The following is a 219,548-nucleotide window of genomic DNA, read 5'->3' on the forward strand; positions in this document are numbered from 1 at the left end:
TCTCGACCAGGCCCTCATCGGCGAGCTCCTGGTAGGCACGGGACACGGTGATGGGATTCAACTGGTAATCGGCGGCCACCTGGCGTACCGAGGGCAGGGCGTCGCCCGGCTTGATTATTCCGTCAAGCATCATGGCGATCACGCGCTCCTTCAGCTGACGGTAGATAGGAGCGCCATCGCTCCACTGGATATCGCTCATGGTCAGCTCCGGGAATTCAGCGACTGTGCGAAAGAAAAATACGGCATGGACAAAGAGCTGTTCAGCCGCCGCGGGGGGGAGGGTGCCGGCGGTGCTTTCCCAGCTTCCGGCACGCCCGCATCCTGCAGGCTTTGAAGGGCGGGGGAGGCGTCGACGCTGCCGGCGCCCCCCGGCGCTGCACCAAACCACACTGAGAACAGCAGCAGACCCGCCGCGGTGGCGGCTGTGCGGGTGGTACGACGTCGGTATGACGTATTCATCGGCTGCCCCTGTCTCAGGTGACTGGTGTTGTAGTCAACTATAACACCACCGATTCAGAGTGCAAGCTTTCTGTATGACCAACTGAAGGCATAGGACGCCCGCTGCCGCTTTGGTGGCGTAACCTGTTGAAAATAAACGCTACGTTCTCATCACGTACGCTTCACCTCGATGACGGCGCGTTCAGGGCGCCGTGCGGCGCTGGCCTGCTGCTCTGGATTCGACGGCCGTCACCGGTGCCGCCTGGCGCCCCGCGCGGTACTCCGGACAAGGCGGCGAAAGCCCCGGTGCTATAGTTCGCGGCGAAATCCGGACCCCGCGTCCGGCCCGAAACTTCCCACCAGGATTATCCGCCATGCTGCGTTCCGTGACCTCCCAGCGCCGCACTCCCCGCGCGCTTTCTTCCGTGCTTGGCGCGTTCCTTGTGGCAGGTAGCCTGGCCCTGCCGTTGGTGGCCTCCGCCGCCGGCCTGCTGGATGTCTCTTACCGCCAGTTGGCGGGCAAGGAGCAGGTCAATCTGGCCCAGCGTTACCACGGTCGCGTGCTGCTGGTGGTCAACACGGCCAGCAAGTGTGGGTTTACCCCGCAGTACGAGGCCCTTGAGGCGCTGCAGAAGAACTACTCCCCGCGCGGCCTGAGCGTGCTGGGCTTCCCGTCCAATGATTTCAAGGGACAGGAGCCGGGCGATGAGAAGGATATCCAGGACTTCTGCACGCTGACCTATGGCGTCAAGTTCCCGATGTTCGAGAAGGTGCATGTGATCGGTGAGCAGGCCACGCCGCTGTACAAGGGCCTGACCGCCGCCACCGGCGTCGCGCCGGGCTGGAACTTCCACAAGTACCTGATTGGCCGGGACGGCAAAGTCATTGCCCAGTTCCCGAGCAAGGTCAAGCCGGATGCACCGGAGCTGGTCGCTGCCATCGAGCGCGCACTGGCTGCGCCAGCGGGCCATTGAAACGAGCGCGCGCGCCTCGACATATCCAGCGTGCGTGCGACAATGAACGTTTTAGCGCCGACGTCGGCGTGTTTTCACTTCCAGGAATGCAACACATGAAGATGGGAATGCGTGGCGCTGCGGCGTCGGTTCTGATTCTGGCGATGGGCACCACGGGCGTGGCGCTCTCGCAGCAACCGGCTGCCGCCCCGGCAGCTGCCAAGGAGACCAGCAGTTTGAATTCAAAGCAGAAGCTCGGCTACGCCATCGGCGCCGACGTCGCCCGTTCGCTTGAAGCGATCAAGGCCCACATCGATCTGGCCGCCATGCGCGAAGCCGTGCAGGCCACCTTCGACGGCAAGCAGCCGCTGATCACCCAGGCCGACGCGCAGAAGACCGACGCCGCCCTGCGCGAGTCGATGGCCATCGCCAGCGGCCAGCAGGTACCGGGCCGTGCCCCGGGCAGCGCAGCGCCGAAGGTGGACAACCGCCAGGTCGGTCTGATGCTGGGCAGCTACATGGTCGGTCCGTCGCTGGCCGAGCTGAAGGGTGACATCGAGCTCGATGCGCTGTTTGATTCGGTGAAGACCGCCTTCGCCGGTGGTCAGCCGAAGATCAGCCAGGAAGAGGGCGCAGCCATCCTGCAGTCCTTCATGGCCGGCAAGCAGGCGGAAATGCAGGCCAAGGCCGCGCAGCTGGGCCAGACCAACCGTCAGGAAGGCAATGCGTTCCTGTCCAAGAACAAGACCGTGCCCGGCGTGGTCACCACCGCATCGGGCCTGCAGTACCAGGTCATCCGTCCGGGCAGCGGCGAACGTCCGATGCCGACCAGCAAGGTCAAGGTCAACTACGAAGGCAAGCTGCTGGACGGCACCGTGTTCGACAGCAGCTACCAGCGTGGCCAGCCGGTCGAGTTCGGCCTGGACCAGGTGATCAAGGGCTGGACCGAAGGCGTGTCGCTGATGCCGGTGGGCTCGAAGTACCGCTTCTGGATTCCCGGCGAGCTGGCCTATGGCGAAAACGGCACCCAGGGCGGTCCGATCGGCCCGAACGCCACGCTGACCTTCGACGTTGAACTTCTGTCCGTGCAGCCGTAAGGCACGCAGGCGCCCTGCCAAGCCCGCCGGTGCAGCATCGGCGGGACTGGCCTGATTCGGCATTGGCCGGGGATCCTCACTGCATGTCTGATATTCCGTCAAGCGAACGCGAGCAGGCGCTGGAAGCGCGTCTGGTCGAGCTGGAAATGCGTGTCTCCTTCCAGGAGCAGGCATTGGCCGAGCTGAGCGAGGCGTTGGCTGACGCGCGCATGGAAGGTACCCGCAACGCGGGCCTGATGCGCGTGCTGCTGGAGGACCTGGGCAAGGTCCGCAATGCGCTGCATTCCTCTGATCCGGTGGATGAGCCGCCACCGCCGCACTACTGACGTCCCCCTTATGACCGATTCCCTCCGCGACCAGCTGATGGGCCTGGGCTTCAAGCCTGCGCCGAAGCCTGAACGCAGCAATGAGCGCAAGCCGGACCGCAAACCGGACGCGCGCCGCGATGCGCGACCGGGCAGCGGCAAGCCGGCACATGCCGGTGCCCGTCCCGGCGGCAAGCCCGGCGAAAACCGCTCGCCGGCCTCTCGCCCTGGCAACGCCGGTAACCCTGGCAACCGTGCGAACGCCAACCGTCCGCAGGGTGCGCGCAAACCGCGTTCGCAGGAAGAAATGGATCTGGCCAAGGCCTACGCCATCCGTGCGCAACGCGAGAAGGAAGAGCGCATCGAAGGCGAGCGCCTGAAGCAGGAAGAAGCACGCGTGCGCCGCGAGGCGAAGGCGAAGCTGGAAGAGCTGCTGAAGGACAAGTCGCTCAATGCCGAAGAAGCCGACATCGCACGGCACTTCCCGTATGGCGGCAAGATCAAGCGCATCTACGTCACCGCCGATCAGTTGAAGGCCCTCAACGCCGGTGAACTGGGCGTCGTGCAGGTGGCGGGGCGTTACATCCTGGTCACCGCCGAACTGGTGCTGCAGACCGAGGCGATCTTCGCCCAGGCTGTCGCGCTGAAGGTCGATCCGAACGCGCCTGCCGAAGACGATCCCTATGCGGACCCACAGTACCAGGTGCCTGACGACCTGGTCTGGTAGTAGCGGTTGCGGTAGCGCCGACCCCTGGTCGGCGAGCGCAGCGGGCCTTTCGCAGGAATGCAACCGCCGAGCAGCGCTCGGCGTCACCGCGACAGTCTTCCCGCACCTCTTGCATCAATCGATGATCGGGCCGCTCACTTCCTGACCGGCCTGCCACACCGCGCGGATCTGCCGCGTATTGTCGATATCCGCCAGCGGATCCGCATCGAGCACCAGCAGATCCGCGCGCTTGCCTGCAGCAATCCTGCCGCGGTCTGCAAGCCCCAGCAGATCCGCTGCATCGGCGGTGGCGACCTGCAGCGCACGCGCCGGGGTCAAGCCGGCTTCGGTCAGCAGCTTCAGCTCACGATGCTCGGCAAAGCCGATCACCCGCTGCGGCATTGCGCCAGAATCCGTACCGAAGCCCAGTTTGACCCCGCCGGCATGTAGCCGACGCAGGTTTTCCAGGCTCATCTCCACCGCCTTGCGTGCGCCGGCGATGTTCGCGCCCGCCAACTGTTCGCTCTGCCACTGCGGCTGCTGCCAACGGGCAAGCACCTCGGCCGGCAGGGCGGCACGCAGGAACGGCGTCTGCAGTTGCTGCGGGTTTTCGGCATACCAGTAATTGGCCTCGTCGATGTTGACGGTGGCGATGTAGCCGGTGCCTTGCTCGCGCATCTTCCGCACCAGCATCGGGTCGATCGCGCGGTCGCGGATGCCATGGGCGATGATGTCGACCTTGGCATCGATCAGGTCACGGGCCTGGTCCAGATCGTGGATATGCGCGGCGACCTTCAGGTCGCGGGCATGCGCTTCGGCAATGGCGGCGCGATAGATCTCCGGCGGCATCATCGGCACCTTGCCGCCGAGGTTGTCCACCCACAGCTTGATCAGGTCCACCCCGTCGGCCTGTTGGGTGGCAACGGCGGCACGGGCTTCCTCGGCATTGCGCGGGCGGGCCACGGCATCACGCTGCAGGCCCATCGCCGCCGCAGGCGGTGCACCGTCCACCGCGCCAATGCCCCCACCTGCGCCGTACAACTGCGCGCCGAGCGTTGGATCGGCATTGACCTCGGTGCGGATGGCGAAAAATTCGTGGCCGTTCATGCCCAGCGCGGTGACGGTGGTGATGCCGAAGCGCTGGAACTGGCGCAGGTCACGCACCACGTTGTCGCGCGTGTAGTAGCGATCACCGTGCTGCAAGCCTTCGGTATTGCCGACATGCGCATGGTCGCTGACCAGTCCCGGCAGCAGGGTCTTGCCGCTGTAATCAACGCGGCGGGCACCGGTTGCCGCTGCAGGCAGCGGCGCGCCGACATGCACGATGCGCGTCCCATCAATGAGCACCGGCGTCACACCGAGATCGCGCGTGCCATCGAAGACGCGGGCATGCTCCAGCAACACCGGCTCGGCGGCAGCGGGCAGGGCGATGGCGGCAAGCATCACGGACCACAGGCGATTGAGACGCATCGGCGATTCCTTTTTCAAGACGTACCCCGAGCCTAACCCGCACACCGTGACGGCACCAACGCCCCCTACCGCGCGACACATCCCCGATACCGCGCGAAAATCCAGGGGTAGCGCCGACCCATGGTCGGCGAGCGCAGCGGGCTCTACGCGGAAGGCATCCGCCGAGCACGGCTCGGCGCTACACGCGGAAGGCATCCGCCGAGCACGGCTCGGCGCTACCGACAAGGGGCCACGTTCAAGGCCCGGCCTTACTCCGGATCGTAATCCAGGTTCGAGGCCAACCAGCGTTCAACCTGGATGCGATCCACGCCCTTGCGCTTGGCGTAATCGGTGACCTGCTCACGGCTCACGCGCCCGACAACGAAATACTGGCTGCCAGGATGGCTGAAGTAGTACCCGGATACCGCCGCCGTCGGCAGCATCGCGAAACTTTCAGTCAACTGCATGCCTGCATTTCCCGGCGCATCCAGCAACCGGAACAGGGTGTCTTTTTCACTGTGCTCCGGACAAGCGGGATAACCCGGTGCGGGCCGTATCCCGCTGTATTTCTCGGCGATCAACGCCTCGTTGTCCAGCGTTTCCGCGCTGGCATGTCCCCAGAATTCCTTGCGCACGCGCTGGTGCAGGCGCTCGGCCAAGGCTTCGGCGAACCGATCTGCCAGTGCCTTCAGCAGGATCGAATTGTAGTCATCGTGCGCCGCTTCAAAGCGCGCCACATGCGCGTCGATACCGATGCCGGCGGTGACCGCAAACGCACCGATCCAGTCCTGCCGACCACTGTCGGCCGGGGCGATGAAATCCGCCAGGCAGAAGTCCGGCCGTTCGGCGGGCTTGTCTACCTGCTGGCGCAGGAAATGCAGCGTGGCCTCACCGTCGGGGTGCTGCACGCGGACATCGTCACCAACGCTGTTGGCCGGCCACAGACCGAACACCGCCCGGGCCTGCAGCCACTTCTCATCGACGATCCGCGCCAGCATCTCGCGCGCATCGCGGTACAGCTCGCTCGCCTGGCTGCCGACGATGTCATCGGTCAGGATCGCCGGATACTTGCCGGCCAGCTCCCATGCCTGGAAAAACGGCGTCCAGTCGATATAGTCGACCAGTTCGGCCAGGGGGTAGTCGTCGAACACGTGCAGGCCGGGCTGCTTCGGTGCCGGCGGCGTGTAATCCGTCCAGCCGCCGTCAAAGCGCTGCCCCCGCGCATGGGTCAGGCTCACCAGTCGTTTTGCATCGCCGCGGTTGCGATGGCGCTTGCGGATCTCTGCATAATCCGCTTCGTTGGCGGCCACGAAATCCGCACGCAGATCGCGCGAAATCAGCGACTGCGCCACGCCGACCGCACGCGACGCATCTTTCACCCACACCGTGGGCGCTTTGTAATGCGGATCGATCTTCAGCGCGGTGTGCGCGCGCGACGTCGTCGCGCCGCCGATCATCAAAGGCAGGTCGAAGCCTTGGCGCTCCATCTCACGGGCGACATGGCTCATCTCCTCCAGTGACGGGGTGATCAGGCCGGACAACCCGATGATGTCGGCGTTCTCGGCGCGCGCGGCATCCAGGATTTTCTGCGCGGGCACCATCACCCCCAGATCGATCACCTCGAAGTTGTTGCAGGCCAGGACCACGCCGACGATGTTCTTGCCGATGTCGTGCACGTCGCCCTTGACGGTGGCCATGATGATCTTGCCGTTGCTGCGTGCGGTGTCACCACTACGCGCCTTCTCTGCCTCGATGTAGGGCAGCAGGTAGGCCACGGCTTTCTTCATCACCCGCGCTGATTTCACGACCTGGGGCAGGAACATCTTGCCGGCGCCGAACAGATCGCCGACCACGTTCATGCCATTCATCAACGGCCCCTCGATCACATCCAGCGGCCGCGTCGAGGCCTGGCGCGCTTCCTCGGTATCCAGTTCCACGAAGGCATCCAGTCCGTGCACCAGTGCATGCGCAAGACGCTCGGTGACCGGCTTGTCGCGCCAGGCAAGGTCTTCTACGCGCGCCGCTCCCTTCTTTCCCTTGTAACGCTCGGCGGTCTCCAACAGTCGCTCGGTACCATCGGGTCGGCGGTTGAGGACCACATCCTCGACGCGCTCGCGCAGTTCGGGATCCAGATCGTCGTAGATCGGCATGGCACCGGCGTTGACGATGCCCATGTCCATGCCCGCGCCGATGGCGTGGTACAGAAACACCGAATGGATCGCCTGGCGCACGGTTTCGTTGCCGCGGAACGAGAACGACACGTTTGATACGCCGCCGGAGACATGGCAGTGCGGCAAGGTGCGCCTGATGATGCGGGTGGCTTCGATGAAGTCGACGGCGTAGTTGTCGTGTTCTTCGATGCCGGTCGCTACGGCGAAAATATTGGGGTCGAAGATGATGTCCTGCGGCGGGAAACCGACCTCATCGACGAGGATGCGGTAGGCGCGCGTGCAGATTTCCACCTTGCGTGCACAGGTATCGGCCTGGCCGTCCTCGTCGAAGGCCATCACCACGGCGGCGGCGCCATAGCGCAGCACCTTGCGTGCGTGCTCGATGAACTGCGCCTCGCCTTCCTTCAGCGAGATCGAGTTGACCACGCTTTTGCCCTGCAGGCACTTCAGGCCGGCCTCGATCACGCTCCACTTGGACGAATCGACCATCACCGGGATGCGCGCGATATCCGGTTCGGACATGATCAGGTTCAGATAGCGCGTCATCGCGGCTTCCGAATCGATCAACCCTTCATCCATGTTGACGTCGAGGATCTGCGCGCCGCTGGCCACTTGCTGGCGTGCCACGTCCACGGCCTCTTCGTAGCGCTCTTCCTTGATCAGCTTGCGGAACTGCGCGCTGCCGGTGACGTTGGTGCGCTCGCCGATGTTGACGAACAGCAGGTCCGGGGTAATGACCAGCGGCTCCAGGCCGGACAGGCGGGTGTACGGGCCGCGGGTGGTCATGCCGCCTGCTCCCGGTCGCGCGGCAGGGCGCGCGGTGGCAGCCCGGACACGGCGTCGGCGATGGCGCGGATATGCGCTGGCGTGCTGCCACAGCAGCCGCCTACCAGGTTCAGCAGGCCGTCGGTGGCGAATCCACGCAGCGTCGCCGCCATTTCCTCCGGCGTCTCGTCGTACTCGCCGAAGGCGTTGGGCAGGCCGGCGTTCGGGTGAGCGCTGACGAAGCAGTCCGCTACCTGGGACAAGGTCTCCACGTGCGGACGCATCGCGTCGGCGCCGAGCGCACAGTTGAGGCCGATGGAGAGCGGGCGGGCATGCGCCAACGAAGCATGGAAGGCCTCTGCCGTCTGCCCCGACAGGGTGCGTCCGGACGCATCGGTGATCGTGCCGGAGATCATCACCGGCAAGCGGCCGCCGCGTGCATCGAAGACTTCTTCCACCGCGAACAAGGCGGCCTTGGCGTTGAGCGTATCGAAGATGGTCTCGACCATGATGGTATCCGCGCCGCCGTCGATCAGACCTTCGATGGCCTCGCGGTAGGTGCCGCGCAGTTCGTCGAAGCTGGTGTTGCGGAAGCCCGGATCGTTGACATCCGGGCTGATGGAGGCCGTCCGGCTGGTCGGTCCGAGCACGCCGATGACGAAACGTGGCCTGTCCGGCGTGGTCACCGTCATGGCATCGCAGCAGGCACGGGCAACGGCCGCGCCTGCCTTGTTCAACTCGTAAACCAGGTGCTCAAGGTGGTAGTCCGCCTGGCTGACCGACGTCGCATTGAACGTGTTGGTTTCCACCAGGTCCGCGCCCGCCTGCAGATACTCGGTGTGGATGCCGGCGATGATCTCCGGCCGCGTCAGCAGCAGCAGATCGTTGTTGCCCTTCAGATCCTGCTCCTCCACCGGCCCATGATCGCAACCGGCACCGTGCACGTGATGGTCCGCGTGCGTGTCGCTCCCGTCGCTGAAGCGCTCACCGCGGTAGTCCGCTTCCTGCAGGCCGTGGCGCTGGATCATCGTGCCCATTGCACCGTCGATGATCAGGATGCGCTCGCCGAGTGCGGCAAGCAGGGACGTGGCACGTTCGGGATGCAACCAGGGTAGGGCGGGCACGGCAACCTCAGGGTTTGTTGGCAATCAGCGAAATGACTTCGAAATGGGGTGGCCGTTTTTCACGTGTCACCGTTTCCAGGCTGGATACCTGCAGGCCAGCCTTGTCGACGAACTTCTTCAGTTCTTTGTCGCTGAAGCCAAGATTCACGTGGCCATACGCGTCAACCGCCGCCTTGTGTTCATGGCGGGCCAGGCTGCACAGCAGCAGGCGACCGCCGGGACGCAGGACGCGCGCTGCCTCGGTGACGGCCTGCGCCGGTTTGGCTGCATAGGTAAGCGCGTGCATCAGCACGACCAGGTCGAAGCTGCGGTCCTTGAAGGGCAGGGCATGCATATCACCCTCACGCACTTCCACGTTCGGCAGACGGCGCAGGCGCTCGCTCGCAGCAGCGACCACGCGCGCGCTGGTATCGATGCAGACATAGCGGCTGGCATGGGGGGCCACCAACTCGGCCAGCACGCCATCGCCCGAGGCGATGTCGAGCACATCTCCAGTTTCCAGCAGTGGCAGCGCGGTGCGCGCCAGTGCTTCCCAGGTCCGGCCGGGGGAGTAGTGGCGTTCCATGTCGCCGGCGACGCTGTCCGCCCAGTTCTGGTCAGCCGCACGGCTGGCCAGCACCGAGGCCACGCGCTCGGCGTCCTGGCGCAGCAGCGGGTCATCGCTGCCGGTGCTCAAGGCATGCCACAATGCGCGCTGCGCAGGATCCAGCTGCGCGTCATCGAAGCGGTAGTACGCCGAAACGCCTGCACGGCGGTCGCGCACCAGGCCGGCTTCCTTGAGCCGGGCCAGATGGGTCGATACCCGCGGCTGTGCCAGGCGGGTGATTGCCGAGAGCTCGGCCACCGTCAGTTCTTCCTGCTCCAGCAGCGCCAGCAGCCGCACCCGGGTGGCGTCGGCAAACACCTTCAGCCGAACCGACCAATCCTCGAGATCCATAAATATCCACCTATCGCGATAGAGAGATATTTTCACCGCCAACCGTCTCGTGGTCAAGGCGGTAACGAAATGGGTGTTCAGTGAAACCCAGCGTCCGGGAAGCGTCCGGGACTGGTAGCGCCGACCCATGGTCGGCGAGCGCAGCGGGCCGTTGGCGGAGGGTTCCGCCGAGCGCGGCTCGGCGCTACCAGAGCATCCGGGATCGGTAGCGCCGACCCATGGTCGGCGAGCGCAGTGGGCTGTGGGCGGAGGGATTCCGCCGAGCGCGGCTCGGCGCTACCAGAGCATCCGGGACCGGTAGCGCCGACCCATGGTCGGCGAGCGCAGCGGGCCGTGGGCGGAGGGATTCCGCCGAGCGTGGCTCGGCGCTACCAGGGGCATTTCCCACGACTGCAAATCGCGTTCCCTGATCGTGACGTGTGGCGCATCCCCGGACACTGGACCCATGTCCAGCCGTCATCTCCAGCGCGGTCGTGTGTCCATCCCCGGTGGTTATTACGTCTTGACCACAGTCACCCACTGCCGCCGACCGGTCTTCGAGCTCCCTTGCAACGCTCAGATCGTTATCGAGTCGCTGCGTGACGTGGAGCGGGCAGCGATCAGCCGCTCGTTCGCCTGGGTCGTCGTGCCCGACCATGTGCATTGGCTGCTGCAATTGCAAGGCACCCTGGGCGCCTGCATGCAGCGATTCAAATCCCGAAGCAGCCGGTTGATCGGCAGGACGTCTGGATCCGGAGCGCGGCTATGGCAGCCCAGCTACTTCGATCACGCCTTGCGATCGGAAGAGTCATTGCGTACGCAGGCCCTCTACATCGTGGCCAATCCTGTGCGCGCCGGGTTATCCGAGAATCTCGGCGACTACCCCTACACCTGGTGCCGCTGGCCCCTGCATCCGTGAAAAGCGCAGCGCAGGTAGCGCCGACCCATGGTCGGCGAGCGCAGCGGGCCGTTGGCGGAGGGATTCCGCCGAGCGCGGCTCGGCGCTACCAGAGCGTCCGGGTAGCGCCGACCCATGGTCGGCGAGCGCAGCGGGCCGTGGGCGGAGGGATTCCGCCGAGCGTGGCTCGGCGCTACCAGAGCGTCCGGGTAGCGCCGACCCATGGTCGGCGAGCGCAGCGGGCCGTGGGCGGAGGGATCCCGCCGAGCGCGGCTCGGCGCTACCAGCGCATCCGGGATCGGTAGCGCCGACCCATGGTCGGCGAGCGCAGCGGGCCGTTGGCGGGAAGATTCCGCCGAGCACGGCTCGGCGCCACCGGGGCGGGGTCGTCGCCGCCCAGTCAGCTGCAATCACGGTGCCCCCAGTACAATCCCGTATTCGTTACCCGGGAGGGGTTGTTGTGGATTTCAGCTTTACCGAAGAGCAGTTGATGCTGCAGGACGTTGCGCGCCGCATTGCGCAGGAAAAGATCGGCCCCAGCGCCGAACACCATGACCAGACCGGCGAGTTCCCGCTGGCCAATATCCAGCTGCTCGGTGAGAACGGGCTGATGGGGATCGAGGTGCCAACGGAGTACGGCGGCGCGGGCATGGACCCGATCGCCTATGTGCTGGCGATGGTGGAAATCGCCGCGGGCGATGCCGCGCATTCGACCATCATGTCGGTCAACAATTCGTTGTTCTGCAACGGCATCCTGACCCACGGCACCGAAGCGCAGAAGCAGAAGTACGTGCGCGCCATCGCCGAAGGTACGGCCATCGGTGCGTTCGCGCTGACCGAGCCGCAGTCGGGCTCGGACGCCACCGCCATGCGCTGCCGCGCCGTGAAGCAGGCTGACGGCACGTATGTGATCAACGGCAAGAAGAGCTGGATCACGTCCGGTCCGGTGGCAAAGTACATCGTGCTCTTCGCGATGACCGACCCGGACAAGGGCGCCAAGGGCATTACGGCTTTCCTGATCGACACTGACAACGCCGGCTTCGGCCGCGGCAAGACCGAGCCGAAGCTGGGCATCCGCGCGTCGGCCACCTGCGAAATCGAGTTCGATGACTACGTTGCGCAGGCAGAGGACGTGCTGGGCCAGGAAGGCGAGGGCTTCAAGATCGCGATGGGCGTACTGGACGCGGGCCGTATCGGTATTGCGTCGCAGGCCATCGGCATCGCGCGTGCGGCGTACGAAGCCACGCTGGAATACGTGAAGGAGCGAAAGGCCTTTGGCGCGCCGATCGGCACCTTCCAGATGACCCAGTCCAAGATCGCGGACATGAAGTGCAAGCTGGACGCGTCCCTGCTGCTGACCCTGCGCGCGGCGTGGGTGAAGGGCGAGGGCAAGCGCTTCAGCAACGAAGCGGCCATCGCCAAGTTGACTGCATCGGAGGCTGCGATGTGGATCACCCACCAGGCCGTGCAGATCCATGGCGGCATGGGGTACTCCAAGGAAATGCCGCTGGAGCGTTACTTCCGTGATGCCAAGATCACCGAGATCTACGAAGGCACTTCGGAGATCCAGCGGTTGGTGATCGCCCGCAACGAAACGGGCCTGCGCTGACCCAATGGCGAGCGCGCTGAAGCGGGTCCATGACCCGCTTCGTGTCGCTGATCACCTAGAATGCCCGTCCTTTCAAAGCAGGTAGGGGCATGATCATTTACCGCGGCGCAGGGTTTTTCACCCTGCTCACTCCCATCGTGGCCGTGTTGCTGCTGATGTGGCTGCAACAGGATCCGACCGTGGCCAAGGGCAACATGACGTTGCCGCAGTTCCTGCTGGGCTGCGGCATCGGTGCGGCGATCAATACGTTGCTGGGGTTCGTGCTCAATCGTGGCGTGCGTGCAGACGGCGAGCCGGCGAAGCATCACTTCTTCTACCTGCCCATGCAGTGGCCTTCGTTGGCCATCGTGGTCGTCTGTGCGGTAGTTGCGGCCGTTCGCTGAGTCAGCGTCCCCCGAAAATGAAAAAGGCCCCGGATCGCTCCGGGGCCTTTTCATTTCAACCGCAGCGGATCAACGATCCGGGCGGTGCGGGCCATTGGCCTCGCTCTGGCTCTGCAGGAACTCCTTGGATGGCTCGTCGATCTTGTCGCCCAGCATGCGGCGGACCACGACGAAGAACACCGGAATCATCAGCAGGCCCAGGAACGTGGCGAACACCATGCCGCCGATCACGCCCGTACCAATGGCGTGACGCGAGTTGGCGCCGGCACCGGTACTGATCGCCATCGGGATGACGCCCATGATGAAGGCGAAGGACGTCATCAGGATCGGGCGGAAGCGCAGGCGCGCCGCCTCGATGGTCGCATCGCGCAGCGTCTTGCCCGCCGCACGCTGTTCCACCGCAAACTCCACGATCAGGATCGCGTTCTTCGCCGCCAGGCCGATCACGGTGATCAGGCCGATCTTGAAGAACAGATCGTTGGGCAGGCCACGCGCCATCGAGAACACCAGCGAACCCAGCACGCCCAGCGGCACCACCAGCAGCACCGCCACTGGGATGGACCAGCTTTCATACAGTGCGGCAAGGCACAGGAACACCACTACGATGGACAGCACCATCAGCAGGGTCGCCGCGTTGCCCGCCAGGATTTCCTGGTAGGACATGCCTGACCAGTCGTAGCCGAAGCCGGCCGGCAGCTCGTTGCTGACGATGTCTTCCATCGCCGTCATCGCTTCACCGGAGCTACGTCCCGGCGCCTGCGAGCCGACGATGTTCACCGCCGAATAGCCGTTGTAGCGGCTCAGCGACGGCGGCGCCGACACCCATTCCGAACGCACCACGGTGTTCAGCGGGATCATCGAGTTGGTGCCATCGGCATTCTGGGTCAGCGTCGACGGGCTGTAGAAGCTCTTCAGCGATTCCTCGCCGGTGCGATACGGCGCATCGGCCTGCATGGTGACGCGCTTGATGCGGCCTTCGCTGAAGAAGTCATTGACGTACACCGGGGCCAGCATCAGCTGGATGGTGCTGTACACGTCCGACACCGACATGCCCATCGCCTGCGCCTGCACACGGTCGACGTGCAGCGCCAGCTGCGGAGCGTTTTCCAGTCCGTTGGGGCGCACGCCGGTCAGCAGGTCGCTCTTCTGTGCCGCCGCACCCAGCAGGGTGTTGCGCGCGCTGGTCAGCTGGTCGAAGCCGGCACCGGCCCGATCCTGCAGCCACATGTCGAAGCCGCCGAACTGGCCCAGGCCCTGCACGGTGGGCAGGTTGACCACGAAGATCTGCGCTTCCTTGATGCCGTAGAAAGCGCCATTCATGTTGCCGATCAGCTCGGGCACGGTGACCTCGCGATCAGCCCAGGGCTTGAGGCGGATGAAGCCCATGCCCACGTTCTCGCCGGAACCGACGAAGCTGAAGCCGGCGATCTGCAGCAGGCCCTCGAAGCCCTCCTGCTTTTCCAGGATGCCACGCATCTGCGCGAACACTTCGTTGGTCTGGCCCTTGGTCGAACCCGGCGGCAACTGCACGATCGCCAGTGCGTAGCCCTGGTCTTCTTCAGGCAGGAAGCTGCCCGGCATGCGGGTGAACATGAAGGCGCACAGCGCACCCAGCACCACGAACAGGATCATCCAGCGCGGCGCATGCTTCACCGCCGAGGTGATGTGGCCCACGTAGGTGCCACTGATCTTGTCGTAGTACTTGTTGAAGGTGCGATAGACGATGTTGGGGTTGTCGTTGTGCGTCGGCTTCAGGAACGTGGCACACAGCGCGGGGGTGAAGCCCAGTGCCAGGAACGCGGAGAACGCCATCGAGATGGCGATGGTCAGCGCGAACTGCTTGTAGATCTCACCGGCCGCACCGCCCTGCAGGGCCGACGGGATGAACACCGCCGCCAGCACGACGGTGATTGCCACCACCGCACCGGTGATCTGGGTCATCGCCTTCTGCGTTGCCTGCTTGGGCGGCAGCTTTTCCTCGGTCATGATGCGTTCGACGTTCTCGATCACCACGATCGCGTCATCGACCACGATGCCGATGGCCAGCACCAGCGCGAACAGGGTCAGCTGGTTGATCGTGAAGCCGATCATCCACATGCCCAGGAACGTACCCAGCAGCGCGACCGGGATCACCAGGGTCGGGATCAGGGTGGCGCGGAAGTTCTGCAGGAAGATCAGCATCACCAGGAAGACCAGGATGATGGCCTCGATCAGGGTCTTGATCACTTCCTCGATCGAGATCTTCACGAAGGTGGTGCTGTCGTACGGCGAGAACCAGCTGACGCCTGCCGGGAAGCTGGGCTGCAGCTCGTCCATCTTGGCGCGCACGGCCTCGGCCACGTTCAGCGCATTGGCGCCAGGCAGCAGCTGGATGGCGAACGCACCGGTCGGCTTGCCGTTGTACTGGGTATCGAAACCGTAGTTGCCGGCGCCGAAGCCGATCCGGGCGATGTCCTTCAACAGCACGCGCGAGCCGTCCGGATTGGCACGCAGGATGATGTTCTCGAACTCTTCCGGGGTGCTGAAACGGCCTTCGGCCGATACGGTGGCGGTGAAGTGTTGGCCGACGGGAGCCGGATCCGAGCCCAGCGAACCGGCGGCGAACTGCACGTTCTGCTCGCGCACGGCCGCCAATACCTGGCTGGCCGACAGGCCGTAGCCCTGCATGCGCTCGGGGTTGAGCCAGATGTTCATGGCGTACTCGCCGCCGAACTGCTGGGTGCTGCCGACGCCGGGGATACGCGATACCTGGTCGAGCACGCGCGAGGCCACGATGTCGTTGAGCGCATCGCGGCTGTTGGTTCCCGAATCCGAGCGCAGCGCCACCACCATCAGGAAGCCGGCGTTGGCCTTGGCCACCACCACACCTTGCTGGGTCACTTCGGTGGGCAGGCGCGGCGTGGCCAGCGACACCTTGTTCTGTACCTGCACCTGCGCGATGTCCGCGTCGGTGCCGGTTTCAAAGGTCAGGGTGACCGTGGCGCGGCCGTTGGATGCCGATGACGAGCTGAAATACAGCAGGTGATCGATACCGGTCAGCTGCTGCTCGATCACCTGGGTGACCGATTTTTCCGTGGTGTCGGCGCTGGCGCCGGGGTAGGTGGCCGACACGGTGACCTGTGGCGGGGCGATGCTGGGGTAGGACTCCACACCCAGGTTGAGGATCGCGATCACGCCGCTGAGCGAGATCAGGATCGCTACCACCCAGGCAAAGACCGGGTGTTCGATGAAAAATTTAGGCATGACGGATGATTCCCGTTACTGCTTGGTCGAATCGGATGCCGGCGCCGCCGGTTCGGCGGGTGCCGGTGCCTGCGGTGCGGCGTCAGCTGCTGGGGCTGCATCGCCCTGCGCGGCGGGTGCGTCGCCGGCCGGCTTGCCGCCCGCTGCGCCGCCCTGGGCGGCTGCCTGCTCGGGGGTCCACGGCTTGGCCGTCGCCGGTGCACCTTCCTTCACCTTCTGGGTGCCGGCCACCACGACCTTGTCGCCCGGCTCCAGACCGGCGGTGACCAGCCAGTTGCCGCCCTGCGCGCCTTCGGTCTTGACGTTGCGGCGGACGACCTTGCCATCGGCACCGACCACCATCAGGTAGCCGCCGGTGGCGTCGCGCAGCAGTGCCGGCTGCGGTACCAGGTAGGCATTGTTGCGCTCACCCAGGGTCGCCTGGAAGCTGACGAAGGCGCCGGGCAGCAGAATGCGCTGCGGATTGGGCAGGATCGCACGCAGCGACACGGCACCCGTGGCCGGATCAACGGTGGTGGACGAGAAATCCAGCGTGCCGTTTTCACCGTAAGTGGTGCCATCGGACAACTTGACCTGCACAGTGGCCTTGCCATCGCCGCTCAGCGCGAGCGCGCCCTTGGCCTGCGCGGCACGCAGCTGCGACAGCTCGTCCACGCTCAGCGAGAAGTTCACGTACAGCGGATCGAGCTGGTCCACGGTGGTCAACAGGGTCACATCCCCTTGGCCGACCAGCGCACCTTCGGTGACCTGCTGCTTGCCGGCGACGCCGCTGATCGGCGCCTTGACCTCGGCATAGCCCAGGCTGATGCGCGAGCTGCTCACGGCGGCTTCGGACTGATTCACCGCCGCCAGCGCGGTGCGCTCGGCCGATTCGGCGTTGTCCAGGTCTGCCTTGGACACGTACTTCTGCGGGGCCAGCGAGCGGGCGCGATCAGCGGCCACCTTGGCATTGGCGTACGAGGCACGGGCCGAGGCCAGCTGGGCTTCGGTGGCATTGAGCTCGGCGCGCAGCGGTGCCGGGTCGATCAGGAACAGGGTCTGGCCCTGCTTGACCTCGCTGCCTTCCTGGTAAACGCGCTTGAGCAGCACGCCCGGGACGCGGGCGCGCACATCCGAACTGCGGTACGGCGACAGCCGGCCGACCAGCTCGCGCTGCAGCGGCAGGGTCTGTGGCTTGGCATCGATCACGCCCACTTCCGGCGGCGGCGGTGCTTGCTGCTCTTCTTTCTTGCAGGCAGCCAGCGCAACGGCGACAGCGCACGTCAAAGCGAGGGTGCGGAGTGGGGCGATCATCAGGAGAAACTCCGGTGTTGGTTTGAAGACGGTTGGGTCGAAGCGTCCGGCGCGAACGCGCGCAGGAAGCTGTCGACGGAGAATTCGGCCCAGCGCCGACGCGCCAGGGCGTCGTCGCGGTGGGTAATGAAGAAGCGTTGCCGGTCAAAATCCTGCCCGCCGATCATGCTGATTAGCAGCTCGGCCATGAAGTGCGGGTCGTCATGCCTCAGCTGGCCACGCGCAACGGCGGCGCCTATCCATTCAGCAAGATGAATCGTCAACGCGCCGGTGCCGTCGCGGTAGAGGTTGCGCGCCTCATCAGGGAACTGCGCGGCGTCGGCGGAAATCAGCCGACAGGCCTGGGCCACGTGCGGCTGGTTGAAATGATCCAGATAGTCGGTAGCGAACTGCAGCAGGCTGCCGCGCAGGTCGTCGCCGCGCAGGCTGCGCAGACCGGCCGTGGCACGGCAGACGTGGCGCTCCACCACCCGGCGCATCAGCTCCTGCTTGCTTCCATAGCGCGAATAAAGGGTCTGCTTGGAGCAGCCCGCGTGCTGGGCCACCGCCTCCATGCTCATCTGCATGCCATGCCGCGCCAACAGTTCGCGCACTGCGTCAAACACACGCAGGTCGCGCGCGTCCGTGGCGGAAGCGGGAAGGGAAGAGGGGTTCACGGAGTGGACTATACCGTCCAGTTCAGAATTGTGGAAACGTTTTGCGGTCAAACGCCGCCGCGCTGTCACACGCTTTGCCGATCCTGTCGGCAGACCTTGCCGATCGCGACAGCCGTACGTCTGCGCATGGGCCAGGTGTCGGCAATCGCATGTAAACCGCACCCAACCCGCGGATTCATATTCCGTCCTGCAGCAAGGCCTTTTCGTGCAACAGGGCTACACTTTCATTTTCCCAACTGGGCAACACGACTCGCTCTGCCATGAAATCGCAAAAGTCTGCAGTCAAAACCGTGAAAACCAAGCCCGCTACGGCGGAAACCCAGCTTGTCCCGGCAACTGGTTTCTCGCTGGAACCGGTGTACACGGCCTTGCGCAAGCGATACCCCGCGGCGGGGCAGGCCGAGGCCGTGGCCTTCGCCGCCGATTTCTACAAGCGCATGGAGGCGGACGAGTTCCCGCACCACAGCGCCGAGGAATGGGCTGCGCTGGCCGCCGATACGCTGGAATTCGCCCGCAACCGCAAGGTCGGCAAGGCCAATGTGCGCGTGTTCAATCCGACGGCCAAGGCCAACGGGTGGGAATCGCCGCATACGGTGCTGCAGATCGTCAATGACGACATGCCGTTCCTGGTCGACACCGTGACCATGGCGCTGGCCGAACAGGGCATCGGCGTGCACGTGCTGGGTCACCCGGTGATCCGCTTCGGGCGCGACAAGGCCGGCAAGCTGTCCACGGTCGGGGAGGGTGACGTCGAGTCGGTGATGTTGCTGGAGATGGACCGTCAGTCGCCCGAGGCGATGGCTGACATCGAGCAGAGCATTGGCAAGTCGCTGGAAGAAGTGCGCTCGATCGTGCGCGATTGGCAGCCGATGCGTGACAAGGCGCTGGCCGTGGCCGAAGACCTGGGCAGCCGCCAGCTGCCGGTCGACGATGCGTCGCGTCGCGAGGCGCAGGAGTTCCTGCGCTGGGCGGCCGACAACCACTTCACGTTCTTCGGCTACCGCGAGTACCGCGTGCAGAAGGAAGGCAAGGAAGACGTGCTGGCGCCGCTCAACGACACCGGCCTGGGCCTGATGCGCGGCCGTGACAAGTCTGCCGCACGTCCGGTCAAGACGCTGGCCGCCCAAGGTCTGAACACCACCACCGGGCTGAAGGATGCGTTGATCCTGACCAAGACCAATGCCCGCTCGCGCGTGCATCGTGCCGGTTACATGGATTACATCGGCGTGCTGGAGTTCGATGCCAAGGGCCGCATCATCGGCGAGCAGCGCTTCCTGGGTCTGTTCACCTCCAGTGCCTACAACCGCCGTCCGTGGGAAATCCCGCTCGTGCGCCAGCGCTACGAGCACGTGATGGAGCGTTCGGGTCTGTCGTTGTCCAGCCATAGCGGCAAGGCACTGCGCCACATCCTGGAAACCCTGCCGCGCGAAGAGCTGTTCCAGTCCAGCGAAGACGAACTGTTCCGCACCGCCATGGGCGTGCTGGGCCTGCAGGAGCGCGTGCGCAGCCGCCTGTTCCTGCGCCGTGACAAGTATTCCCGTTTCATCTCCGCGCTGGCGTTCCTGCCGCGCGAACGTTTCAACACAGACGTGCGCCTGCGGATCGAAGCCATGCTGCGCGACGCCCTGCAGGGTGAGCACGTGGACAGTTCGGTCGTGCTCGGCGATTCGCCGCTGGCCCAGGTGCACCTGATCGTGCGGCCGAAGGCCGGCCCGGTGGTCGATGTGGACACCAACGCGCTGGAACAGAACCTGGCCCACCTGCTGCGCAACTGGCAGGACGACCTGCGCGAAGCGCTGGTCACCCGTCACGGTGAGACCGAAGGCCTGCGTATCGCGGCCCGGATCGGCAAGGCATTGCCGGCCGGTTACATCGAAGACAACAGCACCGCCGTGGCCGCCAGCGATGTCAGCCAGCTTGACGCGCTGACCGGTCCGGACGATCTGCGCCTGAGCCTGCAGACGGTACCGCGCGAGAGCGGTGACGGCCTTCGCCTCAAGCTGTACCGCCAGCTGGACGACATCCCGTTGTCCGATGCGCTGCCGATGATGGAAAACATGGGCCTGCGGGTCATCTCCGAGCGCCCGTACCGGCTCTCCGTGGACGACGCGCCGGTGTACGTGCAGGACTTCGAAGTGGAGTCGGTGGCCGGTGCCATCGATGCCGCCAGTGTCGACGAAGCCTTCGGCCAGACCTTTGCCCGCGTGTGGCACGGTGACGCCGAGAACGACGGCTTCAACCGCCTGGTATTGGCCGCCGGCCTGCATTGGCGCCAGGTCGCCATGCTGCGTGGTTACTGCAAGTACCTGCTGCAGACCGGCGTGCCGTTCTCGCAAGCCTATGTGGAAGGCACGTTCACCCGCTATCCGCTGCTGGCACGCCTGTTGGTGGAGCTGTTCGAAGCGCGCTTCGATCCGGCGACCGGCAACGAGAGCAAGGACGACATCGCGGCCGGCCAGGCCACGCTGAAGGCGCATCTGGATGTGCTGGCTGCCGGTGACGACGCCACGCTGAAAGTGCTCAAGGGCGTGGTCGACGCTCGCAAGGGCGACCGCAACGGGCAGATGCAGGCCGCGCGCGATGCGCTGCTGAAGCTGATGGACCGTGTGTCCAGCCTGGACGAGGACCGCATCCTGCGCAGCTTCATGGGCGTGATCGATGCGACCCTGCGCACCAGCTACTACCAGAGCGATGCCAACGGCCAGCCCGGCCATTGCATCAGCTTCAAGTTCGACGCCGCGCTGGTGCCGGACCTGCCCAAGCCGCGCCCGTACCGCGAAATCTTCGTCTACGGTCCGCGCGTGGAAGGCGTGCACCTGCGCTTCGGCGCGGTGGCCCGCGGCGGCCTGCGCTGGTCGGATCGTCGCGAAGACTTCCGTACCGAGGTGCTGGGCCTGGTCAAGGCACAGATGGTCAAGAACACCGTGATCGTGCCGGTCGGCGCGAAGGGCGGCTTCTTCGCCAAGGTACCGCCGGCCAGCGGTGACCGCGATGCGGTGTTCGCCAATGGCGTGGCCTGCTACAAGCTGTTCATCCAGGGCCTGCTGGACATCACCGACAACATCGTCAACAACAAGATCGTGCCGCCCATCGATGTGGTGCGTCACGACATGGACGACCCGTACCTGGTGGTGGCCGCCGACAAGGGCACCGCGACGTTCTCCGACATCGCCAACGGCCTGGCCATCGCGCACGGCTTCTGGATGGGCGATGCGTTCGCCTCCGGCGGCTCGGTCGGTTACGACCACAAGGGCATGGGCATCACCGCACGCGGTGCGTGGGAGTCGGTCAAACGCCACTTCCGTGCACTGGGCCGTGACAGCCAGAGCCAGGACTTCACCACGGTCGGGGTCGGCGACATGTCCGGCGACGTGTTCGGCAACGGCATGCTGTTGTCGCGCCACATCCGCCTGCTGGCCGCGTTCGATCACCGCCACATCTTCCTTGACCCGAATCCGGATGCCGCCACCACGTTCGTGGAGCGCGAGCGTCTGTTCACCGTGCCGCGCTCCAGCTGGGCCGACTACGACGCCACGCTGATCAGCAAGGGCGGTGGCATCTTCCCGCGTTCCCTGAAGTCCATCGAGATCACCCCGCAGGTGCGCGAAGCGCTGGGCCTGGAAGACGGCGTCAAGGCGATGTCGCCCAACGACCTGATGAGCGCCATCCTGAAGGCGCCGGTCGACCTGCTGTGGAACGGCGGCATCGGCACCTACGTCAAGGCAGCCAGCGAGCAGCACAGCGATGTCGGCGACCGTGCCAACAATGCGCTGCGCGTCAACGGCGGCGAGCTGCGTTGCAAGGTGGTAGGCGAGGGCGGCAACCTGGGCATGACCCAGCTGGGCCGCATCGAGGCGGCACAGGCCGGCGTCCTGCTCAACACCGATTTCATCGACAACTCTGCCGGCGTGGACACCTCCGATCACGAGGTGAACATCAAGATCCTGCTCAACGACGTGGTGCGTGCGAAGAAGCTCACCGTCGAGCAGCGCAACAAGCTGCTGGCGTCGATGACCGATGAGGTCGCCGCGCTGGTGTTGAACGACAACTATCGCCAGAACCAGGCCCTGAGCCTGATGGAGCGGATGGCGGTCAAGCGCCTGGGTTCCAAGCAGCACTTCATCCGCACCCTGGAACAGCAGGGTCTGCTGGATCGCCAGATCGAGTTCCTGCCGTCCGATGCCGAGCTGTCCCAGCGCAAGGCGCGCGGCCAGGGCTTGACCCGTCCGGAGCTGTCGGTGCTGCTGTCCTACTCCAAGCTGGTGGCCTTCCAGCAGCTGCTGGAATCGGACATCCCGGAAGATCCGTACCTGTCCAAGGAGCTGCAGCGCTACTTCCCGCAGCCGCTGCAGAAGAAGTACGCCGATGCGATGGAACGTCACCGCCTGAAGCGCGAAATCATCGCCACGGCCGTGACCAACCAGACCATCAACCGGATGGGCGCCACGTTCCTGATGCGCATGCAGGAAGATACCGGCCGCTCCATCGCCGAGGTCGCCAAGGCATACACCATCAGCCGCGAAACACTGGATGCCCGCGCGCTGTGGGCGCAGATCGATGCGCTGGACGGCACCCTGCCGGAAGCCGTGCAGATCGACGCGCTGGAAGTGATCTGGAAGCTGCAGCGCGCCTTCGTGCGCTGGCTGCTGTCGCGCCCGGGCCCGATGCCGGGCATCACCGAAGCGGTCAACCGGTACCAGGCGCCGTTCAACGATATCCGCGTCGCGTCCGGCGTGCTGCCCGATTCCCAGCGCCCGACCTACGAGGCCCTGGTACAGCAGTGGAACGAGAAGGGTCTGCCCGCCGCGCTGTCGCAGCAGCTGGCCGAGCTGCACTTCCTGGAACCGGCGTTCGACATCATCGAACTGGCCCGCACGCGCAAGCTGAAGCCGGTGGATGTATCGAAGATCCACTTCCGCTTGGGCGAAGCGCTCAGCCTGCCGTGGCTGTTCGAGCAGATCGACGCGCTGGAGGTCAACGGTCGTTGGCATGCGGTTGCACGCGGCGTATTGCGTGACGAACTGGCAGCGCATCACCGCAATCTGTCCGGCCAGGTGATCGGCACCAAGGGCAGCGGCGCGGAGGCCAAGGTGGCGGCCTGGATGGGCCGTGACGACAGCAGCCTGCGCTTCACCCTGGCCATGCTCAGCGAACTGGCCGAGCAGAAGACGCTGGACTATCCGACCGTGTCGGTTGCGGTACAGCGGTTGGGTCAGCTGGCGTCGCACGGTTCGTAAGCGCATCCGCACTGATGCCCCACGGTCTGCATTGCACACCGTGGGGCCCGTGCAGAGCGTGCTTCCAGACTCCCGCGCCTCTTTGGCGCGCCCCCCTGACTGAGGGGGCTCTGGTCCGGATACCGTCCGGGTCGGCGGCACGTGGCGCGGTTTCCGCGCCACGTCCGGTTATGCTCTACCGGTACCCGCGCATCACCGGACAGCCTGCATGAGCGATTCTCCCCGCATTGCGTTTCTTGCCAGCAGTACCGAGCCGGCACGGCTTGCCTTGGCCGCGATGGTGGCACGGCATGGTGCCCATGCCCCCGAGGACGCGGACGTGCTGTGCCCGCTGGGCGGCGATGGCTTCATGCTGCAGACCCTGCACCGCTTCGGTCATCTGGGACGTCCCGTGTTCGGGATGAAGCTGGGGACGGTCGGTTTTCTGATGAACCAGTACCGCGACGATGACGATGTCGCCCGGCGCATCGCAGAGGCCGAGCCGGCGCACCTGCGTCCGCTGCAGATGATGGCCCTGACCGAATCGGGTTCAACCACCGGGTCGCTGGCCTACAACGATGTGTCCTTGCTCCGGCAGACCCGCCAGGCGGCCCATATCGGCGTGGATCTGAACGGCCAGGAACGCGTCGCCGAACTCATCGGCGACGGCGTGCTGGTGGCAACGCCGGCGGGCAGCACCGCGTACAACTACTCCGCGCACGGTCCCGTGTTGCCCTTGGGCTCAGCGACCATCGCCCTGACCCCGCTCGCCCCGTACCGTCCGCGACGCTGGCGCGGCGCCATCCTCAAAGCGGATACCGAAGTGCGCTTCCGCGTGCTGGACCCGTACAAGCGACCGGTCAGCGTCACGGCCGATTCGCATGAGACCCGGGACGTGGTCGAAGTCACCATCCGGGAATGCCGCGATCGCCAGGTCACGCTGCTGTTTGACCCGGAGCACAACCTGGAAGACCGGATTCTGTCAGAACAGTTCGTGTTCTGAGCGACAATAGGCGGCCGGCAACCGCCGGCTGCAGCAAGGAACCGAGCCGATGGGCGACAACACCCCCCGATTGTTGACGGTCGCGGTGACAGCACGCGCGCTCTTCGACCTGGAAGAGAGCCACGCACTGTTCGAGAGTAACGGTGTGGATGCCTACGCGCAGTACCAGCGCGAGCACGAAGACGATGTGCTGGGTCCCGGCGTTGCCTTCCCGGTAGTGCGTAAGCTGCTGGCCCTCAACCAGGGGGCAGGCCCGGAAAACCCGCGGGTGGAGGTCATCCTGCTGTCGCGCAATTCGGCCGATACCGGCCTGCGTATCTTCAACTCCATCCAGCATTACGGCCTGGACATCATCCGCGCCACGTTCACCGCCGGTGAACCCACCTGGCCCTACGTGAAGCCGTTTGGCACCGATCTGTTCCTGTCGGCCAATCCGGAGTCGGTGCGCAGCGCACTGCTGCACGGAATTGCCGCGGCCACCATCCTGCCGAAGCCGCCCGGCGAAACGGCAGCTGCGGCGGCCGACCAGTTCGTGGACATGCGTCGACCGGCGGGACAGTTGCGCATCGCCTTTGACGGCGACGCGGTGATCTTCGGCGATGAAAGCGAGCGTATTTCGCGCGAGCAGGGCGTGGAAGCGTTCGGCCGGCATGAGCGCGAGCGCGCACGCGAAGCATTGAGCGGCGGCCCGTTCCGTAACTTCCTGTCTGCGTTGCACACGTTGCAGGAGGTCTTCCCGTCCGGCGAAGACGCACCGATCCGTACCGCACTGGTGACGGCCCGTTCGGCACCGGCACACGAGCGGGTCATCCGCACGTTGCGGGAGTGGGGGGTGCGGCTGGACGAGGCGCTGTTCCTCGGCGGACGGCACAAGGGCCCGTTCCTGCAGGCCTTCGGCGCGGATATTTTCTTCGACGACTCCCAGCACAACATCGACAGCGCCCGCGAGCACGTCGCCGCAGGCCACGTACCGCACGGCGTCGCCAACGAACGCTGACCTGCCGTCGCAACACACCCCGGGCGGCCTGCGTCCGGGATCGCGACGTCGCAGCACGCCCCGGTAGCGCCGACCCATGGTCGGCGAGCGCCCCGCGCGGCCTGTGTCCGGGATCGCGATGCCGGAACGCCGAGCCGCCGAGCGTGGCTCGGCGCTACATGACACCTCCCAGGTAGCGCCGACCCATGGTCGGCGAGCGCCCCGCGCGGCCTGTGTCCGGGATCGCGATGCCGGGACGCCGAGCCGCCGAGCGTGGCTCGGCGCTACAGAACACCTCCCCAGTAGCGCCGACCCATGGTCGGCGAGCGCCCCGCGCGGCCTGCGTCCGGGGTTCGCGATGCCGGAACGGAGAGCCGCCGAGCGTGGCTCGGCGCTACAGAACACCTCCCCAGTAGCGCCGACCCATGGTCGGCGAGCGCCCCGCGCGGCCTGCGTCCGGGATCGCGACGCCGGAACGGAGAGCCGCCGAGCGTGGCTCGGCGCTACATGACACCTCCCAGGTAGCGCCGACCCATGGTCGGCGAGCGCCCCGCGCGGCCTGTGTCCGGGATCGCGATGCCGGAACGGAGAGCCGCCGAGCACGGCTCGGCGCTACGGGCGGGGTGCCGGTATCGCGTTGCGCAGGTCGACCACCCGCCAGCGCAGTCCCTGCGGTTCCAGCACCACCTGCAACGGCGGCTCGGCGGGTCCCCGATCTACATCCACCACGAACCGATCCAGCCGCTCGAACCGATGCCGGGCCTCCTTCAGCGGTTGCGCCGGCTCGGTGGCACCGTACGCATCGCCCCCCTGCAACTCGTTGCGACCCCGCTTGTACAGCACGTGTCCCTGCAGCAGGGCGCCGATACCCATCGGGGTGATCATCGTATCGACCGCGGCACCGCCCAGCTGTCCACCCAGCCCGTAGAGCAGCGCACCGAACGGGCTTTCGACCACGCCGGGCCCCGCCTGGCGGACCAGGTAGTCGCTGATCTGTGCGCGCAGGCTGACGCGAACCCGCGGGAAATCGACGTAACGTTCCAGGCGGGAGGTATCACGCTGCTCGATGGCAGTGGCCAAGCCATGGACGGTCAGATACGGGCCACTGAACCACCAGCCCGCAAGCGCCAGCACCAGCAACACAACAACGGTAATGAGTTTCTTCATCGGACAGGCAGCGCAGAGGAGGACACACAGCGTGCCGCATCGCCAAGGCGGCCGGGTTAAGCCTCAGTGACTGGGCGAGCCGCTGCCGTCGCCGAAGGCCTCGACCAGCGCCGCCAGGTCGGCCTCCGTCAGCCGCTCCGGATCGGTCTGCAGTACCTGTTCCAGGCTCGCCACCCGGGTCGTACCGAGGATGCCAGCCGCCACCCCGGGATGCCGCAGCACGTAAGCAAACGCGGTCTGCGCCGGGCGCTGCGAGCGGATCGCCGCCACCGCCTGCTGCATCGCGCGGGCGCTGTGCATCAGGCGACGGCTGCTCGGTTTCAGCCACGCGCGGGCAAGATACCAGGCATCGGCGAGGCGCGGCACACGGGCGCGCGCAGGCAGCAGGTGCCCCTGCGCCAACACCGTACCGGCCAGCACGCCGATGCCCGCGTCGTGCAGCAGGCTGATGTGCGTGCCGCGATCCTGCTGCAGTGCGTTGTAGTCCAACAGGACCACATCGAAGGCCGCCGGATGCGCCAGCATCCAGTCGAACGTCACCGCCGAATGGGTGTTGATGCCCGTGCTGCGGATAAGCCCGCGCTGTCGCAGCTGCTGCAGGGCGTGCAGCAGGTCATCGGTGATTTCGTGGCCACCGATGCCGTGCAACTGATACACGTCAAGGTAGTCCAGCCCCAGATTGCGCAAGGACGCCTCGCAGCTGGCGACGATCGCCGCGGGCGAAAAGTCGCGTTGCTCCGCTCCGCTGATGCCCGCTTGGCCGGTCAACGTGCCGCCCTTGCTCGAGATCACCAGCGAATCGCGCGGAAAACGTGACAGCAGCGGGCGCAGGATGCGACCGAGCCGAGGTTCCGCGTTGAACCCCGAGTAGTTGTGGCCCGTATCCAGCAGATTGAGTCCGCGCTCCAGCGCATGGGCGACCACGCGCGCGGCGTCGGCCTCATCGAAGCGCCGGTGCCCCCAGAATCCAGAGCAGCCCAGGCCGACGGGCGAAACCTGCAGGCCGGTGCGTCCGAGCGTTCGCCGTTGCTGAGCGAGCGGAGTGGTGCTCACGGGACTCAGAATTCCAGGTCCAGCGCAGCGCACAGGTAGTCCACGAACGGTCCCAGCGCGGCCAGGTCCTTGCCCAAGGTAGAGAGCAGACGCGGCCCCGTCATCATGGTGTCGTCGAGCGGACGCCACATGACCCAATTACGGTGCTTCAGGTCTTCGATGAACTCGAAATCCGCCGGGAATCCGCGCGGCGGCCGGACCAGTTTTTCCGTCTGCTCCAGCTCGAACCGTCGACGCAGTGCAGGGGCATGCGCGGCCTGTTTCCAGCTGCCCGGGTTGTCCAGGATGAAATGACGGATGCGCCGCTGGGTGTCCGGCTCCGGGTGCCACAGTCCTGCGCCGACGAAGCTTCCGCCGGGCTGCAGGTGGATGTAGAAAGACGGGGCGGCGACTTCACGGCGCCGCTCGTGGAACAGGCGGGCGCCCTGCCAGTTCTTGTACGGTGATTTGTCGTTGGAAAAACGCGCATCGCGGTAGATGCGGAACAACGATCCGCCCATCGTGCGCGTATCGGCACGGAACTTCGGGCTGACCTCGGCCAGTGCGGGCTGCAGGTCGCCGATCAGGCGCAGGAACGGCTGGCGCACGTGATCTTCGTACTGCTGCTTGTGCTCGTTGAACCACGGCTTTTCGTTATGCAGGGCCAGGTTGCGCAGGAAGGCGAAGCTGGCATCGGAAAAATAGGCACTCACAGGCTGTCCTCAAGCTGCTTGCCCCAATCGCGCAGTGCCTGCAGCAGCGTGTTGCGGCGCAGGTCGTCGGCCGACTCGGCGGCAAGGGTATCGATCTGTTCGCGGTACTCGGCGAGGTTCACCTCACCCAGGCGGTCGTCGCCCCGCAGTCGCTGCTGCCGGTAGGCCTGCCAGCGCGCCTGCGCGGACGGGTCCAGGCTGCCGGGATGGTTGCGTGCCCGGTAGCGCAGCAGCAACTCGGGCAGACGCGGGCCGTTGAACTCGCCCTCCAGCGCAGCCAATCCGTCCGCCGCGGTAGTGCGTACGCGTGCCAGCAGCGGTTTGTCACCGGCACCGAGGAAGCCATCGTAGATCGAGGCATCCACATCGGATGGGCCACCTTCGCGCGGGCGGGAAAAGACCAGGCGCGCCTTTTCGGCCAGCATCGGGGCGTGCGGACGCAGCCGCTCCACCTTGGCCTGGATGGCGTCGACGTCCAGCCCCAGCCGCGCGTGGTCGTCCGCACGCAGATGATTCCAGGCAACCAGCGCCGGCACCTTGTTGGTGTGCACTTCTTTCAATGGCACGCGCGCCATGCCCTCGGGCATCTCACTGGAGCGCAGGTACAGCCGCTCGGCGATGGTCTCGGCCGGCAGCTCCAGCAGCGCATCGATATCGCCCTCCAGATCGAACACGATGTACCGGTTGTTGATCTGCGGGTGCACGGCCAGCGGCAACACCGGGGCCGCGCACAGGCGCGTGGCGGGGTACCGCATGGAGATGTGCAACAGCGGTTGCAGTGCGGTCACATCCAGCAGGCTGGAAACAAAGCGCTTGTCACGCAGGCGCAGCGCGTACTCCCACAGGCGCGGCTGCGCCTTGCGGAACAGGCGTGCCATGCCGATCGTCGCGCGCACATCCGACAGGGCCTCATGGGCGTCGCCATCGCGCACCCCGTTGGCCTCGGCCAGATGTTCCAGCTTGAAGGACGTGGCGCCGTCCTCGCGTTTGGGCCAGACGATGCCCTCCGGGCGCAGTGCATGCATCAACCGCAGCATGTCCAGCAGGTCCCAGCGCGAGTTACCGTTGCGCCATTCGCGCTCATACGGGTCGAAGAAGTTGCGGAACAGACCATGACGGATGAACTCGTCGTCGAAGCGCAGCGTGTTGTAGCCCAGCGAGCAGGTGCCCGGACGGCTCATCAGGTCGTTGATGCGCGCCAGCGCGTCGGCCTCGCTGATGCCCTCGGCCAGCGCATGCTGCGGGGTGATGCCGGTCACCAGCGTGGCATACGGCGAGGGCAGCAGGTCATCGGCGGGACGCACGTAAAAGCTGACCGGCGTGTCGATCTCGTTGAGCTCGGCATCGGTGCGGATGGCAGCGAACTGGGCGATGCGGGTGCGGCGTGGATCCTGGCCGAACGTTTCCAGGTCATAGAACAGGAAGCTGTCAGCCATCAGTGCGCGCCCTCCAGCACCGGCAACTTGGCGTGCACTTCGGATTCGAGGGCGGACCAGTCGATCTGCAGCAGCGAATCGAGGCCGTGTGTGGCGTTGCGCAGGATGCGGCGCTGGATCCGGGTGCGCTCCAGCGCGACCGCGTAGGGCGTGTGCAGGAAGGTAACCATGGTGTAGTGTGGCACGAAGCGGGTAGGCCAGCGCTGCTGCAGCGCAAGCTCCAGTTCACGCTGCAGCAGGAACGTCGGCTCGGCGACCTGGTCACGCATCTCCACGTAGTTTTCCAGCGCCATCTGTTGGATCGCCCACGCATTCGGCGAGCGCTCCACTTCGAATGCGGCGTACGCCGTGCGCAGGTCCGTGGCCACATCCAGATGCCGCGCCAGTGCCACGCAGTCTTCAAAGGCGCAGTTCATGCCTTGGCCGTGGAACGGCACCATCGCGTGCGCGGCATCACCGATCAGCACGGCCTTGTCGTCACTGTGCCAACGCTCCAGATACAGCGTGCCGAGCAGCCCGGGCGGATGTGCATCCCAGTCCGCGCGCAGGTCGGGTATCAGAGGCAGCGCATCCGGGAATTCCCGCGCGAACAGCGCATGCGCCTGTTCACTGCTCACCACGGTGTTGAACCCCGGATTGCCCTTGTTGGGCAGGAACACGGTGACCGTGAACGTCCCTTCGTGGTTGGGCAGGGCGATGCACATGAAGCGGCCGCGCGGCCAGATGTGCAGCGCATTCGGATCGATCTGGAACGCACCATCGGGACCGGGCGGAATCTCCAGCTCCTTGTACGAGTGGTCCAGGAATTCGGTCCGCTCACCCAGTGGCTGGCGGCGGTTCATTGCCCCACGCAGTGCCGAGCCGGCACCGTCGGCACCGATCAGGCTGTCGAAGCGGATGTCGTGCGGCGTATCGTCACGGTCATCGATGAAACGCGCCTGCTGCGCATCGAAGTCGACGGTGTGCAGGCGGCGGTGGAAATGCACCGTCGCACCCGCCGCCTCGGCCAGTTCCAGCAGGGTGATGTTGAGATCGCGGCGGTGGATCGACCAGATCACTTCGCTGTCGTCGCGGCCGTAGCGCTGCAACTGCGGCGCGTCGCCGTCGCGCAGATGGACCATGCGGCCGCGCATCATCACCGCGCGCGCCATCACCGCTGCTTCCACGTGGGCGCCGGCCTGGCGCAGTGCATTGCGTCCACGCTCGGCCAGCGCCAGGTTGATCGAGCGCCCGCTTTCATAACCGCTCACGCGCGGATCGCCACGGCGTTCGTACACCGTGATGTTCCAGCCCTGCCGCGACAGCAGGATGGCCAGCAGCGAGCCGGCCAGGCCCGCGCCGACAAGGGTCAAAGATCGCGGGCGGGCAGGGGTCTTCAGAGAGGGCTGCACGGGCTCAGGCACCGGCCCACGCTTCCACTTCGTCGACGAAGTGGTGCACGTCCTGGTAGCGGTTGTAGAGCGGCGTGGGGGAGATGCGGATGACATCCGGCTCGCGCCAGTCGCCCAGCACGCCAACCGAGCGGAGATGCTCGAACAGGGCGCGGCCCCGCTCGCGGCCACCGATCACCCGCAGCGAGAGCTGGCAGCCGCGCCGCTCGATTTCGGCCGGGGTGATGCGCTCCAGCACGTGCGGCAGCCGTGCCTGCACCAGCGCGTCAAGCAGGCCGGTAAGCGCCTCCGATTTCTTGCGCAGCGCGTCCATGCCGGCGCGTTCGAACAGATCCAGCGAGGCACGCAGCGGCGCGAGACCGAGGATCGGCGGATTGCTCAACTGCCAGCCCTCTGCACCGACCGCCGGGGTGAACTGTGGGGCCATCTGGAAGCGGGTGGACTCTTCATGACCCCACCAGCCAGCGAAGCGGGGCAGGGTGCGGTCGCGGTGATGTCGTTCGTGGACGAACGCACCGGCCACGGCGCCGGGGCCGCTGTTGAGGTACTTGTAATGGCACCAGACGGCAAAATCCGGTGCCACGTCGTGCAGGTTGAGTGGCAGATTGCCGACCGAGTGCGCCAGGTCGAAGCCGATGGCGGCACCCTGCGCCCGCGCCAGTGCGGTAATGGCCTGCAGGTCGAATGCTTGGCCCGTGCGGTACTGCACGCCGGGCCACAGCACCAGCGCCAGCCGCGCGCCATGCGTGGCGATGGCCTGCTCGATGGCGGCGAGCGAAATCGTACCGGCGGCCTCGTCGGGCTGTACTTCCACCAGACAGTCGGCCGGGTCGAAGCCGTGGAAACGGATCTGTGCCTCCACCGCATGGCGGTCCGTCGGGAAGGCGCCTGCTTCCATCAGGATCACCGGGCGCTGCGCGGTGGGGCGGTAGAAGCTCACCATCATCAGATGCAGGTTGACGCTCAGCGTGTTCATCGCCACTACTTCGCTGGGCAATGCCCCCACCACCCGGGCCAACTGCTCGCTGACCAGCCGGTGGTAGCCCAGCCACTGGGTGGGGCCGGTGAAGTGGCCTTCCACGGCCAGTTCGCCCCACTGGCCCATCACTTCCTGCACCATCGCCTGCGCACCGCGCGGCTGCAGGCCCAGCGAGTTGCCGACAAAGTAGATCTGCTGGCCGCCATTGTGGCGTGGGATCAGGAATTCATCGCGCAAGGCGCGCAGCGGATCTGCGGCATCCAGGGCCAGGGCATGGGCGCGGGTAAGCAGTTCGGACATGAGGGCAGCGGCATAGATTGACGTGGCACGAAGTGTACCGCGCAGCGGACGGGCCGATCGTCGTCGACCCCGGTGGCGCCGATCCACGCTGGGTGGAATGGCCGAGCCGTGCGCAGCGCCGCCCAGCACGGCTCGGCGCTACCGGATCGTGGCGGTGGCCTTGGCGGGGGATGCAGGTAGCGCCGAGCCATGCTCGGCGGGACGTTCCAGACTGCAGCGATGCCCATGGCCGCGCTGCCGTGCGTATCCCAGTCTTGATGGCTTCGAAGACCGGGTACGAAGATGGGCGACGACGTGTTCTTTGATGTCGATGGCACGCTCCACGGCGGCGATCTGTTCAAAGACTATCTACGGCACCTGGCCCGCACACGTCCGCTCAGGCTGGCGCTGACGTGGCCGCTGGTTGTCACTGCGCTTCTTTGCTACCTGCTGCGCCCGCATGGCCGGCGAAGCCTGGGCTTCCTGCTGTGGACGCTGACTCTGGGGCTGTCGGAGGCGGCACTGCAGCGCGGCACACAGCGCTGTCTGAGTGCGTTCTGGATGAGGTGCGAACGTCATCCTGCAGTGTGGGCTGCACTTGAGCGGCACCTTGCCCGTGGTGACCGTGTGTGGCTCATATCGGGAAGCCCGGAATGCCTGCTCCGGGGGCTGTATCCGCGATTTGATGACGATCCACGGGTGAGGATCATCGGCTCGCGGATGGCGCCTTTCCTCGGCGGGCAGGTGCTCGCGATGCGTTGCATTTCGCTGGAAAAGGCGCGGCAACTGGACCTGCGCGCGCAACGGGAAGTGACCTTCCGCGCAGGCTATTCGGACAGCGCGCAGGATATGCCGCTCCTCAGTCGGTGTCGGCGGGCGTACAAGGTGGAGCGTGCGGGCCGCATCACGCGGTGGCACTGACCGGGTCCGCGCGCAGAGCAGCCGAGCACGGCTCGGCGCTACCAGGCAGGTCGGCAATCGTGACCGCAGCGCCAGGTCGCCGATCATGGCGAACGCAGGGTGCAGGGTAGCGCCGAGCCATGCTCGGCGGAATGTCCATCCCGCGCGCAGAGCCGCCGAGCACGGCTCGGCGCTACCAGACAGGTCAGCCCGCAGGCAGCGGGTCGACGTGACCGCACTGCGCACACGTGCGCAGCGACAGATCGCCTTGGTAGCGGGCGAAGACTTTTGGCAGATCACTTTCGATGTTCTGCAGGTGGAACCACTCTTCATGCAGCAGGTGGTTGCAGCGCTCGCAATGCCACGCCACGCCGTCGCGCTCATGGGGAAGCCGCTTGCGCTCCACCACCAGCCCGACGCCACCGGCGGGGCGACGCGGTGAGTGCGGTACGTTGCCAGGCAGCAGGAAAATTTCACCGGCGCGTATGGGAATGTCGCGGACCCCGCCGTCCTCCTGCACTTTCAGCACCATCTCGCCCTCGAGCTGGTAGAACCATTCCGGGCCGGCATCGATATGGAAGTCGGTGCGCGCGTTCGGACCGCCGACCACCATCACGATGAAGTCGCCGTCCTCGATCATCTTGTTGCCCACCGGCGGCTTCAGCAGGTGGCGATTCTCTTCTACCCAGGCCAGCAGGTTGATCGGCGACGCAAGCATGACGCTACTCCTGTGGAAAGCTCAGTCGCGCTTGCCGGTGCGCGGAACGAAGGACAGCGCCTTCTCATAAGCCGGCTGCAGCGCTTCGGCGCTGTCCACGTCGATGCCCATCTCGCGCACGCGGCCATCGCGCAGGCTGTAGACCCATCCGTGCACCGTCAGCTTCTGGCCGCGGGTCCATGCATCACGGACGATCGTCGACTGGCACGCGTTGGCCACCTGTTCGATGACGTTCAGTTCGCACAGCCGCGCATGACGCTGGTCCGGATCGTCGATCGCATCCAGGATCGCGGCGTGCTTCTGCGCCACATCGCCGACGTGGCGCAGCCAGTTGTCGGCCAGGCCCACGCGCACATTGTTGAGGCTGGCATGCACGCCGCCGCAGCCGTAATGGCCGACGATCAGGATGTGCTTCACCTTCAACTGGTCCACGGCGTACTGGATCACGCTCAGGCAGTTCAGGTCGGTGTGCGCCACGACGTTGGCCACGTTGCGGTGGACGAACACCTCGCCTGGCGCCATGCCGATGATCTGGTTCGCCGGCACGCGCGAATCGGAGCACCCGATCCACAGATACTCGGGACTCTGCTGGGTGGACAGGCGATGGAAGAATTCGGGGTCTTCCTTCTGCACCCGATCAGCCCATTCGCGGTTGTTCTGCAGCAGCTTGAAAACGTCTTTCATGAAAGTGTCCCTGCGGGAAAGGGGTTGGCTCAATCAGCCATACGCTATGGCGTGGCAAGGAAGCGGCGCATCCACTGCGCCAGCTCGTGCGAAGCGGGGGAGGGCAACGCCTCCAGCGCGCCCATGACGGCCTGCTGGTTGGCCACCGGATGGTTCTGGCTGAGCTTGAGTTTGAGTTGCACATCGTCCACCACGAAACGGAAGCCGACGATGCCGCGCAGTTGACTACGGTGGTCTTCGCGTTCGGGTTCGAACCGCCATGCCTGGCCCACGCCGGCTTCAAACAGATCGCCGGTAGCGGCAACCAGGTCGGCCAGCGCGTCGGTGTCGTCGAAGCGCTGCAGCTGGCCGCGCAGTTCGGCGGCGGCATAGTTCCAGGTCGGCACGCGGGCCATCTGTTCTTTGTCCGGATACCACGACGCCGAGATATAGCCGTGTGGTCCGTCCACCAGCACCTTGGCGGCCCCGTCGCGACGCGACTGCGGGTTCGCCCTGGCCCAGTGGCCATGCAGCGTGATGTCACTACCTTGGCGCTGGTACAGCACCGGCAGTCGGGTCAGCTCCGGCAGGCCATCGTCACCGGTGGTGAGCACGGTGATGAACGGATCGCGCGCGAACAACGCGTCCAGCCACTGCAGGTCGGTCTCGGCGAACGCGCGCGGGGTGAACACCGTGCTTAGACCGTGCGGCCCAGCGACTGCACCATCAGGCCGCGCAGGCCTTCGTCACTGGACGCTTTCGGCGGCTGCACTTCATGCAACGAGAAACCGCGCACCAGCGCGTCTTCTTCATCCAGCCCTTCGAACTCGACGAAGTCGGCGTCGAACAGTTGCGCGCGCGCGGTGTCTTCGCCGTCATAACTCAGCGTGTTGCCATCACTGTCGAGCACCTCGGCGGTGCCGGCAGGCCGGATACGCAGGCGTGCCCAGATCAGCGTGTTGCCGAGGCTGGCCAGCCACCAGGTGTCCTGGGATGCGGTTTCTTCATTCATTTCGTGATTACCAGAGCGATGCCAGCCAGAGCAGGGCAGCCATGCCCAATCCTGCCAGCAGGGTCAGCAGCGACACCCAGGCCGGTGTCGCCAGCCCGGACAGCGAGCGGTCCGGCTGCGCGCGGTAGTCACGCCGCAGCAGCCAGGCCAACGCCTCGGGCTTGAGGAAGGCGCCGCTGCCGAAGCGCTGCGACAGCGCCGGATGGCGGTCGCGCAGGTGCACCAGGGTCAGCGGCCAGAAAATCACGAAGGCACTGAACCCGGCGATCGCCACGCCAAAAAAACACAGCGCGAAGAACAGGGTCATCGTTGCAGTACCTCCGTGAGTGCGGGATGGATCAGAAGTCGGCGCTGCCCGGTGCACGCGGATACGCAATCGCATCACGGATGTTGGACAAGCCGCACACGTAAACCACCAGGCGCTCGAAGCCGAGGCCGAATCCAGCATGCGGCACCGAACCGTAGCGGCGGAAGTCGCGGTACCAGCTGTAATGCTCGCGGTCCAGGCCGAACTGCGCCATGCGTGCATCCAGCACGTCCAGGCGCTCTTCGCGCTGGCTGCCACCGATGATCTCGCCGATGCCCGGCGCCAGTACGTCCATCGCGGCGACGGTCTTGCCATCGTCGTTCAGGCGCATGTAGAACGCCTTGATGTGCTCGGGGTAGTTGGTGACCACCACCGGACGCCCGATGTGTTCTTCGGTCAGCCAGCGCTCGTGCTCGGTCTGCAGGTCCAGGCCCCACTCGACCGGGAAGTCGAACTTCTTGCCCGAGTTCTGCAGCAGCTTCACCGCTTCGGTGTAGTCGATCTGCTCGAACGGGGCGTTGATGAAGTTTTCCAGCTTGCTGATCGCATTCTTGTCCACGCGCTCGGCAAGGAAGGCCAGATCATCACCGCGCTCGTCCAGCACCGCACGGAACAGGTATTTCAGGAACTCTTCGGCCAGGCGCGCATCTTCGGCCAGGTCCGCGAACGCGATTTCCGGCTCGATCATCCAGAACTCGGCCAGATGCCGCGTGGTGTTGCTGTTCTCGGCGCGGAAGGTCGGACCGAAGGTATACACCTTGCTCAGCGCCAGGCAGTACGCCTCGACATTCAGCTGGCCGGACACGGTCAGGAAGGTTTCCTTGCCGAAGAAGTCGCGGCTGAAATCCACTTCGCCGCGGTCGTTGCGCGGCAGGTTGATCATGTCCAGCGTGGAAACGCGGAACATCTGCCCTGCGCCTTCGGCATCGGAGGTGGTGATGATCGGCGTGCTGATCCAGTTGAACCCGTTCTGGTGGAAGAACCGGTGCACGGCCTGCGATAGGCAGTTGCGGATGCGGGTGACCGCACCGAACAGATTGGTGCGCGGGCGCAGGTGGGCGACTTCGCGCAGGAATTCCGGCGACATCGGCTTGGGCTGGATCGGGTAGGTAAGCGGGTCTTCGACCCAGCCGACCACTTCCACGTGGCTGCCCTGGATTTCGAACGACTGGCCCTTGCCCTGGGACTTCACCAACGTGCCCTTGGCGATGACCGAGCAGCCACTGGTCAGGCGCTTGATTTCATCGAAGTTGGCCAGTGATTCGGCCGCCACCACCTGGATGGGGGCAAAGCAGGACCCGTCGGTGACGTTGATGAAGGCCAGATTCGCTGAGCCACGGACCGTGCGCACCCAGCCGCGCACCGTGACTTCGCCGCCTTCCGGGATCTTCCCCGCAAGCGCATGTTCAACGCTGACCACCGTCATGACTTGAATCCTCTGCTGATCGACTCGATCTGTGAATTCGAAGTTTACCGGTTGCAGCGTTCTGCTTGCGAGGCATTTCTGCCGGGCCGGTCCCCTTTATACTCGTCTGGTACCTTCGTGGAGCACCATCATGGCTGTCAGCCTGACCCCCATTGCCTTTGAGCGCGTCCAGCGCTTCGTTTCCCAGAGCCCGGGGGCGCTGGGCCTGCGCTTCGGCGTGACCCGTACCGGCTGCTCCGGCTGGGGCCATGTGACCGACCTGGCACGCGACGAGCGCGAGGGCGACAGCGTGTTCGAGCAGGAGGGCGTGCGCATCTACGTGGACGCGCAGAGCCTGCCGCTGGTGGACGGCACGGTGATCGACTTCGGCAAACACGGACTGAGCGAGACGTTCACGTTCAAGAATCCGAACGCGTCGGCCGAATGCGGCTGCGGCGAGAGCTTTACCACAGACGAAACCCACCGCTGAGGGGTGGTTGCCGGGCTGCGCCCGGCGCCCGCAGAGGCGACGGCCACGCCAACTGCAACGGCCACGTCGACGGCAACAGCAACGGCAACGTCAACGTCAACGTCCAGAGCTGGATGGCTGAGGGCTGGCAGGGCGGGGTGGATTGGCGGGGGACGGCAAGGGCTGCATCCATGCGTGCCTCGTTTCGCGCCATCCATGGCGGGGTCCACGTCATCGCATTCGCGCTGCCGCTCCCACGCTTTGCTTCGCAAACCGCGGGCCCCGTCTCACCAGCACCCACACCCCGCCGCTTCGCGGCCGCCCCTGACTCAGGGGCTCCCTCCACCAGACGGATTGGCATCATCGGTAGCGCCGGGCCGTGCTCGGCGGAATGTGGCCGACAACGGCCCGCTGCGCTCGCCGACCATGGGTCGGCGCTACCGCTTTTCTTATTTTTCATACGCGGCTGGCGGCCACGGAATGTGTCAGGGGGCCGGGCGGTGGGGCTGGGTGGGGGCGTTGAGCGCCATGGATGGCGCGAAACGAGGCACGCATGAGCGGCTTTTGCCGTCCCCCGACCAGTCCCACCGCCCGGCCCACTCGCAGCAGCCTTGAAGCAGCCAGCCGCGAGGGGGTTTCACCCGTTCGACGCCGCCGCTGCCAGCGACCCGGCGCCACGCCGGCGCTCGATCAGCACCGACACACCCCACAGCAGCAACCCCGCCGCCGCAGTAGCAGCGCCCACGTAACCGGTGGAGGCGTAGCCGAACCCGCCGCCGATGGCCATGCCGCCCAGCCACGGGCCCAGCGCATTGGCCGTATTGAACGCCGCATGGTTGGATGCCGCCGCCAGCGTCTGCGCTTCACCGGCGGCATCCATCAGGCGGGTCTGCAGGGCCACGGCCAGCGCGCCCATCGTGCCCACCGCGATGATCGCCGGCACCATCGCCCACGCCGTGTGGGCCGCCAGCGGAAACAGCAGCAGCACCACCACCGACCACGCCAGCAGCACACCGGCCGCGCGGAACTGCAGGCGATCCACCAGCCAGCCGCCCATCATGTTGCCGATGATCGCGCCGACACCGAACAGGCCCACGGCCGCCGGCATCCAGCGCTCGTTGATGCCAGTGACATGCACCAGCGTGGGGGCCAGATAAGTGAAGACGCAGAACATGCCGGCAAAGCCGATCGAGCCGATGGCCAGCGCCAGCCACACCTGGGTGGTGTTGAACGCGCGCAGTTCGCGCATCGGGCTGGTGCGCACTTCAGTGGGGTCCGGCGCCAGGTGGCGGGCCACCATCACCACCGTGGCCAACGCCAGCAGGCTGACCAGCGCAAACGCGGTGCGCCAGGTGAACTGTTGGCCCAGCCAGGTGGTCAACGGATTGCCGACCAGGATGGCGACGGACAGGCCCAGCAGCACCTTGGAGACCGCGGCGCCGCGTTGCGCCGGCGGGCTGATCGACGCTGCCACCAGCATGGCAACGCCGAAGTACGCGCCGTGCGGCAGCCCGGCGACGAAGCGCGCCAGCAACATAGTGGGGTAGCTGGGCGCCAAGGCGCTGGCCAGGTTGCCGATGGCATAGAAGCCCATCAGTCCCAGCAGCAGGCTGCGACGGCTGATTCCCGCACCGGCGAACGCCAGCACCGGCGCGCCGACGACCACGCCGATCGCATACGCGCTGATCAGGTGGCCGACCTGGGCTTCAGTGATGGACAGGCCGCGGCTGATGTCCAGCATGAGGCCCATGCTGGCGAACTCGCTGGTGCCGATGGCAAACCCGCCCAGCGACAGCGCCAGCAGAATGAAGGTGCGCTGGCGCGGTGTCAGTGTGGCCGCCAGTGAAGAAGTGACGACAGGGGCAGGGGACGGGTTCACGACAATCCGGGGGCATGTAAACGATTGCAGATTGTACTGCTGCGCTGCAGCACGGTCGCGCGTTTTCCGTCCTGTGCGCTGAACGGTGTATTCCCAATGGCCTGCAGAGATCCCGCCGAGCGTGGCTCGGCGCTACCCATGTCGGGCGCAAACAATGTGTCAGCTCCACCGCCCGGCCCACCCAAGCTTGCCCCGCGCGAGCCAGCAAGGCATACTTGGCGGCTTCCTGCGCCCAGCGCGGGAACCCTTGCCCCACCGCCGAACTTACTGCGGGGGGCTGTCCGGCCTAACGGCCACATCCGAAAGGTATATAAAACATGAGTCGTCATTACGAAATCGTGTTCCTGGTCCACCCGGACCAGAGCGAGCAGGTCCCGGCCATGATCGAGCGCTACAAGTCGCTGGTCGAGAACGGCAACGGCACCATTCACCGTCTGGAAGACTGGGGCCGTCGTCAGCTGGCTTACCCGATCCAGAACCTGGTGAAGGCCCACTACGTCATGCTGAACATCGAAGTGGACCAGGCCGTGCTGAGCGAGCTGGTGGAAAGCTTCCGCTTCAACGACGCCGTGCTGCGCAACCTGGTCGTCAAGCGCGATGGCCCGGATACCGAGCAGTCGCTGATCATGAAGAGCAAGGACGAGAAGGGCGAGAAGCCCGAGCGTGGCGAGCGTCGTCGTCGTGACGACGAAGAAGGTGAGACCACCACCACCCCCGCCGCTGACACCGATGCCGGCGAAGACGCCGCTTCGGCCGCTTAAGGAGCACTGACATGTCCAAGTTCTTCCGTCGCCGCAAGTTCTGCAAGTTCACGGCCGAAGGTGTCAAGGAGATCGATTACAAGGATCTCAACACCCTGCGCCAGTACCTGACCGAGAACGGCAAGATCGTGCCGAGCCGCGTCACCGGTACCAAGTCGAAGTACCAGCGCCAGCTGGCAACGGCCGTCAAGCGCGCCCGTTTCCTGGCCCTGATCCCGTACACCGACAACCACGACATCTGATGCCGGCGGGCGGCCCCGTGCCGCCCCTCTGCACCTGATATTCGGACAGCCATCCGCTGCGGGGCCTTGCCTCGCTAACGAATACATTCTGGAGTAACACCATGCAGCTGATCCTTCTGCAGAAAGTCACCAACCTCGGCAACCTGGGCGACCTGGTCGACGTGAAGCCGGGCTACGGCCGTAACTTCCTCGTGCCGCAGGGCAAGGCCGTGCCGGCCACCGAGAGCAACAAGGCCGAGTTCGAAGCCAAGCGCGCCGAATACGAAGCCAAGGCAGAGTCGATCCATTCCGACGCCGAAGCCCGCAAGGCCAAGCTGGAAGGCAAGAGCGTCACCATCGGTGCCAACGCTTCGACCGAAGGCAAGCTGTACGGCTCGGTCGGCGCACGCGAAATCGCTGATGCCTTCACCGCTGCTGGCCTGCCGGTCAACAAGAGCGAAGTCATCCTGGGCGAAGGCGCCTTCCGCAACATTGGCGAGTACGACGTCCTGGTGCACCTGCACGCTGACGTTGAGACCACCGTCAAGGTCGTGGTTGAAGCCGAAAAGGCCTGATCCCACGCCGAAAGGCATGGAATCACCAGAACGGGCTCCCGCAAGGGGGCCCGTTTTGCGTTGGGCGGGCGGAAGGCGGATGCCGGGTGGTGCGCGATCACGCGGGCGCGTTCGTACAACACGGCCACATCGGTATACTCGGCGCATGACACCCGTCCGACGGCCCTGACCCAACCGGGCCAAGGGGTTGGCGGGTAAATGCAGGCCGTACCCCGGCCCCAGCCCGGAAACCCTATGCGTCTTTCCACGATCAAGCTGTCTGGCTTCAAGTCCTTCGTCGATCCCACCACGCTGCACCTGCCGACCAACATGACCGGCGTGGTCGGACCGAACGGCTGTGGAAAGTCCAACATCATCGATGCGGTGCGCTGGGTGATGGGCGAAAGCTCGGCCAGCCGGCTGCGTGGTGACTCGCTGACCGATGTGATCTTTGCCGGTTCGTCGGCCCGCAAGCCGGTATCGCAGGCGACGGTCGAGCTCATTTTCGACAACAGCGACCACACCATCTCCGGTGAGTACGCCTCGTTCAACGAGATATCGGTAAAGCGCACCGTCAGCCGCGACGGCAGTAGCAACTATTATCTCAACGGCACCAAGTGCCGCCGCCGCGACATCACCGATCTGTTCCTCGGTACCGGCCTGGGGCCGCGCAGTTATTCCATCATCGAACAGGGCATGATCAGCCAGATCATCGAGGCCCGGCCCGAAGACCTGCGTGTCTACCTGGAAGAAGCCGCCGGCATTTCCAAGTACAAGGAGCGGCGCAAGGAAACCGAGACCCGTATCCGCCACACCCGTGAGAACCTGGATCGGCTGGGTGACCTGCGCGATGAGATCGGCAAGCAGCTCGAGCACTTGAAGCGGCAGGCGCGGCAGGCCGAGCAGTACCAAGCATTGCAGGAAGAACGTCGGGTCAAGGATGCAGAGTGGAAGGCGCTGGAGTTCCGCGGGCTGGACGGGCGCCTGAGCAAGTTGCGCGAAGGGCTGGCGCAGGAAGAAACGCACCTTCAGCAGCTGATCGCCGAACAACGCGAGGCAGAGGCGCGCATCGAGACCTCGCGCGTCCGTCGCGAAGAATCCGCCGATGCCCTCAATGCGGCACAGGCCGAGGTGTATCAGGTGGGCAGTACGCTGGCCCGCCTGGAACAGCAGATCCACCACCAGCGCGAGCTGTCGCAGCGCCTGCACAAGGCGCGCGATGAAACGCAGCAGGCGCTGGCTGAGCTGGGCCACCACATCAGCGGCGACGAGGCGAAGCTGATGGTGCTGCGCGAATCGGTCGATGCCGCGACCCCGCAGCTGGAGCAGCTGCAGGAAGAGAACGAGATCAAGCAGGACAGCCTGCGTGAAGCAGAAGCGCGACTGGCCGACTGGCAGGTGCGTTGGGAGCAGCACACCCGCCAGAGCTCGGAAGCATCGCGCTCCGGCGACGTCGAGCGCACCCGCGTGGACTACCTGGACAAGCAGGTGCTTGAGGCGGATCGTCGCCGTGAGGCCCTGCAGGCCGAGCGTTCGGGACTGGATGTCGATGCCCTCGAAGCGGTGTTCGAGCAGCTGCACGTGCAGCACGACACGCAGAAGAGCGCGCTGGAAGAACTGGGCGAGCAGGTCGAGCTGCGCAAGCAGGAGGTTGCTGCCGTTCAGGAGCAGCAGCGCGGCACCCAGAATGAGCTGGCCGAGCTGCGCAAGCAGGGCAACGGGGTGCGCGGTCGCCTGGCCTCGCTGGAGACCTTGCAGCAGGCCGCACTCGGCCAGGAGCAGGGCGCCGCCGTTGCCTGGTTGAAAGCGCGAGGGCTCGATTCGGGCGCGCGCGTGGGTGAACGCCTGCAGGTCGAGGCGGGCTGGGAAAACGCGGTGGAAAGTGCGCTCGGCCAGTTGATCGAAGGCGTGCTGGTGGATGCACCCGAGCACCTCGTCGAGGCGTTGGGTGAGCTGGGCGAAGGCCGCATCGCGTTGGTTGCCGATGACGATGCGCCGTTGCAGGTCGCCGCCACGTCGCTCGCAGCAAAGGTGACAGGGCCGGCGGCGATCCGTCGCCTGTTGGCCCGCCTGCACGCCGCCGAAGATCTGGCGGACGCGGCACGGCTGCAGGCCACGCTGCCCGAAGGCGATTCCGTGATCACCCGTGGGGGTGAGCGCCTGGGTACAGGCTGGGTGCGTGTGTCGCGCTCCGGTGCCGCCAAGCAGGGCGCGCTGCTGCGCGAACGCGAGATCAACACCCTGCGCGAGCAGATCGAAGTACTGGCGCAGCGCGAGGCGCAGCTGGAACAGTTGCTGGTCGGCTTCCGTGAGCAGCTGCTCGACGCCGAGCAGCAGCGCGAAGACGTGCAGCGGTCGCTGTACCAGATGCATCGCGGCGTTTCCGAGCTCGCTGGCCAGCTGCAGGGCCAGCAGGGCAAGCTGGAGTCGGCGCGTACCCGCATCGATCGCATCGAAGGTGAGCTGAGCCAGCTGCTGGAGACGTTGGACGTCAACCGCGAGCAGGTGCGCGAGGCACGGGCGCGGTTGGACAGTGCCGTCAACAGCATGGGCGACCTGGAGTCGGTACGGAACGCCCTTGAAAATGAAAGGCGGCAATTCACCGAAGCGCGCGATCGCGCCCGTGACGCCGCCCGCAGTGTGCGTGAAACGGCGCATTCCCTGGCGCTGACCCTGGAATCACAGCGTGCGCAGGTGGCGTCGCTGAGCCAGGCGCTGGAGCGCATGAGCAACCAGCGCGGCCAGCTGGATTCGCGGTTGGGCGAACTGCATGCGCAGCTGGACGATGGCGATACGCCCGTCGAGTCGTTGCAGGCCGAGCATCAGGCCGCGCTTGAAGCCCGTGTCCGTGCAGATGGCTTGCTGTCGCAGGCCCGCTCGCTGCTGGATGGCATCGATGTGGAGCTGCGCGAGCTGGAGCAGACCCGGCACAAGCGGGACGAGCAGGCCTTGGCCCAGCGCGAAAAGATCTCGCAGCGGCGGCTGGACCAGCAGGCACTGGTGCTCAGCGCCGAGCAGCTTCAGGCGGCCGTGGAAAAGGCCGGGTTCGTGCTGCAGGAGGTCATCGCAACCCTGCCGGACGATGCCCGGCTGGGCGACTGGGAACAGACCGTGCAGCAGATCGACGGCCGCATGCGCCGGCTGGAGCCGGTGAACCTTGCGGCCATCCAGGAATACGGCGAAGCCTCCCAGCGCTCGGAGTACCTGGATGCGCAGAACCTGGACCTGACCACCGCACTGGAAACGCTTGAAGATGCGATCCGCAAGATCGACCGCGAAACCCGTGGCCGCTTCAAGGACACCTTCGACCGGGTCAACGCCGGCGTGCAGGCGCTCTACCCGCGCCTGTTCGGTGGTGGCCATGCCTATCTGGAGCTGACCGGCGAAGACCTGCTTGATACCGGCGTCACCATCATGGCGCGGCCTCCGGGCAAGCGCGTGTCGAGTATTTCGCTGCTGTCCGGCGGTGAAAAGGCGATGACCGCCGTGGCATTGGTGTTTGCGATCTTCCAGCTCAATCCCGCACCGTTCTGCCTGCTGGACGAGGTCGATGCGCCGCTGGACGAAGCCAACGTCGGCCGTCTGGCCAACATGGTGAAAGAGATGAGCGAGAAAGTGCAGTTCCTGTTCGTCAGTCACAACAAAGCCACGATGGAAGCGGCGCACCAGCTTTCTGGCGTCACCATGCGCGAGCCCGGCGTCAGTCGCCTGGTCAGCGTGGACCTGGAAGAGGCGGCGCGGCTGGCAGGCGCGGCCTGATACACGCTCTGCACGGGGGGATCAGGCATTCTTGCCGCCCCCCCGGTGCAAGAAGCCTTGCATCGTGCCATTCTTGTCTGAACGTATTTAGCCGGAGACCCTCTCGAATGTCCGACACCGCACTGCTGCGCATCGGCATCCTCACTGCCGGCCTGCTGTTGATCGCTGCGATCTTCCTGTTTGGCCGACCGAAAAAGAAAACCCAGGGGCGCCGCGTCGAGGGCGAGCCAGGTGGGGACAAATCCGCGCGTCGCGAGCCCGTGCTGGGCGGCGGCGTGCCAGGCGAGGAGGGCGAAGGCCTCCCGTCCTCGGGGCTGGAGGGCGAACAGCCCGAGCTGGGCCTGTCCGACGCGGATCCGCACGGAAACAGCGATCTGGGCAAGCGGGCCAGCCAGGACTTCGACAAGATCGTGTCGCTGTTCGTGGCCGCGCGTGCGGGTGAAAAGCTGCGCGGCGAAGACATCGTGGTGGCGGCGGAAAAGACCGGTCTGGTGTTCGGCCACATGAATGTGTTCCACCGTCTGGTTGAAGGCCATCCCGAGCGCGGCCCGATCTTCTCCATGGCCAGCATCATGAAGCCGGGCAGCTTCGACATGGGCACCATCCGCGAGATGGAGACCCCGGCGATCGCCTTCTTCCTGACGCTTCCCGCCCCGCTGACCGCGCTGGATGCCTGGGAAAAGATGCTGCCGACCGTGCAGCGCATGGCCGAACTGCTGGACGCGGTGGTGCTGGATGACGGGCGCAATGCGCTGGGGCGCCAGCGCATCGCGCACATCCGTGACGACCTGCGTGCGTACGACCGCCAGCATCAGGCACCGCCGCTGACCAAGACGCCGCGCTGGTAAGCAGGGCGCTGACAGGGGAGGCGGGATGCTGTGCTCGCCGTCCCTGAGTCAACGCTGCAAACGCCTGAACATCACGGACTGCACCGTGTCATGGCGGCCGGTGGCGGTAGAATCTCTGCCTGTCCAAGACCCACCGGATCTGCATGAACGTTACTCCCGCCGAGCGCATCGAAGCGCTGCGCCATCAGCTTGCCAGTGCCAATGCGGCCTACAGCGAGCGCGATGAACTGCTGATCCCGGACGCGGATTACGATGCGCTGATGCGTGAGTTGCAGGGGCTGGAGCAGGCGCATCCTGAGCTTGCCGCTGCGGATTCGCCCAGCAGTACGGTGGGCGGACGACCCTCATCGCGCTTCGCCGAAGTCACCCACGCCCTGCCCATGCTGTCGCTGGGCAATGCCTTCAGTGACGAAGAGGTTGCCGATTTCGTGCGCCGTATCAGCGAGCGCCTGCGTCGCCCGGCGCTGCATTTTTCAGCAGAGCCGAAGCTGGATGGGCTGGCCATCAGCCTGCGCTTCGAAGACGGCCACTTCGTCCAGGGCGCGACCCGGGGCGATGGCAGCAAGGGAGAGGACGTAACCGCCAACCTGCGGCAGATCCGTGACATCCCGCACCAGCTGCAGGGCAGCGGCTGGCCTGCGGTGCTGGAAGTACGTGGCGAGGTCTACATGGCACGCGCGGACTTCGAGGCCTTCAACGAACGCGCACGACAGCAGGGCGGCAAGGTGCTGGCCAATCCACGCAACGGGGCAGCCGGCTCGCTGCGCCAGCTCGACCCGAAGATCAGCGCGCAACGACGGCTGAGTTTCTTCGCCTACGGCACCGGCCAGGTCGAAGGTGGGGAGCTGCCCGACACCCATTCGCAGACGTTGCGGCAGTTGCACGGCTGGGGCTTCCCGGTCAGCGATCTGTGCAAGGTGGTGAGCGGCACCGAGGGCCTGCTCGCGTATTACCGCGACATCGGCGCGCGCCGCGATGGGCTGGCGTTCGATATCGATGGGGTCGTCTACAAGCTGGATGATCGCGAAGGGCAGCAGGCCATGGGCTTTGTCGCCCGCGCCCCGCGCTGGGCGATCGCGCACAAGTTCCCCGCGCAGGAACAGAGCACGACGGTCGAGGCGATCGAGATACAGATCGGCCGCACCGGCGCCGCTACACCGGTCGCGCGTCTGGCGCCGGTCGCTGTGGCCGGAGTGATCGTGTCCAACGCCACGCTGCACAACGCCGACCAGATCGCGCGGCTGGATGTACGGGTTGGCGACAGCGTGATCGTGCGCCGCGCGGGCGACGTGATTCCCGAAGTGGTGAGCGTCATCGGCGACCGCCGACCTGCCGGTACGGTGCCGTGGACCATGCCCACCGTGTGCCCGGTCTGCGGATCGGAGATCGTGCGCGAAGAGGGCGCCGCCGCGTGGCGCTGTTCCGGCGAACTGAGCTGCCCGGCACAACGCAAGGAAGCCATCGCGCACTTCGCCTCACGACGCGCGATGGACATCGACGGCCTGGGCGGCAAGTACATCGAGACCCTGGTGGATGCGGGCATCGTACGCAGCGTCGCCGATCTGTACCGGCTGACCCGCGACACCCTGCTGCAGCTGAAGCTGGTGCTCGATGCCGAAGATCCTTCTGCGCTGGCGGCCAGCTATCAGCCGCATCTGCCGCCAGAAGGCAGCAGCGCGGTACTCAATTCCGCGATGAAGCTCGACGGTGGCGATGCAGGCTGGCGTGCGCAGGCGCTCGCGCAGCCCGTAGCGTTTACCTGGAACACGAAGAAGATCGCCACGCGCTGGGCCGACAATCTGGTCGCCGCGATTGACGCCAGCCGTGACGCTACGCTGGAGCGCCTGCTGTTCGCACTCGGCATCGAACACGTGGGCGAGAGCACCGCCAAGGCGCTGGCACAGTGGTATGGCGAGCTCGAGCTGATCCGCCACCTGCCGTGGCCGCTGTTCAAGCGGGTGCCGGATATCGGCGGCGAAGTAGCACGTTCGCTGGGACATTTCTTCGAACAGGCAGGCAACCAGCAGGCCATCGATGACCTGCTGCAGGTGGGTCAGGTGCGCATCACCGATGCCCATCCGCCCAGCGCGAAGCTGCGCGAAGGACTGGATAGTGCACAGCTGCTGGTGGAAGCGGAGATTCCCGGCATCACCCGGCTGCGTGCCGAAAAGCTGGTGGCCGCGCTCGGCAACGCGCAGTCCGTGCTCGACGCCGAGCATGGCCAGCTGGTCAATGCCGGGCTGCCGGATGAAACGGCCCGCGCCGTGGCTACCTGGCTGGACAGCGAAGGCCATGGCGAGATGTTGTTGAAGGCCGAACAGGCGATGCGCGAGATCCTGCAGAAGGCGCCGACGCAGGTGCAGCAGGCCGCTGGACCCCTGGACGGGCAGACTGCAGTGCTCACCGGCACGCTGACCGCGTTGACCCGCGACGCGGCGAAAGAGCGGCTGGAAGCGCTGGGTGCCAAGGTCGCAGGCAGTGTGTCGAAGAAGACCAGCTTCGTGGTGGCCGGCACCGAGGCCGGGTCGAAGCTGGAGAAGGCGCAGTCGCTGGGCGTACCGGTCTGGGACGAAGACCAGCTGCTGGCGTTCCTTGCCACACACGAATGACGGATACAGGCCGGGCCGATGCCCGGTCGCCCCCTTGAAGGAGACTTGCATGCAGACCGCCCCCCTGGATTTCCGCCTGGCCACGCGTGCCGACGAGGCGCAGCTGATCGAGCTGATGCGCGCGTTCTACATCGAAGACCAGATCGAATTCGATGATGCGCGCGTGCGCCGTGGCGTGGATGCGCTGCTGGCCGATCCCCGTAACGGCGAGGTGCTGATGCTGCTGGACGAGCATGGCGCGGTAGGTGGCTACGTGGTGATCGCCATGGGGTTCAGCCTGGAGCAGGGCGGGCACTTCGCGCTGCTGGATGAACTGTATCTGGCCCCCGGCGTACGCGGCCGTGGGCGCGGCAAGCAGGCGCTGGCGATTGTCGAGCAGCGCGCACGCGGGCGTGGCGTCGGCCGCTTGCGCCTGGAAGTGAACCGCCACAACGAGCTGGCGCGCCGCCTGTACACCGCCACCGGTTACATCGACGACACGCGCGACCTGATGACGCTGCCGCTGGACCACCCGCGCGACGGCGTGCTGTGAGCCCCTTGCTGCACGCGCTGCGGCAGCGCGCCGCGCTCAATGCGCTCATCAGGCAGTTCTTCGCCGAACGCGCTGTGCTGGAAGTGGAGACGCCGATCCTGTCGGCGGCCGGCAACACCGAGCCGAACATCGACAGCTTCCACACCGATTTCAGCGGTCATCGCGATGCCGGCGTGCGCCGCCGCTGGCTGCGTACGTCGCCGGAGTTTCCGCTCAAGCGTCTGCTGGCTGCAGGCGTGGGTGACTGCTATGAACTGGGGCGCGTTTTCCGCAACGGGGAAGCAGGCGGGCGGCACAACCCCGAGTTCACCATGCTGGAGTGGTATCGCATCGGCTGGGATCATCATGGACTGGTGGTGGAAACCGCCGCATTGGTGAATCAGGCGCTCGCGCTGGTGGGGCGGCAGGCGACGCTGCAGGTGATCGATTACCGGTCGCTGTACCAGCAGCGCGTGGGCGTTGACCCCTTCGAGGACAGCATCGAGCAGTTGCGGCGGCCACTGGCCGACATCGCCATCGATCCCGCCGGCCTGGGGCGTGACGACTGGCTGGACCTGCTGATGACCCATTGCATCCAGCCGCGTTTCGACGACGCGGTCATGACCGTTGTGCACGACTGGCCGGCATCGCAGGCCGCGCTGGCCCGCATCCGCCCCGGTACGCCTGCGCTGGCCGAACGCTTCGAGCTGTATCTCGGTCCGGTCGAGCTGGCCAACGGGTACCACGAGCTGGGCGATGCGCACGAACAGCGCGCACGGTTCGAGGCCGACCATGTGCGCAGGCAGGCGCGCGGTGACGTATTGCCGCCGCTGGACGACGCATTGCTGGCCGCCCTGCCGGCAATGCCGGCGTGCGCGGGCGTGGCGGTGGGGGTGGACCGGCTGCTGATGGCGATGGCGCAGACCCCGCGCATCGCCGACGTGCTGGCGTTTGATTTCAGCCGTGCCTGAACGACGTGTTTTACGCTTGCGGCGCGCGCGTGATGATGCTCTTATCACGCCGGTTGCCGCATGGTGGCAAGTGAATCGCGATTACAGGCGGGGTTGTCGTTGAACAAGCTGTTGGCAAGCACGGGGGCCTCGATGGGCGCGCTGCTGCTCTGGACCGCGTTGCTGCCTTCGGCGGCCGCGGCGCCGGGGCAGGGCGGCTATGCCGGCGAGGTGGTGCGCTGCCAGTCCCGCGATCTGGAGTGGAAGCATTGCGATATGGACGTCAGCGGAGGCGTTGAACTGGTCCGCCAGCTGTCTGACAACGCGTGCGTGCGCGGCAGCGAGTGGGGCACCGATCGTTCAGGTGTGTGGGTCACCCTCGGCTGCCGGGGCGAGTTCCGCGCGCGCGGTAACGCAGCGCCTGCGGTCGAAGGGGCCGCGCCCAAACTGGTGCGCCGCGTCGTGCGTTGCGAATCCAACGGCCGCCCGCAGAGCTGCCCGGTGCGTCTGGAAGGGGCGCCGGTGCGCCTGCTGCGGCAGAACTCGCGCATGCCTTGCCGCGAAGGCCACAGCTGGGGCTACCGGCGCAACGAAATCTGGACCACCCGTGGCTGTGAGGGCGACTTCGAGATCGGCGCGGAAGACGGCGGCGGCTTCGTCGACGTGCCGCGCCGGTTGACCTGCGAATCCAAGGACCGGCGCAAACGCTTCTGCGGGGCCACCATCAGCACCGGCGCGAACATGGTCCGCCAGCTGTCCGGCAGCCCCTGCGTGGAAGGCCGCAGCTGGGGGTGGGACAAGCGCGGGGTGTGGGTGGACGATGGCTGCCGCGCCGAGTTCTCGGTGAACTGAGCGCGCATTACAATGGGCGCATGAACGCGCCTACCGATATCGATTACGCCCGCTACGACCACATCCGTCCGATCCTGTGGACCGGCGATGCCCTGCAACTGCTGGATCAGCGCAAGCTGCCCTTCGTGGTGGAGCACGTGGCCTGCACCACCAGCGACGACGTCGCCGCGGCGATCCATGCGCTGACCGTGCGCGGCGCACCCGCCATCGGCATCGCCGCCGCGTGGGGCGTCGTGCTTGCCGCCCGCGAGGTGGACGCCGACGACGGCGCGCAGGCGCTGATGAAGCTGGAGCCTGCACTGCAACGCCTCAATGCGTCGCGGCCGACAGCGGTCAACCTCGCGTGGGCCCTGGCCCGCATGCGGCGCGTGCTGGCCGTAGCCGATGGCCAGTGGAAGCAGGTGCTGGAGGCTGAAGCCGAAGCGATCGCCACCGAAGACCTCGCGGCCAACCGCCACATGGGGGCATTGGGTGCCGGCCTGATCGAGCCCGGCAGCGGCGTGCTGACCCATTGCAACACCGGTTCGCTGGCCACGGCCGGCTTCGGTACGGCCCTCGGGGTGATTCGTGCCGGCATGGCGCAGGAGCGCATCGCGCGCGTGTTCGCCGGTGAAACACGGCCATGGCTGCAGGGCGCCCGGCTGACGGTGTGGGAACTCCAGCAGGACGGTATCGATGCCACCCTCATCGCCGATTCGGCCGCCTCGCACCTGATGAAAACCGGTGCGGTGCAGTGGGTGATCGTGGGTGCAGACCGCATCTGTGCCAACGGTGATACGGCCAACAAGATCGGCACCTATCAGCTGGCGATCGCCGCGCGCCACCACGGCGTCAAATTCATGGTGGTGGCACCGTCCTCGACGGTCGACATGGATACCGCTGATGGCACCGAGATCGAGATCGAGCAGCGTGACCCGGGTGAGCTGTACGGTGTCGGTGGCACCCGCACGGTGGCAGAGGGCATCGCCGCCTGGAACCCGGTGTTCGATGTCACGCCGGGTGAGCTGATCGATGCCATCGTCACCGAGCGCGGCGTCATTCTGGCCCCGTCGGTGGCGAGCATGCAGGCCGCTTTCAGCTGCTGATGGGCCGAGCTCGCTCCGATCACCGCGAACCGGTCCCTAAGTTGCTGATTTCTTCGGGTAAAAACCGGCTGAACAGGGGCGGAAAAGCCTGCGTTGTGGTAGACTCCGTCAGTTAATCGAGATTCCGTCGCTGCCGCTCCGCAAGGGCTGGCGCGACGGACTGGACCGCTACCAGACAACGGAACCCGAATGGCAGAATCCGCCAAGGAAATCATCCAGGTAAATCTGGAAGACGAGATGCGCAAGAGCTACCTCGATTACGCGATGAGCGTGATCGTGGGGCGCGCATTGCCTGATGCGCGCGACGGCCTCAAGCCCGTGCATCGCCGTGTGCTGTTCGCGATGAATGAGTTGAACGCGCACAGCAACAAGCCTTACTTCAAGTCGGCCCGTATCGTCGGTGACGTCATCGGTAAGTACCATCCGCATGGCGATCAGTCGGTGTACGACACGCTGGTGCGCATGGCACAGCCGTTCTCGCTGCGCTACATGCTGGTCGATGGCCAAGGCAACTTCGGTTCCGTCGACGGCGACTCCGCCGCGGCCATGCGTTACACCGAAGCCCGCATGTCCAAGCTCACCCATGAACTCATGGCTGACCTGGACAAGGAAACGGTCAATTTCCAGCCCAACTACGACGAAAAGGAACTCGAACCGACGGTCATGCCGACCCGGTTCCCGAACCTGCTGGTCAATGGCTCGGCCGGTATCGCCGTGGGCATGGCGACCAACATCCCGCCGCACAATCTCACCGAGTCCATCAACGCCTGCATAGCGTTGATCGATAATCCGGAGATCGATGTCGACGGGTTGATGGAGTACATCCCGGGCCCGGATTTCCCCACCGCCGGCATCGTCAACGGCACGGCCGGCATCATCGCCGGCTACCGTACCGGGCGTGGCCGCGTGCGCATCCGCGCCAAGGCGGCCGTGGAAGTGGCCGACAACGGCCGCGAATCCATCATCGTCACTGAAATCCCGTACCAGGTGAACAAGGCGCGTCTGATCGAGAAGATCGCCGAGCTGGTCAAGGAAAAGAAACTCGAAGGCATCAGCGAACTGCGCGATGAGTCCGACAAGGACGGCATGCGCATCTTCATCGAGATCAAGCGCGGCGAGTCGGCGGAAGTTGTGTTGAACAACCTCTACCAGCAGACCCAGATGGAATCGGTGTTCGGCATCAACATGGTGGCGCTGGTCGACGGCCGTCCGCAGTTGATGAACCTCAAGCAGATGCTCGAGGCGTTCGTCCGCCATCGCCGTGAAGTGGTCACCCGCCGCACCGTGTTCGAGCTGCGCAAGGCGCGCGCCCGTGCCCATGTGCTGGAAGGCTTGACCGTTGCACTGGCCAACATCGACGAGATGATCGAGCTGATCAAGAGCTCGGCCAACCCGAACGAAGCCCGCGAGCGCATGCTGACGCGCGTGTGGGATCCGGGCCTGGTGGGTTCGCTGCTGGGCGCTGCCGGCGCCGAAGCATCGCGCCCGGAAGACCTGCCCAAGGGCGTGGGCCTGATCGAAGGCGGCTACCAGCTGACCGAGATCCAGGCGACGCAGATCCTGGAAATGCGCCTGCACCGCCTGACCGGGCTGGAGCAGGACAGGCTGACCGACGAGTACAAGCAACTGCTGGAAGTGATCGCCGGGCTGATCCATATCCTGGAGAATCCGGACCGCCTGCTGGAGGTCATCCGCGAAGAGCTGATCAACGTGCGCGAAGAGTTCGGCGACGAACGACGCACCGAAATCCGCCACAGCGAAGAAGACCTGGACATCCTCGACCTCATAGCGCCGGAAGACGTGGTGGTCACGCTGTCCCATGCCGGCTACGCCAAGCGCCAGCCGGTCAGTGCGTACCGTGCACAGCGCCGTGGCGGCCGTGGCCGCAGTGCCGCGTCGACGAAAGAAGAGGATTTCATCGAGCAGCTCTGGCTGGTCAACACCCATGACACGCTGTTGACCTTCACCAGCGCGGGCAAGGTGTTCTGGCTGCCGGTGCACCAGTTGCCGGAGGCCGGTTCCAATGCCCGTGGCCGCCCGATCATCAACTGGATTCCGCTGGAGCCGGGTGAACGCGTGCAGGCCGTATTGCCGGTGCGCGAGTACACCGAAGGTCAGTTCGTGTTCTTCGCCACCCGCAACGGTACGGTTAAGAAAACGCCGCTCAGTGAGTTCGCGTTCCGTCTTGCGCGCGGCAAGATCGCCATCAACCTCGACGAGGGCGATGCCCTGGTCGGCGTCGGGTTGACCGACGGTGTGCGGGACATCCTGCTGTTCGCATCGAATGGCAAGACCGTGCGCTTCGGTGAAGACAAGGTCCGCTCGATGGGCCGCACCGCCACCGGCGTGCGCGGCATCAAGATGCCCAAGGGCGAGGAAGTCGTCAGCCTGATCGTCGCAGAGAGTGCCGGCGGCGTTGAGGAAGAGATCGAGGACGACAGCACCGTCGAAGACACCAGCGTGGAAAGCGCAGACGTCGTGGTCGACGTCGGTGACGAGGCCGGCATGCAGTTCATCCTGACCGCCACCGAGAACGGCTACGGCAAGCGCACCCCGCTGCCGGAGTATCCGCGCAAGGGTCGCGGCACGCAGGGCGTGATCGGCATCCAGACCAGTGAACGCAACGGCAAGCTGGTCGCTGCGGTGCTGATGGGACCGGCCGACGAAGTGCTGCTGATCTCCGACGGCGGTACCCTGGTGCGTACGCGCGGCTCGGAAATCAGCCGTGTCGGCCGCAACACCCAGGGTGTCACCCTGATCCGTCTGTCGAAGGAAGAGAAACTGCAGGCCGTCGAGCGGATGGATGCCTTCATCGAAGCGGAGGAGCTGGACGTGGCGGTCGACACCCCCACCGAAGCGCCCACTGCCCCGGTGCCAGGCGACGAGCCACCGCAGGAGTGATGATCGAAGAACGCCGGCCGCAAGCCGGCGTTTTTCGTTATACCGGCCGCATGTAGACGGTAGAGCCGACTTCAGTCGGCTGCCGTCCGCAGGAAACCCAACCGCAGCAGGTAGAGCCGACTTCAGTCGGCTGCCGTTCGCCGGAAACCCAACGCAGCAGGTAGAGCCGACTTCAGTCGGCTGCCGTCCGCAGGAAGCCCAACCGCAGCAGGTAGAGCCGACTTCAGTCGGCTGCCGTTCGCCGACTAGTGAACCAGCCGACTGAAGTCGGCTCTACCCCCCGCCGTCGCCACTCACGGTGCATCTCTCACCCCACTTACCGCTGTGCCCCGATTCCGTGCACGCCCGGTGCTGCCCACCATGGACAGCATGTCCAGCCCACGCCTCCACCTCGGTCGCCACTCCTCGCTCGGCAACGTCTACGCCGTCACCACAATCTGTCGCCACCGCGCGCCGCTGTTCCTTGAGCCCGCCAACCCGGCCATCATCAGGGAGGTCATCGCGTCTCTCGACGTCCGAGGCGTCACCAGCACGTTCGCATGGGTCGCCATGCCAGACCATCTGCACTGGCTCTTCCAACTGCAGCAGGGATCGCTGGCGCAGTGCATGCAATCCATGAAAGGGCGGAGCAGTCTGCAGATCAATCGGCAGAGAGGCGGGGGCGGCGCGATCTGGCAACCGGGATATCACGACCACGCCGTCCGGGCAGACGCATCGTTGCACAAGCACGCCCGCTACATCCTGGCCAACCCCATCCGCGCAGGTCTCGCCACCACCCTCGGCGAATACCTGCACACCTGGTGCCGATGGACGCTCGAAGAAATAGACGACTCCCAGGCACCCGTAATGTGACCGCAGCAGGTAGAGCCGGCTTCAGCCGGCTACCGTTCGCGCGGTGTCACGCAAGCCGACTGAAGTCGGCTCTACCCCTCCGCCAGCCGAAGCGGTAGAGCCGGCTTCAGCCGGCTGCCGTTGGCGCCTAGGTCGGTACCCGCACCATCTTCTTCAGCAGATGCTCCAAGACCCCCTGCGGGTCGGCGGTACGGCCGACATGCGTGCTCGACATCTGCACCACTGAGCTGCGTTTTGCCGTCAGAAAGTGGAAACGGGCCCGGGCCGGAAGTTGTGCGATCGGTCCGGCATTGGCGTCGCCGCGGCAGATGGCCACGATGGCGTCCAACCACGGCTGCAGGTCCTGAAGTTCCAGCGTCGGTGCGAATGCACGCAAGCGCGCCGGATCGATCTCGATTGCGGCTTCCAGGTGCTGGGCGCCGGGGCAGGACACGATCACGCCGACGTTGATGAACTCCTCGCGGTCGACCCGGGGTACCACGCGGATCACCGCGTAGTCATATGTGTGCAGCGTGGGCACGGATGGCCTCCTGGACGAAGGCGGCGCGGACGCGCAGGCGATGGACGAAATAATCGACGTAAGCTTGTCGGTACATCGCCGGGGTCGGGAAAGCCGGCTCGTTGACCAGCCAGGCATCGGGCACCAAGGCCACGATGCGCTCGATCTCATGCGGCGGCAGGCGCGCCGCCAACGCCTCGTCAACATCGGCAATGCATGAGGCAAACGGTAACAGCACGTGGTCACGGATCAGCACGAACGGCTTCGTGCAGGCTTCACCCGCACTGTCCCAGTCGTGGTGGAAGTACATCGCTGCACCGTGGTCGATCAGGTACAGCTTGCGATGCCAGACCATCAGGTTGGGATTGCGCGCAGTACGATCCACGTTGCTGGTGAACGCATCGAACCAGACGATGCGCGAAGCCAGATCCGCCTCGACGGGCATGGCCGCAGGATCGTAATTGATGGCCCCGGGAAGATAATCACTGCCCAGATTCAGGCCCTCACTGGCCCGTATCAGTTCCTGGATTTCCGGATCGGGTTCGGTGCGGGCGAACTCGCGGTCCAGCTCGACGAACAGGATCTCCGGTATAGGCAGGTCCAGCGTTCTGGCAAGCTCGCCAGCAATCAGTTCGGCAATGAGCGCCTTGGGGCCTTGCCCGGCACCGCGGAACTTGAGTACCACCATCCCGTCATCGTCGGTCTCGACGATGGCAGGCAGCGATCCCCCTTCGCGCAGCGGGGTGACGTAACGCAGGGCGTGCACGGTGCGCACGGCAGCTTCCTTGGGCGGGGGACCGCAAGATTACCGCAAGGGCGATGATCCAAGCATGCCCAGGTAGCGCCGAGCCGTGCTCGGCGGAGTGGGCGGAGGGAACGGGGTGTGAGCAGCCGACTAACGTCGGCTCTACGCTGTCATGCACGGCGGTTCGGCAGCAGGGCGGCGACGATGCCGAGCAGCGGTAGGAAGGAGATCAGCTGGTACACGTGCACGATACCGGTGTGGTCGGCCAGCACGCCGAGCACGGCGGCGCCCAATCCGCCCATGCCGAAGGCGAATCCGAAGAACAAGCCGGACACGGTGCCGATGCGATGCGGCATCAGTTCCTGGGCATACACCAGGATCGCCGAGAACGCAGAAGACAGCACAAAGCCGATGATCACCGCCAGCACGCCGGTCCATGCCAGGTCCACATACGGCAGGGCGAGGGCGAACGGCGCCACGCCGAGGATGGAGGCCCAGATCACCGGCTTGCGGCCGATGCGGTCGCCCACCGGACCGCCGATCAAGGTGCCTGCAGCAGACGCCAGCAGGAAGGCGAACAGATGCATCTGTGCGCTCTGCACGGACACATGGAACTTCTGTATCAGGAAGAACGTGTAGTAGCTGCTCAGGCCGGCGATGTAGAAGTACTTGCTGAAGATCAGCACCAGCAGGATGCCGATCACCCAGTGCACCGTGCGGGCAGGAAGCACCTCCGCCGATGCGGCAGGGTCTGCGGAACGCGGCCGCTGTGGTTCCGCTGCCACGCTGGCCAAGTGCTGTTGATACCACCGGCTGACATAGGTCAGCAGTGCGATGCCGATCAGCGCTGCGCCGGCAAACCACGCCACATTGGTACGTCCGTTGGGGACGATCACCGCCGCCGCCAGCAACGGACCGATCGCGGTGCCGGTGTTGCCGCCGACCTGGAACACCGACTGTGACAGGCCATGCCGACCACCAGAAGCCAGGCGTGCGATGCGCGAGGATTCAGGGTGGAAGATCGCCGACCCGATACCCACCAACATGGCAGCTGCCAGCACCAGCGTGAAGCTGGGGGCATAGGCCAACAACAGCAGACCACAGAGCGTGGACACCATGCCGAGGGGCAGGGAGTAGGGGGCGGGACGACGGTCCGTGCGCAGCCCGATGAGCGGTTGGAACAGCGACGCAGTCAGCTGGTATGTGAGGGTGATCAGGCCGATCTGGGCGAAGCTGAGATGGAACTGCCCCTTCAGGATCGGATACAGCGCCAGGATCAGCGACTGCATCATGTCGTTGACCAGATGCGAGCCGGTGATCGCGGCAAGGACGCCGCCGACCAAGCGACGGCGCGGTGCAGCGACGGAGGATGACAAGGAAGGGGTGGTGCTGGACATGGGCGCGCTGCATCAGCGGGGGGAGCCGCATGGTAAAGTCGCCGCCGAAGTCCCTCCCGCGCGATATGGTCATGGATCATCGAGAAAAGGACAGCTCGGCGCCCGCCGGTCAGGGACGTCCCCTGCCGATAGGCCTGTCCACGGCAGTATCCTGCCGGGCGCGCAACTATCAGGCCGATACCCTCATCCCGCTGCACCATCACCCGGATCGGCACCAACTGGTCTATGCCGAAAGCGGCGTGCTGGTGGTGCATGCCGGCACGGGTCGTTGGGTGGTGCCCAGCACGCGCGCGATCTGGATGCCTGCCGGCGTCGGGCATCGGGTCGATTGCCTGGGGCCGGTGCGCATGCGCAGCCTGTACATCGCGCCCCAGGCGATGCCGCATGCTGCCGGCGAGGCGTCCACCGTGTCGATCACCCCCTTGTTGGCCGCGCTGATCCACGCCGCGGTCGAGGTGCCCCAGCCCTACGCGCCGGATTCCCGTGACGGCCGGCTCATGCAGTTGATCATTGATGAATTGCAGACCCTTCCCGTGCTGCCGCTGCACCTGCCCGAACCCCGCGATCCACGCCTGCGGCGCATTGCACGCCACTGGGAGCGCACGCCCCACGATGTCTCGACCCTGCAGGACTGGGCGCAGCGCCTGCAGATCGACGTCAAGACCATCCAGCGTCTGTGCGCGCGCGAGTTGGGCATGACGTTCGGGCAGTGGCGGCAGCAGGCGCGCCTTCTGCGTGCGTTGGAACGGCTGGCGCAGGGCGGCAAGGTGATCGATGTCGCCTTGGCGTTGGGGTATGACAGCCCCAGTGCGTTTGCCAGCATGTTCAAGAAGCGGTTCGGCCTCAGTCCGAGCCAGTTTTTTCGCTGACGCATTACCGCCGTTGGTAGAGCCGGCTTCAGCCGGCGCCGCTATTGGTAGAGCCGGCTTCAGCCGGCTGGCTCGGTGCAGCCGACTGAAGTCGGCTCTACCCGGGTGGGGTCGGTGCAGCGTTTGGTAGAGCCGCTTCAGCCGGCTGGTTCAGTGCAGCCGACTGAAGTCGGCTCTACCCGGGCAGGGCCGGTGCAGCGTTTGGTAGAGCCGGCTTCAGCCGGCTGGTTCAGTGCAGCCGACTGAAGTCGGCTCTACCCGGGCAGGGCCGGTGCAGCGTTTGGTAGAGCCGGCTTCAGCCGGCTGGTTCAGTGCAGCCGACTGAAGTCGGCTCTACCCGGGCAGGGCCGGTGCAGCGTTTGGTAGAGCCGGCTTCAGCCGGCTGGTTCAGTGCAGCCGACTGAAGTCGGCTCTACCCGTGAGCTCTACCCGTCGGCTGCCGGGGTGTGGGCCCGGATGTGGTCTATCAGTGCGCGCAGCTTCGCCGGCGGATTGTGGCGGCTTGGAAAATACAGAAAGAAGCCCGGGAAGGGCGGCAGGTATTCGTCCAGCATCGTCACCAGTTCGCCGCGCGCGATGTACGGGGCGAAGGTTTCTTCCATGCCGAAGGTGATGCCCCCGCCGGACAGCGCGGTACGGACCATCAGCAACATGTCGTTGGTGGTCAGCTGCGGGGATACGGTGACGTCGAACGCGCGGCCGCCCTCGGCGAACTCCCAGCGATAGGGCGCTGCTTCCGGCGCGGGTCGCCAGCCGATGCAGCGGTGGCGGGAGAGCTCGCCGGGATGCGTGGGAACGCCATGCTCCGCGACATAGCCGGGCGAGGCGACGACGACCTCGCGCTGTGGACCGGTAAGCGCGATGGCCACCATGTCCTGTTCGATCACCTCACCCAGCCGCACACCCGCATCGAAGCCGGCCGCCACGATGTCCGATGGCGCGTCGGTGACGGTGACATCCAGCGTGATGCCGGGATGCGTCTGCAGGAAGTCGGATATCAGCGGCCCGGACAGGAAGCGCTCGGCGATGGAGGTCACTGCAACGCGCAGCAGGCCGCGTGGCTCACCCACACTGGCGGCATCTTCGAGTGCCGAGGCAACAAGGTTCAAGGGCGCGGCGATCTGGCCGAGCAGGCGCTCGCCGGCTTCGGTCAGCCGCACGCTGCGGGTCGAGCGCTGCACCAGCGCGATGCCCAGGCCGTCCTCCAGTCGCCGGATGCCTTGGCTCACCGCAGAGCGGGTCACGCCCAGGCGGTCAGCCGCCGCACGGAAGTTGCCGCCCTCGGCAACGGCAAGGAACAGGCGCAGCAGGTTGAGATCGGTGTCCATTGGTTACCGATACTAACCACTCTGTCCAGCGGGCGGGGAGTTCTCTGGACACTGACACGCTCGTAAGGTGGCTGCTCTTCCACGAAGTCACCACAGGAGTTCGCCATGAACCAGATTCAGGACAAGATCGTGCTCATCACCGGGGCCAGCAGCGGGATCGGCGAGGCCACCGCGCGGCTGCTTGCGCAGCAGGGCGCTACGGTGGTGCTGGGGGCGCGCCGCATCGATCGGTTGCAGGCACTGGTGACCGAGATCCAGGCTGCCGGCGGAACCGCGATGGCGCTGGCGCTGGATGTCACCGATCGAACGCAGACGGCGGATTTCGTCCAGCGTGCCGTGGAGACCTACGGGCGGGTGGACGTGATCATCAACAACGCAGGGGTCATGCCGCTGTCCCCGCTGGCGTCGTTGAAGCTGGATGAGTGGGATCGCATGATCGACGTCAACATCCGCGGGGTCCTGCACGGGATCGCAGCGGTGCTGCCGCAGATGCAGGCGCAGGGCCATGGGCAGGTGATCAACATTGCCTCCATCGGGGCGCATGCGGTGTCACCGACGGCGGCGGTCTACTGCGCAACCAAGTACGCGGTCTGGGCGATCTCCGAGGGGCTGCGGCAGGAGAGTCCGTCGATACGGGTGACCACCATCAGCCCGGGGGTCACCACGTCCGAACTGGCGGACAGTATTTCCGATGCGCAGGGCCGCGAGGAAATGAAGGCGTTCCGCGCGACGGCGATCCCGGCCGAGGCAGTGGCACGTGCGATCGCGTTTGCGGTGGCGCAGCCGGCTGATGTGGATACCAGTGAGATCATCGTCCGTCCGACCGCCAGCCCGCATTGATTTCCGCACGGACGCTGTGAGGAACCGAGACCCGCAGCCCGCACGAAATGGAGGCCGCAGCCCTGGTAGCGCCGAGCCATGCTCGGCGGAATGCGGGACGGCGAGCGCGCCAACAGCAGCCGACTGAAGTCGGCTCTACCAAGCGATCAATCCACCGCCCCGTCAATCCACCGCGCGATCAATCCACCGCGCGATCAATCCACCGCGCGATCAATTCACCGCGCGATCAACCCACCGCACGATCCACACCTCACGCAGGCACTTCGGCGTCGGCGGAAATCAGTTTTTCTTTCTTCAGTTCCGCCCAGAAATCCGCCGGGATGGCGATCGACATCGACGCGACGTTCGCGCGGACCTGCTCGGGCGTCCGTGCACCGGGGACGATGCACGAGACCACCGACGGCGCGTCGGCAAATTGCAGCGCCGCCGTGCGCAGGTCGATGCCATGGCGCTCGCAGATCGCGGCGATCTTGGCGCGCTTGGCCGGCGCCCACTCCGGGATCGGGCTGCCGTACAGATAGCGCTCGCGGCCGGTCAGGTAGCCCGCCAGCAGCGGTGAGCCCACCATCACCGAAACGCCTTTTTCAGCGAGCTTCGGGAAGGTGTCGCGCAGGGTGGTTTCGTGCTCCAGCAGTGAATACTGGCAGGCCAACAGCATGATGTCTGGATCCGATTCGGCCACCGCGCGCAGTGCAGGCTGCGGCCGGTTCACCCCGAACCCCCAGCCTTTGATCAAGCCTTCCTCACGCATCTTCGACAGTTCCGGCATGGCGCCGCGCAGTGCTTCGGCAAAGCGCTGTTCCCACGGCATGCCGAGGTCTTTTTCGTTTTCCGGCGACAGGTCATGGATGAACACGATATCCAACTGCGATACGCCCAGCCGGTTGAGGCTGTCTTCCACGGAACGCCGTGCGCCGTCTGCGGAATAGTCGTAGCGATAACGGAACGGCGCCGGATCGTGCCAGTTGGTTTTCTGCAGGGGGCCGGCCGTGCCCGTGAGCAGGCGACCGACCTTGCTGCTGAGGGTGTACTGATCGGCGGGGTGCAGGTGCAGTTCATTGCCCATGCGCCGCTCGCTCAGGCCCAGCCCATACCAGGGCGAGGTGTCGAACAGGCGAACGCCGGAGGCCCACGCCGCCGCCATGGTGGCCTGCGCTGCGTCACGGGTAGTGGGTGCCAGGCTGCCACCCAAGGGCGCACCGCCGAGTCCCATGCGGGTCGGCGGACGGTAGCGGCCACCCGTGGGCTGCGGTCGCGCAACCGGGCTGCCGCCGCTGCGGAGTGTGCCACGTGTGGGCAGCACGCTGCCCGGTGCCGGTGACTGCGCGAACAACGGCGAGGCCGCCATGACCGCCGCGCTGGCCGCGGCAAGGGAAAGAAACTGACGTCGTGAGTTCACTGGGGTCTCCTGGAGGGGAAGGCGTGCAGGGCGCTCGCAAGCCACACGACCTTATCGCGGCACCGTGTCAACGCAGCGGGAACGGCCATCGCCGACGCCCGTTCCGCCGGGGGCGAGCGATTCCTGCAAGTGCGCTGCCAGCGCGCTGCCTAGGCTTTTCCCATGCAACGGAGGGGAGAGTGCGATGCAGGGTGCAGGCAAAGAAACAGGCAGCGATACCGGTCTCGAACTGCCTGCCTGGCAGCAGGTGGCACGGGAAGAAATCCGCCAGCGGCTGGCGGATGCTGATTTCCCGTGTCTGTTCGCGCGCAAGGCGTGGCGGGCCGGTTCCATCTGGTTCCAGTTCTGCGAGCGCGATCGCTACGTTGCCGCGCGTGAAGCACTGGCCGCCTACACCGACATGGTCAAGACGGTCGCCATCGAGGAGCGTCTCTATCGGCCGCTGTGCCTGGTCTTCCGCAGCGAAGAAGGCGAGCAGCCAATGGACCAGCATGCGGCGGCGTGGCAGCTGCTGGAATGGCTGCATCGCTACGATCCGCAGGCATGGCCGGCGAAAGTGCCCGATGACACCGACGACCCGGCCTGGAGTTTCTGCTTCAACGGCGTGCCGTTGTTCGTCAACATCAGCTCGGCCGCCCATGTGCAACTGAGGAGTCGCAACCTGGGCCGATGCCTGGTGCTGGTGGTCAATCCGCGCGAGAACTTCGACGTGGTCGCCAGCGCAGCCTCGCCGCATGGGCGAGCGTTGCGCGCGCGGATCCGTGATCGCGTGGAGTGCTACAACCAGGCGCCTGCGCCGGCGAGCCTGGGATTCCATGGCGAACCGGCCAACCGCGAATGGATGCAGTACCAACTGGACGAGCCAGGACTGGAGGCGCCTGCGTGCTGCCCATTCTCCACGCAGCGCAGGCGCCTGCGATGATCGGACTCGATCTGAACCTGTTGCTGCTTTACATCGTGACGGTCACGGTGATGATCGCGCTGCCCGGCCCGGTGATGATCCTGGTGGTCAGTGCGGGACTGTCCGGCGGGCCGCGGCGCGCGTTGTCGACCATCGCCGGTACCAATGCGGCCTCGCTGCTGCTGATCGCGCTGTCGGCGCTCATGGTCCAGGGTCTGCTGGCCATCGATGAGGCGTACTTCAACGGCATCAAACTGCTGGGGGCGCTGTACATCGGCTACGTCGGCTGGGGGCTGCTGCGCGCGGTCCCCTTCGAAGGCCGGCCGCAGGCAGGTGGCGGTGTCGGCGGCTTCGGCAAAGGCTTCATGGTCGCCATCGCCAACCCCAAGGACATCATCTTCTTATCCTCGTTCTTCCCGCAGTTCATCGGCATCATGCCGCAGCCGGCACTCAGCCTCGTGGTGTTGACACTGCTCTGGGTGGTGCTTGATTTCGCAACGCTGATGGTGATGTTCCAGCTGGTGCGTCGACTGCTGCGCCCGGTGCTGCAGCGTGCGCTGCTGCGGTGCTCGGGCGTGCTGCTGATCGTTGTGGCACTGGTGGGGGTGGTGCTTGCCGGGCGCGCGTTCTGGAGCGCGTCGGGATGACGGTCAAGCGGCCGTCCCGGCGATGCGTCATCGCACTTAACCACCGCGCCCTGCGGCAGCTCGCCCAGCCAGAGCGGAATGCGAAAGCGCATCCGCACGCAAGCAGTTTTACTGAAACTCGTGAAATCAGGTGCGCTCCCCCCCGTGTTTCCGATCTCCCCTGTTGGCGGCCGCTCCATCTTGCGAGAGCCCTCTCCACCGGGCGCGCCCGTGACTGCGACCGCCCCCGGCCCGCTCCCGCTGCGAGCAGTTGGCAATGGAGGTGCCATGCAGGCCTCGCCCGTGCGCTCTTCCGATCCGGCGCGGGAGGACTGGAGCAAACGGCTTCCTGCGGTGTGGGAGGCGAGGCAGGCAAGCGCCACAGGTCGCACCTCGGATCCATCGCGCCTGCAACAGATTGTTCTCGGTCTCGGAGACGATGATGTCTGGCGCGGCATGAGTTCGCGCCTGGACGAAGCGACGATGGCGCGGTATGCCGATGCGTTGAGAGGCCTCGTTGCCGCGGTCAGCGCACTGCCAACCAGCGTGTGCAAGGCGTATCCGGGTCTGCCAGGCTTCACGCGCCATCACGCGGTCAAGTCATTGCTGGAGTCCAGAACAGATGTGCCCGTACCCCCAAAGGTGCTCGTGAGCATCATGGCGTGGCAGCAGTCCGTCATCGGTGAGTTGTACGCCGCACTTTTCTCCGGTGGCGTGCTTGACTGGGATACGACATGGTTCGACTTCGGCCTGGATCACGACAGTGTCGCCACCGGTGCCATACGCACGGAGCTGTGGGCCGCAATGGTCGTGGGGCCGACTTATTCCAGCATCGAACACGGCGCGGTGGTCTCGCCTGACCAGTTCGACGGTCCGCTTGTGCAGCGACTGCGGGGCGAAGAATCGGCTGAACAGGTAAGCGCTGCAATGCACATCCATGACACTGCATTCAAAAAATGGATTTCATGTGCGGCCGAGACGTTGCGACGTGGCGGAACCCTGTCGTCGGAACATGTCCTACCGTTGAACAGGGACAGCGGCGGATGTGCCCATGCTGGCATCCGGTAACGCTGCGCAATGCGCGTGGAGACCTGACAGCCATCATGGTCGTGGCCGCGAGGGCCGCGAACATGGCGCGGCCCCACCCATCTTCGTTACAGCGTCAGTGCGCCAGCAGGCGCGCGTAAAGTGCGGCACCGTAATGCGGTGGATGCTGGGGTGCCTGCAGGGTGAAGTGCGGGCTGGCAGCGTGCAGCGCGGTCGAGAAAGGACGCATCAACGCATCGCCGGCACTGAATGCACCGCCCGACCAGGACAGCGGCACCGGCTCGCCGGCCTGAAAGTCCAGGCTGATGCGCAGCGCGTCGGCGATGGCAGCCAACTCGTGCCCGGCCCGCTCGAAGATCGAGGCGGCCACCGGGTCGCCTGCCTGTGCTGCGCGCGACACCAGCGGCGACAGCTGCGCCAACTCACCCCGTGAGCCGTGGCCCTCGCCGTATACATGCGCGCAGATGTCCAGGTCATGCTCGCCCAGCTGGAAGTGCTCACGCAGGATGCCGTGCAGCGGCCCGCGCGGCAGGCGGCCATCACTCATCCGCGAGAACGCATTGAGCCCCTGCACGGCAATCCAGTACGCCGACCCTTCATCGGAAAACGCTTCTCCCCAGCCGCCGGCACGTGCAGAGGCCGCACCGCGACGTCCGTAGCCCATCGAGCCCGTGCCGGCGATGATGTTGATGCCGTCGGCGCAGGCCAACGACCCCGCCCAGCCACAGACCATGTCGTTGTCGCAGCTGTAACGTGCGTGACCCAGCACGTCCCCGGGTATCGATTGCAGCCGGGCCGTGGCGCGGCTGTCTTCGCCGTACGCAGGCAGGCCGAAGAACGCCTGGCGGATGGCCTCGCGTCCTGCACCAATCTGCGTCAGGACCTGCTCGATGCCTTCAGCAAGAATCGCACGCACGCCGTCCAGCCCCACCTGCGGGTGATACGTCGTCCCCAGCTGCGCCTCGGCCAGCAGCGTGGCCTGCGCATCGATCAGGGCGAAGCGGGTCTTGGTGCCGCCACCGTCCACGCCCAGGTACAGCGCGCCACTCATGCGTCCAACGCGTACAACTGCACGCCCTGTACCACGCGGTTGACGATGCCGGCCGGGTTCGGATTGTCCGGCGTCACCCCGCGCGCCAGCGAATGCAGGAACGCGTAGATCTGCGCCGCGGCGACATAAGGCCACAGGAGCTCGACATCGTGTGCGTCCTGCAGCCCGTGCACCGCCAGCGTATCGGCGGCGGCCGCATCGCGCGGCTGGGCGGAGATCTCGATCACCCGCGCCGCACAGCCGTCGCGGCGCAGTTCGTCGATCAGGTCGTGGTCGTAGCGCCGCGTGTGCGGATCGTTGGACACGAACACCACTACCAGCGTGGAATTGGTGACGAAGGTCTTCGGGCCATGGCGGAATCCCAGCGGTGAGTCATAGCACGTGACCACGGCCCCGTTGGTCAGCTCGCCGAGCTTCAGCGTGGCTTCGCGCGCCAGGCCCTGCAGCAGCCCGCTGCCCAGATACACCACGCGATCATGGCGGGCTTCGGCCAAGGTGTGGAGCAGGGGCAGGGCGGTGTCGATCACCTGCGCGGTGGCTGCCGCAATGGCGTCGACGCGACCGCCGCGCACGCTGGCAGGCACCAGCGCGGCCAGCGTGGCGTACATCATGCAGCTGAAACTGGAGGTCATCGCAAAGCTGGTGTCGTGCGTCTGCTCGGGCAGCAGCAGGGTCATCGAGCGGGCCACGGGCACCCGCGCCAACGCGCCGGTGGGATTGCAGGTCACCACCAGATGGTGCACCTCATTGACCAGCGATTCGGCCAGCTCGACCGCTGCCAGACTTTCCGGACTGTTGCCGGAACGCCCGAAGGACACCAGCAGCAGGCGCTGGGTCGGGTCCAGGTACAGGCGCGGTGCACAGACGATGTCGGTGGTCGGTACGGCGTCCACGCGTGCGGCCAGCTGGCGGTCCAGCAGCGGTGCAAGGCATTGGCCGATGTACGCCGATGTGCCCGCACCGGTCAGCACGACGCGCGCGGACGGGTCATCGATCAGGGGCCCGACGAACGCGCGCAGCTGATCGGCCATCGTCGCCACCAGGGCATCGGTGGCCTGCAGCATGTCCGGTTGCTGGGCGATCTCGCGCGCGGTCCACAGTGCACCGTTCGCTTCCAGCGTCGGTTCGGGGAAACCGAGAATGTCAGGTGAGGTCATGGTTCGTGCATGCATGGTGGTAGTCATCGAGGACAGCGCTGATATGGGCCATGGCCAGGGACTGCGGATCGAACGTTGCCGTTCCGTTGCGCACCGCGTTCAAGGCATGGGGAAGGTACTGGCCGATGAGCGGCATCGGCGGCGGGTCGGCCCGCAGGTTGTCGAACAGCTGCACCCGCGCCGCTTCGATCTGCGGGTCAGGCCAGTAGTAGCGGATGCGGTCGCTGAGGCTGTACTGCAGATCGGTGGACAGGGCACGGCCTTCGCCGTGGTAATAGCGCTGCCAATAACCGGGTGCATCCTGCATGCGGCGCAGGGTGACCTCGCGCAGCCGCGCGCGCTGGTCATCGGCGATCCATTCGCGCTCGATGGCATCGAGTCCCCACAGTGCTTCGCGCAGGGCGAATGTCAGGCCCGGACCCACCTTCAGGATCGCGAAGTGATCACGCACCAGCGCGGCCAGCGCATCGCGGGTCTGGTAGTCGGTGGAATGCGCTTCGAAGACCAGTCCCGGCACCGTGGTGACCGACTGGCTGAGCGCCTGTGCCTTGCTGCTGTCGTAGTCGATGACGTCGTGGTGGTCGAACTCCACGCCCGGTTGCACCACCGAGGCCAGCACGCGCAGCCACGCCTCGCCCAGGCCGGCGGCCTCGAAGGCGACGCGATGCGCCTGGATGGTGGCCAACGCGGCATCGGCAGTGGTCACCGCCAGGCCTTCGATGGACTCAGTGGCGCCGCCGGGCACGGGCACTTCGGTGCCGATCACATACACCGGCGCCTCGCCACCGGCCTGCTGCCACGCGGCCTCCGCACCACGGCACAGGCGTACGGCACGCCTTACGATCTCGGCTTCCGGCAACGGCTCCGGATCGCCACTGCAGGCCATCGAGCAATCCAGGTGGATCTTGCGGAAGCCGGCAGCGACGTACTCACCGACCATCACCTCGGCCTTGTCCATCGCGGCCGCCGCGTCCAGCGACGTCCACGGATTGGGACCCAGATGATCGCCACCGAGCACGATGCGGCCGGCGTCGAAACCCACGCGCTCGGCGATGTCATGCACGAAGCGCACGAAGTCCGCCGGTCGCATGCCGGTATAGCCGCCATCCTGGTTGACCTGGTTGCAGGTCGCCTCGAACAGCAGCAGATCCTGACCGGTGCGCTGCGCGTGGCGCAGGCTGGCCTCGATGACCAAGGGATGGGCCGAGCAGATCGAGGTCACGCCGATGGCGTGGCCTTGCCGATGCCGCGCGACCAGGTCGAGCAGAACGTGCATGGGGAGTCCTGTCAGGGGAGGGGGGAAGGCGGTGTCTGGCGCTCGGGTTCGAGCACCAGCAGCAGCGATGCGATCAGGGCGAGGACCAGGCCGACCGTCTTCAGCGGGCCCGGCACGACGCTGGCGAACAGCAGCGACAGCACGGCCGTCACCAGCGGTGCGCCTGCGTTGCTCAGCGGCGCCACCACCATGGCCTTGCCGTAGCGGAAGGCAAAGACCAGGGTGAGCGCGCCGATCGCGTTGAGGATCTGGATGCCGGCGGTCATCCACGGCCCGGTCAGGCCCCAGTTGATCGGTTGCGAAAAGTCGGTCATCGCCAAGGCCACCGGTGCCAGCAGCAGCGCGCCGAGCGTCATGTAGGCAAAGATGCTCTCCGCCCGCACCGTGTCGTTGGCCAGCTTCATGAAATAGGCCTGCAGGCCCCACGCCAGCATGATCAGCAGGGATTGCACGAACCAGCCCAGGCCGGCTTCGCCGCGCCCGAAAGATAGATCCAGCAGCGGCAGCGCCACCAGGGCCAGCACGATGCCCAGCGTGCCCTGCCAGCCGGTGCGCTCGCGCAGCAGCAGGAAAGACAGCGCAATGGTCACCACCGGCGACAGCGAAATCACCGGGAACACGAAGTACGCAGGACCGATGGTCAGCGTGTGGAACAGCAGCATCTGCCCACCAGCACCGAGCAGGCCGATGATCAGGCCGTAGCCGATCGCCCGCTTCGAGCGCTCCAGCTGCCAGCCGCCGCGCCATAGGATGTACAGCGCCGGCGGCACCATGGTCAGCGCCCAGACGCAGTACACCAGCGTATCCGGGAAGCCATGCGCAGCAGATAGCGGGGACAGCGCGCCCCACACACCCCACAGGGCCACCGTGGCCAGCGCGAATCCCAACCAGGGGCGACGGCGCGCGGGCGGGGCAGCCATCACGACGGCCTCGGCACTCATGCGCGGGTACCGGCAGGGGTGGCCTGCAGCATCAGGAAGCGCTCGAACCGCGCGGGCAGGCGGGCCACGGTGCCGCCGTCCACCTCGCCCAGATCGGTGTCGTTGAACAGGTCGCGTACCGCCCAACGGCCGGCCGGCAGTCCACGCAGCTCGACCTTGCCGTCCCAGCGGGGCGCATAAAAGGTGTAGTAGCGAGCTCCGTCCTTGGCGATGGCATGCGCTTCGGGCTTGTCGAAGCCGATGTCGTACAGCGTGCCCAGGTACTCGCCCTTGGGCAGCATGTGCGTGTTGTACAGGCCCACCCACCGACGCCACAGCGCTTCGCGCTCGTCGGTCAGCACGAAGCCACCGGGCGGAAGGGGGACCGAGGGATGATCGGTGTCCTTCGGCCAGGTGAACTTGCTGGAGATCACCGCGCCGATGCCCACGCTGGAAGCGAAGTCATCGCGGTTGTCGGACAGCTCCACATGGTCACCGGCGTAGCTGCTGCGGTCGCCGATCAGCGCCTTGATGGATTTACCCTTGCTGCGCACCTGCCACGACGACAGCGGATCCGACGACGGAAACTGGTCGGTGGCCGGCAGGTTGTGGAAGGCGAATGCGGTGCCGCAGGGGCACAGCTCGACGACGGCATCGGGGTTCGCATCGTGCGCCGCGCGGTAGATCGCATCCCAGAATTTCGCCAGGCCGACCACGGAATCCTGCGGGCTGGCGTGCTTGTGTGCCGGATTGAAGCAGGGCGCAACGGCATTGAGATGCTGGCCATCCAGCTTGATGCCCTCGAAGCCCCAGTCGGCGATCGCCTTGCGGGTCAGTTCGACATAGAAATCGATGGTCGGCTGGTAAGCCGGGCACTGGGTCAACGCGTTCCACCAGGTGACGGTCTGGAAGGCGCCTTCCTTGTCCAGCAGCAGCATGTCGACATGGTCGTGCAGCACGTCGCTGCCCGGATCGGCGGCCAACGGGGCCAGCCACAGGCGCGGACGCATGCCGTGGCGGCGTACCTCCGCGGTGAACGCGCGCATGTCCGCATCGCCGCGCGGGAACTTGCGCAGGTCGATCTTCCAGTCGCCTTCGTTGGTCTGCCACCCGTCATCCAGTACCGCCCATTCGAAGCCGAGCTCCTTCGCCTTCGGCAGCGTGGCGAAGATCTGCTCCACGCTGAAGTCGCGCTCGTAGCCCCATGCACACCAGATCGGCGCGAACGCCGAATCGGGCGGACGCGGGCCTTCGATGCCTTCGCCGCGCATGAAGACCTGGTACTGCTGCAGGGGCGCGTAGAAATCGCCTTCGTGCACGGCCAGCAGGGTCCGCTCGGTCACCAGTTCCTGGCCCGGTGCCAAGGTGACGGCCTGCGGTGATTCGATGGCGATGGCCGCACCCTTCGCAGTGCGCTTGACCGGCATGTCCAGTGGGCGCGGGACGGGCTCGACATGGCCAACGGCCAGGCCGACATCGCGGCGCCAGATATTGGCAACCGGCGTGCCGCCGCCGTAGTCCGATGAATCCATGGACAGCGTGTTGCGCTGGTCGAAGCCCGCATCCATCGGCTGCACCCAGTCGCGGCGATCGGTGTGGGTGGCACCGGAAAAACTCCAGAAACCGCCCGGCGCCTCGTCCAGCTGGTACGCGCTGTTGCGCCAACCGGTCACGGCCAGCGGCGCGCTGCCGATGTTGCGGTAACGCACCTGCAGCAGGGCCAGACCGGGCTGCTGGTCAAAACTGCTCACCGCAACCTGCTTCTCCACCCCGTCGCGGGAGCGGCCGGTGAAGACCACCTGCTTGCCGGAGCCATGACGGGGGTCATCCAGCACATGCGCCTGCTGATCCGCCAGTGCAAAGTCGACGATCTCGGTGTCGGCCAGCAGCAGCGCTTCACTGGGCTGCCAGCCGGTCAGGGGCTTGCCGTTGCGGGAAACGCGGGTATGCATGCGCTTGTCGAAGGCAAGGCTCAGCACGGCATCGCCGGCGGCCTGATCCGTCGAACGGGGAGCCATCGCGGCGCGCGCCCAAGGGGCTGCACTCCACGCCATGCTGCCTGCCACGCTTCCGGCAATCAGCTTCAATGCGGTACGGCGTCCAATCGGTGGCATAACGTCATTCCGAGTAACGATGAGGGGCATTCTGCGCACGCGCCAAACGTTGATGCAAGCGTTTTGTTGCGATATGGTTCGATTAAGTTTCGTTTCCTAACAGCGGAGTGCGTCATGGCAGTGAAACAGCAGGTGTTGGCCCTTGGAGTGGCGCTGGCGGCCATCAGTCTCGCGGCCTGCTCGCCGTCACCCGGGGCCGGCAAGACCGCTGCGTCGGTGCCCGCACCGAGCGCTGACGCCGTCACGACGAACACTACGCCCTATGCGATGGCCGACTTTGCCACCGTGCGCAAATTCGATGCCCATGTGCACGCCAACGACCGTGATACCTCCCTGTTGCAGCAGGCGCGCGCGGACAACTTCGAGGTGCTGTCGATCAATGTCGATTACCCGGACTTCCCCAGCCTGCAGGATCAGCATGCGATCGCCGTCGCGCAGGCGAAGCAGGATCCCGCGCACTTCCACTGGGCGACCACATTCTCGATGAAGGGCTATGGCAGCGAGGGCTGGCTGCAGCAGGTCAACACGGGGCTGGACCGCGACATCGCCGAGGGCGCGCGGGCAGTCAAGGTCTGGAAGAACATCGGCATGGTGGAGAAGGATGCGCAGGGCAGGGCGATCATGCTCGACGACCCAGGCCTTGCACCGGTGGCCGAGCATGTGCGCGCGCTGGGTGTGCCGTTGATCGCGCACCAGGGCGAGCCGTACAACTGCTGGCTGCCGCTGGACAAGATGACCACCAACAACGACCGCGAGTACTTTGCCAAGCACCCGCAGTACCACATGTTCCTGCATCCGGAGCAGCCTTCGCACGCCGACCTGATGGCGGTGCGCGACCGCTTCGTCGCCGCGCATCCGCAGTTGCGGGTGATCGGGGCGCACATGGCCAGCCTGGAATACGACGTGGATGTGCTGGCCGGCTTTCTTGACCGGTTTCCGAACGCAACGGTTGATCTGGCTGCACGCATGAGCCAGGTGCAGTATCAGTCCAATGCAGACCGCGCGAAGGTGCGCGACTTCTTCATCCGCTACCAGGACCGGTTGCTCTACGGCACCGATCTGACCCAGTCACCGGGCGCGGATACGGCACAGTTCAAGGCGGAAACGCATGCGGTGTGGCAATCAGACTGGCGCTACCTGGCCACTGACGAAACCCAGCACATCGACGTGCTGGCCGCCGATGTCGCCGGACTGGCGCTGCCGCGTACGGTGATCGACAAGGTGTACTACGGCAACGCAGCACGCGAGTTCAAGCTGTAACGGCGGGCCCAGGAATCCGGGTGACGCCGCGCGGTGCTCGGCCCTGACGGGCGACCGGTGAATGGGCTTCGGTAGCGCCGAGCCGTGCTCGGCGGAGTGGGTCAGCGCGTGTGGGTTGGGTGCAGCCGACTGAAGTCGGCTCTACCCGCCGGCTCTACCCCGCCGGTAGGCGGTTGACCACGCGCGGCGACCGGTGAATGGGCTTTGGTAGCGCCGAGCCGTGCTCGGCGGAGTGGGTCAGTGCGCGTGGGTTGGGTGCAGCCGACTGAAGTCGGCTCTACCCGCTGGCTGTACCCCGCCAGCCGCCGCCGCCGCTGCGCTGCAAATCAGGTCAGCTGCAGGTCCACGCCCAGGGCCCGGCAGTGCTGGGCCACGTCGTCGGGGGCGCCGACATCGGTGATCAGCGTGTCGATGTCCGATACCGGAATGATCCGGTGCAGGCAGACCTTGCCGAACTTGGAGCTGTCGGTGATCGCGACCACCGCACGTGCCGCCTCGACCATCTTGCGGTTGAGCATGGCTTCGGGTTCGTAATGCGTGGTGATGCCGCGCTCCACATCGAATCCATCCACGCCCAGGAACAGCAGATCCACATGCAGGGCATCGAGTGCTTCCACGGTCAGCCCGCCATAGAAGGCCATGTTCTTGCGCCGCAGTTCTCCGCCCAGCATCACCAGGTTGATCCGGGTCTTCGGGCTGAGCACGGTCAGTACGCCGAAATCGTTGGTGACGACGGTCAGATCAATGTCCGGCAGGGCCTCGGCCAGCTGCATCGCCGTGGTGCCCGAATCAATCGCGATGGTGTCGCCCGGCCGTACCATCGCCGCAGCGCGTGCACCGATGCGGCGCTTCTCATCCAGAAACACAGTGCGCTTGGTCTCGTAATGAGGCTCGGCCGCAGGCGCAGCACTCACCGCACCGCTGTCGATGCCGCCGCCGTAGGCCCGCGCCATGACCCCGCGCTCAGCGAGGTAGCGCAGGTCCTTGCGCACGGTCTGCAGGCTCACGCCGAACTGTTGGGCGAGCGAGGACACCTGCACACTGCCGTGCTGGCGAACCAGTTCACTGATCTGTTGGCGGCGATGGCTGGTGTCCCGGGTGGCGACCATGCAGAGAGCTCCTTTCAAACGTTCAAGAGTATGCGCCTTTTCGTTACATTTCGCTATTGATGCAAAACGAAACCTCATATACGCTCGGTTTCGTTGCTTCACCAGCCAGGCCCCCACAGCCACCGTCCTACGCTTCATGCCTCAGGAGAGAGAGCCCGTGAACGCCGTCCGTCCGCATCGCCATTGTCTTTACCATGGAATCACCCTTGCATTGCTGCTGCCCGCCACGGCGTGGTCGCAGCAAGCCAGTCCCGACACGCCGCCGCCCGCCGGTACAACGGTGGCTGCTGCTGAGCAGGCACCTGCCGGCAGCGCCGTCGATCTGGAAACCGTGCAGGTCAGCGGTGTCCGCGCCGCGCTGGCGCGTTCCACCGAACTGAAGCGCGATGCGTCTACCGTGCAGGATTCGATCAGCGCGCTGGAACTGGGCCGCTTCCCGGATGACAACGTGGCCGACTCGCTCAGCCACATCACCGGCGTATCGATCACCCGCACGGCCGGTGGCGAAGGGCAGAAAGTCAGCGTCCGTGGCCTGGGCCCGGAGTACACGCTTACCACCTTCAACAACCGCATCCTCGCCACCGACGGCGCAGGGCGCGACTTCGCCTACGACGTGTTGCCGTCGGACGTGATCAGTGGCGCCGACGTGGTCAAGGGCGCGCAGGCGTCCCTCACGGAAGGGGCGATCGGCGGCCTGATCAACCTGCGTTCGGCCAGCCCGTTCGACAACAAGGGCCAGCATGCGATCGTGCGTGCAGAGGGCGACCACAACCAGATGTCCGAGTTGAACGGCCGCAAGTTCTCTGCGACCTACAGCAACACCTTTGCCGACGACACCATGGGCCTGCTGATCGGCGCGGTCTACGCCGAGCGCAAGGACCGCACGGATATCGCGGGCAATGACGGCGGCTGGACGCGCAATCCGGATCCGGCCGACCCCAGCTGGGGTGGCAATGCCTGGGGCGGCAACATCGACCCGAACGGCAATGGCGAACTGGATCCGGACGAGTATGGGCTGATCGCGCCGGGTCAGTTCCGCGTCGGTTCGGTGCAGGAAGACAAGAAGCGCAAAGCCTTCTCGGGCAAGTTCGAGTGGCGTCCCAACGACGACGTGCGCATCGTGGTGGACGGCCTGAAAACCCGCCTGGATTCGCCGCAGGTGTCTTACCAGCAGTCGTTCTACCCGCTGTTCGCACCGGGCCGTTGGTCGGATATCAACGTGCAGAACGGCATCGTCACCGGCTTCACCATGGACAACCCGGATCCAGAGCAGCGGATGAACCCGGAAGTGCTCAACCAGACAGAGCACCGCGTGGTGGATACCGATCTGTTCGGCATCAACGGCAGCTGGAAGGTCAACGACAGCCTGACCATGACCGGCGATGTGTACCGCTCCACTTCCGAGCGCAAGTCGGGCGGGCAGGACACCTACGTGGTGCTGCGCATGAACCAGCCGAACGTCACGCGCATCGACCTGACCGGCGACGCCGTGCCGAATGTCACAACGACGTTGGATGACGGCCGCGATCTGTCCACGGGGCTGGCCAACGGCCAGTTCAATGACCGTGATTTCAACACGCACTACATGGAACTGCGTGGCGACAACATCAAGGACGAGATCACGGGCGGCACCATCGCCGGCAAGTTGTACGTCGGCGAGTGGGGCGTGGACTCACTGAACTTCGGCATGACCCGCACCGAGCGCAGCAAGCGCCGTGACCTGATCAACAACACCCTCAACGGCGGCGCCGACTACTACTCGGTGGACAACGCGATCAACGTCGGCGACCTGGGAGGCGGCGTGCTGGACCGCACCCTGTCACTGCCGAACTTCATGAACAAAGTGGGCTCGAACTTCCCGCGCAGTTTCCTGGGCTTCGACGTGCCGAACTACCTGGCCAGCCTGGAAGCCTACAACGGCAACCCGCGTCCCGACGGCAGCGTGTACGACTTCGCCAACGCCGCACCGCAGTGGAATCCGCTGGAAAGCTACCGCGTGGAAGAAAAGACCAACGCGTTCTACGTCCAGGCCGACCTGTCCGGCGAGCGCTGGAGCGCGGACGTGGGGGTGCGCGTGGTCAGCACGACGACCCGCGCGCAGGCATGGGATGCCAAGATCATCAGCATCACCGAGAACGGCGCGTTCAACTACACCGCACGCTACGCCGACCCGACCCCGGTGCTGCAGGACGGCAGCTACCGCTACATCCTGCCGTCAGGCAACTTCACCTGGCGCTTCACCGATGACCTGCTGCTGCGCCTGGGTGCGGCCAAGACGATGGCGCGCCCGCCGGTGGACAAGCTCGCACCGACCAACACCACGGCCAGCGTGTCGTGGGGCGAGTTCACCCAGATCTACGGCGGCAACGTGGATCTCAAGCCGTACACCGCGCAGCAGGGCGATGTCTCGCTGGAGTGGTACTTCGACGAGCAGTCGATCGCCAACATGGCGGTGTTCTACAAGCGGATCGAAAACCAGATCACCACCAGCTGGGAGCCGGGCCAGGACATCGGCGTGCCGGGTTACCTGTTCAACGTGATGCGCCCGATCAACGGCGACTACGCCAAGGTGCACGGCATCGAAGCCGGCCTTCAGCACTTCTGGGAGAACGGCCTGGGCTTCCGCGCGCAGTACACGCGCAACTGGTCCAAGAGCTTCGTCGGCGGCGAAGAGCGCCCGCTGGAAGGCATCGCGCCGTCGGTGTATTCGTTGGGCCTGATGTATGAAAAGGGCCCGTGGTCGGTGAGTGCAACGGCCGATTACAGCGACGGTTTCGTGACCGCCACCAACGTGCTGGGTGCGGGCTACAACGAACAGGCCGACGAGATCACCTGGCTGACCGCGAGCATCTCGTATGAGATCAACGACATGTTCAGCGTCAGCCTGCAAGGCCAGAACCTGCTGGACGAAGCACAGACCTACAGCATCAACGGCAACCCGTTGCTGTCGCAGGGCTACTACCGCTACGGCCGCTCGTTCACGCTGGGCTTCAGCGCGCGCTTCTGAGCGAGCGAAGCGTAGTGCCGGTGCGTGACGGTCGCAGACTGTCACGCATCGGGTGAACCTGACCGGGTGAACCTGGACTGGTAGAGCCGACTTCAGTCGGCTGCACCTGCACCTGCTCTTGATCCCGCTCTTGCATTGGTAGAGCCGACTTCAGTCGGCTGCTTTTGCCCTTGTACCTGACTGGTAGAGCCGACTTCAGTCGGCTGCTTTTGCAGGCCGAAGCCGACTGAAGTCGGCTCTACCATTCTCGGTGAAGCCGACTGAAGTCGGCTCTACCATTCTCCGTGCAGCCGACTGAAGTCGGCTCTACCGGTGTCGGCGCTACCTGGCCGGCAGCAGCCGGGGCTGCTTTTCATACCATTCCTTGGCACCGGCCAGATGCCACTGGCGGTTCTCACCGTCCAGTTCGATGCCGGCGCCCAGTACGCCCCAACGCAGATACAGGTCGCCGCGCTTGCCCGGCTTGCCGATGTCCAGCCGGCCGCGCAACGAAAGCCGCGCGTTCTCCGCTTCCAGATCATCGATCACCAGCTGGCCCTGCCGCCAGCGCAACTGGCCGCTGGCCTGCACCTCGCCCGAATCCACCAGCCCCAGTACCCACCGGGGGTAGGCGCTGCGTTCGCCGAATACATCCAGCAACGGGCCCGCATCGCGCAGGCGGATGTCGGCCACCGCATCGGCATTCAGCGGCGCCGACGCACCCAGATGCCCGCTGCGCACCGCCAGCTCGCCCCACCACCCGGCATCGGTGCTGTCGGCGATGCGGACGTCCTGCAGACGTACGGTGGTGCCGCCCAGGTCGAACTGCTTCTGCTCGAAATCCGCCCGCTTGATGCGTGCCCGCAGCAGCGCATCGCCGCGCATCGCGACACCGGCCAGCTGCATCCGCGCACCTTCGCCACGCAGGTCGGCCTTGCCGGTCCCGATGCGGCCGGAGGTATCCAGCTCCACATCGCCACTCAGCAGGCCGGTGCCGCCCAGCAGCCGCAGCTGGTCATTGCCCACGAAGCGGTTGTAGCGCGACAGGTCGGGCACACGCGCGTCGTTGAACCGCAACCGGGCGCGCACGCCTTCCTTCAGCTCTTTCAGGCGTGCATCCCCGGTGAGATCCAAGGACATGGCGCGGCCGTCAAACAGCACCTGATCGGGCGCATCCGTCGGTGCGGCGCGGAACTGGGGAATCTCCACCTTCAACTCCGCCTGCGGCGTGGTGCCCTCGGTGATGCGGCCCTTGGCATGCGCATCGCCGCGCATCCGCACCCCCGCCACATCGGCAATGGCCACCACCTGCGGAACCTCGGCGGTGCTGCCCGGTGCCAGTTGGCCATTGGCCAGTTTCAGGTCTGCCTTCACCAGTCCGCCACCATCCAGCCGGAACCACGGCTTGCGCACGATCAGCTCGGAGATCCAGTTGAGCGATTCGAACTTCCAGCTCGCGCGTACGTCGCCGGAGGTCCGGGGCAGCAGGTCGGACAGATCATCGAACGGAATCGTGCGGCCGGCGATGTGCAGGTCGGCGTCGATCTCGCTGCCGGTGTCCTCGTCCTTCGGCAGCCGGGCCTGCAGGCGGATCTGCTCGGCGACGTTGAGCTGCAGTGCCAACAGGCCGCGATCGGTCGCGTGGTCACCGGCGTGCACCGGCAGGCGCCACACCAGATGGCTACCCGGCCGCAGCACACCGCCGTGATCCATTGCCAGGTCGGCCTGCAATCGCGCCGTAGACGGAATCGTGCCGACCTTGACGTGGGCGCCGGCCGTGTCGATGCGCAGGGCCTGGCTGCGCGCATCCACCTTCAACTCGGCGGTCAGGATGCCGAGCTTGCGGCGTCCGGGCGCTTCGTCGCGGTAATGCCGGGGGAAACTCGCGCGTGCGTCAAGGTGGGCCTGGTCCAGCACGGTCGTGCCATCAAGGCTGATCGTGGCCTCATCGAACGTCGCCGTGCTGTCGAGCAACTCGGCGGGCCCGCCGCGCAGCTGCTTGACGAATCCCACGGTCGCCTGGCCCTTGCCGGCTATCAGCAGCTTGCCGAACTCGCCGCTGCGGACGCTGTCGCTATGGATCTCATCCATACGCACCGTCCATCCCCTGTCGCTGCGCGGCGGGGGCGGGATGGCCTTGTCGACCTGGCGGATCACTGCGCGTACGCCGGCGGCATCCACGCGCGGGATATGGATCTCACGACGCAGCAGGGCGGGCAGCGAAATATACGCGCTTGCCCGCTCACCACTGAACACGAACAACGTCCGGTTGGCCTGCACCCGTACATGTACGTTCCATAGCACTGCATGCCCTGGCACCACGGTCAGGGCAGGGCCGCTGTGCAGCTGGAATTTGTCCGGCTTGCGGTTGGTGACCATGTCGAACAGCGGCGTGTTGAGGAAAATGTTGCCTGCAAGCAGATACAACAGATACAGCGCCAACAGGGTTGCCAGCGCGATACGGACAGGTCGGGGCCAGCGCGGCAGGCGCTGCAGACGCGCAGGAATCAGGGGCATGGTGGACCGCAGGCGGGAATCATGCCGCTACTATCGGCAGCGGCCGGCGGCAACAGCGTGAAGGCTGCAGGCTCAGGTGATACTTTCTGCAGGGGGGCTGCACGTCCCTGTTGCCTGTTACTGGAGTGAACTGCATGTCGCTGCTGTCCAACCTGCTGCCGATCCTGATGATGGCCGGCCCCGCCGTACTGCCCGAACCGCCGGCCAGTGACCCGATGTTCCATGCCGAGCCCGGATCGCTTCAGCCCGAACAGATACGCGCCATGCAGCAGCGCCTGGCCGACTGGCCGCAACTGGGGTATTACCGCGAACAGAATGCCGCCTTGCCTGCCGCCCCGGCCGACCGCCCGCGTGTGGTCTTCTTCGGCGACTCCATCACCGAAGGATGGGGCGCCACCGGCAGCAGTACGTTTTTCCCCGGCAAGGGCTACATCAACCGCGGCATCTCCGGACAGACGACGGCGCAGATGCTGCTGCGCTTCCGCCAGGATGTGATCGCGCTGCGCCCGGCGGTCGTCGTGGTGCTGGCCGGCACCAATGACATCGCCGGCAACACTGGCCCTGCGACACAGGCGATGATCGAGGACAACCTGCACGGCATGGTGGAACTGGCCAAGGCCCATGGCATCGCGGTGGTGCTGTCATCGGTACTTCCCGTGAGCAGTTACCCGTGGCGCGCAGGGCTGCGGCCAGCGGACAAGGTGCGGGCCCTGAACACAGCGCTGAAGCAATACGCAGGCACAGAGGGAATCGTGTTCCTGGACTACCACGCGCTCATGACCAACAAGGAAGGCGGGCTGGATGTCGCGCTGTCGGCGGACGGGGTGCATACCACGCCGGCCGGATACGCGCGCATGGCCCCCCTGGCCGAGGCCGCGATCGCCGACGCACTGGCTGCGGCGGGCGCGGTGCCATCAGGCAGGACGCAGGGGACGGAGCGGTGAAACGAGCCGGGCGGTCTGGTCGCTCGCCGGACGGAATGCTGCGTTGAGCGTGCCCACCACACCGGATGGCCGTTACATCGTCGTCCGCGGACGTCTGTGGCGTGCAGCCAACCCTGGATTGGACGAGGTCACCCGGACGGCGTTGGTGGCCCAACTGATGGACGCGCGGCGAGCGGTGAAAACGGCCCTGGCTGCAGACGACGCAGCGCAGCTTGCTGCCGCACGTGCCGCGGTTGACGCCGCGAAGGTTGGGCTGGGCGAGCGTGGTCCGGTCTGGTGGAGCGACGGGGCGAAGGACTTCAACCGTCATCTGGTGAAGAACACGCCGTATGCAACGTGGTATGCGGCTCTGCCGTGCAGCGAGCAGGGGCCGAACGCATGAAGTGGCGCATCGCGTTGTCCGTCTTGATCTGGCTGTTATGCATTCCGGGGATGATGTGGCAGCTGATGTTCGTAACGGTTGCGCTGGGGCAGCCCCTGAGCTGGGAGGGATGGCCTCCCCTCCAAGACCTCTATCTCTTTGTCGCCGCGCCCGCGAGCTTGGCGGCATGGCCCATTCTGGGTGCGCTGAACCTGCGTTGGTTGGAGCGCCGTCCGCTGCATTGGCGTTGGCCGCTGATGGGGACCTTGCTGGCGGTGGGATGGCTGCTGCCGGGCGTGCTCGGATTGCTGCTGTTCGCCGCGCCGGGTGTCCTGTTTGCCACCTATCTCTGCCTCTGGCACGTCACGATGTGGCGCAGACAGCAGCGAACGGCTTAGCGCTATCGCGCACCGTCCGTCACGTCAGGTCACCACCATCGACGCCTGTACGCGGTCCATCGCATCGAGCTGCAGCTGTGAAGCATCCAGCTGGATGGTGCAACGCAGTCCATCATCGGCAAAGCCGTAGTCGACGTCGGCACCGATCTGGTACGGCAACGCGCGTTCGATCAGCTCACGTCCTGCACCACCGCCACGGATCTGCTGGGGATTCTCCGGCAGGTCGTGTACATCGTGTTCGTTCCAGTCGATGCGCAGCGTAGGGGCGCCGGGGTCAACAGCGCCGGTCTCCAGCAGCGACCACCGCACATGCAGCCGACCTCCCTGTTGGCGCAGCGCTCCGTACTTCACCGCGTTGGTCGCCAGCTCGTGCAACGCCATCGCCAAGGGCTGCACGCTGCCTGATCTCAAGGGAATGTTGTGCGGACCTTCCAGTACGATCTGATCGCCCTGTGCCGCCGGATCGCAATGCGCGGCCAGCTCCCCGCGCAGCAGCGCATCGAACTGCACCCGGTCCAGTTCGCCGAGCCGCGACAGCAGGCCCTGCGCGCGTGCCAGGGCATCCAGGCGGGCATCGAAGCGGCCGGCGAAGTCGGTCATGTCGCGGCTGGTGGCGAGGGTGCGGCTGGCCATCGCACGCACCACCGACATGATGTTCCGTGTCCGGTGTTGCAGCTCATCGACCAGGATGCGGAGCATCGCTTCACTGCGCCGCCGTTCTTCTTCATGTTCGCTACGCTCGGTGACATCGCGCGTGGTCCCGACGATCGCTTCGACGTTGCCGCGCGCGTCCAATTGCGGGACGAAGATGTAGTCGTACATGCGACGCCCCAAAGGACCTTCGAACGGGACGTCCCCACGTACGGGCTTGCCGGTCGCGATCACTTGATCGAGCTCGCGGCCATGCATGGCTGCATGCCAGTCGGGGTAGCCCAGCTCCAGGCAGTTCAGGCCCAGCGCCTCTTCCTCGGTCTTGCCCCACATCCGCAACAGGGCACGATTGGCGTAGGTGAAGCGATGATCGAGGTTGAAGATGTAAGCAAGGTCCGGTGAGCTGTCCAGGAACGCTTTCAGGCGGCGACGCTCGCGTTCTGCGTCATGCAGCGCGTGCACCACCGCATCGGCCGCCCGCTCCAGTGCCAGCTGCTGGTCTTCGCGGTCCAGCACGACGGCCGCGATGCGGGTGCCGAACTGCGCGACCTCTTCTTCCCACCCGCTGAGCGGGCGCGCCTCGGACAGGCACATCAGCAGCCACGCACGCGGACCTGCACCGGCGTGGGTGATGGCAATCGGGTTGCAGGCCTGCAGTCCCTGTTGCTGGCAATGGCCCTGCCACTGCGCCGCCCATGCCGCGTCCGTCGAAACGTCTGGCGACACAGCAGCGACAGACCCGCCAGTGAAGCGCGCGGCAAGCGGGGAGCAAGACGCGCGCTCAAGCTGCTCCAGCAGAGCCGGGGGCATGCTGCTCCCGATGACATAACGCACCAGCGGCTCACGTGCGGAGCTGACGACGACGCACGCCTGCAGACCCGGCTTCATCCGTTCAATCGAGTCGATCAGTACCTGCAGGCACTCGCGCGGCGGTGTGCCCCGTGCCAGCGTATCCAGCAGTGTTGCTTGTTCTCGTACCAGCAGTTCGGCGCGCACCCGGCGGGTCATGTCCAGGCACATGCCGTTGATATGGTCACGCTGCCGATCCAGCCGCCCGCGCAGCATCAGCCAGCGTCGGCTGTTGCCATCGGTCCAGGGGAGTTCGATCTCAAAGTGCGGGGCGTCGCGGGTCTGCCGATGTACGCGCCGCCATGCAGCGCGCAACACGGCAGGTGCGATGCCGCCCAGTTGATCAGCGGCGGTACCCGACGCCGTGAGCTGCCGTCGAGCGATATCGAAGTGCCAGACACCCAGGCGGGAGTCGTCGAGGATCGTTTCGACGGCGACGTCGGACAGGGCAGGGGGCATGGTGGCGAAGGGAAAGTTCGTCAGGCCCACCGTTTTGCCAACCCCGACGCAAAGAGCACGTGAAGGCTGCCCCGGTAGCGCCGACCCATGGTCGGCGAGCGAAGCGGGACTCGAATGTTGCAGGAATCAGCCGAGCGTGGCTCGGCGCTACCCGGCGGTATGCCTTTGGCGAGCCATCACCAACGCAATCGTGCGCCGGCGTACACGCCGAATCCTTCGCCCGGCGTGGAACGGGCCACGTCGCGTCCACCATCGTCATACCCCGGCGTTACCGTGGCGGCGTAGTGCTTGTCGCCCAGGTTGCGCAGCTCCAGCCACCCCTGCCACCGACCACTCGGGGCATCGAAGCCCACACGGCTGCCGAAGATGACGTGGCCGTCCGCGCGGAAGCTGTTCGCGTAGTCAACAAAGGTCTTCGACGCATACTCGGTGTTCACCGCCGCATACAGACCGGACGCGTGGTCGTACCGCAGCTCGGCCTGGTAGTAGTGCCGGGGCAGCCCAGGCAGCCAGTTCTCGCCGAACCGTGCGTCATGCCGGTACCGGAAATCGCTGAACGTGTAGGCCTGCCGCAGTGACATCCGCCCCGTGCTGCCCTGGTACAGGGTGCTGTCCAGCCCGGCTTCCACACCGCGATGCACGGTGGGGCTGGCGTTGTTCTCCGCAATGAACAGGTTCGGGACCGGCGCCACTTCCACGCTCAACAGCTCATGGTTCACGTGCGCGTAGTAGCCGGTAAGTTCCCATTGCCCGATGCCCGCCGTGCCACGCGCGCCGAGCTCAAGCGTCGTCGCGGTCTGGTTGTCCAACGCCACCGGCGCACGCTGCCGTCCACTCGATGCGCCATTGCCCGCAGGGAAGAACAGGTTTGATCCCCAGATCATCGACCAAGGATGTGCCGGCTCGACCGAACGGCTGAGATTGCCGAACCACTGGGCGGCCGGCGAGGCCTGCCACGTGAAGCCGAGCCGCGGCGCGTAATCCCAGTCGCGTTCGTTCAAGCGTTCACCGGTGCGTGGCCAGGTGACCTCCACCTCTCGCCGCGTCTGCACCAGCGCCACGCCCGTCTGCACGCTCAGGGCATCGCTCAGCTGCAGCTCATTGCTGACATGCAGCGTGCTGTCGGTGCCGTGATGGGAGAAGTCGCGCGTGTGGGTTCCGGCGGGATAGCCATTGCTGGGGAAGCGCAGCGTCTCGCGCACGTCCGCATCCAGGTCATGGGTGACGCGCAGGCCGATGGTGGTCACGCTGTCACGGCCGAACACTGTGTGGCGGCGGCGGTAATCCAGCGTCGCGTTGAGGTTGGCGTAATCCAACTGCTGCCGGTAGAGGCTTTCGTTCAAGTCCATCGGGTACTTGTGATACACCACGCCAGCCTGCAGCGATGAATCCTCATCCACCTGCAGCGTGGTCATGTTGCCGATCCACGTGCTGCCGGGTTGTGGCCGGCTGGCATCGATGGCCAGGTTGGCTGGGTTGGCCGCGCGCGGGTCGTTGCGGATCTGCGCGCGGGTCAGGCGCCCGGGCGTCTCGTGGTGGGTCTCGCGATAACGCACGAAGAAGCGCGTCTGCAGGTCCGGGGTGATCTGCCAGCCGATGTTGGCCATTGCGCCTTTGCCGTCGCCGGACGCATGCCGCTGGTAACCGTCGAACTGCGTGTCGGTGTAAGCGACGTAGTAATCCAGTGCGTCCTGCACCCCACCGTAGCCGACGCTGCGCTTCTGGTAGCCACGGCTGCCTGCTTCGTAGTGCAGCTCCAGCCCTGGCGCGTCGCGGCCGCTGCGGCTGACGTAGTTGATGGCACCGCCCAATGCCAGCGCGCCACGCTCGAACCCGTTGGCACCGCGCAGCACGTCCACGCGTGAGAGCCACAGCGGTTCCAGCAGTTCGTACGGCGTACCGCCGGCGCCGGTCAGGGGCAGCCCATCCAGTGATACCGAAATGCCCGAGGCATGCGCACCGGGACCGCGATTGATGCCAGATCCGCGGATGGACACCTTCGTGCCTTCGTTCCCCGGTGACTGCGCGGTGATGCCCGGCTGATAGGCGAGCACGTCCGCGGTGCCGACGACCCGGCCCTGCGATACCTTGGCCAGATCCACGACATTGCCGGCGCCCGGCACCCGCGCAAGCGCCTTGCGGGCGGCGTCGGTGGTATCGGCTGCGGTGACATCGACCCGGTCCAGCGTGGTCGGCTGGGCCGCAGTTTCAGCGCGGGCGGGCAGGGCAGCAAGGGCGGTCAGTACCGCAACGGCAAGCACGCAGGGAGGCAGGACAACAGGCGTCATGAGGAGTAAAACCAGCAGCGGAGTGAGGCCGCGGCCGGGTATGAGCCCTGTAAACCGCAGCGAGGCGGCGAAAGTTAACAGGGCGCATGCAGGTTGTCGAGCCCGCGCTGAAGGGGGCGACGGGTATCGGTAGCGCCGAGCCACGCTCGGCGAGCGCAGCGGCAGGACGTTGACGGCCAGCGGCCGTCAGTACCGATCAGATGGCTCTGCCCAGAATGCCCGGCAGGTCCAATCCCTTTTCTTTCGCGCACTCCAGCGCGATCTCATAGCCGGCATCGGCATGCCGCATCACGCCGGTGGCCGGGTCGTTCCACAGCACGCGGGCGATGCGTTTGGCGGCCGCCTCGGTGCCATCGCAGACGATCACCATGCCGGCATGCTGCGAGAAGCCCATGCCCACGCCGCCGCCGTGATGCAGCGATACCCACGTCGCGCCGCTGGCGGTGTTCAACAGGGCGTTGAGCAGCGGCCAGTCCGATACCGCATCGGAGCCGTCCGCCATCGCTTCGGTTTCGCGGTTGGGCGAGGCCACACTGCCCGAATCCAGATGATCGCGGCCGATCACCACCGGCGCCTTCAGCTCGCCACTGGCAACCATTTCATTGAACGCCAGCCCCAGGCGATCGCGATCCCCCAGCCCGACCCAGCAAATGCGCGCGGGCAGGCCCTGGAACTTGATTTTCTCGGCGGCCATGTCCAGCCAGCGGTGCAGGTGCGGGTTGTCCGGAATCAGTTCCTTCACCTTGGCATCGGTCTTGGCGATGTCTTCCGGATCACCGCTCAGTGCAGCCCAGCGGAACGGGCCGATGCCGCGGCAGAACAACGGACGGATGTAGGCCGGCACGAAGCCGGGGAAATCGAACGCATCTTCAACGCCTTCCTCCAGCGCCATCTGGCGCAGGTTGTTGCCGTAGTCGACGGTCGGGACGCCCAGCGCATGGAAGGCGAGCATCGCGCGGATGTGATTGGCCATCGATTCGCGTGCGGCTTTCTCCACCGTCTTCGGCGCAGACACGCGCTTCTCGTCCCATTCCTCCACGGTCCAGCCCTGCGGCAGATAGCCGTTGACCGGGTCATGTGCGGAGGTCTGGTCGGTCAACAGGTCCGGCTTGACCCCGCGCACCAGCAGTTCGTCCAGCACGTCGGCGACATTGCCGAGCAGGCCGACCGACAGCGGCTTCTTCGCCGTGCACGATTCCTCGATCAACCGCAGCGCTTCATCCAGGTCGTCGGTCCAGGTGTCCAGGTACCCAGTGCGCAGGCGCATCTCGATGCTGGACTTGCGGCATTCCACCGCCAGGCACGAGGCGCCGGCCATCACCGCAGCCAGCGGCTGTGCCCCGCCCATGCCGCCCAGACCACCGGTGAACAGCCACTTGCCGGCCAGGCTGCCGTCATAGTGCTGGCGGCCCATCTCCACGAAGGTCTCGTAGGTGCCCTGCACGATGCCCTGCGCGCCGATGTAGATCCAACTGCCGGCGGTCATCTGGCCGTACATCGCCAGTCCCTTCTTATCCAGCTCGTTGAAGTGATCCCAATTGGCCCAGCGCGGCACCAGGTTGGAATTGGCGATCAGCACGCGCGGTGCATCGACGTGAGTGCGGAACACCCCCACCGGCTTGCCGGACTGCACCAGCAGGGTCTGGTCGTCGTCCAGCCGGGTGAGCGCGGCGACGATCGCATCGAAGCTTTCCCAGTCACGTGCGGCGCGGCCGATGCCGCCGTACACCACCAGTTCCTGCGGCCGCTCGGCCACATCCGGGTGCAGGTTGTTCATCAGCATCCGCAGCGGCGCTTCGGTCAGCCAGCTCTTCGCGGTGAGGGTGGTGCCGGTGGGCGCGATGATGGTGCGGGACGGGTCGTTACGGGTCATGCGGCGCTCCGGGTCGATGCGAATTCAAGGCAGGCGTTCAGCACCTGCGCCAAGGTGTGGCGCAGCGGTGCGGCGTGGTCGTCGTCCAGCGGCGTAGGCCAGCTGTGCGCGTCCAGCGCGGCGGGGGCCGGCTCGTGCATGTAGCCCCGGCAGGCCAGTTCCATCTGCAGGCTGTGCACGCCGCCCGGGATGTCGCTGTAGTGACGGGTGACCCAGCCCCCCTTGAAGCGGCCGTTGCGCACGTGGGGCATGCCGCTGAGTCGGCAGAAATTCTCCACCACGTCCGACAGCGCGTTGTCGCAGGACGTGTCCACCGCGCCCGACGGACCGGCGGTGCCGAGGTTGAACTGCGGCAGTTCACCGTCGAACAGGTGCGGAATCTGCGATCGGATCGAATGCGCGTCGTACACCACCACGGTGGGGTAGCGCTCACGCAGGCGCGCGATCTGCGCACGCAGCGCAGCGTGATAGGGCGCGAAATACGTGTCGCGGCGCCGCGCGATCTCCGCTTCATCCGGTTCCATTCCGTCCGAATACAGGGGCTGATTGTCGAAGGTCGTCAGCGGGCACAGGCCGGTCGTATTCTGGCCCGGATACAACGACACGCCGCTGGGGTCGCGGTTGAGGTCGATCACCGACCGCGAGATCGCCGAACGCACCGTGGTGGCCCCCAGCCCGCGCGCGAAGGCGTAGAGATCATGCACCCACCAGTCGGCGTCACGTCGCGCCAGCCATGGCGAGACGAAACGGCCGCGCAGGTCGTCGGGCAGGTCACTGCCGGTGTGTGGGAAGCTGATCACCAGCGGCGCATCACCTTCATGCACCTCAAGCCAGGACGGATAAGCGTTCATGCAACTGGCTCCACGCTCGGCAGTACCTCGGCGAGTCCAGCAGACAGCGCACCGCTGCGCACCAGGTTCGTTGCCGCCACCATGTCCGGGTGGAAATAGCGGTCGTCTTCCAGCGTCGGCACCTGCGCGCGCAGCAGCACACGCACCGCTTCCAGCGCCCCACTGGACTGCAGCGGGGCATGGAAATCGCAGCCCTGCGCGGCAGCCAGCAGTTCGATACCGACTACATTGGCGGCGTTCTCGGCCATCTGCATCAAGCGGCGTGCGCCATGCGCTGCCATCGACACGTGGTCTTCCTGGTTGGCCGAGGTGGGAATCGAATCCACGCTGGCCGGGTAGGCGCGCTGTTTGTTCTCCGACACCAGCGCGGCGGCGGTGACCTGCGGAATCATGAAGCCGGAGTTCAAGCCAGGACGCGGGGTCAGGAACGCAGGCAGGCCGGACAAGGCAGGGTCGACCAGCATCGCAGTGCGGCGCTCGCTGATCGAGCCGATCTCGCAGATCGCCATCGCCAGCATGTCCGCGGCAAAGGCCACCGGCTCGGCATGGAAGTTGCCACCGCTTAGCGCTTCACCGGTATCGGTGAACACCAGCGGATTGTCCGTCACGCCATTCGCCTCGATTTCCAGCGTCGTGGCGGCCTGGCGGATGATGTCCAGCGCCGCGCCCATTACCTGGGGCTGGCAGCGCAGGCAGTATGGATCCTGCACGCGCACGTCGTTGTCGCGGTGCGATTCGCGGATCGCCGAGCCCTGCATCAGGGTGCGCAGCGCGGCGGCGGTGACGATCTGTCCGCGCTGTCCGCGGATGCTGTGGATGCGCGGATCGAACGGGGTATCAGAGCCCTTGGCCGCTTCCACCGACAGCGCGCCGGTGACCAGCGCAGCCTGGAACACGATCTCGATCTCGAACAGCCCCGCCAGCGCATACGCGGTCGAAAACTGCGTGCCGTTGAGCAGGGCCAGCCCTTCCTTGGCACCCAGCTGCAGCGGCTGCAGGCCCGCCTGCGCCAAGGCCTCGGCGGCCGGCAAGCGAGCGCCCCCCACGAACGCCTCGCCCACGCCGATCATCACGCTGGCCAGGTGCGAAAGCGGCGCCAGATCGCCGGATGCACCGACCGACCCCTGCGCCGGGATCACCGGCACCACGTCGTGCTGCAGCAGCGCTTCAAGCAGCTGCAGGGTCTGCACGCGGATGCCCGATGCGCCCTGCGCCAGGCTGACCAGCTTCAACGCCATCATCAGGCGTACCACCGGCGGCGGCATCGGCTCACCCACACCGGCGGCATGGGACAGCACGATGTTCCGCTGCAGCGTCGCCAGGTCTTCGGGCTCGATGCGCACGCTGGCCAGCTTGCCGAAGCCGGTATTGATGCCATAGACCGGCGCGCCCTTGGCGACGATGGCGTCCACGGTCGCGGCGCTGGCCTGCACGGCCGGCAGGCACGCCGGATCCAGTGCGATGCGTGCGCCGCGATACACCTGCCGCCACTGCGCAAGGGGTACATGGGCGGGGCGAAGGACCAGCGGGGTGTTGCGCGTGTCATCTTGCATTGAAGCGTGCTCCATCAAACAGGGTCGGGCTGCCCGCGCACCACGCGCGCGTGCAGCGGATTGAAGCCGATGCGGTAGACCAGGTCGGCCGGCGCGTCGATGTCCCAGATCGCCAGGTCGCAGTCCATGCCCACCGCCAGCCGGCCGATGCGATCACCCCGGCCCAGTGCCTGGGCGGCATGCCGGGTGAAGCCGGCAATGCACTCTTCCACCGTCAGCCGGAACAGCGTGGCGCCCATGTTCATCGCCAGCAGCGGGCTGGTGAGCGGTGAGGTGCCGGGATTGCAGTCGGTGGCCAGTGCCAGCGGCACGCCGGCTGCACGCAGCGCCGCGATCGGCGGCAGGGTCGTGTCGCGGGTGAAGTAGAACGCGCCGGGCAACAGCACGGCCACGGTGCCGGCCTCGGCCATGGCGGCGATGCCGGCCGCATCCAGATGTTCGACATGGTCGGCCGACAATGCACCGTGGCGCGCGGCGAGTTCGGCACCGTGCTGGTTGCTCAGCTGCTCGGCATGGATCTTGATCGCCAGCCCGTGCGCCTCCGCGGCGGCGAATACCTGGCTGGCCTGCGCGGTGGAGAACGCGATGTTCTCGCAGAAGATGTCGACCGCTTCAGCCAGCCCCTCCGCGGCAATGGCCGGGATCATCACGGTGCAGACTTCGTCGATGTATTCCTGCGCCTCACGCCCCGGCGGCACCGCGTGCGCACCGAGGAAGGTCGGCACGACGTGCACGTTGCACGCTTCCCCCAGTGCGCGTGCAACCTGCAGTTGCTTGCGTTCGTCGTCCAGGGTCAGGCCGTAACCGGATTTGACTTCCAGCGTGGTGATGCCTTCCGCACGCATCGCCAGCAGGCGAGGGCGGCTTTGTCGCGCAAGCTCCTGGTGGTCTGCCGCACGCGTGGCGCGCACCGTGGAGACGATGCCGCCGCCAGCGCGGGCGATGTCGGCATAGCTGACCCCCTGCAGGCGCTGCTCGAACTCGTTGGCGCGGTTGCCGGCGTACACCAGGTGGGTGTGGCAGTCGATCAAGCCGGGGGATATCCAGCGGCCTTCGCCGTCGATACGGCGCGTGGGCTGCAGGTGGGCGCCGCTGCCTGCGGGTCCGACATGGAGGATGCGACCCTCATGCGCGGCAAGCTCGCCATCGCGCAGGATGCCCAAGCCGTCGCCGCACAGGGTGATCAGGTGTACGTTGGTCCACAGGGTGTCGCACTGCATGGGCGTCGCTACACGGTTGCGCTGATATGTCTATACAATATAGGCGTCCTTTCCGGGTTGTCCAGCCATGACCGATGCGATGTCTCCGCCTGCCTTCCACGCTGCCCACGCCCTGCTGCCCGATGGCTGGGCGCGCGATGTCAGGCTGCAGGTACGCGACGGATGCATTGCGTCGGTCGACGCGGGTATTCCGGCGCAGCCCAGCGATACGGCGGTGGAGATTCTGGTCCCCGGCCTTCCCAACCTGCACAGCCATGCGTTCCAGCGGGGCATGGCCGGGCTGACGGAGATCGGCGGCGGCGACGGCGACAGCTTCTGGAGCTGGCGCGAGCTGATGTACCGCTTCCTGGCCCGGCTGGTACCCGACGCGGTCGAGGCCATCGCGGCACAGGCGTACATGGAGATGCTGGAGAGCGGGTTCACCCGCGTCGGCGAATTCCATTACCTGCACCACGATGCCGACGGCAACGCGTATGCGGACCCGGCCGAGATGTCCGCGCGTATCGCCGCTGCGGCCGCGCAGACGGGCATCGGCCTGACCTTGCTGCCGGTGTTCTATGCGCATGCGGACTTCGGTGGCGCGGCGCCCAATCCGGCGCAGCGGCGGTTGATCCACGACGTGGACGGGTTCGCGCGATTGCTGGAAGGCGCGCGCGCCGCGTTGGCCTCGCTGCCGGACGCGGTGCTCGGCATGGCCCCGCACAGCCTGCGCGCGGTAACCGGCGATGAGCTGTCCGCGTTGCTGCCGCTGAACGACGGTCCGGTGCACATCCATATCGCCGAGCAGCTGCGCGAGGTCGATGCCTGCGTGGCGTGGAGCGGCCTGCGCCCGGTGCGTTGGCTGTACGAACACGCCGCAGTGGACGCACGCTGGTGCCTGGTGCACGCCACCCATATCGACGAAGACGAGCGCGCACGCATCGTGGCCAGCCAGGCCGTGGCAGGGCTGTGCCCGATCACCGAAGCCAACCTGGGTGATGGGCTGTTCCCGATGCAGGCCTTCGCGCGCGAGGGCGGGCGCTTCGGTGTCGGCTCCGATTCCAATGTGCTGATCGATGCGGCCGAGGAACTGCGCCTGTTGGAATACGGGCAGCGCCTGAGCCTGCGTGGCCGCAACGTGATCGCACCCGATGCGTCGCGCAGCTCGGGACGGTTCCTGTTCGACGGCGCGGTTGCCGGGGGAGCACAGGCCCTCGGCGTAGCCGCCGGGCTGCAGGTGGGCGCAAGCGCGGACCTGCTGGAACTGGATGCAACGCACCCGGCCCTGGTGGGCCGCAGCGGCGACGCCTTGCTTGACAGCTGGGTGTTTGCCGCACGTAATGGCGCGCTTCGCACGGTGTGGCGACACGGTCGTCCGTGCGTGTCCGGTGGGCGCCATCATCAGCGCGATGCCATCACCGCCCGCTTTGCCCAGGCCCTGCGCGGCGTGCTGGGCTGATTTCCCTACCTCAAGAGACATCCGTGAAGGCCAGCAAGTCCGCCACGCTCAATCAGCGCATCCGCAGCGAACTGGAAGGCCGCATCCTGAGTGGTGAGTGGGCGCCCGGTTTCCGCATCCCGTACGAACACGAGCTGATGGAGCAGTACGATTGCTCGCGGATGACGGTGAACAAGGTGCTGACCGCACTGGCGGAGAGCGGCATGATTGAGCGCCGGCGTCGCGCCGGGTCGTTCGTGGCCAGGCAGTCACCGCACCTGGAGCAGGTCGCGCTGGAGATTCCGGATATCGCGATGCAGGTCAGCGCGATGGGGCATGCCTACGCGTACCGGCTGCTGCGGCGGCAATTGCGTACCGCGCACGAAGGGGATGCGGGAGAGGCCGAATTGGCAGGTACCGCGCGATTGCTGGCGATGGACTGCCTGCACCTGGCGGATGGCCGGCCGCTGGCGCTGGAGCATCGCCTGATCAGCCCGACCGGCGTGCCGGAAGTGCTGGAGGTGGATTTCGCGGTGACGGCGCCGGGCAGCTGGTTGCTGCAGAACGTGTCCTGGACGCGCGCACAGCACCGCATCAGCGCGTGGGGGGCGGACGCGGCCACGGCCAAGCTGCTGGACGTCAAGGCGGGCACAGCGTGTCTGGTGATCGAGCGGCATACGTGGCGCGGTGAGCAGGCCATTACCCGCGTGCGGCAGATATTCCTGGGCGATGCCTGGGACCTAGTGGCCCGTTTCGCACCGGGAAACCGGTGAATGGGTGAGGGCGGGTAGTGACGGCCGCTGGCCGTCAGTCGCCTTGTTCGGGCATTCCGCCGAGCATGGCTCGGCGCTACAGACATCGCGCGGATAGGGACGGCCGCGGGCCGTCAATCGCGTGATCCAGGCATTAAAGCGTGGTGCACTGCCGCCAGCGCACGGGCTCGTCCACGCCGGGACGGGCGTTGAGCTGTACGCGTACGTTGCGCAGGGCGGGGTAGCGCATCACTTCCTCGCAGATGCGGGGCCACACCTCGTCGATCTCCGCGGTGCGGTTCACCGCCAGGGTCTGCCGGGTCTGCCAAATGCCGCTTGCCACGCCGGGCAGGCGGCCCAGGGCGCGCGACAGCTCCTGCTGGTAGCGATCCAGCGTTGCGGTATCCGGATTGATCTCCTGGCCCGCCGGTTCGCGACCCGGGGTATCGGCGGGTGCCGTCGGCGCAGCCGCCGCAGGCGCCACGGCAGGGGCGGCTTCCGCACGGGGTGCCGCTGTGGTCGATTCCACCACCGGTGCCTCGCTGTGCACCGTCTGGTAGCCCACGCCCACCAGCAGCCCCAACGTGCTTGAGGCCAGCGCAGCAATCATGATCCGGCGCAAGGCTTCATGCCGCGCGGCATTCTTCACGCCGGATTCGATATCGCCCGGCAGGTACGGTGACAGCAACGGCCACAGGCGCCGACCGTCCAGCACTTCCACGGACTGCTTTTCAGCAATCGCCTGGCCGTCGCCGTCCACCAGCCCTTCAGTGATCAGGATCCCGCCGCGTGCACCGGCAAGGCGAGCGGCCGCGCCCAGTTCGTTGATGGCGGCCGTGCCGATGCGGTAGGCCAACCCGTGCTTGCACGACACCAACCACTGGTTGGCACCCTCGGCCATCAGGAAGTCGCTGCGCGGTTCGCGGCTGTCGTCCTCATGGCGTCGCATCTCTTCCAGCCCGCGCCGCTCACGCAGGGCGCGCTTGACCAGTTCAGAGAAATCGCGCCAGTGCATGCCGGCCAGGGCCTGCAGCCCGAGACTCATTTCCTTGCGCCGCCGTTTCACCAGCCACAGGTAGGCGGTGGCGAGCAGGAAACAGGTGAGGGCCAGCAACAGGGCCAATATCCAGGAGAACATGCAGGCGGGAACGCTGACGGCAGAGGGGGGCGGACAGTGTAAAGGTCCTGCGTGCCCATCGCGTCAGGGCCACCCTGACACAGCATCAGCCAAGCCAGGTGCCAGACATGAAAAACCCGCCATTACCTGAAGCCGTGAGGGGAGGGACAAACGGCGGTAACAGCGGGTTGAGGTGATTCTGTTCCAGCAGCCTGCTGCTTTGCAACAAAGCAGCAGGAACGCTGTGTTTCCCGCAGCAACTCCAATCAGGGCGTGCTGCCCGGCGACTGGTGGCTGCCCGGGGTGGGGTCGCCGCTGGCGGTGCTGGCAGTGCGGCTTTCCAAGCGGTTGAGACGGGTGGTCAAGGCATCGATGCGCGCATTGAGCGTTGCCACGTCTTCCGCGTTCGGCACGTGCAGGCGCTTCAGCACACCGTGCACGCGGTCTTCGAAGGCTTTCTCGACCTTGTCCCAGGTGCCGGATGCTTTCTCACGTGCCTGGCCCAGATGCTCTTCCACGTTGTCGCGCCAACCCGGGCCGTCTTCGGTGGATTTCTCGCGGCGGCGGTTTTCGAACGCTTCGCCTTCCTTCACCAGGCCATCGAAGAAGCGGTTGCCTTCCGCCTGTGCGCGGCCCAACGCGCCGAGACCGGCCAGCCAGACCTGCTGGGCCGAATCACTGAGGCGCCGGGAAACGCGCTCGGCCTGATCCTGGAAGGACGCCTTGTCCTGCGCGTCGTTGCGGGGGTCGTGCTCGTCGTACTGGTTCATGGGGTCTCCTGCATGGACGGATGCAGGAGTCAGCCTAGCGCTGCGAATGCTGGGGCGGCGTGATGGCCGCCCGCCCGGTCGATCCGTGATTCAGCCGGGCGTTGGCTCAGCCCAGCTTTTCCTGCAGCACGCGCTGGATCTCACTTTCCACCATGCCCTTCATCGCTGACAGCAGGAAGCCCAGCTTGGCCGTCACCCGCACGGCGCTGGCCTGCAGCTCGATGGCACCGTCCACGCCGCTGCCGGAGAAATCCAGCACATCGCCGCGCCAGTTCGACTGCACGCCGAACCGCTCGGTGAGTTTGGCCGCCACGTCCTCGATGGCCTGGCGCGCAGCGGGCGCGGGCAGGGCGTGGGCGTGGACGATATCGATGCTGGACATGGCGGTTCCTTGCGAATGCTGGTGGTGTTTGACCGTGCATTGTGCGCATGGCGACAGCAAACGCCAACTGACAAGGTTCTTCTGCGAATGTCAGCCACCTGCTAGGCTGCGCCGCATGCCTAATCTGCACGTCCATTACAGCCAGAACCCGCAGCCCGACCAGCCCTTGTTGCCGGGGGTGCAGAAAATAGTGCGCCAGGCCAACGGCAGCATCAAACTGGTGGAAGGCAGCCAAGGCAGCCTGCTGCTGGCCCAGCTCAGCCTGGACCAGCGCGGCCTGTGGCTGCAGGTGGCTGCAGGGGTGCGCGGGCTTCATGTCAACGGACGACCGGTGCGGCGCATGGCACTACTGCGTGCCGGCGACGCGGTGTATGTGGAAGGCGTGGAGTTGTTGATCGTGGGTGAGGTGGACACACCGGTCATCGCCCCGTCGGCACAGGCCGCACACCCGTCCGACGAACCGCGCCTGCTGCGTGGTGTCGGCGGACCGCACCACGGCCGCGGCTTTCCGCTGGATCGCCCGCTGGTGGTGGGGCGCAGCGCCGACGCAGATATCCAGATCGACGAGCCGGCCTTCGCCGATCAGCATGCGCGCGTGGAAAGTCACGGCGAACGCATCCTGCTGCGCGACCTCGGCACCGGCGAAGGCAGCCGGGTGAACGGCGTGGCCGTGCGGCATTGCTGGCTGCAGGGCGGCGACCAGGTGGTGTTCGATGGCCAGCATCGTTTCGTGCTGGAGCTGCCGGATGATCCGCGCCAGCGACCGCAGCCGATGGACGAGTACACGTACAGCGAGCCGGATGAAGCCGCGACGGATCTGGCACCGCGCCGCGTCCGGCGTTGGCCGTGGTTGTTGGTGAGCGCGCTACTGCTGGCGGGTGTGCTGAGCCTGCTGCTGTGGTTTGGCGCGCGCTGAGAGATGGCCGCTGCGCTCGCCGAGCGTGGCTCGGCGCTACCGATGTCTCCGGGCGAACGCCGATGGATACCGATGCAACCAAATTTCCCTTGAACGGCCGCCTCTAAAGGCTGGTGCGCTGCGGCATACTAGGGGTCTTGCCTCACAGGTGTGACATGACCCGCGCGTACAACTTCAGTGCCGGCCCTGCAGCGTTGCCGGAAGTGGTCCTGCGCCAGGCGCAGGAAGAGATGCTGGAATGGCATGGTGCTGGCGCCTCCATCGTGGAGATGAGCCATCGCGGACCGGAGTTCATGGCCGTGGCCGCCGCTGCCGAAGCCGATCTGCGGCAACTGCTCAGCGTGCCGGACGACTACGCCGTACTGTTCCTGCCCGGTGGTGCCACCACCCAGCAGGCGCTGATTCCGCTCAATTTCGCCAGCGCCGGCCAACGCGCCGATTATGTGCTGACCGGTCATTGGGGCAATACCGCGGTCAAGCAGGCCTCGCCGTACGTGTCGCCGGTCATCGTCGCCAGCAGCCAGGCCGACGGATTCCGTGACATCCCGGCGCGTGCCGGATGGCAGCTGTCCGACGATGCGGCTTACGTGCATATCACCGCCAATGAAACCATCCACGGCGTGGAGTTCCGCGACACGCCCGATACCGGTGGCGTGCCGCTGGTGGCCGATTTCAGTTCGTCCATCGCCAGCGAACCGCTGGATATCAGCCGCTACGGCGTGATCTATGCCGGCGCGCAGAAGAATCTCGGCCCGGTGGGTATCGCGGTGGTGATCATCCGCCGCGACCTGTTGGAACGCAGCGGGCAATCGCGCGCCGACATTTTTGATTACCGCTCGCACGCCGCGCGCGACTCCATGCTCAATACCCCACCGACCTGGAACTGGTACCTGGCCGGCCTGGTGTTCAAATGGATGCTGGCCGAGGGCGGCGTGGTCGAGTTCGCCAAGCGCAACGCGGCCAAGGCGGCGCTGGTGTACGCGGCGATCGATGCCTCCGGTGGGTTCTACCGCAACGAGGTCGCCGTCGCGGCGCGCTCGCGGATGAATATCCCCTTCTTCCTGCCCACTGCCGAGTTGGATGCGCGATTTGTCGCCGATGCCAAGGCGGCGGGACTGCTCGCCTTGAAAGGCCACAAGGCCGTGGGCGGCATCCGTGCCTCGCTGTACAACGCCATGCCCGTCGCCGGCGCCGAAGCGCTGGTCGCCTTCATGGCGGACTTCCAGCAACGTCACGGTTGAGTCGCTTCACTGTCCATCCCCGGCGCGCGCTCACTGCGCGCCCTGCATCAAGGAACACAGATGGCTAGCAAACCTGCCAAGCCGGCTGCCGCCAAGGCCGCCAAGGCCAAACCCGCCGCGCCGGGAAAGCCCAACGCTGCGTCGAAGGCCAAGGCCGCGAAGGTCGAAGCACCCGCCTCCGCCCCCCCGGTGCTGGCTGATGTGCGCGGCAAGATCGACCAGATCGACCGTGACATCCAGTCGCTGATCGCCGAGCGTGCCCGTTTCGCCCACCAGGTGGGCAAGGCCAAGGGCAAGCTCGCCGCGGCCGTGGATTACTACCGTCCCGAACGCGAAGCCCAGGTGCTGCGCATGGTGGTGGACCGCAACGAAGGCCCGCTCAGCGATGAGCTGCTGGTGCATGTCTACCGCGAGATCATGTCGGCCTGCCTGGCCCAGCAGGAGCCGCTGAAGATCGGTTATCTCGGTCCGGAAGGCACCTTCAGCCAGCAGGCCGTGCTCAAGCATTTCGGTCGCTCGGCGCTGGGCCTGCCGATGGGCAGCATTGAAGAAGTGTTCCAGGAAGTGGAAGCAGGCAACGCCGATTTCGGCGTGGTGCCGGTCGAAAACTCGGGGCAGGGCACCATCCAGATCACCCTGGACATGTTCCTGACCTCCAACCTGAAAATCTGTGGCGAAGCCGAACTGCGCGTGCAGCAGTTCATCATGTCGCGCAGCGGCCGATTGGACGACATCGAGCGCATCTACGCGCATCCGCAGTCCTTCATGCAGACCTCGGCATGGCTGCGTGCCAACCTGCCGAAAGCAGAGAAGATCCCGGTATCGAGCAACGCGGAAGGCGCACGTCGCGCGCGGAACGCCGACGATGCGGCGGCGATCGGTGGCGAGAACGCCGGCCACGTGTACAACCTGAAAAAGGTCGTCACCAAGCCGATCCAGAACGACGCCGACAACACCACGCGCTTCCTGGTGATCGGCCGCAACATCTTCCCGACGTCCGGCCATGACCGCACCTCGGTGCTGGTGTTCATCCATGACAAGCCCGGCGCGCTGTTCGACGTGCTCAGCCCGTTCGCGCGCCATGGCATCAGCATGAACCGCATCGAGTCGCGGCCCTCGCACCACGGCAAGTGGGAGTACGGCTTCTTCATCGATCTGGCGGGGCACATCGACGATGAGCCGATGCAGGCCGCACTGGCCGAGCTGGAAGCGCATGCCGCACAGATCAAGGTGCTGGGCTCATACCCGGTCGCCGTGCCCTGAGTTCATTCCTGCGGGGCCGCCCATGCGCCCCGCACCCAGTTCCATCGCCGCACGGCGGCGCTGACGGAAGCAGCAGACGATGAGCAACACGCAGCATTGGATCGCCCGCAAGGGCCAGCCCCTGCGGGGCAGCCTGGTCATTCCCGGCGACAAATCGGTGTCCCACCGCGCGGTGATGTTCGCCGCGCTGGCCGACGGCACCTCCACCATCGATGGCTTCCTGGAAGGCGAAGATACCCGTGCGACCGCGCGCATCTTCAGCCAGATGGGCGCACGCATGGAAACGCCATCGCCGTCGCGGCGCGTGGTGCATGGCGTGGGCATCGACGGCCTGCAGGCCCCAGTGGGCGAGCTGGATTGCGGCAATGCCGGCACCGGCATGCGGCTGATCGCCGGCGTGCTGGCCGGGCAGGCGTTCGACAGTGTGCTGGTCGGCGATGAATCCTTGTCGCGTCGCCCGATGCGCCGCATCACCGGCCCGCTCGCGCAGATGGGGGCCCAGATCGATACGCAGGACGACGGCACGCCGCCCCTGCACGTGCGCGGTGGCCATGCGCTGCACGGCATCGACTTCGCCTCGCCGGTGGCCAGCGCGCAGGTCAAATCCGCGGTGCTGTTGGCCGGGTTGTATGCCAGCGGCGAAACGTCCGTGGTGGAACCGCATCCGACGCGCGATTACACCGAGCGCATGCTCGCCGCTTTCGGCGTGGACATCGAGTACTCGCCGGGCAAGGCTCGCCTGCGCGGTGGCCAGCGCCTGCGTGCGACGGACATCGTGGTGCCGGCCGATTTTTCGTCGGCCGCGTTCTTCCTGGTCGCGGCGAGCATCATCCCCGGTTCCGAACTGCGACTGCAGCAAGTGGGTTTGAATCCGCGCCGTACCGGGCTGCTGCATGCGCTGCGCCTGATGGGCGCGGACATCCGCGAAGAGAATCCGGCCGAGCAGGGCGGGGAACCGGTCGCCGATCTGGTGGTGCGCTACGCACCGCTGAAGGGCACGCAGATTCCCGAGGCGCTGGTGCCGGACATGATCGACGAGTTCCCGGCGCTGTTCGTGGCCGCCGCCGCAGCGGAAGGCAATACCGTGGTGACCGGCGCGGCCGAACTGCGGGTGAAGGAATCCGACCGCCTGGCCGCCATGGCGACTGGCCTGCGTACGCTGGGTGTGCAGGTGGATGAGACCGAAGACGGCGCCACGATCCATGGCGGCGCCACGCTGGGCAGCGGCACGATTGAAAGCCACGGCGACCACCGCATCGCGATGTCCTTCGCCATTGCCGGGCAGTTGAGCAACGGGGAGGTGCGGATCAACGATGTGGCCAATGTGGCGACCTCGTTCCCCAGGTTCGATGCGCTGGCGGGTGGTGCGGGGTTCGGGTTGGCGTGAGGGTAGTGACGGTCGCTGGCCGTCAGCTTGGCGTGTTACCGCTGCGCTCGCCGAGCGTGGCTCGGCGCTACCGAGGTAATGCCTCCGGAATTGAACGAGGCAGTGCCTCCGCAATTAAAGATGCCGACCCATTGGGTCGGCATTTTCGTTTCATATCACGCGATGTTGCTCAACGCTGGGTGCGGAAGTCCACCGGCACGTTGACCACGCTGGCGACAGCACGGCCATTCTGCATGGCCGGCTCGAACTTCCAGCCACGCACGGTGCTCAACACGGCGCGATCCAGATCGCGGTCACGCTGGCCGGTGCGCGACACGATGCTCGCATCGGTGACGGCACCCGTCGGCGCTACCTTCAGGCTCGCCACCACGCTGCCCTGCACGCCATTACGCAGCGCAGTAGTCGGGTAGGTCGGCTTGGCATTGCTGGTCAGCGGACGCGCTTCGCGGTTGCGTACAGCCGGGGCCGCGCGCTGCTGTGTGGCAGGGGCTGCTGCACGCGGGCGCTCAGCTGGCGCGGTGGCCACGGGGGCATTGGTGGCGGGCAGCATGCGCTCGCCGATCGGCGCCGGCGCCACTTCGGTGTCCGCCATCCGCAACCACACCAAGGCCGCCGCAAACATCGCCACGATCAACGCCATCCACAACAGCGGTGAGGGGCGACGGCGTTCTGCTGCGAGGTCACCATCGGCCTGGTGACGCGACGAAGCGGGCATATCGGGAGCATGGGTCGCACTCATGGTGATTCTCCTGCACTGTCGTTTCCGACGTCGCCCCGAGTCTTGCGCGGTCGGCATGGCGTGTGCGTAAGCATCGCGTCAACGCGGTGCATGGAGTTCAGGTTCGGGTATCGGCACCGTTCAGCGATGCAGACGGGTCGTGATCAACGACCCGGCGTGAAATCGAACGGCACTTCGACACTGCCCGTCACCGGCTGGCCATTGCTCACCGCAGGGGTGAACTTCCAGCGGCGCACCGCTTCCATGGCGGCGCGATCCAGATCGCGCGAACCGCTGCGCTGCACCAGGGTCACGCCATACGCGCGGCCGGTGGCATCCACATCCACGCGCACCACGACGGAACCGGCGTCGCCGCGGCGCAGGGCAGCGGGCGGATAGGTCGGCGGCGGCGACTGGCCCGGGATCGGCATCGGGCGGTCATTGGCCGGGGCACCTGCGGTAGCCGGGGCACTGCCCGGCGCCGGAACGCCCTCCGTCATTGCCGGCGGTGCAGGCGTGGTCTCGACCAGCTGCGGTGTTTCTTCCGACGGCGGGGCAGGGCGCGCCTCGGGCATGTCACTGGACCCGGCCGCAGCGGCCAAGGGCTCCGGCAACGGCTCGACTTCCGCCACTTCCTGCGGCGTCTTCGCTGCCGGTTCGGCCTGGAAGAAGCCCTTGTCGCGGCTTGCCAGCCAGACCGCCACGAAGAGCAACAGCCCGACGGCAAACGCGATGCCGGCGATTTTCAGGCTGTTGCGCGGAATCTGCAGGGTGATCGACTTGCCGGACGTAGAACGGGTAGCAGGCATGACTGAAACCGTGAAGGGACCGGGCGATTCTGGCACAGCCCCGATGAACCGGCGGCAGAAATCCGCATAACAAGCGATAATCGGCTTCCTGATCCACAAACGACCTTCCGCCATGCTCGATCCAGCCCTGCTTCGCCAACAGCCCGCCGACCTCGCCGAACGCCTGCGCACCAGTCGCGGCTTCGAGCTCGACGTGTCTGCATTGGAGTCGCTGGAAAGCGACCGCAAGCGCATCCAGGTGCGCACGCAGGAGCTGCAGAGCCTGCGCAACAGCCGTTCCAAGGCGATCGGCCAGGCCAAGGCGAAGGGCGAAGACGTGTCGGCGATCATGGCCGAAGTGGCCGCGTTCGCAGATGAGCTGAAGGCATCGGAAGTGACCCTCGACGAACTGCGCGAGAAGATCGACGCGATCGCGATGATGATCCCGAACCTCCCGTCTGAGGACGTGCCAGCCGGCGCCGACGAGAGTGACAACGTGGAGCAGTCCCGTTGGGGCACCCCGCGCCAGTTTGATTTCAAGGTGCTCGACCACGTAGAGCTGGGCGCCCGCAACAAATGGCTGGACGGCGAGACCGCGGCCAAGCTGTCCGGCTCGCGCTTCACCGTGCTGCGCGGCCCGATCGCGCGCCTGCATCGCGCCCTGGCCCAGTTCATGCTCGACCTGCACAGCGGCGAGCACGAATACCAGGAAACCAACGTGCCGGTGATCGTCAACGCCGACAGCCTGTACGGCACCGGCCAGTTGCCGAAGTTCGAAGAGGACATGTTCATCACCCATCTGGGTGAGCAGAAGCGTTACCTGATCTCGACCTCGGAAATCTCGCTGACCAACATCGTGCGCGATGAGATCGTCGACGCCGAGCGCCTGCCGCTGCGCATGACCGCCCACTCGCTGTGCTTCCGTTCCGAAGCCGGCAGCGGTGGCCGCGACGTGCGCGGCATGATCCGCCAGCACCAGTTCGAGAAAGTGGAACTGGTCACCGCCTGCCGCCCGGAAGACAGCGACGCCGAACACCAGCGCATGACCCGCTGCGCCGAAGTGGTGCTGGAAAAGCTGGGCCTGCCGTACCGCAAGGTGCTGCTGTGCACCGGCGACATGGGCTTCAGCGCGGTAAAGACGTACGACCTGGAAGTGTGGCTGCCCTCGCAGGACACCTACCGCGAGATCTCCTCGTGCTCCAACACCGGTGACTTCCAGGCCCGTCGCATGCAGGCCCGCTGGCGCAACCCCACCACCGGCAAGCCCGAGCTGCTGCACACGCTCAACGGCTCCGGCGTCGCCGTCGGCCGCGCCATGATCGCCGTGATGGAGAACTACCAGAACGAAGACGGCAGCATCACCGTCCCCGACGTCCTGCGCCCCTACATGGGCGGCCTGGAAACCATCGCCTGACCGACCAACCGGGTAGAGCCGGCTTCAGCCGGCTGCCCTTCGCGCCACGCCACCGTGCAACGACGGCCCCCGGCCGTCCAATCCACCGCACCTCGCGCCACGCCACCGTGCAACGACGGCCCCCGGCCGTCCCACCCAACGCACCGCCGCACCCGCGCGCGCAATGGGCAATGCCGGCCCCGTCCGTCACCCCGCCGCACCCGTGTGCACTCGGTAGAGCCGGCTTCAGCCGGCTGCACTTCGCGGCAATGCCGGCCGCCGGCCGTCAGCCAACCACCGCTGCGCTCGCCGAGCACGGCTCGGCGCTACCCCCCAACACACCGCAAAAAAAACGGCCCCACATCTCTGCAGGGCCGCTACACGGGCTGAAACGGGGGAGGGACACTTTCAGCCCACGGTCACCGGCCGACGACGAGCCGCCAGCAACCGCTGGAACACATCAACCACCTCAGGCCGCAGCCAGCTCCGCTTCCGGCAGGTTCGCCAGCGCCGCGGCGATTGCTTCTTCGCGATGCTTCGGCGAATACGCGATGCCTTCGGCACGCACGAATTCCACGTCATTGATGCCCATGAAGGCAAACACCTGACGCAGCAGCGGCTCCTGGAAGTCCGCCGGCGAATCCGCATAGATGCCGCCACGGCTGCTCACGATGATCACCCGCTTGCCACCGGCCAGCCCAACCTGGCCCGCCTCGGTGTACTTGAATGTCTTGCCGGCCACCGCAACGCGGTCGATCCAAGCCTTCAGCGTGGAGGGGATGCTGAAGTTGTACATCGGCGCACCGATCACCACCACGTCAGCAGCCAGGAACTGCTCCAACACCTGCTGTGCATCGGCGGTTTCTGTCGCATCCAGCTGGGCCAGCGAGCTGCCGCGCAGGTGGGGGATCGGATTTGCATCCAGATCGCGGTATGCCACATCCAAGTCCGTAGCGGAATCCTTGAAACGGCCAACCACCGCCGCGGTCAGCTGGCGGGAAACCGAATTGTCGCCGAGCGCGCTGGCGTCGATATGCAGAAGCTTCATGGCAGTCACCTATGTATGGGGGAGGCTTAAGCGCCGCCGACAGGGCACACGATAGGTTGTTGCCAATGTGGGATAAAGATGGTTGAATGCCACGTATTGTTCTACCTATGGAACTGCGACATGCAAGACCTCAACGATCTCTACTACTTCGCCATGGTGGTCGACCACGGCGGTTTTGCCGCAGCAGAACGTGCGCTCGGCATCCCCAAGTCGCGCCTGAGCCGCCGCATCAGCCAGCTGGAAACCGACCTCGGCGTCCGTCTGCTGCAGCGCTCCACGCGTCGCTTTGCCGTCACCGACGTCGGCACCAGCGTGCACCGCCATGCGCAAACCATGTTGGCTGAAGCCCAAGCCGCCCGCGAGGTGGTGGACCGCTTGAGTGCCGAGCCGCGCGGCCTGGTACGCGCAAGTGTCCCGGTATCGCTGGCGCAGATGCAGTTGCCCAAGCTGCTGCCGAAGTTCCTGGAGCAGTACCCCAAAGTGCGGCTGCAGTTGAACATCAGCAACCGCCGCGTAGACATCATCAACGAAGGCTACGACGTCGCCCTGCGCGTGCGTTCGCGGCTGGATGACGATGGCAGCCTGGTCATGCGCAGCTTCGGCCAGGTGCAGGAACTGCTGGTCGCCAGCCCGAAGTATCTGGATCGGGCCGGCCGCCCGAAGGATCCGGATGAGCTGATCAACCACGTCACGCTGAGCATCAGCGAAGACGAGGCCCGCCAACGTTGGGAACTGCACGGACCGGAAGGCGCCGTGCGCCGGGTCGACCTGCAGCCGCGCGTGGCCGGCTTTGATTTCCCACTGCTACAGAGCATGGTCAAAGATGGTTTCGGCATCACCATGCTGCCGGAAACGGTCTGCGCCGATGCCGTGCGCAAGGGCGAGCTGGAAGTGGTGTTGCCCGAATGGTCGCTGCCGCAGGGCATCTGCCACGCGGTGTTCGCCTCACGCCGCGGCCTGCTGCCGGCCGTGCGGGTCTTCATCGATTTCCTGGCCGAGCACCTGCCGCCGCAGCTGGAAGCCTCACGACTGGATTGCGGCGGCGCCTGCGAGCGGGCCAAAGAGAAGATCAAGGCGACAGCCTTGGGCGCGTTGGCCGTAGACGCCGGCTGACGCAACACGCCCGTCGCCTGGTAGCGCCGAGCCATGCTCGGCGTAAACCTTCACCATCCGGGCTACTGGCACGCGCCGAGCCATGGGCAAACGCCCCCGACGCATGCGAGAATACGCCTCCCCGGACAGCCTCCGGGACTGCAGCACATCGGAGAGATGGCCGAGCGGTTTAAGGCACCGGTCTTGAAAACCGGCGAAGGGTCAAACCTTCCGTGGGTTCGAATCCCACTCTCTCCGCCAAGACCTTTTGTAAGTGACTGAAAAGGCAGTGGAATACTACGCTGCCAAATCCTGTCCCATACAGTCTCCCATACTTCCGTCGCCGATCACCTCGGCGCAGAAGCGGTCAATATCCGTTTTAGCCCACACCGTGCGCGCGCCCAGCTTCCGCTGCTTGGGGAAGCTGCCTTGTGCCATTCGGCGATAGATCGACGCCCGACTCAACGAGGTGCGGATCATTACGACCTCGATGTCCTGGAGGTCAGCGGCCAAATCGGCCGCGGTCTTCGTGCCGCTCATCAGTGCTCCTTCGCCGCGTCGATCGCGGGCGGCTTCGTTTTGCCAGTGCGGCCTCTTGCATGCGCCATGATCCTGGCCACCTCATCTTCGTCACCGCACACCAAAGCGATCAGCGCCAGGCCGCGCGCTTCCCACAGCCGCACGACGCCTTTCCGTGCGCGCGTCAGGTTTACTCCGGAGCGACGGGCCAGCTCGTGGCCCACTTCCCGATGGTCGAGCGCTCCTTCCTTCTGCATTTCAGCCATGGACTATGACCCCACGGATCATGCTCGTGGCAGAATGCCGCCCTGTCCACAGGGGGATATGCGGTTGACTCATTTTAATTATTTGACGCCATGCTTTGACTCTGGTCCCGCATGCGGCCTTGATTGGGCTGGAATTGCCGCCGTTGGTAGCTTTGCGGCTGCGGTAGTTACGTTTGCCGCAGTGCTCGTCGCTTTGCGGGCGGCCCGGGGACAAGAGACGGCGGCTGAGACGGCAGTGGCCGCTGAGCGGGCGAAGGCCGAGCACATCCAGGAGAGAGAGTGGGAAGCCGCTAACGAAGCACATCGGAAGGTTGCTAAACAGCTTGCTCACGCGATCGGTCGCGAACTCGCTTACGCGCGTCGCCAGCTCGTGCCGATACTTTGCTACTGGACCCCGTTTGGCAGAGGAAGGATTTCTGACGCCTTGATTGAGTCCTACGGAAACGATAAGCCGCTCAATGACCTCGTACTTCTGCGAAGCTGCACCGGCAAACTCCAAGGCTTTAAAGATGAAGACGCGCTCGAGTTGCTGACACTCCTTGCTACTTGGCAGTTCTTCAATGGGCACCCTGGCATAAGGGCTGATCAGGTCAGAGTGAAAGCGGAAAAAGACTGGAAAGCATTTGCGCGACCTAGGGTGGAGTTTGGATTGGAGCTCTTGGACATGCTCGAATCTGCAATTGAGAGGATGGAACGGTTTCAGGAAGGAAAGGGTCCCGGAGCGCGTGTCGAACTGGAATCTCTGCCCGACCGCGTCGAAGCTAGGTTGAAGGTGCTCAGAACTCGAATGGCCGAGAAGTGATTCAGCCATTGCCCACCGCCTGGCTGCAGATCGAGGCCAGTGCCAGTCGGGTCTCGGCCCAGTCGCCATCATGTTTTATGGCGATGCCGCCTGCTTCTGCCCATGCGATACAGTTCCTGCCGAAGTCGTCGACCAGGATGTCTCCGGGCTGGTGCATGAAGAGCGGCTTATGGCGTCCGCCCAGCACCGGCAGCACCAAGCACGTCTGCGACAGATGCTCGCGAACCCAGGCCCGCTTCTGCGCGGCCACGTGTGGGTAGTTCGATTTCGGGCAGGCCGTCAGGTTCACCGGATTCAGCTGCTCGACGCTGCGGAAGAAGTCCAGCGCGCCCCTCATCGGCGGCAGGTCGCGGAAGAAGGATGGGTGTACGTTGATGTGCCCCCACATTTTATCGTCGGCCAAGGATCGATGGTCCAGCCCGAACACATGCGGGAACGCGCCGTCAAAGTCGGCCATGACGCCGTCGAGATCGATGTACAGCGTGCGGCCCGGCCCATTCGCGTGGCACGGGCCCGCTGCCTGCGCGGGCGGGGCGTCGATAGCCGCTTCCATCACGTCGACGCACTGGCCAGCTGACCAGCGGTCCACCGAGCTCGAAAAGGACGCCATGGCCAGGAACTTCCGGATGTTTCGGCGTGCCACTGCCAACAGAGGGTTGCTCGGCGCCAGCCGTGCCGACTGGCGGTTGACCAGATTGTTCAGCGCGATCAGGTCGGTGACGCCTGAGCCGGCGTCGCCATAAAGCCGCGTGGCGATGCCCTGCACCAGGTTGGCGGCGGTCTTGCCCGCCATGGTGTTCTGCTGGTTCATGCGGCGATCCTCAGGTCAGCTTCGGCCGGGTCCAGATTGGCCTCGGCGAGTGCGAAAAGCGGCGGAGGGCTGACGCTGTTGCCGACCATGCGGACCTGCGCAATGGTCTTCAGCGGTGTGCCGTTGGCAGTGCGATCGATGATGTAGCTCACCGGGAAGCCCTGTGCGCGGAACAGCTCATGAGGTTTGAGCATGCGCAGACCGATATCCACGATGACGTAGGGGGTGCCCTTGATCAGCACGGTGACCAGCGCGAGGCGGTCCTTTGTGGTGACGGTGTCGAGCGGGTTACGCAGGTCCACAGCGATACCGCTGCCGTAGTACTTCACCAGGAACGCGGCGACGCGCTCGGCGCCTTCGATCTGCTCCGGACTCAGCGTGCACTCAACGAGGGCTTGGTTGCCCGCGCTGGTGATCGTCGGTACAGAAGCATCGGCGGCGGCACCGGGATGGTTGCTGGTGTTGGTCATCAGGTGGGCGGTGACCAGGCGCTGCTGGCTGCCGCTGGCGGTGATGGTGCTGACCGGATCGCGGGCATCATTGCCTGCGCCTTGGTAGAAGCCGCCATTGGCCTGCTCCACGAACGCTGACACGACACCGAAACGCGTTGCCCCGGCAAGTATGGTCGGGACCGGGTCGCGTAGATCGTTGCCGACGACGTTCTGAGCCATCGCGGTCAGGTGGGCGCAGGCCAACGCGTGGTGCTCACCTTGCGCGGCGATGGTGGACAGGGGCTCTTGCGGATCGGCGCTAGCCATGTTGTTGCGGAGCGTGACCAAGCTCGCGGCGGAGATGCCCAGCGCGTGCGCTGCGCCCGCCGGCCGTGCGGCACCTGCTCCCGAGGTGATTGTCGGGACTGGATCAGTCACTGGGTGGCCGATGCTGTCGCCACGGAACTTGACCAGAGAGGGCGCGACCAAAGCGGTGTCGGCCTTCGCCGTCATGGTGTACAGCGGATCTGCGCCGGAGCGCGGCTCGGTCTGCCCGGCACGGCCGCCGACACCGGCAAGGATCGGCGTAACCACGGAGAAGTGCCCGCCCTTGACCCCAGCGCATACGGTTCGCAGCGGCTCATCAGCAGCCATGGTGCGCTGGTTGCTGGCATTGGCGTGCTCTGCGATAAACGGTGCCAGCTCGGGTACGCCCAGCATCAGCTCACCACGGTTTGCTGCAGTGATCGTCTTAAGTGGGTCGTGAATGCTGTGCACTCGATCCGCGCCCTGATGAGTCACCGGAACGATGAAGGGATCTGCGCTCTCCAGCACGTGGCGCACCACGCCCTTGGCCACTCGACGCATGGTGGCGTCGGCCAGTGGCCGCTTGCGGGAGAAGATCGAAGGGCAGGGAAGGCTGAAGTCCAGGCAGTCGGCGGCGCTGACACGCGGCGTCATGCCAGCAGCGGATCCGTGGGTGGGCTTCGGCCAGACGATAGCCTCGCCGTCGCGCCGAGCGAGCAGGAACAGACGCTCACGGCTGGTCCCGGCCCCGAAGTCGCTGGCGATCAGCTTCTTCCACTCCACCACATAGCCGAGGGCGCGCAGGGCAGCGACGAACTGGTCCCAGGTGCGGCCGCTGTGGCGCTTGTCCGGCACCAGCTGCTGGTTGTCCACCGGCACGCGTTCACCGCGCTGAGCAACGGTCCCATCCATGCGCAGCACGCGCCCAGTGGCCTTGCAGCGCTTCGCCACCAGCGGTCCCCAAGTCAGGATCTGCCAGACGTTCTCCATGGAGATGATGCGCGGCGCAGTGTTGGTGCCGAAGAGCGCATCCGCGCGGCGAAGCTGGCCAACCCACTTCAGTACCACCCACGACAGGGCGCGCGTCTTCCGGCTGCGCGGCTGGCCGCCCTTGGCCTGGCTGAAGTGCGTGCAGTCGGGGGAGGCATGGAACCAGCCGATGGGCCGGCCGGCCACGTCCACGCGCGGATCCGCATGCCAGATGTCTTCTCGGTGGTGCTGGGTGAGCGGGTGGTTCGCGGCGTGCATGCCGATGGCCAGCTCGTCATGGTTGTAGGCCAGCGCCGGGTCGACGCCGAGTGCCTGCTTCAGGCCTTCGCTGGCACCGCCGCCGCCGGCGAACAGGTCCACCACGATCTCGCCGGGGCGCAGGCGCGAGCGCTGTGGCGCTGGGAAGTTGAAGGAGCGGGAGCCGTCTGCCATGGATGCCTCGGAGTCTGATGGGGTGATCGGCTACGCGGCTTTGGCCGCGCAGCCGTTGCAGAGCGCGGCCAGGTCTTCCAGCCGAATAGCCTCTGCCATGTAGTAGTCATGTCGCTCCTGCCGGACCGACAGGGTGAACTGCATATCGATGAGCGCTTGCTCGGCTGCGGCGCGCCACGCTTTTGCAAGTCGGGCCGGATCGTGTTCGAAGAGGTCGAGTTGGGTCCGCAATTTCATGTCGGGTCTCGGCTCGGATAGAGCGCGGTGCCTTACGGCATCGCGCGGTCATGGACCTTCCAGAACAATTCCTTCAGCTCCTGCGGAAGGTCGGTACGTGCGCGGCATGCCAGAAACGCGCGTTCCACGATCAGCCCTGCTTCAGAAGCGTCGGCGTTGCCAACGGCTGCCGTGATCGCGCGCTTCTTGCATTCGTCGATAAGCTCTTTGTCGGAAAACTCATCGAGGTCGACGTCGACCTCCACAGTCACGTACGGCATGGCGATCTCCTCAGGCAGCCAGCGCGGCTTCGTCGACCTTGGTGAACGGGTACTTGGCGACCTGGTCTTTGATGTGGGCGCCGAAGTGCTTGCCCTTCGACTCGGCTGCCTGGAAGGCTGCGAAGTCGTCGGCGGTGAAGTTGGCGTAGTGGTACAGGCTGCCCGGGCCGACCACGCCGCCCTTGCGGCTGGTGAAGCGGATGGCCAGGGTGCTGGTCTCGGCGTCGTGGCCGATGGAGTGGATCTGGTTGGACTCGACGTCCTGCAGTGCGATGCGCAGTGCCATGGTGGTGCTCCAGTTGATGAGGGAAGCCGGCGAGTGGACCCGGCCGGCGCGGGGCCCTGTAGGGCAGGGCAGGGGTGATTCGTTACGCGGCCAGCGGGTAGGTTTCGCCGTTTGCCGCAGCGCGCAGGACGCGGATCATTTGCTCGCACATGGCCGGCACCTGGTCGGCGGCGTAGAGCTTCGCGCCGCGCTCGGTGCTGACAGGTTCGAAGCCGAGCTGGCGCAGGCCGTCGGCGCTGATGCACAGCGGGCCGATCAGGGCGCTGATCTCGCCGAGCTTGATCTTCTTGCCCTCTGCTGCCCATGGCGCGGCATCGCCAACAAGGTCGGCAACGGCCTCCATGTAGGGCTTCTGCTGGACGACCGGCGCAGGCTGCGCGGCGACCTCTGCCGGCGCAGTGGCGGCGACCGGCTCGGGAGCAGGTGCCGGCGTGGCCACGGCGACGGCTGCCGCCGCATCCCGCGCCGCCTTTGCGTCCTTCTCCTGCTGCAGCTGAGCGGCACGCGCCTCTTCTTCCTTGCGGATCTTTGCGCGCTCGTCGTCCAGGCGTTGCTGCTCAGCCTGCTGGTGCGCCCCGATGCGAGCCGCGACCAGGTTGCGCAGGTCATCCGGCGCCTTCGTGGCGCACAGCTGCACCCGATCAGCGAACAGCGTCGCGTGTAAGGCATGCTCGTTGAGGATCCCGACGTTGACGCGGATCCGCTCGGCCAGCTGGCTTGCGGCGATCTTGATGTTCGCTGCCGTCGTGCTGACGGCGTCTTCCATGCTGGTGAACGACTTCCTGCCCTTGATCGATGCGCCCAGCTCTGCCGTTACGGCCTGCGCCGGAAACGCGATCGCGTGCTGGCCCATGGAGGCGTTGATCTGGTCGTAGTGGTCCTGCACGTTGGTGCGCCCGGCGTGGACAATCTCGATCCGACGCTCGTCCTTCCGCTTGCCGACCAGCTTCTCCAGCTCCAGGCGAATGCGGCGGGTCTCGGCCTTTACGTCGTCCACGGTGCGGAACATGGCGTCGATGTCGGCCGTCTGGCTCAGGGCGTGCGCCTTGGCTGCGTCCAGCTTCTCTTCCACTGCCTTCGCCCACTTCACCGTCTGCTCGGCATCGGCGAAGTCGTTGTCGGTCTGCAGGTTGCGGTTGATACCGCTCAGCACGCCGATGGCATGGGCACGGAAGTCAGCGAGGTTGCTCGCAGTGACCATGCCCTGCAGCTCGATGCGCAGCGCCGGCAGCTGGTCGGGGGCTTTGCCCACCACAGGCTCGGCGACCGGCACGACCTGGTAAGCGCACACGTCCGCCTCGAACTGCTCCCAACCGGGCACGATCCGCTCACGCAGCTCGGGGTTCGGGTAGTACCAGCAATGCCGTTCTTCAACGAGCTGCCATTCTTCCGTCTGCGGGTCCTGCTTCCACTCCGAGGCCATGAACAGCACGCGCTCGGCCTGGCTGACCATGCACTGCTGCTCCATCTGGATCTGGTGGTAGAGCGGCAGGTCGGTGCCAACGCAGTCCGGCGTCATGCAGGCGCGCAGAATGGCATTGAGCGTCTTGTGCTCGAACGCAGTGTCCTCGAGCAGGGTCAGGCCGTCGAAGCTGGCGGACAGCTTCCCCTGCATACCCACGCACGGATAGAGGTCCTCCCCGACGATGTCCTCAGCCAGCGGGCGGGCCAGTGCTTCGAACTGGTGGCCGTTGTCGAAGATCTGCTGAAGGAACCAGCTGATCTCTTGGGCCACTCCAGTGGCGCGGACCTTCAGCAGTTCGGAGCGGCTGATGTTCGGGAACTCGCCCAGCATGATGGGCGCTTCGCTGGCATTGAGGTGGTCAGCGCGGTGGGCATGCCATTCGGGCGTGCCTTGGATCAGGTTGACGGTACGCATGATCAGCGCTCCAACGCAGTCTGGGTGAGGCCGCCGGCAGCAGCGGCGACGTCGCTCTGAGGCTCGCCTTCGTCTTCATCCTTCGGCGGATTCCGGATTTCCTTCAGCTGCTCGGCCGTGAATCGCGCCTTCGTCTGGAGGGTGGAAATAAGCTCTTCAGCCGACTTACGGCCGCTGGCGATGATGTCCCACCACTTCGACAGGTTCGCGCTGAAGTCAGCATCGGAGTACAGCGGCAGCGCTTTCTCAGCCGTGCCGGTGATGGCAGGGCGGTTCTGGCTACTCACCTGGGTTGCTTCCCCGTTGGAGATGTCCATCACCTCTTCAGCGATGGGCATGCCACGCAACACGTCGGGGAAGACGTCGCGCAAGGCGAAGGCACGGGCACGCATCTGGCGCATACGCTTCGGATACTGGGTCCACGGACCCGCCTTCGTGTCCAACCCCGCCTTTTTGGCATCGTCGATGCTGAAGGTGCGGAACTCTTCGGGCTCCCCGCGGCGCTTGACCCGGCACACGGCGGTGTGACCGTCGTCCGATTCGGTGACGTACTCGCACAGCGGGGAGCTACGCACCAGGGCGATCACCGCATCACCCCACAAGGAGGGGCGACCATTGATGATGGCCAGGTTCTGGATAGCCTGCATCGGCTTCAGACCGAGCTCGCTACCCCACTGGATGGCGATGAAGCAGTTGTCAGGCTTGCCCTTGAAGTCCTTCGGGACAAGGTCGCTGTTAGCGAGATAGTCACAGAACTGCAGGGCCTGCTCGAACGTCTGCGGGCTCAGGTCGAACTGCTGGCGTGGCTGGGCAGCGAGCGTGGTTTGCGGTTGGGCTACAGCGTTCATCGAATGTCGTCCTTGCGGATGTTGATGCGGGTAAGAGGGATCGAGCGGCGGAGGGCCTTCCGGGCTTCCAGCTGGTCGGTGAACTGCTTCCACACCTGGTGGACCTCAGCGACGGTGCGGTAGCCGAAGAAGAGGGCACCGACGCCGCCAACCAGGACGAAGCTGTCGGCGTTGCGCGGGCTGGCCAGCAGCGCAAGCGCGAGGCAGAAGGCGAACAGCACGGCGGCGATGAAGGCCGGGGTGAGCAGACCGACGGGATGGCGGCTCATGCGGGCACCTGCTCGAAATGGCCGGAGGTGCGCACCCACTTGTGGACCGCGTCGTTCGGGTCATACCCGTGGCCGGTGCGGTAGTTGTAGTTGGTGACCGTGTCCTCGAGCATTGCCCACCACGCGCCATCAGGCTTGTTCGCTGCGGCGATGTGCATGTCGTTCAGCTCTTCCATCAGCTCCGGATGGAGCGGCTTTTCCTGACGTTTCCTGTTCACTCGAATGCTCCTGTCTGCAATGCCATGCGCCGGCGGCGGGCGCGCTCCCAGATGCGGTTCTGGGCCTCCTTGGTGCATCCGGCGGCGACGAACTCGCGAACCGTCTCTTTGACGTCCAGACCGGAGCGCGATGCCGCTGCGCGCACGCTCTCCAGCAGGTACTTCTGGCTGGTGGTCTGGATGGGGAAGGCGAGGACCTGGGCGCTCATGCGACACCTGCCTTGGCATAGGCGCGTCCCGGCGGATCGACTTCAATCCAGTCCCCGCTCGCGATGGGGCGGCGGAAGTCATGAGCAAAGTGATCCTGCTGCCCGCTGTTGTTGTGGATGATCGAGGTGCCGTCGGACAGGACCTCAACGAAATCGGTGTAGTCACCGAAGCCCGCGCGATTGCGGTAGCACTTCGACGTGATAGCGCTCATGCGGCTTCCTCCAAGTCGCTGTTTCCGCGCTGGATGGCGTCGGCCTGCTGCGCGAAGGGGTTCGGCAGCGCCCGGCAGGTGTCGATCAGGCTTTGGCGGCGCTTCCGGGACGACTCTTCGTCGGCGAGGCCACGGGGGTAGCTCAGGCCACCGGTCGTGGAGATCTCGTCCGGGAAGCCGATCATCGCCAGTTCGTGCCGGCGCGCTGCCTCCCAGGCCATCTCGTCCGAAGCACCGGCGAACGTGGCGGCGCGGTAGGCCACTTCGATGCCAGGCATGCGCAAGCCGGTGGTCTGGAGGTTGGCCAGCAGCACGGCGCGGTTATGGCGCTCCTCGCGGACTTTGGCTTCCGGATGCAGTTCGGTGATCGAGGCCATGTCAGCACCCCGGTCCGAAGGTCCACCCGAAGACCAGTGCGCCGAAGCGCAGGCCAGCGGCGGTGGTGAACACTGCCAGTGCGTAGACGGCTGCGACGGGCTGCCACAGAGGGCGAGCCTGCCTTGCCTTTCGTGTTGTCTGCGACATGTCGTTTCCCTGTCACCAGCGTCGTGCTGGGGCGATGACGGGATTAAACAACACGTTTAAACGTGAGTCAACATGATGTTTAATTTATTTTCGTCGATTCCTACGGGAGGCAAAAAAAAGCCCCGCACTTGGCGGGGCTTCAAAGCCGGCGCTCTAAGGCTTCAGCGGCACTCCTGAGCAGCCTTGACCGAAGCCGACACGCCGAGCGCATTGTCGAATCTGGACCGCAGCACGATCCCTGTGGAGCCGGCGGAGCTGGGCGTCACTTCGACCACCAGGACAGGCTGCGCGAAGCTGGTCATGCGTAGCACGGTCGCCTTGCCGTCGCGCATCAGAGTGACAGGAGGGCGGATCGCAACCAGCTTGGGGTTGAGGCACCCGATGTAATCGTCCACGGAGCGCGTGCTCTCCAGGGTCAGCAGCGGCGCCTTATCGCGCAGCATTACTTTGTCTTCGCGCGCAGCGGTCGCGCAGCCGGCTAGGGCAGAAGACAGCAGGAATAGGGGGATGATCAACTTCTTCATAGACGCTCCATGTTTACGATCTAGATCAGGCAACCCAGTTGCAGGTCAGACCTTTGATGAGGCCCTTCTCCACGAACGGAACGCCCTCGTGCACGCACTCAACGGCGCACTCGACGGTCGCCAGAAGCGCTTGCAGCGCCTCGTCAGTCAGGCACTCCATTATCCCCGAGACTTCCATCGTCTCCTGCCTCACTAGCCATGCGAGCGAGTACAGCTCGGACAGGTCGCGGATACGGGAATACAGGACATCTCGCTGAATTGCGTTTAGCCCATCGTTCGCTTGTTCGCCTACAACCCGTAGTCGGCGGACCTTCCGCCCGGTGCGTGCTCCCATTGCATCGGCAACAGCCTGTGCCATTTGCCGCAAATCCTGATCCTTATCGGTCATCCCCACTCACCCTCCTGTTCTGAACTTGGCGATGACGCTCTTGCCAGCCGTTGCCAAGTCCCGATCTCCCTCCATGCCGCGTGACCAGTGCTCCATGACCTCCGCGGTAGCGATGTCTATGAGCCGATCACGATCAGCATCTGGGATTGGATCCAGAACCATGTCATCGACGTAGTCAATGAGCCTCACCGTGGTGGCGATGATCTGACGTTGCAGTCCCGCAGGGTGAGACTGAGCCGGCGCGCTGTTCACGAACATGGGTTCGGCGCCTTCCAATATCCACGTAGAGCTGATGCCAAGGGCCTGCTGCGCCTTCGAGGCACCGACCGCGCTTACGCCCCGTGCCTCCCAGTTCTTTACCGTCTGAGGGGACTGGCCGAGCGCCCTGGCGAGCTCAGATTGAGTCGCAACAGGGTGGGGCAGAGATCTGGCGGCCGCGTAGAGGCGGGCTGCGGACGGGTTCATGGTGGCCATTGCCAATTGTCCCGTTACTAAACGGCGCGTTGTTACACGAGATGTTGACTCATGTTTAAACGCAGTGTTTAATGCGGGCATGAACGCCAACTCCAAAGTAGAGCTTCATCCCGATGCCGCCCTGATCGACCGTCTTGGCGGGCCGACTAATGTTGCTCGTTCGCTGGGGTACGACCTGCCGCGCGGCGTCCAGCGCGTGCAGAACTGGAAGTATCGAGGCATCCCCCCTTACACCCGCTTGGCGCGTCAGGACGTGTTCGGTCCGGCTCCCGGCTTGGTACATCGTGCAGCCAATGATGCTGAGAGCGAGATGGGGCATGCGGCCTGAGGAGCTAGGCGGCTGCATCGTCTTCTCCCCATAGCCAAAGGACCTGCCCGCCGCCCGAAGGCACCGGGCCTAGGTCGGGAAGGGCAAGGGGAAAAGCCTTGGGCTTCCCATCGACCCTTCGCAGCACGAACGGCTTCCCGCACATGCGGACCAGCGACACAACCTGATTCACCGACTTCCCTGAGTTGTTCATGTCCATGGCGCTGATCTTGCGCTGGCCCAGCAACCCCTTCCACGTTCACGAAGCGACCCAATGAACATCATCGACGCTGCCCATAAGACCGTAAAAGACTCGCCCGGCGGCGCCGAGGCGCTGGCTACGCGACTGATCACGACCAACGACAGGGGCGAAGAAAAGCCCATGTCCGGCGCCGTTCTCCGCAACAAGGTCAATCCGAACAACACGACGCACCACGTCACGCTCAAGGAAGCGAGCGAGATCATGGACCTCACCGGTGACCACCGCATCCTGGTCGCGCTCGCCGCTGAGCATGGCTACGGCCTGCATCGCCTCGAAGCACCCGAGAACGCCGGTTGCCTCACCAGCACCATCCTGGCTACCTCCGCCAGCAAGGGCCAGTTCGCGGAGGTGCTGAACAACTGCCTCAAGGACGGGCTGATCACCGACAACGAGTTCGCACAGCTTCAGTCGGCGGCCAGCGACGTGCAGGCCGCGATGATCATGCTGATGTCCCGCCTGCGCGAGGCCAAGGGCCAGCGGGGTGTTCTGTGAGCCGCCTCGAAAACGACATCCGCGCGCGCGAGCCCGACCGCCAGAAGATGCAGGCGAAGCTCGACGCATTCCTGGCCAAGGGTGGCCAGATCCAACGGCCGGGAGCGCCATCACCCATCAAGCCCATATCGATGCGCGACTACGGCGACATCACGTGGGCCCGGAGGAATGAGCAATGAGCCACCTTCCCGCACGCAATACCGATCCGGATACGAGCCATGAAGCCGCGCGCGATCTCGTGGATTCGGGCACGCAGGCCCAGCAGCAGGCCCAGGTGGCATCAGCGCTGCGCCAGCATCCGGGCCTGACCAGCCGCGAGCTGGCTTTCTCCGCCTGCCTCGACCGCCACATGGTCGCGCGCAGGCTGCCCGAGCTTGAGGCCGAGGGCCTGGCCGTCCACGGTGCGCCCCGTATCTGCAGCATGAGTCGCAAGCGCTGCCAGACCTGGCTGCCGGTGCTGGACCGCGCCGATCAGGTGCCCTTGGCTGCCTGACATGAATTACTACGAACGCCACCTAGGCGATTACGCCAAGGACACAGGGCACCTCAGCCTGCTGGAGCACGGCGTCTACACGCTGCTGCTGGACAGGTACTACGCGACCGAGTGCGGCATCCCGGCCGAACAGGCTCATCGCATTGCGCGCGCCCGTTCTGTAGATGAGCGCACTGCAGTCGATGTGGTCCTCGCGGAGTTCTTTCGTTTGGAGGAAAACCTCTGGGTTAACGGTCGCGTTGAAGAGGAGCTCGAGAAGGCTCGCGGCCGCATTGCCACTGCGCGCGAAAACGGCCGAAAGGGCGGCAGACCCCCGAAAAAGAACCGAGACGAAACCCAAGAGAAACCCAGCGGGTTTCCGGCGGGTTATGAAAATGAAACCGGATTGAAAGCTCACCAATCACCAGACACCACCTTTACTCCAGATAGATCTCAGCAAGCACCAGAGATCTCTGAGGTAGCGACCTTGGCGGGGCAGGCGTGCTTGCTCATGCGCCGAGCTGGTTGCCACACGACGAACCCGAGCCATCCGGATCTGCTGGCCGCTCTCGAGGACGGCGTCACGCCGCAAGCCCTGAGCGACACCGTCACTGAGGGCCTGAGCCGCGCACCACCGGTGGCCAAGCCCTTTGCCTGGGCGATCAGCACCGCCCGGGCCCGCCACGCCGAAGGCCCCAAGCAACCACCGCAGAACACCGGAACCCATCATGGAACACGTCGCCTCGCTCCTGCCGACCAAGTTGAGCAGTTCATCCGCGCCCGAGAGCAGGGCGGAAACGTCATCGACGCCACGTCTGCAATCGCAGCACGTCATGGATCAACTCTGGAAGCACATGGCACAGATCTACGGCCACAAGTGGACGAGTGGGTACACGGCGGATCCGGCGGGGGCAGCGGCGAAGACGTGGTCGAAGGGACTTTCCGGGTTGTCGGGAAGGCAAATGGCTGACGGCCTGGCCGCCTGCATTGCCACTGCGGATCCGTGGCCGCCGACGCTGCCACAGTTCCGGATGATGTGCCTGGGCATCCCGCCGTTCGACGCGGTGCGCGCCGACGCTGGCCAGCAGGACGGCTTCACCCGGCTGGTGTGGCAGTACCTGGACGGACACCGCTATCGGCTGGCCAGCGCCGACAAGGCCGACAAGCTGCTGCAGGCCGCCTACAACCGGGCGAAGGAGTTCGTGATGCGCGGCGGTGAACTGCCGCCGGCGCCGGTGGCGGAGATCGAGCACGAGGTGCGGCATCCGGTTCCGGCAACCCGCGACCAGGTCGCCCGCCACATGGACGACATCGCGGACCTGCTGGGAGTCGCGGATCCAGCGCCGGAAGTGCAGGCCGCTCCGGCGATCGCGCCGGATGAGGTGCGACATGCCGCCTGAGGTCAGCAAAGAGCTGCTGCTGCGCGCGCGCCAGACCGGCCGCTACATGCGCGAGGCGCACAAGCCGCGCAGCTCGGTGCCGCTGTACGAGATGGGCACCGCCGGCCACATGCAGCGCAAGGAATGGGAGGCCGGCTGGGATCAGCGGGATTACGAGATGAAACTGGGAGTGGCTGCATGAGCGACCTTACCCATGCGGACTTGGTCAAGATTGCCGGTCGCTGGCTACGCAATACCGCAGGTTGCCCGGTGGTGTTGGAAGAGCTGTGCGCAGCGACGGCCAACGGAGAAAACCCGGATGCCATTGGCTGGTACACCGGGCGTTCGATGCTCATCGAATGCAAGGTCAGTCGCTCGGACTTCCTCGCTGATCGGAAGAAGCCGTTCCGCGCGGAACCTTCGAAAGGCCTTGGCCTGTACCGGTACTACATGGCCCCGAAGGGCTTGCTCCGTGCAGCCGAGATGCCCACCGGCTGGGGCCTTCTGGAGGTTTCAGGGAGGCGTGTATTCCTGACCTCCGGGCACGAGCCGAAGACCTGGCACCAAGGTCACAACCCATGGGCATTCGAGCGCCGTTTCCACGAAGGCGAGATGCAGATGATGTTGTCGGCCATGGCCCGCATCAAGGTGCGCGTCGGTGCAGCGGAGTTCCATTCCATGCTTCACCAGCGGCTTATGCAGCCAGCGCCGCAACCGAGCACTCGCGCGGCGGAAACCGCTGCCGCGTGGGCGGCCGTCCTTGCGGAGAAAGCAGCATGAGCGCGATCCAGCCCTCCGACTGGCAGGACCGCGGCGAGGGCATGATGACGACCAAGCAGCAGCGCATGCTCAACGCGATCTGCGGCGACTTGGCCGCCGGCCTGTCCTGGCACGGCCAGCGCCTCACGAAGGATGACTGGCGGCACATGGTGGCCGGCATGATGCTGGGCTGGCGCCTGATGCCTGCCATCGACCGGGGGCAGGGCGCGCCTGGTCACATCATGCTGGGCGGATCCAGCATGAAGCTGACGAAGTCGCTGGCGTGCGACGCCATCACTGTGCTGGTGCATATCGGCGACCACCCGGAAGAGCAGGGCATGCGCGCGCGGCCGGTGCGGTGGTCGGACACGGTGCTGCTGGGGCTGGGTCACAATCCGCGCGATTTTCAGGAGGCTGCGTGATCGGTATCTCTTTCGGCATGTGCAGGCCAACCTCTGGCGATAACTTGCACTGCTTCCTGAGCGGCTATTACTTTTGGCAGAGACTCTTGTGCGAGGTCGTCGATGTACTTCATCTCGCTTGGTCCGAATTGCTCAGACGTCTTGCAAGCGTCAAGGTAGTTATGCAGTCGGTTAGCCGCGTCGGTCACCGTCAGCAGTGCCTCGGCCGCAGTGGGAATATGCATTGCTTCAAAGGGGCGATGACGGATATCGAGGTTTGGGACAATAAGTTCGTATTCCTCGGCGGGGGAATCGGCTGGCCCGTGTCGGATGATTGCTTCCAAGACCGATTCGAAGTTCAGCAGCTCGGGATGGAGAGATATTGCTGTTGCTCTCGACCTGAGCAAAGCCTGAGCTTTCTCATTCGCCAGCGAGCTCTCTGCTTGGGAGCGTCGATCTTCGGCAGCCCTGAGCTTTTCTTCCAGAAGCGCAGCATCTGCCTTTGCTTTTTGCTTGGCTGCGCGCGCGTCTGTGTTGTGTTGCGTGATAAGCGCAATTGCAAAGGTGACGACCGTAAGTCCGGCTTGAGTCCATGTAGCCCATTCGCTCTGCGAGATGCAAAACGAGCCATAGAACCAGCTGCAATAGTTGACCGGATCGGCCATGTCACTTCCCCTGTGTCGATGCAAGTGATTGTAGGTCGGGGGTGCGGCTGATGCACAGCAACTACCGCGACCGCGCATTGCTGGACGCCGTCTATCAGGTCGAGTGCACCCTGCAGATCGAGAACTGTTGCGAGGGCGGCTTCGGCGAGCCCGCGCACAGCAACCAGAGCCGGCACGGCAAGGGCGGTGCGCTCAAGGCGCACGATTGCTTCGTGGCGGCGGGCTGCAGGGCATGCCACCGCGAGCTGGATCAGGGCCGCCGCTTCACCCGAGAAGAGAAGGCCGAGATCTGGCAGCGCGGCCACGAGCGAACGATGCTGGCCCTGTGGCAGAGGGGTTTGATCCAGGTGGCGGCATGAAGTCCTCAGCGTCCCCTAAGCACTGCGTCGTCTGCTAATGCTCTCTTCTTGTAATAGGCGGAGCACTTGGGATGGTTCTTATGTGCGACTACGTCGTTGGATTCGGCGCGCTCACATATGGAAGCAAGGCGACCGCTCCGCGCTACTGATATCGCGGTCGCTGCCGTTATGCCCGCAGCTATCGCCGCCGCAGCCGATAGGGCGAGAATCCACTTCCTGTTGCTTTTAAGGCCACCAGGCCTCGTTAACGCACCCCGGAACCGCACCACAGAAACCACAACCATGCTCCCAGCCACGTAGATACACGCTGCCGCTGCGAGATTTTGGAATCCAAACGCAACAGCGTCTGGGCTGTACATCACATAGGAGCCAAACGCAGTGAGGCCGACCACGATCGCCAGGTCTGATATCAACGAAACGACTGGGTCATACGCACTTCCTGTCACCTTCTCGGGAATCCTGTCCATGGTGTTCACAACGGAGTGTTTTCAGAGATTCTACCCGGCTGCCAGCCGTCGGGCCGGCAATTATTTCACTTTAAGGAGTGCAATTTGATGGCTGACCGCCGCGAGATGCTGGCCCGCCTGAACCCGCAGACTGTGCGCTTTGACGTGGGGCATGGCGGAGGCACGCCCAGTCTGACGACGTCCGATATCGCTGCCGCGCTGGGCATGGTCCCGGCCGGCCTCGGCCGCGAGGTAATGGAGGCGGTGTACCTGCCCGACGGCGCCATGCGGCACCGGCCGAAGCTCGCCGAGGCGGTGCTGGCCATCGTCCGGCCCGAGTTCACCCGCCGCGCGCGGGCGCTGGCTGAAGCGGAGGATGACCTGAGCTTCTCGAAGGAGATGGTCAGCCTCAGCCGGCGCAATCTGTCAGATGCCCAGCGACGGATCCTTCGGGATCGGGAGGCTGCGGTGGTGCTTGCGCGTAGCAGGGCTTGGCCGAGGAACACTTACCACCACCTCTCCCGCATGGTCGACGCTGTGGTGATGGAGCTAGCCAGCGGCAACCGATGCCCGACGTGCATCGGGGCCGGCATCGTCAACGACATGGGCTGCAAGGATTGCAGGTGCACCGGAATCGAGCCAACGCCGGACCGTCGCCGAGCGCTGGCAATGGGCACCGACTCTCCTGCCTACATGCGTAGGTGGAAGCCAGTCTACGAATGGCTGCTGGCTGAACTGAACCATGCGGGGGAAGTGGCAGCAAAGCAGCTCTCCCGCGCATTGAGCAATGCCGAGCACGAGCCGAGGTCACGTGCTGCATAGCGTTCGAGAATATTGTCTTGTTGGAGCAACGGGAATCCGTGTAATTTCACCACTATCGCGAGACTTGGCCGCCGGCCAAACTCATCAGCCCCGCCATCGAGCGGGGCTTTTTTTTTGCGGGCCTGGCCGAGTGGCTAAGGCATCAGCCTTCCAAGCTGACCACATGGGTTCGATTCCCATGGCCCGCTCCATCTACGCCCGCTTCCCCCACACCGGATCAACCCTCGTGCCCAGCCGGGAGCGGGGCGGGCACCCATACCCCGAGCGAGGTTCTGCCCTAGGGCGGTGATCGCTCACCCACACCGAGGCGCGCATGGCTCAGATCACACCCCAACAGGCTGGCGGCGTGAACGTCGTGGCCTTCCTCGACATGCTCGCTTGGTCCGAGGGCACCGATAACGGGAGGCAGCCCACGAGGGACCGCGGCTACGATGTGCTGGTAGGTGGACAAATGTACACCGACTACGCAGATCACCCCCGGGTGCTCGTGGACCTCCCCAGGCTGGGCATCCAATCCACTGCGGCTGGGCGCTATCAGCTTCTGCGCCGCTACTTCGACGCCTACCGCAAGTCGTTGGGCCTCAAGGACTTCACCCCGCTGAGTCAGGATCTGATTGCCCTGCAGCAGATCCGGGAGCGCAGGGCGCTTCCGCTGATCCAAGCCGGCAAGATCGCCGAGGCTATCGCTGCGGTCCGGAACATCTGGGCCAGCCTGCCTGGCGCCGGGTATGGGCAGCATGAGCACAGGCTGGATCAGCTCCTTTCCGTGTTCGCCCGGGCCAAGGCAGCTGCTGAGCGGGGCCAGCCCGCCGATTTCACCAAGGTGACGTTCAGCGTCGATTCCACCGCTGAGATTGTGAGGGCGGGAACGTCCAAGGACGGGACGAAGTGACTGAGCCCGTAAGCACGCTCAAGACGGTCGTGGGCACCTTTACCGCCGCGGTGGTGGGCCCGGCGACGGCTGATGCCCTCCGGCAGGCCGAGCGGGTCATCCTCGGCGTACCTCAGTCAGTGCTGCTGGTCGCCATCGCCGGTGCACTCATCGGCGTGCTGCTCCTTCCCGAGAAGGACGCAGAGCGGGTCTCTGCCGATGCAGCTCGCCCGCGCGGGCGCCGCTGGATGCAGAGCGGCACCCGCCTGCTGGCCTTGGCCGTCGCGGTGATCGCATACGCAATTCTCGCTGCCTGGGTCATCGCTGTCGCAGGCTTTTGGTTCCCCTCACTCGCCGGTGCGCCCCAGCTGCCGCTGGCAGGCATCTCCGGAGTCGTCATTCGCCGCCTGCTGCCGAGCTACCTCAAGCTGGTAGAGCGGGCGACTGGCGCAAATGGAGGCACGTCCCCATGAACAGCGTTCTGCAACTGCTCTCCGCCCTCTGGGCCCTGATCGTCGGCTGGCTTACCGGCATCGTCCGGTGGCTGAGAAAGCCCGGCAGCCTCGTGAAGGTCTTCTGCGCCGTACTGGCGTTCGGTTGTCTCGTTTCCGGCTTGACCGCCTACGAGCGGGAGCAACGGATCCAAGAGCTCAGCGCGCAGGTGGTCAAGGTCAAGGCCGACTGGCGTGCGGATGCCGACCGCCTGCAGGCCGACGTGGACGCGAGGGACGCCCGGCTTGCTGAGGTGGCCACCACACTGCGAGAAGAGGCCGAGAAGCTTGAGCGCCTCAGAGCGGAGAGCGCGCAGGCGCTGAATGAGCTGGCTGGAAAGATCGAGGCATCCGAGAAGGATGCATCCACCTGGCGCGAGCGGTACGAGGGGCGCCCCGATACATGCCAGGCAGCCCTGCAGCTGTTGGACTCGGCCTGCCCGGCTCTGAAGGGGTACTGACATGCGCATTGTTTTCGTCGCGGTACTGGCCAGCTTGGCCGCCTGCAGCAGCTCTCCGCCGAAGGCGCCCCCTTCGGCGCCGGTGCCTGCGGTGGTTAAGGTCCCTGTCGCCACCTATGTACCCATCCCGGCACGCCTGACAAGCCGTTGCGTCTGGTCACGCGAGGGGGAGCCCTCCCAGGTGTTCGCGGTGAGCAATGGTCGCCGACGCTGCCTTCTGCAGTACGAGGCCCAGTTCGACGCCGTCGAGCAGGTGCAGGGGAAGCCTGTGCCGAAGTAGGTGGGGAGCTCCACTCCTTCCTGATGCGGATTGCCGCGAGGGCACAGCTGAGGAAGTAGTAGGTGGCACGGGCAGTGTGGTGGAAGTCTTCAAGGTTCATGGCGGGTGGGAGGTTCCTGTTTGGTTATACGGGTCCCAAAACTCGCGGGCTTGGGCAGGCATAGGGTTCCGCCCGACGTGATTACATTCCACTTGCGGAATTTCCGCTCAGAACCGTTTTTGATCCCGAGGTTGTAGATGGCCAAGCCGACCGACAACAAGACCGGCCGGCCCGATATCGACTGGGAGCGCATTGAGGCGGACTACCGCGCAGGCCTCCTGTCGGTGCGTGAGATAGCCGCCGAGCATGGGATCACCCATGGGGCGATCAACAAGCGCGCCAAGCGTGACAGCTGGACCCGGGATCTTGGGGCGAAGATCAAGGCGAAGGCCGATGCCCTGGTATCCAAGGAGCAGGTATCCAAGGAGGTATCCACCGAGGCCAAGCTATCCGAGCGGATACTGGTGGAGGCCTCCGCGAAGGTCATTGCCGACGTCAGGCTCAGTCACCGCAAGGACATCGCCAGGGCTCGCGCCTTGGCCATGTCGCTACTGGAAGAGCTTGAGTCGCAGACCGGGCACGTGGAATTGGTCGAACGACTGGACGAGCTCGTCGAAGCGCCGGAGAAGCTCCAGGCGCTCTACCGCGGCGTGACCAGCCTTCCCGGGCGTACCAAGACCATGAAGGACCTGGCCGACTCGTTGGCCAAGCTGGTCGGCATGGAGCGGGACGCCTATGGCATAGAGGGTGGTAAGGAGCCGGCCTCGGCGCCGCAGGGCACGGGGGTGGCGATCTACCTGCCCGCCAACGGGCGATGAGCCTGCGGCCTCAGGAGGGCCCGCAGGAGCGGTTCCTGTCCACGCCAGCCGATATCGCCATCTACGGAGGCGCGGCAGGTGGCGGCAAGACGTTCGGCCTGCTGTTGGAGACGATGCGGCACACCGAGATCTCCGAGTTCTCCGCCGTCATCTTCAGGCGCAACGGCACGCAGATCACCGCACCGGGCGGCCTGTGGACGGAATCAACGAAGCTCTACCCGCTGCTGGGGGCTGATCCGCGCACATCGCCGCACGCGCAATGGACGTTCCCGTCCGGCGCTCAGGTGCAGATGCGCCACCTGCAGTACGACACGGACGTCAACGCGTGGCAGGGCTCTCAGATCCCGCTGATCTGCTTCGATGAGCTGACGCACTTCACGCGTGCCCAGTTCTTCTACATGCTCAGCCGCAACCGTTCCACGTCGGGCGTCAAACCCTACGTGCGGGCGACCTGCAACCCCGATGCCGATTCGTGGGTGGCGGAGTTCATCGCCTGGTGGATCGACCAAGAGAGCGGCCTGCCCATCCCGGCCCGGGACGGCGTAGTCCGCTACTTCACCGTGGTCAACGACTCTGTGGTGTGGGGTGACTCCCCAACCGAGGTGGTCGAACGCGCAGGGCTGAAGTCGGTAGCTGGCCTGGCCCCCGAAGCCCTTGTGAAGTCTGCAACCTTCATCGCTGCGAGCGTCTACGACAACAAGGCGCTGCTGGATGCCAACCCCGAATACCTTGCCAACCTCATGGCGCTGTCCCGCGTAGAGCGTGAGCGGCTGCTGGGAGGCAACTGGAAGGTGCGCAAGACGGCCGGGAGCTACTTCCGTCGGACAGACGTCGACGTGATACCGACGCGGCCGAATGATGTCGTCGCATGGGTACGCCGATGGGATCTGGCTGCCACCGAGCCGAGTGAGGTGAGCCCCGATCCTGACTGGACGGCGGGCGTGCTGATGGGGCTGCGCAGCAACGGCAAATTCGTCGTTGGCGATGTGGTCAGGGTGAGGGAGCGGGCCGCTAAGGTCCGCCAGCTCATCCAGAACACCGCTCTCATGGACGGGCGCGGCGTGCGCGTGGTGGTTCCGCAGGATCCCGGCCAAGCCGGCAAGGACCAAGGCGAAAGCCTGGTGATCCAGCTCGCCGGAATGATGGCGAAGGCGGTCCGCGAAACCGGCGACAAGGAGACCCGTAGCGAGCCCTTCGCGGCTCAATGGCAGGTCGGCAATGTCGAGGTGGTCCAAGGGCATTGGAACAAAGACTACTTCGACGAGCTCGAGGTCTTCCCTTCGAAGCAAGCCGGTATCCATGACGATCAGGTTGACGCCTCCTCTGGCGCCTTCAACGAGCTTTCAACCGGCTCCTACAACATTGGGAATGCACTGTAATGGCGAACGTGGCCACCAAGATCAGGGACGGTCTCGTCAACCTGGTCAGCAACCTCGGCACGCCGCGTGACAAGGCAGCCTCGTCCTTCTACGGGCGGCCGCTCTTTACCGATGACGAGGGCTCGAACGCCTACCGTGGTACGTGGCTGGCCCGCAAGATCATTGATATCCCGGCGCTCGACAGCTGCCGTAAGTGGCGCGGATGGAGTGCAGACCAGAAGCAGATCAGCGCGATGGAGGCCGAAGAGAAGCGCCTCGGGGTTCAGCAGAAGCTGTTAGATGCACTGATCCGCGCCCGCCTCAGCGGGGGCGCTGCGCTGTACATCGGGACGGGTGACTCAAATCCCGTGATGCCGTTGAGGCCAGAATCAATCGGTAAAGGAGGCATCCGACACCTCAACGTGTTGTCTAAGCGCGTGCTGCAGGCGGGTGAGCTTGATCGTGATCCCGAGTCGCCAGGGTACGGTCGGCCTGCCTACTACACCCTCAGCAGCGGCGTGGCAGGCACGGTCCGGATCCACCCCTCCCGCTTGGTCATCCTGCAGGGCGCGGCTAAGCCTGATCCGGAGCTGGATGCAGGGGACGGGTGGGGTGACTCGGTGCTGATGGCATTGAGCAAGGCAATCAAGGATGCGGACAGTAGCTCGGGCAATATCGCGTCGCTCGTCTTCGAGGCCAAGGTCGACGTCATCAAGATTCCGCGCTTCATGGCGATGCTGGCGGATCCTGTCTATGAGCAGCAGGTCCTGCAGCGGCTTCAGCTGGCAGCTATGGCCAAGGGCATCAACGGCGCCCTGTTGCTCGACAAGGACGAGGACTACGAGCAGAAGACCGCCAACTTCTCGGGCCTGACAGACGTGCTGCTGGCCTTTATGCAGCTCGTGTCCGGAGCTGCAGATATTCCAATCACGAGGCTTCTAGGTCAGTCACCTGGCGGGCTCAACGCCAGCGGCGATAACGACATCCGGAACTACTACGACCGGATCAGCTCGGGCCAGGAGCTGGTGCTGAGCCCCGCTCTGCAGGTCCTGGATGAATGCCTGATCCGCTCCGCGCTCGGCACCCGTCCCAAAGAGGTGTTCTACAACTGGCGCAGCCTGTGGCAGACCACCGACAAGGAGCGGGCCGACATCGGCAAGACCACCGCCGAGAGCATCAAGATCGTTGCGGAGACGAAGCTGATCCCCGACGACGTGATGACCACGGTGGCAGTGAACATGCTCACCGAGGCAGGCGTGGCGCCCGGTCTGGAATCGGAAATGGCCGAGTACGCGCTGTCGGCGCCCGAAGGCGACGATCCGGACGACGACGAAGATAGGCGGGCAGCGGCCACGCCGGTTGCCGATGCGGCACCTCGCTCGCTGTATGTCCACCGCGACGTTCAGAACGTCAGCGAGATCGCGGCCTGGGCGAGGGGGCAGGGCATCACAGACCTGCGCGACGACCTGCACGTCACCATCGTCCACTCCAGCCAAGCATTCGACTGGATCAAGGCGGGCAACGCCAATGACTGGGGTTCGGACGGCAGGGATGAGCTGGTGATCCCCGAAGGTGGCCCGCGCGCGGTAGAGCCGCTGGGTGGCATGTCGGCGGTGATCCTGTTCGCTTCCTCCCAGTTGGTCTGGCGCCACGAAAGCATCATCCGCGCGGGTGGCTCTCACGACTTCGAGGACTACACCCCGCACATCAGCCTCACAAAGGCGCCCATCGATCTGAGCAAGGTCGAACCGTACCGAGGCCGCATCGTGCTCGGGCCGGAAATCTTCGAAGAGATTCGCGAGGACTGAACCATGCTTGATTGGCTGAAACGCCTGATCGCCGGCCGTGAGCTGGCGGCGCTGGAGCGCTATCGCCTGGCCTGCGGGCTCGCGTGGCGCTGGAACGGTCAGATTCCCGCCTCGGCCAAGACGGCGGAATGGATCCGTGACGTCGGGCAGGGCGAGCGCGGGATGGATATCGAGCGGTTCCGCGAGGAGCTGCTGCGGGAGGTAGCGAAACATGTTCCTTACTGATCGTGTCTCGGTGTCGGCTCCCCGCCGCACCGCAGACGGCTACCTCGTGGCCGACGTCAAGGTCGCCCGCACAGGCGTGCAGGATTACCTCGGCAGTGAGCTGGGAAAGCCCGACATGCCCATCGTCAGGCTGTACCGGCCGCCGGAAGAGGTCTTCTCGAAGGACGCGATGACCAGCTACGCGTATCGCCCGGCAACGGTCGATCACCCGGCGCACATGGTCGATTCGAGCACCTGGAAGGCGGTGTCGGCTGGCCAGACCGGCGGCGAAGTGGTCCGCGACGGCGAGTTCGTCCGGGTGCCGCTGGTGCTGATGGATGGCGCGGCCATCAAGGCCTATGAATCGGGCAAGCGCGAACTTTCCATGGGCTACACCGCCGAAATCGTCTTCCGCGATGGAGTCACGCCCGAGGGCCAGCCCTACGACGCGGTGCAGACGAACCTCCGCATGAACCATCTCGCCCTGGTCGACAAGGCCCGTGGCGGCGCACAGCTTCGCATCGGGGACGGGGGCGCCCCTGGTGCTCCGGATCCCGGCCCCCATCACCACCAGAAGGAACCAACCATGAGCGACAAGACCATCCTGGTCGATGGGCTGTCCGTCGTGACCAACGACGCCGGCGCACAGGCCATCGGCAAGCTGCAGGCGCAGCTGAAGGACGCGCAGACCGCGCAAGCGTCCGCTGACCACACCCACCAGGCGGCCATCGCGGTCAAGGATTCCGAAATCGCCAAGCGCGATGCCGAGATCGACTCCCTGAAGGGCCAGGTGCTCAGCGACGCGGCGCTGGATCAGCGCGTGCAGCAGCGCGGCGACCTGATCGGCAAGGCCAAGGCCATCCACGACGCCGACTACAGCGGCAAGACCGATGCGCAGGTTCGCGCCATCGCTGTGGCGGCCAAGCTCGGCGACGCAGCCGTGGCCGGCAAGCACGAGGCCTACGTGGAGGCACGCTTCGACCACCTCTACGACAGCGCCAAGCCGCGCGACCCCGTGGCGCAGGCGATGCGCGACGGCGCCTTCCAGCGCACGCCGGTCAATGACAACGGCTGGGCAGCTTCGGTTGCCGGGCTGGACTACCGCACCGCTGGCCACAAGGAGGCCTAAGCCATGGCACTGCAGACCAACTACCCGGACACCCAGCCCGCCGCTACCCTCGGCGCGCAGGCGACCATGCTGCCGGCAACCATCATCTCCCGTGACGTGGAGACCGCCCCGGGTATCGGCTTCGGTCGTGCCGTCGCCCAGGGCGTCGCCGACAAGGGCATCGTCCTGGCCGGCACCGGTGCGCTGAAGCTCGTCGGCATCACCCTGCTCGACCGCTCTGCCGTCGGCAGCGTCAACGTTCCGGACAGCTTCGCGCAGCACTCCTCGGCCCGCGTCATCACCAAGGGCGACGTCTGGGTCGCAGCTGCGGTGGCGGTCAAGGCCGGCGATCCGGTCTTCGTCACCGGGGCAGGCACGTTCACCAACGTAGCCACCGACAACACCGCCTTCGTGGGCGCTCGCTGGGACACCAGCACCACCGCCGCCGGCCAGCTGGCCGTCGTCCGTCTCGGCTAAGGAGCCAAACCAATGAATGGACAATCCATCCCCCTGTTCGATGCGCAGGCCGCCCTCGGCTTCGTCGTCGCGCAGGCATCGATCATCGAACCGGGCGTCTACCGGACTCGCTACCCGTCGGTGCAGTACCGCGACCTGATCCCGGTCGACACCTCCGGCAGCGAGTTCGCTACCTCGGTGACGTACTACTCGGCGGATCAGTACGGCAAGGCCGATTGGATCAACGGTAACGCGGACGATATCCCGAAGGCCGGCACCAATCGCGCCCAGCACCAGACCGGCGTGCATACCGCTGGTATTGGTTACGGCTATGGCTGGGAAGAAATCGGCCGTGCCCAGCTGTTGGGCATCAACCTGTCGTCCGACGACGCTGCAGCTGCGCGCCAGGCTTCTGAAGAGATGGTTGATCGCGTGGCGCTGCTGGGCGACGAGCGAAAGGGCTTCACCGGCCTGTTCAACGCTGCGGGCGTGACGCCGGTGGCGGCCGAAACCGGCGGGTGGGATGCCTCCACCGATACCAACCTGATCGTCGGTGTGCTGAACCAGGCGCTGATCAATGTCTTCAACGGCACGAACACCGCATCTATCGCGGACACGCTCCTGCTGCCTTGGACGAAGTTCAACCTGCTCGCCACGCGCAAGATGAGCGACCAGAGCGACATGACCGCCCTGCAGTGGTACATGACCAACAACCTGTACAACGTGCAGACCGGGCAGCAGCTGACGATACGGGGTGTTCGTGGCTTGGACACCGCTGGCGTCGGCGGCACCACGCGTCTGGTCGCCTACCGCAAGGATCCGCAGGTGCTGAAGCTGCACATGCCGATGCCGCACCGCTTCCTGCCGGCCTGGCATAGCGGCCCGCTGCGCTGGGAGATCCCGGGCGTGATGCGCTTGGGTGGCCTGGATGTGCGCCTGCCGAAGGAAGTCGTCTACCTCGACGGCATCTGATCACCACGGCCCCGGCGACATGCTGGGGCCCACTGGAGCGAAGCATGAAGATCACCAACAATCACAGGGGCCCGCTCGGGCTGCCTGATGGCACTGTGCTGGCGCCGGGCGTTGAGGAGACGGTCGCCAACTGGGAGCATCTGAAGAAGAACACCGTGGTGCAGGGCTGGATCAAGGCGAAGATCCTGACCATCAACGGCGATGCAACGCCGCCGCCGGCGTCGCCGAGCCTGCTGGGCTCCAACGTGTTGCCCGTACGCATCGACCTGGTTGACGACGTCTCGGTGTCGCTGGGCGACGTGGTTCGACGCGCTCATGCTGCCTCCGGACTGTCCATCGAAGACTGGAACGGCCTGGACGGCACTCTGCGCGAGGCCAAGCTGGCCGACGCGGTCGAGCAGCTGCGGTCGGAAGCCATCGCCGAGGCGGAGGCGAAGACCCGTGCTGACGCGGCCGCTGCTGCTACCGGCGCTGCAAGCGCGGGCGGCGCTGCTGGTGCGGATGGCGGCAGCGCGCCGGACCCGGTCACCGACAAGGCGGTGCTGGTCGCACGTGCCAAAGAACTGGGCGTTGCAGGCGTCGGCTCGCACTGGGGCACCGGCAAGCTGCAGGAAGCCATCGCCGAGGCCGAGGCGAAGAAGAAGAGCGAGGGCTGACCATGTACGGCACGCTGGAAGGGGCGGACACCTACCACCAGGCGCGCGGCAACGCCGCCTGGGGCGCGGGTGATGACGGCGCGCGCACCGCGGCGCTGAACCGCGCCACGGACTACATCGACGGTCGATACCGGATCCAGTTGCCTTCCGGCCGCTGGGCATCGATGTTCCCCGGCGTGCGTACTGCTGGGCGGGGCCAGCCAAACGAGTGGCCCCGCATCGGTGCGATCGACAACGAAGGTGCACGCATCCCGGCGGATGAGGTGCCCGTCGAGATCCTGCAGGCCACCTACGAGGCTGCGCTGCGCGAGCTGGCGAGGCCGGGCAGTCTGTCACCCGACTTCGTTGCCAGCTCGCTGGCCATCCGGAAGAAGGTGGGACCCATCGAGGTCGCCTACAGCGACAAGGCCGCTGATGGTGGCGTTCCGACGCGCCCGGTGGTCACCATCATTGATGAGATCCTCGCGGCGCTCCTACGCGCGCCAAGGTCGATGCCGGCAGTGAGGGTCGTATGAGCGACTTCTACGACGAAATGCAGGCCGTGGCGGTCGAGATGATTGCCGAGTTCGGCTACCAGACGCAGTTGCAGCGCGACGGCGTGCCTACCGGGCCTCCGCACAACCCTCAGCCTGGCCAGCCCAGCAGTCACGACTGCACAGTGGTGGAACTGGAATACAGCCTCACCAACCGCGACGCCACGCTGGTCCTGAAGGGCGACAAGCTGGGGCTGATCTCTACGGCCATCGATATCGAGCCGGTCAAGGACGACCGGATCCTGCTGGGCGGCGTGCCCTACAACTTCATTGACCTGCAGCCGCTCTCTCCCGGTGGGCAGGTCCTTCTTTATGAGTTCCATGCCCGTCGCTGATGGCCAGCCTATCCTCCCGCGAGATCGAGAAGCTGGCCATCCGGCTGGAGCCGGCCATCCGCCGTGCCTTCGTGCAGGCCCTGATCGAGGTGCAACGGCAGGCGCCGCTGGATCTCGTGGCGGACCTGCTGCGCGCTGGCCAGGTAGACACTGTGCTCGAGGCGCTGGGTCTGGATGCGGCGCGCTTCTCGCCACTCTCAGAGGCGATCCGGCAGGCCTTCGTAGCGGGCGCTGATGCTGGCCTAATAGAGATGCCGCCGCTCCGTCTGTCGCTGGACCCGATCATCACCGGGCGGTATCGCCCCCGGTCCGCGTCGCCGACGCTCCGGCCCTCGTTCGACCTGCGCAACCCAGCCGCCGAGGGCTGGCTTCGTGACAACTCGTCGAAGCTGATCACAGGCATCATCGAGGACCAGCGAACGCTGGTGCGGGGCGCGCTACAGCAGGGCATGGCTGTGGGACGTAATCCCCGCCAGACCGCTCTGGATCTGGTTGGAAGGGTGGGCGAGAGTGGGCGCCGGGCTGGCGGTCTCGTGGGACTCACGGCTCAGCAAGGCCAGTTCGTAGCCAACGTGCGCACGCAGCTGGCCAGCGGCGACCCCAATCAGATGGCGGCCTATTTCGGACGCAAGCGCCGCGACAAGCGCCTGGACGGCATCGTCAAGCGCGCCATCGCGGCCGGCAAGCCCGTGTCACAGGCCGACATCGAGAAGATTGCAGGATGCTACGCAGATCGGCTGCTGGCGCTGCGCGGCGAGATGGTCGCGCGCACGGAGTCCATCACCGCGATGAACGCTGGCCGGGAGGAGTCGTATCGGCAGCAGGTTGAGGCTGGGAAGCTGGCCCCTGAAAACGTCACGTGCACCTGGTCGGCTACCGGTGACCGCCAGACCCGGCACAGCCACGCGGCAATGAACGGGCAGCGGCGTCGGTTCGGCGAGCCATTCGTAACGCCCAGCGGCGCCCAGATGAACTACCCCGGTGACAGCTCGCTCGGTGCAGGTGCGGAAGAGACCATCGGCTGCCGCTGCATGAAGCAATACCGGATCGACATGACGGCGGAGGTGCTGCGTGGCCAACAAGTTCGGTGACCAGGTGAAGGCCTTCGCCGAGAAGGCCAAGCAGCGCCAGTTGGCGATCTTCCGTGAGTCGGCGCAGGCGGTGATGGAGGATGCGAGCACTCCGGAGGGCGAGGGGGGCAAGATGCCCGTGGCCACCGGCTTCCTTCGCAACTCGGCAGTTGCATCAACCGCAGGACCGCCCGACGGCGCTGGCGGTGACCCTTCGCTGGTGTTCTCCGGCGTCGAACTGGGGCAGTCGGTGTGGGCGGGTTGGACTGCCTCCTACGCCCTGCGTATGGAACACGGGTTCTACGGTGAGGACAGCCTCGGCAGGGTCTATGCGCAGTCCGGCAAGGGCTTCATGCGCTCAGCCGCGCAGAACTGGGATTTCATCGTGGACAAGGTGGCAAAGGACGTGAAGGAGCGGATCAAATGAGCGACACGGCCATCTATGACGCCTTCGCAGGGCTCGCCGGCGCGTTCGCTACCGCAACTGACCTCCCGTGCTCCTATCCGGGCCTCGGCTTCACTCCGCCGGCCCAAGGCGCATGGCTGGAGCTGCAGTGGTTCCCCAACCAGACCCAGAACTACGGGATGGGCGACGACGGTCCCTCGCTGCTGCAGGGGTTTGGGCAGCTGTCGGCTTGCTACCGGCCGGGCGCCGGCATCATCGTGGGCACGAAGATCACCGACCAGATCATCGCCGCGTTCGCCAAGGGCACTGCCTTCTCAGGGGTGCGGGTGTACCGGAAGCCGTGGACCAGCTCGATCATCCAGGACCCCGAGCGGATCATGCATCCGGTGACCATTCCCTGGCGGGGCTTCGTGTCGGGTTAGAATCCGGCCATGAGCCCCAAGCCGCCCGCACTTCACCTGGTCCGTAGCGACTCTCCGCCCAACGAGGGCGAATTGAAGCAGTTGCGCGACGCCATCGACCGGATGCGGCAGAACCGCCATCTGCTCGATGCCTTCAACAGGGAGCAGGCGCGCTTCGTTCGTGACGAATATCTCTCGTATGTGGAGGTCGGCTTCACCGCAGCGCAGGCGCTGAAGCTCGTTGCGGCCAAGCTGGCGCCGCCTGCGAAGTAGCTGCGGCCGATAGCGCTGACAACCGCTGCAATCATTTCAGAGGCCCGCATATTGCGGGCCTCTCCTGTTTCACCAACACCCCGCCCCGTGGCGGGTTTTTTTATGCCCATCGCGAGGAGACTCGGCCATGCCCGAAGCACAAACCAATAGCGGTTCCAAGCTTTCCATCTGTGTCCTGCCCCAGAACGAGGACCTCACCGAAACCGCTTTCGCGGCCCTGACCTATGTCCAGGTCAAGAAGGTCGGCAATGTCGGCGAGCGCGGCATCACGACCAACATCGTCACCTACGACACCTGGGATACCGCCGTCGCCCTGAAGGGCAAGGGCATCTCGAATGCCGGCGACCCGGAAGTGGAGATGGCGCGCGATCTCGCCGACCCGGGCCAGATCGCCATGCGCGCCGCTGGCCAGCCCGACGTGCAGGACGCCTATGCGTTCAAGGTCGAGCGTCCGAGCGGCGAGATCGAATACCTGCGCGGCCTGGTGACTGGCCCCCGCACGCCCGGCGGCCGCAACGAAGACTTCGTGCTGCACGTGTACTCGCTGGCCCTGAATCAGGTGCCGGTGGAAGTGCCCGCGCCGTAACCGAACACCTCTGGGATAGGGCGGCCGCCTGACAAGCCGGATCTGATCCGGCCGGCTTCCCCGAGGTTCTCTCCGGATCGATTTCACAGGGATCATGCCATGACCGAATTGAGCACCATCGTTGCTGCCGAGCGCCGCATCGACATCAAGCACCCGGCCACCGACGAACCGGTCGGCCTGGCCATCACCATCCTGCCGGACAGCCACCCGCAGGTCCGTGCAGCCTCCCGCAAGGCTACGAACGAGCGGATGCTCGGCCGCGGCAAGGTCACCGCTGAGAAGCTGGAGGCCGGGCGCCTCGACCTGCTGGTGGCTTCTGTGGGCGGCTGGGACTGGCAGGGCGAGCTGACCTTCCACGGGGAGAAGCCGGAGTTCACCGAAAAGGGACTGCGCGACCTCTTCAAGGAGCTCCCCTGGGTGAGTGACCAGGTCGATATCGCCCTCGGCGACCGTGCCGAGTTTTTTCGCCACGCTGACGAGCCGGCTGGCTGAAGCTGCCTACACCGTCGTCCGCTACGACATGGCGGACGAGAAGGGTGAAACCCGGCGGCAGCGCAACGAGCGCTTTGAGATCACGACGCCGGACGTGGACCTGCCCGAGGAGGGCGCCCACGTCTGGCAGTGGTTCTGGGACCTGTCTGCCCGACGGCGGGCAGGGCCTGAGGCGTTGAGCTTCAGTGACGTCGGCGACTGGCAACGACTGCTGCAGCTGGACCTGCTCCCGCAAGAGGTCGGGATGCTCATGGCGATGGATGACAAGTACCTCGCCGCCGTGCGGGAGGACCAAGCGGCGGCCCGGGAACGGGCACTCGATGCGCAAAACGGGAGCAGGTGAAGATGGCTGATATCGCGGAGCTTGGGTACAAGGTTGATTCCAGCGGACTGCTGGAGGGCACCAAGGCCCTGGACGACAACGCGGCGGCCGCTGACAAGGCCGGTGGTGCTGCGGAACGCTTGGAGAAGGACTATCAGGCGCTTTCGCGCACCATCGAGCGTTCCTCGAGCACTCTGGGTGATCGGCTGGGTGGCGCACTCGACCGCATTGGTACTGGCACCGGGGCGGTCATCGCCGAGTTGCAGGCACTGAACCGCACCAACGTCGAGATGCTGGCCTCGCTCGGCGGGCTGGAGGGCAAGCTTGGCGGCACTGCATCGCAGCTCCAGAGCTACAGTGCAGCCGGCAAGTCCGCTGCCGCTGACACCGCGGCTGTATCCACCGCAAGCCAGAAGCTGCAGACCGATATCGCAGCGCAGGAAGCCCGCTTCAGGTCTGTTGCGCAGCAGGCGGTGGCCTATGCCGAAAGCATGCGCGGCGCAAACGTATCGGATCGAGCGCTGGCCGAAGCCGCGCGGGAGAGCACTTCGGCGCTCAATTCTCGCGCCATGGTGATGGCGAACGCCGGCAGCGAGCAGGAGCGGCTTACCTCGCGGGCGAAGCTCCTGCAGGCGGCCGAGGCCCGCACTGCGGCGCAGGCGAAGGAGTCGGCTCGCGCTACCCAGATGCAGGAGCTCAACCTGCAAAAGCTGCTCGGTCAGATCGACCCTACCGTCGCGGCACTGAACCGTCTGGCCGATCAGGAGCAGCGCCTGGCGAAGGCTCGTGACCTAGGCCTGCTCAAGCCGCAGGTGTTCCAGCAATACCAGTCGCAGCTGGAGGGCGTGCGCGAGAAGACCCTCGCAGCATCACGCGGCAGTGATGGCCTGACCAACGCGTTCGGCAGGCTCAACATGCAGTCCGCCGAGACGCAGCGGAACCTCTCACAACTGGTGACCTACCTGGCGACGGGCAACTTCGGCATGGCGGGCAACCAGATCATGCAGTTGGGGAATCAGGCCGGTATCGCGGGGCGCCTCTTTAGCGTGGCAGGCGTGGCGATCGGCGGCACGGCTGCATCTCTTGGTGCATTTGCGGCGGTGGCCGCGATTGGGTATTTCGAGCTGCGCAAGTTGGAGGGAGGACTGGCCGCAACCGGCAACGCCGCCGGCTTCACGGCTGGCGAGCTGATGGCGATGCGGACGGAGCTGGGGCGTGCCGCAGGCAACTACAGTGAGGTGGGCGCGGCGCTCGGTGCCCTTGCCAGAGAGGGGCAGGCGAGCGGCGCAACACTGGAGCTGATCGCGGCATCTGCGACCAACCTGTCATTGATGACGGGGACAGCCGTTAGCGCGACCGTCAATGAGATCCAGACGCTGGCCACTGGCGGCGCCGATGCGCTGGCCAAGCTCAACGAGCGCTACAACTTCCTCACCCCGGAGGTGTATCGGCACATCGAAGCAGTGCGCGAGCAGCGCGGCGACTACGCTGCCACGCAATCAGCGCTTGAGCAATTTGACGATGTGATGCGTGATCGTGCGAACAACATGGTCGAGAGCGCCGGGATCGTTGAGACGGCATGGAAAGGGGTTGTCTCGACGTTTCGGGGGGCGCTCGAGGCTGTTAAGGCGGTGGGCCGTACTGATCTCGACAGCCAGCTGCAGGACGCTCGGGACAACCTCGAGTTCTTCCGCAATCTGCAGCGAAGCCCCATCCCGGGCGACGCCTCAAGGGGCCGCGCAGGCGAAACTGACATGCGCCAGCGCATCGCTGACCTTACGGCATGGAAGGCCGAGCTGTCAGAGGGGGCCAAGGTTCTAGAGGTGGTGCAGCGTCACAATCGTGACGTTGTCGCTACGGAGCGCGAGGCGGCGAAAGAGCGCGCGGGAGCGGGGGAGGCACTCACTGCTCGCCTCGCGGGTCTGGACCGCGAGGCGCCGAAGCTCCAGGCGCGGAACAAGATCATCGAGATGTACAACAAGCTGGCCGACAATGACGCGCGGCACTTTGACGGGTCGATGCAGCGCCTGATCGCGCAAAGCAACTCCCAGATCGACAAGCAGTTCAACCGCAGTGAGGGTGTCGGTAAGAAGAACGCTGATGATTCGTCCGCGCAGTCGCTTCTCGCCAATCTCCAGAGGCAAATTACCGCCAACGAACAGTTGGCAGAGAGCGGGTCCAAGGTCACCGCCAGTGACCGCCTGGTGATCCAGACGCGCCAGCTGCTGGACGACAAGACCAACACCATGACGGCCTCCACCCGGAAGCTGCTGGAAGCTTTGATTCCGACCCTCCAGGCCACCGACGCGGCCGGGCAAGCCGAGGTGCAGCGCCAGCGCGGCATGCAGGCATCGATTGCGCTGACGGAGCGTCTCTCGCAGCTGGAGAAGCAGCGCCAGGAGCAGGCGCAGGTCGATCTGATGGGGATGGGTCGGGGCGCCGACGCCACGACCATGCTGCAGCGTCAGCTGGATATCCAGAGGCAGTATCTGGACGAAACGGAGAAGCTCGACAAGGCGCAGCGGGACAAGAGCACGGCGCTCAGCCAGGCTGACTACCAGCAGCAGCAACTGGCCCTGCAGGCAAGCTTGGAGCGTTCGCTCGGTATCGAGCGCTCGTACCAGCAGCAGCGGATGACGCTGCTCGGCGATTGGCGTACGGGGGTAACGCGGGTCTGGGAGGATTACGTCTCCTCAGCAACGAACGCCTCGGAGCAGGCTGGCACGGTCGTGAGCAATACGCTGTCGGGGTGGGAGGACATGTGGGTGCGCGCTGCCAAGACCGGCAAGCTGTCTTTCAGCGACTTGGCCAACTCGGTGATCGCCGATATGGCCCGCATGGCGTCAAAGCAGGCCGCGTTGGGACTATTCGGTAACGCGCTGGGTGGGCTGTTCGGGGGCAACTCCGCGCCGTCGACTTACTCAGCACAGAGCTTCGGCAATAACACCGGGTGGCTCACGGACGGCCTTAGCTTCGGCGGTGGCCGCGCGCGCGGCGGCGGCGTCAACCGCGGCTCCTTCTACGAGGTGGGCGAGGGCGGTCGGCCGGAGCTGCTCGAGCAGAATGGCAAGCAGTACCTGATCCCGGGAAACAGCGGCAAGGTCATCCCGGCGGCCCCTTCCGCCGGTGGTGCAGGCGGTGGGGGCGGATCCTACAAGGTGGAGATCAACAACCACGGAGGTGGGCAGGTGCAAACCCGGCAGACCACCGAGCGCATGCCCGACGGCAGCGAGCTGAAGAAACTGGTTATCGACATCGTGGGCGAAAGCCTCGACGGCGGTGATCTCGGATCCCTTGGACGCAACAAGTACGGTTGGCAGGAGACGGTCTGATGAGTGAATGGCCGAGCTATGCCACGGTGCGATTCAGTGGCCTGGCCGAGGGCTTCGACCCCTCGGTTGATCGGGTTGAGATGGAGCGCGGAGTCCCGAAGGAAAGCATCATCAACTCGGACGTGATCTTCCAGATCCAGGCAACTGTCCTGTTCAAGACGCCGGAGGACGCAGATTCCTTCGAAGCCTGGTACTTCAACGACATCAAGCGCATTGGATGGTTCTCCATCCGGCACCCACGGAAGGGACCTCTCACGGCCAGGATCGTCAGCGGCAACATCGGCATGTTGTCTCCGCAGGCCCCTAGGTTCTTCTTCTCCCAACGGACCATGACGTTGGAGTACCTCCGATGAGCACGTTCCTTGAGCGGCGCCAGCGGGTCACAGATACAGCCGGCACGCTGATGCTGCTGGAGGTGAGCGCCCCGTCGTTCGTAGAGACCCTGCGAATCGCCAACGATACCCGCGACTGGACCAGTAACGGTCTGATCTTCGTTGGCGTGCAGTTCGGCTTCAAGATGCCTGACGATGTGCCAGGGCAGGCGCAGCGGGCGCAGCTGGTGCTGAGCAACGTGGGGCGCGCCATTACGGAGGACCTGGAGCGGCTGGCACCAGGCGAGCTGGTCATGTGCCGCATGATCATCACCGACCGCGAGGACCCTAACTTCGTGTGGCAGGAAAGCTTCCTGCCGATGATGACGGTTTCTGTGAACGCGCAGACTGCGCGGGCCAGCTGCGGTGTGGACTTCTACACGCGGCAACAGGCTGTGCGCCTGCGCTTCAACCCGCACGTCTCTCCAGGGATCTTCTGATGCGCACGGCCGACGTCGAGCAGTTCACCTGCATCCCCTATGACGCCAACACGTTCGACTGTGCCGACTTGGTGACGAAGGTGCAGCGCGAACTGTTTGGCCGGTCGGTGGAGATGCCGAGCCGCAGACCGCGCGGCCCGCGCGGCGAAGCGGAACTGGGCGAGCTGTCCAGGCCCTACGCCAAACCCCGCGAGGGACCGCCCCACAACGGTGACCTCGTCCTGATGTTTGATCTCGGACAACGCAACCCCGGCCATGCCGGGGTTTTCTTTTTTCTGGACCACGAAGGCTGGGTCCTGCACAGCAACGAGCGCAGCCGCTGCAGCGTGCTGCATCGCGTCCGTGACCTGACGGGCTTTGGCCTGCGTATCGAGGGATTCTACGAATGGGCCTGATGGATAACCCTGCTGCCGGTGGGCGGCTCATCGTCACGCCGCATCCGGTGTTGGTCGATGGCCAGCGTAACCAGCCCGCCGATCTGCTGCCGGGCGAGTCCCTTTGCACTTTCCTGCACCGGCACGTGATCGATCTGGACGCCCAGGACTGGGTAGTGCTGATCGGCGGCAAGGCAGTGCCGCGCGACATGTGGCCCTATGTCTACCCCAAGCATGGGCAGGTCATCGAGGCCCGTGGCGCGGTGGGCCGCTCTGCTGTGGCGTTGGTGGCCACCCTGGCCCTGACCTATTTCACGTTCGGCTTTGGCGCAGCCACGGCAGGGTGGTGGGGTGCTGGCGCAGCTGCGGGCGCGTGGGGCGGTGCCGCTGCCGCCGGCATCTACATGGCCGGCTCGGTCCTGATCAATCGCGTGCTGCAGCCCAAGCAGCCCAAGGCAGGCGCGGCCGCTCCAACTACCTATTCCATCGCCGCGGGGCGTAACCGTGCGCGGCCCTATGAGCCGCTGGGCCTGCTCATCGGCTCCATGCGCATTGCACCGGACCTGATCAGCACGCCGTACACCTGGTATGAGGGTGACGACCAGTTCCTTTCGATGGTGCTGACGCCCGGGCTCAACGTGCACAGCGTCGAGGCCCTGTACAACGGCGATGCGCTGCTTTCCTCCTACGATGGCGTGCGTGTGTGGCACAACGGTTTCCCGGGCATGCCCAGCCAGGAGATCCCGCTCCACACCAACCCGGACGTCACCGACGGCGGGACGCTGTTGGACACCGGCAACGATCCCAAGCATCAGCCCGGCGCGTGGGTGCAGCGCACCAGCTCGGCAGGCACCATCCGCCTGATGGTCGGCGTCGAGTTCCAGATCTGGGACCGCACGACCAAGGGCAAGGACAAGGTCAACAAAGAGCAGATCCAGATCCAGTATCGGCCGGCAGGAAACGCCGGGTGGCAATCATTCGGATCCTTCAACGTCCAAGGCGACAACAACAAGTCCCAACGTGCCAGCTACGCGATCGACGTGGCCGAGGGCCAGTACGACGTGCGCGTGCGCGTGGCGGGCAACAACACCGATGGCAGTGGCGCCGAAGCCTCGTTCGTCTGGACCACACTGACAAGCGTTCAGCGTGATACGGCGACGTACGCGGGTATATCGCGTATCGGCATCGCCATGAAAGCTAACGGCCAGCTCAACGGTGCTCCCGACGAGATCCGCTGCGTCGCCCATTCGATACCTATCCCGGTCTGGACTGGCTCGGAGTGGGTCACTCAGCGCACCAGCAACCCCGGCGCATGGATCCTTGCCTACGCCCGAGGCATCTACGCACCGAACGGAGACCTTGTTGCCGGCATGGAGATGCCGGAGCGGCAGATCGACATCGAGGGCCTCAAGGCTTTCATGCTCCACTGCGCCGCAAGCGGTTTCACATACGACAACTGGATCACCGATGTCCGCAGCCATCAGCAGGTCCTGGACGCCCTTGCCTTGGCAGGCTTCGGGCAGATCAGCTGGCCGCGTGGGCGCCTGTCCGTGGGCTGGGCTGCCGACGAGCAGCCGCTGTCCGGCGTGGTCAACATGGCCACGATCAAGAAGGGCGCCTTCCAGGTCGATTACACCCTGACCAACGGTGCCGATGGTATCGAGTACACCTACCTCGACAGCACCACGTGGGAGGCCAAGACCCTGCGCGTGCCGGCGCCAGGTATCACCACGATGCTTAACCCGGCGCAGGTCACGGGTGAGGGCATCACCAGCGAGGCCCATGCCGCGATGCTGGCGCGTTGGCACTTGGCGCAGAGCCTGTACCAGTACAAGGCGATCAGCTACAGCACCGACATCGAGCACCTGTCGTACAGCCGCATGTCGATGCTGGCGCTGCAGCACGATCTGACCCAGTGGGGCTACGGCGGCCGCGTTCGTGGCGCTACCTTGGTCAACGGGCGCGTGCGACTGCTCCTCGATGAGCCTGTGCCCGCGCCAGCGCAGGGGAACGCCTACGTGGGCGTGCGCATTCCGGGAGAGCGGGTGTACCGGGTGCTTACGGTGCAGCCTTTCGCGGGCGCCAGCGCTTCGCTGGTCGTGGACTGGCCCTCCGATGCGCCGCTTCCGGGCAGCAGCGCAACCAACCCGGCTTGGGACACGCTATGGATCTATGACTTCAAGCAGACGCCGGGCCTGCGCGTCCGGGTTACCAGCATTCGTCCGGAAAGCGAGCTGAAAGGCGCCGCGGTTGAGGTCGTGGCTGAGAGCCGCGAGTTCTGGCACTACGTTCACACCGGTGAGTACATCCCGTCGCCGAACGAGTCGCTGCTGCAGACCCGGCCGGTGGCCAGCGACCTGAAGATCACCGAGCGCCAGGTGGTGCAGGGCGATACCGAGTACACCGAGCTGCAGGCTACCTTCGCCGTCAGCGGCCCGGTGGGCGACACCGTGGTGCTGTCTGATATCGACGGCAATGCGGCTTTGGAGGAAGTGGCTAGGACCGTGACCCGCACCGCCACGTGGCGGATCCCTGGTGCCGGCACGTACCCGATCACCGTGCGCCCCTACAGCCCGGATGGAAACGCCGGCGTAGCGGCCTCGGTGATCTACACCACCCTCGGGGCAGACGCCCCTCCGGTGCCGGTGGACTTCTTCAACGTCGAGCAGCTGAGCGGCGGTGTGCGGCGGTACACGTGGGGCTTCTTCAGCGACACGATCCAGTCGGCCAACTTTGCCGGTGTCGAGATCCGGTACGTGCCTGGCTCGATCCCCAACCCGGCGTGGGAGCAGATGACCCCGCTCGGTGATGAGGGCTACCACGCCTCCGCGTTCGAGGCGATTCTGCCCGAGGCGGGGCAGTGGACCTTCGCCTGCCGTAGCCGCAACACGTCGGGGACGCTGTCCACGGTAGCCCGGGTGATGACGGTCACGCTGCAGCCGAACCTCGGCCAGATCATCGAGGACTTCGAACAGAGCGTCGCGGAGCTGGTCCAGCTGCAGTTGGACCTGGAGCAGGAGAAGGTCGACCGCTTCAACGAGGACACGCGTGTAAAGCAGCAGGCGGCTGCCGACGCTACTGCCAAGGCCAACGCCGCCCGCGACGCGGCCATCGCCCACGCAGACGCCCTGAGCGCTGTGATTGGGGACCTGGTCGGGGCTGGGGAGTGGGCGCCTGCCACCAGCTATGAAGTCGGCGCGGTGGTGAAGCACGAAGACGGGCTCTACCGCGCGCTTCGGGCGAACATCGATGCCCCGCCTTCGTCCAGCCCCGACGACTGGCAGCTGGTAGGGCAGTTCGCCAGCGTCGGCGATGCCTTGGCGGCTGCGATCGCCATGGCCCACCAGAACGCCTCCGACATCGAGGCCGAGGCGGCCAGGCTGGATGCGATCTTGGTCCGGCTCCCCGCCGGCGACGGCGCGGTGGCATCGGTTCAGGACGTGGAGCAGGTCACCGCACGCGTCGAAGAGAACGAGAATGGCCTGAGTGCACTGGGCCAGCGGCTGACCTCGTTCACGGCGCAGGTAGTCGGCGACCACGCCGGCGACGACGACACTGGGGCCGGTGATCCGGACTCTTACGCTGGCCAGATCACGGTGATGACGGTCGCGGCCGACGCCACGCGCGCTGTGTCAAAGCGTGTGGATACGGTGGTGGCTGACTTCGGCGAGTTCGAGGCCAGCGTTACTGACACCTTCGAGGCATATGCGGACGACCAGCGAGCGCTGGCCGAGCGGGTGACGGAGGTTCAGAGCGAGCTGGAGGGTGCAGTCGAGATCGTCGCCAATAATCTGGAGCTGATGCGCACGGAGGTTTTTGACGGTGAGGGCGGCATTCGCGCGCTGTCAGAGCGCCTGGAGGCCGTGAGGGCCGAGGTGAACGGCGTCGTGGCCGAGGCCATCAGCGGGCTTGATGCCCGTGTAACGGTCAATGAGATGGGGGTGGCCGAGGTCGAGTCACGAGCCTACCTGCGCCTGATCGGGATCGGCCCGGACGGCGTGCCACTGATCGGCGGTATGACCATCAGCAACAACGGCCAGATCGTTCAAACGCGCTTCCAGAGCGACATCTTCGAGATCGCTTCTCCGGATGGCCAGGATGGTATCGAGTTCAGGGACGGCTTCATGCGTGCCTGGGCAGGTCCGACGCAGGCGGTGTTCGGTGCGGGCTTCGGTGCTGAGAACGACTTGATGCTGTTTACCGGCCCTAATGTCGGTGCCAGCCAAGCGACCAAGGCGATGGCGAATCTATGGGCAGACCGCGCCGGGAGTGCTTACTTCGGCGGGACTCTTTCGGCAGGTGTGTTGCTCAACGCGGTAGAGAACACCTCGACGCAGACCATCGGCACCAGCCTACTTAATGGGCCGTTCGATACCAACGGGCGCAACAAGAATGTGGTGATCAGCTTCAGCCGCCGCCACGTCCGCATCAAGCAGGACATGGGAGCAGCTGGGTTCGTGGCTGGCGCTGGAGAGAACACTGTCACGATCAACGTGTATCGCCAGCTCACCGGCCACGCCGAGACGTTGTGGCAGTCGTTCACCCGTGGTGGTGGCGTGGACATCACCAACGAGTTCGATGGTCCAGACATCGCCATTTCGACATGGAGCGGGTCACTGACTGTCAATGACAGCGCAGACGGGGCAACTCAGCGCGCCTACCGCGCGGAGATCGTGGCGTTCACCTCCCAGGACGTCACTCATCAGTCGGGCAGCTTCAACAGCCAGACCATTAGGCAGTCCCTCACGATTGCTTCCACGGAAGTGTAAGAAGCCCGGCATCGCCAACAGGAAGACCAGAATGGCACTGAAGAAAGTAGACCTTGATACCCCGCAGCCTGGTGGTCGTTTCGGCGATCCAACTCGAATCGCGTGGGGGAAGCACAACGAGAACATCGATGAGATCCAGGCTCTCGTAGACGGCGCTGCCGATGTAGGCGCATCAGCGGCGGCGCAGGTGGAGGCGCTGGAAGGGGCGCTGGGGGGCGCCGCGTATGCCGAGACCACGGCCTTCGCGACTGCGGCTCAAGGTAAAAGGGCAGAGAGCTCCGTACAGCCGGAGCAGTTGGTTGATCAATCTGGAAAGAGCCTCGCGACGTTCCGATCCGCTAACCTCGGCGAGGCGCATCGGGCTTCGCCTATGTGTGTATCGCTCGCACGGAGCACTAGTTTCAGTCTTTCAAACAACAATCCATCTGATCCGATCGTATGGGGGGTTCGTGTTGTCGACACTGCAATCCATTGGAGTAGTGACAATCCAACGCGAATTACCGTACCCGCCGGCGCGAGTGGACTCTGGCGGCTTCGGGCTGCCATCGAGTTTCCAGCCCACGCGACTGGTCATCGTGAGGTGATTATCAGGCGAGGCGGAACCACGATCATGGCTCGGGTTTGTGTTCCAGCGATTGACCACATTGGTCGAAGCCAAGTTGTACAGGTTGAGACGGGGCCGATCCCTGCGGTTCAGGGTAACTACTTTGAAGTTCTTTACTATCAGAGCTCGGGCATAACGTTGCAGGGCATCGCCGCCGGAACGAAGTTTCAAGCAGAACGTGTTGGTGATTACCGTGGCCGCTGGGAAGGCGTTCTTTTCTCCGCTGACTACTCTTATCGCAGTGACTGGAGCAAGTACGTCGGCACTGGAGGGACCGTCATCGAGCCATCGGGTCTGTTGGTGACTGCGGACCCTGTAAATCCCAGTCTGCTTGCCGGAAGAATTCGGACTACGAGAGCAAATAACTCTGTTCAGTACCCAAGAGTTCAAGCGCAGACGGCCTCTTTCATAGCCCGAGACGCCAACATCTACGTGGCGCTCTCAATATTCGTCCCCGCAGACACTCACACGCGGCTTGCTGCAGTGGGGCATGGGATCAATCTCCACGAGGTGTACGGTCCGCCATTCGGCACACGCTCGCCTAACCTCATTCAGTATCATCCAGTGCATGGCCTGTGCATCAACGCCTGGATTGACAGTGAAGCTAAGAGGATCTGGACGCTGGCACCCGACAAGTGCGTAGGTCGATGGGTAGACATTGTGCATCGGGTGCAACTGTCAACCGATCCATCCATCGGTTATCACGAACTTTATGCGAACCTTGGGGATGGCAATGGTCGTGTCCAACAGACGTTGTCGGACGGTGTTTCGTCAGGTTTGCGGTTTTATTTTGCGACGGTGCTTCCAGGTGTCAACAATGGAGGCAACAATTTCTCTTCACTGAAGGTTTCATGGGACGGAACAAGTGAGCTGGAAGAGGCTACGATATTCTTCGGGGAGCACCGCGTGGGGCAGGATCTCTTCGTCACAACGGATCGGTCCGAGTTCTCCGCAGCCTACTGAGCACCACACCACGCCCTCATCGGATGAGGGCGTGGTGCGCTGGTCACACCTCCGCCGAAGCTGTTGCGCCACGGCGCTCTTGATATCTTTCAACTATCCGAGCCGTTTGTCTCATGAAAAATGTTTCGTAGTATCGGTAGCTGACCCATGCAAGCGCGAGGGTGATCGGAAGGGTAATTGTGAGAGTCGCCGCGAAATCAGCGGGAGGCGACATGCTTGGAAGGAAGCGTTGAACGAGCTCGATCACCGCAAAGTGGAATATGTAGCAAGAGAAGCTGACTTTTCCAATCCAGGCCAGCGGCTCATTGACCAAGACCTTCCATTGATAGGCGTACATCGCAAATGCTAGTACGAGGAACCACGTTATCCAAAGGTGGTTCTCTTGAATAGGGCCCTTGCGTAGGAGCACAATTAGGACTGGAAGGAACGCCAACAGAGTCAGGACGGTGATCTTGGGGGCGACTCTGTGTAGTAACGCGGGTACTGTAGTCAGTCGTTGGAAGAGGTGGAAGAACACAAAGCCAGCCGCGAAACAGGAGAGCTGATTCGGCAGCCAGCGGTAAGCAAACATTTTGGCCTGCTGTGCATCGGCCGTTGGGAATTGAGAAGCAACAATTGCGTGTGCGGCCATCTCTGCCAACGGGCTTAGTGCCACTGATGCAACGAAGAATACGAGTGCCTTTCGAGGCGTATTCACCAGCAGGAATAGTGCGGGGAAAAGTACGTAGAAGATCATCTCGTTGCTGATCGACCATCCTCCAGGCACCACCGAGCTAGGTGTAAATGGGTTCGTCATGTTCAGGAATAGAAGGTGCAAGGGGTAGTGCCAAAGCTCTGGACCCTCTAACCATCCACGACTGTTCGTGAACCCGTAAAGCGCTGTGTAGAGGGCGATTCCTCCCCAGTAGACAGGCGCGATCCGCATGAAGCGACGGATGAAGAAGGAACCCAGCGGGGCCGGCTCACGGCCGACCCGCTTGGTGAACATGAGCATGATCGTAAACGCGCTGACTAAGTAGAAGAGCGGAACGCCCATCCCGCCAAGCACCGTAATCTTGCGCATTAGCGCCGCTAGACCAGCGTGCCCGTCGAGCGTCATGGAGCCGACGTGTGTCACAACGACGCCAAGGATGGCCATCCCGCGTAGTGAATCAACGAACTCGTATCTGTTGGCGCTCATGTAGAAGCCGTCCGTGGAGATGGCGCGCATGATGCCACAGCAGGGCACGCGTCACTCTTTAGGCAGGTCTTTACTTCAACGCGATCCAGCAGCTCCGCGACGTTGTTCGTGGAAGAGTTCACGGCTTATCGGGTCGTGTTCCGGCAGTATGGGGAGCTGAGCCTTCAGACAGTCAACTCCGGCGGAGGAGCCGCAAGTACGCCGGCAACGACTCCGCTTGTGTATGAGACGGGCAAAACCTATACGCTGCGCGTAACGGTCCAAGGGTCGGTCATTCGTGCATATGTGAATGGCGCACTGATGGTGACCTACTCCAACGCGCTCTTGGCTGCCAATTCGCGGGCAGGCGTGTACTTCTTCGGCAGCGACGCGTAGTGCTTGGAATTCGTAGGCGGTAATTGAGCGTCCGCCTGCCCCACAGCCGTCAGCCGTAGCGGATGTCACAATTCTGGCAGTTGTCTACACCGGCTGGAACAAAAGTTGTGCAATTGCTGCACTTTTCCGCCAGCCGTGGCTCTATGAGGGCGTCGTAGATGTACTGCTGATTGGGGGTTAGGGGCTTCTGATCAGGATGCAACAGCTGCCGGAGGACGCCGGCGCAGCGGTCATCCACCATGTCGCTCTCATATTGAAGGAGTTCTTCCATCGCTTGAACGCGTTGGCTATCTACGAAGTTTCTGGCGGCTTGGACGAATGGGTCCGTGGTCATGGGGCAAGGTCCTTAGGTGAGCCCCTATCCTACTCGGCGTTCGCCTCAATGATAGAGGGGTCATTGTTCCGCGGTGAGTTCACCGCACGGCTCACGCGATAGGCTTCCATCGCTGGAGGCTCGCTGGCGAGCAGCATTGCCATGGCCTCGTTGGGCTCGGCGGCCATCCAGTCGTCCACCTGCCCAGGCTGCAGCCACACCGGCATGCGGTCGTGGATGTCCGCTGACACGCCGCTGCTGTCGCCGGTGATGACGGTGAAGGTTCCGAGGTTTCCCTCCGCGAGTAGCGGGCTGCTGTCCTCCCACAGTCCGGCGGCGAGCAACGGCCCGGCGGCGTGAATGAACCACGGATCCTTCTTCCCGTCCTCGGGGCTGACGGACCATTCGTAGTAGCCGGCCATCGGCACCACGCACCGTCGCTTCTTGAACGCAGTCCGGAACGCCGGTTTCGTGGCCACGGTCTCGATGCGGGCATTGATGGTCGATCCCTGCAGGCCCTTGGCCTTGGCCCAGAAGGGCAGGAGGCCCCATGCCAGCCGGGTGACCTGACGGCCAGTGCCGCGGTCGAGGATGACCGAAGCCCGCTGGGTCGGCGCTAGGTTGTAGCTGGGCGGCAGCTCGAGCAGGTCCTGGGCCAGGTCGGGCAGGCCGAGCTGGTCAGGCTTGAATATCGGGGTCTGGACGAATCGGCCGCACATGAGCTACATCTACGGCATCCAGCGTGATTACTCCGCCTAGAGCATCACAATATTTTATTCACAGTTCGGTTATGTTCGACCTCCCCATCAGGAGCCGGCAATGCCGATTCACGCAGTCGTCTACGCCAGCCACGTGGCCGCTGAGCTACCAGCAGAGCGTCTGGACGCCCTTGTTCAGGACGCTGCGAGGTTCAACGTGATCGCAGGCGTGACCGGCCTGCTTCTATTCGACGGGGAACGCTTTCTGCAGTACCTAGAAGGCCCTGATGATGGATTGCGTGCGGCCTATGGCCGCGTGCTCATCGCGAGCAGTCACTTCGACATTGTGCAACTGGCTCGAGGGCTGATCGGTAGCCGGCTGGCCCCGTACTGGTCTATGACAATGGTAGGTACGCCGCGACGAGACCTCGGCACAATCGCGGTCGCGGACTGGAACAGCTTCGTCCGCCGCGGAAGCTCGGTGAAGCCAACGGCGATGGACCACCTGGTCAGAATCATGGATCGGCACCGGCAGGACGAGTGCCGCGCAGGCTGAACCCTTCACCGCTGTATCGGGCTATGAGACTGCGCCGGCCTATCCTCCTGCCCATGGACGCCGACACCCAGACCCTGACCCCCATGCCTGACGGCTTCTACTGGAAGCCCCGCTGCCACCTCGACACGCTCCCGACAGGCCTGTTCCTGCATGGGGAGCAGGTAGCGTCCATGCAGCAGAGGGTCGATGGCACGTGGCTGGCCAGGCTGACCCCCGAGGATGGCGTGCATGCACCGCTGCTGCTCCGGCACTGTAGCTCGTTTGATGCAGGCCGGCGCGGTTGCGAGATGTGGGCCTTGCGCCACGAGCAGGCGCTGCGGCGGAAGGTGGCAAAAAAGCTACAGTGGATCCAAGACCACGTCGTGTTGCGGGGCAGGGGGAGGCAACTGGACCCCCGCGACGTGATCGGTCCGGCCTAGGCTTGCTCAGCACTGCCAGCTTGTCGGTCTGCTGCGCCTTGGATGTGATCGGATAGCCCAGCTAGCGCCTGCTGGAAAGCTGCATCGAAGAGTGGGGAGCTGCTGCCATCCCCGCCATGCACGTCTGCCACTTCGGGCAGTACATGGGACCACAGCTCCGCCAGAGCTGCAGGCGTAGGGTGGGAGGCTATGACCGCCTGCAGCCCGTACTCCAGAGCCTTGATGTAGCCACGTGAGGCTTGGAGCTCGAGCTCGCAGTTCGTCAGGCGTTCGAGGATCTGGTCTGTGGTCTGCGTCATGCGACATCTCGGGGAGGCTGGCCTCAATCCTACAACCTCAGTCAGCTGCCGTTGCCTGCGTATCGGCCACTGCGACGGCCCGGCCGGACAATGGGCCTATGACGAGAGAGCACGCAGGAAAGGCGCGCTGGGCGCGCGGCAAGGCGGAGGACTTGCATAGGCAGGCCCGGGAGCTGGAGCAGGACCGAAGCGGCGATTGGCAGGCCATGGCCCGCCGCCGGCGAGGGGCTGCATGCCTAAGGCGGGAGGCCGACAGGTTCGACTCGATGGCCGCCCGATGGGGTGACCCCCAACTGACCCCCGCCGCCTGATAAGTCATTGATTGCGCTAGACCACCAATGATCGCGACTGAGTGCCTTAGCCGTTGTTTTTGTTGATGTTCCCCAACCTTGACATGGTAGTGCTCCAAGTTGCTTTCGATGTAACCTCCGGCTTTCGTCCACGGAAGGTTAGAGATGAGCAAAATCACGGCGGGAGGAATCGTAGCCACGGTTCTCTACGGTGTATCCATAGCTTGGTATGTGATCGGGAGCGGTCAAAAAATTGCAGATCTCGAACTCAATGAGCTGGGCGACTTCCTTGCTGGCGTCCTCGGGCCCCTTGGCTTCTTTTGGCTTATCTGTGGATACCTTCAGCAAGGGATCGAGCTACAGCAGAACACGCGCGCTCTCGAGCTTCAGGTTGAGGAGCTTAAGAATTCTGTTGAGCAGCAGCGGGAGCTTGTCTCTGTCACCCGCGAGCAGGTTCATCTTGAGATGGAGGAGGTCCGCCGACAGCGTGAAGTTGCTCGCCGAGCAGGCTTGCCAATCTTTAGCGCGCATGGCGTAGGCGGAAGCTACAGTGGAGGTGCTGGCCGGCTGAGGGCTCCGATAAAGAACGTAGGCGCCGACGTCACGAGCGTGTTGTTTGTTCCGCCGCCTGAAGTGGCTGGGTTTGTAGGGACGCCGGTGCAACTTTGGGCGCGAGGGAAGGATGTTGACATTGTCTGGTTAGTTCCTGCTGGTGAGAAACCTGATGATTTTGAAATCGGGATTAGCTACGTTGACCGAGCAGGCGCGGATGGTGCTGCGATAATTAAAGTTTCTTACTATAGAGAAGAATCATCGCCAGGATGGATGGCTAAACTTAGTGTCGAAAACCCACAGTAGTTACAGAGTCAGGCAGTAGTCAGCCCAGCTTTCCATTAATCCCCGCCTTTTCTCGATTAGCGCTCCGCGACGATAGGCCGCCTCTGTTTTATCCCTAATCGCATGCGCAAGCGCCATCTCTGCGACGTCCCGAGGAAAGTCGGTTTGCTCTGCCGCCCAGTCGCGGAAGCTAGATCGGAAGCCGTGAACGGTGTATGGCAGACCGAATCCCTTCGGCGCTGGTTTCTGGACCAGGTAGAGCATCGCGTTCTCCGAGAGTGCGAACGGCGGAGCGGAGCGGGGGAGGCCGGCCAGGATGCCTGCAGCCGCCGACGTCAGGGGCACGACATGCTCCCGGCCTCCTTTCATTCGTGACGCCGGCACCGTCCATAGCATTGCTTCCAGATCAAACTCCGCCCACGTGGACCCGGTAACCTCCTCGGTGCGGGCCGCGGTGAGGATGGTGAAGCGGAGTGCCCGTCGCGACTTTGCATCGCGTTCCGGCAGCCTGGCCATGAAGGCCGGTACATCGACGAACGGCATGGCCGCATGGTGCCGCTTCGGCTTGACCTTGCTTGGCTTGGGCAGGAGGTTCTCCAGGTGTCCACGCCAACGCGCTGGGTTGTCGCCTTCGCGCAACCCGTGAACCTTCGCCCAGTCCAGCACGCGCTCGATGCGGCCGCGCACGCGGGTTGCGGTCTCTGTCTTGGTAGACCAGATCGGCTTCAGGCATGCCATCACCAAGCTGGTGTTGATCTGAGCGATGGGCAGCGACTCGGCTGGGCCGTAGTCCCTAAGCGACTGGGCCCACTGGTCGGCCTGGGCATTGTTCTTCCAGCCAGCGCGGTGCGCATCGATGTAAGCCTCTGCGGCCTGGCCGAAGGTGGCTCCTGCGCTCCGGGCTGCACGGCGCGCGTCGATGGGATCCTCGCCGCTGGCGAGATGCTTGCGATGCTCCAGAGCCGCGGCGCGCGCCTCCTGTAGGCTGACAACCTGAGTGGAACCCAGGCCCATTTCTCGTAGCCGGCCACCGCGGCGGAAGCGCAGCACCCACGACTTCGAACCGGTCGGCTTCACCAACAGGTATAGGCCACCGCCGTCGGCGTGATAGCCTTGCTTCGTCAGGGTCTGGACCGCTCTGGCACTGAGCCGGTTGATCGGGCGCGCCATTAAAACCGTCCCATACTTTGTCCCATACTTCCGGGTGCGATTGAGTGAGACGGCATGGTATGGGTGTGGAGTCGCACAGACTGATACGCCTAGCTATTGAGTCAACATGAGGCGCAGTGAGACAGCGCAATCGGCCACTCTCTCCGCCAGATACACAAGACGCCCCGAAAGGGGCGTTTTGCGTATCTGGTGGAGAGAGGTGGGTGCCGAAGCGACGCGGGTTCGACGGATTCGCCGGGAGCGAATACGGACAGCCGAATGGCTGGCCCTGGAGCGCGCTGCGCGGAAGGGTTGGGTGCATGGATGGACCCAACAATCGGGTTTCAAGGTGTCGGTTGGCTTGAGTGCCGCCAATCGTTTGTCCAAGCTTGGTCCGGTCATGGCTGATGGTAGGGGTTTTGGGGAGGGTCTATTGATGTCAAGTGCATTGCCTTCGCCCGGCCCGGTAGCTGCTGCAGGGCCTGTGCCACCCACGGCTGATGCGGCACGCCACAGTCACATAGAAGTGCAGATGCGTCCTTGCGTTGCGCACCTTCCTGATCATGGGGTTCTTTAGCCCGTGAGCTAGAGGAGCGGTCTTGATCACTAGTGAGCAAGGCCGGCCACTGAATCGAACCAATACGGAGATGGGATGACGACAATTTACTCACTCAGGGTCGCCAACACCGGCAAGGTTTTTGATAGAAGAAGCCAGCAAGGAGCTGGCTGGATCTCTGCGCTTACCCGTGCCCACCGTGTGACCCATTTCGTTTGTCTTTGCACGCCGACTGGCGAAGGTCGGCTTTCGGTCCAGTTGCGCAACAACTATCACCTGCATCGTTACCCTCGCTCTGGTCCGAGCCATCGTCGGAACTGCCGCTTCTACTCACCGGATGCCACCAGTTCGGGGTTGCAGGGTTACAGCCTCAAGGCGGTCAACGAACTAGACGATGGGGGGCTGAATGTCCGGCTGGACCTTCCACTGCGTCAGCCGCGTCAAGCCAAGACAGAGGCCAAGTCAGCACCGCCGCGCGTTGCGGGACCGGGCGTGAAACGCGACGCGATGTCGCTGCTGGGACTCTTGCATCTGCTCTGGACCGAAAGCGGTCTGATCCAGTGGTACCCGGCAATGGATGGAAAGCGTGGCGAATGGCTTGTCGCCCGTTTGATGGCCGAGCAAGCGCAACGGATCAGTACTGCAAGAATGACCTTAAACGACGTGCTGTTGGTGCCCGCCGCTGATGGTTCCAAGGAAAAGGAAAGGAACCTCCAGGTCGTGGCGACTGCCCGGCAGCACAAGCGCAACGTGGTCGCGATTGCGCCGCTGGCAAGATACAACCCGGATCGTGATGCAGTGCTCGAACGACTGCCCCTGCGCAGCGCCGCTGGCATGCCAGCTATGTACTTGGCCGATATGGCGAGGACGGCGCTAACCGAGAGCTTCGCAGCCGAGTTGAATGCCTGGGAGGCGGGGGCTCAGATCTATGCCATCTTGCATGTGAGCGTTCGGGCCGGAACCAAGCCCTATGCGGACGTGAACAAGGTCGCGCTGATGCGGGTCAGTGAACGCCTGATTCCTCTGGATTCCGGCCATGAGGCGACAGTGGAACAGTTGCTCTACGACAACCGACGCAGCTTCTACAAGCCGCTTCGTTTTGACTCGGCGCTTGATGCGGTATTCCCGGATTTTTGGCTGCTGGACATGGTTCGCGATTACCCGATGGAAGTGTTCGGCATGAACACGCCGGAGTATCTGGCGCGAAAGGTGGTCAAAGTCGCTCACTACAATGCGAGCTACCCATCTGGTTGGTGGCAATGGGATGCCTGTGCGGCTGCTACGATTCCGCCGCTTCCAGTGTCGGCTGAGTCTGCTTGGGTCAGTCGTCCACTGCGGATACGCCGCCAAGGGACTTGGCTCGGCTGCGTGGTCGGCTCATGCCTCGCCTGCGTCATTGCGCACCAATAGTATGATAGCCTTTGCCCTGCTGACAACGATACAGGAGGCCGAATCATGGGAACCGTGCGTAAAACCATCACTGTGACCGACAAGCAGGACGGCTGGATCAAGGCTCAGATCGATGGCGGTCACTACACCAACGACAGCGAATACATCCGCGACCTGATCCGCCGTGAGCAGGAGCGTAGCGCCGAAGTGGAGGCGATCCGTTCGGCGTTGATGGTCGGTGAGTCCAGCGGCGAACCGCGCCCCTTCGACGCTGACGCCTTCAAGCAGCGGATGTCGGCCAAGCATGGTTGAGTATCGCCTTGCACCGGCCGCCGAGCGTGACCTGGAGGTGATCTGGGCCTATACCGTTCAACAGTGGAGCGTGGAGCAAGCGCATCGCTACATCGACATTCTGACCGCCGCTTTTGCTGCTTTGGCGCAGTCGCCCAAGACCGCCCAAGCTTGTGACCACATCCGGCCGGGTTACCGTTGCAGCCGCGTTGAGCGGCACATGGTCTACTTTCGCATCACCGAGTATGGGATCGCGACCATTCGTGTCTTGCATGATCGGATGGATGCGCTGCGTTACCTGTGAGGTTCCGCAATTCCCCCCGTTTCTAGCGGTTGCCTAAAGTGGAGCTATGCTGTCGACGCCGGCCTTCTTGAGCACGGCGATGATCTGGCTGTCGGTGAATCGTGACTTTTCATGCAATCTCCTCGGGAAGGGTTACGAGAAGATTCCATTTATGGCTGCTGCCAACCTGCGGGGCGATTACCCGAGCAGCACTATAAGCTGCAGGCCAACTGCGCGCGCACTCTACGCTGCGTCGTCGGGAAAGACCCGCTTGGCGCAATGCTCTGGCGCACGTGCCAAACAGGTGTCCGCAATTTGGCCAACCGAATCTACTTCCCCGCCTCAAACGGCACCAGCGACGCCCACACCAGCAACAACACCAGCCACAGCCATCTCCAACGCCCCATGCCGTGCCATGCCGCGCGCCAAGGCCCCGGCAGCTTCTCACCACTCATGCCTGCCTCCTCTTTGCCGCCGATCGCAGCGAATCCACGGTGCGCAGTCCATAGAGATACACCCCGGTAAAGCACAGTCCGGTCAGCAGGGTACCGGCCAGCAACCAGAGGAGTCGGATGGGCCAGCCACCGAAACTGCCGAAGTGCAGCGGATCGGCCATTTCCGCAATACGCTGATGCACGCCCAGCGCACGGCCGTCATGCATGCCCATCACCTGCCCGGTGTGCAGGTCGACGGCGATGTTGTTCGCCCGCTCCCGCACCAGCCAGGCGTCGGCTTCGCCCATGAAGAGGATGCTGCCGCCATCGACTGCGGGAATGGCCGCGAGGATGCCGAGCCCGGGCCATTGCTGGCGGACGCTCGCTACCGCGTCATCGACGGCGGCCGGGTCTACGGGGGCAATGCGGTCGCTGCCCTTGGCCAGTTCCATCGTGGGCGCAGCCGGTGCATCGCCGCCGAGCGATTCGATCAGGTACCACGCCCCGGTCAACCCGATCAGCAGCAGAAACCAGAGTGACCACACCCCGGCCAAGCGATGCACATCGCCCCACAGGCGGCGCGGTCGCGAGGGGTCGGGCCGTTTGAAGAAACCGCGCCACCACTTCTTGTAGATGTACAGGCTGCTCAATAGTGAAAGCAGCAACGGGATGGACAGCGCCGCCACTAGTGGCACGCCCCAGGCCACCGGTAGCATCAGGTGGCGGTGGGTGTTGCGGAGCAGCCGTTGCGTATTGAACCAGCCGGTGTCGCCGGTCACCCGCGCGGTATACGGATTGACCCAGACGAAGCGTCGCTTTCCATCGGGCAGGTGCATCTGCGCGCGCGCCGCGAACAGGCGGGTATGGCCGGCGGTGATGCCTTCCAGTTCCCAGTCCGGATGTGCCGTCTGTGCGGCATGGATGACCGCACCCCAGCTGGCCTGCTCGCCCCCGTCAGCCACGCGCATGGGGGAGTGCAGCAGCCAGTCGATCTCCTGCGAGAACACCGCCAGCGTCCCGGTGAGGCAGACAAAGCCCATGAACAGGCAGAGCTTCAGGCCCAGCCAACTGTGCAGGTCGAACCACAGCCGACGCCCGCTCCCGCTGCGCGCAGGGCGGTTGGGGTGCGCTGGCGTAGGCTGGCGCATGGGCAGGCTCAGAAGGAGTACGCCGCTTGCACGTACACGCGGCGTGGCTCACCCGGGAAGTGGCCGGTGCGCTCGGTGAATCCACTGGCGGCATAGACCTTGTCGAACAGGTTCTTGATGTTGGCTTGGAACTGCCACTGCTGCCACTGCGTCTTCCAGCTCATGTCGAACACGGTGTATGGCTTGACCCGTTGGCCATCCAGGCTGACGCGCTCATCCACGTAATCGGCGCCGAAGCCGATAGCGGAGTTGATCGCCGGCAGATCGTAGCGTGTCCACAGGCCGAGCTTGTTCTGCGGCGCATTGGCGAAGCGGTCGCCCGAGGCGTTGGTGATGCCGTTGCTGCCGGCATCCTTCACCCGCGCATCGTTGTAGGCGTAGGTCAGGTTGAGCACCCAGCGCTCGGTGACATCGGCCAGCAGGTCCAGCTCCATGCCCGTACTGCGCACGAGGCCCAGGGCGGCCAGCTGGTTGACGCCGTCCACGATCTCGCCGGTGGCCTGCACGATATTGCTGCGGTCGATCCGGTACGCGGCCAGGTTCAGGGTGACCCGCTCGGCCAGCAGGGATTTCAACCCGACTTCCCATTGTTTGCTGCGCTCGGCATCGAACGGGCCGCCGGCCTCGGCGCTTTGGTTGCCCGCGCTCTGGGGCATGAAGCCGCTGGCAATGTTGGCGTAGACATTGACGCCGTCGCGCACGGTATACGTGCTGCCCAGCCGCCAGCTGATGTCGTTGCCATCCACGGTGGTGCCGGCAATGCGGTCATCGTCCTTGAACCCGTCCCAGCGCAGTCCGGCCAGCACATGCCAGCGCGGTGTCAGGGTCAGTTCGTCCTGCAGGTAGCCGCCATAGCGCTTGCTGCGCGTGCTCGTGCTGCGCCAAGGCAGGGCGGCCAGGTTGTAGTCGCGCCACGAACTTGCGCCGTACACCGGGTTGAACAGGTCGATGCCCGGCACCGGGCCGGCACCCCGCGCCAGATCCGCGCTGTTGGCCGTCTGCGCGGTGAAGTCCGCATCCTGCTGGTACACATCGGCGCCGAACAGCACCTTGTGCTCGATGCTGCCGGTGCTGACGCGCCACACGGCGTTGCCGTTGGCCGTGAATGCGTCGTTGTCGCGGATCTGGTTGCGCAGCTGGCGGGTCATCCATTCGGGCACGCCGTCGCGGTTGCGGTCGATCAGGCCCATCGGCTCGTGGTAGATCTGATGCTCGTTGTTCTCGAACCAGCGTGCCCCCACATCCACGTCCAGGTTGGTGCTGGGCGAGAAGCGGTACTGCGCCAGGGCAACCTTGGCGCGCATGTCGAGAAAGTCGGTGGCTTCGTTGTGGTTCCAGCGACGGTCGGTCAGAAAGCTGCCGTTGTCGTCCACAGGCACGCCGCGCAGGCGGTTGCCGCCCAGGTTCTGGGTGATGTCGGTGAACTGCAGGGTCAGCTCGCCGGTGTCGCCGACGTCGAAGGCCAGCGATGCGTCCCCGATCACGCTCTCGCTGTCCGCGTTCCAGCGCACGCCCTGTTCGGTGTCGCCATACAGCCCTGCGCGATAGCGCACGCTGCCCGCAGCATTCAGTGGCCCGGTGGCGTCGATCGATGCGGCCCTGAAATCGTTGTTGCCGGCCTGCAGTTCGATGCGGCGCTCCGGGGTGGCTTTCGGCTTGCGCGTCACGTAGTTGATGACGCCCCCAGCATCGCCGCCGCCGTACAGAGCGCCGGCCGGCCCCTTCAGGACCTCCACGCGCTCGATGTTGAACAGCTGCGGCACCGAAAAACCAGCGTAGGGGTCGCCACGCAGGCCGTCATACAGCACGTTCTCCTGGCGGAAGCCGCGCAGGGTCACGCCGGCGTAGCTGAAGAAACTGATGCCGCTGATGCTGCGGTACAGGTCGGTGATCTGGCGGGCCGCCTGGTCTTCAATCAGCTCGCGCGGCACCACCTGGATGGACTGCGGCACCAGCGCCAGTGGCGTGTCCGTGCGCGTGCCGACCGTGGCGTCGTCCACCCGGTAGAGGCTCTGGGCGCGACCGAGCACCTGCACGGCGTCCAGCTGGCGCACGTCGGGCGAGGAGGGTGGGGCCGCATGGGCAGACGCACAGGCCGAGGTCAGGGCCAGGCCCAAGGCAGAGAAGCGGAACGGCTTGCGGGTCATCGAGGTGGAGGTCGGTAGGTGCGAATGAGAAATATTAACATGTAGGCCGATAGCGTCGACCGCTCGGTTTGAGGTCCGGTCTGATGTCGCGACGAAGCCGAAGAGGCGCAGGTGCAGGGCATCGCCCGCCGTTCCGACGCTGGGATCGCCGCATTGCCGCGTCGACCCTGCCACTTCGCCAGGCCATCCATAGCCGTATCCGTGACCAATTTCGTTACCCGCCTTCGCCTGCAGCCAATAATGCAAACCCGCCTGTGCAACGCACCTGTAAAATCGTGTTTACCTGTCGACGGTGATTGAGGTCAGCTCTTGTCAGTTCGCGCGCTCGCTCCACACGATTTCGAAGCCGCCAGTGCAATCTGCATAGCGGCATTCACACAATCTGTTGCTCCTACGGTTACCGCTCAGGGTGTCGCGACATTCGGCTCGATCGCAGCCGCGTCATCCTTCGCCAAGCGTTTTGTAGGCGACAACAAAATACTCGTGTTCGAAGAGGCTGGACGCGTAGTCGGTGTCATTGAGCTCAAGGAAGGCCGACACATTTCCATGCTGTTCGTCGACCCGGACGCCCAGGGACGCGGCATCGGGCGACAGCTGGTTGAAGCGGCGCTGGCGCAGGCCCGGGCCGAATTGATCACCGTCAGCGCGTCGCTGCCCTCGGTGCCGGCATACACGCGGTATGGATTCGCCTTGGCCGGTCCGGTGGCTGAAGCTGCTGGGCTTATCTATCAGCCCATGAATCGCGCCCTGGCCGCCTGACTGGCGTCCAGAAAACGATCGGGCAGGCGAGCTTGGCAGGGCGCAACGCCGGGCCAGGACGAAGCGACGGCACACAGCCGCTCACGCTCTGGCGGCGTCAGGGCGAGCAGATGACAAGCCCGCATTGGGGAGCGCTTGCCGATTGCTGCACTGCTCGCACTGCATTACCAGGCCCCCGGTCAGGTGATGGATTGCCCCGTCGGTGATGGTGGTAACGTGGCCACATCGCAGGCAGCGGGCCGTGATGGAATCGACCACCTCGACTTCCGCCTCGGGAATACGGATCATTTCGAATCTCAGGATCTGGAATGCGCCGGTGTTCGTCATAGCTGATCCATGTCGTGACCTGCACTGAACGTACGCTCGCGCATGTGAAGTTGACCTCACCCTTTCGTGGGCCTAGCATCATGGGCTCTTGAGGGCATGAGCACGCTGCTTTCATATTTCCCAAAGTGGGCGCAATGCCAATTCGAGCAATTGCTTACACCAGCAATGCAAGTCCGGGGCTTTCCCTGGCGTCAGTCCAAGATTTCGTCCGAAAAGCCGCTGCGTTCAATATGCAGGCCGGCGTGACGGGTGTGCTGTTATCCGACGGCGAACGGTTCTTCCAATACATCGAAGGGCCGGAGGATGGGTTGTCTGTGGCCTTCGCCCGTGTGATCCATTCTGAGGCCCACACCGACATCATTGAGCTGGGCCGCGCGCGGACAGGTGGACGCCACTTTCCTTACTGGTCTATGCGAGTGCTGTCCACGGATGAGCGGGACATCAGCAAGCTTGTAGCCAGTGCATGGGACAGTTTTGCTCTCCGTCCGGTTCGCGATGAGCAGACCTTGCCTACCGGTGTGGAGGAGCTGTCTCAGATTGTGCTCCCGCACGTGATGGGCGGCCTTTCGATCTCTGTCCCAAGCCAACCGTAGGCGATGCACTGCTTGTGCGTGCAAGGCCGACTATTTGAGCGATGCCTGCCATCACTATCAGGTAACGGTCTGCCAGGAAGACGCGGTCATCGCCGACTTTTTTGTCAGGATGACTAGTGCTTACCGTGACTGGGGGTTAGGGCTGTTTTCTTGCATCTGCGGAACGTGAAAGGGTTTGCCTGGAATCACGAGCATGTGTATCGCATCTACTGCGAGCTGGAACTGAATCTCCGGATCAAGCCACGCAAGCGCATCATCCGAGAGACCCTGGAGCCGCTGGCGGTACCGGAGGCGGCCAACCAGACCTGGTCGCTGGATTTCCTGCAGGATCCGCTGGCCGATGGGCGAAGCATTCGGCTTCTGAATGTACTGACGATTTCAATTGGCACGGACTGGCGACGGAGGTCGAAATCTCCTTGCCTGCGCCGCATGTGATCGGCAGTCTGGAGCAGGTCGTCGAATGGCGAGGCAAGCCTGTTGCGATACGGTGCGACGTGGCCCTGAATACATCAGCGGGGCATTGCAATCGCAGGCCTAACAGCTGAGTATTGCATTGCTCTACATCCAGCCAGGAAATCCGCAGCAGAACGCCAGCATCGAGCACGATAAACCAGACGGTCCGCTACGCGTGACTTGCCAGCAAAATGTTCAACGATATAGAGCTGGGTCATGAAATTGCCGCCTGCTTGCTATGGAATAACAACCATGAGCACCGAATATGGTGGTCGGTGTAATCACGCCAATGCAGAAGCTGGGACTGGAAGTCGGGTTCCAATATTAGCGACGGCTAAAAATGGCGGATCACCATTAGCACAGTATTGAATCGCTGCACGAGCGTTGAACTTGGTCGTCACTCCATTTGTGGAACTCCGACATGTATGAAAGCACGGATTCTGAGCGCCAACGGCGTGACGCCCAATGGAGAGCGGTGTCGGCCCAATTCAAAGTCAGTGTGTACCTCAGCATCGCGACTGCGATCGTCGCTGAGTGCCTAGCTCAATGGTCCCCATTTTCCAGCATGCTTGGTGATGCCTGGGGCGTGGGGTCAAGGGTGGTGATCTACGTAGCGTTGTTATATGCGGTGATCCTGCCAGTGTTGCTGGTGAGAATCTTCGTTGCATTGCGTGATTACAAGGTGCCGACGCGCGCGCTGGGCGATCGCCTACTTTTCGCTGTGCTTGCAGTCGCGACTCTGCCATTGATCATTGCGTTGCCCATATTGCTATTGGTGATAGGACCTCAGGCCGTCGGAAGTGCTCATGCCACGTATACGCTGTTCGCAATGAGCTTGCCGGGGATGGCGTTGGGCGGAAGCGTACTGGCTTACGCAGCGGCTCTTGCCATCTGGATGTTGTTCGGAGGAATGCGACGAATGATGTCCACATGCGGTTGAACTGCAACTTTGTTCCAATGTACGGATACGCGAGCTGAAATTGCGGCGAAGCAGAAGTTGCATGCTACATGGAGCTTGTCAGGCGGCCTCGCCAATGCTCGCGCTGGATCATTTCGGAAAAATCCGGCCGATACGCCGGTTCTGCACGTACACCCGAATATTTACGGTTGACTAGAGGATCGATCTACGCTGGACACTCCCATGCATCTGTTCCGCATCCTGATGACACTTCTGCTGGTGGTCACGTCCGCCTGCCAAGGACCTCATGAGCAATCGCCCATGCACGAAGCCTTGCGCCCATATATGCACCAGCCCGGTGCCGAGCCCGCTGGGGGCAATGCCTTGGCCGTCTATCTGTCCGCCGACGACGGCCGCGTTCTAGTCGGCGGAGCACGAGCTGGCGTTGCAACGACGTCGCGCATTCGACTGTTGGTCCGAGCGGGGCGCGTTCCTGACGCCTATACAAGACACGAGAAGGGCGCTCGTCTAGCCGATGAGGGCGACGGATTTGTCCGCTATTTCCCATCATGTGATGCCTTTGCGCTGGGCATCGTCCGCTTTACTGGCCCCGACGGGCGGCGGGTTCACGCGAGGCAAAGCAGCGGTGGAACGCCGGGCGACGGAAACTATTTAGCAGAAATACAGCTTGATGGAATTTACTTCGAATATTTATACGCCGCGCGCAACCACTCGGATCATTTGCGTGCAGCCGAAATCGTTTCGCAATGGTTTACGAGGGCTAGTGAAAGGTAGTCAGCCTGTCCTATGATGCGATGTGGGACGAGTAGTTTTTTCTCGTGTTTCCGGTTCGGGTGAAGGTGAACAAGTAACTGCTGCAGCTCGACGGCGCTCAACGCACGGTTTAGCGCTGGCATGAACCTCAGCACGGAGATCAAGACCGGCAATCGGCGGGTAATTGACCACCTGCTAAGCCCGTTGCAGCAACACACCGCACAATCGCTGCGCGAGCGCGGAGCTCCCGGCACCACACCCACCGAGGAAAGCGGACATGTTCGAAGGCATGGATCCAGGTCAGCCGAGGCGGGAAGCGCAATGGCAAGAGGTTTCTCGTTTGTTCAAGCCGGCCATGTTGCTGAGCATATGCTTTACATTGGCAGCAGAAGCGATCCATCGCTTGCCGATGGTCAATCAGCTGATAGGCGGTGAACGCGCTGACGACGCGCGTGCATGGGTGTATGTGGCTCTGATGTATCTAGTGTCTGTTCCCCTCCTTTTTTTTCGGATGCGCCGTGCGCTGTCCGGTTTCAAGCCGCCGGACAATGGCCTGGGCACCCGGGTGTTTGTCGCAACCGGAGGCGCCTTGATCTGCATCGGCCTCATTGTGCTGCCGGTTATCGTTCTAGAGTGGGGCCCCAGCGCCGCACTGCGGGGACAGAGCCTTTATCTGCTCTTCTCGGGAAATGTACTTGGTACGACGCTGGTTGGCGGAGTACTCGGCTACGGTGCAGCCTTGGCCGCATGGATGCTTCTTTGCGGCGTGCCCAAGGTTGTTCTGCGGTAGCGGTACACGCGTGACTTGGCCCGCCAGCGACTGGCACCACCATCGCATTTCGCGCAGCTCCGCTCAGACCTTCCCTAGAGAAAGTGGCCACCAAGCACCCCAGTGCCCTGGGCCTCAACCTTGACGCGTAGCGCGATAACAACGCTTGCAACCAGCATGGTGATCGCCGCGACCACGAAGACCGTCGTAATGCCGCCCATGCCGAAGACGAGGCCGCCGAGTGCCGCCCCTGCCGCGATGGATGACTGCACAGCAGCGACCACCATCCCACCGGCACTCTCTGCCTGGTCCGGAAGAGCGCGAGCGACCCAGCTCGACCACGCTACCGGGACGCCGCCGAACGCCAGGCCCCACAGCAAGACAAGGAGGGTCAGCCCCGTGACGTTCACTGGCAGCAAGACCATGCCAAGCGCCGCAATGGCGACCAGCGCGGGCATGACGACGAGCGTGGCGCGCAGAGTGCGCTCCATCAACCAGCCCGCAAATAGAGTGCCGACAAAGTTGGCCACGCCGAACCCGAGCAGCATCAGTGCGATGCCATCAACATCGATCGCCGCGAAGGTTTCCAGGGCGGGACGGATGTAGGTGAACAGCGAATACTGACCGGTATGGGCCAGCACGCAGCCTGCCATGCCGATGGCAATCCCCGGCCGACGCAGCAGTGCCACTACGGACACCGCATGCGTGGTCGAGCGAGGGGCCATACGTGGCAACGTGAACCACTGGAACAGCAGCGTGAGGCTGCCGACCCCAGCAGCCGCCCAGAAGGCGCTCCGCCAGCCAAACAAGCCGCCCAGATAGCTGCCGAGCGGAACGGATACGACCGTGCCCACGGCAATGCCGCTGAAAATGATCGAAAGGGCGCGCGGCACCCGATCTGCTGGCACCAGGCGCATCGCCACGGCCGCTGCCATGCTCCAGAAGCCGCCCAGTGCGATGCCCAGAAGAACGCGCATCACCAGCAGGGTGACAAGGCTGTTCGACACCGCGACCAGTAGATTGGACAGGATCATCAGTACGGTGAAAGAGAGGAGGACATTCCGTCGGTCAAGCCGCTGGGTCAATCCAGGCACCAGCAGTCCGGCGAACAGAGCGACGACCGCCGTCACCGTTACCGCCTGTCCTGCGAGTGCTTCTGACACGCCCAGGTCCGTTGCCATGGGCGTGAGCAGGCTTGCGGGCAGGTATTCGGCCGTGAGAAGCCCAAAGACGCCCATGGCAAGAGAAAACACAGCGACCCATGCCGGCGGCGGCAGCTCTCCCACTGGCTCTGCGGGCACCTCGCGTGCCGGTTCAACGACGACATTACTCATTGCATGGTTCTCGACGAAGCGTGGAATGCCGAGAGTCTAGGGATGGGGTGTCGGATGATCTATGATCATATGACCTGAAGTTTTGATCGAAACACCGAGTCCCTCTATGAGTGAGCATGCTCCCGCGCCTGCGGACCTGATCAACCAGCTGCTGGGCGATATGCATCTGCACGGCGTTGAATATCGCCGTATCCAGACCGGCCCAGACTTTGGTTTGGGATTCGAGTTCAAGCCGGGTCACGCCTACTTTCACTACATTGCGGTGGGCAGCGCTGTGCTGCGTTGTGACGACGGGAGCGAGCACGTGTTGACTGCTGGGGACGCGGTGTTCATGCCGCGCGGCGAAGGGCATGCGCTGGTGTCCAGCCAGAAGCAGCGGGTAAGCCCCATCGACAGCTTTTCAGCAGCTCCCCTCAGCGATTCAGTGGCGGGGGTCGACACGTGTCCGAGCACGCATGCGGTGCCCAGTGCGGTGCTCCTCTACGGACGCATGGCGTTTGATCTTGGTGGCATGCAGGGGCTGAGCAAGTTGATGCCGAGCGTGATGCTTGCCGGTTACAACGACGCCCAATTCGCTGGACTCTTGCCGTTGATCGATTCAATGAAGCGCGAGGTGTGCTCGGGGCGGATCGGCTTTGCCGGCATATTGGCGCGACTGGCGGATGTGATTGCGGCCATGATCGTGCGGGGCTGGGTGGAGCGGGGGTGCGACGATGCGTCGGGGTTGGTTGCAGCATTGCGCGATCCCCGCTTGGCTCGGTCATTACTGGCGCTGCATGACGACCCGGGCCGGGACTGGACGGTAGACACCTTGGCGGCGGAGTCGCACGTGTCCCGATCCGTCTTCGCCGAGCGCTTCCAGAGCACCATCGGCGTGCCGCCACTCCGATATGTCACGCAGATCCGGATGCATCTGGCGACACGATGGCTCTCGGTCAACAAGCTTCCGATCGAAGAGGTCGCACTTCGATTGGGATACACCTCGCAAGCGGCGTTCAGCCGAGCCTTCAAACGAGTGAACGGTCAATCGCCTGGCGCGAGCAAGCGGAATCGGGTCGCCTGACAGCGCATTGCCACGTCCCAGCTGCGCCCACGCGACCGCCGTTGCGGGCCCGCGACAAGTCGGCAGGACGCGCGGAGGTCAGTCAAACACCCCCGCAGCCGAAAGCCTGAGCAACTCATCCACGACGTACCGCACCTTGGGACGCAGATTGCGTGTGCGAGGCCACAGCGCGTGAATCTCGATGTAGTGCTGCGCACAGTCCTCCAGGACCAGCTGCAGTGAGCCTGCCTCCAAATAGGGGCGCACCAGGGAAATGGGCATCTGACAGATGCCAAGACCGCCGACCGCAGCTGCGATGACCCCATCGCCATCGCTCAGGTGGTGCGTCCCCCTCGGAACAAACCCAGGCTTCATATTCTCTGGGCCGACGCGCCACGGGACGGCTTGTCCATAGCGGAGTCCGACGATGCTGCGATGGGTGCGGAGTTCATCTATCGTTCGGGGCACCCCGAAGGTCTGGAGATAGGAAGGTGATGCGCAAAGCACCAACCGTTGGTGGCCAAGCTTGCGCGCAACCAGACTGGCTGAATGTTCGAGCGCTCCGAATCGAATCGTCAGATCGATGCCTTCTTCAACGGGATCGACCAGATGATCCGTGAACGTCAGCGTGTAGTGGAGGTCGGGATGCGCAGCACCGATGCGCAGCAATATCGGCAGGAGTACGTGGCGCCCGAACGAGGTCGGCATGTCGATGCGTAGCCTTCCGACAGGCAGGGATGACCTGGACGCCAAAGATGCCTCGGCGCTGGCGATTTCCTCCAACGCGGCAGCGCATGTGGCGAAATAGGATTCGCCGTCCGCCGTGAGGGCGATTCGCCGCGTCGTGCGATGGAAGAGGCGCACCCCCAGCCTGCTCTCCAGTCGCGCGATGGCCTTGCCCACGGCCGACCGCGATATCCCTAGCGTCTCGGCTGCCTCCGTGAACGTAGTCGACCGGGCGGCGGTCACGAAGGTCGTCAAACCTGTCAGGGATTCGACAGCAAGCATGCGGATCCTATTGGGGAATTGTGTTCCCTAATGAGGGGATAGTTGGCTCCTTTATGCCGCATCCTGTCAACCTTATCTTGGTAGTCACTACATCGTTTGAGACGTCCGTTATGACACCCAAGCTGTTTGCACCCTTTGACCTCGCTGGAACACCGCTGAGCAACCGCGTCGTGATGGCGCCGATGACTCGCGCCCGGAACCCTGGCTGCGTTGCCAACGCCTTGACCGCTGAATACTACGCACAGCGATCCAGTGCGGGCTTGATCATCAGCGAGGGAACGCCCGTGTCGCCGGAAGGTCAGGGCTACATTGATGTCCCGGGGATGTGGTCCTCGGAACAGGTTGCCGGTTGGAAACGTGTGACCGACGCAGTGCATGCGGACCAGGGCAAGATCTTCGCCCAGCTGTGGCACGTAGGGCGCATGTCGCACTCCTCTCTGCAGCCTGGCGGTGCGGCACCGGTCAGCGCAAGCAGCCGGCCGGTTGCTTCCAGCTCGAAGAGTTTTGCGTTCATCTACCGCGAAGACGGGTCGCGTGGGACGGCGGAGCCAGGTCAGGCGCGCCCACTCGAAACCGAAGAGGTGCAACGGGTTGTGAGCGACTTTGTCGAGGCGGCCCAGCGGGCGCGCGAGGCCGGCTTTGATGGGATCGAGATTCACGCTGCCAACGGCTACCTGTTCGAGCAGTTCCTCAACCCGGTGACGAATGACAGGACGGATGCTTACGGTGGTTCGCTGCAGAATCGGGCGCGCCTGATCCTGGACACGGTCGATGCGATCGCCAGCCGGATCGGGTCGAGCAGGGTGGGTATCCGCCTGGCTCCGAATAATCGTCAGTTCGACATGCCGGAGTACCCGGAGAACGAGGCCAGTTATCTGTACCTCGCCAACGAGTTGGCCACCCGGGATCTCGCGTACGTCCACCTCAACAACAATTTGTCCCATGGCGAGTCAGCATTCGACGAAGCGTTCCTGCGCACATTCAAGCGTGCTTACGCCGGGGTCGTTATCTTGGCCGGTGGCATGACCCGCGAATCCTCGTTGAGGCTGGTCGAGGAGGGAGTAATCGATCTGGCAGCCTTCGGCCAGCCGTTCATTGCCAATCCCGACCTGGTAGAGCGCCTGGAGAGCGACCTTCCGCTCGCGCTGCCTGATCGCGCGACGTACTACGGCGGCGGCGCAGAGGGGTACACCGATTACGCGCGGGCTACCTGACCGTTAGAGATGGATGATCGGCCTCGGAAGGGGCGATCATCCGCTCACTGATTTGCTATGTTGAACACGCCCGATCCAGGGAAACCAGAGGTGTGGTGCTTCAGTGATAGAGACCCGCCTGCTCCAGCAGTTCGTTGCCGTTGCCGAAGAGCTCCATTTCAATCGGGCTGCTGAGCGGTTGCACATGGCGCAGCCCCCGCTGAGCCAGGCGATCCGCAAGCTTGAGAGCGCTGTCGGTGCACCTCTCTTCGTGCGCACCCATCGCAGTGTGGCGCTGACCCCGGCCGGTGCGGCATTTCTTCTCACGGCGCGCACCACCCTGAGCGCTTTGGAGGAGGGGGTAGCGCAGACGCGACGGGTTGCGCAGGGGATTGAGGGCCACCTCACGCTGACTTTCATCAACATTGCGCCCTATACCCCTCTGCTGCGAGCACTGCGCGGTTTTCGAAACGCCTGCCCCGGCATTGCGTTCACCATGGTGGAAGCCACAACCCAGGAGCAGGTCATCGCGCTGGAACAGGGCAGGGCGGATATCGGATTCATGCGGACGCCAGGAACGTCTGTCCCGCACTTGCGCATGGCCACCGTATCCAGCGAACGGATTTACGTGGCGCTGCCCGCCGGCCATCGGCTGGAAGCGGCCCCGACCATTGAGCTGGCGTCGCTCAAGGACGATGCGTTCGTCGCCTCACCGCGGACGCTTGGCAAGGGGTTCCATGACCAGCTGATCAGCCTTTGCCAGGCAGCAGGGTTCGTTCCCAGCATCGTGCAGCACGGCCGACAGATGCAGACCCTGATCGCCTTGGTGGCCGCCGGGTTTGGTGTGGCACTGCTCCCCGCGTCCTTGGCGACGACTGCGCGGGAAGACGTAGTGTTCCGCCCACTCCAAGCGGACCCATCCGATGAAATGGCCCGCCTGGACCTGTTCATGGCGTGGAACGAAACCCGGGCATCCACACTCCGCGACCGGCTGATACAGGCTGTCCTGCAGAGTCTGTCAGCGTCGTGACCTGACAAGACGCGCCGCGTCTTGCTGCGGTATGTAGAGCGTCCTTCACCAGCGCCACGCCAGCCACTACGCTTCGGCAGCATTGCTGTTGAGGATTTTCAATGCCTGCCGCCATCTATGTGTTTTCGCTGTGCGCATTCGCGTTCGGCCTTTCCGAGTTCGTTGTCGCTGGCCTGTTGACCGCGCTTGCCGACGACCTTGACGCACCGATCTCCCTGGTTGGCACGGCCATCGCCGCCTATGCACTGGGCGCCGCCATCGGTGCGCCTTTCCTCACTGCGCTGGTCGCCCACTGGCGGGACAGGAACATCCTGCTTCTGGCAACGGCGTTGCTTGGGGTGGGCAGCTTGCTGATGAGCGCATCACCCAATCTGGTGTTCCTGCTGGTTGTTCGCTTCGTGGTCGGCCTGGGCCACGGCGTGTTCATGGCGGTGGCCTCCGACGCAGCGACAAGGCTGGTGGATCCACAGCGGTCAGGCCGGGCGCTGTCGGTGGTGTGGATCGGATTGACGCTTGCATTGGCAATCGGTGTTCCCCTGGGCACCTATCTGGGCAGCCTGTGGAGTTGGCGGGTGGTCTTCCTGGCCATCGGCGTACTCAGTGTGGGGGGAATGCTGGGATTGGCACTGTCCATGCCACGCGGCGAGGTCGCGGTGGACTCAACCGGCGGTGGCGCGTGGAAGGGCATCCAGGCGGTTGCCCATCCCCAGCTGCTGGTGACGGCCAGTATCGGCGCACTCGTCAGCATCGCCACCTTCGCGTTCTTTACGTTTGTTTCGCCCTACTTGCAGCAGGTAACTGCGGTGAATATGCAGTGGCTGAGCCTGGGAATGTTGTTGTTCGGCGTCTGTGCGATCGCGGGCAATCTGCTGGGCGGATTCCTTGCCGACGCGATGGACGTGGATCGCAGTATCCGATTTGCGTTGATCGCATTGGCGCTGAATCTGCTGGGGTTGTGGGGCTTCGCACGCATGCCGGTCCCGATGATGATTCTGATCGGCACGCTGGGCATCTGCTTCTTTTCTATTGTGACGCTGCTGACCCTTCGTCTGCTCCGGCTGGCTCAGCGCTTCATTCCCGCCTACAGCTCGGTGGCAGCGGGATTGAATATCGCTTCCTTCAATCTGGGGACCGCGCTGGGTGGTGCGTTGGGAGGCCTCACGATAAGCTTTGCGACCTTGGCTTCCGTCCCGCTGACGGGGGCGTCGGCCGCGGTGCTGGCCGTCGTGGTGCTGTACCTGCAGAGGCGGTGGATGAGCGAGCCTTCAGAGGACATACCGCAACAAGCCGGGCAGGGCACTTGACTCAAACACTGGCACTGGAAAATAAGGGATTGGCATGAAGGTGTACTGGAATGACTGCGGCGAAGGGCCAACGTCTGATGCCCCCGTGGAGCTTGATCTCGCGCAGACACAGCTGGTCTGGTCCGATGAAGTCCGAGGGGTGGAGGGTAACTTTCTCGGTATCACGGATGGTTCCGGAAACACAGTCCAGTTCTATTTTACCGAGGGCATTCCAGACGACGTTGAAGATGCGAGTCATCTCACCATCGTTCTTGTCGACTTCCCCGTCATCGAAGAGGGCGGCTCGTATTCAAAACAGGTCGCCATAGGTGAGGTCGCCGGACTTGTAGCAAAAGTGTTTGAGATGGGCGCGAGCTATCGGTCTTTCAGTGGCTTGGCGGTCCCAAGAAGCAAGCGCAACACGTGATCTAAATTCAGCGATCTCTTTGTCCATCACTTCGGCGGGTGTCTTCCAGCCCAGCGTCTGGCGGGGCCGTGTGTTCATGAGCATTGCAACTTGGTTGAGATATTCCTGGCTCGCACTCGACAGATCGATGCCCTTGGGCAGGAACTGCCGAAGCAACCCGTTGGTGTTCTCGTTGCTGCCGCGCTGCCAGGGCGCGTGTGGATCAGCAAACCACACGTCGATATCCAGGCGGCCCATCAGCTCTGGGTAGCACGTCAGCTCCGTGCCTCGGTCGTAGGTCAAACTGGTACGCATGGATTTAGGCAGCTTCTTCATTTGGCGACTGAAGCCCTCCAGTGCCGCTTCAGCTGTGCATCCGTCCATCTTGCAGAGGATCACAAAACGCGTCTTTCGTTTGACCAGTGTCCCTACGCAGGAGCGATTGAAAGCCCCCTTGATCAAGTCGCCTTCCCAGTGGCCAGGAACCAATTGTTGCTGCACTTCCTCCGGGCGATGCACGATACGCAGCTGCTCAGGAACCCACGTCCGCTTCGCTGCCGTCGTACGGCGCAGACCCCGCGTCGGCTTGCTCTGCCGAAGTGCTTCCACCAGCTCCTTCTTCAGCCCTCCGCGCGGGTGGGCATAGATGCTGGGATAAATAGACTCGTGGCTGATGCGCTGGCTGGAGTCGTCGGGATGCATGTGGCGAAGCTTGGCAGCAATCTGCTGGGGCGACCAGGGATACAGCACCAAGTGATCACGAACGAACTGAGACAGCTCGCTGCCTCCGATAAGCTTGCGACGCCGGACAGGGCATAGTCGGCGCGTGCGATAGGCTTTACCGGCCTCGGTGGCGCTGTACGCCGCCGCACCTTGCCGGGCTATCTCGCGGCTGAGGGTCGAGGGACTGCGGCCCAAACGTTTGGCGATGGATCGCATGCTCTTGCCATCCTGGATCTCGATCTGGACGACGGCACGCTCTTCCGCGCTCAAATGGTAGTAATGCTTGGATATGCTGACACCCTACTGGTTAGTGGGTGTTGCACTTGGAAATTGAGTCTAAGCTGTTCAGCCAGAACATCTGGAATTCTTCGTGCGCATTGCCAGAGCGAACAGGGCGGAGGATTCAAGCTACACATGGCCTCACGTGTCAGTGTAGCGGCGCCCCTTTTTAACCTGTGCACGAACGCGCTACTATGCTCTTTTGCAATCCAAGGAAGGTGCATGCTTAAGGTCTCAGGGGCTAATTACTATGATTCGCTACCGCCAGCGCAGTTCGATGTGGGCGATATTTGGGAAGGTCTACCGGCCTTTGGCCATCTAGGTCTAGTCGCACTAAAGGGGCTCGTCATAACGCCTGCTTGCGATTTGGCGAATAGAAAAGTCGAGACATTGACCTATTTGCCGATAGTCAATCTTTCTGACTATTTGGTTGGAAGGGCGTTCTCGGTCGAAGTGCTTCGTGTCCTGAAGGCGCAAGTAAAGAGCCTGGGTCTCGATCCGTCAGCATTCGATGGCCTAAGGGGGGTTTCTCTTCCGCCCATTGAAGCGCTCAAAGTGCTACATCGAAGCGCGACCGATGAACTTTCCACATGTAAATCAGTCAAGAACGCTCAATGTTATAAAAGGGTTATAGGTGCGATTAATCACATTATCTCCATAAGGAAGAGGTGCGACGATCGGACTGTTCAGGAGCTGCGTGAGATATTGGGCGTAAAAGACTTCGATCGAGCTGTGAGGGAGATTGTGAGAAACGCATACTCCAACGACTTGCATTTCTTGCCCAGCGATGGGCGAATTGCGGAAACTAGCGTCATCAATGAACATTGCGTCGCCTTGTTTAGGTACGCGATGTCTATCCCGGTAGAGCTTCTTGAGCTCGCGCAGGAGCCGAATTACCGCGATTGGCCGGCGGCTGTAGCAGGCATGGCTGGCGAATTTCCTCTCGTGGTCCACGCGCCTATTAGACCGATGCGAATCGGTCGCCTCAAGGCGCTCTTCGTACCGGATTTGGTAAGCAGATTTACGTCCCTTCATGTTCGAATGGGATCTCCCGATTTTTCCTCGGAAACAGTTTCTGAGTACTCAACGCAAATTGGGGCGTATAAATGAGATATCTTGCGATTTCCGAATCTGTCGCTTCCTGGATGCTGGGAAAGCCGCAAATAATTGACGCCGTGTACCGCTCGATAATTGTCGATGACGCTGCAGAGATTTTAGATGGTGCGGAGTTCGTTGATGCCAACTTGCACATCTCTGCGCCTGACGTGGAGCTCGTGGCCATGTGGAATGCAGACTATCTAACTGGCACGGGGGATGAGTCTTGGGGCTTTGTGAGGCTTGATGGCGAATTGGGTCTTTGTGAGGTGCCTGCTATCACTCGAGTGGCATTTGAGCGTGTGCTGTATCTCGTCAGTCAGCGGCTCCAGATGTTGCTGATAGACGCGGCACTCTTTCCACGGACGGCTTCAAACGGTGTACACACCTGTTTGGCCGCTCGGGGTACCGACGCAAGACAGTTGAGTCTTGCCTACTTTGAGAAGACTGTTCTTCAGGAGAAGCAGCGACAGCAGGCAATCGTCTGCGTGGGTCCGAGCGCGGTTTGGCGCGATTTGGAGCGCGTTGCTGAGGATGCGGGACGTGAGCTTGATATCTTAGTTGCGAGAGCAAATGCAGCAATCGCTGTGGGGCGGAAATCAAAGATTGCTGGCGGGCATCTGTTCTCAGCTATACGAGACTATCTTGCCGCATTTAAATCGCACGGGGATGTGTCGTCGTTCGAGAACGTTGAGACTGCAGTAGCCAATTCCGACATTGATGGAGTCGCGAGGCTGCAGGCAATGAGTAAGACCTATACTGACTGGATAGGGTCCACAACTACATTGACCGAGGCCCAGCGGAGAATCCTAAATTCCGACGCACTTGAGCGGCATCCGATTCGTATCGTAGGTCCGGGTGGTTCTGGAAAAACTTTGCTAATGCAGCTTTTATGCGTTCGTCGATTGCGAAAAGCTGCTGAGATCGGAAACGATGTCCGTATCCTTTATCTCGTCCATAACGACGCAATGTCTAAGATGGTTAGGCAGCGCTTTGATGTTCTGCTAAGCGATGTTCTACTATCTGCCGACAGGTCTATTCTCGAAATAAAGACTCTCAGTCAGTTCGCGCGAGACATGCTGGAGCTTGAAGATACAAGTGTGATTGATGTGGATGCACATGGCGCAAAGGAGTATCAATACTCCCAGGTCCTGACCGCACTCGAAGCTCGTCTTGAATCCGGTTGCTCCAAGTTAGGCCGGCTATTTGGACCGATGAAGCTGGATCACAAGAATAGAGGCGTTTTAGCCATTCTTGTGATGAGTGAGATATCTCTCGTCATCAAGGGGCAGGGACTGACGCGAGATCGGCGTCGCTATGTACACTCATCCCGTCCGCTTAGTCGGCTTCATGCGGCATTGGATGAGGCGGACCGAGAACTTCTATTCTCAATTTACGAAGACTATCATCGAGAAGTGTTCGAAGTGAACGAGGTTTTGGACTCGGACGATATGGCGATATCTCTTTTGGGTAGGATAAGGACCCCAATCTGGGATCTGAGGCGGCGAAAACAGGGCTATGACTATATTTTTGTCGATGAGACGCAGCTCTTCAATGAGAATGAGAGAAGGATAATTCCGTTGCTCTCAAACGGGGCGAGGAGGTATGTGCCGGTGGCGCTGGCGCTGGATGAAGCGCAATCTATATATGGGCAGTCGTCTGCAGGTTTTGCCGCTTTGGGTATGGAGGGAATGACGAGCGAGAGTTTGAGCTCCATCCACCGATCGACGAAGTCGATTGTTGAACTGGCCTTCTTCGTTATCCAACACAGTACGGATCTCTTCGGCGCAGACTTCCCCGATTTCACGGCGATCGCAGATAAGATTGAGAAAGACGATCATCCGCTGGCCGAGCGTCCACGTGTTGAGTCTGTCGCCGACGCTAAGCAGTCTCTGGGTAAGTTCGTACTTAAGCGTGTTCGCGACCTCCGGAAGTCGAATATTCGTCAGATAGCGGTAATTGTTCATGCCGACCAGTACTGGGATCAGGTTAGAGAGGAGTTGCAGGGCTCTGATCTACCTCTACAGATACTGGAGACTCGCGGAACTAGAATTCCGGCTGAACAGCCTGTGGTCGTACTGACTCGACCCGCATACGTTGGCGGTCAGGAATTCGACGCGGTCGTGCTGGTGGGGCTCGAGCAAGGAGTCACCCCGCCTCGTCTGGCTGATAATGAGACTTTATCTGTTGCTATCGAGCAGCAGGTGCTTCGAGAAATATATCTTTCCGTTACGCGCGCCAGATATCGTGTTGTCGTCGCGCTGTCGCGAGGTGCGGCTCTCACTGCCATCTTGTCAGAAGCTGTGCAGCGCGGTGTATTGTCCAATTCGCAAGGTGCAAGCGACGAGTAGGATGTAAGGAGTATCGATATTGTCGAGTTTCCCGTCATCGAGAAGCTCGGCTCTTACTCAAAAAATCTAGCAAATGGGGGGCGTACTCTCTAAAAAACTTTTGAGATGAAGGTGAGCCACGGCATCTTTCAGTGGCTTGCGTTGTAGTGATTGGTAAAATATCGACGAGGCGCGAGCATAGCGTGCAATCATACTTTCTTGCGGGTGCTAGGGCGTGCGTGTGACTGACCATCCCGGTCCGGTACACTTCAGTGAGCACGTTCGCCACCTTCGGAGAGTCCCGGTATGCCGTATCTCAGTTTTCATGTCTCTGCGGACGCATCGCAAGCCCAGTCAGACGACGTCGCACGTGTCCTCACGGAGCTTACGGCGACCGTGCTCGGCAAGAAGCGCGAGCTTACTTCGGTCGAGATAAAGGCAACGTCGCCTGAAAGTTGGTACATCGGTGGCAAGCGTGTTGCGGGGCAGGACGTGGTGACGTTCTACCTGGACATCAAGGTAACCGAGGGGACCAACACCAAGAATGAAAAGTCCCAGTACGTCCGTCAGGTCTTTGATGCGGTGGCTGAAATCTTCGGGCCACTGGCGCCTGCGAGTTATATCGTGATCCACGAAGTGCATGCAGACGCGTGGGGCTATGAGGGGAAGACGCAAGAGTACCGTTACATCTCTGGTGTCTCGCTCTAAGACGCTTATCGGCGCATTTCAGGATTTCGTTGCGGCTGGCCTGACGGTGATGCCCTTGGATTACGGCCGCATCCGAAAAAGTGAGCGATGCAGCCGACTGCCCACTCAAATTCCCCTGCTCTCCACATCCGGAAACACCCGCTCACAGAGAAAATCAACGAGCGCCCGGATCTTCGGCGAGGGATGCTTGCTCGCCGGCCACAGCACATGGAACACGCCGCTGCGCTGCACGTAGTCACTCAGGATCGGCGTGAGCCGGCCATCAGCCAACGGCTCGCGCACCGCGAAGTCCGGAAGGTAGGCAATTCCAAGCCCGCGCAGTGCAAAACAGACGCGCGTCTCGATGTTGTTGCAGATCATCGACGTGGGCAGCTGTAACTCTGGGTCACCTGATGCCTGCCCCAGTGCCCAGGTCTCCAGCTTGCCGCTGTTGGGAAAGCGGTAGTGCAGGCAGGTGTGTTGCCGTAGATCGTCTGGCGCCATCGGTGTCCCTCGACGCGTCAGATACGCCGGCGAGGCCACCAGTCGCATCTGGAAGGCGCCCAGCCGACGGGCCGACAGGCGTGAATCGGCCGGCTCGCCCGTGCGAACCACCGCGTCAAAGCCTTCTTCGATCACGTCGACCATCCGGTCGGTGAAGTCCAGATCGAGCTCGATCTCCGGGTATGCCCGCATGAACTCGCCGAGCACCGGCAGCACCAGCGAGCTGACCAGCGGCAGGCTGATCCGCAGCCGTCCGCGCGGGGCGGCGCTGGCCTGCGACAGTTCCATTTCGGCCGCTTCAATCTCAGCCAGGATGCGGCGGCTGCGCTCCAGGAAGAGCGTGCCCTCGGCCGTCAACGTGACGCTGCGCGTGCTGCGGTGGAACAAGCGCACCCCCAGCTTCTCTTCCAGCCGCGCTACGCTCTTCCCCACCGCCGACGCCGATACGCCCAACAGCCGTCCCGCCGCGACGAAGCTCCGCGTTTCGGCGACCTGCACGAACACCACGAAGCCACTCAGGCTGTCCATGATTTCTTCACTGTCCATTGCGGACAAGGTGTTCCGCACATCGAGGAACTGTAGCCCAGTTTTTCTTTAATCGCCCGGTATCTATCGTCATGACCTGACCCACGAAACGAGTTCAATGCCATGGCGCGTCATCCAATTTCTCTGCGCGAACATCTCCGGCCTTCATCGCTGGCCCAGCGTGTCGAGCAGGCTGAGTTCCGTCCCATGTTGGCTGACGGCCGCCCCGCAACCCTGACGACGCAGAGGGGCTCTGCCGCCCAGGGGCGCCTGCCGCTGGCGTCGCTGCTGGCGCTGGCGATGGCGGCGTTCATTACCATCCTGACCGAAGCGCTGCCTGCTGGTCTGTTGCCGCAGATGGCGCACAGTCTGGCGGTGTCTGAAGCCTGGGTCGGGCAGACCGTCACCCTCTACGCTGTGGGTTCCCTGTTGGCGGCGATTCCACTGACGGCCTCGACGCAGGGCCTACGTCGCCGACCCCTGTTGTTGGCGGCCCTTGCGGGCTTTGTAGTGGCCAATACCGTGACGACATTTTCTGCCAGCTATGTCCTGACCATGGCGGCGCGTTTTGTGGCGGGCGTGTCGGCCGGACTGGTGTGGGCGCTGCTGGCCGGTTACGCCGCGCGCATGGTTCCGGCCCATCAGAAGGGCCGTGCGATTGCGGTTGCGATGGTCGGCACACCGTTGGCGCTGTCGCTGGGCGTGCCCGCCGGCACCTACATTGGCAATCTGGTCGGCTGGCGGATGTGCTTTGGCATCATGAGCGCGCTGGCGCTGGTGCTCATGGTGTGGGCGCGCATCAAACTGCCAGATTTTGCAGGCCAGCCCGCCGGCAGGGCGTCGTCGCTGCGACAGGTCTTCACGTTGCCCGGCGTGCGCCCGGTCCTGTTCGTCGTCCTGGCTTTCGTGTTGGCGCATAACGTTCTCTATACCTACATCGCGCCGTTTCTGGCGGCGGCGGGCATGGTGGAGCGGACGGGCGTGGTGCTACTGCTGTTCGGCGTCTCGTCGCTGCTGGGGATCTGGATCGTTGGCGTACTGATCGACCGTCGGCTGCGTGCACTGACGCTCGCCAGCATGGCGCTGTTCGGAATGGCCGCGTTGGCGCTCGGCGTGGCCGGTGATGCGCCCAAGGTCGTGTATGTGGCGGTGGCAGCCTGGGGCCTGGCGTTCGGTGGGTCGGCGACGCTGTTCCAGACAGCATTGGCCAACGTGGCAGGGGACGCTGCAGATGTCGCACAGGCGATGCTGGTCACGGCGTGGAACCTGGCGATTGCCGGAGGCGCCCTGGTGGGAGGCGTGCTGCTTGAGCGGGTGGGCGTCCACGGTTTCCCGCCCGCCTTGCTGGGGCTTTTGATGGCGGCGCTGGGGGTGGTGTGGGCAGCCAGGCGGCACGGGTTTTCTGCTCCGGTGCCAGCGCCTTCATTTGCCCACAAAACCGAGCAGCGCTAACCTCCCGCAATGACAATTCCACTCTCCGCAGCGCCCGAGACCGTCCGCGGCCCCGCTGAGCATGATGTGCGCACCCAGATCATCGAGGCGGCCACGGCGCACTTCAGCCACTACGGTTATGACAAGACCACGGTGTCCGACCTGGCCAAGGCCATCGGCTTTTCGAAGGCGTACATCTACAAGTTCTTCCCGTCCAAGCAGGCCATTGGCGAAGTGATCTGTGCCAACTGCCTGAGTCAGATCGAAGCGGACGTGCATCAGGCCCTTAGTGCGACGGCTGCGCCGCCAGAGAAGCTGCAGGTGCTGTTCACGGTGATTGTCGAGTCCAGTCTTCGGCTGTTTCTGCAGGACCGGCGCCTCTACGAAATCGCGGTCGCGGCCGCGACCGATCAGTGGCCCTCGGCGCAGGCCTACCAGGCCCGTATCCGGAAACAGGTCGAGGACATCCTCAAAGAGGGGCGTGCATCGGGCGAGTTCGAGACCGTGTCAGACCTGCAGATGACGAGCCACGCGGTCTATCAGGTGCTGGCCCCGTACCTGAACCCCGTAACGCTTCCCCATCTGAAGGCGTTGCACGCTGAACATCCTCAAGCGCTGCAGCAGCTGGTCCTGCGGAGCCTTGCGCCACAACGGTAGTGACTGTTGACGAAAACGGTCACTAGGAACAGAATGCATCCGGATATCCATTCCGGAAGACCGTATGCGGCGCCGTCTTGTAGTTTCAGCCCTCTCCTGTGTTGTTCCGTTGTTCCTTGTGGCGTGCGGAAAGTCGGAAGACGTCGACCCCCGGACCGCTCCGCCCATCGTCCGGGTTGCTCAGGTGCAACCGGCCGCAGGAAACGCGCGCACGTTTACCGGTACCATCGCCGCCCGCGTGCAGAGCGATCTCGCCTTTCGCGTGGGGGGCAAAGTCACCGAGCGCCTCGTAGAGACCGGTCAGACCGTCAGGCGCGGCGACGTGCTCTACCGGATTGATCCGCTTGATCTGAACCTGGCAGCGGCCTCGCAACAGCAAGCCGTTATCGCGGCCCGGGCGCAAAGCGTGCAGGCCACCGCGGACGAAGTGCGGTACCGCGATCTGGCGACCAAGGGCGTCGTGTCCCGGTCGGCCTACGATCAGATCAAAGCGGCGGCAGATGCAGCATCGGCGCAGCTCAAGGCGGCCGAGGCGCAATCCCGGGTTGCACGCAATGCCAGCCAGTACACCGTGCTCGTCGCCGATGCCGATGGGGTGGTGATGTCCATCGCTGCGGAGCCCGGCCAGGTCGTCGCGGCGGGACAGATCGTCGCCCGGCTTGCCCGTGCAGGTAGTCGAGAGGCGCTGGTCCAACTGCCCGAGATGCTGCGTCCCTCGATCGGCTCGGTGGCCTCGGCGTCCGCGTTCGGGGGGAGCGTCAAGATTCCCGCCCGGTTGCGCGTGCTCTCTGAATCGGCCGACCCCGCAACCCGCACGTTTGAAGCGCGCTACACCCTGGAAGAGGGCGGCACGGCGCTGCCCTTGGGTTCAACAGTGGCCGTAGAGATGGCCGGTGCTGTACCTGCCGGCGCGTCCGCAGGCGTTGAAGTGCCGCTGGGTGCGCTGTTCGATCCCGGCACCGGCCCCGGCGTCTGGGTGATCGGCGGCAAGCCGCTCAAAGCCCGTTGGATGCCGGTGGCGGTCAAGCAATTGGGCGATGACCACGCCCTGGTTGCGGGTGCCCTGAACGCATCGGATCGCGTGGCGGCCCTTGGCGCCCATCTGCTGCGCGAAGGCCAGCTGGTTCGATTGGCTGACACGGCCAGCAACGCCGCGGCAGACGGAGTGCGTCCGTGAGTGGCTTCAACCTGTCAGCGCTTGCGGTACGCGAGCGCGCCATTACGGTCTTTTTGATCTTTCTGATCTCTGTTGCCGGCATCGTCTCGTTCTTCCAGCTCGGCCGCGCCGAGGACCCCGCGTTCACCGTCAAAGTCGTGACCATCGTGACGGCGTGGCCGGGCGCCACGCCGACGGAAATGCAGGATCAGGTCGCCGAGAAGCTGGAAAAGCGCCTGCAGGAGCTGCGGTGGTACGACCGCAGCGAAACCTACACCCGACCCGGATTGTCCTTCACCACGCTGACGTTGCAGGACGGCACGCCCCCTTCGGCCGTGCAGGAAGAGTTCTATCAAGCGCGCAAGAAAATGGCGGACGAAGCCGCCAATCTGCCGGCGGGCGTCATCGGTCCGATGGTCAACGACGAATATGCGGATGTCACCTTCGCGCTGTTCGCCTTGAAAGCGAAGGGGGAGCCCTTCCGTTTACTCGCGCGCGATGCGGAGACCCTGCGCCAGCGATTGCTGCACGTGCCCGGTGTAAAGAAGGTCAACATCATTGGCGAGCAGTCCGAGCGCATCTATGTGGAGCTGTCCCATGAGCGGCTGGCGAACCTCGGCATCACACCGCAGGACGTGTTCGGGGCGCTGAACGGCCAGAACGCCCTCACGCCGGCCGGCTCTGTGGAGGCCAAAGGGCCGCAGATCTTCATTCGCCTGGATGGTGCGCTGGATCAGCTGGAAAAGATCCGGGATACGCCCATCGTGGCACAGGGCAGGACGCTGAAGCTGCGGGACATTGCCACCGTCAAGCGGGGTTATGAGGATCCGTCGACCTTCATGATCCGCAACGGTGGCGAGCCGGCCATGCTGCTGGGCATCGTCATGCGTGACGGCTGGAATGGCCTGGATCTTGGTGAATCCCTCGATGCAGAGGTCAAGAAGATCAACGACGGGCTGCCGGTGGGGATGGCCTTGGACAAGGTCACCGATCAGGCGGTGAACATCAGCTCGTCGGTAGACGAGTTCATGATGAAATTCTTCGCCGCGCTGCTGGTGGTGATGCTGGTCTGCTTCGTCAGCATGGGCTGGCGGGTGGGTGTGGTGGTGGCGGCGGCCGTGCCGCTGACGCTGGCTGCGGTGTTCATGGTGATGGCCGCCACCGGCAAGAACTTTGACCGGATCACGCTGGGTTCGTTGATCCTGGCACTCGGCCTGCTGGTCGACGACGCGATCATTGCCATCGAAATGATGGTGGTGAAAATGGAAGAGGGCTACAGCCGGGTCAAGGCATCGGCCTACGCGTGGAGTCACACGGCAGCCCCCATGCTGGCGGGCACGCTGGTGACCGCCGTGGGCTTCATGCCCAATGGCTTTGCCCGGTCCACCGCAGGCGAATACACCAGCAACATGTTCTGGATCGTGGGCATCGCGCTGATCGTGTCGTGGGTGGTCGCGGTGTTTTTCACGCCCTACCTGGGCGTGAAGCTGCTGCCCGAACTCAAGACCGTCGAAGGCGGGCACAGCAGTCTCTACGACACGCCGCGCTACCACCGTTTCCGATCGATCCTGGCGCGTGTGATTGCGCGCAAGTGGCTTGCCGCTGGCTCGGTGATTGCGCTGTTCGTGCTTTCGGTGGTGGGGATGGGGTTGGTCAAGAAGCAGTTCTTCCCTATCTCTGATCGCCCGGAGGTGTTGGTCGAAGTGCAGATGCCCTACGGCACGGCCATCGAACAGACCAGCCTGGCGACGCGGAAGGTCGAGAAATGGCTTTCTGCGCAGGAAGAATCGAAGATCGTCACGGCCTACATCGGCAAAGGGGCGCCACGGTTCTATCTGGCCATCTCGCCGGAACTACCGGATCCCGCGTTTGCCAAGATCGTGGTGCGTACCGACAGCCAGGAACAGCGCGATTCCCTGAAAGCAAAGCTGCGTCAGGCGGTGTCCGAGGGGCTGGCACCGGAAGCAAGCGTGCGTGTGACGCAGCTGGTGTTTGGTCCTTATTCGCCTTATCCCGTGGCCTATCGGGTCAGCGGACCAGATGTCGACGTGATCCGTGGCATCGCGGCCAAGGTCGAGCAGACCCTGCACGCCAGCCCGATGATGCGCACCGTCAACAGCGACTGGGGCGTGCGCACGCCGACGCTGCACTTCACCTTGGATCAGGACCGCCTGCAGGCGATGGGGATGACCTCGGCCTCTGTTTCGCAGCAGCTGCAGTTCTTCCTGAGTGGCGTGCCGGTGACGGCGGTTCGCGAGGACATCCGCACCGTTGAAGTGGTGGCGCGGTCCGGCGGGGAAACACGGCTGGATCCTGCTCGGATTGCGGACTTCACCCTGGTCGGGGCGGCTGGCCAGCGCGTGCCCCTGTCCCAGATCGGCGCGGTGGAGGTCCGGATGGAAGAGCCGGTGCTGCGCCGTCGTGATCGCGTTCCCACCATCACCGTGCGCGGTGACATTGACGATGCGCTGCAGCCACCGGACGTATCCACCGCGATCAGCATGCAGCTTGAGCCGCTCATTGCCTCGCTGCCCGAGGGCTACGCCATTACCCAGGCGGGGTCCATCGAGGAATCCGGCAAGGCCATGAGCGCGATGCTGCCGCTGTTCCCGATCATGCTGGCGGTGACCCTGCTGATCATCATCCTGCAGGTACGCTCCATCTCGGCGATGATCATGGTCTTCATGACCAGTCCGTTGGGGCTGATCGGCGTGGTGCCGACCCTGCTGCTGTTCCAGCAGCCGTTCGGCATCAATGCGCTGGTGGGCTTGATTGCCCTGTCGGGCATCCTGATGCGCAACACGCTCATCCTCATCGGGCAGATCCACGAGAACGAAGCAGCCGGGATGGAGACCTTCCACGCCATCATCGAGGCGACGGTGCATCGCGCGCGCCCGGTGATCCTGACCTCCCTGGCGGCGGTGCTTGCGTTCATTCCGCTGACCCACTCGGTGTTCTGGGGAACGCTCGCCTACACGTTGATCGGCGGCACCATCGCCGGCACGGTGATGACGCTGGTGTTCCTCCCGGCGATGTATGCCATCTGGTTCAAGGTCCGGGCGGGAAAAGCCCCCGCTGTCTGACAGCGACCCGGACCTCTTTTATATGGGAAGTGACTCATGAGCATTGCTGACAAAGATCGCATCGTGGTGACCGGAATGGGCGCGGTCAGCCCACTCGGCTGCGGCGTTGAAACGGTTTGGTCGCGCCTGTTGGCCGGATGCTCTGGCATCGGGTCGCTGGGTGCCGAGCTTGCGGAGGGAACCGGCTGTGCAGTCGGTGGTCGCGTACCTGATCGTCTTCAAGACCCGGAAGCGGGCTTTGATTCCACCGGCATCATCGCGCCGAAGGACCTCAAGAAGATGGATCGGTTTGTCGAGTTCGCGCTGGTCGCCGCCCACGAAGCGCTCGAACAGGCGGGCTGGCGCGAAGCGGATGAGCGCGGGCTGCTGCGAACCGCGACGGTGATTGCCACCGGCATCGGTGGGTTCGGATCGATCGTCAATGCCGTCCACACCAACGAAAGCCGGGGGCCTGGCCGGCTGTCGCCGTTCACTGCGCCCACGTTCCTGGCCAACATGGCGGCGGGGCAGGCGTCGATCCGTTATGGCTTCAAGGGTCCGCAGGGCGCCCCTGTCACGGCCTGCGCGGCAGGCGTCCAAGCGATCGGTGATGCGGCGCGCCTCATTCGTTCCGGCGAGGCGGACATCGCGCTGTGCGGCGGCGCCGAGGCCGCGATGCACCGGGTCAGTCTGGGCGGCTTCGCTGCTGCCAAGGCGTTGAGCACGTCGTTCAATGACACGCCCCACGCCGCGTCTCGCCCGTTTGATGAGCAGCGGGACGGGTTTGTCATGTCTGAAGGGGCAGGGCTGTTGGTGATCGAGCGGCTGGATCATGCGCTGGCGCGCGGTGCTACGCCACTGGCAGAACTGGTCGGCTATGGCACGACGTCGGACGCGTATCACCTTACTGCCGGGCCCGACGACGGCAGCGGCGCGCGGCGGGCGATGGAGATTGCGCTGACCCAGGCCGGCATTTCTCCGGACCAGGTCCACCACATCAACGCGCACGCAACCTCGACCCAGGTGGGCGATCGGGCAGAGCTTGCCGCCATGCGTGCGTTGTTTGGTTCGCGTGCCGATCTGCTGATCGCCGCCACCAAGTCGAGCACGGGACATCTTCTGGGTGGTGCGGGTGGCATCGAGGCGATCTTTACGGTGCTCGCGTTGCGCGATCAGATCGTGCCTGCCACGCTCAACCTGGAGCATCCCGATGCGCTCGCCGCTGGGCTGTCGATTGTCTGCGGGCAACCCCAGAAGGCCGACATCCAGTTCGCGCTGACCAACGGGTTTGGCTTCGGCGGAGTAAATGCCAGCGCGTTGTTCAAACGCCTGTGAGCATCTGCGGGCCCGCGCACAGTGCCAGCAGAACGGCGTTGCGCTGGGAAGATGCGAGATCGAGAAGTCGGCAGCGCATTCTGGAGGTCGCCAGCACGATGTTTGCGCACTGCGGCTTCGAGAACGCGACGATGAATCGCATTGCAGACGGGTGCGGAATCACCAAGGCGACGATCTACGCATATTTCCGTGACAAGGAATCCCTTTACCGGGTGGTGATGGACGGCCACCTTGATGGACTCCCTGCCGCGGACGTGGACCTGCCGAACAGCGCCCCTACCGCCAAGGCGTTGCAGCGGATCCTGGAGGGCATGGCGCGCCTTGCCGCGCATCCAGGCTGCCGGGCGTTTTGCCAGGCGCTGGCACGTTCTGAGCACGATCACAGCATTTACTTCGCCCGCTGGGAGACGGTGCTGCACCCGTTTCTGGCCTTGGCAGCGCGGACGTTTGCAAACGCGCCACCACAGCTGAAGATGTGGGATGACGGTGAGACCTTCGTCCGGCTGGTAGCGGAAGAACAGGGCTTGCCGCGTGGCCCATCACCGATGTTCAGACGTGGGATGACCGAAGCGCTCGTTGTCCAGGCCTGCCCGCTCGGATAGAGGGCCTTCGACGCCCTGCGGACGAGGCAGCCCGTCGCGGCGACTGTCAGCAACGCCTTGGTTCTGATGCGATGCCATGACGAGAAACGCAGCAATCCTCATGGACGCTCAAGGCCGTCCCACCCACGATGTCGGTGCTGACCCGCAGGGCCAGCCGGGATTGGCATCCCGAACGTCGTTATCAAAGCATCTCTGTTGTCGCCTTCGGGCACGGCGGAGCATGCGCCCTCGTGCCATCCTTTTGGCGGACGGTGCGGGGGATCGCATGATCCGCCGGTTAACTGCTTTGTACGACGCCGGTATGCCAACCCGCACCGTCCGCCGCCCAGCGCCTGTGCGCTGGCGGCCGCATGCGAGGCCTTTCATGTCTGTAGAACTCACTGCCGGCGCACGCCTGTACGCCGTGATCGGCGAAGCCGTACACGACCTTCCGCCACGTTTCGTCAGCCGTCTTGAAGGCATCCTGAAGGCCCAGGAAGACGCGCAGTACGCCGGGCATCCCGTCGTGCCATCAGCCTCCCAGCAGTCCGGTCACATCAATGGCGGCAAACGCGCTCATCTGATGATGATCGAGCGCAAGCTCTCCGGTCTGGACGCCATTCTGGAGATCCTCCATGCCGCGCATATCGACGCCGCCGACGGAGCCGACGAGCCGGTGATCGGCGAGCACCTGGTGGAGGGTCTGCTGGTGGCAGGGCGCGATCTGCTGAAGACCTCGCGCGATGCACTGAGCGGCACGTTGTGAGCGCGTCGTCGGGACGTTGCGAGGCGCACTGCACGCTGCCGTATCAATACCACCCCAGATACAGCGTAGCGACGCCCCATGTATCGGTCAGGCCATGCGCCACGATCATCGCCCACAGATTGCGCCCGTAGCGCAGATACACATAGCCGAAGAGCACGCCGACCACGCCGGTAAGCAGGACGCCGGACAGGCCCTGCGACGCGTGCATCAGGCCGAAGGCCGCGCCACCCAGCAGCGCGGCGAGCAGCAACCCGCCGCGCAGGCGGCCGACCAGGCGCTCCAGCTGATGCATCAAGAAGGCACGGAACACCAGTTCCTCTCCTACTGCGGCACTTAGCCACGCACCGCCGACGAGCTGGGCGGCGGCGGCGATGTTTCCCCGCAGCGCGCCGTAGCCGCTGTAGTCGGCCTTGGTCCCGGTCAGCTGATCCATCAGCGGCTGCACGAAGGGATTGACCAGCCCGATCACGATCACCAGCAAAAGGAGGATCCAGCCCAGCGTCGCGCGCAGGGAGCGCGGCTTCAGTCCGCAGGCGTCCCATGAGCGCGTTTCCAGCCAGACCAGACCGACCGCAAGAGCACCCACCACTGGCATCCGCCACGGGAAGGACAGCCAGTGGAAGTGGGCGAGGGCCCCGATGAACATGATGGCAGCGATGCGCGCAAGCGGATGGCAAAGCGCGGACATCAAGGCGGGTGGTGGTGGGGCAGGGTGGCCAAGCGGAGGCATGCGAGTGCGTGATCAGGACAGGGAGCCCAAGCGTAGCCAGCCGTATCGGCGGTTCCCCGTGCCAGAGGACATGCATCGACCTTGTTATCGAAACTGTGATGCGCTCGTTATATTTCGCTATTGATGCATAACGAAACATAAGCTACCGTCAATCCCGCCATAGATGCGGCCTGACGACTCACAGCCCGCATGCACCGCCCCCTCGTTGCCGTCTTTCCCCGCGCACCTGAAGAGGTAAGTCCATGTCGTCACGTCCCGTCCGCGCAGCCTTGGCTGCCGCTGTTCTGGCGAGCGCGCTCAGCGCCGCCTGTGCCCATGCCGGCACCCTGACCCCGGCCGTATCCACCCAGGAGTTCGACAACCCGCACCGCGGCTTCATGCTGTGGGGCAGTTCCTATGCCGTGGATGGCGGCGTGGACAACTTCCACGGTGCGCACATCTATCACGTGTACCTGCCGTGGCGGATCATCGAAACCGCAGACCAGGTATTCGACTGGAATGCCGTGGAAACCCATTACCTGCAGCCGATCCTCGCCGACGATCCGTTGGCGACCTTCGTGCTGCGCCCGGTGGCCGATTATCCGGAAAGTGCCGCCAGCCAGATCGACGCGCAATACACCGGCGGTGAAAACGAGCGCGACTATCCCAAATTCCTGGAACAGGCGCCGCTCAATATTCCGTACACGGTACGCGCCAAGTGCGATTCCGATGGCCCCATCCGCAGCCTGGATTACAACAACCCGGCGGCGCGACAGCAGATGCAGCAGTTCGTGCAGGCGCTGGCCGTACGCTTCGACGGCGATCCGCGCATCACCGCGATCCAGGTCGGCTTGCTGGGGTTCTGGGGCGAGTGGCACACCAGCGGGTGCGACGACCTGCAGCCGAACGCGCAGACACGCTCGCTGATCCGTGACGCGTACACGGCAGCCTTCATCAAGACCCCGCTGCAGACGCGCTATGCGCGCGCATCGGACGTGGGCTCGGCGATGTTCGGCTTCCACGAAGATTACTTCCCGTCCTTCACTGGCAAGTGCAATGCCTTCAGCCCGCAGATGCCGGACTGCAGCGACGATGGCTGGTGGAACCTGGAGTACGGCCTGACCAACGAGGTGCCGGCGGCGCGCCAGAACTGGATGGTCAATCCGATCAGCGGCGAGAGCCCCAACACCGACCAGAAGAACACCTGGATCAACCGCACCGCCAACGTGCGCAAGCTGCTGCGCGACTATCACTTCAGCTTCCTCGGCCCGGCGGGTGCCCACGAAACCAGCGGCAATGCGAGCAAGCTGAAGGACATCAAGCGCGACCTCGGCTATCGCTTGGGCATTACCAAGGTGACCTGGCCCACTACCCAGGTGCGAGGCCAGCAGGCCGCGCTGCAGTTGGACATCACCAACCATGGCTCAGCCCCGCTGTACAACGCATACCACGTGGAACTGCACTGGGTGGCGGCCGACGGCAGCACCAAGGCCCGCACCTCCATCCCGGCCGTGGCCTTGAGCGAGATCATGCCCGGCACGGTGCAGGCACGCAGCACGACGTTCACCGTGCCCGGCACGCTGACGGCAGGCAGCTATTCGCTGCGCCTGGCGCTGGCCGACGACGCGCCGGGCCGCCGCAACATCGCCCCCCAGAACGACGGCCAGGACACACAGCGCCGCCTGCCCCTGGGACAAGTGCAGGTCAACTGAGCCCGCAGGAGCATTAAGAGGGCTTCCGAGGGTAGAGCCGACTTCAGTCGGCTCCTCCCCTCCACTCCAAGGGCACGGCTGGCGTGGTATCGCGGTTTCGCTCAAGCGCGTCGACATCCGCATTGGTCATCCCAGCCTCCCGACCGAGTTCAGCCAGTGCCGTGCCCACATGCAGGCACTCACCAGGGTGGACCGAATCTTCCAAAATGGTGTGGATTTCGGCCTCCGAACTGCGCCCGTGCCGCGCGGTGCGGACCTTGATTGTCTGTTGTGCCGCGCATGGCAGGTGGCGGATGGTGGTGATAGGCATCGAGTGGGCTCCTTCAGGAGTGCGCCGTATGCAATCACATTAAAAAATACTGGTGCCTTTCCGTCTAAGGCAGGCGTCAGCCCTTGCCCATCAGGCCATCGGCACCTTTCCACGTCGTCACATTTACGTCATCATGCCGCCCATTCCTTTACCTCAAGCCGCCGCCAGAGGGAGTCATTCCTGCCTGGAGGCCTTGCCGTGTCCGTTGTCCCGTTCCGTCCCATCCCCGCTGTTTCTCCGTTGACCCAGGCCATTCTGGCCGGTCTCGCCCTGGGGCTGCTGACCTCTGCCGCCCATGCGCAGCAGACCACGGCGCAGGCCGACGACGAGGCGGCCCGCACGCTGCAGACCGTGCAGGTCACTGCGAACCAGCTGGGTACCGTCACCGAGGGCAGCGATTCCTATACGCCCGGCACCATCGCCACCGCCACGCGCCTGGTGCTGACGCCGCGGCAGACCCCGCAGTCGATCAGCGTGATCACCCGGCAGGAAATGAATGACTTCGGCCTCAACGGCATCGACGATGTCATGAAGGTCACCCCGGGCATCAGCATCGTGACCTACGACAGCGAGCGCACCGAGTACTACGCACGCGGGTTTGCGGTGCAGAACTTCCAGTACGACGGCATTCCGATGGCGCGCGATTCGGCGTACTCGGCGGGCAATACGCTCAGCGACATGGCCATCTACGACCGTGTGGAAGTACTGAAGGGCGCCACCGGCCTGCTGACCGGCATGGGCGACCCGGGCGCCACGATCAACCTGATCCGCAAGAAGCCCACCCGCGAGCTGGCCGGTAGCGTAGGTCTGGGGGTCGGCTCGTGGGACAGCTACCGTGCCGAAGTGGATGTGAGTGGCCCGCTGACCGCAAGCGGACGCGTGCGCGGCCGCGCGGTGGCGGCGCAGCAGGACAAGCATTCCAACGTCGACCATTACCAGCGCACCAACCAGGTGTTCTACGGCATCCTCGAAGCGGACATCGATGACAGCACCCTGCTGACCGTCGGCGCTGATTATCAGGACAGTGATCCGCAGGGTTCCAGCTGGGGCGGCATTCCGCTGCTGGACACCACCGGCAACTTCAACAAGATGCCGCGCTCGTTCAACAACGGCGCGCGCTGGAGCAGCTGGGCGCAATACAGCCGCACCGCCTTCGCGACGCTGGAACATACCTTCAGCAACGACTGGGTGGCCAAGCTGCAGCTCAACCACCAGGTCAACGGCTACGACGCGCCGCTGGGCGCGGCGGCCGGCGGCAACCCGGACCCGGTCACCGGTGAAGGCGTGAGCATGTGGCTGGGCAAGTACGTGGGCAAGACCACCAGCAATGCCGCCGACCTGTATGTCAGCGGCAAGTTCGACTGGTTCGGTCGCCAGCACGAGCTGGTGGTCGGTGGCAGCGTGTCGCGCAAGCGCTGGATCAACAACGGGTACTCGCCGCAGCCGGGATACGTGAGCAGCGTCGACGATTATTACGGCTGGACCGGCGATGTGCCCGAGCCGGACTGGCAGTGGGGCTACGGCGATAACCAGGTCACCCGCGAGAGCGGTGCGTACCTGGTCGGCCGCTTCGACCTGGCCGATCCGCTGAAGCTGATCCTGGGCACCCGCATCGCCAATTACACCTCACCGGACACCGACGAAAGTGGCGTAGTGGTGCCGTATGCCGGCGTGGTCTATGACCTCAACAAGAATTACTCGGTGTTTGCCAGCTACAGCAGTATCTTCAAGCCGCAGGGCAACCAGGACGAGCAGGGCAGGGTGCTGGATCCGCTGGAAGGGCGCAGCGTCGAGGCCGGCCTGAAGGCGGAGTTCCTGGAAGGGCGTTTCAACGCCAGTGCAGCGGTATTCCAGCTGGAGCAGGACAACTATGCCGAGCCCAGCGGCGGCCTGACCCCCGGCGGTGGTATCGCCTACCGTGGCTTGATGGGCGTGCGTACCAAGGGCTACGAGCTGGAGATGTCCGGCCAGGTCGCGCCGGGCTGGCAGGTGCAGGGCGGCTATGCGCACCAGATCGCACGCCAGCAGTCGACCAAGGTCTCCACGCTGGAGCCGGAAGACCAGTTCAGCGTGCACACCACCTACCGCCTGCAGCGGGGCGTGCCAGGCCTGAGCATCGGCGGCGGCGCGCGCTGGCAGGGCACCACCTTCGGCACCATCACCAACCCGGTTGATGGGGGCAGCCTGGTGCATCGCACCGAGCCGTATTGGCTGCTGGATGCAATGGCGCGGTATGAGTTCAACGACCAGCTGTCGGCCACGCTCAACGTCAACAACCTGCTGGACAAGCACTACTACACGATCTTCAACTGGTACAGCACGTACACGTGGGGCGAGCCGCGCAATGTCCGGCTGACGGTGAACTACACGTTCTAGGAAGCCGCCTGCGTGGCCGCTTCGAGGATGAGAGCCGCTGGGGTCGGACATCCCCAGCGGCCATCGTCACTGCGTCGGGTATCAGCCCGCCGCAGCCGCCTCCTTGGCGCCTGCCTTGGCAATCATCGTCAGCTTCTCGTCGGTGACCTTTTCTTCTTCCAGGGTCTCCAGCAGCAGCGGCAGGGCGTCCTTGTAGCCCAGCTGCTTGGCCAGCGCGGCGATGGTGCCGTACGAGGCAATTTCGTAGTGCTCCACTTTCTGCGCGCCACCAATCAGTGCCGCATCGCGGACCGGGCCCTTCTCTACGCTGTCGATCACTTCCTTGCCTTCTTCCACCAGGCCTTCCATCGCTGCGCACTTGATGCGCTTCAGGCGGATGCCCAGCGTCTCGACCACCTGGTCGATGCGCTCGATCTGGCCATTGGTTTCTTCCAGATGGGTCTCAAAGGCCGCCACCAGATCCGGGTTGGTCGCAGCACGGGCCAGGCGGGGCAGGGCCTTGGTCAGCTGCTTTTCGGCGCTGTAGATATCGGACAGCTCGTGGATGAAGAGGTCTTCGAGGGTCTTGATGGCCATGCGGATTCTCCGGCTGGGGTGGGTGGGAGCGCAACGTTAGGCGCGGGTCCGTTAGCGTCCGCTGGAGGAAGGGTGAAGGGGGCATGCAGGTGGGGCGGGGAGGGAGGGCAGCCGACTGAAGTCGGCTCTACCACGTCGGCTCTACCAAACCGGGTTCACGGTGTGGGGACACGGGTGAGCTTAGAAGAAGTGCGTTGGTCTTACGGGAGGTGCGTGATGAAAACCACATGGACGACTGGCGCGCTGGCGCTGATGCTTACTGCGTGTGGCGGCGCGGACACGCCCTCCAAGGTGCAGGCGCCCGGTGCGGAGGAAAGCGCGAAGACCAAGGCGCTCGATGCCGGTGCGGCAGTGCTGCAGAACCGGCCGCCGGTCGAGGCCCTGAATGCCTATCTGGACGGCTTCCATTTCTACAACGGTCGGCCGGATGTGCAGATGGAGGCGCATCACTACTGCGCCATCCTCAACGAAGAAGTCATCCAGTGCGCGATCTACGACGGTAACGTCGCCGATGCGAAGCTGATGGGCGTGGAATACATCATCAGCGGGGCACTGTTCGCGGGGCTGCCGGAGGCCGAGAAGGCGCTCTGGCACAGCCACGTGCATGAGGTGCGGTCGGGTCAGTTGGTGGCTCCTGGCATCCCGGAAGTGGCAGAGCACGCCTTGATGGAGAAGCTGGTAGGCACCTATGGAAAGACCTGGCACACCTGGCACACCGATCAGGACAAGCGACTGCCGCTGGGCGTGCCGCAGTTGATGATGGGCTTCACTGCGGACGGCCAAGCGGATCCGGCCATGGTCAGGGCGCGCGACGAGCGGCTGGGGGTGGACAGCGATGCCAGGAAAGCCAAGCGCGTGGACATTGCCGCGCCTGCCGTCGATGCAGGTGCAGATGCGTGGCAGCGGGGAAACGTCATTCAGATTCCGGACCCCACGGGCGCAGATCATCAGCATCCGGTTGAGCCGACGCCGTAACCCGGATCAGCGCGGCGGAGCGGGTGAGCTGCCCGCTCCGCACGGTGCTTCAGGGAATCAGGTGCTGGTCGCGCAGTTTCTGGAACAGCGCAAAGAACGCGTCGTCGCTGGGCTGGTATTCCAGGAAACCCATGCGCCGGCTCTTGGACATGTCGGTGACGACTTCCAGCGGACGCCCCAGGTCGGCATCGGTATGCCACGGTGATACCAGCCGGTTGATGTCCGCCTCGGCCAGGCCATTCTCGGCTGCCAGCTGTGCCCACGTTGCGGCGTCGTCGGCCATCTGCTGCTCCAGTGGACGGACCTCGCCGTTGAAGGGGGCAGCCTCCAGACCGAACCAGTGCGCGATGCGGCCCCACATCCAGCTCCAGCGGAAGATGTCGCCGTTGACGATGTTGAACGCCTCGTTGGCCGCTGCGGGCGTCTGCGCCGCCCACCGCAGCTGCCGTGCCAGCTGGCCTGCATCGGTCATGTCGGTCAGGCCATCCCATTGCGCCTGCGAGCCGGGGAAATAGAACGGCCGCCCGGTTGTCTTGCACAGGGTGGCATACACCGCCAGGGTGGTTCCCATGTTCATCGCGTTGCCAACGGCCGCGCCGATCACGGTGTGCGGGCGGTGCACGCTCCAGGTGAACCCATCGCGCGCCGCTGCAGCAAAGACTTCGTCTTCCTGCGCGTAATAGAAGTTCTCCACCGGCAGGCGCGGCTGCTCTTCGCGGAACGGCGTCTGCGGCAGCACGCCCTGGGCGTAGGCTTCAAACGGGCCGAGGTAGTGTTTGAGTCCAGTCACCAGGGCGACGTGCTGCACGCTGCCCGCCGGCTGCAGGGCGTCGAGCAGGTTGCGCACCATCGCCGCATTGACGCGGATATTCTCGGCCTCGGTGGCCTGGCGGGACCAGGTGGTGATGAATACATGGGTGGGGGACAGCCCTGCCAGTGCGCTGCGGGTGGCCTGTGCGTCCTGCAGGTCGGCCGATACGCCGGTGACCCCGGCCGGCAGATTGGCCAGGTTGCGTGCCATGCCATGTACCTGCCAACCGGCCTGCAGCAGCTCCTGTACGAGGGCGCTGCCGGTAATGCCGGTCGCGCCGACCACCAATGCGTTCTGGTTCATCATGTCGCCTTCTCATCAAATGCAGGGTCACACCTTAAAATAGCGGCCTCGGCTTCGAAAGAAGGCACCAAACGGTAACCAGGGCATGAAGTCAGGTAGCGCGGAAGAAGAATGGCGGGAGGATTGCGCCCCGCGGCGGGTGCTGGAGCTGTTCAGCACGAAGTGGACATCGATGGTGCTGCACACCTTGGCGGTACGCCATGAGGGCACCGCCCGCAGCAACGCGCTCCATCGAAGCCTGCCCGCCATTTCCAAGAAGATGCTGATCCAGACCCTGCGCGAGATGGAGACGGCCGGCATCGTGCTCCGCACAGAGCACCCGACCTTGCCGCCATCCGTGGAATATGGGCTGACCGCGCTGGGCCGGCAGTTGGTGGAGCCGATCGAGCTGATCTACGACTGGGCGCGGCGGAACGCCAGCACGCTGGACGCGCTGCAGCCCCGGGCGACCTCGCGGCGGCGCTGAGTCGGTCCGGGAAAGCGTTGGCATTTCAGCGCGAGCAGGCGTGACCGGTATACGCTGCGCGAACGGGGCAGGGCTATGAAGTGGACCTGCCCTTGCAATTGATTCCGGAAGTGGTGCGTGCCCTGGTCGCGCGCAACGTGGCGGTGTATCAGGTGCGGCACGAACGGCTGGCTGTGTAGCCGTCCGTGCCAGCGCCCGATGGGGCGTCGGCAATGGCCTGTCTGGTGGGCATCCCCATGACGCAAGCGTCTGGTAGCTGCCGGCCGGGACCGAACGGGCAACAGCACGCGATAACCCCCAAGGCCTGTGCCCACTCGCATCTTGCATGGGTGGCGTCGCACCTGGCTTGCTGGTGTCGTTTGCGGGTACAGCGACGCACCAAGGCCTGTGCGATCTTCTGATGGACGCTTTTGAGGGCGCAGGAACTGCAGGCAGGCGCGACCGGTCCATAGCCCACGCCCACGTCTGTTCCGGCATCGTCAGCAACGCCCGCCGCCAAGCGCTGACACTCCCTGTCGTGCGAGATATTCCATGCTCATCTACTTGCTCGCCGCTGTACCTGCCTATCCGCTGTTAAACGGGCGCATGGATGGCACGCGATGACCACGCGGACACGCTGCACGCGCTGCCACTGCGCCATCTCCCTGAGTTTTGTCGATTGCTGCCGGCAACGCGTCGTTCCAGATGATGCAACGGCCACTCTGTGGGCGGCGCATTGCACGGTCTGCGGGCGGCAGCTGAGGCTGCCCTTCCTGGTGGACTTCGTCGCGGTGATGGTGGCCATCGCGGTGGCCGGTGCGGTGGGGCTTCTACTGGTCCAGATCACAGGGTGGGGGTGGCCGGCAGGTGTGCTGGCGCTGCCGCTTCTCTGGTTGGTGGCCGGGGCTGGGCGCTACTGTTTCGTCTCCCGACGGGGCGTGTTGTAGCGAGCGTCTTCAACGCAGGGCAGTGGCTGTTTTCAGGCGCGTACGCACGGCCCAGTCGCGACATTCCTGATAGGCCTCTTGGCTGGGCCAGGCGTCCATGTCGGCCGGCTCGCGCATCCGCCTCACCAACGCGGCCGTCTTCTCCCGATCTCCCGCCAGGCAGGAAAAATAAGCGAAGTTCTGGATGTTCCACTCTGCGGGATACTGCTGCAGTACGTCATCCATGCTGCGGCTCATGGTCGGCCAATCGACGCGCGAATTGCCCGGAAAGTCCATGTCGAACTGTGTGTTGATGGCCACCCAGTAAATTCGTGCATACAGCGAGGTGCCTTCGGTCGCTCGGGTCCTGCGCACGGTCTGTTGCGCGAAATCTTCGATGCGTCCCGCGCTGCCGCCCCACTTGGGCAACAGAGCTTCCGTAGCGGAGAAATACAGGCCGTAATAGCGGGGGTGTCGGGCAGTTCCCTCATCGAACAACGCATCGAACTGCCCGTAAGACCAGTCCTGCAGTCGCGCTACTTCCAGCATGCGGTGATACCAATGCGGATCGCGTGCGGCCTGGGTCTTGTGTTTCATCAAGTGGGCACGCGCCAGGTCGACGTTCTCGCGGAACGGAGCCCAGTTCTCTTCCTTCACCGTGCGCGCGAACCCCCCACCCCGATACTGGAAGGCGCGGTTCAACAACAAAATGCCCTTGGCAATATGCGGTGTAGGGGCGTCCGGCGAATGTTTGATCCACGCATCGACGAAGGCGATCCGCGGTGCCCATGCGGCAGTGCGCTTATACCCCAGGTAGGCGTTGACGCCATTATAGAAATGCTCCAGCTTCCAGGTGCCGCTGGACGTGCGCTCGTCCGGTTGCCGGTAACGCTCGGCCAGCGCTTCCAGCGCGTCGAAGTCGCGGGCGTCCATCAGGCTGTATACGGTCTCCTTGATTGCGGTGCGCTCGGCGCTTTCGTTTGCTTGGCAAGGCGCGATGAAGAGCGCACAGGCGGCGAGGAGCAGCAGGCAGAGCAGGACGTTCCGGTCCATGGGCATTCCTTTGCGGTGTGGGCACGTGATGTCAGGATGGCACGCCAGCGATGGTAGCGCGGTGTCGGATGGGAGGGAATCGCAGGGAGGGAAGGCCGCTTCAGGACCCGGGAAAGCCCGGCCCACGCCGCAGGCGGATCGGGCCGGCGTCGATCGTGTCCGGATCGCTTTGCGTATCGCCCTGGGTAACGATGATCGTGCCGGCGCGCGCCAGATCGGCTGCTGCATCGCGGACCGGCTGCATCAGGACGCGCCACGCTGTTTCACTCTCGGCCAGTGCCCGTGCAACGTCGGAAGGGCAGATGGAAGAGGCGGGAGCGCGTTGCTGCAGCAGTGCGATGATCGTGTGGGCGATATCCATCCTGGCACCCTAATCGGGTCCGGGTGACCACGGTGTCTGGCGCGGTTCGGCGCGAGGGCGACGACGCCCATCAACCTGCTTACGAATGTTTCACGCGACGCAAATGGCTGCTGGATAGGATGCTGGCCTCGCTGTCATCACGGAATGATCCAGTACATGAGCTCATCCACGCGCGTCTTCGCGTTGTCTGCTTTCCCGTTGCTGCTGGCTGCATTGGCCGGCTGCTCGAAATCGCCGGACGGCGAGCCCGCCGCGACTGCGGAGTCACGTATTGCCCGAGATGCGCCGGACCCGCAAGGCGAAGAGGCCCAGCCAGATGCGCAGAATCAGGGGCCCGAGTTTCCCATCATTCCCAGCATCGTCGTCCCGGAGATAATCGGCGTCACCCCGGCGCAGCGCGCGCTGGAATCGTCCCTGCAGTCGATCCTCAATCCCGTTGAAGGCATCACCGTATCGCCTGCGCGCTGCAGTACCGATGGCAGCCTGATCAACGAGGGCGGCATCACCGAGGTGGACGAGCAAGGCAAGCTGACCCGCAACGGCGATGAAGGCATTTTCATGATCAACCCCGACGGAAGCGGCACGGCCAACTTCGAGGGCGGCCTGGTGCGGGTGAATGCCGACGGCAGCGGCACCATCAACGGCAATCCGTCCGGCGGTGGCGACGATGCGATCATCACCGTCCAGGCCGACGGCTCGGGTACCTACAACGGCGTCGCTGGCCTGATCCAACTGGACGGCAAAGGCGCGGGCACCTGGAACGGCGATAGTGGCCTGATCACCAACAACGGCGACGGCAGCGGTACCTGGAATGGCCCGAAGGGGCTGGTGCGGGTGAATGCCGATGGCTCGGGGACATGGAACGGCGAAGAGGGCCTGGTCTACAACAACGGCGATGGCACCGGTACCGTGGGTCCGCCTGCGCGCCCGGTGAAGATGGCGCCACTGCCGCCGCTGCCCAAGGCCGGTCGCTTCCCGCCGCTGAAGAAATTCGCACCGCCCGGTGCGCCGTGCGGTTACGTGATCACGCTCAACGACCGCGTGCTGTTCGACTTCGACAAGTCCGACATCCGCCCGGACGCGGCCAGCCTGCTGGATACGCTGGCCGGTGCGCTGAAGGATGTGAAGTCCACCGGTATGCAGGTGCGCGGTCATACCGACTCCAAGGGCGCCGATGCCTACAACCAGCAACTGTCGGAACGTCGCGCGGCATCGGTGGTCGCGGCGCTGCGTGAGCGCGGCACCGCCCAGCAGGCCGATGCGAAGGGGTACGGCGAAACCGAGCCGGTTGCCCCCAATGAAATCGAAGGCAAAGACAATCCGGGCGGGCGGCAGTTGAATCGCCGCGTCGAGATTTTCGTCCGTTCGTAATAGATCGTCCGCCAATGCGGACTGCCATGGAGATGTGGATGAAAGCTACCGTTCTTGCCGCCTTGACCGCCGCTGCCGCGCTGCTGCCGGCACTGCCCGCAGCGGCTGATGATTTCAGCCTGGGCTACGACGTGGACCGTTTCCCGGCCAGCAAGCTCAGCATGCAGGCCTGTCGCGCCGCCGTATCGCGCGGTGCCGCCGCGCTGGGTTACACCACCCGCGTCGACCAGGACCAGAAGACCCTGGTGCTGCATGTGTCCGCGCCGCGCACCGATGGCCGGTCGTTGATCGCTTACTGCATCAGCGCAGGCGACCAGACCGTTTTCGTGATCCAGGCGTTCGACTACTCCGGACCTGGTAACCCCGACGTGGACCGGGTCAAGGCCCGCGTCGGCGCGGAAGTGCGCAAGTCAGTGCGGTGAGCCGAGCGCGTTGACCTCGCGGTTTTCCACTACGCGGGGCGGATTGGGCGTACGCACAAGCGAGATCATCGCGCGCCCGATCGCCCCGTTGGTGGTGGCCGCGGCCGGTACGTTCTTCACGATCAAGCTCTGCAGGGGAGCGGCCAGGGTGTGCATGGCGCGCAGCAGCCCATGCGGGCTGTGCGTGCCTTCCTCCGGCAGGATGCCACCCGGCCGCACCATGACGGTGGTGATGGGAAGTGCCTGCAGGGCTGCTTCGGTTTCGCCCTTGATGCGCAGTGGCATCAGTCGGCTGTCCGGGTCCGAGTTGGCACCTGAGATGTAGAACAACCGCCCCTGTGGATTGGCCGAGGCGTAGGCGCGTGCCACCGCCAAGGTGAGGTCCAGCGTGACGTGCCGGTAGGTCGCTTCGGCGGTACCGATGGGGGGCGCGCCGGCGCAGTAGAAACAGGCGTCGATGTCGGCCAGCTGCGGCGCGACAGTCGCGGCCTGCGCGAAATCTTCCAGCCGTACTTCATGGAGCTTCGGATGAGGGCGGTCGATCGCACTGCGTGTCAGCACCGTAACGCGGGTGACGTCTGCCGCGTCAAGGCAGGCATTGAGCACGCCCTGGCCCAGCAGGCCGGTCGCTCCGGTCAGAAGGATATGCATGGTGGGTGTTCCTGCGCGGTGGGGCCATCGACTCTACAAGCGCAGGCAGGGAAGGGTGGTGATGGCCGCTGACCATCAGCCCCGCGCGTCAACTCACGTCCTCTCCCGCCGCATCGGTCGGTGCCGCCACCTACCCGCATCACGGCCAGTTGTGTACAGTCCGCGCAATCATGCGCTCAGGGAGGAATCGGGTTTGGCCACGCAGAAATGGGTTCGTCTTACCGTCGGCATCGTATCGACGCTCGTCGTGGGTTACCTGCTTTCAGGCTACCTGACCCTGGTCTTCCTCGGTCTGGATACCGCGCACTGGTCCTGGGATACGTATCACCAGTACTTCAGCGCGCTGGACCAGCCGCAGGTCGCCCCGTTCGTGGGCAAGATCAAGGCCGCCGGCTACGTGGGCTTCGGCCTGCCGCTGCTCATTTTCTTCGTCGTGTGCGCCTTCCTGCTGCTGCGTCGGAAGAAAAAGGGGCTGCATGGCGATGCACGGTTCGCCAACGGGTCTGATCTGTCATCACATGGGCTGTTCAAGAAGACCGGTGACAGCATCGTGGTGGGCAGTTACAAGGGCAAGCTGGTGCGCCTGTCGGGCCAGCAGTTCGTGATCCTTGCCGCGCCGACGCGCTCGGGCAAGGGTGTGGGCGTGGTGATCCCGAACCTGCTGGAATACGAAGAGTCCGTCGTGGTGCTGGACATCAAACAGGAAAACTTCGAGCTGACCAGCGGCTGGCGCGCCCAGCAGGGTCACGAGGTGTTCCTGTTCAACCCCTTCGCGGAAGACCGCCGCAGCCATCGCTGGAACCCGCTCAGCTATGTGTCCAACGATCCCGCGTTCCGGGTGTCGGACCTGATGAGCATTGCGGCAATGCTCTACCCGGACGGCTCGGACGATCAGAAATTCTGGGTCAGCCAGGCGCGCAACGCCTTCATGGCGTTCACCCTGTACCTGTTCGACAACCATGACGATGAGCTGCGCAGCGGCTTCCCGGGCGGGCAGGGCGTGCCGACGCTGGGCGCGATCTACCGCATCTCCTCCGGCGACGGCAGCGACCTGCGCAAGTACCTGCAGACCCTGGCGGGGCGCCCGTTCCTGACCAGCAATGCGAAGTCCGCCTTTGCCAACCTGTTGTCGCAGGCGGACGAAACCTTCGCCTCCATCATGGGCACCTTCAAAGAGCCGCTCAACGCGTGGATCAATCCGGTACTGGATGCGGCCACCAGCACCAACGACTTCCTGCTGACCGACCTGCGCAAGAAGAAGATGACCATCTACATCGGCATCCAGCCCAACAAGCTGGCCGAAAGCCGGATGATCATCAACCTGTTCTTCAGCCAGATCATCAACCTCAATACCAAGGAACTGCCCAAGTCCAATCCGGACCTCAAGCACCAGGTGCTGCTGCTGATGGACGAATTCACCTCGATCGGCAAGGTGGACATCATTGCCTCGGCGGTGTCCTACATGGCCGGCTACAACGTGCGCCTGCTGCCGATCATCCAGAGCATGGCGCAGCTGGATGCCACCTACGGCCGGGATGTATCGCGCACCATCATCACCAACCACGCCCTGCAGATCCTGTATGCACCGCGTGAGCAGCAGGATGCCAACGACTACTCGGACATGCTGGGCTACACGACGCTGCGCAAGAAGAACATCACCAAGGGCCGTGAAAAGACCCACAGCTTCAGTGAAGAGCGCCGCGCGCTGATGCTGCCGCAGGAGCTGAAGGCGATGGGCACGGACAAGGAGGTGTTCCTCTATGAGGGCATCCCGCATCCGGTGATGTGCGACAAGATCCGCTATTACAAGGACCGCCACTTCACCTCGCGCCTGCTACCAAAGGTCGACGTGCCAAGCTTGCAGATATGACGCATGGCGCCACGTCGCGTGTCGCATAAACGCGTTCATGACGCTGAAGTAGTGAAGTGGGTCATCTTTTTGGCGTGATCTTGTACAACTTTCATGCTTTCTTGACGCACTTTTGACCTCTATGTATGAGACCCTTCCGCATCGGTTCAGTGCATCGAACTGTTGGAATTGTTCAGGTGGCTGTATCGGCCACCGCAACAGGGATGGCTTCGAACGAGGTGAAGGTCGGTGCTGCAGGCCCACAGGGCAGGTACACCGACCGGTGGGCAGGCGGCCACGGCCGCAGGGGAGACGGTTTCACGCAGCGGCATAGGCCGGCGTGCAACCGGTTCCAGCGTGCAGATGCAACGCTGGACTGCCGAACCACCCGATTCGCAGCTGCTTTTTCGTACGTCAAAGGATGTTCGTATGCGGCAAGCGTTGGTAAAGACTTTTATCGCCGTGGCGGCGGTAGCAATGGCAGGCTGTGCAACCAAACCCGCACCGGACTTCGGTGGGCGTTGGAAGCCAGTCAATCGCTTCGACGCCGCGCCCACGGAAATCCCCCTGTACACCAGCTATGCCTTCCAGGCATCGCCGATGGATGGCACCTTGAAGGCCATGCTCGAGCGCTGGGCAGCGGATTCGGGCATGACCCTGGATTACCGCCTCGGATCGGATTACACGCTGCATGGCGGCGTATCCCGCATATCGACGACGAGTGCGCAGCAGGCGGTGGCCGATGTGACCACAGCCTATGCCGCACAGGGCGTTTACGTGAGCATCGTGGGCAACAAGATCGTCGCTGGCAGCAGTGCGGCGGTGCCGACGGCGGCCACTACGCCTGCGCCTGTCGTGACCGCGCCCGCACCCGCACCGGTAAGCGCTGCGCCCAGCGGTAGCTGACAGCTGTTGTTTTTCTCCACGTAGTGTCCTGCACGCGGTGCGGGACATGGCGCTCATTGACGTCCACGTAGTCCGGAAGAATCCATGTTCCGTAAGAAAGACCCAGGCAACAGTCCCAAGGTCGAGCAGGCTGTGGCGAAGGCCGTCAGCTACGAGATCACCGTGGCCGACATGGCGCGCAAGAGTGAGCGTCGTGCGTGGTGGGTGGCGAGCGCCTCCTTGCTGATGTCCTTGGCGCTGGCGGGTGGGTACTACTACGTGCTGCCGTTGAAGGAAAAAGTGCCCTTCCTGGTGATGGCTGATGCATACACCGGCACGGCGTCGGTAGCGCGCTTGTCCGGGAATCTGGGCGAGAACTCGATCACCAGCAACGAGGCGATCAACCGCAGCAACGTGGCGCAGTACGTGCTGGCGCGCGAATCCTACGACTACGCGATCATGGGCCTGCGGGACTGGGAACAGGTCTTCGTGATGTCCGATCAGGCGGTGGGTGCAGCGCTGCAGGCGCAGTACAACCGTAGCAATCCGCAGAGTCCGCTGGTGCTGTATGGCACCGAGCGCGCGCTGCGGGTGAAGATCCTCAGCATTACCCCGCTGGGCACGTTGCCCAACGGTGGCTTCCGCGGGGCCTCGGTACGCATCCAGCGCACGTTGCTGGACAAGCGCACCGGCGCATCGACCTACCTGGACAACCAGCTGGTCACGCTGCGCTTCGAATACAAGGCTGCCCTGGCACTGAGTGAGCAGGAACGCGTGCTCAATCCGCTGTCGTTCCAGGTGACCGAATACCGCGTGGACCGTGATTACGCCGCTGCAGGCGTACCGGTGCCGGATGCCTCGACCGCCGCCCCGGCTGCCACGTCGGCCGTGCCCAGCGACGTCGCAGCCCAGCCGGCAGCAGAGGTCCCGGTCGCCCGTTTCGATCCGATCACCGGCCAGCCGCTGGCTGAGCCTGTGCAGACCGCTCCGGGCCAGATGGTGCCTGCGCAGCCACTGCCGCCGGGCACGAATCCGAACCAGGCCGCGCCTGGCACTTACACGCCGCAGCCGGTCCCCGCGCAGGGCACCCCGGTTCCCGGCGCGCCGGCGCAGGCTGCGCCGGGCCAAGGCACGCCGCTGCCGGCGCGCAATCTTTCCAGCGGAACTGCTGATGGAGCAAGCAACCGATGAGTAGTCGCAAGATCAGGACATGTGCATGGTTGGTCGCCGGGGCGTTGGCCCTGTCGGCTGCCAGTGCGTCGGCGCAGGGCGTCGACCAGTACGAGTATGAAAAGGACCGGATCTATCAGGTGCGCACCGGCCTGGGTCTTACCACTCAGATCGAGCTCAGCCCGAACGAAAAGATCCTCGACTACAGCACCGGATTCAGCGCGGGCTGGGAACTGACCCGTCGCGGCAACGTGTTCTATCTGAAGCCGAAGAACGTGGACGTGGACACCAACATGATGGTGCGCACGGAAACCCACCACTACATCTTCGAACTGAAGGTCGTGGCCACCGACTGGCGCCAGCTGGACCAGGCACGTCGGGCAGGTGTGCAGTACCGCATCGCCTTTACGTATCCCAGCGACAGCGAGTTCGGTGTCGCCCAGGAAGCGGTGGAAGAAGAGGCCAAGCCGCTGCTCAGCACGGTGCTGGCCAAGGATCGTCGTTACAATTTCGACTATTCCTATTCCACCCGCCGCGCCAAGAAGATGGGGTGGTTGATTCCGGTCAACACCTATGACGATGGTCGCTTCACCTACGTGCGGCTGCCCGCGTCGCCGGAGTACAAGACCGGCATCTTCCCGGCGGTGTTCGGCCGCGAGACGGAAAACGGCGAAGACTTCGTGGTCAATACGACCGTGGAAGGCAACACGCTGGTGGTGCACGGCACCCATCCGTACCTGGTGATCCGCCATGGCGATAACGTTGTTGGCCTGCGAAGGAACGTCAAGAAATGAGCCAGACCACTCCCCCGGGTAATGGACCCGACGACAGGCGCGATGGCACGCAGCCGGAAAACAACCCGTATTTCAACCGGGTAGATCCGGAGCCTACGCCTGACCTGGACGCTTCGGCCCCGCGTCTGCGGACGGTGGAAGAGCGCCGCCTGGATCGCAAGGCGCTGCTGTTCCTGGGTGGCATCCTGCTGCTGCTGCTGGCCATGGGCTACCTGCTGTTCCGCAAGGGCAACGAGCCGGAGCCGGCACCGGTGCCGCGTGCTGAAGCACGTACCACCACGCCCGTGCTGCCGACCATCCCGAGCGCGACGCCGATCGAAGCGCCTGCCGAGCCGATTCCGATGTTGCCGCCGCCGCCGGTCGATGACACAGCGCCGTCGTACGCCGGTGGTGATCGCGGTGATCGCGGCCCGCGTGGCCCGACCTTGCTGGAGCGCCGCATCGCTGCTGCCGAAGCGCTGGGTGAAGGCCAGGGACAGACCCTGGGGCAGTATCCGCAGCCGCAAGGCCAGGCCAATCCGTATCTGCCGGGCGGTCCGCTGGATCCGGCCGCGCAGGGTGCCGGTGGTGGTGGTGCCCAGGGTGCGCAGGGCGGGATGCTGGGCCGGGAAGGCGAAGCATTGCCGACCTCCGCTGCCTTCATCCGCAGTCCGGATGCACTGCTGGTGCGCGGCACCTATCTGCGTTGCGTACTGGAAACGCGGATCATCACCGACATCCCGGGCTACACCTCGTGCCTGGTGACCGAGCCGGTGTATTCGATCAACGGTCGGACGCTGCTGCTGCCGAAGGGCTCGAAGATCTACGGCAGCTACAACGGTGGCCCGGTGGCCAAGCGCGTGGACGTCATCTGGGACCGCATCACGACGCCGAACGGCATCGACGTGGCCATGTCCAGCCCCGGTACCGACGGACTGGGTGGCGCCGGCGTGCCCGGGCAGTACACCGCCCACTGGGGCAAGCGTCTGACCAGCGCGCTGATGATCAGCCTGCTGGCCGATGCCTTCAAATACGCCGCGGCGGAAAACGGTCCGGAAACCACCACGATCGGCAGCAATGGGTTCGCGGTGCAGAGCCCGTATGAAAGCGCGACCGCGCGGACCATGGAGCGCCTGGCCGGTGAAGCGCTGGCGGATCGGCCGCAGCCGACCGTCACCGTCAACCAGGGCACCGTGATGAACGTCTACGTCGCCAAAGACGTTGATTTCAGCGCCGTGCTCGGCCGCCGGATGTAAGGAGCGAGAAGGACCGTGGACGCAGAAACTTCCCCCATCGCACTGGTTTCCAGTGAATTCCTGCAGTACCAGTATGAAGTGCTGGGCATTGCCGGGTTCATGGAATCGCAGGACGTGACGGAAATCTGCATCAACCGTCCGGGCGAGCTGTACCTGGAAACCCGCAATGGCTGGGAACGGGTCGCTGTTCCCACGCTGACCTTCGAGCGCGCACGCCAGTTCTGTACGGCGGTGGTCAACGAGAGCAACACCGGGCAGCGCATCACCGATGCCGACCCGATGGTCTCGTTGACCTTCCCCAGCGGCCCGCGTGCGCAGTTCGTGATTCCCCCGGCGTGTGACGGCGGCAAGGTCTCCATCACCATCCGTCTGCCGTCCAAGCACACGCGCACGTTGTCGCAGTACCAGGACGATGGGTTCTTCGACCAGATCCTGGAGCAGGATGCTGGCCTGAACACCCAGGACCAGGAGTTGCTGGCGCTGCGCCAGTCGCGCGAGTACGCCGAGTTCTTCAAGCGCGCCGTGCACTACCGCAAGAACATCGTGGTGTCCGGTGCCACCGGCAGCGGCAAGACGACATTCATGAAATCGCTGGTCAACCATATCCCCGCGGAAGAGCGGTTGGTGACCATCGAAGACGCGCGCGAACTGTTCATCACCCAGCCCAATGTCGTGCACCTGTTGTACTCGAAGGGCGGGCAGAGCAGCAGCAACGTCAGCGCCAAGACCTGCATGGAAGCCTGCCTGCGCATGAAGCCGGACCGGATCATCCTGGCCGAGCTGCGCGGCGATGAGGCGTTCTACTTCATCCGCAACTGTGCGTCCGGCCATCCCGGTTCCATCACCAGCTGCCATGCCGGCAGCCCGGAACAGACCTGGGACCAGTTGGCGCTGATGGTGAAGGCGTCGTCGGAAGGCTCGGGGCTGGAGTTTGCCGTGATCAAGCGCCTGCTGCAGATGACCATCGATATCGTGGTGCATGTAAAGGCGCACGCAGGTTCGCGCTACATCACCGGCATCGATTTCAATCCCGGCCGCACCCAAGGGCAGGAGCAGTAACCATGGCCATGCAGAACCATCGACCGTACCGCGCAGGCAAGGGGAGGGCACGCTGATGCTGCCTGGACTCGAAGTACTGGCCTGTCCGGAAATGGCCGTCTCCATGGACGTGATGAAGCACGTGGTGCAGGTGGAATCCTCGCGCAACCCGTACGCGATTGGCGTAGTGGGCGGCGCATTGGCGCGCCAGCCGCAGCGTCTGGACGAAGCGGTGGCGACGGCCAAGATGCTGGAACAGAATGGCTACAACTTCTCGCTGGGGTTGGGTCAGGTGAACCGCTACAACCTGGCCAAGTACGGCCTGAACAGTTACGAGAAAGCGTTCGAGACCTGCCCGAACCTGCAGGCGGCCTCGCGCATCCTCGCTGAGTGCCACTCGCGTTCTGGCGGCGACTGGGGCAAGTCGTTCAGTTGCTACTACTCGGGCAACTTCACCACCGGTTTCCGCCACGGCTATGTGGACAAGGTGTTCAACTCGATGCGGCGTGGCCAGATGGTGGCCGCCGTTGGCGGGGTGCAGCCGATCCGGGTGATCGACCGACAGGGCCCGCGTCCAGCCTCTGCCACGCGGCAGCCGCTACCGGAGCACGTCACGCGTTTGAACAACCGGATCGCCGGGTCGGCGTCGGCACCGGTAGTTGTTGCGCAGCCGGATGATCCGGCGCGCGCCTACGTGGTGTATCCCAATACGAATGACATGGTCCGTGGCAGCTTGCTGCGCACGGCCGACGGCGCCTTGTCGCGCGCGGTCATGGGCCTGGTGGATCGCGCGGTGCAGCCGCAGCAGTCCGCTCAGCCGGTGGCCGGCGGCATGTATGCCGAGCCGCCGCAGCAGCAGATGGCCGCGCCTGCGCCCGGATATGCGCAGCCGATGCAGGAGCAACCGGTACTGGTGCAGCCGTGGGGACAGCGCAACGCGCCGGCCCAAGGCGCCGCACCCGTCCAACAGGCGCCGCAGCAGCGGGCACCGCAAGGCCCGCCTGTCGATGACGCCTTTGTTTTCTGACCCTTTTTACCGGGGCGCCCCCGCACCCCTTCACCCGCAACATCCCTCCAGCACAGCAGAAGGAACGAAATCCATGAACAAGTCCCACATCGATCTGGCGCATGCCAAGCGCACTGCCAAGACCCTTGCACTGGCCACCGCCTTCGTTGGCGCTCTGTTCGTGCCGGAAGTGTTCGCGCAGGAAGGTTTCGCCGACACCGACAAGAAGGTCTGCGGCTTCTTCGACAGCATCAGCGGCCTGCTGAACATGGCCTCCATCGCCGTGGTCACCATCGCAGTGATCTTCGCCGGTTACCAGATCGCGTTCGCCCATAAGCGCATTTCCGACGTGTCGCCGATCCTGATCGGTGGCCTGCTGATCGGTGCAGCCAGCCAGATCGCCAAGATGCTGCTGGGTGACGGCGCTACCGAATGCACCGCCGCGCTGATCCAGGCGTCCAGCTCCTACTATGCATAAGAACGTCGTCTTCCGCGGATGCACACGGCCGGCGATGTTCCTCGGCGTGCCGTATGTCCCGTTCTTCATGGTCGCCGGCGGTCTGCTGCTGCTGTCCATGTACTGGAATCTGTGGGTACTGCTCGCGATTCCAGTGGCGGTTTTCATCATGCGGCAGATGGCAAAGCGCGACGAAATGATCTTCCGCTTGATGGGTCTGCGCCTGCAGTTCAAGTTCCGCGCGCGGAACCTGCAGGATCATGACGGCATGTGGGTGTTCAGTCCGAACGCGTATCGCAAGACCCCGGCACCGGACGACCATCGTCGTCCCGCGCGTCGGCGCTGACCGTTTTTCCAGCAGTACGTTCGTCCAGCGATCCAGGAGAGTTGCATGTTCAGTCCCGATACGTCGATCAGCGAGTTCATTCCCTTGTCCTCGCACGTTGCACCGTCTGTGGTGAAGACCACCGGTGGCGACTATCTGCTGACCTGGCACCTGGAAGGCCTGCCCTTCGTGGGCCGCGAAGAGTGGGAGCTGGAGCACAAGCACAACACGTTCAATCGGTTGCTGCAGTCCCTGCGCGCGCCTGACTTCGTCAATGTCGCCTTCTGGGTGCATGACGTACGTCGCCGCCGCAAGCTGAAGTCGCGCAGCACGTTCCGTGAGCGCTTCAACCAGGACGTGTCGGATGTGTACATGGACATGCTGTCCAGCCAGCGCATCATGCAGAACGAGCTGTACATGACGATGATCTACCGCCCCGTCGTGGCCGGTAAGCGCTTCGTGGAAAAGTCGGGGAACGTCGAACGCCTGCAGGCCGAACAGGATCAGGCGGTCGACAAGTTGATGGAGCTGGCGGGCAACGTGGAAGCGGTGATCCGTGACTACGCCCCGTACCGGTTGGGGATGTACGAAGCAGCCAACGGCGTGGTGTTTTCCGAAACGCTGGAGTTCTTCGGTTACCTGATCAACCGGATCGACGAACCGGTGCCGGTGCTGGCCGCGCCGGTCGCCGATTACCTGCCGGTCAGCCGGCACATGTTCTCGCCGAAGACCGGCGATTTCGTGATCAACACGCCAAACGGCGAGAACCACTTCGGCGCGATCCTCAACATCAAGGAGTTCGCCGAAGGCACGTGGCCGGGTGTGCTCAATGGGTTGAAGTACCTGGATTTCGAGTACGTCATCACCCATTCCTTCAGCCCGATGGGTCGCCAGGATGCACTGAAGATCCTCGACCGCACCAAGGGCATGATGATCTCCTCCGGTGACAAGGCCGTCAGCCAGATCACCGAGCTGGATTACGCCATGGACCAGCTGTCCTCCGGCAATTTCGTGCTCGGCGAGTACCATTACATCATTGCCGTGTATGCCGAGAGCCAGGTCAAGCTGGCCAACAACGTGTCGGCTACCCGCGCGGAACTTTCCAATGCCGGCTTCGTGTCGGCCAAGGAAGACCTGGCGGTCACCTCGTCGTTCTACTCGCAGATTCCGGCCAACTGGCGCTACCGCACCCGTCTGGCCAACCTGAGCTCGTTGAACTTCCTCGGCCTGTCGCCGCTGCACAACTTCGCCACCGGCAAGCAGCAGAACAATCCGTGGGGCGAGTGTGTGACCACGCTGCAGACCACCAACGGCCAGCCGTACTACTTCAATTTCCATGCCACCCACCCGGCGGAGAACTCGCTGGGCGAAAAGGCGATCGCCAACACCATGGTGATCGGCAAATCCGGTACGGGTAAGACCGCGCTGATCAACTTCCTGCTCAGCCAGGTGCAGAAGTATGATCCGGCGCCGACCATCTTCTTCTTCGATAAAGACCGGGGCGCGGAGATCTTCGTCCGTGCCTGCGGCGGCAACTACCTTGCGCTGGAGAATGGACGCCCGACCGGCTTCAATCCGTTCCAGTGTGAGCGCAACGAATCCAACGTGCAGTTCCTGGCCGATCTGGTCAAGGTGCTGGCCGGCAAGACGCAGTACAGCGCTCGTGAAGAAGAGGACATCTTCCGCGCCGTGGAGAGCATGCTCGATACGCCGATGCACCTGCGCAGCATGACCAACTTCCAGAAGAGCCTGCCCAACATGGGCGATGACGGCCTGTATGCGCGCATGCGCCGCTGGACGTCGGGCAACTCGTTGGGCTGGGTGTTCGACAATCCGGTGGACACCATCGACCTGACGCGCGCGAACATCATCGGCTTCGATTACACCGAAGTGATCGACAATCCGGAAGTGCGCGTGCCGGTCATCCAGTACCTGCTGCACAAGCTGGAATCCCTGATCGACGGGCGTCGCCTGATCTACGTGATGGACGAGTTCTGGAAGATCCTTGACGGCAGCGGCGGCCTGAAGGAGTTCGCCAAGAACAAGCAGAAGACCATCCGTAAGCAGAACGGCCTGGGCATTTTCGCCACGCAGAGCCCGGAGGATGCGCTGAACAGCGATATCGCCGCGGCGCTGATCGAACAGACCGCGACGCTGATCCTGTTGCCGAACCCCAACGCCAGCCGCGAAGACTATATCGAAGGCCTGAAACTGACCGAAGCCGAGTTCAAGGTCGTCACCGCCCTGGATGAACGCTCGCGGTGTTTCCTGGTCAAGCAGGGGCATGCGTCCAACGTCTGTCAGCTTAATCTTCGCGGTATGGACGACATTCTGTCGGTCATTTCAGCCTCGACGGACAATATCGATGTCATGCACCATGTACTCCATGACGCTGCAGTGCGCGAGAAAGTCAGCGAGGCCGATCTCACACCGGAACAGTGGTTGGAAGATTTCTACAAGCAGCGGAAGGGCTCGGGTAAGCCGGCCTCTTCCAGCAGGGAGCAGGCCGCATGAACACCAAACAGACTCACCGCATGGAGGTTCTCATGACTCGTCCAAATTCCAAGCCCCCGCGCACGGCGCGTCGCATGACCAAACTCTGCTCCAGCCTGGTACTGGGCGCCTCGATGCTGTTCGCGACCAACGTCGGCGCCTCTGGTGTGCCGGTGTTCGACGGCGCGAACTGGTTCGAAAACATGTGGTCAAAGATCCAGTCCGGGGCAGAGTTCGCCAAGGATGAACTGCGCTGGGCCGAGCAGCTGAAGCGCTACACCGATGCGTTGGTGACCATCAGCGGCACGATCAACAACTTCGGCCTGCCGGCGGGTGCACCACTGACCACCGTGCCGGACGACTACATGGTGGCCGAGACCTGCGGCGGCGCCGATCTCAGCCTGACCGGTCTGTTCAAGCGTTTCGTCTACCAGCCCGAGGGTGACTGGAAGGCCCAGCAGCAGACGATCTGCTCGCGCATCCGTGTCATCCGCAACCGGAAGTACAACGAGTCCATCGAGTTCGCCGGCGGCACCATGGCGCAGATGCAGGCCGCGCTGGATCGCATCAATAATCTGCGTACGGGGAGCAAACTGCTAGGCAACGTGACCGCAGTTGACAGCGAGTCGCTGCGCACGGCCAACGATATCGCGGTCAAGACGCGCGAGTGGGAGACGCGCATGAAGGCCTACGACGCGTTCATCTCCGTCGAGGAAGAGAACCTGAAAGTAATCGCGATGGGTGCGCTGAAAGGCAAGTCCAACCGGCTTGCGCGTGATCTGGTGAAGACGGCAGCCCTCAAGACTGCCCTCAGCATCAAGTAAGACCGCTGCATCACCGTTTGATGCGCAACGACAGGCTGTCGCTGGGCAAACAGGAATAATTTCCAAGGATCGCAGGAATGATGTTCAGGGCACTCGACAATTTCCACTTCTCCGACGGGTTACTGCACCTGCTGCAGAACGTCGCACGCGTGCAGTCCTCCATCGGTGACTTCGTTTTCTTCCGCCTGATCCTGGATTACCTGGAAAAGCGGATCAGCGATTTCGGCGTGGCGTTGCTCGGCAACATGATGACCTGGGTAGGCGGTATCGCCCTCACCCTGATGACGCTGTGGGTGCTGGTGCAGGGTTTCCGCATCGTCACCGGCCGCAGCCGCGAATCCATGATGGCGCTGGTGACCGACATGGCGCGTGCCGCGCTGATTGTCAGTATCGCCACGAGCATGGCCATGTTCGGCACCAAGGTGCATGACTTCCTCGCCAACGACGTCAAGAACGAGATTTCGCAGGTCGTCACGGATTCGGACAAGAAGCCGGAGGACCAGATCGATGACGCGCTGGCGTGGATGCAGGTTGCCATGTCCAGCATCGACGCGATCAACGTGGCGGGCGATCCCGTACTGGCAGGCGACAAGAACCGCGCCATGATGCTTATTGCCCTCGGTACGGGTGGGCCAGCGGTCACTGCGGGCTCCATGCTGCTGCTGTATCAGATCGCTTTGGCGTTGTTCATCGGCCTTGGGCCACTCTTCATCCTCTGTCTGTTGTTCGACCAGACCAAGGCGTTGTTCCAGAAATGGCTCTTCTACGGCATAGGCACGATGTTTTCACTGGCCGTCCTCGCAGCGATGGTGTCCATTGCGCTGGACATGGTGATCCGTGTCGCCGGTGCATTCTGGGCTACGGCTTTGGTTGATACCTTCCTGATGAACGGCAGCATGAGTGATGGCATGACCAGCCAGGCCATGCAGCAGGGTGGCATGGGCTTGATCCTGACGACGTTGATCTTGACCGCGCCGCCGATGGCAGCGTTCTTCTTCCAAGGGACTTTGGGTAGCTTTATGGCGTATTCGCAGATTGGTGGTAGTGCGGGACAGGCAGCGCCAGGGCCCCAGGGCCAGCCGCCTGGGTCGTATACGCCGGCGTCACCTTCGAATCTCGGCAGTGAGACACGGTCGTCAGGGGAGACTTCTCAGGACCTTGGTCGAACCGTTATGGGATCCTCGGCTAGCCCTTACGTTGCTCCTCCAACTTCAGGACAGCGCGGCGCAGCCCGCGAATAGTAGGCTCAATAGTAGGGTTCAGAAGTTATGACTAGATTATTTCCCTTGTTACTCGCCTCTGTAGCGATGATGGGTTTTACACCTAGGCTTGCCTACGCTGAGGGCAATTGCCCTCCAGGCCAGTATCCGGTGGGAGGCGGTGGCGTTCAGGGATGTGCGCCCATACCCCAGGCCGCACCGCCACCTCCGACACCTACTGGTGAATGGATAACGACCTGGGGCGCAGTTGTGAACTCCCCGACTACCGGCGCGACGGGAGTTGCGACAGGAAAGTTTAAAAAGTCTGATGCGCTGGCCGAAGCACGCTCTTTCTGCGGGAGCAAGGGCGCTACGGATTGTAGGGAGGAATACACCTACAAGAATCAATGCATGGCTGTCGCTGATCCCCCGGCCCCTTCACAGTGGCACGCCCAGTATGCTCGCGCGAATACCATCGAGAGAGCGGTGGAAATCGCCATGACCTCATGTACGGAGGCGGGCGCGCCCACATGCAAGATTACCTACGCCGACTGCACGAAGCCAGTGTTCAGGAAGTTCTAGAACTTGGCATCTGTGGGCAGTTGATAAAAGGCCTCTGCTGAGCGCGGCGACGCTTCGTGGGACCGTTCCGGTCGATCCTGGGAAGTACGGTGCAGCAAACAAATGAATTGGTCCTCGAAACTGGAGCGTTGTATGGGCGGACGAATCGGGAATCTTCCTTCTGGGTTTGCAGTGTTGCTTCTCGCATGCGCAACCTTTGCATCTCCGGCAGTGGTTGCAGAAGGGAGGTGCCCGCCGGGGCAGTTCCCGGTGGGAGGCCCTGGCATGCTCGGTTGCGCACCTATAAATGGTGCAGCCCCAGCGCAATCAGCGCCGCAGCCGACGGGTAAATGGATTGACACGTGGGGCGCCATAGCGGTGTCAGACGCGAGTGGCGACAGCGGCGTTTCGAGCGGAAAGCTGAGCAGATCCGACGCCGTCTCGGAGGCGCTTCAGAACTGCACGGCAGGGGGGTCTGCGGATTGCAAAGCGCAGGTGACATACAAAAACCAATGCGTCGCGGTGGCGAAGTCCTCCATCGCTACTCAGGAAGGTGTGGCTTACACCGGTCCTGAAGAAACGGTGCGGGCTGAAGCTCTCGCGCGTTGCTCCCGCGGCGGCAGGCACTGTCAGATAAAGTATGTCGACTGCACGAAGCCAATTTTCCAGCGATTTTAGTTTCTTTCTTCTTGTTGGTGCCAACTGCCTAAGTAGACAGTAGTAAGCAAGCCTCGTGGGCTGGAGCCTTGGATGATCATGAGAAGCCTGGTTTTTCTCACCCTTCTCTTACTTGGCGGGGGAGCCGCTGCAGAGGGGCGGTGCCCACCAGGCCAGTTTCCTGTAGGAGGTCCTGGGATGCTTGGGTGTGCTCCTATTCCAGGGGGGCAGGCTCCAGCGCAGGAGCCGCCCAAACCGAATGGACGCTGGCACTCCAGGTTTGGCGCCATCGCAGAGGATGCCTCCGCAGGTGAGCGTGGCGTCGTGCTATCCACCGGCGTGGCAGAGGCTCAATCTTCAAGTGGTGAAGCCAGCTCGCTCGCAATCAAGAATTGCGAGCAGAACGGCGGCTTGAGATGCAAGGTCGTGACTTCCTACACTGATAGCTGCATTGCCTTGGCGGATCCGATTCCTCGCCCTCGACCTCCGTCAATGAAGTCTGTCAGCGCTGGTGGACGAACGGAGGCCCTTGCCATCGACGCAGCACGCAAGGGGTGCTCGCCCCAGGACGGTGGCAAGAGCTGCAACATTGCATACGCGGCCTGCAGCCTGCCCCTATTTGAGGCATTTCGCTGACTCGAAGGACGTCCCGACTACTCCGATTCTCATCGCTGCGCCGATGCCAGTGATCTTCTTCCACGTCGCGATGTGCACGCTCATGGCTTAATCGCAGGTCCGTTGCACGATCTTCGGTCAGCGCCAAGTCTCACGTGACAACTGCGTTGCCTTGGTGGAGCGCAGCGTTTATAGGATCCAAGATATGTTTCGTTTCGTAGTCATTCTGGCCGTGTCCGTTGGCGCTCTACTTCCAATGGGTGAGGGTGTGAAGGCTGAAGGACGCTGCCCGCCTGGCCAGTTTCCGGTTGGAGGCCAGGGCATGCTGGGTTGCGCGCCAATCCCGAAGGCTGCTGCAGAGCCTGCCGCACCGCGACCTACCGGCAGATGGATTGAGACGTGGGGGGCCTTTGCAGTTTCAGGCACCACCGGCGGAGCCGCGACGGGCTTGCGAAGCAAGGCGGAAGCATCCAGAGCCGCTATCGCCGACTGTGCGAAGGATGGCGCCAAGAACTGCGCAGTGAAAATGACCTATAAGAATCAATGCATGGCGGCGATGTATTTTGGCCCGGGATACGAGAGCAGGCTTCGGTCCGCCGCAACGGCCGACATCGCCAGCCAAGGCTTGGAACGTGACTGTAGGGCGCAGGTTCCGAACGGCGTATGCGAAATCATCTACACCGGCTGTAGCGAGCCGATTTTCGAGAAGTTCTAGCGTTCGATCAGGACTAGCGTCGGATTTAGCCCCCAGAGGATGTATGTTCAAGCAAGCACACTACTTCCAAGTCTTGGTCGCGCTTTCGGTGTTGGTCCTGCCTTGTTTCGCGGCCAGTGCCGAGGGCAACTGCCCTCCCGGTCATTACCCCGTTGGCGGACAAGGCGTCATGGGGTGTGCGCCGATATCCAATTATGGCGGAGCGCAGCCGGGGCAGCCTCAGCAGCCTGCGGTGGATCCTGGGCGGTATGAAGCGCGTTGGGGAGCGTTCGCACTCTCTGACACCACCACTGACGCGGGTGTTGCAGCAGACGAAGTGAGTCGCAGCGCGGCCGTTGCGACTGCGCTTGGAAAATGCTCGCGCAATGGCGTGAAGGATTGCCGGGTCATCTTGGATTACAGCAGCCAGTGTGCCGCGTGGGTTGTGCCACCGGCTGATGTGCCTGGTGCGAAGGTAGGCTTGGGCGTTGGCAAGACGACCGAAGCGGCCATTGGCGATGGATTGATGAAGTGCAAGCCTGCTGCAGGCGGGACGTGCACGGTCGCTTACAGCGGTTGCAGTCTGCCAAAGTACATTCGCTGAGTGTTGGTTCCGTTCGAGGAGGGGGCGCAGATAAATGGGCTCCCGTCAGATAGGCGGTTGACGGTGCGATCTGGCAACCTTGCCTTGCGCGTGGACGGACTACACCCTCAGCAAGGCTGAGGTAACGTTTTCAAGTAAGTTGCAATGCCTCGTAAGTCCTCTGTAGGTCAGACTGGGGGAGGGTTTTCCGGCGTGATGGAGAGCGACAGTGATAAGGAGAAGTGCGTGCTTGAGCGATTGATCTTCATGGCAACGCTTGTCGCGTTCGCCTTCCTGCCGTTCGCAGCCAGCGCGGAAGGCCGCTGTCCGCCGGGGCAGTTTCCCGTAGGCGGGCCTGGCATGCTGGGTTGCGCACCTACCGGGGGCGGCGCACCGTCACCCCTCGCTGAGGCGTGGACCGCGCCATGGGGCGCTATCGCGACCTCACCGACACAGTTGGCCATGGGCGTTTCCAACACCCAGAACCGCAAGCGGCGCGCGGAGCGGGAAGCGCTGGATCAGTGCAAACGCAGTGGTGCGAAGGACTGCGTGATACGTGTGAGCTATCAGAATTCCTGCGTGGCGGTCGCGTCGCCGCCGGAGCCGACGCCACAGCATCTTGTGGTCGGCAGAGCATTCACCCTCGAGAATGCGATCACAACGGCGACGGCCGAATGCTTCCTCCAGGGTGTGGGGGAATGCAAAGTAGGGTATTCGGATTGCTCGGTCGCGGTGCGTATACGCTGATTGCGATGCGCCGTGTGGGCCGGGTGTTACCCGGCCCAACCCATCTGTAAGACGACTTTAGGCATTCATGCTGCGTGCTGCCGTCTGGCTCTGCTCGATCTGCATATCGCGGTCCTGCGACGCCACCTGTTGGGCAGCCTGCTGCGACGCGACGCGTTCGCTGGACTGATCCAGTGGGATGTTCATCGCTTCAGTGGTTGCCACCGACACCCGCAGATGCGCCGGATCGTTGACCTCACCCTGCACCCCGAAGGTGCGCGAGGCATCGTTACTCATCAGCACGTTGTCGATACGGGTACCGCCATTGGCATGCATTTCCGCCGCCAGGCTGCCGGCCAATTGGCCCGTGTGCTGATCCGGCGTACGCCCCGCGCGCAGGTCCTGCGCTTCCACGCCGCGCAGAGCGTCCTGGAACAGCAGGTTGCCGGGGTGGCCGGGGCTGTCCATGCGCATGGCGCCGTCGCGCTTGTGCGATTGTTCTTCGGCCGCCTTGCGTGCGGGTTCGCCGGGGTCAAGCGGGCCGCGGATACGGTCGTAGATGTCCACTGCGTTGCCGATACCGCCGCGCGTGGCTGTGGTCAGACCGCCACGCAGAAACTCCAGCTTGTCGCGGTACTCGTTGATCATGCCCGCGTTCTGCTTGGCCAACGCTTGCGAGGCTGGATTGTCCAGCACCGATTGCTTGTCCAGGAAGTTCGTCATCATGTGTGAATCCAGCGAGCGACCGGCGGCCAGCAAGGCAGAGTCGGGCATCAGGAAGCCGGCAACGGCGCCGTTGCGGAAGCCGGATCCGTACAGGTTCTTGATCTCGGTCTCATTGGCGTAGACCTTGACCTGGCCATAGTGGCCGGAGGCCGCGCTGACCGGGTCGGCGGACATCACGTGGTTGACCATCGCATTGCCCCCTTCCGGAATGCGGTAACCCAGGCTGGCCGCGCCGTAGGCATTGAAGGTTTCGCCCTTCAGGCCGTGGTGGTGCGCAGAGATCTGTGCGAGCGAGCCACCGAGCGAATGACCGGTGACCGTGACATCCAGGTGCTGGCCGCTACGGGTTTCTTCGCGCTGCGCGAACTGATTGGCCCGTGCAGTCAATGCAATCGCATCGTCGGCCTGCAGGTTGGTGCGGGCGACCACCATGCCGAGGTCGGCAACCACATCGTGCAGCGGCTGCTCGGTGCCCCGATGGGCGACGACGATTTCGTTGGTATCTACCCGCTGGTAAATGAAACCCTGGTAGCCGTTCTTGTTGTTGACGTGCTCCAGGATGCGGTAGCTGTGGTCACCGATCGGGACCACCTCCGCTTCATCGGGCGCCCAGCGGCCGACAGCGCGATCCTTGTAGGCATCATCGGCGAGCGCGGCGTAATCCTGGCTGCGCAGGCTCATGAGCGCGCCTCTTTACCGGTCAGCGTCACCGAGAACAGTGCGTCACGCAGCTCGGGCTTGAAGCCCTCCGGAGCGTCTTTTCCGTAATCGGCGTAGTTGTCCATCTCGTCGCGCGGGTAGCCGAGGTCGGCGTAGTGCTGGGTTTCCCGCTCACCCTTCACGAAACGGTCCGCATCGATGAAGGACACGAAGCGGGTCTCACCCTCCGCACCCGTAGCCTTCAGCGTGGCGCCGGCTCCACTGAACTTCCACTGGCAGACGCCGCGATCGTAGTAGTCCTCATCCAGCATGCGATCAAGATAGACCGTCCCTTGGTACTCGGTGTCGGAGATTTTCTTCAGCTCTACCGGTTCCTTGCTGGTGATGCGGCCCGCGCGGCCGGTCGCCGGCACGATGCGCCCGCATTCCTGCTCGTTGACGACGTCGTACTGGGCGGTGCCGTTGACCACGGTGAACGGGCCGGGCGCATCGTCGATTTTCAGCACGAATTGGTAAGCCTGGCGGGGTGCGGGATTGAGCTTGGCCAGCCCGCGGCCGCCCTGTTCAACGTCCTGTTCTGCAGTAGCGATTTCCTGATTCATGGCGGTCTCCGAATGGCAGGCAGTAAGAAGCAGCAACACAGCGCACGGCAGAAGTGATCGGCGCACTGGGGGCCTCCTGGATGGTGGGGAAAAGAGTGAAGCAGGTGGGGTCATGGGGCAGCACTCACGGGCGCGCCTCTTTACCCATCAGGGTGGCTGAAAACAAAGACCCGCGCAGTTCAGGCTTGAAGCCCTCCGGGGCGTCCTCACCGTAGTCGGCGTAGTCGTTCAGCGATTCGCGGGGATAGCCCATGTCGGCGTAATGCCGGGTTTTGGTCTCACCCTTGATGAAGCGGTTAGCTGGGATGAAGGACAGGAAGCGGGTCTCGCCATCGGCACCGGTTGCTTTCAGCATGGCGCCCGCTCCGCTGAACTTCCACCGGCAGACGCCGCGATCGTAATAGTCTGCGTCGAGCATGCGATCCAGATGGACTGTGCCGCGGTACTCGGTGTCGGAGATCTTCTCCAACGCGACCGGTTCCTGGCTGGTGATGCGCCCGGCGCGTCCGGTCGACGCCACGATGCGTCCGCATTCCTGTTCGTTGATGACGTCGTACTGGGCACTTCCTTCAACCACCGCAAACGGGCCGGGCGCATCGTTGATCGTCACGACGAATGCGTACGTCTGGCGGGGGGCAGGATTCAGCGCGGCCAGCCCGCGGTCGCCCGTGTCCTGCTGCTCCACCCCGGAGTGACAGGCGGCAAGCAGCATGAGGACTAAGCAGGGCAGGACGGCGTTTCGCATGGAAAGCGTCTTCGCGGACCCGGGAAATGGCAATGAGGAGCGATCAGGCATGCATCTGCCGCGTTGCGT

General features: G+C 64.4%; 212 protein-coding genes, 2 tRNA genes and 4 pseudogenes (1 of these 218 running past the window's edge). 130 read left to right on the plus strand and 88 right to left on the minus strand.

Going from position 1 to position 219,548, the window contains the following annotated elements; genetic code table 11:
- Nucleotides 1-199, minus strand: the 5' portion of a protein-coding gene (locus IFT58_RS09805; RefSeq protein WP_188326889.1) for a GntR family transcriptional regulator. It extends 164 nt beyond the left edge of the window; only the first 199 of its 363 coding nucleotides appear in the window; it begins with the start codon at nt 197-199; its stop codon lies beyond the left edge, outside the window.
- 727 nt (nt 200-926) lie between these two features.
- On the opposite strand from IFT58_RS09805, the pseudogene IFT58_RS09810 reads away from it, so the two are divergent.
- The 4 genes and pseudogenes from IFT58_RS09810 to IFT58_RS09825 form a co-directional block, all read left to right on the plus strand.
- A pseudogene (locus IFT58_RS09810) lies at nt 927-1,412 on the plus strand (glutathione peroxidase); the annotation flags it as partial.
- 95 nt (nt 1,413-1,507) lie between these two features.
- Entirely contained in the window at nt 1,508-2,488 is a 981-nt protein-coding gene (locus tag IFT58_RS09815; protein ID WP_192080040.1) for an FKBP-type peptidyl-prolyl cis-trans isomerase, read from the plus strand.
- Between the two features lie 83 nt (nt 2,489-2,571).
- Complete coding sequence (locus IFT58_RS09820; RefSeq protein ID WP_188326892.1) at nt 2,572-2,814, plus strand: SlyX family protein; 243 nt, start codon at nt 2,572-2,574, stop codon at nt 2,812-2,814.
- Nucleotides 2,815-2,824: 10 nt separating this feature from the next.
- Complete coding sequence (locus tag IFT58_RS09825; protein ID WP_188326893.1) at nt 2,825-3,520, plus strand: DUF2058 family protein; 696 nt, start codon at nt 2,825-2,827, stop codon at nt 3,518-3,520.
- A gap of 114 nt (nt 3,521-3,634) precedes the next feature.
- Here IFT58_RS09825 and IFT58_RS09830 read toward each other — a convergent pair whose 3' ends face one another.
- From IFT58_RS09830 to IFT58_RS09845, 4 genes are all read right to left on the minus strand, one after another.
- The gene (locus IFT58_RS09830) at nt 3,635-4,969 is read right to left on the minus strand and encodes an amidohydrolase family protein (protein ID WP_192094588.1); all 1,335 of its coding nucleotides are present in this window, start codon (nt 4,967-4,969) and stop codon (nt 3,635-3,637) included.
- A gap of 248 nt (nt 4,970-5,217) precedes the next feature.
- A complete protein-coding gene (gene metH, locus IFT58_RS09835; protein WP_192094590.1) occupies nt 5,218-7,905 on the minus strand; it encodes a methionine synthase in 2,688 nt (895 codons plus the stop codon).
- Nucleotides 7,902-9,008, minus strand: coding sequence for a homocysteine S-methyltransferase family protein (locus IFT58_RS09840; RefSeq protein ID WP_192094592.1), 1,107 nt, complete (start codon nt 9,006-9,008; stop codon nt 7,902-7,904). The genes metH and IFT58_RS09840 overlap by 4 nt, the downstream gene beginning before the upstream one ends.
- Nucleotides 9,009-9,015: 7 nt before the next feature.
- Nucleotides 9,016-9,945 (minus strand): metalloregulator ArsR/SmtB family transcription factor, encoded by a 930-nt coding sequence (locus IFT58_RS09845; RefSeq protein WP_188326897.1) that lies wholly within the window; start codon nt 9,943-9,945, stop codon nt 9,016-9,018.
- A 445-nt stretch (nt 9,946-10,390) separates the two neighbouring features.
- Here IFT58_RS09845 and IFT58_RS09850 point away from each other — a divergent pair, with 445 nt between their 5' ends.
- The 3 genes from IFT58_RS09850 to IFT58_RS09860 all read left to right on the plus strand — a co-directional run bounded on the left by IFT58_RS09850 (nt 10,391) and on the right by IFT58_RS09860 (nt 12,814).
- Nucleotides 10,391-10,843: a transposase gene (locus IFT58_RS09850; protein WP_192094594.1), complete on the plus strand. Its 453-nt coding sequence runs from the start codon at nt 10,391-10,393 to the stop codon at nt 10,841-10,843.
- Between the two features lie 439 nt (nt 10,844-11,282).
- Nucleotides 11,283-12,431, plus strand: a complete 1,149-nt coding sequence (locus IFT58_RS09855) for an acyl-CoA dehydrogenase family protein (protein WP_192094595.1) — start codon at nt 11,283-11,285, stop codon at nt 12,429-12,431.
- A gap of 89 nt (nt 12,432-12,520) precedes the next feature.
- Nucleotides 12,521-12,814 (plus strand): hypothetical protein, encoded by a 294-nt coding sequence (locus tag IFT58_RS09860; RefSeq protein ID WP_188326900.1) that lies wholly within the window; start codon nt 12,521-12,523, stop codon nt 12,812-12,814.
- Between the two features lie 69 nt (nt 12,815-12,883).
- On the opposite strand, the gene IFT58_RS09865 is transcribed toward IFT58_RS09860, so the two are convergent.
- The 3 genes from IFT58_RS09865 to IFT58_RS09875 are packed head-to-tail and all read right to left on the minus strand — an operon-like array spanning nt 12,884 to nt 18,006.
- Nucleotides 12,884-16,057, minus strand: coding sequence for a multidrug efflux RND transporter permease subunit (locus IFT58_RS09865; RefSeq protein WP_192080027.1), 3,174 nt, complete (start codon nt 16,055-16,057; stop codon nt 12,884-12,886).
- Nucleotides 16,058-16,072: 15 nt separating this feature from the next.
- Nucleotides 16,073-17,350: an efflux RND transporter periplasmic adaptor subunit gene (locus IFT58_RS09870; protein WP_192094597.1), complete on the minus strand. Its 1,278-nt coding sequence runs from the start codon at nt 17,348-17,350 to the stop codon at nt 16,073-16,075.
- Nucleotides 17,350-18,006: a TetR/AcrR family transcriptional regulator C-terminal domain-containing protein gene (locus tag IFT58_RS09875; RefSeq protein ID WP_192080151.1), complete on the minus strand. Its 657-nt coding sequence runs from the start codon at nt 18,004-18,006 to the stop codon at nt 17,350-17,352. Before IFT58_RS09875 ends, IFT58_RS09870 begins: the two co-directional genes overlap by 1 nt.
- A 260-nt stretch (nt 18,007-18,266) precedes the next feature.
- Here IFT58_RS09875 and IFT58_RS09880 point away from each other — a divergent pair, with 260 nt between their 5' ends.
- The 3 genes from IFT58_RS09880 (at nt 18,267) to IFT58_RS09890 (ending at nt 25,222) form a co-directional block, all read left to right on the plus strand.
- Entirely contained in the window at nt 18,267-23,243 is a 4,977-nt protein-coding gene (locus IFT58_RS09880) for an NAD-glutamate dehydrogenase domain-containing protein (RefSeq protein ID WP_192080023.1), read from the plus strand.
- Nucleotides 23,244-23,451: 208 nt separating this feature from the next.
- The gene (locus IFT58_RS09885) at nt 23,452-24,225 is read left to right on the plus strand and encodes an NAD kinase (RefSeq protein WP_188326905.1); all 774 of its coding nucleotides are present in this window, start codon (nt 23,452-23,454) and stop codon (nt 24,223-24,225) included.
- Nucleotides 24,226-24,274: 49 nt separating this feature from the next.
- Nucleotides 24,275-25,222, plus strand: a complete 948-nt coding sequence (locus IFT58_RS09890) for a 5'-nucleotidase (protein WP_192094599.1) — start codon at nt 24,275-24,277, stop codon at nt 25,220-25,222.
- 591 nt (nt 25,223-25,813) lie between these two features.
- Here the strand turns inward: IFT58_RS09890 and IFT58_RS09895 are convergent.
- The 6 genes from IFT58_RS09895 to kynU all read right to left on the minus strand — a co-directional run bounded on the left by IFT58_RS09895 (nt 25,814) and on the right by kynU (nt 32,219).
- Complete coding sequence (locus tag IFT58_RS09895) at nt 25,814-26,368, minus strand: DUF2939 domain-containing protein (protein WP_192094601.1); 555 nt, start codon at nt 26,366-26,368, stop codon at nt 25,814-25,816.
- 63 nt (nt 26,369-26,431) lie between these two features.
- Entirely contained in the window at nt 26,432-27,421 is a 990-nt protein-coding gene (locus IFT58_RS09900) for an aldo/keto reductase (protein WP_192094603.1), read from the minus strand.
- 5 nt (nt 27,422-27,426) lie between these two features.
- Nucleotides 27,427-28,113, minus strand: coding sequence for a TIGR02453 family protein (locus IFT58_RS09905; RefSeq protein WP_192080017.1), 687 nt, complete (start codon nt 28,111-28,113; stop codon nt 27,427-27,429).
- A complete protein-coding gene (gene sbcB, locus IFT58_RS09910; RefSeq protein WP_192094605.1) occupies nt 28,110-29,549 on the minus strand; it encodes an exodeoxyribonuclease I in 1,440 nt (479 codons plus the stop codon). Before sbcB ends, IFT58_RS09905 begins: the two co-directional genes overlap by 4 nt.
- Nucleotides 29,549-30,928, minus strand: a complete 1,380-nt coding sequence (locus IFT58_RS09915; protein WP_249405667.1) for an NAD(P)/FAD-dependent oxidoreductase — start codon at nt 30,926-30,928, stop codon at nt 29,549-29,551. Before IFT58_RS09915 ends, sbcB begins: the two co-directional genes overlap by 1 nt.
- Before the next feature lie 16 nt (nt 30,929-30,944).
- Nucleotides 30,945-32,219, minus strand: a complete 1,275-nt coding sequence (gene kynU, locus IFT58_RS09920; protein ID WP_192094609.1) for a kynureninase — start codon at nt 32,217-32,219, stop codon at nt 30,945-30,947.
- Between the two features lie 282 nt (nt 32,220-32,501).
- On the opposite strand from kynU, the gene IFT58_RS09925 reads away from it, so the two are divergent.
- The gene (locus tag IFT58_RS09925; RefSeq protein ID WP_192094611.1) at nt 32,502-33,119 is read left to right on the plus strand and encodes a haloacid dehalogenase-like hydrolase; all 618 of its coding nucleotides are present in this window, start codon (nt 32,502-32,504) and stop codon (nt 33,117-33,119) included.
- A 184-nt stretch (nt 33,120-33,303) separates the two neighbouring features.
- Here the strand turns inward: IFT58_RS09925 and IFT58_RS09930 are convergent, their stop codons facing one another.
- From IFT58_RS09930 to asnS, 6 genes are read right to left on the minus strand one after another with little or no spacing between them, the layout of a single operon-like run.
- A complete protein-coding gene (locus tag IFT58_RS09930; protein WP_192094613.1) occupies nt 33,304-33,816 on the minus strand; it encodes a 3-hydroxyanthranilate 3,4-dioxygenase in 513 nt (170 codons plus the stop codon).
- A 21-nt stretch (nt 33,817-33,837) separates the two neighbouring features.
- The gene (gene can / locus IFT58_RS09935) at nt 33,838-34,500 is read right to left on the minus strand and encodes a carbonate dehydratase (protein ID WP_188326915.1); all 663 of its coding nucleotides are present in this window, start codon (nt 34,498-34,500) and stop codon (nt 33,838-33,840) included.
- Nucleotides 34,501-34,544: 44 nt separating this feature from the next.
- Nucleotides 34,545-35,171 carry an FMN-binding negative transcriptional regulator gene (locus tag IFT58_RS09940; RefSeq protein ID WP_192094615.1) on the minus strand — a complete coding sequence of 209 codons (627 nt, stop codon included), beginning with the start codon at nt 35,169-35,171 and terminating at the stop codon, nt 34,545-34,547.
- Between the two features lie 5 nt (nt 35,172-35,176).
- Nucleotides 35,177-35,491 (minus strand): hypothetical protein, encoded by a 315-nt coding sequence (locus tag IFT58_RS09945; RefSeq protein ID WP_188326917.1) that lies wholly within the window; start codon nt 35,489-35,491, stop codon nt 35,177-35,179.
- 7 nt (nt 35,492-35,498) lie between these two features.
- Entirely contained in the window at nt 35,499-35,798 is a 300-nt protein-coding gene (locus tag IFT58_RS09950; RefSeq protein ID WP_188326918.1) for a hypothetical protein, read from the minus strand.
- Between the two features lie 31 nt (nt 35,799-35,829).
- Nucleotides 35,830-37,224 (minus strand): asparagine--tRNA ligase, encoded by a 1,395-nt coding sequence (asnS, locus tag IFT58_RS09955; RefSeq protein ID WP_192080003.1) that lies wholly within the window; start codon nt 37,222-37,224, stop codon nt 35,830-35,832.
- Between the two features lie 130 nt (nt 37,225-37,354).
- On the opposite strand from asnS, the gene IFT58_RS09960 reads away from it, so the two are divergent.
- A complete protein-coding gene (locus tag IFT58_RS09960; protein WP_192080001.1) occupies nt 37,355-37,693 on the plus strand; it encodes an iron-sulfur cluster assembly accessory protein in 339 nt (112 codons plus the stop codon).
- Nucleotides 37,694-38,309: 616 nt separating this feature from the next.
- On the opposite strand, the gene IFT58_RS09965 is transcribed toward IFT58_RS09960, so the two are convergent.
- Nucleotides 38,310-39,551 carry an MFS transporter gene (locus IFT58_RS09965; protein ID WP_192094617.1) on the minus strand — a complete coding sequence of 414 codons (1,242 nt, stop codon included), beginning with the start codon at nt 39,549-39,551 and terminating at the stop codon, nt 38,310-38,312.
- Between the two features lie 317 nt (nt 39,552-39,868).
- Here IFT58_RS09965 and rpsF point away from each other — a divergent pair, with 317 nt between their 5' ends.
- The 12 genes from rpsF to IFT58_RS10025 all read left to right on the plus strand — a co-directional run bounded on the left by rpsF (nt 39,869) and on the right by IFT58_RS10025 (nt 55,454).
- Nucleotides 39,869-40,312 carry a 30S ribosomal protein S6 gene (rpsF, locus tag IFT58_RS09970; RefSeq protein WP_188326922.1) on the plus strand — a complete coding sequence of 148 codons (444 nt, stop codon included), beginning with the start codon at nt 39,869-39,871 and terminating at the stop codon, nt 40,310-40,312.
- Nucleotides 40,313-40,323: 11 nt separating this feature from the next.
- Nucleotides 40,324-40,554 (plus strand): 30S ribosomal protein S18, encoded by a 231-nt coding sequence (gene rpsR / locus IFT58_RS09975; RefSeq protein ID WP_005926280.1) that lies wholly within the window; start codon nt 40,324-40,326, stop codon nt 40,552-40,554.
- Nucleotides 40,555-40,655: 101 nt separating this feature from the next.
- The gene (gene rplI, locus IFT58_RS09980) at nt 40,656-41,108 is read left to right on the plus strand and encodes a 50S ribosomal protein L9 (RefSeq protein WP_188326923.1); all 453 of its coding nucleotides are present in this window, start codon (nt 40,656-40,658) and stop codon (nt 41,106-41,108) included.
- A 234-nt stretch (nt 41,109-41,342) separates the two neighbouring features.
- A complete protein-coding gene (gene smc, locus IFT58_RS09985; protein ID WP_192094619.1) occupies nt 41,343-44,846 on the plus strand; it encodes a chromosome segregation protein SMC in 3,504 nt (1,167 codons plus the stop codon).
- 107 nt (nt 44,847-44,953) lie between these two features.
- Nucleotides 44,954-45,694: a cell division protein ZipA gene (gene zipA / locus IFT58_RS09990; RefSeq protein WP_192094621.1), complete on the plus strand. Its 741-nt coding sequence runs from the start codon at nt 44,954-44,956 to the stop codon at nt 45,692-45,694.
- A 143-nt stretch (nt 45,695-45,837) separates the two neighbouring features.
- Nucleotides 45,838-48,303 carry an NAD-dependent DNA ligase LigA gene (ligA, locus tag IFT58_RS09995; protein WP_192094623.1) on the plus strand — a complete coding sequence of 822 codons (2,466 nt, stop codon included), beginning with the start codon at nt 45,838-45,840 and terminating at the stop codon, nt 48,301-48,303.
- 49 nt (nt 48,304-48,352) lie between these two features.
- Nucleotides 48,353-48,835: a GNAT family N-acetyltransferase gene (locus IFT58_RS10000; protein WP_192094625.1), complete on the plus strand. Its 483-nt coding sequence runs from the start codon at nt 48,353-48,355 to the stop codon at nt 48,833-48,835.
- Between the two features lie 5 nt (nt 48,836-48,840).
- Entirely contained in the window at nt 48,841-49,785 is a 945-nt protein-coding gene (gene epmA, locus IFT58_RS10005; RefSeq protein ID WP_192094894.1) for an EF-P lysine aminoacylase EpmA, read from the plus strand.
- A gap of 132 nt (nt 49,786-49,917) precedes the next feature.
- On the plus strand, nt 49,918-50,616 hold the full coding sequence (locus IFT58_RS10010; protein WP_188327241.1) for a DUF3011 domain-containing protein: 699 nt from the start codon (nt 49,918-49,920) through the stop codon (nt 50,614-50,616).
- 20 nt (nt 50,617-50,636) lie between these two features.
- On the plus strand, nt 50,637-51,701 hold the full coding sequence (gene mtnA, locus IFT58_RS10015) for an S-methyl-5-thioribose-1-phosphate isomerase (RefSeq protein ID WP_192094627.1): 1,065 nt from the start codon (nt 50,637-50,639) through the stop codon (nt 51,699-51,701).
- A 189-nt stretch (nt 51,702-51,890) separates the two neighbouring features.
- The gene (gene gyrA / locus IFT58_RS10020) at nt 51,891-54,602 is read left to right on the plus strand and encodes a DNA gyrase subunit A (protein WP_192094629.1); all 2,712 of its coding nucleotides are present in this window, start codon (nt 51,891-51,893) and stop codon (nt 54,600-54,602) included.
- 360 nt (nt 54,603-54,962) lie between these two features.
- Nucleotides 54,963-55,454 carry a transposase gene (locus IFT58_RS10025; RefSeq protein ID WP_342029552.1) on the plus strand — a complete coding sequence of 164 codons (492 nt, stop codon included), beginning with the start codon at nt 54,963-54,965 and terminating at the stop codon, nt 55,452-55,454.
- Nucleotides 55,455-55,581: 127 nt separating this feature from the next.
- Here IFT58_RS10025 and IFT58_RS10030 read toward each other — a convergent pair whose 3' ends face one another.
- The 3 genes from IFT58_RS10030 to IFT58_RS10040 form a co-directional block, all read right to left on the minus strand.
- Nucleotides 55,582-55,974, minus strand: a complete 393-nt coding sequence (locus tag IFT58_RS10030) for a DUF3037 domain-containing protein (protein WP_192094631.1) — start codon at nt 55,972-55,974, stop codon at nt 55,582-55,584.
- Nucleotides 55,952-56,728 carry a HipA family kinase gene (locus tag IFT58_RS10035; protein ID WP_192094633.1) on the minus strand — a complete coding sequence of 259 codons (777 nt, stop codon included), beginning with the start codon at nt 56,726-56,728 and terminating at the stop codon, nt 55,952-55,954. The genes IFT58_RS10030 and IFT58_RS10035 overlap by 23 nt, the downstream gene beginning before the upstream one ends.
- 140 nt (nt 56,729-56,868) lie before the next feature.
- Nucleotides 56,869-58,095 carry an MFS transporter gene (locus IFT58_RS10040; RefSeq protein WP_192094635.1) on the minus strand — a complete coding sequence of 409 codons (1,227 nt, stop codon included), beginning with the start codon at nt 58,093-58,095 and terminating at the stop codon, nt 56,869-56,871.
- A gap of 71 nt (nt 58,096-58,166) precedes the next feature.
- On the opposite strand from IFT58_RS10040, the gene IFT58_RS10045 reads away from it, so the two are divergent.
- Nucleotides 58,167-58,964, plus strand: a complete 798-nt coding sequence (locus IFT58_RS10045) for a helix-turn-helix transcriptional regulator (protein ID WP_192094637.1) — start codon at nt 58,167-58,169, stop codon at nt 58,962-58,964.
- Between the two features lie 425 nt (nt 58,965-59,389).
- Here IFT58_RS10045 and IFT58_RS10050 read toward each other — a convergent pair whose 3' ends face one another.
- Nucleotides 59,390-60,292, minus strand: a complete 903-nt coding sequence (locus tag IFT58_RS10050) for a LysR family transcriptional regulator (RefSeq protein WP_192094639.1) — start codon at nt 60,290-60,292, stop codon at nt 59,390-59,392.
- A 105-nt stretch (nt 60,293-60,397) separates the two neighbouring features.
- Here IFT58_RS10050 and IFT58_RS10055 point away from each other — a divergent pair, with 105 nt between their 5' ends.
- Nucleotides 60,398-61,132, plus strand: a complete 735-nt coding sequence (locus IFT58_RS10055; RefSeq protein WP_192094641.1) for an SDR family oxidoreductase — start codon at nt 60,398-60,400, stop codon at nt 61,130-61,132.
- A 250-nt stretch (nt 61,133-61,382) separates the two neighbouring features.
- On the opposite strand, the gene IFT58_RS10060 is transcribed toward IFT58_RS10055, so the two are convergent.
- On the minus strand, nt 61,383-62,531 hold the full coding sequence (locus IFT58_RS10060) for an aldo/keto reductase (protein WP_192094643.1): 1,149 nt from the start codon (nt 62,529-62,531) through the stop codon (nt 61,383-61,385).
- 184 nt (nt 62,532-62,715) lie between these two features.
- On the opposite strand from IFT58_RS10060, the gene IFT58_RS10065 reads away from it, so the two are divergent.
- From IFT58_RS10065 to IFT58_RS10075, 3 genes are all read left to right on the plus strand, one after another.
- Nucleotides 62,716-63,453, plus strand: coding sequence for a YqcI/YcgG family protein (locus IFT58_RS10065; RefSeq protein ID WP_192094645.1), 738 nt, complete (start codon nt 62,716-62,718; stop codon nt 63,451-63,453).
- A complete protein-coding gene (locus tag IFT58_RS10070; RefSeq protein ID WP_192094647.1) occupies nt 63,450-64,079 on the plus strand; it encodes a LysE family translocator in 630 nt (209 codons plus the stop codon). The genes IFT58_RS10065 and IFT58_RS10070 overlap by 4 nt, the downstream gene beginning before the upstream one ends.
- A gap of 267 nt (nt 64,080-64,346) precedes the next feature.
- Complete coding sequence (locus IFT58_RS10075) at nt 64,347-65,126, plus strand: hypothetical protein (protein WP_192094649.1); 780 nt, start codon at nt 64,347-64,349, stop codon at nt 65,124-65,126.
- A 94-nt stretch (nt 65,127-65,220) separates the two neighbouring features.
- Here IFT58_RS10075 and IFT58_RS10080 read toward each other — a convergent pair whose 3' ends face one another.
- Genes IFT58_RS10080 through IFT58_RS10100 form a run of 5 tightly spaced genes read right to left on the minus strand, consistent with a single transcriptional unit; the run spans nt 65,221 to nt 71,623 of the window.
- Nucleotides 65,221-66,156, minus strand: coding sequence for a BadF/BadG/BcrA/BcrD ATPase family protein (locus tag IFT58_RS10080; protein WP_192094651.1), 936 nt, complete (start codon nt 66,154-66,156; stop codon nt 65,221-65,223).
- The gene (locus IFT58_RS10085) at nt 66,153-67,313 is read right to left on the minus strand and encodes an SIS domain-containing protein (RefSeq protein ID WP_192094653.1); all 1,161 of its coding nucleotides are present in this window, start codon (nt 67,311-67,313) and stop codon (nt 66,153-66,155) included. Before IFT58_RS10085 ends, IFT58_RS10080 begins: the two co-directional genes overlap by 4 nt.
- Nucleotides 67,300-68,589 carry a D-tagatose-bisphosphate aldolase, class II, non-catalytic subunit gene (locus tag IFT58_RS10090; RefSeq protein ID WP_192094655.1) on the minus strand — a complete coding sequence of 430 codons (1,290 nt, stop codon included), beginning with the start codon at nt 68,587-68,589 and terminating at the stop codon, nt 67,300-67,302. Before IFT58_RS10090 ends, IFT58_RS10085 begins: the two co-directional genes overlap by 14 nt.
- 11 nt (nt 68,590-68,600) lie before the next feature.
- Complete coding sequence (locus IFT58_RS10095; RefSeq protein ID WP_223203008.1) at nt 68,601-69,530, minus strand: DMT family transporter; 930 nt, start codon at nt 69,528-69,530, stop codon at nt 68,601-68,603.
- Nucleotides 69,527-71,623 carry a glycoside hydrolase family 36 protein gene (locus IFT58_RS10100; protein WP_192094657.1) on the minus strand — a complete coding sequence of 699 codons (2,097 nt, stop codon included), beginning with the start codon at nt 71,621-71,623 and terminating at the stop codon, nt 69,527-69,529. Before IFT58_RS10100 ends, IFT58_RS10095 begins: the two co-directional genes overlap by 4 nt.
- A gap of 114 nt (nt 71,624-71,737) precedes the next feature.
- Here IFT58_RS10100 and IFT58_RS10105 point away from each other — a divergent pair, with 114 nt between their 5' ends.
- Complete coding sequence (locus IFT58_RS10105; RefSeq protein ID WP_192094659.1) at nt 71,738-72,883, plus strand: amidohydrolase family protein; 1,146 nt, start codon at nt 71,738-71,740, stop codon at nt 72,881-72,883.
- Nucleotides 72,884-73,209: 326 nt separating this feature from the next.
- Here the strand turns inward: IFT58_RS10105 and IFT58_RS10110 are convergent, their stop codons facing one another.
- The gene (locus IFT58_RS10110; RefSeq protein WP_188326945.1) at nt 73,210-73,992 is read right to left on the minus strand and encodes a DeoR/GlpR family DNA-binding transcription regulator; all 783 of its coding nucleotides are present in this window, start codon (nt 73,990-73,992) and stop codon (nt 73,210-73,212) included.
- A 157-nt stretch (nt 73,993-74,149) separates the two neighbouring features.
- Between IFT58_RS10110 and IFT58_RS10115 the strand changes: the two genes are divergently transcribed.
- On the plus strand, nt 74,150-76,999 hold the full coding sequence (locus IFT58_RS10115) for a TonB-dependent receptor (protein ID WP_342029553.1): 2,850 nt from the start codon (nt 74,150-74,152) through the stop codon (nt 76,997-76,999).
- A gap of 321 nt (nt 77,000-77,320) precedes the next feature.
- Here IFT58_RS10115 and IFT58_RS10120 read toward each other — a convergent pair whose 3' ends face one another.
- Nucleotides 77,321-79,495: a hypothetical protein gene (locus tag IFT58_RS10120; RefSeq protein WP_192094663.1), complete on the minus strand. Its 2,175-nt coding sequence runs from the start codon at nt 79,493-79,495 to the stop codon at nt 77,321-77,323.
- A 215-nt stretch (nt 79,496-79,710) separates the two neighbouring features.
- Between IFT58_RS10120 and IFT58_RS10125 the strand changes: the two genes are divergently transcribed.
- Genes IFT58_RS10125 through IFT58_RS10135 form a run of 3 tightly spaced genes read left to right on the plus strand, consistent with a single transcriptional unit; the run spans nt 79,711 to nt 81,198 of the window.
- Nucleotides 79,711-80,439 (plus strand): SGNH/GDSL hydrolase family protein, encoded by a 729-nt coding sequence (locus IFT58_RS10125; RefSeq protein ID WP_249405670.1) that lies wholly within the window; start codon nt 79,711-79,713, stop codon nt 80,437-80,439.
- A gap of 43 nt (nt 80,440-80,482) precedes the next feature.
- The gene (locus IFT58_RS10130) at nt 80,483-80,821 is read left to right on the plus strand and encodes a hypothetical protein (RefSeq protein ID WP_192094667.1); all 339 of its coding nucleotides are present in this window, start codon (nt 80,483-80,485) and stop codon (nt 80,819-80,821) included.
- The gene (locus IFT58_RS10135; RefSeq protein WP_188326950.1) at nt 80,818-81,198 is read left to right on the plus strand and encodes a hypothetical protein; all 381 of its coding nucleotides are present in this window, start codon (nt 80,818-80,820) and stop codon (nt 81,196-81,198) included. The genes IFT58_RS10130 and IFT58_RS10135 overlap by 4 nt, the downstream gene beginning before the upstream one ends.
- Before the next feature lie 24 nt (nt 81,199-81,222).
- On the opposite strand, the gene IFT58_RS10140 is transcribed toward IFT58_RS10135, so the two are convergent.
- From IFT58_RS10140 to hutI, 6 genes are all read right to left on the minus strand, one after another.
- A complete protein-coding gene (locus tag IFT58_RS10140) occupies nt 81,223-83,157 on the minus strand; it encodes an HWE histidine kinase domain-containing protein (RefSeq protein WP_192094670.1) in 1,935 nt (644 codons plus the stop codon).
- Between the two features lie 176 nt (nt 83,158-83,333).
- Nucleotides 83,334-85,445 (minus strand): TonB-dependent receptor, encoded by a 2,112-nt coding sequence (locus IFT58_RS10145; protein WP_192094672.1) that lies wholly within the window; start codon nt 85,443-85,445, stop codon nt 83,334-83,336.
- Between the two features lie 196 nt (nt 85,446-85,641).
- On the minus strand, nt 85,642-87,318 hold the full coding sequence (hutU, locus tag IFT58_RS10150) for a urocanate hydratase (RefSeq protein ID WP_192094673.1): 1,677 nt from the start codon (nt 87,316-87,318) through the stop codon (nt 85,642-85,644).
- Nucleotides 87,315-88,169, minus strand: coding sequence for an N-formylglutamate deformylase (hutG, locus tag IFT58_RS10155; protein ID WP_192094674.1), 855 nt, complete (start codon nt 88,167-88,169; stop codon nt 87,315-87,317). The genes hutU and hutG overlap by 4 nt, the downstream gene beginning before the upstream one ends.
- Nucleotides 88,166-89,722, minus strand: a complete 1,557-nt coding sequence (hutH, locus tag IFT58_RS10160; RefSeq protein ID WP_192079948.1) for a histidine ammonia-lyase — start codon at nt 89,720-89,722, stop codon at nt 88,166-88,168. The genes hutG and hutH overlap by 4 nt, the downstream gene beginning before the upstream one ends.
- 14 nt (nt 89,723-89,736) lie before the next feature.
- Entirely contained in the window at nt 89,737-90,942 is a 1,206-nt protein-coding gene (gene hutI / locus IFT58_RS10165) for an imidazolonepropionase (RefSeq protein ID WP_192094676.1), read from the minus strand.
- A 67-nt stretch (nt 90,943-91,009) separates the two neighbouring features.
- Here hutI and IFT58_RS10170 point away from each other — a divergent pair, with 67 nt between their 5' ends.
- Nucleotides 91,010-92,380 (plus strand): formimidoylglutamate deiminase, encoded by a 1,371-nt coding sequence (locus IFT58_RS10170; protein ID WP_192094677.1) that lies wholly within the window; start codon nt 91,010-91,012, stop codon nt 92,378-92,380.
- Between the two features lie 23 nt (nt 92,381-92,403).
- Complete coding sequence (gene hutC, locus IFT58_RS10175) at nt 92,404-93,132, plus strand: histidine utilization repressor (protein WP_192094679.1); 729 nt, start codon at nt 92,404-92,406, stop codon at nt 93,130-93,132.
- A gap of 133 nt (nt 93,133-93,265) precedes the next feature.
- Here the strand turns inward: hutC and IFT58_RS10180 are convergent, their stop codons facing one another.
- The 3 genes from IFT58_RS10180 to IFT58_RS10190 all read right to left on the minus strand — a co-directional run bounded on the left by IFT58_RS10180 (nt 93,266) and on the right by IFT58_RS10190 (nt 95,380).
- The gene (locus IFT58_RS10180; RefSeq protein WP_192094681.1) at nt 93,266-94,249 is read right to left on the minus strand and encodes a restriction endonuclease; all 984 of its coding nucleotides are present in this window, start codon (nt 94,247-94,249) and stop codon (nt 93,266-93,268) included.
- 245 nt (nt 94,250-94,494) lie between these two features.
- Nucleotides 94,495-94,998 (minus strand): phasin family protein, encoded by a 504-nt coding sequence (locus IFT58_RS10185; protein WP_188326960.1) that lies wholly within the window; start codon nt 94,996-94,998, stop codon nt 94,495-94,497.
- Between the two features lie 106 nt (nt 94,999-95,104).
- Nucleotides 95,105-95,380, minus strand: coding sequence for a polyhydroxyalkanoic acid system family protein (locus IFT58_RS10190; protein WP_188326961.1), 276 nt, complete (start codon nt 95,378-95,380; stop codon nt 95,105-95,107).
- A 115-nt stretch (nt 95,381-95,495) separates the two neighbouring features.
- Between IFT58_RS10190 and IFT58_RS10195 the strand changes: the two genes are divergently transcribed.
- From IFT58_RS10195 to aroA, 4 genes are all read left to right on the plus strand, one after another.
- Nucleotides 95,496-96,296 carry an FHA domain-containing protein gene (locus IFT58_RS10195; protein ID WP_188326962.1) on the plus strand — a complete coding sequence of 267 codons (801 nt, stop codon included), beginning with the start codon at nt 95,496-95,498 and terminating at the stop codon, nt 96,294-96,296.
- A gap of 155 nt (nt 96,297-96,451) precedes the next feature.
- The gene (serC, locus tag IFT58_RS10200) at nt 96,452-97,537 is read left to right on the plus strand and encodes a 3-phosphoserine/phosphohydroxythreonine transaminase (RefSeq protein ID WP_188326963.1); all 1,086 of its coding nucleotides are present in this window, start codon (nt 96,452-96,454) and stop codon (nt 97,535-97,537) included.
- 60 nt (nt 97,538-97,597) lie between these two features.
- Nucleotides 97,598-98,800 carry a prephenate dehydratase gene (pheA, locus tag IFT58_RS10205; RefSeq protein WP_192094683.1) on the plus strand — a complete coding sequence of 401 codons (1,203 nt, stop codon included), beginning with the start codon at nt 97,598-97,600 and terminating at the stop codon, nt 98,798-98,800.
- Nucleotides 98,801-98,879: 79 nt separating this feature from the next.
- Entirely contained in the window at nt 98,880-100,187 is a 1,308-nt protein-coding gene (gene aroA / locus IFT58_RS10210; RefSeq protein WP_192094685.1) for a 3-phosphoshikimate 1-carboxyvinyltransferase, read from the plus strand.
- Nucleotides 100,188-100,356: 169 nt separating this feature from the next.
- Here aroA and IFT58_RS10215 read toward each other — a convergent pair whose 3' ends face one another.
- Together IFT58_RS10215 and IFT58_RS10220 are read right to left on the minus strand one after the other, a co-directional pair.
- The gene (locus IFT58_RS10215; RefSeq protein ID WP_192094687.1) at nt 100,357-100,926 is read right to left on the minus strand and encodes an energy transducer TonB; all 570 of its coding nucleotides are present in this window, start codon (nt 100,924-100,926) and stop codon (nt 100,357-100,359) included.
- Nucleotides 100,927-101,069: 143 nt separating this feature from the next.
- Complete coding sequence (locus IFT58_RS10220) at nt 101,070-101,714, minus strand: energy transducer TonB (protein WP_192094688.1); 645 nt, start codon at nt 101,712-101,714, stop codon at nt 101,070-101,072.
- A 112-nt stretch (nt 101,715-101,826) separates the two neighbouring features.
- On the opposite strand from IFT58_RS10220, the gene serS reads away from it, so the two are divergent.
- On the plus strand, nt 101,827-103,107 hold the full coding sequence (gene serS, locus IFT58_RS10225; RefSeq protein ID WP_188326968.1) for a serine--tRNA ligase: 1,281 nt from the start codon (nt 101,827-101,829) through the stop codon (nt 103,105-103,107).
- Nucleotides 103,108-103,555: 448 nt separating this feature from the next.
- Here the strand turns inward: serS and IFT58_RS10230 are convergent, their stop codons facing one another.
- Nucleotides 103,556-104,134, minus strand: a complete 579-nt coding sequence (locus IFT58_RS10230) for an NAD(P)H-dependent oxidoreductase (RefSeq protein ID WP_192094690.1) — start codon at nt 104,132-104,134, stop codon at nt 103,556-103,558.
- 120 nt (nt 104,135-104,254) lie between these two features.
- Between IFT58_RS10230 and IFT58_RS10235 the strand changes: the two genes are divergently transcribed.
- Together IFT58_RS10235 and IFT58_RS10240 are read left to right on the plus strand one after the other, a co-directional pair.
- A complete protein-coding gene (locus IFT58_RS10235) occupies nt 104,255-105,247 on the plus strand; it encodes a LysR substrate-binding domain-containing protein (RefSeq protein ID WP_188326970.1) in 993 nt (330 codons plus the stop codon).
- 150 nt (nt 105,248-105,397) lie between these two features.
- Nucleotides 105,398-105,487, plus strand: a tRNA-Ser gene (locus IFT58_RS10240).
- A gap of 36 nt (nt 105,488-105,523) precedes the next feature.
- On the opposite strand, the gene IFT58_RS10245 is transcribed toward IFT58_RS10240, so the two are convergent.
- Together IFT58_RS10245 and IFT58_RS10250 are read right to left on the minus strand one after the other, a co-directional pair.
- Nucleotides 105,524-105,766 (minus strand): AlpA family phage regulatory protein, encoded by a 243-nt coding sequence (locus tag IFT58_RS10245; RefSeq protein WP_191768139.1) that lies wholly within the window; start codon nt 105,764-105,766, stop codon nt 105,524-105,526.
- On the minus strand, nt 105,766-106,011 hold the full coding sequence (locus IFT58_RS10250; RefSeq protein WP_192094692.1) for a hypothetical protein: 246 nt from the start codon (nt 106,009-106,011) through the stop codon (nt 105,766-105,768). The genes IFT58_RS10245 and IFT58_RS10250 overlap by 1 nt, the downstream gene beginning before the upstream one ends.
- Here IFT58_RS10250 and IFT58_RS10255 point away from each other — a divergent pair.
- Nucleotides 106,010-106,813: a hypothetical protein gene (locus tag IFT58_RS10255; protein ID WP_192094694.1), complete on the plus strand. Its 804-nt coding sequence runs from the start codon at nt 106,010-106,012 to the stop codon at nt 106,811-106,813. The genes IFT58_RS10250 and IFT58_RS10255 overlap by 2 nt on opposite strands.
- A gap of 1 nt (nt 106,814) precedes the next feature.
- Here the strand turns inward: IFT58_RS10255 and IFT58_RS10260 are convergent, their stop codons facing one another.
- From IFT58_RS10260 to IFT58_RS10330, 15 genes are all read right to left on the minus strand, one after another.
- On the minus strand, nt 106,815-107,624 hold the full coding sequence (locus IFT58_RS10260; protein WP_249405660.1) for a hypothetical protein: 810 nt from the start codon (nt 107,622-107,624) through the stop codon (nt 106,815-106,817).
- The gene (locus IFT58_RS10265) at nt 107,621-109,783 is read right to left on the minus strand and encodes a DNA cytosine methyltransferase (RefSeq protein WP_192094696.1); all 2,163 of its coding nucleotides are present in this window, start codon (nt 109,781-109,783) and stop codon (nt 107,621-107,623) included. Before IFT58_RS10265 ends, IFT58_RS10260 begins: the two co-directional genes overlap by 4 nt.
- 30 nt (nt 109,784-109,813) lie before the next feature.
- Nucleotides 109,814-110,020, minus strand: coding sequence for a hypothetical protein (locus IFT58_RS10270; protein ID WP_249405661.1), 207 nt, complete (start codon nt 110,018-110,020; stop codon nt 109,814-109,816).
- A gap of 32 nt (nt 110,021-110,052) precedes the next feature.
- A complete protein-coding gene (locus IFT58_RS10275; RefSeq protein ID WP_192094698.1) occupies nt 110,053-110,280 on the minus strand; it encodes a hypothetical protein in 228 nt (75 codons plus the stop codon).
- 10 nt (nt 110,281-110,290) lie between these two features.
- Entirely contained in the window at nt 110,291-110,566 is a 276-nt protein-coding gene (locus IFT58_RS10280) for a KTSC domain-containing protein (protein WP_192094700.1), read from the minus strand.
- An 82-nt stretch (nt 110,567-110,648) separates the two neighbouring features.
- Nucleotides 110,649-112,445, minus strand: coding sequence for a hypothetical protein (locus IFT58_RS10285; RefSeq protein WP_192094702.1), 1,797 nt, complete (start codon nt 112,443-112,445; stop codon nt 110,649-110,651).
- A 2-nt stretch (nt 112,446-112,447) separates the two neighbouring features.
- Nucleotides 112,448-113,293, minus strand: coding sequence for a recombinase RecT (locus IFT58_RS10290; RefSeq protein WP_192094704.1), 846 nt, complete (start codon nt 113,291-113,293; stop codon nt 112,448-112,450).
- Nucleotides 113,290-113,562 (minus strand): hypothetical protein, encoded by a 273-nt coding sequence (locus tag IFT58_RS10295; RefSeq protein ID WP_192094705.1) that lies wholly within the window; start codon nt 113,560-113,562, stop codon nt 113,290-113,292. The genes IFT58_RS10290 and IFT58_RS10295 overlap by 4 nt, the downstream gene beginning before the upstream one ends.
- On the minus strand, nt 113,559-113,780 hold the full coding sequence (locus IFT58_RS10300; protein ID WP_192094707.1) for a hypothetical protein: 222 nt from the start codon (nt 113,778-113,780) through the stop codon (nt 113,559-113,561). Before IFT58_RS10300 ends, IFT58_RS10295 begins: the two co-directional genes overlap by 4 nt.
- On the minus strand, nt 113,777-113,989 hold the full coding sequence (locus tag IFT58_RS10305) for a hypothetical protein (RefSeq protein ID WP_192094709.1): 213 nt from the start codon (nt 113,987-113,989) through the stop codon (nt 113,777-113,779). Before IFT58_RS10305 ends, IFT58_RS10300 begins: the two co-directional genes overlap by 4 nt.
- Complete coding sequence (locus IFT58_RS10310; protein WP_192094711.1) at nt 113,986-114,201, minus strand: hypothetical protein; 216 nt, start codon at nt 114,199-114,201, stop codon at nt 113,986-113,988. The genes IFT58_RS10305 and IFT58_RS10310 overlap by 4 nt, the downstream gene beginning before the upstream one ends.
- The gene (locus tag IFT58_RS10315) at nt 114,198-114,578 is read right to left on the minus strand and encodes a hypothetical protein (RefSeq protein ID WP_192094713.1); all 381 of its coding nucleotides are present in this window, start codon (nt 114,576-114,578) and stop codon (nt 114,198-114,200) included. Before IFT58_RS10315 ends, IFT58_RS10310 begins: the two co-directional genes overlap by 4 nt.
- Nucleotides 114,579-114,887: 309 nt before the next feature.
- Nucleotides 114,888-115,250, minus strand: a complete 363-nt coding sequence (locus IFT58_RS10320) for a hypothetical protein (protein WP_192094715.1) — start codon at nt 115,248-115,250, stop codon at nt 114,888-114,890.
- A gap of 25 nt (nt 115,251-115,275) precedes the next feature.
- On the minus strand, nt 115,276-115,638 hold the full coding sequence (locus IFT58_RS10325) for a hypothetical protein (RefSeq protein WP_192094717.1): 363 nt from the start codon (nt 115,636-115,638) through the stop codon (nt 115,276-115,278).
- A gap of 6 nt (nt 115,639-115,644) precedes the next feature.
- The gene (locus IFT58_RS10330) at nt 115,645-116,112 is read right to left on the minus strand and encodes a transcriptional regulator (protein ID WP_192094718.1); all 468 of its coding nucleotides are present in this window, start codon (nt 116,110-116,112) and stop codon (nt 115,645-115,647) included.
- 79 nt (nt 116,113-116,191) lie between these two features.
- Between IFT58_RS10330 and IFT58_RS10335 the strand changes: the two genes are divergently transcribed.
- From IFT58_RS10335 to IFT58_RS10375, 9 genes are all read left to right on the plus strand, one after another.
- On the plus strand, nt 116,192-116,440 hold the full coding sequence (locus IFT58_RS10335; RefSeq protein WP_192094720.1) for a hypothetical protein: 249 nt from the start codon (nt 116,192-116,194) through the stop codon (nt 116,438-116,440).
- Nucleotides 116,441-116,693: 253 nt separating this feature from the next.
- Complete coding sequence (locus tag IFT58_RS10340) at nt 116,694-117,173, plus strand: phage regulatory CII family protein (RefSeq protein ID WP_192094722.1); 480 nt, start codon at nt 116,694-116,696, stop codon at nt 117,171-117,173.
- On the plus strand, nt 117,170-117,352 hold the full coding sequence (locus IFT58_RS10345) for a hypothetical protein (RefSeq protein WP_192094724.1): 183 nt from the start codon (nt 117,170-117,172) through the stop codon (nt 117,350-117,352). The genes IFT58_RS10340 and IFT58_RS10345 overlap by 4 nt, the downstream gene beginning before the upstream one ends.
- Nucleotides 117,349-117,666, plus strand: a complete 318-nt coding sequence (locus tag IFT58_RS10350; RefSeq protein WP_192094726.1) for a winged helix-turn-helix domain-containing protein — start codon at nt 117,349-117,351, stop codon at nt 117,664-117,666. The genes IFT58_RS10345 and IFT58_RS10350 overlap by 4 nt, the downstream gene beginning before the upstream one ends.
- A gap of 1 nt (nt 117,667) precedes the next feature.
- Entirely contained in the window at nt 117,668-118,615 is a 948-nt protein-coding gene (locus tag IFT58_RS18655; protein ID WP_197974591.1) for a DUF1376 domain-containing protein, read from the plus strand.
- Entirely contained in the window at nt 118,608-119,045 is a 438-nt protein-coding gene (locus IFT58_RS10360; protein WP_192094728.1) for a hypothetical protein, read from the plus strand. Before IFT58_RS18655 ends, IFT58_RS10360 begins: the two co-directional genes overlap by 8 nt.
- Nucleotides 119,035-119,226 (plus strand): hypothetical protein, encoded by a 192-nt coding sequence (locus IFT58_RS10365; RefSeq protein ID WP_192094730.1) that lies wholly within the window; start codon nt 119,035-119,037, stop codon nt 119,224-119,226. The genes IFT58_RS10360 and IFT58_RS10365 overlap by 11 nt, the downstream gene beginning before the upstream one ends.
- Nucleotides 119,223-119,804 (plus strand): hypothetical protein, encoded by a 582-nt coding sequence (locus IFT58_RS10370; protein ID WP_192094732.1) that lies wholly within the window; start codon nt 119,223-119,225, stop codon nt 119,802-119,804. The genes IFT58_RS10365 and IFT58_RS10370 overlap by 4 nt, the downstream gene beginning before the upstream one ends.
- Nucleotides 119,801-120,205, plus strand: coding sequence for a recombination protein NinB (locus IFT58_RS10375; protein WP_192094734.1), 405 nt, complete (start codon nt 119,801-119,803; stop codon nt 120,203-120,205). The genes IFT58_RS10370 and IFT58_RS10375 overlap by 4 nt, the downstream gene beginning before the upstream one ends.
- On the opposite strand, the gene IFT58_RS10380 is transcribed toward IFT58_RS10375, so the two are convergent.
- Nucleotides 120,190-120,849 (minus strand): hypothetical protein, encoded by a 660-nt coding sequence (locus IFT58_RS10380; protein ID WP_192094736.1) that lies wholly within the window; start codon nt 120,847-120,849, stop codon nt 120,190-120,192. The two genes, IFT58_RS10375 and IFT58_RS10380, sit on opposite strands and share 16 nt — an antisense overlap.
- Nucleotides 120,850-120,899: 50 nt before the next feature.
- Here IFT58_RS10380 and IFT58_RS10385 point away from each other — a divergent pair, with 50 nt between their 5' ends.
- Nucleotides 120,900-121,208, plus strand: coding sequence for a hypothetical protein (locus tag IFT58_RS10385; protein WP_192094737.1), 309 nt, complete (start codon nt 120,900-120,902; stop codon nt 121,206-121,208).
- Nucleotides 121,209-121,213: 5 nt separating this feature from the next.
- Here the strand turns inward: IFT58_RS10385 and IFT58_RS10390 are convergent, their stop codons facing one another.
- Nucleotides 121,214-121,675 (minus strand): hypothetical protein, encoded by a 462-nt coding sequence (locus tag IFT58_RS10390; RefSeq protein WP_192094739.1) that lies wholly within the window; start codon nt 121,673-121,675, stop codon nt 121,214-121,216.
- Between the two features lie 87 nt (nt 121,676-121,762).
- Between IFT58_RS10390 and IFT58_RS10395 the strand changes: the two genes are divergently transcribed.
- The 29 genes and pseudogenes from IFT58_RS10395 (at nt 121,763) to IFT58_RS10535 (ending at nt 147,270) form a co-directional block, all read left to right on the plus strand.
- The gene (locus IFT58_RS10395; RefSeq protein ID WP_192094741.1) at nt 121,763-122,476 is read left to right on the plus strand and encodes a hypothetical protein; all 714 of its coding nucleotides are present in this window, start codon (nt 121,763-121,765) and stop codon (nt 122,474-122,476) included.
- A gap of 116 nt (nt 122,477-122,592) precedes the next feature.
- Nucleotides 122,593-122,667 (plus strand) — tRNA-Gly (locus IFT58_RS10400).
- A gap of 122 nt (nt 122,668-122,789) precedes the next feature.
- Nucleotides 122,790-123,248 (plus strand): annotated as a pseudogene (locus tag IFT58_RS10405) (glycoside hydrolase family 104 protein); the annotation flags it as partial.
- Nucleotides 123,249-123,364: 116 nt separating this feature from the next.
- Nucleotides 123,365-123,820 carry a hypothetical protein gene (locus IFT58_RS10410; protein WP_192094745.1) on the plus strand — a complete coding sequence of 152 codons (456 nt, stop codon included), beginning with the start codon at nt 123,365-123,367 and terminating at the stop codon, nt 123,818-123,820.
- Nucleotides 123,817-124,299, plus strand: a complete 483-nt coding sequence (locus IFT58_RS10415) for a hypothetical protein (protein ID WP_192094747.1) — start codon at nt 123,817-123,819, stop codon at nt 124,297-124,299. The genes IFT58_RS10410 and IFT58_RS10415 overlap by 4 nt, the downstream gene beginning before the upstream one ends.
- A 1-nt stretch (nt 124,300) precedes the next feature.
- Nucleotides 124,301-124,579, plus strand: a complete 279-nt coding sequence (locus IFT58_RS10420; protein ID WP_192094750.1) for a hypothetical protein — start codon at nt 124,301-124,303, stop codon at nt 124,577-124,579.
- A gap of 237 nt (nt 124,580-124,816) precedes the next feature.
- A complete protein-coding gene (locus IFT58_RS10425; RefSeq protein ID WP_192094751.1) occupies nt 124,817-125,437 on the plus strand; it encodes a hypothetical protein in 621 nt (206 codons plus the stop codon).
- A complete protein-coding gene (gene terL, locus IFT58_RS10430; protein ID WP_192094753.1) occupies nt 125,434-126,816 on the plus strand; it encodes a phage terminase large subunit in 1,383 nt (460 codons plus the stop codon). The genes IFT58_RS10425 and terL overlap by 4 nt, the downstream gene beginning before the upstream one ends.
- A complete protein-coding gene (locus IFT58_RS10435) occupies nt 126,816-128,603 on the plus strand; it encodes a phage portal protein (protein WP_192094755.1) in 1,788 nt (595 codons plus the stop codon). The genes terL and IFT58_RS10435 overlap by 1 nt, the downstream gene beginning before the upstream one ends.
- Nucleotides 128,604-128,606: 3 nt before the next feature.
- Nucleotides 128,607-128,828, plus strand: a complete 222-nt coding sequence (locus tag IFT58_RS10440; RefSeq protein ID WP_192094757.1) for a hypothetical protein — start codon at nt 128,607-128,609, stop codon at nt 128,826-128,828.
- Nucleotides 128,815-129,936 (plus strand): DUF2213 domain-containing protein, encoded by a 1,122-nt coding sequence (locus tag IFT58_RS10445; RefSeq protein WP_192094759.1) that lies wholly within the window; start codon nt 128,815-128,817, stop codon nt 129,934-129,936. Before IFT58_RS10440 ends, IFT58_RS10445 begins: the two co-directional genes overlap by 14 nt.
- 3 nt (nt 129,937-129,939) lie before the next feature.
- Complete coding sequence (locus IFT58_RS10450; RefSeq protein WP_192094761.1) at nt 129,940-130,392, plus strand: hypothetical protein; 453 nt, start codon at nt 129,940-129,942, stop codon at nt 130,390-130,392.
- Between the two features lie 12 nt (nt 130,393-130,404).
- Nucleotides 130,405-131,343, plus strand: coding sequence for a major capsid family protein (locus tag IFT58_RS10455; protein WP_192094763.1), 939 nt, complete (start codon nt 130,405-130,407; stop codon nt 131,341-131,343).
- A gap of 44 nt (nt 131,344-131,387) precedes the next feature.
- Nucleotides 131,388-131,999, plus strand: a complete 612-nt coding sequence (locus IFT58_RS10460) for a hypothetical protein (protein WP_192094765.1) — start codon at nt 131,388-131,390, stop codon at nt 131,997-131,999.
- Nucleotides 132,000-132,001: 2 nt separating this feature from the next.
- Entirely contained in the window at nt 132,002-132,514 is a 513-nt protein-coding gene (locus IFT58_RS10465; RefSeq protein WP_192094767.1) for a DnaT-like ssDNA-binding protein, read from the plus strand.
- Complete coding sequence (locus IFT58_RS10470; protein WP_192094769.1) at nt 132,511-132,867, plus strand: hypothetical protein; 357 nt, start codon at nt 132,511-132,513, stop codon at nt 132,865-132,867. Before IFT58_RS10465 ends, IFT58_RS10470 begins: the two co-directional genes overlap by 4 nt.
- Nucleotides 132,867-133,958 carry a phage minor head protein gene (locus IFT58_RS10475; RefSeq protein ID WP_192094771.1) on the plus strand — a complete coding sequence of 364 codons (1,092 nt, stop codon included), beginning with the start codon at nt 132,867-132,869 and terminating at the stop codon, nt 133,956-133,958. Before IFT58_RS10470 ends, IFT58_RS10475 begins: the two co-directional genes overlap by 1 nt.
- Complete coding sequence (locus tag IFT58_RS10480; RefSeq protein WP_342029554.1) at nt 133,939-134,364, plus strand: hypothetical protein; 426 nt, start codon at nt 133,939-133,941, stop codon at nt 134,362-134,364. Before IFT58_RS10475 ends, IFT58_RS10480 begins: the two co-directional genes overlap by 20 nt.
- Nucleotides 134,361-134,765, plus strand: coding sequence for a phage tail terminator-like protein (locus IFT58_RS10485; protein ID WP_192094773.1), 405 nt, complete (start codon nt 134,361-134,363; stop codon nt 134,763-134,765). The genes IFT58_RS10480 and IFT58_RS10485 overlap by 4 nt, the downstream gene beginning before the upstream one ends.
- Before the next feature lie 9 nt (nt 134,766-134,774).
- Nucleotides 134,775-135,017, plus strand: a complete 243-nt coding sequence (locus tag IFT58_RS10490; RefSeq protein ID WP_192094774.1) for a hypothetical protein — start codon at nt 134,775-134,777, stop codon at nt 135,015-135,017.
- Between the two features lie 127 nt (nt 135,018-135,144).
- Nucleotides 135,145-135,603: a hypothetical protein gene (locus tag IFT58_RS10495; RefSeq protein ID WP_192094775.1), complete on the plus strand. Its 459-nt coding sequence runs from the start codon at nt 135,145-135,147 to the stop codon at nt 135,601-135,603.
- Nucleotides 135,604-135,702: 99 nt separating this feature from the next.
- A complete protein-coding gene (locus IFT58_RS10500) occupies nt 135,703-136,095 on the plus strand; it encodes a hypothetical protein (RefSeq protein WP_192094777.1) in 393 nt (130 codons plus the stop codon).
- Nucleotides 136,025-136,438: a hypothetical protein gene (locus IFT58_RS10505; protein WP_192094779.1), complete on the plus strand. Its 414-nt coding sequence runs from the start codon at nt 136,025-136,027 to the stop codon at nt 136,436-136,438. Before IFT58_RS10500 ends, IFT58_RS10505 begins: the two co-directional genes overlap by 71 nt.
- A gap of 2 nt (nt 136,439-136,440) precedes the next feature.
- Nucleotides 136,441-139,749: a phage tail tape measure C-terminal domain-containing protein gene (locus tag IFT58_RS10510; RefSeq protein WP_192094781.1), complete on the plus strand. Its 3,309-nt coding sequence runs from the start codon at nt 136,441-136,443 to the stop codon at nt 139,747-139,749.
- Nucleotides 139,749-140,102, plus strand: a complete 354-nt coding sequence (locus IFT58_RS10515) for a hypothetical protein (protein ID WP_192094783.1) — start codon at nt 139,749-139,751, stop codon at nt 140,100-140,102. The genes IFT58_RS10510 and IFT58_RS10515 overlap by 1 nt, the downstream gene beginning before the upstream one ends.
- Entirely contained in the window at nt 140,099-140,560 is a 462-nt protein-coding gene (locus tag IFT58_RS10520; RefSeq protein ID WP_192094785.1) for a DUF1833 family protein, read from the plus strand. The genes IFT58_RS10515 and IFT58_RS10520 overlap by 4 nt, the downstream gene beginning before the upstream one ends.
- Nucleotides 140,560-140,955: a peptidoglycan endopeptidase gene (locus tag IFT58_RS10525; protein ID WP_192094787.1), complete on the plus strand. Its 396-nt coding sequence runs from the start codon at nt 140,560-140,562 to the stop codon at nt 140,953-140,955. Before IFT58_RS10520 ends, IFT58_RS10525 begins: the two co-directional genes overlap by 1 nt.
- The gene (locus tag IFT58_RS10530) at nt 140,955-145,703 is read left to right on the plus strand and encodes a host specificity factor TipJ family phage tail protein (RefSeq protein ID WP_192094789.1); all 4,749 of its coding nucleotides are present in this window, start codon (nt 140,955-140,957) and stop codon (nt 145,701-145,703) included. The genes IFT58_RS10525 and IFT58_RS10530 overlap by 1 nt, the downstream gene beginning before the upstream one ends.
- A 31-nt stretch (nt 145,704-145,734) precedes the next feature.
- Nucleotides 145,735-147,270, plus strand: coding sequence for a hypothetical protein (locus IFT58_RS10535; RefSeq protein ID WP_192094791.1), 1,536 nt, complete (start codon nt 145,735-145,737; stop codon nt 147,268-147,270).
- Nucleotides 147,271-147,313: 43 nt separating this feature from the next.
- Here IFT58_RS10535 and IFT58_RS10540 read toward each other — a convergent pair whose 3' ends face one another.
- From IFT58_RS10540 to IFT58_RS10550, 3 genes are all read right to left on the minus strand, one after another.
- On the minus strand, nt 147,314-148,480 hold the full coding sequence (locus IFT58_RS10540; RefSeq protein WP_192094793.1) for an acyltransferase: 1,167 nt from the start codon (nt 148,478-148,480) through the stop codon (nt 147,314-147,316).
- Between the two features lie 394 nt (nt 148,481-148,874).
- The gene (locus IFT58_RS10545) at nt 148,875-149,159 is read right to left on the minus strand and encodes a hypothetical protein (RefSeq protein ID WP_192094795.1); all 285 of its coding nucleotides are present in this window, start codon (nt 149,157-149,159) and stop codon (nt 148,875-148,877) included.
- 29 nt (nt 149,160-149,188) lie between these two features.
- The gene (locus tag IFT58_RS10550; RefSeq protein WP_192094797.1) at nt 149,189-149,857 is read right to left on the minus strand and encodes an SOS response-associated peptidase; all 669 of its coding nucleotides are present in this window, start codon (nt 149,855-149,857) and stop codon (nt 149,189-149,191) included.
- A gap of 100 nt (nt 149,858-149,957) precedes the next feature.
- Between IFT58_RS10550 and IFT58_RS10555 the strand changes: the two genes are divergently transcribed.
- Nucleotides 149,958-150,392 (plus strand): BLUF domain-containing protein, encoded by a 435-nt coding sequence (locus tag IFT58_RS10555; RefSeq protein WP_192094799.1) that lies wholly within the window; start codon nt 149,958-149,960, stop codon nt 150,390-150,392.
- A 53-nt stretch (nt 150,393-150,445) separates the two neighbouring features.
- Nucleotides 150,446-150,811 (plus strand): hypothetical protein, encoded by a 366-nt coding sequence (locus tag IFT58_RS10560; RefSeq protein WP_192094801.1) that lies wholly within the window; start codon nt 150,446-150,448, stop codon nt 150,809-150,811.
- Here the strand turns inward: IFT58_RS10560 and IFT58_RS10565 are convergent.
- Complete coding sequence (locus IFT58_RS10565; RefSeq protein WP_192094803.1) at nt 150,808-151,110, minus strand: hypothetical protein; 303 nt, start codon at nt 151,108-151,110, stop codon at nt 150,808-150,810. The two genes, IFT58_RS10560 and IFT58_RS10565, sit on opposite strands and share 4 nt — an antisense overlap.
- 455 nt (nt 151,111-151,565) lie before the next feature.
- Here IFT58_RS10565 and IFT58_RS10570 point away from each other — a divergent pair, with 455 nt between their 5' ends.
- The gene (locus tag IFT58_RS10570) at nt 151,566-152,258 is read left to right on the plus strand and encodes a hypothetical protein (RefSeq protein ID WP_192094805.1); all 693 of its coding nucleotides are present in this window, start codon (nt 151,566-151,568) and stop codon (nt 152,256-152,258) included.
- Here IFT58_RS10570 and IFT58_RS10575 read toward each other — a convergent pair whose 3' ends face one another.
- Nucleotides 152,259-153,407 (minus strand): site-specific integrase, encoded by a 1,149-nt coding sequence (locus IFT58_RS10575; protein WP_192094807.1) that lies wholly within the window; start codon nt 153,405-153,407, stop codon nt 152,259-152,261.
- Nucleotides 153,408-154,038: 631 nt separating this feature from the next.
- Here IFT58_RS10575 and IFT58_RS10580 point away from each other — a divergent pair.
- Genes IFT58_RS10580 through IFT58_RS10590 form a run of 3 tightly spaced genes read left to right on the plus strand, consistent with a single transcriptional unit; the run spans nt 154,039 to nt 155,926 of the window.
- The gene (locus IFT58_RS10580; RefSeq protein ID WP_192094809.1) at nt 154,039-155,352 is read left to right on the plus strand and encodes a DUF1173 family protein; all 1,314 of its coding nucleotides are present in this window, start codon (nt 154,039-154,041) and stop codon (nt 155,350-155,352) included.
- A 45-nt stretch (nt 155,353-155,397) separates the two neighbouring features.
- Nucleotides 155,398-155,643 carry a type II toxin-antitoxin system ParD family antitoxin gene (locus tag IFT58_RS10585; protein ID WP_192079899.1) on the plus strand — a complete coding sequence of 82 codons (246 nt, stop codon included), beginning with the start codon at nt 155,398-155,400 and terminating at the stop codon, nt 155,641-155,643.
- Entirely contained in the window at nt 155,636-155,926 is a 291-nt protein-coding gene (locus IFT58_RS10590; RefSeq protein WP_192094811.1) for a type II toxin-antitoxin system RelE/ParE family toxin, read from the plus strand. The genes IFT58_RS10585 and IFT58_RS10590 overlap by 8 nt, the downstream gene beginning before the upstream one ends.
- A 308-nt stretch (nt 155,927-156,234) precedes the next feature.
- Here IFT58_RS10590 and IFT58_RS18935 read toward each other — a convergent pair whose 3' ends face one another.
- From IFT58_RS18935 to IFT58_RS10600, 3 genes are read right to left on the minus strand one after another with little or no spacing between them, the layout of a single operon-like run.
- Nucleotides 156,235-156,360: a hypothetical protein gene (locus IFT58_RS18935; protein WP_274602776.1), complete on the minus strand. Its 126-nt coding sequence runs from the start codon at nt 156,358-156,360 to the stop codon at nt 156,235-156,237.
- Complete coding sequence (locus tag IFT58_RS10595) at nt 156,357-157,487, minus strand: PepSY-associated TM helix domain-containing protein (protein WP_192094813.1); 1,131 nt, start codon at nt 157,485-157,487, stop codon at nt 156,357-156,359. The genes IFT58_RS18935 and IFT58_RS10595 overlap by 4 nt, the downstream gene beginning before the upstream one ends.
- 8 nt (nt 157,488-157,495) lie before the next feature.
- Nucleotides 157,496-159,634, minus strand: coding sequence for a TonB-dependent receptor (locus IFT58_RS10600; protein ID WP_192094815.1), 2,139 nt, complete (start codon nt 159,632-159,634; stop codon nt 157,496-157,498).
- A gap of 309 nt (nt 159,635-159,943) precedes the next feature.
- Here IFT58_RS10600 and IFT58_RS10605 point away from each other — a divergent pair, with 309 nt between their 5' ends.
- On the plus strand, nt 159,944-160,393 hold the full coding sequence (locus IFT58_RS10605) for a GNAT family N-acetyltransferase (RefSeq protein ID WP_192094816.1): 450 nt from the start codon (nt 159,944-159,946) through the stop codon (nt 160,391-160,393).
- A gap of 81 nt (nt 160,394-160,474) precedes the next feature.
- Here IFT58_RS10605 and IFT58_RS10610 read toward each other — a convergent pair whose 3' ends face one another.
- On the minus strand, nt 160,475-160,720 hold the full coding sequence (locus IFT58_RS10610; protein ID WP_192094817.1) for a hypothetical protein: 246 nt from the start codon (nt 160,718-160,720) through the stop codon (nt 160,475-160,477).
- A gap of 134 nt (nt 160,721-160,854) precedes the next feature.
- Here IFT58_RS10610 and IFT58_RS10615 point away from each other — a divergent pair, with 134 nt between their 5' ends.
- The 5 genes and pseudogenes from IFT58_RS10615 (at nt 160,855) to IFT58_RS10635 (ending at nt 164,228) form a co-directional block, all read left to right on the plus strand.
- A complete protein-coding gene (locus IFT58_RS10615; protein ID WP_192094818.1) occupies nt 160,855-161,313 on the plus strand; it encodes a BLUF domain-containing protein in 459 nt (152 codons plus the stop codon).
- Between the two features lie 73 nt (nt 161,314-161,386).
- Nucleotides 161,387-162,094: pseudogene (locus IFT58_RS18810) on the plus strand (DDE-type integrase/transposase/recombinase); the annotation flags it as partial.
- Between the two features lie 93 nt (nt 162,095-162,187).
- Nucleotides 162,188-162,706 carry a hypothetical protein gene (locus IFT58_RS10625; RefSeq protein WP_192094820.1) on the plus strand — a complete coding sequence of 173 codons (519 nt, stop codon included), beginning with the start codon at nt 162,188-162,190 and terminating at the stop codon, nt 162,704-162,706.
- Nucleotides 162,707-162,907: 201 nt separating this feature from the next.
- A complete protein-coding gene (locus IFT58_RS10630; RefSeq protein ID WP_192094821.1) occupies nt 162,908-163,459 on the plus strand; it encodes a hypothetical protein in 552 nt (183 codons plus the stop codon).
- Between the two features lie 256 nt (nt 163,460-163,715).
- Nucleotides 163,716-164,228, plus strand: a complete 513-nt coding sequence (locus IFT58_RS10635; RefSeq protein WP_192094822.1) for a transporter — start codon at nt 163,716-163,718, stop codon at nt 164,226-164,228.
- 74 nt (nt 164,229-164,302) lie between these two features.
- Here the strand turns inward: IFT58_RS10635 and IFT58_RS10640 are convergent, their stop codons facing one another.
- Complete coding sequence (locus IFT58_RS10640; protein WP_192094824.1) at nt 164,303-165,541, minus strand: MFS transporter; 1,239 nt, start codon at nt 165,539-165,541, stop codon at nt 164,303-164,305.
- A gap of 106 nt (nt 165,542-165,647) precedes the next feature.
- On the opposite strand from IFT58_RS10640, the gene IFT58_RS10645 reads away from it, so the two are divergent.
- Nucleotides 165,648-166,604, plus strand: a complete 957-nt coding sequence (locus IFT58_RS10645; RefSeq protein ID WP_192094825.1) for an AraC family transcriptional regulator — start codon at nt 165,648-165,650, stop codon at nt 166,602-166,604.
- Nucleotides 166,605-166,682: 78 nt separating this feature from the next.
- Here the strand turns inward: IFT58_RS10645 and IFT58_RS10650 are convergent, their stop codons facing one another.
- Nucleotides 166,683-167,591, minus strand: a complete 909-nt coding sequence (locus tag IFT58_RS10650; RefSeq protein WP_192094826.1) for a LysR family transcriptional regulator — start codon at nt 167,589-167,591, stop codon at nt 166,683-166,685.
- A gap of 110 nt (nt 167,592-167,701) precedes the next feature.
- On the opposite strand from IFT58_RS10650, the gene IFT58_RS10655 reads away from it, so the two are divergent.
- The 3 genes from IFT58_RS10655 (at nt 167,702) to IFT58_RS10665 (ending at nt 171,118) form a co-directional block, all read left to right on the plus strand.
- Nucleotides 167,702-168,805, plus strand: a complete 1,104-nt coding sequence (locus IFT58_RS10655) for an alkene reductase (protein WP_192094828.1) — start codon at nt 167,702-167,704, stop codon at nt 168,803-168,805.
- A gap of 103 nt (nt 168,806-168,908) precedes the next feature.
- The gene (locus tag IFT58_RS10660; protein ID WP_192094830.1) at nt 168,909-169,814 is read left to right on the plus strand and encodes a LysR substrate-binding domain-containing protein; all 906 of its coding nucleotides are present in this window, start codon (nt 168,909-168,911) and stop codon (nt 169,812-169,814) included.
- A gap of 101 nt (nt 169,815-169,915) precedes the next feature.
- Nucleotides 169,916-171,118, plus strand: coding sequence for an MFS transporter (locus IFT58_RS10665; protein WP_192094831.1), 1,203 nt, complete (start codon nt 169,916-169,918; stop codon nt 171,116-171,118).
- Between the two features lies 1 nt (nt 171,119).
- On the opposite strand, the gene IFT58_RS10670 is transcribed toward IFT58_RS10665, so the two are convergent.
- Together IFT58_RS10670 and IFT58_RS10675 are read right to left on the minus strand one after the other, a co-directional pair.
- Nucleotides 171,120-171,356: a hypothetical protein gene (locus IFT58_RS10670; protein ID WP_192094833.1), complete on the minus strand. Its 237-nt coding sequence runs from the start codon at nt 171,354-171,356 to the stop codon at nt 171,120-171,122.
- Between the two features lie 153 nt (nt 171,357-171,509).
- A pseudogene (locus tag IFT58_RS10675) lies at nt 171,510-172,517 on the minus strand (IS30 family transposase); the annotation flags it as partial.
- Nucleotides 172,518-172,727: 210 nt separating this feature from the next.
- Here IFT58_RS10675 and IFT58_RS10680 point away from each other — a divergent pair.
- The 3 genes from IFT58_RS10680 to IFT58_RS10690 all read left to right on the plus strand — a co-directional run bounded on the left by IFT58_RS10680 (nt 172,728) and on the right by IFT58_RS10690 (nt 176,638).
- The gene (locus IFT58_RS10680) at nt 172,728-173,615 is read left to right on the plus strand and encodes a hypothetical protein (RefSeq protein ID WP_192094836.1); all 888 of its coding nucleotides are present in this window, start codon (nt 172,728-172,730) and stop codon (nt 173,613-173,615) included.
- Nucleotides 173,612-175,951, plus strand: coding sequence for a UvrD-helicase domain-containing protein (locus IFT58_RS10685; protein ID WP_192094838.1), 2,340 nt, complete (start codon nt 173,612-173,614; stop codon nt 175,949-175,951). The genes IFT58_RS10680 and IFT58_RS10685 overlap by 4 nt, the downstream gene beginning before the upstream one ends.
- Before the next feature lie 285 nt (nt 175,952-176,236).
- Nucleotides 176,237-176,638 (plus strand): tautomerase family protein, encoded by a 402-nt coding sequence (locus IFT58_RS10690; protein ID WP_188326994.1) that lies wholly within the window; start codon nt 176,237-176,239, stop codon nt 176,636-176,638.
- A 105-nt stretch (nt 176,639-176,743) separates the two neighbouring features.
- Here IFT58_RS10690 and IFT58_RS10695 read toward each other — a convergent pair whose 3' ends face one another.
- Nucleotides 176,744-177,667: a LysR family transcriptional regulator gene (locus IFT58_RS10695; RefSeq protein ID WP_223203015.1), complete on the minus strand. Its 924-nt coding sequence runs from the start codon at nt 177,665-177,667 to the stop codon at nt 176,744-176,746.
- A gap of 186 nt (nt 177,668-177,853) precedes the next feature.
- Here IFT58_RS10695 and IFT58_RS10700 point away from each other — a divergent pair, with 186 nt between their 5' ends.
- From IFT58_RS10700 to IFT58_RS10730, 7 genes are all read left to right on the plus strand, one after another.
- Nucleotides 177,854-179,098, plus strand: coding sequence for an MFS transporter (locus IFT58_RS10700; protein ID WP_192094903.1), 1,245 nt, complete (start codon nt 177,854-177,856; stop codon nt 179,096-179,098).
- A gap of 9 nt (nt 179,099-179,107) precedes the next feature.
- Entirely contained in the window at nt 179,108-179,734 is a 627-nt protein-coding gene (locus IFT58_RS10705) for a TetR/AcrR family transcriptional regulator (protein ID WP_192094840.1), read from the plus strand.
- Between the two features lie 64 nt (nt 179,735-179,798).
- Complete coding sequence (locus IFT58_RS10710) at nt 179,799-180,911, plus strand: efflux RND transporter periplasmic adaptor subunit (protein WP_192094841.1); 1,113 nt, start codon at nt 179,799-179,801, stop codon at nt 180,909-180,911.
- Nucleotides 180,908-183,973 carry an efflux RND transporter permease subunit gene (locus tag IFT58_RS10715; RefSeq protein WP_192094843.1) on the plus strand — a complete coding sequence of 1,022 codons (3,066 nt, stop codon included), beginning with the start codon at nt 180,908-180,910 and terminating at the stop codon, nt 183,971-183,973. Before IFT58_RS10710 ends, IFT58_RS10715 begins: the two co-directional genes overlap by 4 nt.
- A 36-nt stretch (nt 183,974-184,009) precedes the next feature.
- Nucleotides 184,010-185,287, plus strand: coding sequence for a beta-ketoacyl-ACP synthase II (gene fabF, locus IFT58_RS10720; protein WP_192094845.1), 1,278 nt, complete (start codon nt 184,010-184,012; stop codon nt 185,285-185,287).
- On the plus strand, nt 185,284-185,889 hold the full coding sequence (locus IFT58_RS10725) for a TetR/AcrR family transcriptional regulator (protein WP_342029555.1): 606 nt from the start codon (nt 185,284-185,286) through the stop codon (nt 185,887-185,889). Before fabF ends, IFT58_RS10725 begins: the two co-directional genes overlap by 4 nt.
- A gap of 364 nt (nt 185,890-186,253) precedes the next feature.
- A complete protein-coding gene (locus IFT58_RS10730) occupies nt 186,254-186,634 on the plus strand; it encodes a hypothetical protein (RefSeq protein WP_192094848.1) in 381 nt (126 codons plus the stop codon).
- Between the two features lie 43 nt (nt 186,635-186,677).
- Here IFT58_RS10730 and IFT58_RS10735 read toward each other — a convergent pair whose 3' ends face one another.
- A complete protein-coding gene (locus IFT58_RS10735) occupies nt 186,678-187,229 on the minus strand; it encodes a CPBP family intramembrane glutamic endopeptidase (RefSeq protein ID WP_192094904.1) in 552 nt (183 codons plus the stop codon).
- 377 nt (nt 187,230-187,606) lie between these two features.
- On the opposite strand from IFT58_RS10735, the gene IFT58_RS10740 reads away from it, so the two are divergent.
- Complete coding sequence (locus tag IFT58_RS10740; protein ID WP_192094850.1) at nt 187,607-189,055, plus strand: DUF4832 domain-containing protein; 1,449 nt, start codon at nt 187,607-187,609, stop codon at nt 189,053-189,055.
- A gap of 43 nt (nt 189,056-189,098) precedes the next feature.
- Here IFT58_RS10740 and IFT58_RS10745 read toward each other — a convergent pair whose 3' ends face one another.
- Nucleotides 189,099-189,365: a plasmid stabilization protein gene (locus tag IFT58_RS10745; RefSeq protein ID WP_192094852.1), complete on the minus strand. Its 267-nt coding sequence runs from the start codon at nt 189,363-189,365 to the stop codon at nt 189,099-189,101.
- A gap of 198 nt (nt 189,366-189,563) precedes the next feature.
- Here IFT58_RS10745 and IFT58_RS10750 point away from each other — a divergent pair, with 198 nt between their 5' ends.
- Entirely contained in the window at nt 189,564-191,741 is a 2,178-nt protein-coding gene (locus IFT58_RS10750) for a TonB-dependent siderophore receptor (protein ID WP_342029556.1), read from the plus strand.
- 81 nt (nt 191,742-191,822) lie between these two features.
- Here IFT58_RS10750 and IFT58_RS10755 read toward each other — a convergent pair whose 3' ends face one another.
- Complete coding sequence (locus tag IFT58_RS10755; protein WP_192094854.1) at nt 191,823-192,317, minus strand: ferritin-like domain-containing protein; 495 nt, start codon at nt 192,315-192,317, stop codon at nt 191,823-191,825.
- Between the two features lie 216 nt (nt 192,318-192,533).
- Here IFT58_RS10755 and IFT58_RS10760 point away from each other — a divergent pair, with 216 nt between their 5' ends.
- Complete coding sequence (locus tag IFT58_RS10760; protein ID WP_192094856.1) at nt 192,534-193,292, plus strand: OBAP family protein; 759 nt, start codon at nt 192,534-192,536, stop codon at nt 193,290-193,292.
- 49 nt (nt 193,293-193,341) lie between these two features.
- On the opposite strand, the gene IFT58_RS10765 is transcribed toward IFT58_RS10760, so the two are convergent.
- Nucleotides 193,342-194,406: an SDR family oxidoreductase gene (locus IFT58_RS10765; protein WP_192094907.1), complete on the minus strand. Its 1,065-nt coding sequence runs from the start codon at nt 194,404-194,406 to the stop codon at nt 193,342-193,344.
- Nucleotides 194,407-194,491: 85 nt separating this feature from the next.
- Between IFT58_RS10765 and IFT58_RS10770 the strand changes: the two genes are divergently transcribed.
- Nucleotides 194,492-194,872 carry a helix-turn-helix domain-containing protein gene (locus tag IFT58_RS10770; RefSeq protein ID WP_192094858.1) on the plus strand — a complete coding sequence of 127 codons (381 nt, stop codon included), beginning with the start codon at nt 194,492-194,494 and terminating at the stop codon, nt 194,870-194,872.
- Nucleotides 194,873-195,471: 599 nt separating this feature from the next.
- Nucleotides 195,472-195,798, plus strand: coding sequence for a hypothetical protein (locus IFT58_RS10775; protein ID WP_192094860.1), 327 nt, complete (start codon nt 195,472-195,474; stop codon nt 195,796-195,798).
- Between the two features lie 9 nt (nt 195,799-195,807).
- On the opposite strand, the gene IFT58_RS10780 is transcribed toward IFT58_RS10775, so the two are convergent.
- A complete protein-coding gene (locus IFT58_RS10780) occupies nt 195,808-196,830 on the minus strand; it encodes a DUF4034 domain-containing protein (RefSeq protein ID WP_192094862.1) in 1,023 nt (340 codons plus the stop codon).
- A gap of 100 nt (nt 196,831-196,930) precedes the next feature.
- Complete coding sequence (locus IFT58_RS10785) at nt 196,931-197,191, minus strand: DUF3253 domain-containing protein (RefSeq protein WP_192094864.1); 261 nt, start codon at nt 197,189-197,191, stop codon at nt 196,931-196,933.
- A gap of 156 nt (nt 197,192-197,347) precedes the next feature.
- On the opposite strand from IFT58_RS10785, the gene IFT58_RS10790 reads away from it, so the two are divergent.
- Both IFT58_RS10790 and IFT58_RS10795 read left to right on the plus strand, forming a co-directional pair.
- Complete coding sequence (locus IFT58_RS10790; RefSeq protein ID WP_192094866.1) at nt 197,348-198,562, plus strand: OmpA family protein; 1,215 nt, start codon at nt 197,348-197,350, stop codon at nt 198,560-198,562.
- Between the two features lie 38 nt (nt 198,563-198,600).
- Nucleotides 198,601-198,984 carry a DUF6180 family protein gene (locus tag IFT58_RS10795; protein ID WP_192094869.1) on the plus strand — a complete coding sequence of 128 codons (384 nt, stop codon included), beginning with the start codon at nt 198,601-198,603 and terminating at the stop codon, nt 198,982-198,984.
- Here the strand turns inward: IFT58_RS10795 and IFT58_RS10800 are convergent.
- Nucleotides 198,973-199,635, minus strand: coding sequence for an NAD-dependent epimerase/dehydratase family protein (locus IFT58_RS10800; protein ID WP_192094870.1), 663 nt, complete (start codon nt 199,633-199,635; stop codon nt 198,973-198,975). The genes IFT58_RS10795 and IFT58_RS10800 overlap by 12 nt on opposite strands.
- Nucleotides 199,636-199,828: 193 nt before the next feature.
- Between IFT58_RS10800 and IFT58_RS10805 the strand changes: the two genes are divergently transcribed.
- From IFT58_RS10805 to IFT58_RS10890, 14 genes are all read left to right on the plus strand, one after another.
- A complete protein-coding gene (locus IFT58_RS10805) occupies nt 199,829-201,505 on the plus strand; it encodes a type IV secretory system conjugative DNA transfer family protein (protein WP_223203017.1) in 1,677 nt (558 codons plus the stop codon).
- Between the two features lie 408 nt (nt 201,506-201,913).
- Entirely contained in the window at nt 201,914-202,390 is a 477-nt protein-coding gene (locus IFT58_RS10810; RefSeq protein ID WP_249405663.1) for a toxin co-regulated pilus biosynthesis Q family protein, read from the plus strand.
- An 84-nt stretch (nt 202,391-202,474) separates the two neighbouring features.
- Nucleotides 202,475-203,560 carry a type IV secretion system protein gene (locus IFT58_RS10815; RefSeq protein ID WP_192094872.1) on the plus strand — a complete coding sequence of 362 codons (1,086 nt, stop codon included), beginning with the start codon at nt 202,475-202,477 and terminating at the stop codon, nt 203,558-203,560.
- Complete coding sequence (locus tag IFT58_RS10820) at nt 203,557-204,333, plus strand: TrbG/VirB9 family P-type conjugative transfer protein (RefSeq protein WP_188327014.1); 777 nt, start codon at nt 203,557-203,559, stop codon at nt 204,331-204,333. Before IFT58_RS10815 ends, IFT58_RS10820 begins: the two co-directional genes overlap by 4 nt.
- Nucleotides 204,330-205,568 carry a TrbI/VirB10 family protein gene (locus IFT58_RS10825; RefSeq protein WP_192094873.1) on the plus strand — a complete coding sequence of 413 codons (1,239 nt, stop codon included), beginning with the start codon at nt 204,330-204,332 and terminating at the stop codon, nt 205,566-205,568. Before IFT58_RS10820 ends, IFT58_RS10825 begins: the two co-directional genes overlap by 4 nt.
- A 15-nt stretch (nt 205,569-205,583) precedes the next feature.
- The gene (gene virB11, locus IFT58_RS10830) at nt 205,584-206,627 is read left to right on the plus strand and encodes a P-type DNA transfer ATPase VirB11 (RefSeq protein ID WP_192079827.1); all 1,044 of its coding nucleotides are present in this window, start codon (nt 205,584-205,586) and stop codon (nt 206,625-206,627) included.
- A gap of 55 nt (nt 206,628-206,682) precedes the next feature.
- Nucleotides 206,683-207,633 carry a lytic transglycosylase domain-containing protein gene (locus IFT58_RS10835; protein ID WP_188327017.1) on the plus strand — a complete coding sequence of 317 codons (951 nt, stop codon included), beginning with the start codon at nt 206,683-206,685 and terminating at the stop codon, nt 207,631-207,633.
- Between the two features lie 73 nt (nt 207,634-207,706).
- On the plus strand, nt 207,707-208,090 hold the full coding sequence (locus IFT58_RS10840; protein ID WP_192094874.1) for a TrbC/VirB2 family protein: 384 nt from the start codon (nt 207,707-207,709) through the stop codon (nt 208,088-208,090).
- Complete coding sequence (locus IFT58_RS10845) at nt 208,083-208,415, plus strand: VirB3 family type IV secretion system protein (protein ID WP_188327019.1); 333 nt, start codon at nt 208,083-208,085, stop codon at nt 208,413-208,415. The genes IFT58_RS10840 and IFT58_RS10845 overlap by 8 nt, the downstream gene beginning before the upstream one ends.
- Nucleotides 208,416-208,460: 45 nt before the next feature.
- Nucleotides 208,461-210,908, plus strand: coding sequence for a VirB4 family type IV secretion/conjugal transfer ATPase (locus IFT58_RS10850; protein WP_192094875.1), 2,448 nt, complete (start codon nt 208,461-208,463; stop codon nt 210,906-210,908).
- A 32-nt stretch (nt 210,909-210,940) separates the two neighbouring features.
- The gene (locus tag IFT58_RS10855; protein ID WP_192094876.1) at nt 210,941-211,711 is read left to right on the plus strand and encodes a hypothetical protein; all 771 of its coding nucleotides are present in this window, start codon (nt 210,941-210,943) and stop codon (nt 211,709-211,711) included.
- 77 nt (nt 211,712-211,788) lie between these two features.
- Nucleotides 211,789-212,952 (plus strand): type IV secretion system protein, encoded by a 1,164-nt coding sequence (locus IFT58_RS10860; RefSeq protein ID WP_192094878.1) that lies wholly within the window; start codon nt 211,789-211,791, stop codon nt 212,950-212,952.
- A gap of 1,996 nt (nt 212,953-214,948) precedes the next feature.
- Nucleotides 214,949-215,458, plus strand: coding sequence for a DUF4189 domain-containing protein (locus IFT58_RS10880; RefSeq protein ID WP_249405664.1), 510 nt, complete (start codon nt 214,949-214,951; stop codon nt 215,456-215,458).
- A gap of 922 nt (nt 215,459-216,380) precedes the next feature.
- The gene (locus IFT58_RS10890; protein WP_274603058.1) at nt 216,381-216,767 is read left to right on the plus strand and encodes a DUF4189 domain-containing protein; all 387 of its coding nucleotides are present in this window, start codon (nt 216,381-216,383) and stop codon (nt 216,765-216,767) included.
- A gap of 57 nt (nt 216,768-216,824) precedes the next feature.
- On the opposite strand, the gene IFT58_RS10895 is transcribed toward IFT58_RS10890, so the two are convergent.
- Genes IFT58_RS10895 through IFT58_RS10905 form a run of 3 tightly spaced genes read right to left on the minus strand, consistent with a single transcriptional unit; the run spans nt 216,825 to nt 219,446 of the window.
- On the minus strand, nt 216,825-218,153 hold the full coding sequence (locus IFT58_RS10895; RefSeq protein WP_192094887.1) for an XVIPCD domain-containing protein: 1,329 nt from the start codon (nt 218,151-218,153) through the stop codon (nt 216,825-216,827).
- A complete protein-coding gene (locus tag IFT58_RS10900) occupies nt 218,150-218,800 on the minus strand; it encodes a hypothetical protein (protein ID WP_192094889.1) in 651 nt (216 codons plus the stop codon). The genes IFT58_RS10895 and IFT58_RS10900 overlap by 4 nt, the downstream gene beginning before the upstream one ends.
- A gap of 58 nt (nt 218,801-218,858) precedes the next feature.
- Nucleotides 218,859-219,446 (minus strand): hypothetical protein, encoded by a 588-nt coding sequence (locus tag IFT58_RS10905; protein ID WP_192094891.1) that lies wholly within the window; start codon nt 219,444-219,446, stop codon nt 218,859-218,861.
- Nucleotides 219,447-219,548 lie beyond the last annotated feature (102 nt).

This window comes from Stenotrophomonas sp. CFBP 13718, assembly GCF_014842145.1.
In the GTDB taxonomy this organism is placed as follows: Bacteria; Pseudomonadota; Gammaproteobacteria; order Xanthomonadales; family Xanthomonadaceae; genus Stenotrophomonas.

Coding starts and splice junctions, on each gene's coding strand:
- IFT58_RS09815 (WP_192080040.1), top strand. CDS start 1,508: ATGAAGATGGGAATGCGTGGCGCTGCGGCGTCGGTTCTGATTCTGGCG.
- IFT58_RS09820 (WP_188326892.1), top strand. CDS start 2,572: ATGTCTGATATTCCGTCAAGCGAACGCGAGCAGGCGCTGGAAGCGCGT.
- IFT58_RS09825 (WP_188326893.1), top strand. CDS start 2,825: ATGACCGATTCCCTCCGCGACCAGCTGATGGGCCTGGGCTTCAAGCCT.
- IFT58_RS09830 (WP_192094588.1), bottom strand. CDS start 4,969: ATGCGTCTCAATCGCCTGTGGTCCGTGATGCTTGCCGCCATCGCCCTG.
- metH (WP_192094590.1), bottom strand. CDS start 7,905: ATGACCACCCGCGGCCCGTACACCCGCCTGTCCGGCCTGGAGCCGCTG.
- IFT58_RS09845 (WP_188326897.1), bottom strand. CDS start 9,945: ATGGATCTCGAGGATTGGTCGGTTCGGCTGAAGGTGTTTGCCGACGCC.
- IFT58_RS09850 (WP_192094594.1), top strand. CDS start 10,391: ATGTCCAGCCGTCATCTCCAGCGCGGTCGTGTGTCCATCCCCGGTGGT.
- IFT58_RS09860 (WP_188326900.1), top strand. CDS start 12,521: ATGATCATTTACCGCGGCGCAGGGTTTTTCACCCTGCTCACTCCCATC.
- IFT58_RS09865 (WP_192080027.1), bottom strand. CDS start 16,057: ATGCCTAAATTTTTCATCGAACACCCGGTCTTTGCCTGGGTGGTAGCG.
- IFT58_RS09870 (WP_192094597.1), bottom strand. CDS start 17,350: ATGATCGCCCCACTCCGCACCCTCGCTTTGACGTGCGCTGTCGCCGTT.
- IFT58_RS09880 (WP_192080023.1), top strand. CDS start 18,267: ATGAAATCGCAAAAGTCTGCAGTCAAAACCGTGAAAACCAAGCCCGCT.
- IFT58_RS09885 (WP_188326905.1), top strand. CDS start 23,452: ATGAGCGATTCTCCCCGCATTGCGTTTCTTGCCAGCAGTACCGAGCCG.
- IFT58_RS09890 (WP_192094599.1), top strand. CDS start 24,275: ATGGGCGACAACACCCCCCGATTGTTGACGGTCGCGGTGACAGCACGC.
- IFT58_RS09895 (WP_192094601.1), bottom strand. CDS start 26,368: ATGAAGAAACTCATTACCGTTGTTGTGTTGCTGGTGCTGGCGCTTGCG.
- sbcB (WP_192094605.1), bottom strand. CDS start 29,549: ATGGCTGACAGCTTCCTGTTCTATGACCTGGAAACGTTCGGCCAGGAT.
- kynU (WP_192094609.1), bottom strand. CDS start 32,219: ATGTCCGAACTGCTTACCCGCGCCCATGCCCTGGCCCTGGATGCCGCA.
- IFT58_RS09925 (WP_192094611.1), top strand. CDS start 32,502: ATGGGCGACGACGTGTTCTTTGATGTCGATGGCACGCTCCACGGCGGC.
- IFT58_RS09930 (WP_192094613.1), bottom strand. CDS start 33,816: ATGCTTGCGTCGCCGATCAACCTGCTGGCCTGGGTAGAAGAGAATCGC.
- can (WP_188326915.1), bottom strand. CDS start 34,500: ATGAAAGACGTTTTCAAGCTGCTGCAGAACAACCGCGAATGGGCTGAT.
- IFT58_RS09945 (WP_188326917.1), bottom strand. CDS start 35,491: ATGAATGAAGAAACCGCATCCCAGGACACCTGGTGGCTGGCCAGCCTC.
- IFT58_RS09950 (WP_188326918.1), bottom strand. CDS start 35,798: ATGACCCTGTTCTTCGCGCTGTGTTTTTTTGGCGTGGCGATCGCCGGG.
- asnS (WP_192080003.1), bottom strand. CDS start 37,224: ATGACGGTGGTCAGCGTTGAACATGCGCTTGCGGGGAAGATCCCGGAA.
- IFT58_RS09960 (WP_192080001.1), top strand. CDS start 37,355: ATGGCTGTCAGCCTGACCCCCATTGCCTTTGAGCGCGTCCAGCGCTTC.
- rpsF (WP_188326922.1), top strand. CDS start 39,869: ATGAGTCGTCATTACGAAATCGTGTTCCTGGTCCACCCGGACCAGAGC.
- rpsR (WP_005926280.1), top strand. CDS start 40,324: ATGTCCAAGTTCTTCCGTCGCCGCAAGTTCTGCAAGTTCACGGCCGAA.
- rplI (WP_188326923.1), top strand. CDS start 40,656: ATGCAGCTGATCCTTCTGCAGAAAGTCACCAACCTCGGCAACCTGGGC.
- smc (WP_192094619.1), top strand. CDS start 41,343: ATGCGTCTTTCCACGATCAAGCTGTCTGGCTTCAAGTCCTTCGTCGAT.
- zipA (WP_192094621.1), top strand. CDS start 44,954: ATGTCCGACACCGCACTGCTGCGCATCGGCATCCTCACTGCCGGCCTG.
- ligA (WP_192094623.1), top strand. CDS start 45,838: ATGAACGTTACTCCCGCCGAGCGCATCGAAGCGCTGCGCCATCAGCTT.
- IFT58_RS10000 (WP_192094625.1), top strand. CDS start 48,353: ATGCAGACCGCCCCCCTGGATTTCCGCCTGGCCACGCGTGCCGACGAG.
- IFT58_RS10010 (WP_188327241.1), top strand. CDS start 49,918: ATGGGCGCGCTGCTGCTCTGGACCGCGTTGCTGCCTTCGGCGGCCGCG.
- mtnA (WP_192094627.1), top strand. CDS start 50,637: ATGAACGCGCCTACCGATATCGATTACGCCCGCTACGACCACATCCGT.
- gyrA (WP_192094629.1), top strand. CDS start 51,891: ATGGCAGAATCCGCCAAGGAAATCATCCAGGTAAATCTGGAAGACGAG.
- IFT58_RS10025 (WP_342029552.1), top strand. CDS start 54,963: ATGGACAGCATGTCCAGCCCACGCCTCCACCTCGGTCGCCACTCCTCG.
- IFT58_RS10040 (WP_192094635.1), bottom strand. CDS start 58,095: ATGTCCAGCACCACCCCTTCCTTGTCATCCTCCGTCGCTGCACCGCGC.
- IFT58_RS10045 (WP_192094637.1), top strand. CDS start 58,167: ATGGATCATCGAGAAAAGGACAGCTCGGCGCCCGCCGGTCAGGGACGT.
- IFT58_RS10050 (WP_192094639.1), bottom strand. CDS start 60,292: ATGGACACCGATCTCAACCTGCTGCGCCTGTTCCTTGCCGTTGCCGAG.
- IFT58_RS10055 (WP_192094641.1), top strand. CDS start 60,398: ATGAACCAGATTCAGGACAAGATCGTGCTCATCACCGGGGCCAGCAGC.
- IFT58_RS10065 (WP_192094645.1), top strand. CDS start 62,716: ATGCAGGGTGCAGGCAAAGAAACAGGCAGCGATACCGGTCTCGAACTG.
- IFT58_RS10070 (WP_192094647.1), top strand. CDS start 63,450: ATGATCGGACTCGATCTGAACCTGTTGCTGCTTTACATCGTGACGGTC.
- IFT58_RS10075 (WP_192094649.1), top strand. CDS start 64,347: ATGCAGGCCTCGCCCGTGCGCTCTTCCGATCCGGCGCGGGAGGACTGG.
- IFT58_RS10080 (WP_192094651.1), bottom strand. CDS start 66,156: ATGAGTGGCGCGCTGTACCTGGGCGTGGACGGTGGCGGCACCAAGACC.
- IFT58_RS10085 (WP_192094653.1), bottom strand. CDS start 67,313: ATGACCTCACCTGACATTCTCGGTTTCCCCGAACCGACGCTGGAAGCG.
- IFT58_RS10090 (WP_192094655.1), bottom strand. CDS start 68,589: ATGCACGTTCTGCTCGACCTGGTCGCGCGGCATCGGCAAGGCCACGCC.
- IFT58_RS10095 (WP_223203008.1), bottom strand. CDS start 69,530: ATGAGTGCCGAGGCCGTCGTGATGGCTGCCCCGCCCGCGCGCCGTCGC.
- IFT58_RS10100 (WP_192094657.1), bottom strand. CDS start 71,623: ATGCCACCGATTGGACGCCGTACCGCATTGAAGCTGATTGCCGGAAGC.
- IFT58_RS10105 (WP_192094659.1), top strand. CDS start 71,738: ATGGCAGTGAAACAGCAGGTGTTGGCCCTTGGAGTGGCGCTGGCGGCC.
- IFT58_RS10110 (WP_188326945.1), bottom strand. CDS start 73,992: ATGGTCGCCACCCGGGACACCAGCCATCGCCGCCAACAGATCAGTGAA.
- IFT58_RS10120 (WP_192094663.1), bottom strand. CDS start 79,495: ATGCCCCTGATTCCTGCGCGTCTGCAGCGCCTGCCGCGCTGGCCCCGA.
- IFT58_RS10125 (WP_249405670.1), top strand. CDS start 79,711: ATGTTCCATGCCGAGCCCGGATCGCTTCAGCCCGAACAGATACGCGCC.
- IFT58_RS10135 (WP_188326950.1), top strand. CDS start 80,818: ATGAAGTGGCGCATCGCGTTGTCCGTCTTGATCTGGCTGTTATGCATT.
- IFT58_RS10140 (WP_192094670.1), bottom strand. CDS start 83,157: ATGCCCCCTGCCCTGTCCGACGTCGCCGTCGAAACGATCCTCGACGAC.
- IFT58_RS10145 (WP_192094672.1), bottom strand. CDS start 85,445: ATGACGCCTGTTGTCCTGCCTCCCTGCGTGCTTGCCGTTGCGGTACTG.
- hutU (WP_192094673.1), bottom strand. CDS start 87,318: ATGACCCGTAACGACCCGTCCCGCACCATCATCGCGCCCACCGGCACC.
- hutG (WP_192094674.1), bottom strand. CDS start 88,169: ATGAACGCTTATCCGTCCTGGCTTGAGGTGCATGAAGGTGATGCGCCG.
- hutH (WP_192079948.1), bottom strand. CDS start 89,722: ATGCAAGATGACACGCGCAACACCCCGCTGGTCCTTCGCCCCGCCCAT.
- hutI (WP_192094676.1), bottom strand. CDS start 90,942: ATGCAGTGCGACACCCTGTGGACCAACGTACACCTGATCACCCTGTGC.
- IFT58_RS10170 (WP_192094677.1), top strand. CDS start 91,010: ATGACCGATGCGATGTCTCCGCCTGCCTTCCACGCTGCCCACGCCCTG.
- IFT58_RS10180 (WP_192094681.1), bottom strand. CDS start 94,249: ATGTTCTCCTGGATATTGGCCCTGTTGCTGGCCCTCACCTGTTTCCTG.
- IFT58_RS10185 (WP_188326960.1), bottom strand. CDS start 94,998: ATGAACCAGTACGACGAGCACGACCCCCGCAACGACGCGCAGGACAAG.
- IFT58_RS10190 (WP_188326961.1), bottom strand. CDS start 95,380: ATGTCCAGCATCGATATCGTCCACGCCCACGCCCTGCCCGCGCCCGCT.
- IFT58_RS10195 (WP_188326962.1), top strand. CDS start 95,496: ATGCCTAATCTGCACGTCCATTACAGCCAGAACCCGCAGCCCGACCAG.
- serC (WP_188326963.1), top strand. CDS start 96,452: ATGACCCGCGCGTACAACTTCAGTGCCGGCCCTGCAGCGTTGCCGGAA.
- pheA (WP_192094683.1), top strand. CDS start 97,598: ATGGCTAGCAAACCTGCCAAGCCGGCTGCCGCCAAGGCCGCCAAGGCC.
- aroA (WP_192094685.1), top strand. CDS start 98,880: ATGAGCAACACGCAGCATTGGATCGCCCGCAAGGGCCAGCCCCTGCGG.
- IFT58_RS10215 (WP_192094687.1), bottom strand. CDS start 100,926: ATGAGTGCGACCCATGCTCCCGATATGCCCGCTTCGTCGCGTCACCAG.
- IFT58_RS10220 (WP_192094688.1), bottom strand. CDS start 101,714: ATGCCTGCTACCCGTTCTACGTCCGGCAAGTCGATCACCCTGCAGATT.
- serS (WP_188326968.1), top strand. CDS start 101,827: ATGCTCGATCCAGCCCTGCTTCGCCAACAGCCCGCCGACCTCGCCGAA.
- IFT58_RS10230 (WP_192094690.1), bottom strand. CDS start 104,134: ATGAAGCTTCTGCATATCGACGCCAGCGCGCTCGGCGACAATTCGGTT.
- IFT58_RS10235 (WP_188326970.1), top strand. CDS start 104,255: ATGCAAGACCTCAACGATCTCTACTACTTCGCCATGGTGGTCGACCAC.
- IFT58_RS10245 (WP_191768139.1), bottom strand. CDS start 105,766: ATGAGCGGCACGAAGACCGCGGCCGATTTGGCCGCTGACCTCCAGGAC.
- IFT58_RS10255 (WP_192094694.1), top strand. CDS start 106,010: ATGGACTATGACCCCACGGATCATGCTCGTGGCAGAATGCCGCCCTGT.
- IFT58_RS10250 (WP_192094692.1), bottom strand. CDS start 106,011: ATGGCTGAAATGCAGAAGGAAGGAGCGCTCGACCATCGGGAAGTGGGC.
- IFT58_RS10260 (WP_249405660.1), bottom strand. CDS start 107,624: ATGAACCAGCAGAACACCATGGCGGGCAAGACCGCCGCCAACCTGGTG.
- IFT58_RS10265 (WP_192094696.1), bottom strand. CDS start 109,783: ATGGCAGACGGCTCCCGCTCCTTCAACTTCCCAGCGCCACAGCGCTCG.
- IFT58_RS10270 (WP_249405661.1), bottom strand. CDS start 110,020: ATGAAATTGCGGACCCAACTCGACCTCTTCGAACACGATCCGGCCCGA.
- IFT58_RS10275 (WP_192094698.1), bottom strand. CDS start 110,280: ATGCCGTACGTGACTGTGGAGGTCGACGTCGACCTCGATGAGTTTTCC.
- IFT58_RS10280 (WP_192094700.1), bottom strand. CDS start 110,566: ATGGCACTGCGCATCGCACTGCAGGACGTCGAGTCCAACCAGATCCAC.
- IFT58_RS10285 (WP_192094702.1), bottom strand. CDS start 112,445: ATGCGTACCGTCAACCTGATCCAAGGCACGCCCGAATGGCATGCCCAC.
- IFT58_RS10290 (WP_192094704.1), bottom strand. CDS start 113,293: ATGAACGCTGTAGCCCAACCGCAAACCACGCTCGCTGCCCAGCCACGC.
- IFT58_RS10295 (WP_192094705.1), bottom strand. CDS start 113,562: ATGAGCCGCCATCCCGTCGGTCTGCTCACCCCGGCCTTCATCGCCGCC.
- IFT58_RS10305 (WP_192094709.1), bottom strand. CDS start 113,989: ATGAGCGCCCAGGTCCTCGCCTTCCCCATCCAGACCACCAGCCAGAAG.
- IFT58_RS10310 (WP_192094711.1), bottom strand. CDS start 114,201: ATGAGCGCTATCACGTCGAAGTGCTACCGCAATCGCGCGGGCTTCGGT.
- IFT58_RS10315 (WP_192094713.1), bottom strand. CDS start 114,578: ATGGCCTCGATCACCGAACTGCATCCGGAAGCCAAAGTCCGCGAGGAG.
- IFT58_RS10320 (WP_192094715.1), bottom strand. CDS start 115,250: ATGAAGAAGTTGATCATCCCCCTATTCCTGCTGTCTTCTGCCCTAGCC.
- IFT58_RS10325 (WP_192094717.1), bottom strand. CDS start 115,638: ATGACCGATAAGGATCAGGATTTGCGGCAAATGGCACAGGCTGTTGCC.
- IFT58_RS10330 (WP_192094718.1), bottom strand. CDS start 116,112: ATGGCCACCATGAACCCGTCCGCAGCCCGCCTCTACGCGGCCGCCAGA.
- IFT58_RS10335 (WP_192094720.1), top strand. CDS start 116,192: ATGAACGCCAACTCCAAAGTAGAGCTTCATCCCGATGCCGCCCTGATC.
- IFT58_RS10340 (WP_192094722.1), top strand. CDS start 116,694: ATGAACATCATCGACGCTGCCCATAAGACCGTAAAAGACTCGCCCGGC.
- IFT58_RS10350 (WP_192094726.1), top strand. CDS start 117,349: ATGAGCCACCTTCCCGCACGCAATACCGATCCGGATACGAGCCATGAA.
- IFT58_RS18655 (WP_197974591.1), top strand. CDS start 117,668: ATGAATTACTACGAACGCCACCTAGGCGATTACGCCAAGGACACAGGG.
- IFT58_RS10360 (WP_192094728.1), top strand. CDS start 118,608: ATGGCTGACGGCCTGGCCGCCTGCATTGCCACTGCGGATCCGTGGCCG.
- IFT58_RS10365 (WP_192094730.1), top strand. CDS start 119,035: ATGCCGCCTGAGGTCAGCAAAGAGCTGCTGCTGCGCGCGCGCCAGACC.
- IFT58_RS10370 (WP_192094732.1), top strand. CDS start 119,223: ATGAGCGACCTTACCCATGCGGACTTGGTCAAGATTGCCGGTCGCTGG.
- IFT58_RS10375 (WP_192094734.1), top strand. CDS start 119,801: ATGAGCGCGATCCAGCCCTCCGACTGGCAGGACCGCGGCGAGGGCATG.
- IFT58_RS10380 (WP_192094736.1), bottom strand. CDS start 120,849: ATGGCCGATCCGGTCAACTATTGCAGCTGGTTCTATGGCTCGTTTTGC.
- IFT58_RS10385 (WP_192094737.1), top strand. CDS start 120,900: ATGCACAGCAACTACCGCGACCGCGCATTGCTGGACGCCGTCTATCAG.
- IFT58_RS10390 (WP_192094739.1), bottom strand. CDS start 121,675: ATGGACAGGATTCCCGAGAAGGTGACAGGAAGTGCGTATGACCCAGTC.
- IFT58_RS10395 (WP_192094741.1), top strand. CDS start 121,763: ATGGCTGACCGCCGCGAGATGCTGGCCCGCCTGAACCCGCAGACTGTG.
- IFT58_RS10415 (WP_192094747.1), top strand. CDS start 123,817: ATGAACAGCGTTCTGCAACTGCTCTCCGCCCTCTGGGCCCTGATCGTC.
- IFT58_RS10420 (WP_192094750.1), top strand. CDS start 124,301: ATGCGCATTGTTTTCGTCGCGGTACTGGCCAGCTTGGCCGCCTGCAGC.
- IFT58_RS10425 (WP_192094751.1), top strand. CDS start 124,817: ATGGCCAAGCCGACCGACAACAAGACCGGCCGGCCCGATATCGACTGG.
- terL (WP_192094753.1), top strand. CDS start 125,434: ATGAGCCTGCGGCCTCAGGAGGGCCCGCAGGAGCGGTTCCTGTCCACG.
- IFT58_RS10435 (WP_192094755.1), top strand. CDS start 126,816: ATGGCGAACGTGGCCACCAAGATCAGGGACGGTCTCGTCAACCTGGTC.
- IFT58_RS10440 (WP_192094757.1), top strand. CDS start 128,607: ATGCTTGATTGGCTGAAACGCCTGATCGCCGGCCGTGAGCTGGCGGCG.
- IFT58_RS10445 (WP_192094759.1), top strand. CDS start 128,815: ATGTTCCTTACTGATCGTGTCTCGGTGTCGGCTCCCCGCCGCACCGCA.
- IFT58_RS10450 (WP_192094761.1), top strand. CDS start 129,940: ATGGCACTGCAGACCAACTACCCGGACACCCAGCCCGCCGCTACCCTC.
- IFT58_RS10455 (WP_192094763.1), top strand. CDS start 130,405: ATGAATGGACAATCCATCCCCCTGTTCGATGCGCAGGCCGCCCTCGGC.
- IFT58_RS10460 (WP_192094765.1), top strand. CDS start 131,388: ATGAAGATCACCAACAATCACAGGGGCCCGCTCGGGCTGCCTGATGGC.
- IFT58_RS10465 (WP_192094767.1), top strand. CDS start 132,002: ATGTACGGCACGCTGGAAGGGGCGGACACCTACCACCAGGCGCGCGGC.
- IFT58_RS10470 (WP_192094769.1), top strand. CDS start 132,511: ATGAGCGACTTCTACGACGAAATGCAGGCCGTGGCGGTCGAGATGATT.
- IFT58_RS10475 (WP_192094771.1), top strand. CDS start 132,867: ATGGCCAGCCTATCCTCCCGCGAGATCGAGAAGCTGGCCATCCGGCTG.
- IFT58_RS10485 (WP_192094773.1), top strand. CDS start 134,361: ATGAGCGACACGGCCATCTATGACGCCTTCGCAGGGCTCGCCGGCGCG.
- IFT58_RS10490 (WP_192094774.1), top strand. CDS start 134,775: ATGAGCCCCAAGCCGCCCGCACTTCACCTGGTCCGTAGCGACTCTCCG.
- IFT58_RS10495 (WP_192094775.1), top strand. CDS start 135,145: ATGCCCGAAGCACAAACCAATAGCGGTTCCAAGCTTTCCATCTGTGTC.
- IFT58_RS10500 (WP_192094777.1), top strand. CDS start 135,703: ATGACCGAATTGAGCACCATCGTTGCTGCCGAGCGCCGCATCGACATC.
- IFT58_RS10510 (WP_192094781.1), top strand. CDS start 136,441: ATGGCTGATATCGCGGAGCTTGGGTACAAGGTTGATTCCAGCGGACTG.
- IFT58_RS10515 (WP_192094783.1), top strand. CDS start 139,749: ATGAGTGAATGGCCGAGCTATGCCACGGTGCGATTCAGTGGCCTGGCC.
- IFT58_RS10520 (WP_192094785.1), top strand. CDS start 140,099: ATGAGCACGTTCCTTGAGCGGCGCCAGCGGGTCACAGATACAGCCGGC.
- IFT58_RS10525 (WP_192094787.1), top strand. CDS start 140,560: ATGCGCACGGCCGACGTCGAGCAGTTCACCTGCATCCCCTATGACGCC.
- IFT58_RS10530 (WP_192094789.1), top strand. CDS start 140,955: ATGGATAACCCTGCTGCCGGTGGGCGGCTCATCGTCACGCCGCATCCG.
- IFT58_RS10535 (WP_192094791.1), top strand. CDS start 145,735: ATGGCACTGAAGAAAGTAGACCTTGATACCCCGCAGCCTGGTGGTCGT.
- IFT58_RS10540 (WP_192094793.1), bottom strand. CDS start 148,480: ATGCGCGCCATCTCCACGGACGGCTTCTACATGAGCGCCAACAGATAC.
- IFT58_RS10545 (WP_192094795.1), bottom strand. CDS start 149,159: ATGACCACGGACCCATTCGTCCAAGCCGCCAGAAACTTCGTAGATAGC.
- IFT58_RS10550 (WP_192094797.1), bottom strand. CDS start 149,857: ATGTGCGGCCGATTCGTCCAGACCCCGATATTCAAGCCTGACCAGCTC.
- IFT58_RS10555 (WP_192094799.1), top strand. CDS start 149,958: ATGCCGATTCACGCAGTCGTCTACGCCAGCCACGTGGCCGCTGAGCTA.
- IFT58_RS10560 (WP_192094801.1), top strand. CDS start 150,446: ATGGACGCCGACACCCAGACCCTGACCCCCATGCCTGACGGCTTCTAC.
- IFT58_RS10565 (WP_192094803.1), bottom strand. CDS start 151,110: ATGACGCAGACCACAGACCAGATCCTCGAACGCCTGACGAACTGCGAG.
- IFT58_RS10570 (WP_192094805.1), top strand. CDS start 151,566: ATGAGCAAAATCACGGCGGGAGGAATCGTAGCCACGGTTCTCTACGGT.
- IFT58_RS10575 (WP_192094807.1), bottom strand. CDS start 153,407: ATGGCGCGCCCGATCAACCGGCTCAGTGCCAGAGCGGTCCAGACCCTG.
- IFT58_RS10580 (WP_192094809.1), top strand. CDS start 154,039: ATGACGACAATTTACTCACTCAGGGTCGCCAACACCGGCAAGGTTTTT.
- IFT58_RS10585 (WP_192079899.1), top strand. CDS start 155,398: ATGGGAACCGTGCGTAAAACCATCACTGTGACCGACAAGCAGGACGGC.
- IFT58_RS10590 (WP_192094811.1), top strand. CDS start 155,636: ATGGTTGAGTATCGCCTTGCACCGGCCGCCGAGCGTGACCTGGAGGTG.
- IFT58_RS18935 (WP_274602776.1), bottom strand. CDS start 156,360: ATGAGTGGTGAGAAGCTGCCGGGGCCTTGGCGCGCGGCATGGCACGGC.
- IFT58_RS10595 (WP_192094813.1), bottom strand. CDS start 157,487: ATGCGCCAGCCTACGCCAGCGCACCCCAACCGCCCTGCGCGCAGCGGG.
- IFT58_RS10600 (WP_192094815.1), bottom strand. CDS start 159,634: ATGACCCGCAAGCCGTTCCGCTTCTCTGCCTTGGGCCTGGCCCTGACC.
- IFT58_RS10610 (WP_192094817.1), bottom strand. CDS start 160,720: ATGACGAACACCGGCGCATTCCAGATCCTGAGATTCGAAATGATCCGT.
- IFT58_RS10615 (WP_192094818.1), top strand. CDS start 160,855: ATGCCAATTCGAGCAATTGCTTACACCAGCAATGCAAGTCCGGGGCTT.
- IFT58_RS10625 (WP_192094820.1), top strand. CDS start 162,188: ATGTATGAAAGCACGGATTCTGAGCGCCAACGGCGTGACGCCCAATGG.
- IFT58_RS10630 (WP_192094821.1), top strand. CDS start 162,908: ATGCATCTGTTCCGCATCCTGATGACACTTCTGCTGGTGGTCACGTCC.
- IFT58_RS10635 (WP_192094822.1), top strand. CDS start 163,716: ATGTTCGAAGGCATGGATCCAGGTCAGCCGAGGCGGGAAGCGCAATGG.
- IFT58_RS10640 (WP_192094824.1), bottom strand. CDS start 165,541: ATGAGTAATGTCGTCGTTGAACCGGCACGCGAGGTGCCCGCAGAGCCA.
- IFT58_RS10645 (WP_192094825.1), top strand. CDS start 165,648: ATGAGTGAGCATGCTCCCGCGCCTGCGGACCTGATCAACCAGCTGCTG.
- IFT58_RS10650 (WP_192094826.1), bottom strand. CDS start 167,591: ATGCTTGCTGTCGAATCCCTGACAGGTTTGACGACCTTCGTGACCGCC.
- IFT58_RS10655 (WP_192094828.1), top strand. CDS start 167,702: ATGACACCCAAGCTGTTTGCACCCTTTGACCTCGCTGGAACACCGCTG.
- IFT58_RS10665 (WP_192094831.1), top strand. CDS start 169,916: ATGCCTGCCGCCATCTATGTGTTTTCGCTGTGCGCATTCGCGTTCGGC.
- IFT58_RS10670 (WP_192094833.1), bottom strand. CDS start 171,356: ATGACTCGCATCTTCAACGTCGTCTGGAATGCCCTCGGTAAAATAGAA.
- IFT58_RS10680 (WP_192094836.1), top strand. CDS start 172,728: ATGCTTAAGGTCTCAGGGGCTAATTACTATGATTCGCTACCGCCAGCG.
- IFT58_RS10685 (WP_192094838.1), top strand. CDS start 173,612: ATGAGATATCTTGCGATTTCCGAATCTGTCGCTTCCTGGATGCTGGGA.
- IFT58_RS10690 (WP_188326994.1), top strand. CDS start 176,237: ATGCCGTATCTCAGTTTTCATGTCTCTGCGGACGCATCGCAAGCCCAG.
- IFT58_RS10695 (WP_223203015.1), bottom strand. CDS start 177,667: ATGGACAGTGAAGAAATCATGGACAGCCTGAGTGGCTTCGTGGTGTTC.
- IFT58_RS10700 (WP_192094903.1), top strand. CDS start 177,854: ATGTTGGCTGACGGCCGCCCCGCAACCCTGACGACGCAGAGGGGCTCT.
- IFT58_RS10705 (WP_192094840.1), top strand. CDS start 179,108: ATGACAATTCCACTCTCCGCAGCGCCCGAGACCGTCCGCGGCCCCGCT.
- IFT58_RS10710 (WP_192094841.1), top strand. CDS start 179,799: ATGCGGCGCCGTCTTGTAGTTTCAGCCCTCTCCTGTGTTGTTCCGTTG.
- fabF (WP_192094845.1), top strand. CDS start 184,010: ATGAGCATTGCTGACAAAGATCGCATCGTGGTGACCGGAATGGGCGCG.
- IFT58_RS10730 (WP_192094848.1), top strand. CDS start 186,254: ATGTCTGTAGAACTCACTGCCGGCGCACGCCTGTACGCCGTGATCGGC.
- IFT58_RS10735 (WP_192094904.1), bottom strand. CDS start 187,229: ATGCCAGTGGTGGGTGCTCTTGCGGTCGGTCTGGTCTGGCTGGAAACG.
- IFT58_RS10740 (WP_192094850.1), top strand. CDS start 187,607: ATGTCGTCACGTCCCGTCCGCGCAGCCTTGGCTGCCGCTGTTCTGGCG.
- IFT58_RS10745 (WP_192094852.1), bottom strand. CDS start 189,365: ATGCCTATCACCACCATCCGCCACCTGCCATGCGCGGCACAACAGACA.
- IFT58_RS10755 (WP_192094854.1), bottom strand. CDS start 192,317: ATGGCCATCAAGACCCTCGAAGACCTCTTCATCCACGAGCTGTCCGAT.
- IFT58_RS10760 (WP_192094856.1), top strand. CDS start 192,534: ATGAAAACCACATGGACGACTGGCGCGCTGGCGCTGATGCTTACTGCG.
- IFT58_RS10765 (WP_192094907.1), bottom strand. CDS start 194,406: ATGAACCAGAACGCATTGGTGGTCGGCGCGACCGGCATTACCGGCAGC.
- IFT58_RS10770 (WP_192094858.1), top strand. CDS start 194,492: ATGAAGTCAGGTAGCGCGGAAGAAGAATGGCGGGAGGATTGCGCCCCG.
- IFT58_RS10775 (WP_192094860.1), top strand. CDS start 195,472: ATGACCACGCGGACACGCTGCACGCGCTGCCACTGCGCCATCTCCCTG.
- IFT58_RS10780 (WP_192094862.1), bottom strand. CDS start 196,830: ATGGACCGGAACGTCCTGCTCTGCCTGCTGCTCCTCGCCGCCTGTGCG.
- IFT58_RS10785 (WP_192094864.1), bottom strand. CDS start 197,191: ATGGATATCGCCCACACGATCATCGCACTGCTGCAGCAACGCGCTCCC.
- IFT58_RS10790 (WP_192094866.1), top strand. CDS start 197,348: ATGAGCTCATCCACGCGCGTCTTCGCGTTGTCTGCTTTCCCGTTGCTG.
- IFT58_RS10795 (WP_192094869.1), top strand. CDS start 198,601: ATGAAAGCTACCGTTCTTGCCGCCTTGACCGCCGCTGCCGCGCTGCTG.
- IFT58_RS10800 (WP_192094870.1), bottom strand. CDS start 199,635: ATGCATATCCTTCTGACCGGAGCGACCGGCCTGCTGGGCCAGGGCGTG.
- IFT58_RS10810 (WP_249405663.1), top strand. CDS start 201,914: ATGCGGCAAGCGTTGGTAAAGACTTTTATCGCCGTGGCGGCGGTAGCA.
- IFT58_RS10815 (WP_192094872.1), top strand. CDS start 202,475: ATGTTCCGTAAGAAAGACCCAGGCAACAGTCCCAAGGTCGAGCAGGCT.
- IFT58_RS10820 (WP_188327014.1), top strand. CDS start 203,557: ATGAGTAGTCGCAAGATCAGGACATGTGCATGGTTGGTCGCCGGGGCG.
- IFT58_RS10825 (WP_192094873.1), top strand. CDS start 204,330: ATGAGCCAGACCACTCCCCCGGGTAATGGACCCGACGACAGGCGCGAT.
- IFT58_RS10835 (WP_188327017.1), top strand. CDS start 206,683: ATGCTGCCTGGACTCGAAGTACTGGCCTGTCCGGAAATGGCCGTCTCC.
- IFT58_RS10840 (WP_192094874.1), top strand. CDS start 207,707: ATGAACAAGTCCCACATCGATCTGGCGCATGCCAAGCGCACTGCCAAG.
- IFT58_RS10845 (WP_188327019.1), top strand. CDS start 208,083: ATGCATAAGAACGTCGTCTTCCGCGGATGCACACGGCCGGCGATGTTC.
- IFT58_RS10850 (WP_192094875.1), top strand. CDS start 208,461: ATGTTCAGTCCCGATACGTCGATCAGCGAGTTCATTCCCTTGTCCTCG.
- IFT58_RS10855 (WP_192094876.1), top strand. CDS start 210,941: ATGACTCGTCCAAATTCCAAGCCCCCGCGCACGGCGCGTCGCATGACC.
- IFT58_RS10860 (WP_192094878.1), top strand. CDS start 211,789: ATGATGTTCAGGGCACTCGACAATTTCCACTTCTCCGACGGGTTACTG.
- IFT58_RS10880 (WP_249405664.1), top strand. CDS start 214,949: ATGTTTCGTTTCGTAGTCATTCTGGCCGTGTCCGTTGGCGCTCTACTT.
- IFT58_RS10890 (WP_274603058.1), top strand. CDS start 216,381: ATGCTGGGTTGCGCACCTACCGGGGGCGGCGCACCGTCACCCCTCGCT.
- IFT58_RS10895 (WP_192094887.1), bottom strand. CDS start 218,153: ATGAGCCTGCGCAGCCAGGATTACGCCGCGCTCGCCGATGATGCCTAC.
- IFT58_RS10905 (WP_192094891.1), bottom strand. CDS start 219,446: ATGCTGCTTGCCGCCTGTCACTCCGGGGTGGAGCAGCAGGACACGGGC.